This is a genomic window from Pseudomonas sp. PDM20 (genome assembly GCF_014852575.3).
Classification (GTDB): domain Bacteria; phylum Pseudomonadota; class Gammaproteobacteria; order Pseudomonadales; family Pseudomonadaceae; genus Pseudomonas.
In genome coordinates this window covers 56,324-279,065 of the sequence record NZ_CM181224.1, presented here as the reverse complement: position 1 = coordinate 279,065, position 222,742 = coordinate 56,324, and the positions used below count along the sequence as shown (strand labels likewise).

Below are 222,742 nucleotides of genomic sequence, written 5' to 3'. Positions count from 1 at the left end.
GGTGCTGGTGGCCGCCGAACTGCTCGCCGCCGACAGCGGCCTGGGGCAGATGATCGAGCTGAGCCGGCAGATGCTGCGCATCGACATCGTGATGGTCGGCGTGGTCGTCACCGGGGCTATCGGCTTCGCCCTCGACTTCGCCTTTCGCCTGCTGGAGAAGCGCCTGCTGCGCTGGAGACCGACGCCATGATCCGACTTCTCAAGAGTCTTCGCGGGTTGGTATTGCCGGCGCTACTGATCGCCGCCTGGCACTGGCAGTCGCAACAGGGCGCCAGCGCCGCTTATGCCTTCGTGCCGCTGGAGCGCATCGGCGCCGGATTCGTCGAACTGATCAAGACCGGCGAGCTATGGCTGAGCGTTTCCGCCAGCCTGCAACGCACCTGCCTCGGCCTGCTGCTGGGCGTGCTCGGCGGCTTCGCGCTGGGCGCCGGCATGGCGCTGTCGCGGCCGCTCGAGCGGCTGTTCGCCCCCCTCTACCACACCATCCGCCAGGTGCCGATCCTCGGCCTGATCCCGCTGATCGCCCTGTGGTTCGGCAGCGGCGAGCCGTCCAAGGTGCTGATCGTCAGCCTCGCCGCCTTCTACCCGATGACGCTGAACGCCTTCGAAGGCTTCCGCGGCGTGGAGAAGCGTTACCGCGAAGTCGGCCGCCTGTATGCCTTCGGCCCCTGGCAGCAGTTCCGCGAAGTGCTGCTGCCCGGCGCGCTGCCCAGCCTGAGTAACGGCGTCCTGCACGCGCTGGCCTTCGCCTGGGTCAGCTCGGTGGGTTGCGAGCTGTTCCTCTCCACCGGCATGGGCCTGGGCAACCTGATGATGAACGCCGAGACCGGCTCGCGCATGGAGATCGTGGTGATCGGCGTGCTCAGCATCGGCCTGCTCGGCTACGCCATGAACCAGCTGTTCGCCCGCGCCGCGCGCCACCTGCTGCGCTGGCGCAACCTGCGCTAGCTCTTTCCAGATTCGGCCTATTCGTTATGAGTGCCCAGACCATGAACGCGATCCTCGATCCCGCCCTCCTTCCTGCCCAGCAGGCGCAACCCGGCGCGCTGGCCATCCAGGGCCTGAGCAAGGCCTATTCCATCGACGGCCGCAGCCTGCCGGTGCTGGAGAACATCGACCTGGCGGTGCGCCCCGGCGAGTTCGTCAGCATCGTCGGCGCCAGCGGCTGCGGCAAATCCTCGCTGCTGCGCCTGATTGTCGGCCTGGAGAACGACTACAGCGGGCGCATCCTCCTCGACGGCCAGGCCGTGACCGGCACCGGCCTGGAGCGCGGCATCGTGTTCCAGGACCACCGCCTGTTCCCGTGGAAGACGGTGGAAGAGAACGTCGCCCTGGCGCTGAAGCAGCAGAAACTCAGCCGCGCCGAGAAGCGCGAACGGGTGGCCGAGCACCTGGAGCTGGTAGGCCTGACCGGCTTTGAGCAGGCCTATCCGCACCAGCTCTCCGGCGGCATGGCGCAGCGCGCCGCCATCGCCCGCGCGCTGATCACCCGGCCCAAGGTGCTGCTGCTGGACGAGCCCTTCGGCGCCCTCGACGCTCTCACCCGCGTGCGCCTGCAGCATGAGTTGCAGCGCATCTGGGTGCAGCAGCGCAGCACCATGATCATGGTCACCCACGACGTGGAAGAGGCGCTGTACCTGGGCGACCGGGTGATCGTCATGGACGCGCGGCCGGGGCGGATTCGCCATGAGGTGCGGGTGGATCTGCCGCATCCGCGTGAGCGTGGGCATGCGTTGCTGGCGAAGTTGAAGGAAGAGCTTCTGGCGGAGCTGATGCAAGGGTGATCCGCCCTACGGAATCACCGGGCGCCAAGGTAGGATGGCGAGGAGCGCAGCGATACCCATCATTCCTGCGCCCCAACAGCATGGGTATCGCAAGCTCCACCCATCCTACGTCCGTGTTTCACCGGCAACTTCCGCGCTCGCAGTCGTATAACGCCTGGGGCGTTCCCCGCCCTACGGAATCACCGAGCGCCAAGGGGGCGTCAACGTAGGATGGCGTGGAGCGCAGCGATACCCATCATTCCTGCGTCCCAACAGCATGGGTATCGCAAGCTCCACCCATCCTACGTCCGTGTTTCACCGGCAACTTCCGCGCTCGCAGTCGTATAACGCCTGGGGCGTTCCCCGCCCTACGGAATCACCGGGCGCCAAGGGAGCGTCAACGTAGGATGGCGTGGAGCGCAGCGATACCCATCATTCCTGCGCCGCAACAGCATGGGTATCGCAGGCTCCACCCATCCTACGTCCGTGTTTCGCCGGCAACTTCAGCGCTGGCAGCGGAAAGCGCTGCGGGAAAATCCGGGTGATACCCCGCACCGATATCCTCCAGCACGCCCGCCTTGCGCAGCTTGCCGAGCACCCGCGCATTGGCCTCGCACAGGCGCACCTCGATGCCGCGTCGCTGCAACTGCTCGATCACTTCCTGCAGGGTCTGCAGGCCGGTGATGTCCATGAACGGCACATGGCGCAGGCGGATGATCAGCACCTTCGGGTCGGTGTGGGTCTTGGCCAGGGCGCGCTCGAAGGTTTCCGCCGCACCGAAGAACAGCGGCCCCTCGATGCTGTACACCAGCACGCCGGGCGGCAGCTCGCCGAGGCCGCGGCCGCGCAGTTCCACTTCCAGTTCGGGGCCGTCGTCGGCGTGTACTTCCACCGAGGACGCCATGCGCCGCAGGAAGTGCAGCATGGCGAGGATCACGCCGATGTTCACCGCGATCACCAGGTCGCTGAACACGGTGAGCAGGAAGGTCACCAGCAGGATGGCCACATCCGCGCGCGGCGCGCGCTTGAGCATGAACAGGAAGTGCCGCGCCTCGCTCATGTTCCAGGCCACCACGAAGAGGATCGCCGCCAGCGCGCAGAGCGGGATGTTCGAGGCCAGCGGCGCGAGGAACAGCAGGATCAGCACCAGGGTCGCCGCGTGGGTGACGCCGGCCAGCGGGCTGTTGCCGCCGTTGCGGATGTTGGTCGCAGTACGCGCGATGGCCCCGGTGGCGGCAATGCCGCCGAACAGCGGGGTGACCAGGTTGGCGATGCCCTGGCCGATCAGCTCCTGGTTGGAGTCGTGGCGGGTGCCGGCCATGCCGTCGGCGACCACCGCCGAGAGCAGCGACTCGATGGCGCCGAGCATGGCGATGGCGAAGGCCGGGCCGATCAGTTCGAGCACCCGCGGCAGGGTCACTTCCGGCAGGCTGAAGCTCGGCAGGCCCTGGGGAATACCACCGAAGGCGCTGCCGATGGTGGCGACGCCCTCGAAGTGGAACAGCGACTGGATGGCCGTCACCACCACCATCGCCACCAGCGGGCCGGGCACCCGGCGCAGCGCGGCGATGCGTGGGGTGAACAGCACCAGCGCCAGGCTCAGCAGCGCCAGCACAGTTGTCGCCAGGTGCAGTTGCGGCAATGCCTGGATCAGGTGCCAGAGCTTCTGGTGGAAGTGCTCGCCGGTCACCGCTGGCAGGCCGAAGAAGTCTTTCCACTGGCCGACCCAGATGATCACCCCGATGCCGGCGGTGAAGCCGACGATCACCGGCGCGGGGATGAAGCGGATGATGCTGCCCAGGCGGCTGACGCCCAGCAGCACGAGGATCGCGCCGGCCATCAGCGTGGCGATCTGCAGGCCATCCACGCCGTACTTGGCGGTGACGCCGGCGAGGATGACGATGAAGGCACCGGTGGGGCCGGCGATCTGCACGCGGCTGCCGCCCAGCAGCGAGACCAGCACGCCGGCGAAGATCGCCGTGTAGATGCCCTGCTCCGGCTTCACCCCGCTGGCGATGGCGAAGGCCATGGCCAGCGGCAGCGCGACCACCCCGACTATGACCCCGGCCACCAGGTTGCGTGTCCAGTGCTCACGGCCGAAGAGTCCGGCCTTCCAGGCTTCTCGCAGGGCGATCATCGCAGTCTCCGACGGGATATCGATGGTGGATGCTAACAGGCCGCACCCCAAAACGGCCCGGCGCAGGTCATGGCTGTGGCGCGCTGTCGCAGGCGAAGCAAGGTGAACAGAATATTGCACAACCCTGGTGGCACGCAGGGTCCAGCGGGGTTCGCAGGCGCCATTTCATGGGCATTCATGACGTAAATCAACCGGGTCGATTTGCCAGTGAAGCGAAAAATGGGCACAATATGTTCATTATGTTGAACATCAAGGCTCTACCTCTCCCCACTTCCCGCCTGGTTTCGCGCGAGCGTCACTGGACCGGCGACCTCTAGCTCCTCCCTTCGGCAACCACCTTCTGGTGGCGCCAAGCGCGGTGAACACTCACAGGTGATTCCCGCCCGAGTCGGCACCACCGAACCCGAACCGAACCCGCCGCAAGGATGCTCTTAGCGAGACTGCGCGCGGCTGCCCGTGGGAGGGCTTTACCATGCGTTCCTGGATCTATCTGCTAGCCGCCATCGGCTTCGAAGTCGTTGGCACCACCTCGATGAAATTCACCCACACGCTGTTCCCGGTTGCCGGGCTGCTGCTGATGTACGTGATGATCGGCCTGTCGTACTACTTCCTGTCGCTGGCCATCAAGCGCGTGCCGGTCGGCGTGGCCTACGCCCTGTGGGAAGGCATCGGCATCGTGCTGATCACCCTGGTCAGCGCCTTCTTCCTCGGCGAGCATCTGAGCCTGGACAAGGCCCTGGGCCTGGCCGTGATGATCGCCGGCATCCTGCTGGTGAAATCCGGTACCCGTACCGGCCGTCATGAAGAGCGCCGTGAACTGAATGGGGAGGCCGTGACATGCTGAACCATGACCTGATTCCGATGGCCTGGCTGGGCCTGGCCATCGTCCTGGAAGTGATCGCCAACCTGCTGCTCAAGTACTCCGACGGCTTCCGCAAGCGCCTGATCGGCGCGGCCTCGATCCTCTGCGTGCTGGGCGCGTTCACCGCGCTGGCCCAGGCGGTACGCGGCATCGAGCTGTCGGTGGCCTACGCCATCTGGGGCGGCTTCGGCATCCTCGCCACCGTCGCCATGGGCTGGGCGCTGTTCGGTCAGCGTCTGGTCTGGCGCGGCTGGGTCGGCCTGGCGATGCTCGTGCTGGGCATGGGCCTGCTGAAGCTGGCCTGATCACTGAGAGAAACGAAAAAGGCGGAGCTGGGCTCCGCCTTTTTCATGCCTGGGAATTGGCTGCCGTGCGGTTCGCGAGCAAGCTCCGCGCTAACCCGTAGGGCGCATAACCTGGAACAGGTTATGCGCCGCAACCCGAACGGCGGATAACGCTGGCGCGTTTTGCGCCCTACGAAAGGCGGCGGGCGCTTCAGGCCAGCAGGCTGACCACCGCGAAGCGACTCAGGTTGGCCTGGGCCACCACCGTCTGCGCCGCCGCGCTGTAGTGCGTGGCGCTGCGCCCCATGCGGTCGAGCATGGAAGCGGCGAAGGTGTGCGCCCACTCGCGTTCGTCCTCGCTGGCGTGGCGGTCGAGGAAGTCGCGGATGTCGTCCTGGCGATGACGCAGCTGGTCGCGCAGGCCGCCAATGCGATCCAGCGCCGACACCACCGAATCGAGCAACTGGCGCTGCTCACGGAAGGCATCGGTCTTGATCTCGGTGGGGAACGCCAGCAGCCCCTCTTCCTGGCTTTTCAGCCGGGTGTTCTTGCCCTTGGCGAACAGCTTGCCCTCGCCCTGCACCGCCAACTGGCCCTTGAGCTGTTGCCAGTCGGCCTCGGGGGCGGAGAACTTCAGCGCGCCATCGCTATCGAGTTCGGCGCGAATGCCGGCCTGGCCGAGCGTGGCGTTGAAGCGGCGCAGCACCTGCTCGGTGCTCATGCCATCGTCCAGCACCACCGCCGCCGGTTCCGCGAGCTGGCGCCCAGCGCTGAACAGCAGGGTTTCCTTGCCCGAGCGCTGGATGTCCTGCACCGACTCCAGGCCTTCGAGGCTGAAGCGGCTGCGCACCGGCTCGTTGAGGCGCAGGCGGAAATTGGCGTCGAGGCTGCCGTCCGAACGCTGGGCGCGCTGCTCCAGCAATTCGTTGACCTGCCGCGTGGCCTGGCGCACGCCTTCGCGGTCCTGGGACTGCGGCGCGCTGAGTTCGCGGCTGAGGTTGAGCTTGAGACCGCCGAGGCGATCCTGCAGGTCGCCCAGGTAGCTGTCGGCCGACTGCATGGAGGACAACTGCTGGTTGAGCTGCAGGTTGAAGCTGCCGCTCTTCTGCGCGCCCCGCGCCATCTGCGCGGCGTTTTCACTGTTCTCTTCGTTCTTGCGCAGGGTGTTCTGCCGCTCGCCGGTGGAGGGCAGGATGACGTCGCGGCGGGCGCTGGGATCGAAGACGGCGGCGGCCGGCAGTTGCTTGATGACCTTCATGGTGACCTCTGCACCGGATGTGCTTCCGCCCGGCACTGGGGCCGGGCGGAGGCGGGATAAAAAGTAGGGGAACCGGGCGCTGCGCCGCCGATTGGCGTCCAGACCTCCTTGCGGCGCGGCCCGGCTCCCCTACGAAGAAACTTACAGGCGGCTGAACAGCGACAGGTCGTTGAGCTTCAGGTAGGTCTTCTGCGTGGCCTGCAGCGCCAGCTGGTAGGTGTTCAGGTCGATGCTCGCGCCGGCGTAGTCCAGCTGCGACAGCTCGCCGTTGATCTTCTGGTTCACCAGCGACACCTCCTCGTTGCTCGAGTTGAGCATGGTCAGGGTGTTCTGCCGCCCGCCCAGCTCGGTGATGGCGCCGAGCACACCGTCGTGGGCGCTGTCGAGGCCGTCGATGGTCGCGGCGATCTGCGCCTGCACCGTCGGGTCGGTGGTATCCAGGGCCGGGTCCTTGAGCATCTTCACCGTGGCGTGGAGCTGGTTGAGGAAGTCCATGCTGCTGCCGAACATACCCAGCGCGGTGACGTTCTCTTCCACCTGTACGCCGTTGGCCACGGCGGCCTGGCGCGACTTGTCGTTGCCGGTGGAGACGTAGGTGTCGGTCAGCGGTTCGTAGGTCACCGCCGCGGTGTCGCTCAGGGTGCCGGAAAACAGGTAGCGGCCCTCTTCGTCACGCACGTTGACGAAGCTGACGATGGTCTTCTCGATGCTCTCCAGCTCGCCCGCCATGGCGTTCAGGTCCTTGGGCGTGTTCGAGCCGTTGGCCGCCCAGAGCAGCAGGTCGCGCACGTTGAGCATGGAGTCCGAGGTGGCCTGCAGGTTGGCCTCCTGGGTGGAGAGGTTGCCCGAGACGTTGCTGATGTTGGTGCGGTACTGCGCCAGGCTCGCTTCCTCACGCTGGATGCGCAGCATGCGCACGCTGGCGATGGGGTCGTCGGAGGGCTGGAGGATGCGCTGGCCGGTGGACATCTGCTGCATCAGCTTGCCCAGGGAAGCCGAGTTGCTGTTCATCGAACCGCTCATCAGCGCGGTGATCTGTGCGTTGGTAATGCGCATGGTGCTGTCCTTCGCAATGGCCCTTAGAAAGCCGCGAGCATCGAGTCGAACAGCTCCTTGGCGGTGCTGATGACTTTCATGTTGGCCTGGTAGGCCTGCTGGTAGGTGATCAGGTTGACCGCCTCTTCATCCAGGCTCACTGCACTGACGCTGTCGCGCTGGGCCTGGGCCTGGGTGGCCACGGTGGTGGCGGTCTTCTGGTCGGCCTGGTTCTGCCGGCTGGCGCTGGCGACCTTGCCGAGCAGGCCGGCGAAGGCGTCGTTGAGGGTGACCTGGCTGCCGCCGACGGTGATGCTCTGGCCCTTGAGTTCCAGCAGGTCCAGCAGGTTCCTGTTGTTGCCGCTCTCGCCGGCGGTGTCCGACAGCGCCAGCTCCTCGGGCTTGAGGCCGTTCACGCTGAGCATCGCCGTGGTGCTGCCGGCGTTGTAGCTGAGCAGCGCCTGGCCGGGGTTGCCATTGAGGTCGAAGCCATTGGCCAGGGTGTCGTTGACCAGTTGGGCGAACTGCCCGGCCATTTCGTGCAGGGCAGTCTGGTTCGGTCGCAGGGTGTCGTACTCGGTGTCGTACAGCGCGCCCAGCGAACCGCCCATGCCGTCCTGGGTCAGCGGGAAGCTGGTACCGGCGAAGGTCAGGGCGATTTCCTGCTCGCCCGAGGAAGTGCGGCTGATCGCCAGTTGGCCGGCGGAGTTGCCGGCGACCAGCGGCTGGCCGTTGGCGAGGGAAACCGTGAGCGAGCCGTCGGCCACTTCGTTGACGCGGATCGAGGCGTACCTGGAGAGGTCCTGCACCAGGCTCTCGCGGTGGTCGCGCAGCGCGGTGGTGTCGCCGCCGGAAGAGCCGACTTCGACGATCTGCTTGTTCAGCGCGGCGAGGTTGGCAGTCAGCCCGTTGATCTCGCCGACCATGGAGCCGCGCTGCTCCTGCAGGGCGCGCAGCTGGCTGTCGATGTTGCCGGACAGGCCATTGAAGCGCTGGGCGAGGTTCCTGGTCTCGTTGACGATCTGCTGGCGCAGGGCGACCGAGCCGGGCGTGGCGGTGGCCTCGCTGAGCGCGGCGAAGAAGTTGTCCAGGCCGACGCTGATGCTCGAGCCTTCGCCGCCCATCAGGCCTTCCAGCGCGGACAGGTACTGCTGGCCGCTGTCGTAGTAGCTCTGCTCGGTGGTGGCGCGCCACAGCTGCTGGTTCTGGAAGTCGTTGGCCATCCGGCGGATGCTGGTCACCGTCACGCCGCCGCCGACGTTCAGGCCACCCTCGCCGGCCAGCGACGCGAGCACCGGGCTCAGCCGGCTGAAACCGGGGGTGTTGGCGTTGGCGACGTTCTGGCTGGAGGTGGCCAGGGCGATCTGCGCCGCGCGCAGGCCGCTGTAGCCGATCTGGCTCAACATACTCAAGAGGCATTCTCCTTCGACTCGAGGCGGATCGGCTGGGCAAACGCCGCCGAGGCCGGTCGGGAAACAAATTCGGGCTGTTGTCCCTGATAGGCGACGTAATCACTGTGGCGCTTAAATCCTTCCTGCGGCGCGTGCTTCAAGCCGCTCTCCGGCGACAGGCCGCTGCCGGGGATGCGCGCCGGCGCCTGGGCCTCGCGCACGCGACGGAGCACGCCGAGGGTGTAGTCGCGGGTCTCCTCAAAGGGGATGCTGCGCACCCAGTCGGCCATGCCGATCTGTCCGCTGCGCGGATCGCCGTTGTTCTTCAGCCACTCATCGACCTTGCCGGGGCCGGCGTTGTACGCGGCCAGGGCGAGCACGTGCTGGCCGTCGTACCGGTCGAGCATCTTGCCCAGGTAGGCGCTGCCCAGGGCCTTGTTGTAGGCCGGGTCGCTGGTCAGGCGCTGCTCGTCGTAAGGCAAGCCCAGCTCGCCGGCAACTTCGCGGGCGGTGTCGGGCATCAGCTGCATCAGGCCGCGCGCGCCCTTGGGCGAGACGGCGGCGGCGTTGCCGCCGGACTCCTGGCCGATCACGCCGTCCACCAGGGTGCGGAAGCCCGCCGTGCCCTGCTGCCAGGCGTGGGCGAGACGGTCCACGCCACGCTGCCAGGTGTCCACCAGCGGGTTGCGGCTGGACACCGACGGCCGGCGCAGCGCTTCGCCGCTGTCGGCGAGCGCCACCGGTTCGGTGGTGTCGGCAGGCTCGGCAGAGAGCTGGCGCACCAGCAGGTCGGCGATGCCGGTCTGCTTGCGCGAGGCCAGGTGCTCGGCCAGCGCTTCGTCGTAGAAGTCGCGCATCGTATCGAGGTCGCGGCTGCGCAGCGGGCTGCCGGCGGAGAGCACGTCGCCGGCCTTGCGCATCTGCTTGAGGATCTGCTGCAGGAACATCGCCTCGAACTGTTCGGAGGCCGCCTGCAACTGCTCGCGGCGGACCTGCTCGGGCGACTCGCCGGGCTGGCCGCTGGGGACGATGGGACGGTTGAGCGAGGTGATGCTCATGGGGCTGATGCTCTTTCGACGAGGTCGCGACGGCGCCGCATTTTGCGCAGGGCTAGGCGCGAATCGTGTGGTTTGGTCATTCCAAATGAACGATGAGTAACGACGCTCTGCGCAAAATGCGGCCCGTCCCTCCGGGTTGCGCGGCAAATCACGCCATGCGTCGTTGCGGGGCTAGCCAAGGGAGCGACCATTGCCGTCGCCCCGCGTCTAGCCTGGCGTGATTTGACGCGGCAACGCGACTCTCGGCGAAAGAGCATCAACCCCATTTAGATGACCACCAGCTCGGCATTCAGCGCACCGGCCTGCTCCAGCGCCTGGAGAATGCTCATCACGTCATCCGGCGTCGCACCCAGGCTGTTCACCGTGTTGATGATGCTTTCCAGGCTGGTGCCCTCGGGCCACTTGAACATCGGTTTCTTGTCCTGGCTGACCGAGACGTCCGACTGCGGGGTGACCGCCGTGGTGCCGTTGGAGAACGGACCCGGCTGGCTGACCTGGGGGTTCTCGCTGATGGTCACGGTGAGCGAGCCGTGGGCGACCGCGGCGGCTTTGACGCGCACGCCCTGACCGACCACCACGGTGCCGGTGCGGCTGTTGAACACCACCTTGGGCCGGGTGCGGCCTTCCTGCACTTCCATGCCTTCGAGCATGGCCATGAAGCTGGTGCGCTGGGCCAGGCTGACCGGGGCGCGGACGGACACCTTGGTGCCGTCCAGCGCGGTGGCGGTGCCGGAGCCGAAGCGCTCGTTGACTGCATTCATCACCTGGGTGGCGGTCTGGAAACTCGGCTTGCGCACATTGAGCATCACGTCCGGGCGCTGGGCGAAATCGCTGGGAATCATCCGTTCGATGGTCGCGCCGTTGGGAATCAGGCCGCTGTTGGCGCTGTTGATCGACACGCTGGAGCCGCTCTGGCCCTGCGCATGCAGGCCGCCGACCACCAGGTTGCCCTGGGCCAGCGCGTAGACTTCGCCGTCCACGCCCTGCAGCGGCGTCATCAGCAGCAGGCCGCCGCGCAGGCTCTTGGCGTCGCCCAGCGAGGACACGGTGACGTCGATGGTCTGCCCGGCGCTGTAGGACGGCGGCACGCTGGCGGTGACGCTCACCGCGGCGACGTTCTTCAGCTTCGGGTCGACGTTCGGCGGCAGGTTCACGCCGAACTGCTTGAGCATGTTGGCCACCGACTGGTTGGTGAATTTCACCTGGTTCTTGTCGCCAGTGCCGTCCAGGCCGACGACGAGGCCGTAGCCGATCAGCTGGTTCTCGCGCACACCTTCGATGTCCACCAGGTCGAGCAGCGGGATGGCCAGCGCCTCGGCCTGCCAGGACAGGCACAGCAGCGCCAGCAGGCGGGCAAGGGTTCTACACATAAGCGTTCTACGCATGGAGTGCTCGCCTGCTTACATCGGGAACAGCGGATGGGTGAAGAAGCGCGTCAGCCAGCCGGCCGAGTTGCTGTCGTTGAGCACGCCGCGCCCGGCGTAGGAAATCTTGGCGTTGGCGACGTTCTGCGAGGACACCTGGTTGGAACGGTTGATGTCGTCGATGCGCACCAGCCCCGTGAGGCGGATGAACTCGTCGCCCTGGTTCAGGCGCAGGGATTTTTCACCCTTCACCAGCAGCACGCCGCCGGGCAGCACCTTGTGCACGGTCACCGCAATGGAGCCGGAGAGGGTGTTCTGCTGCGAGCTTTTCGCCGAGCCGGTGAAATCGCGGTTGGCCGTGGCAGATGTTTCCAGGCCGCCGTACTCCTTGGTCAGGATGGTCGGCACTGGCACATCCAGGCTGGACTGCTTGCCGAAGCTGGTGCCCGCGCTCTTGCTCGACTGGGTGGACTCGCTGAGCACCACGGTGACGATGTCGCCGACGCCGATCGCGCGCTTGTCGCGCAGCAGCGAACCGCCGTAGCCGGAACGGAACAGCCCGCCGCTGGTGGTCGGCGGTTGGCTGTAGTCCAGCTCCGGGGGCTGGTAGGTCGAGGAATCCTCGTCCGGCAGCATCTCGTCGAAGCTCTGGCATCCGGCGAGCAGCGCCAGGGCGAGCAGCAGGGCAAGGCGCGTCATGGTCAGACCGTCTGGTTGAGGAACTGCTGCATGCCCGACGCGGCGTCGAGCACCTTGGCGTTGGCCTCGTAGGCGCGCTGGATGGCGATCATGTTCACCATCGCTTCCACCACCTGCACGTTGGAGCCTTCCAGCACGCCCTGCTTGAGGTTGCCCAGGCCTTCCTCCCCCGGCGTGCCTTCCTGCGGCTCGCCGCTGGCGGCGGTTTCCTTGTAGAGGTTGCCGCCGAGGGCTTCCAGGCCCGCCGGGTTGGTGAAGCTGACCAGGGTGATCTGGCCCAGCTCGGTGGGCAGGGTCTCGCCCGGCAGCACGGCGGTGACGATGCCGTCGCTGCCGACGGTGAAGCGGCTGGCGCCAGCCGGTACTTCGATGTTCGGTGTCAGCGGCAGGCCCTGGGCGTTGACCACGATGCCTTCATTGTTCAGCTGCAGCTGGCCGTTCTCGGTGTAGTAGGTGTCGCCGTTGGGCGCCTCGACCTGGAAGAAGCCGCTGCCGACGATGGCCAGGTCCATGGGCTGGCCGGTGGTCTGCATGCTGCCTTCGGTAAACACCTTCTGCGTGCCGACGACGCGCACGCCGCTGCCCAGCTGGATGCCCGAGGGCACGGTGTTGACCTGGTCAGCCTGGGCGCCGGGTTGCAGCTGCACCTGGTAGAACAGGTCCTCGAAGACCGCGCGGTCGCTCTTGAAGCCGACGGTGTTCACGTTGGCCAGGTTGTTGGCCACGGTGGACATCGCGGTGTCCTGGGCTGCCAGGCCGGTCTTGCTGACCCAAAGTGCCGAACTCATGTTGTGCTCCTGTCTGCGCGCCGCGGGTTAGCCGCCACGGATCATGCGGTCGCCGGCCTCGGCAAGATCCGAGGCGGCCTTCATCATCTTCACCTGGGCCTCAAACCGCCGGTTCAGGCTCATGGTCCCCACCAGCTGGTCGATGGCCGAGACGTTGCTTTGCTCCAGGTGTCCGGAGACCAGCCGCACGTCCTCGCTGGCGGCGACGTTCTGGCCGTCCTTGCTCACCAGCAGGCCCTGGGCGTTCTTCACCAGGGAGGCAGCCGGGGCGTCCACCAGCTTGAGGCGGTCGACGTCGGTCATCATGAAGTCGCCGCGCGGCATCACCGAGATGGTGCCGTCGCTGCCGATGGCGATGGCGTCGTACTCGGGCAGGGTGATCGGCCCGCCTTCGCCGAGCACGGCGCGGCCGTTGATCATCAGCTGGCGGTCAGCGTCGATCTCGAGGTTACCCTGGCGCGTGTACGCCTCGCCGTTGCCGCTCTGCACGGCGAACAGGCCCTGGCCCTGGATGGCGACATCGAGGTCGCGCCCGGTAGCCATCAGGGTGCCGGCGCTCATGTCCACACCGCTGCTCTCGATGCGCGCGAGGTGGCGGCTGTCATAGCCGGCGCCACTCACATCGACGGCGGTGGCGTGCTCCAGGTCGGCGCGAAAACCGGGGGTGTTGACGTTGGCGAGGTTGTTCGCGCGCACATCCAGCGCCGCCATGCTGCGGCTGGCGGCGGTCATTGCGGTGTAGCCGAGGCGATCCATGACGAGTCCTTAGATGGCCGAGAACAGGACCTGGGTGAGTTCCTTGTCGGTGGTCATCACCTTGGTGTTCGCCTGGTAGTTGCGCTGGCCTTCCATGAGGCCCACCAGTTGCTGGGTGATGTCGACGTTGGAACCTTCCAGGTTGCCCGCCGACAGCGAGCCGAACTGGCCGATGCCGGGCACGCCGATCAGCGGGGCGCCGGAGGCGGAGGTCTCGGTCCAGGCGGTGCCGCTCTGGTTCTGCAGGCCGCCGCTGTTGATGAAGTTGGCCAGGGCGACCTGGCCCTGCAGCATGCGCTGGCCGTTGCTGTAGTTGACGTAGACCTTGCCGTCGTTCTCCACCGCGATGCCGGTCTGCTCGCCGGCGGCGTAGCCGGTGGTGCGGTTGGTGGTGACGACGAAGTCCGAGCCGTACTGGCTGGTGCCGGTGTAGTCCAGCGAGATGTTCATCGGGTCGACGCCGGGCAGGGTGAAGCCCACCGGCACCGAAGCGATCGGCGAGGACAGCGAGCCGTCCGGGGCGAAGGTCAGCGACTGGGTGGCGCCGACAGCGTTGCCATCCACCGCGTAATGCGCATCCCAGGTGTTGGTGCCGGTCAGCACGAAGTACTGGGTCAGGGTGTGCTCCTTGCCCTGGGAGTCGTAGACCTTGCTGGTGTAGGTGGAGTTGTAGGTCTCCACCTTCTGCGGGTCGAACGGCGAGACGGTCGGTACTGTCTCGTTGGAGTCGAGGTTGGCGACGAACTCCAGCTTGTCGGTGGCCTTGGCCGGCAGGTTGGCGGTCTTCACCTGCAGGTCGGAGACGGTGCCCACCAGCAGGTTGCCGGCGGCGTCGGTCGGGTAGCCCTGCAGGCGCTGGCCGGTGGCGTTGATCAGGTAGTTGGCGTTGTCCTGGCTGAACACGCCGGCGCGGGTGTACTGGGTGTCGCCGTTGCCGCTCTTGACCACGAAGAAGCCGCCGCCGGAGATGGCGAGGTCGAGCGCGCGGTTGGTCGACACCAGCGAACCGCCCTGGCTGATGCTCTGGGTGGTGCCGGCGACTTCCACGCCCATGCCCTTGCCGTCGGCGTAGACGCTGCCGAACTCGGTGCGCGAGGACTTGAAGCCCACGGTGCCGGAGTTGGCGATGTTGTTGCTGATGGTGTCCAGTTGCTGGGTGACGGCGTTCAGGCCGGTCAGGGCGATGTTGAAGCTCATGGCGTTATCTCATCCTAAGAGGGGGGAAGCAGGCGCTCAGGCGGCCTGGCCCTGACTGAATTCGACGATCTTGTAGAAGGGCACCGAACCTGCGCCCTCGACTTCCAGCACCGGGCCATCGGCGCTGACGCGGACGTTGTGCACCAGGCCGGACACCTCGATGCCCGGCGTCTCGCCGCTCTCGGTCTTCACCGCCAGGCTGTACTTGCCGGGCTTCAGGCCAAGCGCCTGCGGGTCCACGCTGAAGGGCACGGCACCGGCTTCCTGCGGGCCGAGGGTGATGTCGGTGCGCACGCCGTTGGCATCGGTGAGCTGCAGCACGGTGGTGGCCGAGGCGTGCTCCAGGGTGATCTGTCCGCTGACCTCGTCGCCGTCCAGCTGCAGGCTGTCGGCGCTGACCTTCACTTCCTGGCCGACGAGACCTGCGGCAGTGAGGGTCTGCAGGTTGTCCATCAGCACCAGGTTGTTCTGCTGCAGGGTGGTCATGTTCTGCATGCTCTTGACCTGCGCCATGGCCGAGTACTGGTTGATGAACTCGGTGCTGTCCACCGGCTTGGTCGGGTCCTGGTATTGCACCTGGGCGACCAGCAGGGTGATGAAGCTGTTCTCCATGTCGGTCAGTTCGCCGAGGTTGACCGCCTGTTTGGGCGTGTCGGTCGAGGTGCCGCTGGTGGTGGTGCCGGTGTCGTTGTTGACCGTGCTCATCAGGCGTCTCCCAGTTTCAGCAGGCTGGACTGCATGCTCTTCACACGGTTGAGCACTTCCACGCCGGTCTCGAAGCTGCGGGTGGCGGACATCATGTCGGTCATCTCTTCGATCTCGTTGACGTCGGGGTAGTAGACGTAGCCGGTGGCATCGGCCAGCGGGCTGCCCGGCTCGTAGCGGCGCTGCGGCGAGCGGCCGGAAGTCACCACGTCGAGCACCTGCACGTGGGCGCCGCCCATGCCGGCGCCACGGGTGAGCTGGTCGTTCTCGTAGACGGCGGCGAACATCGGCTTGCGCGCCTGGTACACGGCGTCTGGGCTGTTGGCGGCGGAGTCGGCGTTGGCCAGGTTGCTCGCCACGGTGTTCAGGCGCACGGTCTGCGCGTTCATCGACGAGCCGGCGATGCGGTAGATGGAATCGAATGCCATGGCGTCAGCGTCCTTCGATGGCCTGCTTGAGGCCGCGGAATTTCATGGTCAGGAAGGTCAGGCTGGTCTGGAAATCCATCGCGTTGCGCGAGAACTCCGCCTGCTCGGTGGACAGCTCCACGCTGTTGCCGTCCTGGGAAGGCTGGTTGGGGATGCGGTACTTCAGGTCAGGGCGCGCGGCGCTGGTGCTCGCCAGCAGCACGCTGGAGCTGTCCTGGCGCTGCATCTCGGCGGCGAAGTCGATGTCCCGCGCCTTGAAGCCGGGGGTGTCTTCGTTGGCCAGGTTGGAGGCCAGGATTTCGCTGCGCTGCATGTGCAGCGAGAGGGCTCTCTCGTGGATACCCAGGGTCTCGTCAAACCGTATACTCATTCGCGCAACCCGCTCTCGTCGTTCGGCCATCTTTCGGTGTGCGCAGCGACAGAGCACAAAGCATGCCCACCCCGGAATATCGCTTCATGTCGTTGATTTACAAGGCTTTACGCGCGACGCGAAACAGCGCGTGCAACGCGGCTTTTCCGCTTTCGACGCACCGCGCGGCGGGATGCGGAAAGGCTCTTTCCGCCTGCTTCCTCCTGCTGCTTCCCGCCCTGGCACAAGCCCAGGATGCGCGCGCGCAACTCGACGCCGCCGCGCAGCAGCAGGTCGCTGCCGAGCTGAAGGAAGCCGCGCGCAAGGCCGGCTGGAAAGGCATGACTTTCACCGTGAACAACAACCTGCCCAACAGCCTGGGCAAGCTCGCCGCCTGCTCCGCCGACCCGCAGCTGCGTGCGCTCGAAGCGCCTGCCGCGGTCAGTGCGCGACGGCGTTTCGAAGCCTCCTGCAAAGGGCAGTCCGGCTGGCCGGTGACCTTCATCAGCCAGCCCACGGTGTACCTGCCGACCGTGGTCGCCAGCGGCGAGATCGCGCGCGGCCAGACGCTGGACGCGGCGCAACTCAAGCTCGCGCCGGTGGAACTCGGCAAGAGCTCGCGGGGCTACTTCACCGATATCGCCGAGGTGGCCGGCAAGACGGCCCGCCGCCGCATTCGCGCCGACCAGCCGCTGACGCCGGCACTGCTCGATGGAGCAATGCTGGTGCGGCGCGGCCAGCAGGTGAAGATCGTCGCCAGCCAGGACGGCATCCAGGCCAGCGCCGTCGGCGAGGCGCTGGCCAACGGCAAGCAGGACGAAGTGATCCGCGTGAAGAACCTGCGCAGCCAGAAGATCATCGAGGCGAAGGTGACGGCGTCAGGCGAGGTGAGCAGCATCTTCTGATGCTGCACCCGCTCACTGCCTACCCCCCCTGCAGGACGGTCGCGGTCACGGCCCGTTCCTACAGTGATGCGCTGCGGTCACCGCGGCCCAGCGAGCCCGGCAGCGCGACGATGGCTTCGGGCGCAGCAGCCGGCGCGGCAAACGTGGTCACCTCCACCAGCCGCCGCGCGTGGATGCTCGGCGCCGGCAGCACCGGCGCATCCAGCGGCGCCTCGCGGAAGCAGCGCAGGTGGTTGGCGACCATGTCGTAGCCGGACAGGTGGCTGAAGGCGATCCCGCCGGAGAAGCGCGGGTTGACGTCCATCAGCAGCGCCTCGCCGTCCTGCACCAGGAACTCCATGTTGATGCAGCCGTTCACATCCAGCACACGGGCGACCTGTCCGGCCATCTCGAGCAGTTGCGGATCGGCCAGCATGCGCACGGTCAGGCCCGCGCCAGTCGGCGTGCGCACCAGCTCCTGGCGCGCCATGGCCGCCCAGTCGCCGGTGCTCCGCTGGCGCACCACGTCCACCACGCAGACCTCACCCGGCAGCAGTGGCTGCACGATGTAGTCGCGGTCCGAGAAACGCTTGTGCACGTAGTGCAGGAAATCCGCGTCGCGCACCTGCATCAGCCCTTCGCAGTTACGCCCGTCGCGCGGCTTGGCGATCAGCGGCAGGTCCAGCCCCGGTACGGGCAGGTCTTCCAGGCGCCAGGTGGGAATGGTGCGGATCAGCGCATCGTTGCGGAAGGCCTGGTGCACCAGCCACTTGTCGCGGGCGACGCGAATGGTCTCCAGCGGCTGCATGCACAGCGTGATGCCGCGTTCGGCGAACGCCTCGTGGTGCAGCGCAAAGGCATCGACCTCGGGGTCGATCAGCGGCACCACATGGGTCACCTGCTCGGCTTCGCAGATCCTGAGGATGCGCTCCACATACTCGGTAACATTTCTCGCCGCCGGAACCCGATGGAAGGTATCCAGCAAGGCGGAGGTAGTGCACCAGTCGCGGGGTTGGGTATTGGTCCCCACCACCCGCGCGCCCCAGTGCTCGCGCAGCGATGAGATCACCGATTCGGCGGAGTAGGAGCCGATGGCGGTGACCAGGCAGGTAAACCGGAAACCACCCGCCGGGCCGTTCAAGACGCAGCCCCGCCGGTGATTTGCGGAAAGAGAGTGTTCATTGCTTCATGGCCCCGTGAAGATTCGACTGCTTACGCCCAAACACTCCGTTGCCGTACGACATTCCCGAAGGAATAGAGCAAGCGTAGCCGCGAACCGGCGCTCCGGAGTGGTTACCCCGGAGCGCCTGGGGGATTTCCGACGGGGGTCAGGTCCACCAGTAGCGGACGAAATGGAAGAACACCGGCGCGGCGAAACACACCGAGTCCAGGCGGTCGAGCATGCCGCCGTGGCCTTCGATCATGTGGCCCCAGTCCTTCACCCCACGGTCGCGCTTGATCGCCGACATCACCAGCCCGCCGAAGAAACCGAGGATGTTGATCATCAGGGCGATCAGCAGCGCCTGCCAGAAGCTGAAGGGCGTGATCCACCACAGTGCGCCGCCGATCAGTGTGGCCAGCGTGACGCCGCCGATGAAGCCTTCCAGGGTCTTGGACGGCGACAGGTTCGGCGCGATCTTGCGCTTGCCCATGAGCTTGCCGCAGACGTACTGCAACACGTCGGACAGCTGCACGACGATGACCAGGAAGGCGATCAGCAGCAGGTTGCGCCCTTCGTAGCCGGCGATCTCCAGGGTCAGCAGCGCCGGCACGTAGGAGATGCAGAACACCGCCAGCATCAGCGCCCACTGCACCTTCGAGGCGCGCTCGAGGAAGTGCTTGGAGTCACCGCCCAGCGAGGCGAGGATCGGCAGCAGCAGGAACACATAGACCGGGATGAAGATGGAGAACAGCCCGTACCAGCCGATGCCGATCAGCAGGTACTGCATCGGCAGCACGAAGTAGAACGCCGCCACCAGCGCCGGATAGTCGCTGCGCCGGGTCGGCATCAGGGTGAGGAATTCGCGCAGGGCGTAGAACGACACCCCGTAGAACAGCAGGATCACCGCCCAGTGGCCAAGGGCGAAGGCGCAGCCGATCACCGCGACCATCACCCACCAGGCGTTGATCCGCGCGTTGAGGTTGTCGATCACCGCGTGCGGTCCGGGCGGCGCTTTCCAGCGCAGCACCGCGCCGACCAGCGAGGCGAGGACGAGGATGGCGCCGATACCACCGAAGAGCAGCCAGGTCTGGTTCATCTCAGCGACCCTCCGGCGCGGCGAGCTTGAGCAACGCTTCGCGGGCGCGTTCGAGGAAGGCGTCCTTGGCCTCGCCCTCCTCCACCGCCAGCGGTGCGCCGAAGCTCAGGGTGCACAGCAGCGGCAAGGGCAGCGCGCGGCCCTTGGGCATCACGCGGTTGAGGTTGTCCAGCCACACCGGCACCAGCTCCACCTGCGGATGGGCCCTGGACAGGTGATAGATGCCGCTCTTGAAGGGCAGCAGGTGCACATCCTCGTCGAGGTTGCGGGTGCCTTCGGGGAAGAGGATCAGCGAGTCGCCGTCGGCCAGGGCGCGCTCCACCGGCTCCAGCGGGTTGCCGCCCTCGGCACCGCGCGTGCGGTCGATCAGCACGCCGTGGAACACGCGGTTGATGATGAAGCCACGCAGGCCGCCCTTGCCCCAGTAGTCCATGCCTGCCACCGGCCGCGTGCGCGAGCGCAGCTCCGGCGGCAGCGAGGCCCAGAGCAGGACGAAATCGCCATGGCTGCTGTGGTTGGCGTAGTAGATGCGCTGTGCCGGGATCGGCGTGGTGCCGATCCACAGGCTGCGCAGGCCGGTCACCGCACGGGCGCCGGCGATGATGGCGTAGGCGCAGAGTCGTTCCAGCATTGCGGGTACGTTCCTCAGGATTGGAAAGTCAGGGTGATCAGGCACAGCAGCGCAATGAGCCACTGGGCGGCGCAGAGCTGCACCTGCCGGCGCAACAGGGCGAGCGCGCCACGGCTGCGCTCGCTCCAGGGACGGCCGGTCTTGTCCGCCGACACACCGGCGTAGGTCGCCAGGGCGTCGTCCAGCTGCCGGGTTTTCTCCGCCAGCGCCTCTCCGGCGTTGGCCATGGCTTCGAACAGGTCGGCGTCCAGTGCCACGCGCATGGCATAGAACTTCTGCACCAGCCCGAGCAGCACCAGCAACGCCATGCTCAGGCTGAACGCCAGGGTGGCGCTGGCCATCAGCACGCCGTAGAAACCCAGGGCCAGCGCCAGCACGGTAAGCGCCGAGGACAGGCCATTGAGACTGCTGCCACGGCGCAGCAGGCTGGCCACCAGGATCAGGGCCGGATCAACCGACATGACTCACCTCCTGTGACAGGTTCGGCTGGCCGGCGATCTGCGCCAGCACCGCCAGTTGTTCGGCCTTGAGCACCACCTGCGGACGCGCGTGGCGAACCTGCGCCAGCGCATCCTCGAGCGTGGCCGCACGGCCGGAAATCAGCAGCCAGGCCGCCACCAGCGTGGCGCTGCGCGAGTAGCCCAGCGCGCAACAGACCAGCACCGGGCCTTCGGCGTGCATTCGCTGGATCAGCTCCGCGCCTTGCCGGCACTGCGCGACGCTGGGCGCTACCAGGTCGAGCAGCGGCAGGCACTCGTAGCGTCGGCTCAGCGCAGTGCAGGGCAGCTCGGCGCACAGGTCGAGGATCGCCAGGCTCGGCAGATGCCGGGGCTGGTACCAGTCCGGCAAGCGCCCGAGCCAGAGCCCCGGCAGCACTTCATCCGGCTGCGGATGGCGGCGCGTCCACCAGCGCGCGTTGAGCCACGCGCCCAGCCAGTAGGGCGCCAGCAGCCAGGAGACCGCCACCGAATGGCGACCGTCCAGGCGCTTCTGGAAGCCCACCGTGCCGATCGCCAGGTAGCACAACGCGACCAGCGTCAGGGATACCGCCGGCCAGCACAGCCAGAGCCACAGGCCGCCGCCGGCCAGCGCCAGCCCCAGACAGAGCAACGCGCCGACGCCGTAGAGGGCCGCCAGCCGGCGCCGCTGCGGGTCGCCGCTGAGGCTCCACGCCTGCAGCGGCGAGCGAACCTCTCGTGGCCACAGCCAGACGCAGAAGAAGCCCAGCAGCGCACCGGTCGGCACATCGATGAAATGGTGTTGCCAGGTGGTCAGCACCGACAGCCCGATCAGCGCGAACCAGCCGTGCAGCAACCAGCGCCATGCGCCGCTGGCGTAACGACCGTAGGCGACCCAGAGGATCACCAGCAGGGCGATATGCAGTGAAGGCGCCTGGTTGAAGGGCTTGTCGAAACCCATCAACAGGTCGAACAGCGCACCGAAGACGCCCTCCAGCATCGGTCGCTCGAAGCTGAAGCGCAGCGGGAACAGCAGGAAACAGGTCACCGCGACAACCTGCGCGGTGAGCAGGCGCAGGGCATGGCAGTCCAGCCCGCGGCGGGTACGCGGCAGCAGGAAGGACAGCCCGTACAGCAGGTCGATCGACCAGTACGGGATGATCGTCCAGGGCCACAGCGGCGTGCCGCGCTCCCAGTCGAACACCAGCACGCCGACCGATTCGCGCTGCCCCGCCACCCAGTTGGCGAAGCCATAGCTGAGGAAGAAGAACGGCCCAAGGAACAGCAGCCAGATCACCGCCCTCCGCAGGACACCGGGGTCGCGCGCCGGCATCGACGCCATCAGCTGCGCTCCCGGCGGGCCAGGGAGACGGTGAAGATGCCGTCCTCGTCGATGCGCTGGGCCAGCTTGCGGAAGCCGGCGGTGGCCACCAGCTGGTCCATCTCCCCTTGCGTACGGCGGCGCATCACCCAGGCCTGCCCGGCGCGGTGGCTGGTGAGGGCACGGGCTATCAGCTCCAGCTGCGGGTGCCAGGGCTGGCCGGTGTAGATCAGGTAGCCGCCCTCTTCCACCGCCTCGCCCAGCCCGGCCAGCGAACCGCTGACCATGGCATTGTCAGCGAACAGCTCGTAGAGACCGGAGACCACCGCCAGCGTCGGCTTCGGCTCGACGGCGGCAAGGTCGGCGCCATCGAAGGCGTCGCCCTGCACGAAGCGGGCGCGCTCCTTCAGGCCCAGGCGCTCGATCAGCGCCGAGCCCTCGCGCACGTTCAGCTCGCTGTAGTCGCGCAGCAGCACACTTTCGGGCAGCGCCTCGAGGCCCTGCAGTGCTTCGAGGATGTAGCGCCCGTGGCCGGCGGCGATGTCGAGGATGCGTACCTCGCGGCCCTGCTCGCGCAGGCTGGCCATGGCCAGGCGCAGCAGCTCCTCGATGTTCACCTTGCGCTGGCGGATGCCGCGCCAGCCGGCGGACTCCAGGTAGGTGCGATCGATCATCCGGCCCACCGGCCCCGCCCCGGCGGGCCGGTTGCGGTAGACGTAGTCCAGGGTGCTGCCGGAGTCGAAGCCGGTCTGGAAGCCGAGGTTGATTCCGTCGGACAGCAGTCGGCCGAGGCGCATGTTGGCGCGGGTCGCACGCCAGTAGAGATCGCGGATCGACCAGGCGGGCAGCGGCGTCGCCAGTGCTTCCGCTTCGGCGCAGGTGTAGCCGAAGCGGTCGGCGCCGCGCAGGTCGGCGCGCTCGGGCTGGCGGGCGAAGCACTCGAGGATGAAGCGCCGCGCGCGGGTGGTCGCCTGCTCGCGGTTCAGCTCGCCAAGGGTGTCGTGGAAGAAGCCGGGCAGGATGTGCAGTTCCTTGCGCGCCGTGCCGAGGTTGTCGAAGAAGCGCTGCTGCGGCTTGCGGTGCACCACGAAGTCGGAACCGGAGATCAGCACTTGCGTCGGCACCTGGATCGCCTGCGCATCGGCCACCACACGGTCGGCCGCTTCGTACAGGCCCAGCAGTACGTTTACCGAGATGGCCTTGGCGATCAGCGGGTCGCTGTCATAGGAGGCGATGCGCTCGGGGTCGTGGGTGAGGAATTTCGCCTTCACATAGCTGTTGACGAAGAAGTTGCCGCGCCACCAGCGCGCCAGCTTCAGGCCCGGCCGGGCGAAAGGTACGTAGAGCTTGACCTTGAACGCCGGCGAGGCGAGCACCAGGCTGCGGATCGGCGGCGCGTAGTCGTGCACCCAGGTGGAGGCGACCACCGCGCCGACACTCTGCGCCACCACCGCCATGTCGCTGATAGCGATGCCGTAGGTCGAGGCGATGTGCTCGACGAAGGTCTGCACGTCACGCACGCTGGTGCCGAAGCTCGGGCTGTCGCCGCGCGCGCCGGGCGACTGGCCGTGGCCGCGGGCATCCCAGGCGAAGACGTCGAAGCCGGGCAGGTCGAGTTCGTCGGCCAGGTGGCCGATGCGCCCGGAATGCTCATGGCCGCGATGGAACAGCAACACCGCGCGGCGCGGCGCGTCGCTGCCGGCAGCGGCCGGCCAGTGGCGGTAGAACAGCTCGACGCCGTCATGGGTAACGAAGTGGTGATTCGAAGACTCGCGCATAACTTCCTCTGTTCGATGGCTTGCGGGACTGTCCGGTCCCCGTCCTGACAGGCTGGCCTCGGCTCAGGCCTGCGATTCCTTCTGCTCGGCCAGCCCCTGGCGCACCCGGTTGACGATAGTCAGCACCAGCAGCAGTGCCAGCAGCACCAGCAGCGGGTTCAGCCAGACCAGCGGCAACTGCCCGGCGGCCACGGCCGCGCCGAAAACGCCGAAGCACAGTGCGCGGTCGCTCTTGCCCATGGGCCCGTCGTAGCGCCGCGAAGCACCCACCATCACCCCGAGCACGCCGGCGTACTCGCTGATCACCGCGAGCAGGACCACCAGCACCACCAGCGCCGGGCTCACGCCCGGCAGCAGGGCGAATGGCAGGTACAGCGCGCTGTCGGCAATCACGTCGGTGAGTTCGTTGAGGTAGGCGCCCAGCTTCGACTGCTGGCCGAACTCGCGGGCGAGCATGCCGTCCATGGCGTTGAGCGCCATGCGCAGGAACATCCACAGGGGGATCAGCAGAAATATCCAGGCGTGGCCGGCCAGCAGCGCGACCGTGAGCGCCACCAGCAGCGAAATGCCGCAGGCAGCCAGCGTCACCTGGTTGGCGGTGACGCCGCGCTCGTACAGGCGGGTGACCAGGGGGCGGAGCAGGTTCTGGAAACGGGACTTGAGCTGGTAGACGGAGATCATGAGGTTCCTTTCTCACAGTTCGCAACGAGGGATTCGGTCGAACGATCCACAGCCTTGTGGACCCGAGGAGCTTAGCTGCACCCCGGCACCTGGGCTGTCAGATATGTCTCAACAACATAGATGACCGATCCTGAGCCAAAGGACACATGCTGTAGGCCATCGATACCCGCGCGGCGCTGGCCGGTATCGTCGGAATCCCCGCGCCAAATTTTTTTCATCCGCCCTTAATCCTCCCCTGCGAGCTGTCGCCTTACCTCTTCAGCAGGCACAACGCCGGCTTCATTCAGCTCATACAGGAAGTCCACCATGGCCTTGTCGATTCAAACCAACTACTCCTCCCTGATCACCCAGACCAGCCTGAGCAAGACCAACGGCCAGCTGGCTACTTCGCAGCAGCGCCTGGGCACCGGCCTGCGCATCAACTCCGCCGCCGACGACGCCGCCGGCCTGCAGATCGCCACCCGCCTGAATGCCCAGACCCGCGGCATGAACATGGCCATGCGCAACACCAGCGATGCCGTCTCCATGCTGCAGACCGGCGAAGGCGCCTTCAGCGAAGCCACCGACATCCTGCAGCGCATGAAGGACCTGGCCACCCAGTCCGCCAACGGCACCAACTCCGACAAGGACCTGGACGCCCTGAAGTCCGAGTTCGACGAGCTGGGCAAAGAGCTGACCAACATTGTCACCAACACCAAGTACGCTGGCGACAGCCTGTTCGGTACCGGTGGCAAGCTGGCGGCCGACATCAAGTTCCAGATCGGCTCCGACTCCGCTGAAGTGATGACCGTTGCCGCTGCCGACACCGACATCGCCGCCACCGTCACCGCGCTGGGCACCACCGTCCAGGCTCTGGACCCGAAAGCCGGCGCCGCTGCCGCCATCGACGGTCTGAACGACGCCCTGGACCAGGTCGGCAAGACCCGCGCTGCCTTCGGTGCCGCGATCAACCGTCTGGGCCACACCTCCAACAACCTGGCCAACATGAAGGACAACACCGACATGGCCAAGGGCCGCATCATGGACGCCGATTTCGCCAGCGAAACCGCCAACATGACCAAGAGCTCCATGCTGATGCAGTCCGGCATCTCCATGCTCAAGCAAGCTGGCCAGATGCCCAGCATGATCATGGGCCTGCTGGGCTAAGCCCCGGCCAGCGCGAGGCGCCCCCCGCCTCGCGCGCCCTGATCCGCCATCGCCCCGCCCCGGCGGGGCGTTGTGCTGTCTGCGGGTACGCTGACAGACGGCGTTGCGACCACCGGTCGCGGCGCAGCCCCTCTGCGCCAGTGGTTTCGAGGCTTGTGTGAAAATTGCAAGCACGAGTGTGCAAAATTCAGAACTTGCACCCACATTTTTCTGACGTCAAAATAATGCCTCTGCCTCCATGGACAAATGGAGTTTCCCCGCGACCGTCAAGGGAGCGGCTCGCAAGGGCAAGATGAACACACTCACTTCCACGCCAGCGGACAGTCGGCCGATCGCCTGCCTGACCCTCCGTACCGGGCGTTCCGATTGCGTCGCGCAGTTCTATCCCGCGCTCTATCAACTCGACCTCGACCGTGACGGCCAGGTAGAGCGCATCGACCTGGGCTTTTCCGGCAGCCGCGTGCTCGAACGCCTGCTGCAGAGCCCGGGCGACGTGGTGGCGCGCGATGAGCTGCTGACCCATGCGTGGTCCGACCGGGTGGTCGGCCAGGGCAGCCTGAACCAGCAGATCTACACCCTGCGCCAGGTGCTGGCGGACGAGAAGCAGCGGCAGATCATCCAGACGCTGCCGCGTCGTGGCTACATGTTCAACCCGCAGTACCTGATCGGCCAGGCCAGCGAGCCGGACGCGGAAATCACCGACGCCACCCCGGAAGTCATTCCGCTGGAAGAGCTCGTTCCCGTCCCCGGGCTGCGACCGCCGAATCTGCGGCGCCTGAAACTCGCCGCCGCCAGCCTCTGCATCCTCGGCCTGCTGGTCCTCTCCGGCGCCTTCTACTACACCCAGGTTCGCAGCCCGGTCCTCACCGCCGAACAGAACCTCGGCTCCCTGCAGATCACCTACGTCGAAGACAACGAACAGGACCTGCAGCGGCTGATCAGCAACACCCGCCCCCTGGCCCATCAACTGGCCGACCTGGCCAGCCGCCCCATCGGCCTCATGCTGCACATGACCTCGGGCTTCTACGAACTGGTCTGCGTGCAACCCGGAGGCAATTCCAACTGGCTGCTGATCCATGAAAGCCAGGTCGCCCGGATTCCCCAGGAGCAGCTGCGCAAGTGCCTGAACTGAACCTACGCCGCCAGGTCGGCGCGGCCCGCCGCTGCCTGGTGATCTCGCTGTTCGGCGTGATCTGCCTGACCCTGGCGCTGGGCATGCTGTGGAAGCACGCCCACAACACCTCGGCCATCGACGGCCGCTACGCCTCCTCCGGGCAGGTGGTGCTGGGCAACGGCAAGGTGCTGGAGATCGCCCAGACCACCATGTTCCACGAGGGGCGCTTCTACTCGATGATCCAGCAGGACGCCAACATCCTCGAAGTCTCGGGCCTGGTCGGCAACGACCTGGGCGGGCGCTTCCAGTTGCAGGTGGAGGAGAACAGCATCAGCAACCTGCAGGCCGACAGTGGCCTGGACAGCGAGCTGATCTTCAACCTGCTCTACGGCCGCCAGCGCGGCGCCCGCATCACCCTCGAACCCCTGGGCGGCTGCCTTTATGGCGTTGAAACCCGCCAGGTGTTCTGTCCGCGCCAACTGCGCAATCGCTGAGTCTTCTCAGAGCTTCAATGTCGGCTCCGCCGCCCTGGAGGGAGCCGTTGCTTCGAGCGCCGCTGAAGCCGGCGCCTTCACCTCCGTCTCCTGCTGCGGCTGCGGCTGCGGCTGCGGCTGCGGCTGCGGCTGCGGCTGCGGCTCGATGAGCTTCGCGCCTGACTCCGAGTAGTGCACCTGGGCATAGCTCTCGCCGAAGATCTCGCGGTACAGGCTCTCCGCGCGCTGGGTCAGCAGGAGGATTTCGATACGCCGGTTGGCGCCGTTCTTCGGGTCCTCCGGGCGCAGCGGCATGACGTCGGCCTGGGCCGCCACCTGCAACACATGCGCGGCCGGCAGGCCGCTGTCGACCATCACGTTGCGCGCGCGCAGGGCGCGGTCGCCGGAGAGGTTCCAGTTGTTGTAGCCATCCGGCCGACGGTACTGCACGGCATCGGTGTGGCCACTGAGGATCAGCTTGTTCTGCACCTTGGCCAGCACGCCGGACAGCGCGCCGAGCAGGGTCTGGAAGTGCGGGTCGAGGGTGGCCTGGCCGCGGGCGAACATGAAGCGCTGCTGGTCGTCCTTGATCAGGATGCGCAGCCCCTGCGGCACCACCGTCACTTCGATGTTGGCCAGCGCGTCGACCTTGCCGGACACCTCGCGGATCAGTTCGGCCAGCTCGCGCAGGTCCTCGTTGCTGTCGTACTGACGACCTTCGCCGTCCTGCTGCACGCTGGAATCCTTCGCCTGCTCGCTGGCCTTGCCCTGTTTGCCGGCGTCGAGCGCAAGCTGCGGCGCGGGCTTCTCCGGCGTCTTGATCGGCTGCGGCATGCCGTCCAGCTCGACGGGAGTGCGGCTGGCGCCGTCGAACACGCCGGCACCGCCATCGACCACCGGGTTGGCATCCTGGTCGCCCACCGCCACCGGTTGCGGTTCGGTCTGCGGGTGGACGATCCACAGCACCATGAACAGCGCCATCATCGCCAGGGTGAAGTCGGCGAAGGCTACTTTCCAGGCACCGCCGTGTTCATCATCGTGGCCCTTCTTGCTGCGGCGCTTGATGATGACTTCGCTGTGCTTGTCGGCACGTTTCTTCATGCTGCGTCCCGCTCTTCCTCATAGCGGGTGACCCAGGTCTCCAGCTGCTTGAAGGCCGGCTTCACGTCCTGCTCGATCAGCTTGCGACCAGCGTCCACCGCCAGCAGCGTGGGCTTGCCGGCAACGTGGGCGACCAGCGTGGTCCGCACGCATTCCAGCGCCGACAGCTCGGTCTTCACGCGCTGCGACATGGCGTTGGACAGCGGGTCCATCAGGCAGTAGCAGACGAAGATGCCGAAGAAGGTACCCACCAGCGCGGCGGCCACGTGGGCGCCGATCTCGGCCACCGAGCCACCGATGTTGCCCATGGTGATGATGATGCCGAGGATCGCCGCGAGGATGCCGAAACCGGGCATCGCCTCGCCGACCTTGTGCAGCGACTTGGACGGCTGCAGCAGGGCGTGCTCCATGGCGTCCAGTTCCTGTTCGAGGAAGCCTTCGAGCTCGTGGGCGCTGATCTTGCCCATGGCCATCAGGCGGAAGTTGTCGGCGATGAACGCCATCAGGTTCTTTTCCTGGAGGATCAGCGGGTAGCGGGCGAACAGGTCGCTCTGGTCCGGCTCCTCGATGTGTGCGTCGAGCACCTTCAGGCCACCGACGTCGACCATCTCCAGCAGCTCGTAGAGAAGCATCAGCAGTTGACGCTGGAACTCTTCGCCACGGCGTTTGAAGACGAATACGCCCTTGATCTGCGAGCACATCTCCAGCAGCACTTCGCGCGGGTTGGCGACGACCAGCGTGCCCAGGCCCGCGCCGAGGATGATGAGCATCTCCGCCGGCTGCCAGAGTGCGCGCATGTCGCCATGGGCCATGGCGTAGCCGCCGAGCACGGCGGCGATGATGATCAGGGCGCCGATGATTTTCTGCATGGTTATGGGTTCTTCAGAGAGGGTCGGGGTCGTTGAGGAAACGGCTGCACTTGCCGATCGCCTGCTTCATCAGCTGGCAGATGCGCGCATCGGTCAGCTCCAGCACCAGGGCGATTTCCTTGAGGTTCAGCTCGTGCTGGTAATACAGGTTGAGGATCAACCGCTCGCGCTCGTTGAGGCGCTCCAGCGCCTGGGCCAGCAGGCGCTCCTTGAGCACACGTTCTTCCAGTGCGTCACCGCTGCCCTGCACGCCGTCGTGGCCGTTCTGCAGCAGCGCATCGAAACTCTCGATGGCCTCGGAGGACTCGGCGCGCAGGTAATCCTGGTAGCCCGCCTCGTCGAGGCCGGTGGCGGCGAGCACTTCCTCGTCGCTGGGCACGCGGCCGAGCTGGCGTGCCAGCGCGCGGATGACGTCGCGCACCTTGTGCGCCTGCTGCCGCACCTGACGCGGGCGCCAGTCCTGGCGGCGCAGTTCGTCGAGGATGGCGCCGCGAATGCGCAGCGCGGCAAAGCGGCCGAACTGCTCATCCGGCTCGCCGTAGCGGCGCAGCCCTTCGAGCAGGCCCATCAGGCCGATCTGTTCCATGTCCTCGCGATCCAGCACCTGGTTGGCCTGCAGCGACAGCTGGCTGACGATGCGCCGCACCAGCGGCAGGTACTGCATCATCCAGCGCTGCTCGGCCGCCGGCGACAGGCGCGCGTGGCCGCCTTCGGCGCTGGCGTAGCCAGCGGCGCCACTGGCATAGCTGAGGGCAGGATCGCGAAGGGCGTGCATGACGGCTTACTGGACGATCATCTTGCTGAGCATCACATGCTCGAAGGGCACCACCACCTTGCGCGTGGCGAAGTCGTCGATCACCGCCTTTTCCAGGCGCGTCTGCACGTCGCCGATGGGCATCGCACGCAGCACTTCGAACTTCTCCGGGGTCAGGTTGGCGACCACCGAGCTGCGCACCATCGGCGCGACGCTCTCGAGCTTCTTGCGCTCCTGCTCGGCCTTGGCCTGCAGCACCAGGTCGATCACGAAGTAGTGCTCGCGATCCTCACCACGGGAGCTGACGATGATCTTCTCCACCGGCACGAAGAGGTACTCGGCACTCTCCTGCTCTTCCTCCTCCTTGGCGTCGTCCTTGCCACCCTCCTTGCCGGAAGCGGCGGCGGCCGGGGCGAGGCTGGCGGACTTGATCATCTTGTAGTTGACGAACACGCCACCCAGCACGACGGCGATATTCACGATGAGCATCAGTAGAACGAGACGCGGCGTGGTCATGGGGTTTCTCGAAAAATCCTGTGGGAGTACGGGCCGCTGGCGGCCTACACGGTAATCAGTACGTCGCTGTCGCCACGCGGCGAAGAGCGTTCGCCCGCCTGCGCATCGCGCGGGTTGGCGGCCACCGCAAGCTGTTCCTCGGCGAAGCGCTGGCGGTTCTGCTGGCCCTGCTGGCCGGACTGCGAATCGGATGAGACCTGCACGTTGACCTGCAGGAAGTTCTGCCCGACCAGCTCCTGGCGCAGGCGCTCGCTGGTGTTCTGCAGCAGGCGCACCACGTCGCCGTTGGACGCGGATATCTGCACGTTGAGCTGGCCGGCCTCGTGGCGTACGAGGATCTCCAGGGCACCCAGCTCCGGCGGATCGAGGCGGATCGTGGCGTTCTGCACGCGCTGGCCGAGTTGCAGCTCGACGTTGTCGCGCAGCGCACTGACCATCTGCTCACCCCAGTGGGCGTCGTTGCTGCCCTTGAGGTGCAGCGGCCTGTCGAATAACGGCGAGGCCGGTGTCGAGGCGGCGGGCTGGGCATTGCCGTCGGTGGCCGGCAGGCGCGGATCGAGCGCAGCGCCCGGCAGCGCTGGCATGCTGGAATCCGATGCCTGTGTGGCAACGGCCAGATGCTGTTGCAGCAGCGTCTGCGCCTGGCTCTGGGTTGCCTCGCGGGGTGTCGGCGCCGTGACCTTGCCGGGTTCATCGGAGAGTTCGGCAGGCGGCAGCAACACATCCTCCTGCTTCACCGCGGCGGGCGCCGGTTGCGCAGATGAATCGGCGGCCTGGGTGGCGAAGCCGGCGACGCGCGCGCTGGTCTGCTCGGACGGATTGTCCCGCGCCTGCACCACCAGACCCGCCTGGCTGAGCATGCCGGCGAGCCAGCTCTCGGCACCGGAGGGCGAAGCCTCTTCGGCCTGCTGGTCCGGCGTAGCGCTGTCGCGCATCTCCGCAGGCAGGGCTTCAGGCGTGGCCGGCACCGCAGCGCTGGACTGCTGCAGCGATTCCTCGACCTGCGCGGTATCGAACTGCGCGAGGAAGGACTGCACGCTGATGGTCCGTTCACCGGCATTCGACTGCGCCGGTTGTTGCGCGCCGAAGCCGGCAACGCTGACGGCGCCGGCATCACCACGACGCGAATCCTGCGGGCGCGCTTCGGCCACCGGCGCGCTATCACGGTCGGCACTGGGCAGGGATTGGGTCGGTAGCTGGATCACGGTCTATCGACCCTCCTGGTACGTATCCACCTGCATGTATGCCGAGCGTCCCTCGGCATATTCCAGGTGCGAGAGCAGGAGGCGGCGCAGGCGCTCGCACTCCTCGGCGCAGGCCTGCGACGCCTGCTCATGCAGGCGCTTCAGGTGCTTCTTGGCGAGCAGCACATCGGCGGCCAGCCCGGCCTGCGACGACATCGCCACCAGTTGCGCGCGGATCGCCAGGTCGACCTGCCCCATGGCTTTCCAGTCCTTGCGCTGCAGCGCCCCACCCAGCCGTTCGTACAGCTGCAGCAGGCGCTGGCGATCATCCACGTCCGGCACTCACGCCCTCCCAGCCCTCACGCAGGATGCCCAGCAGGCGCACCACTTCGTCGATGCCGGCGACATCCAGCGACACGCTGACGTCGGAGATCCGGTAGATGCAGTAGTCGTAGAGACGCGCCAGGCCCTGCACGGTCTCGCCGCCGTTCTCGTAGTCGAGCGCACCGTTGAGGCCGTTGAGGATGTTCAGGCACTTCTCCAGGGAGCGGCCCTTCTGCTGGTAGCGCTTGTGCTCGATGTGCCCGCGGGCGCGGGCCAGCTCGTCGAGCAGGCCGTCGAACAGCACCAGCACCAGTTCATAGGGCGAGGACGACGCGGCCCTGGATTCCAGGTCGATCATCCGGTAACTGTCGTAGCTTTCGTTCATGCCGTAGGCGGTCATCCGAACATCCCGCTGGTCTGGTCCATCGACTGCATGGTCTGCATCATCGAGGTGTATTGCTTGAGGTAGCGCGCGTAGTAGGTGTCGTACTGCTTCTGCAGGTTGTCGTAGTCATCGTTGACTCGCTTCAGGCTGCTGTTGAGCGACTCCTTGCGGTTCTTCAGCACGCCGTTGACGCTGCTGGTGTAGAGCGACAGCGCCTTGTCGGTGCTGTCGAGCAGGTTGCCCTTGCCCATGAACAGCTTGTCGAGCCCTTCCGGGTCGGCGGCGATGGCCTTCTCGAAGCGCGTCGAATCCAGGGTCAGCTTGCCGTTGCGGTCGGCACTGATGCCGAAGCTGATCAGGTTGGCGCCATTGAAGGTGGTGCGCAGCATCTGGTTGAGGCTGTTCTCGATGGCCCGCACGCTGGAGTCGCCGGCCAGGGCGCCACGGGAGTTGCCGCTCTGATCGCCCGAGGCGGTCAGGCTGTCGATCTGGCTGGCCAGGGCGTTGAACGCGTCGATGAAGGTCTGCACCTTCTTCTTGGTCTCGCTCTGGTCCTGGGAAATGGTCATGGAAATCGGCTGCTCGCCGGATTTCTGCGCCTGGGTGAAGGTGACGCTGACGCCATCGATGATGTTGTCGAAGGTGTTGCTGGCATTGGTCAGCAGCATGCCGCTCTCGCCACCCAGGCGGACGCGGGCGTCCTGTGCCTTGGACAGCTCCTGCGGGTTGCCGATGGCAGTCTCGAAGGCGCTGTTGGCGCTGTCGGTGCCGCTCAGCGACAGGCTGATGGCATTGTCCGCACCGGACTTCTCGGCACCCAGCACCAGCGAGACCTGGCCATTGCTGCGCACCAGGGTGGCCTTCACGCCGGTGTTGTCGGTGGCCTTGTTGATCGCCGCGGCCAGCTCGTCCATGGAATTGGCGCCGTCGCCGTCGGTGTCGACCTTGCTCAGGTCGATGTCGAAGGACTTGCCGTTCTGGGTCAGGGTCAGGGTGCCCTGGGTGTCGATGTCACTGGTCTGCAGGCCGGAGAAGGACAGCTGGTGGCTGGTGGCGAGCTGTTCGACGAAGAAGTCGTAGCGACCGGCGACGGCACTCTTGCCGACGGTGGCGGTGAGGTAGCCGTCCTTGCTCATGGTCGCGCTGTTGACCAGCATGCTGGTGTTGCTGCCGGTGGTGCCCTGCAGGCCTTTCACCGCAGTGGAGAAAGTCTTGAGCGCGGTTTCCAGCGAGGTCACGGCGGTCAGCTGGGCCTGATAGGAGGCCTTGTTGCGGTCGGCCTTGTTCAGCCCGCTCTGCACATCGTACGTGGCCAGTTGCTGGGCCATCTGCTTGACGTAATCGGAATCTATGGTCGCCATGTGAATCCACCTCTTTGGGTCGGAAGAGCAATTACGGTGCCAATGCCGGAAGGCCCGCCGTACGGGGCTTTTCGGGATTACCGGGGAGAAGCTTCACTTCCGCCCGGCGTACTTTGGCGCGCAGCGGGAAGCGGCATTTCCGCCTGCCGGGCGCGCCCCCTGATGCAGGGAAAGGGCGACCGTGGGGAGGGATTCGTTAAGGGATTTCGACGGGGAGTCTGGCAGCCGCGCTTTTTGTAGGAGCGCGTCATGCGCGCGATCGCGGGCATGGCCCGCTCCTACAGGGGAGTCCAGTGCTGAGCCTGATCGCAGCTCGCCCTGCGGCGGCTCAGTACAGCTGCCGCGAATACACCGGCTGTTCGCGCGGGTCGCCCATGAGCTGGCTGAGGATGTCGTGGTGCATCGCCAGCAGCTTGCCGTTGCGCTCGTTGAGGCGCTTGCACTGGGCGGTGAGCTGGCCCAGCTGCAGCCACTCCTGCTGCAGTTCCTCGCGACGCGGCGGCTGGTAGTTGGACAGCAGCGTGCGCATGCCGTCGGCGTCCATCGGCAGGTGGAAGGCACGCAGCACGCGGCTGCGGCGCTGGGCACGGCCGGCGACGGCTTCGAGCAGCGCCTGGATGTCCGGGTTCAGCGCTTCGATCTGCGCGCTGTCCCGCGCCAACAGATGGCGATACAGCTCCTGCAGGCGATCGCGCAGCGCCAGGCAATCGCGGCCATCCTGCTGGACGTCCTGCTCGATCACCTGCAACAGCCGCGCGCGCTGGGTCATGCGTCGCTGCCGCGGTGGTAGGAGAGGATGCTGGTGGCAAGCACGCTGGTGTCGTTCTGCAGCTCGCCATTCATCAGCGCGCGGCGGATTTCGGCGACGCGGCTCTGGTCCACGTCGGGCATGGCGCGCAGGGTTTCCTGCATTTCGTCCAGGCGCAGCGAATCGCTGACCGGCGCACTGGCGCTGGTCTCCGCCACCGGGGCGGCGCGCTCGTTGCGCGCGCTCTTGGCGGACTCGCTGGTGGCCAGCGCGACGCTGGTCAGTTGCCGGGTGATTTCCATGGTCGGTATCCGAATGTTTTTGGGCCTTTCCCTCAGAGGGCGACCGCCTCGAAGCAAAACTTAAATGCCGATTTTCGCGGAACAAACGGCGGATAACCGCTAGCGGTTATTCGCCCTACGGGTCACCCCGTCGTAGGGCGCATAACTCGGAACGAGTTATCCGCCATTGCCTTCACGCCCGCGCCCGCCACCAGGACTGCGCGGCGAGGCCATCCTGGATTTTCTGCTCCTGCTGCGCAAGCTGCAGCTGCCACTGGCCGACCTTGGCCTCGATCACCTGCGTGAGCACCTTCTCGCTGCGCATGGCCGCCATCAGCTCGCCCTGGATGCGCGCCAGGGTCTGTTCGGCAACTTCCAGCTCGCGGCGCTGCAACTGCAGCATCTTGTGCAGGGTGGCCTTGTACTGCTGCTGGTTGTGCCGCTGCAGCGGCGTGCTGGTGGCCACGCTGAAGCCGCACAGGCGGTCCAGCCCGGTAATGTTGTTGCGGTAGCGCTGGCAGAGATTCTGCTGGTAATTCACCCGTCCCAGCAGCTCGCGGACCTTGCCGCCGCGCACGTCGGCCAGGCGCCCGAGCATGTCGATCTGCGTCTTCATCAGCGGCCCCCGACGATGCTTTGCAGGGTGGCGACGCTGTTGCCCAGCTCCGCGCCGTCGGCGGTCTCCTGGCGCAGGTAGCGTTCCAGCATCGGCGCCAGCTGCACGGCGCGGTCGGTCTTCACATCCATGCCCGGCGTGTAGCCGCCCAGCGGGATCAGTTCCTTGATGCGCTCATAGGTGCCGCTGAATTCCTTGAACTGCCGCGCCGCCGAGAGGTGCAGCGGGTCCGCCACCTGGCTCATGCAGCGGCTGACCGAGGCGCCGATGTCGATGGCCGGGTAGTGCCCGACGTCCGCCAGCCGGCGCGACAGCACGATGTGCCCATCGAGGATGGCGCGGGCGCAGTCGACGATCGGGTCCTGGTGATCGTCGCCCTCGGCCAGAACCGTGTAGATGGCGCTCAGGCTGCCGCTCTCGCCCTCGCCGTTGCCGGCGCTTTCCACCAGCTCCGGGAGCATGCCGAACACCGACGGCGGGTAGCCCTTGGTGGCCGGCGGTTCGCCCAGGGCCAGGGCGATCTCGCGCTGGGCCATGGCGTAGCGGGTCAGGGAGTCGACCAGCAGCAGAACGTCCTTGCCCTGGTCGCGGAAGTAGGCGGCGATGCTGTGGCACAGTTCGGTGGCCTTCAGGCGCATCAGCGGCGACTCGTTGGCCGGCGCCACCACCACCACGGCCTTCTGCAAGCCTTCCGGTCCGAGGGAATGCAGGATGAACTCCTGCACCTCGCGGCCGCGTTCGCCGATCAGCCCGACCACCACCACGTCGGCCTTGGTCTGCCGGGTGATCATCCCCAGCAGCACGCTCTTGCCCACGCCGCTGCCGGCGAACAGGCCGACGCGCTGGCCCTTGCCCAGGGTCAGCAGGCCATTGATGGCGCGCACGCCGACATCCAGCGGCTCGGACACCGGGCGCCGGCGCAGCGGGTTCACCTGCGGCAGCTCGGTGGGCAGTGGGTGGCGGCCGGCGAGCTTGCCGAGGCCGTCCAGGGGTTCGCCGAGGCCGTTGACCACGCGCCCCAGCCAGGAATGATCGATGTGCAGCACGGCTTCGTCCGGCGCCGGGAAGACCCGCGAGCCGGAGGTCAGGCCGACGGGCTTCTTGAACGGCATGAGGTAGGTGATGTCACGGTTGAAGCCGACCACCTGCGCCTCCAGGCGCTCGCCGTCGGCGACTTCCACGTAGCAGCGCTGGCCGGTCATGCGCCGGCAGCCGAGGCTTTCCAGCAACAGGCCGGAGACACGCACCAGGCGACCGCTGACCCGCGCCAGCTGGACCGAGTCCAGCGAGCGCAGCGCTTCTTCGAGCTTGAAGCCGTCACCCAGGGCCATCTTCAGTCCTCGTCCTGCAGGTGCGCGCTCAGCGCTTCCATGCAGCTGTCCAGGCGCTGCTGGCAGCCGATGTCGGCTTCCGCCTGGGCGGTGACCACGCGGCATTCGCCCAGCGCCAGGCGTTCGTCCGGCACCAGGCGCCACTTGGCGGCGCGTTCGGGGTTCAGCTCGCGGATGCGCGCGCATTCCTCCGGGTTGAGCAGGATCTGCACCTCGCCCTGCTCGCCCGGCATGGCCGCAAGGGCCTCCTCGGCCAGGGTCAGCAACTGGGTGGGGTTGAGCGTCAGCTCGACCCGAATGACCTGTTTCGCGACCTTCTGCACCAGCTCCAGCAGCTCCTTCTGGCGGCTGCGCTGGAAGGCCTGGTGGTACTCGCCGAAGGCCTCGACGGCGGCCTGCAGCGGCGCGCTGGCCTCGTCGAACACCTGGCGGCCGGTGGCGCGGCCTTCCTCGCGGCCCTTGCGCAGGCCGTCCTGGCGACCGGCTTCGAAGCCCTCGCGCAGGCCGGCTTCACGGCCTTCGCCGACGCCGTCCTGGTAGCCGCGTTCCAGGCCTTCCTGGAAGCCCTCGGAGATGGCGCGCTGGCGCGCTGCCGGGTCGCTGTCCCAGCCATGGTTGTCGGCGCTGGCCGTGGCGCAGCGCGGCGGGAAGCGGTAGGGGCGCCAGGCGCGGCTGTCGGCCTTGATGACTTTGATCGCCATGCGCGGTTACTCCACCGTCTGCTCGCGGAACAGCTGTACCTGCAGGTCACCCTCGGCGGCCAGCTCGCGCACCACGCCCATGATGTCCTTGCGCACCTGCTCCACGCGGCTCAGCGGCACCGGGCCCTGGCGGCGGTTGATGGACTCCATCTGCTGCGCCTGGCGCTTGGGCATGGCGCCCTGGATGGCGCGCACCAGCTCGGGCTCGGCGCCCTTGAGGGCGACCACCCATTCGTCCAGCGGGATGACTTCCAGCAGGGTCTGCAGCACTTCCTGGTTCTGCCGGGAGAGGATGAAGAAGTCGTACATCTCGTCTTCGATCTTGCCGACCAGGTCGTCGTTGTGGGCGCGCAGCAGCTCGAACATCTGGTTACGGTCGCCCTTGAAGCGGTTCATGATGTCCGCCGCCTGCTTAACCCCGCGCACCTGCGAGCCCTGGGTGGAGAGCACGCGCAGGCTGCGGTCGATCAGTTGTTCCAGCTCGGCAATGACATCGCTGTTCACCTCGCTGAGGTTGGCGATGCGGAACAGCAGCTCGTCCTGGCGCTCCGGCGGCATGGCTTCGAGCACGTCGGTAGCCATGCCCGGCGGCAGGAAGGCGAGGAACACCGCCTGCATCTGCGCGTGTTCCTTGGCGATCAGCGCGGCGAACTGCTTGGGATCGATCCACTCCATGCGCGCCATCTTGGCGCGGATTTCCTCGCCATAGATGCTGTCCAGCAGGTTGCGCGTGATGTCGCTGCCCAGCGCCTTGCCGAGCATGCCGGCAAGGTAGGAGCGCGAGGCGCCCTTGATGCTGGATTGCAGCTTGTAGTCGTCGAAGAACCGGCCGATCACGTCGGAGACGGTGTTCTGCTTGACGTTCGACAGCCGCGCCATCGCCTGGCTGATGCTGACGATCTCCTCGCGGCTGAAGTTGCGCAGGATGCCGGAGGAAGCTTCGTCACCCATGCTCAGCATGAGGATCGCCGCCTGTTCCAGGGAGCTCACGGCGCGCATCTGCGGGCCGCGCTTTTTCGTTTCTTCAGGCAGGCTCGTGTCGGTCATTGCGGCCAATCCAGTGCTTGATCACTTCCGAGACCCGTTCCGGGTCGTTCTTCGCCAGCATCTGCAGATGCTCGATCTGGTGCTCCAGGCCCGAGCCCGGCGCCGGCAGGCGGATTTCCGAGAGCGGGTTCAGCTCGCCGAGCACATTGAGCCCGCCGACGCTTTCACTGCCCAGCGACAGGCGCCGCTCGGCATCCAGCGCCAACGGATACTCGGCGCCGCCTTCAGGCAGCTCGGCGGTGGCGGTCGGCTGCACGCGCTGGGTCAGGCTGCGCACGGCCGGGCGCACGCCGAACAGCAGGAACAGCAGCGCAATCAGGCCGAGCACGGTGTAGCGCACCAGGGACTGCAGGGCGCTGCTCTCCCACCAGCTGGCGGTGGACTCTTCCACTGCCGTGGCGGCGAAGGGGAACACGCTGACGGTGATCAGGTCGCCGCGCTGGGCATTGAAGCCCACGGCACTCTTCACCATGGCTTCGAGGTCGGCGCGAGCCTTGTCGGTCCAGCCGCCCTCGGGCGCGGTGGAAGCGTTGATCACCACCGCGACGCTCTGCTGGCGCAGGGCGAAGGCCGGGTACTTGATGTGGGTGACGCTCTGGTCGAAGTCGTTCTGCCGGGTGGCTTCCTCGCGGGTCGAGGTCGCGGCCTTGTTGTCGGTATTGGCGACCTTGCCGTTACCTGGAGCAGCCTGGTTATTGCCCTGGGCGTTGTTCTGCCCTTGTTGCGGTGGCGGTTCCGGCGGACGGTTGCTCAGCGAGCCGGGCACGCCGAGGGCGAGCTGGTCCAGCGTGCTCTCGTTGCGCAGCACTTCGCTGCGCAGGCGCGGCGCTTCGCCGTAGGCCTGCAGGGTTTCTTCCTTCTGGCTGAAGTCGATGTCGGCGGACACGCTGATGCGGTAGTTGCCCAGGCCGAGCACCGGCGCCAGCACTTCCTCGACATTGCCCACGGCCTTGCGCTGATACTCATCCACCGCCTGCCAGTTCTGCGAGGGGCCGCCGACGCCACTGATGCCGCGCGACAGCAGCACGCCGTTCTGGTCGACCACGCTGACGTCTTCGGGCTTCAGCTGCGGCACGCTGCCGGCCACCAGGTTGACGATGGCGCCGACCTGCTCGGAGCTCAGCCGCTGGCCGGGCGCCAGTTGCAGCAGCACCGAGGCCTTGGCCGGGTCGCGCCGGCCGACCACGAAGGAATTGCTGTCTTCGCGGGCGACGTGCACGCGCGCCTGCTCGATGCCTTTCAGGCCCATGATGGTCCGGGCCAGCTCGCCTTCCAGGCTGCGCTTCAGGCGCACGTCCTGAAGGAAGTGGCTGGTGCCCAGCGGCTCGTCCTTGTCGAACAGCTCGTAGCCGGCCGGCATGGACACCTTCACACCCTTGGCTGCGAGCAGCATGCGGGCGCGCGCCAGGTCTTCCTCGCGCACCAGCACCTGGCCGCTCTGCGGGTGCAGGCGGTAGTCGAAGGCTTCGGCGTCCAGCACCTGCATCACGTCAGCGGCCGGGTAGGCTTCGCCGGCGCCATACAGCGGACGGTAGGCACCCTGGTCGCGCCACAGGTAGAAGACCACGGCAGCGGCCAGCAGGGCGGCGCCCAGGGCGATGCCAAGCAGCCCCAGGCGCGGGTCGAGCTTGAGTTTGTCGAGCGGCAGGCGCCCTTTGAGATTCTGCAGCACTGTCAGTCCTTACAGCGGCATGCGGATGATGTCGTCGAAGGCGCCGGTGAGCTTGTTGCGCACCTGCAGCAGCGCGGAGAACGACACGCTGGCCTTCTGGCTCTGGATCATGGCGCCGACCAGGTCTTCGCTCTGGCCGCTGTCCACCGCGGCCATGGCGGCGCTGGACTTGTGCTGTTCGGCGTCCACCGAGCGCAGCGCCTGCTCGAAGCTGGCGCCGATGCCCGGAGCCTGCGCGCTGCCGGAGAGCTGCGCGGCGGGCCGCACGGCCGGGCCGCTGGCGAGGTCGGCGTAACGGTTCATCCGGTCCAGCATGTCCTGCTGCACCTGCATGATCGAACTCATGGAAGTTTCCCCCGGAAACGAATCAGAACTGCACCTGCACGCCCTGCTCACGCATCGCGTTGAGCCGGTAGCGCAGCGCGCGGGTGGTCATGCCCAGGCTTTCGGCGGCCTTGGTCTTGTGCCCGCCGAAGCGGCGGATGGTGTCGATGACATGCTGGTACTCGGCGAGCTTGCCACTGGCGCGCAGCGCGGCGCGGCCACCTTCGGCCGCCAGCGGGATCACCGCCGCGACGGTGGCCAGCGGCAGTTGCGGTGCGGCCAGGCCGAGGTCGCGGGGCTGGATGAACAGGCCGTTGCGCAGCACCAGGGCGCGTTGCAGGGTGTTCTCCAGCTCGCGCACGTTGCCCGGCCAGTCGTGTTGCAGCAGCGCGCGGCCGGCGGCTTCGGTGAGCAGGTCGTGCTCGGCATCCTGCGGGGCGTACTGGCGGATGAAGCGGCGCGCCAGCGGCAGCACGTCTTCCTTGCGCTCACGCAGGGGCGAGATGTGCAGCGGCAGCACGTCGAGGCGGAACATCAGGTCGGCGCGGAAGCGCCCCTCGCTGACTTCGGCCTGCAGGTCACGGTTGGTGGCGGCGATGATGCGCACGTCCAGTTCGATCTCGCGGCGGCCGCCCAGGCGCTCCACGCGCTGTTCCTGCAGCACACGCAGCAGCTTGGCCTGCAAGGCCAGCGGCAATTCGCCGATTTCGTCCAGCAGCAGGGTGCCGCCGTTGGCCAGTTCGAACTTGCCCGGCTGGGCAGTCACCGCGCCGGTGAAGGCGCCGCGTTCGTGGCCGAAGAGGATGGATTCGAGCATCGCCTCGGGAATCGCCGCGCAGTTCACCGCGATAAATGGCGCGTCCGGGCTGGCGATACCGTGGATGTAGCGGGCCAGCAGTTCCTTGCCGGTACCGGTTTCGCCGGTGACCAGGATCGGTGCGCGGGTCTGTGCGACCCGTTGCGCCATGGCCAGCAGGCGGCGGCCGGCCTGGGAACGCGAGACGAACAGCTCCTGGGCGGCGCTGGAGGCCTCCTGGCGGCGCAGCAGTGCGGCCAGCTGGCCGGCGCCGAAGGGCGAGAGCAGGTAGTCGACACAACCGAGGTCGAGCAGGGTGGCGGCCTTGTCCTGCTCTTCATAGCCGACGATGGGCACCACGTCGCGCTCGCGGCCATCGCTGAGCAGCGCGCCGACCTGCGCATAGAGGTCCGGGGCGGGGAAGGCGCCGGCGAGGATGAACAGCAGGGCAGCGTCACTGCGTGCACGGGCCAATTCGGCGAAGCCGGAGAAGCGCTCAACGCGGCAGCCTTCGGCCAGCAGCGTCTGCAAAAGGAGGGCGTGAGCGGCGTCCGAGGACGGCCCGATGATCGCAACTTTTTTCTGCGCCGGCCGCTCTTCGAGCAGCGTTTCACATAATTGGTCGATCGACTGGCTTAAACTGTTCACCGCAACTTTCCATTCGCTAGTGCGTTCGACAACCCTCCTTCGCTCAACGCCAGCATCGACCGAAAACTGTTATCGGCGACTGCGGAACTTCTTTGCGGATCGGCTATCTCACGGGTGGCATTGCAACAACTTCGTCACAACTGAAGTCGCTGCAACCTGTAACTAACTCACCCACACTAACAAGTGCCAGCACTACGCCATAGCTTCCCGCCGATTAATTTAAATCAATAGACAAAAAGTTCCGTCAAAAACAGCATTTGATATCTATTGATTTAATCGCACGACCTCAGATCGCTATCATTGCGCCACGTCAGCAGCCTGTGACGCAGCAGTCACGGGCTTCCTGAAAGACAGAGCATGCCGCGAGCAACGATCAGCCGATCCCGGCGGTCATGACACCTCCCGTGTCCTTGGGCAGATGGCAGATCGAACCTGGAAGTACGACGCTGAGCATGACTGGTAAATCAAAAGTCCACCATGGCGTGCCCGCCGATAGTCTGATTCGACTGAAACCGCAGAAACTCGGCCGGCATTATCACAAGATTCCGCAGTACATCAAAGAGATCTCCGGGAAGTATCCGAGGATCATCAGCGACTACTTCCTGCGGCATTATCGAATCAATCTCGAACTGGATAACCTGAGCATTCACGAGGAACTTCCCCGTGAGCTGGAGTGTTTATTCGATTCGCCCCTGGGCAAGTTCGGTTTCGCCATGGACCGCGCCCTGCTCACCGAAGTCATCGAGTGCTATTACGGCGGCACCGTGGTCGCCAATCGCGACACGCCGCCGATCAGCAGCTCCGAGCAGCGCATGCTCGACCGCCTCGGCCTGGACGTGGTGGACCTGTTCGGCCGCGCCCTGCTGATGGGCGAATCGGTCGGCCGTCTGCAGCAGATCGACCCCACCTATGAAGAAGTGCAGTGGGAGTACGTCGCCGAGTTCAGCTACGTCAGCCACCTGACGGGCGAGCGCTCCTCGCTCTACCTCTACCTGGACAACCCGCTGGCGGACGAACTGACCCGCCGCCTCGCCGGCCCGCCGCCGCCGCGCCTCACCGGCAACCCGGTGGAGCACATCAAGCACCTGCCGCTGCGCCTGGACTGCGTGGTCGCCGCCGCGCGCCTGCCGCTGTCGCAGGTGCTGGCCCTGGAGCCGGGCGATGTGCTGACGATCCGCCCGCTGGAGCGCGTCGAAGTGCGGGTCAACCAGCAGAAGCTGTTCCGCGGCGCCATCTTCGAAGACGACGGCACCCTCTTCCTCTCCTCCCTGGAAAGCGTGAAAAACCCATGACCGGTTCTCTCTCCGACTCCGAGTTCGAGTCGCTGATCAACGACGGCGACCTGGGCCTCACCCAGGACGTCACCGACATCCCCGCCGAGCCGGTGCGCGCGCCGCTGCCGCAGCAGGACCTGAGCTTCTTCGGCAAGATCCCGGTGAACGTCACCCTGGAAGTCGCCTCGGTGGAAATCTCGCTGAAGGAGCTGATGGACGTGGACGGGGGCAGCGTGATCATCCTCGACAAGCTCGCCGGCGAGCCGCTGGACGTGAAGGTCAACGGCGCGCTGTTCGCCAAGGCCGAGGTGGTCGTGATGAACGGCAACTACGGCCTGCGCGTGCTCGAACTGTGCGGCGCCAGCCTCGACGCCCTGACGGCGTGATGCTGTCCCGCTGCCTGGCCACGCTTGGCCTGCTCATCGCCGCGCTCTGCCCGCTCTACGCGCAGGCGGCCGGCGGCGAGGTCACGCTGTTCAACCTGCACGATACGGCGGACGGCCAGGCCTTCAGCGTCAAGCTGCAGATCCTCATCGTCATGACCCTGCTGGGCTTCCTTCCGGCGATGCTCATGCTGATGACCTGCTTCACCCGCTTCGTCATCGTGCTGGCAATCCTGCGCCAGGCCATCGGCCTGCAGCAGAGCCCGCCGAACAACGTGCTGGTGGGCATCGCCCTGGTGATGACCCTGCTGGTCATGCGCCCGGTCTGGCAGGACGTCTACAGCAATGCCTACCAGCCCTTCGAGGCCGACCAGATCAGCCTGGAAGACGGCCTGGGCCGCGCCAAGCAGACCCTCAGCCGCTTCATGCTCGCGCAGACCAACCGCACCTCGCTGGAAACCATGGTCAGCCTGGCCGGCGAGACGGTGCCGGAGAACCTCAACGACCTGGACTTCTCCCTGCTGCTGCCGTCGTTCGTGCTCAGCGAGCTGAAGACAGCGTTCCAGCTGGGCTTCATGATCTTCATCCCGTTCCTGGTGATCGACCTGGTGGTAGCCAGCGTGCTGATGGCGATGGGCATGATGATGCTCTCGCCGATGATGATCTCGCTGCCGTTCAAGCTGATGATCTTCGTGCTGGTGGACGGCTGGGCCCTGATGATGGGCACGCTGACCAGCAGCGTGCAGCCGTTTTAGCGGCCCTGACGGAAAACCAAAGATGCTCACTCCGGAAAGCGCCGTCGATATCGTCTCCAACGCCGTGCACATCACCGCGCTGATCGTCTGCGTGCTGATCGTGCCCAGCCTAATCGGCGGCCTGCTGGTGAGCATTTTCCAGGCGGCCACGCAGATCAACGAGCAGATGCTCAGCTTCCTCCCGCGGCTGCTGATCACCCTGGGGATGCTGGTGTTCGCCGGCCACTGGATATTGCGCACGCTCTCGGAGCTGTTCATCGAGTCGTTCCACCAGGCGGGCCGCCTGGTCGGCTGATGCCATGCAGCAAGGCGCATCCATCCTGCAGGCCTTCGACTACCTGCAAACGCTGCAGGCCTGGTGGTGGCCCTTCTGCCGGATCATGGCGGTGTTCGCCCTGGCGCCGATCTTCAGCCACAAGGCGATCCCCATGCGCCTGCGCATCCTCCTCGGCCTGGCCCTGACCGTCGCTCTGGGCGCCGCGCTGCCGCGCCCGCCAGCCATCGATCCGCTGTCCGCGCAGGGCCTGCTGGTGGCGCTGGAGCAGATCGTCTTCGGCCTGATGCTGGGCCTTTCGCTGATGCTGGTGTTCACCGTGTTCACCCTGGTGGGCGACATGATATCCACCCAGCTGGGCCTGAGCATGGCGGTGTACAACGACCCCATGAACGGCGTGTCGTCGTCCTCGATCTTCTACCAGCTGTACTTCATCCTGCTGGTGTTCCTGTTCCTCTCCATCGACGGCCACCTGCTGGTGGTGAGCATCCTCTACCAGAGCTTCATCTACTGGCCGGTAGGCAGCGGGCTGCATTACCTGGGACTGGAGTCGGTGGCCGGCAGCCTCGCCTGGGTGTTCTCCGCCGCCGTGCTGATCACCCTGCCGGTGGTGTTCTGCATGACCCTGGTGCAGTTCTGCTTCGGCCTGCTCAACCGCATCTCGCCGGCACTCAACCTGTTCTCCCTGGGCTTTCCCATGGCGATCATCGCGGGCCTGGCGTGCATCTGGCTGACCCTGCCGGACATCCCCGAGAACTACCTCAAGCTCACCCGCCAGTTGCTCGATGCCATCGGCGTGATCTTCCGCGAGGGGCGCCATGGCTGACCAGCACAGCGCCCAGGAGAAAACGGAAGAGGCCTCCCAGCAGAAGCTGAAAAAGAGCCGCGAGGACGGCCAGGTCAGCCGCTCCAAGGACCTCTCCACCACCCTCTCGCTACTGGCCACGCTGGTCGCGCTGAAGTTCTGCGTGGAGCACTTCTACGATGGCATCAGGCAGGGCTTTGCGCTGTCCTTCATCGATCTGCGGCACAGCGAGATCGGCCTGGACGACCTGCCGCTGGTGCTAGGCCACCATCTGGTGCTGTTCATCACCACGCTGCTGCCGCTGCTGGTCACGCCGCTGCTGGTGGTGCTGTTCTCGATGATCCCCGGCGGCTGGATCTTCTCCAGCAAGAACTTCATGCCCAAGCTGTCCAAGCTCAACCCGATCACCGGGCTTGGGCGCATCTTCTCGATGCAGAACTGGACGGAGCTGGCCAAGTCGCTGCTCAAGATCGTCGTGCTGATCCTCGTCGCCCTCTATCAGTTGCACGGCGCCCTGCCCGGCCTGCTGGCGCTGCAGCGCAGCAACGTGCACAGCGCCATTGCCGCCGCCTTCGGCACCTTCTACGACATCACCCTGTCGCTGCTGGTGGTGTTCATCCTGTTCTCGGTCATCGACATCCCGATCCAGTACTTCTTCTTCAAGAAGAAGCTGCGCATGACCAAGCAGGAGCGCAAGGAAGAGCACAAGAACCAGGAAGGCCGACCGGAAGTGAAGGCGCGCATCCGCCAGATGCAGCGCCAGCTGGTGCACCGGCAGATCAGCAAATCGATCAGGACCGCCGACGTGGTGATAGTGAACCCGGTGCATTTTGCCGTGGCGCTGCGCTACGACCCGAAGAAGGCCCAGGCGCCCTACGTGGTCGCCAAGGGCCTGGACGAGACCGCGCTGTACATCCGCAAGCTGGCCAAGGCCCATGACCTGGAAGTGCTCGAATTGCCGCCGCTGGCGCGCGCCATCTACGCCACCACCCAGGTGAACCAGCAGATTCCCGCGCAGCTGTACAAGGCCGTGGCCCACGTCCTCACCTACATCCTCCAGCTCAAGGCCTGGCGCTCCGGGCGCCGTGAACGGCCGGAGCTGATCAAGAACGTCCCCATTCCCGAAGAACTGCTGAACAGAGTCTGACCATGCGCCTACTGCAGTCACTATTGCCGACCTTCCAGAGCGGCCGCATCGGCATCCCGCTGATCATCCTGTCGATCCTCTCGATGATCATCCTGCCGCTGCCGCCGCTGGTGCTGGACGCCCTGTTCACCTTCAACATCGTGGTGGCGATCCTGGTGCTGCTGGTCAGCGTGTCGTCGAAAAGTCCGCTGGACTTCTCCCTGCTGCCCACGGTGATCCTGGTCACCACGCTGCTGCGCCTGACCCTGAACGTCGCTTCCACCCGCGTGGTGCTCCTCGACGGCCACACCGGCACGGGCGCGGCCGGCAAGGTGATCGAAGCCTTCGGCCACGTGGTGATCGGCGGCAACTTCATCGTCGGCCTGATCGTCTTCGTGATCCTGATGATCATCAACTTCATGGTCATCACCAAGGGCGGCGAGCGTATCTCCGAGGTGACCGCGCGCTTCACCCTGGACGCCCTGCCCGGCAAGCAGATGGCCATCGACGCCGACCTCAACGCCGGCCTGATCGACCAGAACGAAGCCAAGCGCCGCCGCTCGGAAGTGGCCAAGGAAGCCGACTTCTACGGCGCGATGGATGGCGCCTCGAAGTTCGTCCGCGGCGACGCCATCGCCGGCATCCTGATCCTGCTGATCAACCTGTTCGGCGGCCTGGCCATCGGCGTGTTCGTCTATGACCTGCCGGCCGGTGCGGCCTTCCAGCGCTACGCCCTGCTGACCATCGGCGACGGCCTGGTGGCGCAGATTCCGGCACTGCTGCTGTCCACCGCGGCGGCGATCATCGTCACGCGGGTCAACGAGTCGGCGGAAATCACCAGCCTGGTGCGCAAGCAGATGCTGGCCTCGCCGTCGCTGCTGTACACCGTCGCCGGCATCCTCGTGGTGCTCGGCCTGGTTCCGGGCATGCCGCACATCGCGTTCTTCGCCTTCGCCGCGCTGGTGGCCTTCATCGCCTGGCGCCTGTCGCTGGCCGGCCCGCCGATCGAGGCGACTACGCTGGAGCAGACCCAGGCGCTGACGCAAGCGATGGACCAGGAGCGCGCGCAGCAACTGGGCTGGGAAGACATCCCGCTGGTGGAGCGCCTGTCGATCTCGCTGGGCTACAAGCTGGTCAGCCTGGTCAACGAGGCCAGCGGCGCGCCGCTGCCGCAACGGATTCGCGGAGTGCGCCAGACGCTCTCGGAAAGCCTGGGCTTCCTCCTGCCGGAAGTGCAGATCCGCGACAGCCTGCGCCTGAAGGCCTCGCAGTACGCCATCCACATCAACGGCGAGCGCATCGACGGCGCGGAAATCCACGCTGACCGGCTGATGGCGATTCCCTCGCCGGAACTCTACGGCGAGATCGACGGCATCCTCGGCGTTGACCCCGCCTACCGCATGCAGGTGGTGTGGATTCTGCCGGCGGACAAGTCCCGCGCGCTGAACCTGGGCTACCAGGTGATCGACTGCGCCAGCGTGGTCGCCACGCACCTGAACAAGGTGGTGCGCGAGCACCTGCCGGACATCTTCAAGCACGACGACGTCGAGCACCTGATGCAGCGCCTGACCCTGCAGGCGCCCAAGCTGGCCGAATCGCTGAAGGCGCAGCTGACCTACTCGCAGCAGCACCGGGTATTCCGCCAGCTGCTGCAGGAGGAAGTGGCGCTCAAGGACATCGTCACCATCGCCAGCGCCCTGCTCGAAGGCAGCGAGACCACCAAGGACCCGGTGCTGCTGGCCTCCGATGTGCGCTACGCGCTGCGCCGCAGCATCGTCTCGTCGATTGCCGGCGACCGCCCGGAGCTGAGCGTGTTCGTGCTGGAGAACGCCCTGGAAAACACCCTGCTCGGCGCCCTGAGCATCGCCCAGCAGGCCGGCCCGGTGAGCCTGGACAACATCCCGGTGGAGCCCAGCCTGCTCAACCAGCTGCAGCACAGCATGCCGGTGGTGAAGGAAAAGCTGCGCAAGGAAGGCCACCCGCCGATCCTCACCGTGATGCCGCAGCTGCGACCGCTGCTGGCGCGTTACGCACGGGTGTTCAGCCCGGGGCTGCACGTGCTGTCGCAGAACGAGATTCCGGAGCGGGTGGGGGTGCAGATTATGGGGACGCTGGGCTAACTGTCCTTCAGGTAAAACTCCGGCACGGGGGCTTCCCTCACCCCGGCCCTCTCCCAGAGGGAGAGGGAGCCGTTCGGCACTCTTCAGTTGTTTCGGAGTCAGGCGGCGAGCGCATGACTATCAACCCGCTCAGGACAGTCCCCTCTCCCTCCGGAGCGGGGCGCGCAGCCAGGGTTAGGGTGAGGGCCAGCCCGAGCGCCGAGCTACCCCATCAGGACAACCGCGCCCTCCCCAACAGACTGCGGTTGAAACTCACCGACATCGACGTCACCAGCTCGGTGAACGCCGCGCTCGGCCGGTCCAGCTTGAAGCCCTGCTCGAAGCGCGCATTCTTCGCGTCCTTCTTCGACCACTGGCAGATCGCGGTGATGTCCACCGAGCGGGTGTGATCCTCGCGCACCGGAATCTCCAGGCGCATGTCGTAGCAACTGCCCGGCGCCAGCGGCTCCTCCGTCACCAGCCGCAGGCCACCCATCGAGACGTCCAGGACCACCCCCATGGGGTCGCCGCTTAGGCGATTGGTCACGTTGATCTGGCCGATGTGGCGGAAGGTCAAACGGCGGTGCTTGCGCATGGCGGCCTCTTGTAGGGAACGGGCTCTGGGACGGGCGCTTCAGGGAGCGAAACGCGCGCGCATCCTAGCAGCGCCAGCACCTCAAACGAACTCAAAAGCTATCAACTGGCCAGTATTCGCCACGAAATCGCCACACCTTCCATCGCCCGGCGCTGCAACCCTGCAGCGGACTCCCTGCGATCCGCGAGTCCGCTCCTACGCCACATCTGCTATCGGGCGATCCACAGCAGACACAGGGAGAGCGTGACCAACGACCCCAGCGTCGACACCAGAATGCTCCGCGACACCACCGCGGCCTCGCGCTGGTAGTACTCGGCAAGCATGAACGGCCCGGTGCCAGTGGGCAGCGCGCTGAGCAGCAGCGCCGAATCCGCCCACAGCGGTGGCAGGTCGAAGACCTTGTAGGCGAGGAAACCGGTGAGCAGCGGCTGGCCAACCAGCTTGATCGCCACCAGCGGCCAGGCGCCGACCTGCTCGCCCTCCTGCTTCTGCGCCAGGAACAGGCCCAGCGAGACCAGCGCGCAGGGCGTGGTGGCAGCCGCGAGCATGTCGAGGAAGTGCAGCAGCGGCGCTGGCAGGCCGAGACCGGTCACTGCCCAGAGGCCACCGATGATCGGCGACACCACCAGCGGGTTCTTGCCCAGCGCCTTGCTCACCACCCAGATGGCGCGGCCGATGTGTTTCTCTTCCTGCAGTCCGACCTCGATGCAGACCACGGCGATGGCGAACAGCACGCAGACCACCAGCAGCGAGGCGATCAACGCCGGCTCCAGGCCGTCCTGGCCGAACACCAGCAGGCACAGCGGAATGCCCATGTACCCGGTATTGGCGTAGGACGCGCTGAGGCCGTCGATGCTCGCCGCCGGCAGCGCACGGCCCTGCATCAGGCGCCAGACGAGGGTGGCGAAGAACACCAGCAGGCAGCCGCCGGTGAAGGCGGCGAGGAAGCCCGGCTGCCAGATTTCCGCCCAGGTCGCGGTGGCGGTGACCTTGAACAGCAGCGCCGGCAGGCACAGCCAGACCACCAGCTTGTTGATCTCCGAGGCTGCCTGCGGGCCGAGACGGTTGGTGCGCCGGCACAGCCAGCCGACCAGGATCAGCGCGAAGATCGGCAGGACGACGGCGAACACGGTGTGCATGGCAGGGAACCTGGAGAGCGGGAGCGGCAGGCGAGCATAGGGTTGCCAATCGATACCGTCCAATGCTTACTAAAGCGCCAATCCATACCCAAACCGTATCGATGATCGACTTCCGCCAGCTGCGCTATTTCCTCGCCCTCGCCGAGCACCTGCACTTCGGCCGAGCCGCGGAGGCGCTGCACATCACCCAGCCGCCGCTGAGCCGGCAGATCGCCGCGCTGGAAGAAGAACTGGGCACGCCGCTGTTCGCCCGGCATTCGCGCTCGGTGGAGCTGACCGCCGCCGGCCGCGACTTCCAGCAGCAGGCCCGGGCGCTGCTCGCCGGTCTCGATCTTGCCGTGCGTTCGGCACGCGCCACGGCACGCGGCGAGCGCGGCGAGCTGCGCATCGGCTTCACCATGCTGGCTGCCTGGACGCTGCTGCCGCGCCTGCTGAAAATCTTCGCCGACGGCCACCCGGAGGTGAAGCTGGTGCTCAACGAGATGCTCCCGCGCGACCTGGGCCCGGCGCTGGACAGCGGCGAGGTGGACGTCGCCCTGACCTTCCCCGAACGCGAACCGGGCCAGCGCCTCTATCGCACGCTGCAGCGCGAGCCGCTGTGCGCGGTGCTGCCGGCCGAACACGGCCTGGCGCAGGAAGCGGAACTGGACGTGACCAAGCTGGCTGGCGAACCCTTCATCACCTTCCCGCCGGCTACCGCACCGGCCCTGCACGAATCGGTGATGGACTGCTGCCGCCAGCACGGCTTCGCCCCGGCGGTGCGCATGGAGACGCACCTGCAGCAGACCATCGTCAACCTGGTGGCCGAGGGGCTGGGCGTGTCGCTGGTGCCGGACTCGATGCGGCGCATGCAACTGCCCGGCGTGGCCTTCCGCGCCATCGGCCGGTCGCCGCAGGTGGAGTACGGCGCGGCCTGGAGCCCGCACAACGACAACCCGTGCCTGGCGGCTTTCCTGCGCAGCGCGGGGGCCGTCGAGGCCTGAGGCCTCGGGTTCACATTGCAGGAGCGCGCCATGCCCGCTCCTACAGGTTTACGCCGGCGCCGATGAACACGTAGGGCGCATAACGCCTACGGCGTTATCCGCCAGCGCGGCGGATAACCCGTGCCGGGTTATGCGCCCTACGGAAGCCGCGCGATCAGACCCGGCCGGTCACCGGGATGCACGCGCCGGTAATGGCCGCCGCAGCATCCGAGGCGAGGAACAGCAGCGTCGCCGCCAGTTGCTCCGGCTTCACCCAGCGGTCGAATTCCGCAGTGGGCATGTCGGCGCGGTTCTGCGGGGTGTCGATGATGCTCGGCATCAGCGCGTTGACGGTGATCCGGGCGTCCTTCAGTTCCTCCGCCAGCGCTTCGGTCAGGCGCATGACGCCGGCCTTGGACGCCGCATAGGCCCCCATGCCCAGCGCCGCGCGGGTCGCAGCTGCGGCAGCGATATTGAGAATGCGCCCGTGTCCGCGCGCCTTCAGGTGCGCCAGCGCAGCCTGGCTGGAGACCACGGCGGTGCGCAGGTTGATGCGGTACATCAGGTCCCAGGTGTCGATGTCACCATCGCCCAGGGTTTCCCAGTGGAAGCCGCCGGCCACGTTGATCAGCGCGTCGAGGCCGCCGAAATGCTCGTTGACCTGTTCCAGCGCGGTGCGGGCGGCGTCCGGGTCGGTGAGGTCGATGCCGCCGATGGACAGCGCGCCGGCCTGTGGATAACGCGGGCCGACGGCGCGGTCGAGCAACGCGACCTGCCAGCCGGCGTCGGCGAACGCCTGGCCGACCACGCTACCCAGATGGCCGAAGCCGCCGGTGATGGCGACGATCCTGTTCATGCTGCTACCTCGTGTCGGTGGGAGAGGCGTTCTTATAGGGGTAGCAGGGGTTGCGCGAAAGGTCGCGGGCGCCAGATCAGGGGACGGATCGGGACGGCGAGCAGGCCCTCTCCCAAAGGGAGAGGGTCAGGGTCGGCCTTACTTCACCAACCGCGCATCCAGGCTGTTCTGCGCCAGCCGCTGCGCCTGCTCCTTCGTCATCCCCAGGTGCTCGTGCAGGGCCTGGAAGTTCTCGGTGACATAGCCGCCGAAATACGCCGGGTCGTCCGAGTTCACCGTCACCTTCACGCCGCGCTCGAGCATGTCGAGGATGTTGTGCTCGCGCATGTGGTCGAACACGCAGAGCTTGGTGTTGGACAGCGGGCAGACGGTCAGCGGGATCTGCTCGTCGATGATACGCTGCATCAGTCGCTCGTCCTCGATGGCGCGCACGCCGTGGTCGATACGCTCGATCTTGAGCAGGTCCAGGGCTTCCCAGATGTACTCTGGCGGGCCTTCTTCGCCGGCGTGGGCGACGGTGAGGAAGCCTTCGGCGCGGGCGCGGTCGAACACGCGCTGGAACTTGCTCGGCGGGTGGCCGACTTCGGAGCTGTCCAGGCCGACGGCGATGAAGGCGTCGCGGAACGGCATGGCCTGGTCGAGGGTCTTGAACGCCTCTTCCTCGGACAGGTGGCGCAGGAAGCTGAGGATCAGGCCATGGCTGATGCCCAACTGCTTCTCGCCATCCTTGAGCGCGCCCTGGATGCCACGCAGCACCACCTCGAAGGGCACGCCACGGTCGGTGTGGGTTTGCGGGTCGAAGAACGGCTCGACGTGGATGACGTTCTGCGCCTTGCACTTCTCCAGGTAAGCCCAGGTCAGGTCGTAGAAGTCCTGCTCGGTACGCAGCACGTCGGCGCCGGCGTAGTAGAGGTCGAGGAATTCCTGCAGGTTGTTGAACGCATAGGCCTTGCGCAGGCTCTCGACGTCGCCCCAGGGCAGGGCGACCTTGTTGCGCTCGGCCAGGGCGAAAAGCAGCTCGGGCTCCAGCGAACCCTCCAGGTGCAGGTGCAGTTCGGCCTTGGGCAGGGCATTGAGCCAGTCGTACATGGGTGAGGTCTCGTTATCGGTGGGTCAGGCGCCGGTGATTGGCACACAGGCGGACCCGGCAAGCAATTGGCAGCGGGGCGACGAGCCCCATCACGCAGTGGACAGAGATAATTCTGACGCAAAAGACAGATATCCGCGAAATCTTCCGACCGGGTCCCTTTCTAGAATCGCCTTCCACCTATCCACCCGGCCCGCCTCATGAACAAGACTCTCCTGGCCCTGCTGCTGCCGCTGGCCCTGATCGCCTGCGGGCAGCCCGGTGACCTGAAATACAACGAGGTGGTGACCTCCGCCTTCCTCTCCAACGTGCAGCGCATCGACCGGGACATGGAAGGCCTGATCAACGGCGATTTCGACCCCGGCCACAACCCAGGCCGCGGGGCGCCGGCAAAGAGCCCCGGCGAGCATATCGCCGAGCTCGAAAGGAACCTGAACCAGGTGCAGCAACTCCCGCACAGCGAGGACGCCGGCCCGTTCGCCAGCAGCCTGTCCCGTTACTACGAACTGCAGATCGGCTACTACCAGCAGCTCAAGCGTTACGCGGAGACCACCGACCAGGCGAACAAGGAGACCCTGGCGCAGAGCCTGGCGACCACCTACCGGAGCTTGCGGGCAATGCCCGAACAGATCTTCGCCGCGCAGAAGCAGTTCCTCGAGCGCACCAGCCGGCTTCACTGAGGGCCCGCGCGGCACGCCGTCGCGCGCTGGTGCGCTTACCGGGCATTGCCTAAGATGGCGCACTCGCCTCTTACGCCAATGGACATCCCCCTCGATGCTGCGCGCGCTCAAAGAAGAAAAATTCCTCCTCCTTGCCCTGCTGGTGGCGATTGCCGTGTACCCGCTGGAGCACAGCCTGCTGGGTGGCGGCAAGATGCTCGCGGGGATCGCCGCCAGCGCGCTGCTGGCGGTGATCATCGGCGTATCCCTGCGCGTGGCGCACCACGCCGAGATTCTTGCGGAGAAGGTCGGCGAGCCCTACGGCACCATGATCCTGACCCTGGCGGCGGTGCTGGTGGAGGTGGTGATCCTGGCGATCATGATGAACCACAACCATTCGCCGACCCTGGCCCGCGACACCATCTACGCCGCGGTGATGCTCGACATGAACGGCATCCTCGGCCTGGCCGCGCTGCTGGGCGGCCTCAAGCACGGCGAGCAGTCGTACAACGACGACTCCGGCAAGACCTACGTGACCATGATCCTCACCGCCGTGGGCATCTCGATGGTGGTGCCGGAGCTGATCCCGGCCGAGCAGTGGAAGCTCTACTCGTTCTTCACCATCGGCTGCATGGTCATGCTCTACGCGCTGTTCCTGCGCATGCAGACCGGCCAGCACAGCTACTTCTTCAGCTACAACTACGCCACCCACGGCGAGCATGGCGAAGGCCACGAGGCTCCCGGCACCAGCAAGCAATCCATGGCCCTGCTGGTGGTCGGCGTGGTGCTGATCGGCGCGCTGGCGGAGGTGATGTCCAAGGCCCTGGACGTCGGCCTGGAAGGCAGCGGCGTACCGCCCATCGTGCCAGCGCTGCTGGTGGCGGCGATCTCCGCCAGCCCGGAAATCCTCACCGCCCTGCGCGCGGCCATGGCCAACCGCATGCAGCCGGTGGTCAACATCGCCCTGGGCGCGTCGCTGTCCACCGTGATCCTCACCGTGCCGGTGATCGAGGCGCTGGCGCTGTTCAAGGGCCAGCCGATCCAGATGGCGATGACCCCGCTACAGACCGGCATGATGTTCATCACCCTGATGGTCGCCGGCTACAACCTGCACGACGGCAAGACCAACGCCATCGAGGGCATGACCCACTTCGTGCTGTTCGCCACCTTCCTGATGTTGTCGTTCATGGGACTCTGACCATGCTCAAGCTGTACCTCGCCGGCCCCGACGTGTTCCTCCCCGACGCCTTCGAGCAGGGCGAGCGGCTCAAGGCGCTGTGCGCCGAATTCGGCGTGCAGGGGCTGTACCCGCTCGATCATTCGGTGCCGGAGGGGATCATTGAGCCGGTGGCGCAGGCGCGCTGGATCTACCAGGCGAACCTCGACCTGATCCGCCAGGCGGACGCGGTGCTGGCCAATCTCAATCCCTTTCGCGGCGCCGAGCCGGACAGCGGCACGGCCTTCGAGCTGGGCTACGCCGCCGCGCTGGGCAAACCGCTGTTCGGCTACATCGACGAAGGCGGCACCTGTGCCGAGCGCCTGCCCTGCGAGTGGCAAGGCGACGAGCCGGGCTGCGACCGTGACGGCAACCAGATCGAAAACTTCGGCCTGCCGCTGAACCTGATGCTCGGCGTACCGGCGAAGATCGCCGTGGGCGGGGCGCGGGAGGCACTGGAGCTGCTGTGCAAGGAGCTGGTGCACGTGTAGGAGCGGGCCATGCGCGCGATTCGCGCCCGAAGGGGCGCTCCCACCTGCAGTTCAACGAAACAAAAAACGCGCCCTCGGGCGCGTTTTTTGTTTGGCTCGGCAGGCCGTCAGCGACGCCCTTCAAGCTTGAAGAAGAACACCTTGGTCGCCTGGCGCGCGACGATCCGGCCACCGCTGACACGGGGTTCGAAGCGCCACTTGTCCATGGCATCGCGCACGGCGTTGTCGAACATGCGCGGCGGCGTGGACTCCAGCACCTGGATGTCGGCGATGCGGCCATCGCTGGTGATGGTGAACAGCACCTTGACTCGCCCCTCGATGCCACGGTTCAGCGCCATGCGCGGGTAGACCGGCGGGTCCATGCGCAGCGGCTTGATGTCGCTGTCGTTCAGGCTGCCGGTGGGCAGGCCAGCGGGGCCTTGCGAACCGGTGGGCGCGGCCTGGGCGCCCTGGGTGAACTGGCCAACGGTCGGCGCGGCGGGCGGCGGCGGTGCGGCCGGAGTCGGCGGCGCGGCAGCTTCCTCGGCGGGCTCCGGGTCCGGCTCGGGCTTGGGTTTCGGCTTGGGCTTGGGCGAAACCTTGGGCACGGCCTTCTCGGGCGGCTTGGGTTTGGGCTTGGGCTTTTCCACCGGCTTGGGCGGCTCGATCGGCTTCGGCGGTTCGGGCTCGGGCGGCGGCGGGGTCGGCGCAGCAGCGGGCGGCTGCTGCACTTCAGGCTTGGGCGGCAGGGTGACGACACTCACCTGCATGGCCTTGGGCATCTCGCCCGCGCCCAGATTCAGCTCGGCCGGGGTGGGCATCACCCAGACCAGCGCGGCGACGATGGCCACGTGCATGGCGATCGCCAGGCCCGAGGACTTCCACCAGCCACTGGGGGGCGGCGGTTGCTCGCCCTCTTCCACGCCTTCGACCGGCGCGGCATAGGGAATCAGGACCTCTTCGGGAACCACTTCCTCGTCACGACGGGGACCCGCGCAGCTGACGAGTCGCAGGGTGGCCTCATTGACGCGCTGGGCGTTCACGCTGGGCAAATGGGCGCTGTCATCCGCCGTGGCGGAAGTGAACAGCTGTTCCTCAGCGTCCACGGCAGGAACGGGGTCCGCCGCTTTGCGCGGTTGAGATAACGACATGAGAAAGCCTGCGGGAAGAGTTCACGAAGCAGTATCTGCTGATAATTATTATCATTCACTCGTTACGCGAGGGCAACCTTATCTGTCAGATCGGCGCGATGGCACAGCGCAAAAGGTCGTCCTGCAAGCCCTGTGGATCAAGTTCCGCAGCCAGAATCAGCTCTATCCGGCTGTCCTTGCGCCAGGCGCTGGGCGTCCACGGCGCCGGACCAACGGTACGGTTGCAGGCCAGCCAGGCGTCCTCGCCGTGCAGCACCGCCTTGGCCCGCAACAGGCCGGGAAGCCCGGCCAGCCAGGCGTCCAGCTCGGCCGTGCGGAAGCGCCAGTCACGGTGGAAGCGCCATCCGACCGCCTGTCGGCCCTCTTCAACGCGCACCTGACGCAGCGGCGACTCTCGACGCAACAGCATCGCCGGTTCGATGGACGAAGCGCCCTGCGGCAAATCAGCGCCCGTCACTTCAATCGGGGTACTCGGCAGCTCGCCCAGCAGTAATCGGCCGTGGGTCGTCCAGCGCAACGCCGCCTCCGGCAAGCGCGCCACCAGGGCCGCACGCGCCGCGTCATCCAGCGCTTCGGACTTGTTCATCAGCAGCAGCGCCGTCTCGCCCAGCGCCAACTGCTGCGCCTCGGGCAAGGGCTGCCCGGCGGCCAGTGCGGCAGCATCGAGCACCATCACCAGCGGCTGCACCGCCAGCACGCCCTGCCAGGGCGCGGCGCGCAGTTGCGCCAGCAGTTGCGCGGGATGGCCGAGGCCGGAGGGCTCGATGAACAGCCGTTGCGGCCTGGCCTTGCGCAGCAGCCGGCCGAGGCCGACCTGGAACGGTGCGCCGTTCACGCAGCACAGACAGCCGCCGGCGACTTCGCCCAGGGCGATGCCGTCGTCGTCACGGGACAACAACGCGGCATCCAGGCCGACCTGGCCGAATTCGTTGACCAGCACGGCCCAGCGCTCTCCCGCCGGGCGTTGCCCCAGCAAGTCCTGCAGCAGGCTGGTCTTGCCCGCCCCGAGGGGGCCGGCGATGAGATGAGTCGGGATCTGCTTCAACATTCGCCCATGGTGCCGCCTGACGCTCGCCGGGAAAAGCGCTAGAGTCGCGGCTTTCTTTCGCCAACCCCGGATCGATCATGCGCCTGTTGCTGCCTCTCGCCCTCGCCTGCCTGCCCCTGCTCGCCCACGGCGAGGCCTGCGTGGTGCACACCCAGGGCAAGGACGTCGACGTGAAGGTCTGCCAGCAGAATCGCACCATTCCGGAAAAACTCTTCCGCGAGGGTTTCTGCCAGCCGCAGCTCAAGGACCAGAAGGTCGAGGTGACCTACGCCGAGAATTGCCCCAGCGGCGCCTTCGGTGTCTGCGAGAACGCCCAGACCCAGGGCGTGCCCTATCGCCAGGACATCCACTACTACGGCGTGGCCAGCGACGCGCGCGTCCTCCAGCCCTTCTGCGAACAACAGAGCAACGGCCACTGGCGCAAACCGCAGTAACGGTCATCGCCCTGTCACACGGCTCGGGCTTACTGACGTCGGGTACCTCACACCCTCCCGGCACCCCACGCCGGACATGATCTTGGTGAATTGGGCCGCTCTCCCCGGGCGGCCCATTTTTTTGCCCGCGCGAAACCTCAGCCGAGCCAGTCGAGCGTGAGCAGCAGGCGTCGCTCACCCGGCGCCGGCAGCGGCGAGCGGTGGACGATGCCGCCGCCGAGATTGCCGGCCCATTTCTCGCCCTTGAACAGCCCCACGTCGCCGGCGGCCATCTCGCGAATCTCCGCCCGGCTGACCGGTTCGGCCGCCGCATCGCCCAGCCGTGCGCGGGCCATGGCCCACTCCTCCAGCCATTGGCTGGCGGGGCCCGAGTAGGTCGTGACCAGGCGCAGCGGTACGTGATCGACGTGGAAGCGCGGACACATGGCCTTGTCCAGGCTGCGCAGGCGCAGGCCGATGCGCTGCGCACCGGTCAGGCAGGCGAAGGCTTCGGCCAGCCATTGCAGGTCGCTGCGAAACAGCGTGCAGCCGTCGAGCATGGCGTACTGGCGCAGCAGGTCGCCCAGTTCGACGCGCTCATCGACCACCTCGAGGCTCTGCGTCAGGTCCAGCGCCTGGGTCCCCAGCCAACCGGCGAAGCTGCTGATTTCCGGGTACAGCGTGCGTTGCCAGACGGCCAGGTTGACGTCTTCCTTGAGCACTTCGGCGAGCACCTGCGGATCGTCGCTGAGCACCTGGCGCGGCCAGACGGGGGTTTCGAGGGCGAGCATCAGGCGCCGGCCTCCCAGGGTTCGAAGGGATCGGGCAGGCGTTTCCAGGCGGTGGTGCCGGCGGCCATTTCTTCTTCGTCGAGCAGGCAGTCGTCCAGTTCGGCGAACAGCTGCGGGAAGTCCAGGTTCTGACCGATGAACACCAGTTCCTGGCGGCAATCGCCGCTGTCTTCGCGCCAGTGGCGCAGCACGCCCTGCAGCTCGGTGGTGTCCTGCGGCCAGTGCTCGCGCGGGACGAAGCGCCACCAGCGCCCGGCCAGGCCATGACGCATCAGGCCGCCGGCCTGGGACCAGCTACCGGCCTCGCGGTAGCGGCTGGCGAGCCAGAAGAAGCCCTTGGAGCGCAGCAGCCGGCCGTTGCTCCAGGGCCGGGCGAGGAAGTCGTGGAAGCGCTGCGGGTGGAAGGGCCGGCGCGCCCGGTAGACATCCGAGGAGATGCCATAGGCCTCGGTCTCCGGCAGGTGCTCGCCGCGCAGTTCCTTGAGCCAGCCCGGCGCCCGCTCGGCGCGCTGGAAGTCGAAGCGGCCGGTGTCGAGGATGCTCGCCAGCGGCACCTGGCCCATGACCATGGGCTGGATGTCGGCGTCCGGGTTGAGCCGGCGCAGGATCGCCAGCAACTCGTCACGCTCGGCGCTACCGATCAGGTCGATCTTGCTCACCAGGATCACGTCGGCGAACTCCACCTGCTCCACCAGCAGGTCGCTGAGTGAGCGCTCGTCGTCCTCGCCCAGGGTTTCACCACGCTCGGCGAGGCTGTCGGCGCCCTGGTAGTCGGCGAGGAAGTTCAGCCCGTCGACCACCGTGACCAGCGTGTCCAGCCGCGCCAGGTCAGACAGGCTGCGGCCCTGCTCGTCGCGGAAGGTGAAGGTCTCGGCCACCGGCAGCGGTTCGGAGATGCCGGTGGATTCGATCAGCAGGTAGTCGAAGCGACCTTCTCTGGCGAGGCGGCTGACCTCTTCCAGCAGGTCCTCGCGCAGGGTGCAGCAGATGCAGCCGTTGCTCATCTCCACGAGGCGCTCCTGGCCACGGTTGAGGCTGACATCGCGCTGCACCTCGCGGCCGTCGATGTTGATTTCGCTCATGTCGTTGACGATGACCGCGACCTTGAGGTCCTCGCGGTTCTTCAGCACATGGTTGAGCAGAGTGCTCTTGCCGGCGCCAAGGAAGCCGGACAGGACGGTGACGGGGAGTGGGGCGTTCACGGGGATCATCTCCAGGGATTTCAGGCTTCGCGGACGTGCAGTTCGCGCCGTTCCTGGCGCTCCTTGGCCTCGATGCACAGCGAGGCGGTGGGGCGCAGCAGCAGGCGGCGCAGACCGATCGGTTCGCCGGTTTCCTCGCACCAGCCGTAATCGCCCCGGGCCAGGCGCTCCAGCGCCTGGTCGATCTTGTCGAGCAGCTTCTTCTCGCGCTCCAGCAGGCGCAGTTGCCACTGGCGCGACTCCTCGCGGCTGGCGACATCGGCTTCGTCGCTGGCCCGCTCGGTGTCCTGCAGAGCCTGGAACTCCTCCTCGATGCGCCCTTGCAGTTCGTCGCGCTGGTCCAGCAGCAGTGCGCGGAAATAGCCCTGTTGCGCCTCGCTCATGTAGGCCTCGCCGGGCTGGGCGAGCAGTTCCTGTTCGGTCATGACCGTCTCCGGAAGGGAGTGATCTTTTATGTTATATTATAACAATGCACGCTCGACAATAGCCTGCCGACGTGCGATATCGACGCTTCGCTCCACCCATCTGCCGAGACCCTCGATGCTGCGCCGCGCCCTGCTGCTCTGCCTGTTCGCTCCCTTCGCCCACGCCAGCGGGTCCGCGCCACTGCCTTTCCCCGGCGAGGAACCGGCGCGCTGCGCCTGGTCGGCTTCGGTGCTGGCCTGCATGGACGATTCGGGGAATCTCTACAGCGTCGCCACCCAGGGCCACGACACCTACCTGCGCGGTTTCGAGGCGAGCAGCGGACGACGTTGGGCGCAGACCGGCACGCGCTACGGCAGGCTGACCTTCTTCAGCGGGGTGACCAGCGATGGCCAGGTGTGGGTCGGCACCAGCCGCGGGATCGGCTGGACCAACATCAGCCGCTTCAGCAGCTCCACGGGTGACAGTGCGCGCCTGACCTGCGGCCGGGTCAGCGGTTGCAAGCAGCACGAACGCTGACGAGCCCATTGCGGGATCGGCGGGAAGCAAATACGTTATATTATAACAATTGCCGACCGTGACCCGCCCATGACCGCCCTGCTCCCCGATATCGCCTGCCAATCCACCCGCCTGCCCATCCCGCTCGACTGGGTCGGCATGCAAGGCATCGCCGTGCCGCTGCGTATCGCTGGCGAGCGCGTTGCCGCCTATGCCGACGCCGGCGTCAGCCTCGACGAAGCCGACGCGCGCGGCATCCACATGTCGCGGCTGTACCTGGCGCTGGAGGCGCTGGCGGATGCGGAGCTTTCACCGGCGCTGCTGCGTGACCTGCTCAGGCAGTTCCTCAGGAGCCACGCGCAGCTTTCCCGGCGCGCCAGCCTGACGCTGCGTTTCGAACTGCTGCTGCGACGCCCGGCACTGGTCAGCCCGCTGAGCGGCTGGAAGCGCTACGCCTGCGAGATCCACGCGCAGCTGGAGGACGATGCGCTGCACCTGGAGTTGCACCTGAATCTGCCCTACTCCTCGACCTGCCCGTGCTCGGCGGCGCTGGCGCGCCAGCTGATCCAGGAGCACTTCGACGCCGACTTCGCCGACCGCCCGCTGAAGGCCAGCGAGGTCCGCGCCTGGCTCGGCAGCCCGCAGGGCATAGTCGCCACGCCGCACAGCCAGCGCAGCGAGGCACAGCTGAACCTGAGACTCGACCCGACCGCACCGGCATTCGCTTTCAGCGAGCTGATCGACCACGCCGAAGACGCCCTCGGCACCGCCGTGCAGACGGCAGTCAAGCGCGCCGACGAACAGGCGTTCGCCCTGGCCAATGGGCAGAACCTGATGTTCTGCGAGGATGCCGCACGCCGGCTGCACCGGGCGCTGTTGCAGCGCGAAGAGGTGTCAGGCTTCGAGGTGCGCGTGGTGCATGCGGAAAGCCTGCACGCCCACGATGCGGTGGCGGTGAGCCGCTGGGTGCGCGACTAGGCGCCGAGGTCGAGCGCCAGGCGAATCTGGTCGCGGCACTGGATGCCGTTCTCGTAGATCGGCTCGGGGTAATGCCGCACGAAGTGATCCGGCTCGATGCCGACGATGCGGAAGCCCAGGCGCTGGTACAGGCCGAGCTGGGCCAGGCTGGAGTTGCCGGTGGCGATGGTCAGACGCTGCAGGCCTGCCTCGCGCGCCTGCTCGATGGCCGCCAGCAGCAGGCGGCGGCCCAGGCCGCGCTCCTGCCATTCGTCTTCGACCGCGAGGCTGGTGATCTCGGCGACGCCGGACTCGCGGGGAGTCAGCGTCAGCACACCGCGCACGGAATCCGCCTCGTTCAGCGCCAGCAGGCGGGAATCGGGCAGGTAGCTCTCGATCTGTTCGCGGCTGGGGTCGGCCTTGAGCAACAGTGGCCAGGGCGCCTGCGCGGGCGAGAGTTCGACGAGGGACAGGTCCGGGAAGAAATTCACCATGATTCATCTACCAAAGAGTCAGTGGGGAAAGGCGGTTTAGCCTCCCCGGCCCCCCGATGCAAGCCTTTTGCTGCGCGCCGTAAAGACATCGGGCCCGGCAAGCCGGGCCCGATGGCACGCCACGAACAGGCTCAGGCGTAGAGGTCGCGGCGGCTCCAGGGCACTTCGTGGCCGCCGTCGGTATGCGGCTTGCTGGCGAGAATCTGGTGCAGGTTGATCCAGCCCTTCTTGAAGCCGTAGGCACAACCGGCCAGATACAGGCGCCAGATGCGCAGGGCCTGGTCGGGCACCAGTTTTGCCGCCTCGGCCAGCCTGGCCTCGAGGCTGTTGCTCCAGAAGTCCAGGGTGCGCGCGTAGTGCAGGCGCAGCCCTTCGACGTCGACCACTTCGAGCCCCGCCTCGCTCATGCGGGCGACGGCCAGCGACAGGTGCGGCAGCTCGCCGTGGGGGAACACGTAGCGGTCGATGAAGTCACCCGCGCCGCGCCCGACCGGGCGGCCGTCGGTGTTGCTGGAGGTGATGCCGTGGTTCATCACCAGCCCGCCCGGCCGCACCGCGTCGTACAGGTGCTGGAAGTAGAGGCCCAGGTTGGCGTGGCCGACGTGTTCGAACATGCCGACGCTGACCACCTTGTCGTAGCGGCCATCGCGCGGCAGGTCACGGTAGTCGCGCAATTCCAGGGTCACCTTGCCTTCCAGTCCTTCCGTCTTGACCCGCTCGCGGCCGAGCTTGAGCTGCTCCTCGCTGAGGGTGATGCCGTGCACCTGTGCGCCGAACTCCCGCGCCGCCAGGCGCGCCAGCCCGCCCCAGCCGCAGCCGACGTCGAGCAGCTTCTCGCCCGGTTTCAGGCGCAGCTTGCGGCACAGGTGACGCAGCTTGGCGAGCTGGGCGCTGGCCAGGTTTTCGTTGCCGGTCTCGAAGTAGGCGCAGGAGTACACCATCTCCGGGTCGAGCCAGAGCTGGTAGAACGCGTTGGACAGGTCGTAGTGGTAATGGATGGCTTCGGCGTCGGTGGCCTTGTCGTGGCTTTCGCGCACGTAGTCGGCATCGTCGTCGTCGTCACCCAGCGCGGCGCTCAGGGCGTCGGCCGTGGCGATCACTTCCTGCATCGGCCCCTCGATGTCCATTCGGTTCTCGACGTAGGCGCGACCGAGGATATCGAGGCTGGGATGGGTGATCTCGGTCAGCAGCGTGGGATCGCGGACAACCAGAGTTACCTGCGGGTCGGGGCCCAGGTCGAACGCCTGGGCCTCGCCGATGCGGATTCGCAGCGGCAACTGCAGGGACAGCAACTCAGAGGGCAGATTGGCTTTCATGCAAACCTCCTGGTCACAGGGCTGAAGAACTATAGACCAGCACTTCCATAGTCTTCGCCTATGGCCTGGCCCGCGGAAAACTATCGGGCGCCGACCGCAGCGGTGGACCTGCCGATTCCTTTGCTGTGGAGCGCCCCCCAGCGGGAGGCGTTCCAAAAGAATTCACAGGCCCCGTGCACGAAAGACCCTGCACGAAACAATAGTTCGCTACGCAAGCGTAGCAGCCGCTTCGCCACCTATCGTTGCCAAGCCTGAGATAGAGCCTTTCCTGCCCGGTAACGATGATGCCGATGTGACAGATCGTCACTCCATTGCACTACACTGTGGCCCCCTCCGCGCGCCTTCCGACCGGAGGGCCTCTGCCGTCCAAGGGGGCTGTCTTGACTACCTTCTCCGCGCCTCGCCCGGCGGTCCGCACCGTGCTGGTGGGGCTGATGCTGGCGATCTTCCTCGGTGCGCTCGACCAGACCATCGTCGCCGTTTCCCTCCCGGCGATCTCCGCAGGCTTCGGCGATTTCGACCTGCTGGCCTGGGTCATCTCCGGCTACATGGTGGCGATGACCATCTCCATGCCGATCTACGGCAAGCTCGGCGATCTCTACGGCCGCCGCGTGCTGATGCTCTTCGCCATCGGCCTGTTCACCGTCGCCTCGCTGCTCTGCGGCGCCGCCCAGAGCATGGAGCAGCTGGTGCTCGCCCGCGTCCTGCAGGGCATCGGCGCCGGCGGCATGATGTCGGTGAGCCAGGCGATCATTGGTGACATCGTCCCGCCGCGCGAACGCGGCCGCTACCAGGGCTACTTCAGCAGCATGTACGCAGTGGCGAGCATCGCCGGCCCGGTGCTGGGCGGGCTGCTCACCGAGTACCTGTCGTGGCGCTGGGTGTTCCTGATCAACCTGCCTGTGGGCCTGGTCGCCCTCGCGGTGTCGCGCCGGACCCTGCGCGGCCTGCCGGTGCCGGGGCGCAAGCCGGTGATCGACTACCTCGGCACGATGCTGATGATCGCAGGCCTGGGCAGCCTGCTGCTGGCGATCACCGAGGTCGGCCAGGGCGCGCGCTGGAACGACCCACAGATGCTCGCGCTGTTCGTCGCCGCCGTGGTGCTGATCGCCCTGTTCGTGCTGCAGGAGCGCCGCGCGCCGGAACCCCTGGTGCCGATGCACCTGTTCGGTATTCGCGCAGCCACCCTGAGCTGGCTGATCAGCTTCTTCGCCAGCTTCCAGGTCATCTCGCTGTCGGTGCTGGTGCCGCTGCGCTTCCAGTCGGTCACCGGCGCGGGCGCGGACAGCGCCGCACTGCACCTGCTGCCGCTGGCCATGGGCGTGCCGATCGGCGCGTACTGCTGCGGCCGTCTCACCGCGATCATCGGCCGCTACAAGCCGCAGATCGTCGGTGGCGCGCTGCTGATGCCGCTGGCAATTGCCGGCCTGGCGCTGACGCCGCCGAGCGCGTACTTCATCTCGGGCGTCTGCATGCTGCTCACCGGCATTGCCGCCGGCACGCAGTTCCCCACCAGCCTGGTAGCGGCGCAGAGCGCGGTGGAGACGAAACACCTGGGCGTGGCGACCAGCAACATCACGCTGTTCCGCTCACTGGGCGGAGCGGTGGGGATCGCGCTGATGTCCGCGCTGCTGCTGGCGATGCTGCAGCCGCTGGCGGGCTCGGCGGGTCATGGTCTGTCGACCAGCGCACTGCTGGCCAGCCTCAGCGGAGCCGGCCACGAGGCGCAGCGGCTCACGCTGGATGGGGTATTCGGGCACCTGTTCCTGATCAACGCGGGCTTCGGCGCCCTCGCCCTGCTGATCGCCCTGTCGCTGCCCGACCACGCCCTGCGCGGCCGGGGCAACGACTAGCGCCGCCGGCGCAGGTCAGTCCTCGTCGTTGAGGTAGCTGACCTTGCGCAGGTCCGGCAGCAGCAGGCAAACCACCAGCGCTACGCCGCACATGACCGAAACGTAGAGGTAGAACACCTCTTCCATGCCCATGGTCTTCAGGCCCAGCGCGGCGTATTCGGCCGAGCCGCCGAAGATCGCGTTGCCCACCGCGTAGGACAGGCCCACGCCCAGGGCGCGAATCTGCGGCGGGAACATCTCCGCCTTGATCAGGCCGCTGATCGAGGTGTACAGGCTGACGATGGCCATGGCCGCGATGATCAGCACGAAGGCCAGGTACGGGCTGCTCACCGCCTTCAGCGCGGAAAGGATCGGCCAGGTGAAGATCAGCCCGAGAGCGCCGAACCAGAGCATCGAGGTCTTGCGGCCGATGCGGTCGGACAGTGCGCCGAACAGCGGCTGCATGCACATGTAGCAGAACAGCGCGAAGGTCATCACGCCGCTGGCCACCTTCGGGTCCATGCCGGCGGTGTTCACCAGGTATTTCTGCATGTAGGTGGTGAAGGTGTAGAAGATCAGCGAGCCGCCGGCGGTGAAGCCGAGCACGGTGAAGAAGGCGCGCTTGTGGTGGGTGAACAGTTCGGAGAGGGTGCCCGACTCCTTGCGGTTGAGGTTCGACTCCTTGGCCGTCTCGTGCAGCGAACGACGCAGGTAGAAGGCGATCACCGCAGTGATCGCGCCGACCACGAAGGGAATCCGCCAGCCCCATTCCTTCAGCTCGTCGGTGGTCAGCAGTTGCTGCAGGACCACCACCACCAGCACGGCCAGCAGCTGGCCGCCGATCAGGGTCACGTACTGGAAGGAAGCGAAGAAGCCGCGCTGGCCCTTGAGCGCCACTTCGCTCATGTAGGTCGCGCTGGTGCCGTACTCGCCTCCCACGGAAAGGCCCTGGAACAGCCGCGCCAGCAGCAGCAGCGCCGGCGCCGCGACGCCGATGGTGGCGTAGGTCGGCATCACCGCAATCGCCAGCGAGCCGCCGCACATCATCAGCACCGAGATCATCATCGCGGTCTTGCGGCCCTTCTTGTCGGCGATGCGGCCGAACAGCCAGCCGCCGATCGGACGCATCAGGAAGCCCGCGGCGAATACCCCGGCGGTGTTGAGCAGCTGCACCGTCGGATCGTCCGAGGGGAAGAAGGCGTGGGCGAAGTACAGCGCGGTGAAGGCGTAGACGTAGAAGTCGAACCACTCCACCAGGTTGCCCGACGAAGCGCCGACGATGGCGAGGATGCGCGAGCGACGCTCGTGGGCGGAGTATTGCGGTACGGCAGGTGTGTTCATGGGGATTCTCTTGTCAGTTGGAACAGCGTCCCGTCTTGATGGACGGAAATCCTTCTGCCGTCCGTGCCCGAGCGTCGCTCCAGGAGCGGAGTTTTCCCGGACACAATCAGAAACAGTATAGACGCCTCCGATAGCCGGCTAACGAAATCCGCGGTCCCGACCGGCCCTTTTGGTTCGAATATCGGACACTTGCGAACGCGCGTTTGTCGTTTCCGATTGACCGGCCACTAGCCAGCTTCTATCGTTGGCGCGCTCCCCGCCCTGCGGGAGACTTGTCAGGTACCCCTCGCAGGGCCGGAGCCCGACCTTGTCCACAAGACAAGGTCGATTTCCATTCCCCTCGTGTAGCGGCCTCTGCCGCCTGGCCTCGGTGCCCCGTCCACACCCCCGGACGTGCAGGCACCGGGGGAATGTTGATCCGTCCCCTCGCCTTTCCCCCTGAATTTCCACGCCCTGAAACGAAAAAAGGCCCCCGAAGGGACCTTTCTCGTCGCACGTCTGAACGCTTATCGGCTTATTCCACCGTCACGGCTTATTCCACGGTGACCGATTTGGCCAGGTTGCGCGGCTGGTCGACGTCGGTGCCCTTGAGCACGGCGACGTAGTAGGACAGCAGCTGCAGCGGCACGGTGTAGAGAATCGGCGCCAGGCAGTCGTGGATCGCCGGCATGCCCACCACGTGGGTGCCTTCGCCATCGCTGATGCCGCTGCCGCCTTCGGCGAAGACCACCAGCTCGCCGCCACGGGCGCGGACTTCCTGCAGGTTGGACTTGAGCTTCTCCAGCAGCTCGTTGTTCGGCGCTACGGTGACCACCGGCATGTCGGCGTCGACCAGCGCCAGCGGGCCGTGCTTGAGCTCGCCGGCCGGGTAGGCCTCGGCGTGGATGTAGGAGATTTCCTTGAGCTTCAGCGCGCCTTCCATCGCTACCGGGTACTGGGCGCCACGGCCGAGGAACAGGGTGTGGTGCTTCTCGGCGAACAGCTCGCTGATCTTCTCCACCACCTTGTCCATGGACAGGGCTTCTTCCAGGTGGGTCGGCAGGCGGCGCAGCTCGTTCACCAGCTCGGCTTCGACGCCGTCGCCCAGGCGCTTCTGCACCTGGCCGATGCCCAGGGTCAGCAGCAGCAGGGCGACCAGCTGGGTGGTGAAGGCCTTGGTGGAGGCCACGCCGATTTCCGGGCCGGCGTTGGTCAGCAGGGTCATGTCCGACTCGCGCACCAGCGAACTGGTGGCGACGTTGCAGATCGCCAGGCTGGACAGGAAGCCCAGCTCCTTGGCGTAGCGCAGCGCGGCCAGGGTGTCGGCGGTCTCGCCGGACTGGGAGATGGTGACGAACAGGGAGTCCGGATGCACCGCGACCTTGCGGTAGCGGAACTCGCTGGCGACTTCGACCTGGCAGGGAATGCCGGTCAGGCTCTCCAGCCAGTATCGGGCGACCATGCCGGCGTGGTAGCTGGTGCCGCAGGCGACGATCTGCACGGTGCGCACCTTGGCCAGCAGTTCGCGGGCCTGCGGGCCGAAGTTGTCCACCAGCACCTGCTGGGCACCCAGGCGGCCTTCCAGGGTGCGCTGTACCACGGCGGGCTGCTCGTGAATCTCCTTGAGCATGAAGTGGCGATAGCCGCCCTTGTCGGCCGCCTCGGCGCCTTCGTGGTAGCGCACTTCCTCGCGCTGCACCGGGTTGCCCTTCACGTCCCACAGCTGCAGGCCGTCGCGACGGATTTCGGCGATGTCGCCTTCTTCCAGGTAGATGAAGCGGTCAGTGACCTGGCGCAGCGCCAGTTGGTCGGAAGCGAGGAAGTTCTCGCCATGCCCCAGGCCCACCACCAGCGGGCTGCCGCTGCGTGCGGCGAGGATGCGGTCGGGTTGCTTGCTGCTGATCACCGCCAGGCCATAGGCACCGTGCAGTTCCTTGACCACCGCCTTGAGCGCGACGCTCAGGTCGCCCAGCTCACCCAGGCGCAGGTGCAGCAGGTGGGCGATGACCTCGGTGTCGGTCTGTGAGGTGAACTCGTAGCCGCGCGCCTTGAGCATTTCACGCAGGGGCTCGAAGTTCTCGATGATGCCGTTGTGCACCACCGCCACCTCGCCATGGGAAAAGTGCGGGTGGGCGTTGGCCTCGGTGGGCGCGCCGTGGGTGGCCCAGCGGGTGTGGGCGATGCCCAGGCGACCGAGCAGCGGCTGCTCGGTAATGGCCTGTTCGAGACTGGAAACCTTGCCGGCGCGGCGGCGGCGATCCAGCGCACCGCTATTGTCGATCACCGCCACACCGGCGCTGTCGTAGCCACGGTATTCCAGGCGCTTGAGGCCTTCGACGAGGATCGGGGTGATATTGCGCTCGGCGATGGCGCCTACGATTCCACACATGGCTTGGGTCTCCTGTCAGTCTTCGCAGCGCGCGCGGATCACTTTCACGCCGCGCGCCTGGATCAGTTCGAACGCTTCATCGCTCAGGCGTTCGTCGGTAATCAGGGTCTGGACGCTGCTCCACGGCAGCTCCAGGTTGGGAATGCGCCGGCCCAGCTTGTCGGCCTCGGCCATGACGATCACCTCGCGGGCGACCTCGGCCATGACCCGGCTCAGGCCCAGCAGTTCGTTGAAGGTCGTCGTGCCCCGCTCCAGGTCGAGCCCGGTGGCGCCGATGAACAGCTGATCGAAATCGTAGGAGCGCAGCACCTGTTCGGCCACCTGGCCCTGGAACGACTCCGAGTGCGGGTCCCAGGTGCCGCCGGTCATCAGTAGCACCGGTTCGCGCTCCAGCTCGCGCAGGGCATTGGCCACGCTCAGGGAATTGGTCATCACCACCAGGCCGGGCTTGCGGCCCAGCTCCGGGATCAGCGCGGCGGTGGTGCTGCCGCTGTCGATGATGATCCGCGCGTGCTCGCGGATGCAGGCAGCCGCGGCGCGGCCGATGGCCTGCTTGTAGCGCGACAGCGGCTGGCTCGGCTCGGCGATCAGCTCATGGGGCATCGGCACCGCGCCACCGTAGCGACGCAGCAGCAGGCCGTTGCCTTCCAGGGCAGCCAGGTCCTTGCGGATGGTCACCTCGGAGGTGGCGAAGCGGCGCGCGAGATCGTCCACGCTGACTTCGCCCTGTTCGGCGAGCAGCGCCAGGATGTCGTGGCGGCGTTGAGGTGTGTTGCGTTTCGACATGAACGATCAAGTTTCGATTCGAAAGATAAGTGTGCGAATCAAAACCTATGTTCTTTCGTTCGTCAAGAATTTCCGGTGTGATTGAAATCTCTTTCTGTAGGAGCGCGACATGCGCGCGATCGCGGGCATGGCCCGCTCCTACAGGGAAAGAATCGCGCTCAGTCGACTTCCAGGCGATTGCGCCCACCGCGCTTGGCACGGTACAGCGCCTGGTCGGCGCGCTCGAACACGGCTTCGGCGCGCTCGCCTTCGCGGAACGCCGTCAGGCCCGCCGAGCAGGTGATGCTCAGGCGTTCGCCCTTGAAGTGGAACGGGCAGGCTTCGATGGCGCCGCGCAGCACGTCGAGCAGTTGCTGTCCGCCGTCCAGCGGCGTGGCGGGCAGCAGCACGACGAACTCCTCGCCGCCGTAGCGGGCGATGAAATCGGTCTTGCGCACGCGCTTGGCCAGTTCGTTGGCGATGATCTTCAGCACCTTGTCACCGGCAAGGTGGCCGAAGTCGTCGTTGATGCGCTTGAAGTGGTCGACGTCGAGCACCGCCAGCAGCAGGTCACCGCCGTAGCGCTCCCAGCGCGAGACCTCCAGCTCCAGCCGCTCGCTCAGCGCGGCGCGGTTGGGCAGGCCGGTCAGGGCATCGGTCATGGCCTTCTGGCGCTGGTCCTCGATATTCGCCTGGAAGGTGCGGGCCTCCTCTTCCATGCTGGTGACGCGGGTCACCAGCGACTGGATGCGCTCGCCCACCTCGCGCTCACGGACTTCGCGCTCCTCGCGGAAGCGGTCCATGGTGCCGACCAGGCCCTGCAGGCGCGACTCGACATTGCGCTTGAGGCCCTCAAGGTCGGTGGCTTCGAGCACGCTTTCCTTCAGGCCGCTGACCTGTTCACGCAGGGTATCGTCAAGGTCGCGGGCGCTGGAGCTGGAGCCGCTGTGATTCTCCTGGACCGCCTGCAGGCCGTCGAGGAAGGTGCCCAGGCGTTCGTTGAGCTGGTGCAGGTAGCCTTCGAACTCGCGCTGGCCGCTGTCGTTGAGAGACAGCACCAGGACGCCCAGGTCGTCCAGCACCGGCACCAGTTCGTACCAGTTGAGGCTGCCATGGATGCGCGAGCGCAGCTCCTCGGCCTGGATCTGCTGGGCGGCCGGCAGGTGCATCTCGTCCAGCAGGCGCAGCAGGCTCGCCTCGATGTGTGGCGCCACAGCGCTGTAACCGGGCTCCGGGCACGGCGGCAGGGCGTAGGGATCGTTGGCCTGTCGCGCGTCTTCCGGCGTGCCGAACAGGCCGGGCGGCACCGGCAGGCTGTCGAGCAGCTTGGAATCGTCGCGGGCGACAGACTCTGCCACGCGCGCCGGGACCAGCACTTCCGCCATGGCGAAAGCTTCGCCCGGCGCGGCCGGGGACAGTGCGGCGACGGGCTCTGGCGCAGAGGCCGTGGCAAGGGCGCCGGCCCGCTCCATGACGGGCTCGGCAACCGCCTCAGCGACCACCGACGCGGCAGGTGCAGGTGCAGGTGCAGCAGGTTGCCCGACGGCGGGCACAGGTTCATCCACCACTACTTCGTCGAAGGGCGCTGCCTCTGCCGTTGCGGCGGGCGCAGTGGGCAGCGATTCCGGCAAGTCTGCGTCGTCGTTGTCCCGGCTGCCGAACAGCCGTTGCAGGAAGCCGGGGCGCTGCTCGCCGCCACCATTGCCGAAATGATCCAGCACCTGGCGCTGCAGGCGGCTCAGTTCGGCCAGCAGGGCCGGCAATTCACGGGAGGAGCTGCCACGGCTGGGAATGTCCTTGGCCAGGCGCTTGAGTGGCTTGCGTACGTCACCCGGCATGTCCAGGGACAGCAGTTGTTGCGACAGCTGGCCCAGCGCGGCGATGTTCTGCTCGACGCGCTGCTGGCGGCGCTGCTCGGAGTCGAGCACGGCCTTTTCCAGCTGCGGGATCAGGCGCGACAGGCCGGCGTCCATCTCGTCGCGGCGCAATACCTCGCGCAGCTCCTTCATGCACGCGTCCACCGCCTTGTCGCTGCCTTCAGCGGCCAGGCTGCTGCGCACCAGTCCGCGACGCAGAAGGTCGAGACGGGCATCCCAGCGGCGCTCGAGCTTTTCCTGCTGCTCGAGGTTGTCCAGGTACTTCTGTTTCCAGCGCTGGTCGTCGTCGCGACTCATTCAGGGGCCTCGCCGCGCAAGGCGAGCGACGAGGACGAACGCAGGGCATCCGGCAGGCGGATTTCCACGGCCACGGGCAGGTGGTCGGAAATCGGGTGCGGGAGGACACTGACGCGTTCCAGCGCCAGCTCGGAACTGAGCAGGATGTGGTCCAGGCAGCGCTGTGGGCGCCAGCTGGGGAATGTGGCCTCGACCTGCGGGGCGATGAGCTGGAGGTCGCGCAGCGGCGAGCTTTCCAGCAGGTCGGTGGCATGGGTGTTCATGTCGCCCATCAGCACATGGTGGCGGTAATCCTGCAGCAGCTCACGGATGTAGGCGAGCTGGCGGGTGCGGGTCCGCGCGCCGAGGGCCAGGTGCATCATCACCACGGCCAGCGCGTCACGGCCTTCGCCGAAGCGCATGAGGATCGCGCCGCGTCCGGGCGGGCCGGGCAACGGGTGGTCTTCCAGGGCGGTGGGCTGCAGGCGGCTGAGCAGGCCGTTGCTGTGCTGGGCGATGCGCCCGAGATTGCGGTTGAGCTGCTGGTACCAGTAGGGGAAGGCACCGAGCTGGGCCAGGTGTTCGACCTGGTTGATGTTGCCGGAGCGGATGCTGCCGCCGTCGGCTTCCTGCAGGGCGACCACGTCGTAGTCGTGGAGCAGTTCGCCGATGCGCTGCAGGTTGCTGGCGCGCCCGGCGGCCGGCAGCAGGTGCTGCCAGCCGCGGGTCAGGTAGTGGCGGTACCTTTCGGTACTGATCCCTACCTGGATGTTGAAGCTGAGCAGGCGGAGCCGACCGTCGTCGGGCAGGCCGGCGGGTGTCCCATGGGCGGCATTCACCCGCGGGACGCAGGCCCCCGCGACACGATCACGAGTCCGCCGGCGCAGCATCGTCGTCGGACCTTACTGAGCGGCCTTGGCGTCGGCGCGTTCCTTGGCGATCAACTGGTCAGCCAGCTGCAGCGCCTCGTCCGGGCCACCGGCCGAGCCGATGTCGAAGCGGTACTTGCCATTGACCACCAGGGTCGGCACGCCGCTGATCTGGTAGGCCATCGCCAGTTTCTTGGCCTTCTCGATCTGGCCCTTGATGGCGAAGGAGTTGTAGGTGCTCAGGAACTTGTCCTTGTCCACGCCCTGTTCGGCGACGAAGTCAGCCATTTCTTCCGGGGTGGTCAGGGCTTTCGGGTTGTTGTGCAGCTTCTCGAAGATCGAGTGGTGCACCTTCTTCTCCACGCCCATGGATTCCAGGGTCAGGAACAGCTGGCCGTGGATGTTCCACAGGCCGCCGAACATGGCCGGAATGCGCACGAAGTGAACGTCGGCCGGCAGCTTCTCGACCCACGGGTTGATGGTCGGTTCGAACGCGTAGCAATGCGGGCAGCCGTACCAGAACAGCTCCACCACCTCGATCTTGCCGGGCTGGGAGACCGGGACGGCCTGGTTCAGCTCGGTGTAGTTCTTGCCCGCTTCGAAGTCGGCGGCGTTCGCGTTGACGGCGAACAGGCCGGCGAGGGCAAGAGCGGCGGTGAAAATCAGGTTACGCATGGTTCACTCCTTGGCTGAGCGGAACCGCCACGCTGCACGCGGCGGGATGAAGCGGTTTGACCGGAGGGGCCAGACACGGTTCCAGCATTGTAGTGGGGGCGGATGCAAAAAAGGGCGGCCTGAGCCACCCTTTTTTTCGAAGCAGATTTTCGATCTGGCGTTTCCGCCACAAGGGCTGCTTAGTGCAGGCCTTCGATGTAGCTGGAGATCGCGGCGATGTCCTTGTTGGACAGCTTGGCGGCGATGCTGCGCATGATCATGGCGTCGCCGTCGTTGGTGCGCTCGCCTTCGCGGAAGGCGGTCAGCTGCTTGGCGGTGTAGGCCGCGTGCTGGCCACCCAGGTGCGGGAAGCCGGCTTCGGCGTTGCCCTGACCAGCCGGGTTGTGGCAACCGGTGCAGGCCGGCATGCCTTCGGCGAGCTTGCCGCCGCGGAACAGGGCCTCACCCTGGGCGACCAGCTTGGGATCGGCGGCGCCGACGCTGGGGTTCTGGCTGGAGAAGTAGGCGGCGATGTCTGCCAGGTCCTCATCGCTGAGGTTGGTCAGCAGGCCGGTCATTTCCAGCACGGTCCGCTTGCCGTCCTTGATGTCGTGCATCTGCTTGAGCAGGTAACGCTCACCCTGCCCGGCCAGTTTCGGGAAGTTGGGCGCCATGCTGTTGCCATCGGCGCCGTGGCAGGCACCACAGACAGCAGCTTTCGCCTGACCGGCCTTGGCATCGCCAGCGGCGTTCGCCACACCGACAAGACCCAGGGTCAACAGCAGACTCACGATCAATTTGTTCATCAGCTAATCCAATAACGGCTAAGGGTGAAAGAGTAAGGCCTGGGAGTTACTTCGACATCCACTGGATAATTGTCTGGTAATCCTCGGCGCTGCAGTCGGTGCACAGGCCGCGAGGCGGCATCGCGTTGAAACCGTTGGTCACATGTTGCACCAGCGTGTCCATGCCCTTGTCCAGGCGTGGCTTCCAAGCGGCGGCGTCGCCCTTTTTCGGCGCCATTGGCAACTGACCATTGTGGCAGGCGCCACAGGCTCTGTTGAAAACGGCTTCCGGATCCTGGGCCGCCAGGGCGCTGGATGCCAGCGCGGCAACGATGGCTGCGAACAGCAGTTTCTTCATGATTATCCTCATCGCAGGGAACATCCGCGTTCTTGATTGCGCGGACTCCAACGTTCCCGTGTGGCTCGACCCTGGGGGATAAAGCGCACACAAAATCCGCGGCATTATATACTTCAGATGCCCAAACGGAAACGAAACCGCCCCCCGCGACACCGCGTCGCACCCGCCGCGAAGTTACCCATGTCCTCGAATAACGCTACGAAAAACCCGATTCTCGGCCTCTGCCAACAGGCCACTTTCCTCATTTCCGCCGCCAAGGTGAACCAGTGCCCGGAAGACTCCGGCCTGGAAGTCGCCTTCGCCGGCCGCTCCAACGCGGGCAAGTCCAGCGCGCTGAACGCGCTGACCCACGCGAACCTGGCGCGGACCTCCAAGACCCCCGGCCGCACCCAGTTGCTGAACTTCTTCCGCCTGGATGACGAACGCCGCCTGGTCGACCTGCCCGGCTACGGCTACGCCAAGGTGCCGATCCCGCTGAAGCTGCACTGGCAGCAGCACCTGGAAGCTTATCTCTCCAGCCGCAATGCGCTAGCCGGCGTGGTGCTGATGATGGATATCCGCCACCCGCTGACCGATTTCGACCGCCTGATGCTCGACTGGGCGCAGGCCAGCCAGCTGCCGATCCACGTGCTGCTGACCAAGGCCGACAAGCTGGCCTACGGCGCGGCGAAGAACGCGCTGCTCAAGACCCGCAAGGAAATCCTCGACGGCTGGGGCGATGTCGCCACCCTGCAGCTGTTCTCGGCACCCAAGCGCCAGGGCGTGGAGGAGGCACAGCTGGTCCTGGCCGGTTGGCTGGGGCTGCTGGACGAGGAAGAAGAGGAGGCCGGCGAGGAGGCCTGAGGCCAAATCGCAGGCAAAAAAAACCCCGAGCTTCGTATGGGGAGGGGGAAGTTCGGGGTTTAAGTCCGGACCGCTAGGGCGGGGTCCAGTAATCTGCCAACACTAAACACTGCAAAGGAGCATCGAAGGGCTTCACCAGCCATTCACGAGTTCTGACTCGGCTCCGCGCGGGAAAGTTCAGCGGGTCACAAAAGATTTTTTCAGGCCGCCTCCGAAGGGCCTGAACAATCGTGCCAGAAGGCCCGGCTGGCGGGCCTTGTGACCGTTCGTCCAGTCGTCAGTGCGCCTCGTCCCAGTTCGCCCCGACACCGGCTTCGACGACCAGCGGTACGTCCAGTTCCGCCGCGCCGCTCATCAGTGGCCGAATGCCATCGCGGACCTGATCCACCAGGTCCTCGCGCACTTCCAGGACCAGTTCGTCGTGTACCTGGAGGATGACGCGGGCATCGATGCCGCTTTCCTGCAGCCAGTTATCCACAGCCACCATGGCGCGCTTCATGATGTCCGCAGCCGTTCCCTGCATCGGTGCGTTGATCGCGGTGCGTTCGGCGGCCTTGCGCATGGCGCCGTTCTTCGAGGCGATTTCCGGCAGGTACAGGCGACGACCAAACAGGGTTTCGACAAAGCCCTGCTCGGCGGCCTGGGCGCGGGTGCGTTCCATGTAGGCCAGCACGCCCGGGTAGCGGGCGAAATAGCGGTCGATGTAGGCCTGGGCCTCCTTGCGCTCGACGCCGATCTGCTTGGCCAGGCCGAAGGCGCTCATGCCGTAGATCAGGCCGAAGTTGATCGCCTTGGCGCTGCGGCGCTGGTCGGAGGTGACCTCTTCCAGCGGCACGCCGAAGACTTCGGCGGCAGTGGCGCGGTGCACGTCGCGGTCATGGCGGAAGGCGTCCAGCAGGCCTTCGTCCTTGGCCAGGTGGGCCATGATGCGCAGTTCGATCTGCGAGTAGTCCGCCGCCAGCAACTGGTAGCCCTTGGGCGCGACGAAGGCCTGGCGGATGCGCCGGCCTTCGGCGGTACGGATCGGGATGTTCTGCAGGTTCGGGTCGCTGGAGGACAGCCGGCCGGTCGCCGCCACCGCCTGGTGGTAGCTGGTGTGGATGCGCCCGGTGCGCGGGTTGATCTGCTCCGGCAGCTTGTCGGTGTAGGTGCTCTTGAGCTTGCTCAGGGAGCGGTACTGCATGATCACCTTGGGCAGCTCGTAATCCTGCTCGGCCAGCTCGGCGAGGACGGCCTCGGCAGTGGACGGCTGGCCGGTGGCGGTCTTGGACAGCACCGGCAGGCCGAGCTTTTCATAAAGGATGGCGCCCAGCTGCTTGGGCGAGCCGAGGTTGAACTCTTCACCCGCCAGCTCAAAGGCCTGGCGCTGCAGCTCGACCATCTTCTCGCCCAGTTCGACGCTCTGCTTGCCCAGCAGGTTGGCATCGACCAGCGCGCCGTTGCGCTCGATGCGCGCCAGTACAGGCACCAGCGGCATCTCGATCTCGGTGAGCACCTTGGCCAGGGACGGGATGGCTTCCAGCTTCTGCCACAGGGTCTGGTGCAGGCGCAGGGTCACGTCGGCGTCTTCGGCGGCGTAGGGGCCGGCCTGCTCCAGGGCGATCTGGTCGAAGGTCAGCTGCTTGGCGCCCTTGCCGGCGATGTCCTCGAAGCGGATGGTGCTATGGCCGAGGTACTTGAGCGCCAGGCTGTCCATGTCGTGGCGGGTCGCGGTGGAGTCCAGCACGTAGGATTCGAGCATGGTGTCGTAGGCGATGCCCTGCACGGCGATGGGCGTCGAGGCGTTGGCCAGGACGTTCATGTCGTACTTGGCGTGCTGGCCGACCTTGCGCTTCTTCGGGTCCTCCAGCAGCGGCTTGAGGGCCTTGAGTACCAAGTCGCGGTCCAGCTGCGCCGGCACACCCATGTAGCTGTGGGCCAGCGGCACATAGGCGGCTTCGCCTTCTTTGACTGCGAAGGAAACGCCCACCACCTGCGCCTGCTGCGGGTCGAGGCTGGTGGTCTCGGTGTCGAAGGCGATCAGCTCGGCGGCCTCCAGCTTCTTCAGCCAGGCGTCGAACTGGGGTTGCTCCAGAACGATCTCGTAGAGCTTCTCGGCCGCGGCAGCCGGGGCCTCTTCCAGCGCCAGCTGCGGGCTGCCGGCCTTGGCCGCCTGGCGTTGCAGATCATCCAGCCCGGTCTTGAATTCCAGGGTGCGATACAGCTCGGTCAGGGCCTCGCGGTCCGGTTCGCCGGGGTGCAGGGCTTCGATCTCGACGTTCAGTTCGACATCGCACTTGATGGTGGCGAGCTGGTAGGACAGGTAAGCCATGTCCTTGTGCTCTTCGAGCTTGGCCGGCAGGCCCTTGGCGCCGCGGATCGGCAGTTCGGGTACCTTGTTCAGGCTGGCGTAGAGCACATCGAGGCCGCCACCGACGCCGGTGAGCAGGCCGAGGGCGGTCTTCTCGCCGACACCGGGCACGCCGGGAATGTTGTCGACCTTGTCGCCCATCAGTGCCAGGTAATCGATGATCAGCTCAGGACCGACACCGAATTTCTCCTTAACGCCATCCACATCGAGCACGCTACCGGTCATCGTGTTGACCAGCGTAATGTGCCCGTCGACCAGCTGCGCCATGTCCTTGTCGCCGGTGGAGATCACCACCGCCCGACCGCCAGCCGCGCTCTGCCGGGCCAGGGTGCCGATCACGTCGTCCGCTTCCACCCCTTCCACGCAGAGCAGGGGCAGGCCGAGGGCGCGCACGGTGGCGTGCAGCGGCTCCACCTGCACGCGCAGGTCGTCCGGCATCGAGGGGCGATTGGCCTTGTACTCGGCGAACATCTCATCGCGGAAGGTCCCGCCCTTGGCATCGAAGACCACCGCGAAGGGGCTGTCCGGGTACTGCTTGCGCAGGCTCTTGAGCATGTTCAGCACGCCCTTCACCGCTCCCGTGGGCATGCCGCTGGAGGTCATCAGCGGCGGCAGGGCATGGAAAGCGCGATACAGGTAGGACGAGCCGTCCACGAGGACGAGGGGTGCTTGGCTCATGAGGGGAATCAACCTTTTCAGAAGGGCTCGGGCTAAAATGTCCGTAGCCAATTCGACAAAGGGACAAGGTTATCATGCGTACGTTGAACCGCCTGTTGCTCGCCGCTCTGCTGGGTCTTGGCGCGACCACCGTGTTGGCGGCGGACGATGCCCCGACGCCGGAACCGGATGTGACCATCCGCCAGGAGGGCGACAAGACCATCCAGGAATACCGCGTGAACGGATTCCTCTACGCCATCAAGGTCGTGCCCAAGCACGGCAAGCCGTACTTCCTGGTGCGCCAGGACGGCAGCGACGGCAACTTCATCCGCTCGGACCAGCCCGACAAGCTGATTCCGCAGTGGCAGATCTTCAGTTGGTAAACCCTCCCCTCCACGACGCTCCAGAGGATTGAGCATGTCGGTATTCACGCCTCTGGAACGTCCGGTCCTGGAAGACTTCCTCGCCCCCTACGGCCTCGGCCGGCTGCGGGACTTCCGCGGCATCGCGGAAGGCTCGGAGAACAGCAACTTCTTCGTCAGCCTGGAACGGGGCGAGTTCGTCCTGACCCTGGTGGAGCGCGGTCCGGTGCAGGAGATGCCGTTCTTCATCGAACTGCTCGACGTGCTGCACGAGGCTGACCTGCCAGTGCCCTACGCGCTGCGCACGAAGGACGGCGAGGCGCTGCGCCAGCTCGAGGGCAAGCCGGCGCTGCTGCAGCCGCGCCTGGCCGGCCGTCACGAACGCTCGCCGAACAACCATCACTGCCAGGAAGTCGGCGACCTGCTGGCACGCCTGCACCTGGCGACCCGCGAGCGGATCATCGAGCGCCCCAGCGACCGTGGCTTGAGCTGGATGCTGCACGAAGGCGAGACGATGCAGTCGCACCTGTCCGGCCACGCCGCGACCCTGCTGGGCGATGCCCTGGAGGAGATCGCCCGCCTGCTCGCCGAACAGCCGGCGCTGCCGCGCGCCAACCTGCACGCCGACCTGTTCCGCGACAACGTGCTGTTCGACGGCCCGCACCTGGCGGGGGTGATCGACTTCTACAACGCCAGCTCCGGCTGGATGCTCTACGACCTGGCGATCACCGTGAACGACTGGTGCTCGACGGACGACGGCGCCCTCGACGGCCCGCGCGCCCGCGCCCTGCTGGCGGCCTATGCGGCCAAGCGGCCGTTCACCGCGCTCGAAGCCGAGCTGTGGCCGGAGATGCTGCGGGTGGCTTGCGTGCGCTTCTGGCTGTCGCGACTGATCGCCGCCGAGGCATTCGCCGGGCAGGACGTGCTGATCCACGACCCGAGTGAATTCGAGCGACGCCTGGCGCAGCGGCAGACGGTGGGGATTCGTTTGCCGTTTGCGTTGTGATTGGCGCAACGCAGAAGCTCGCTCCTACAGAAAACCCGGCCGGTGTGAGGCGGGTGGAGTGAAGATCGAACGAGGAGCCGGCATCCCTGCCGCAACTCCTCTGCTCAAGGTCTACCCCGGCCTGGCCATCCTTGGCCAGTCGTTCGCCGGGCGACGCATGCGTCGCAAAGACTCCGGCTCACCCGGCTCACCCGCACTTGGAATGCCCACAGTTCAGGCAGGTCGCGCAGCCATCCATCTGCACCACCGCCATGGTGTTGCACTTGCCACACAGCTGCGCGCCGGCAGGGAAGCCTTCGCCGGGTTCGGCCTTGTTGGTGCCCTGGGCGGCTTCGTAGGCGGCGCGCTTCTCGGCGAGGTACAGGCGCTGCTCTTCGTCCAGCTGCGGGCCTTCCATCAGGCCGATGGCGACCAGGTGGCGCTCCACCACGGCGCCGATCTCGGCGACGATCGACGGCATATAGATGCCGCCACGCTTCAGGTAGCCGCCGCGCGGGTCGAACACCGCCTTCATTTCTTCCACCAGGAAGGTGCAGTCACCGCCCTTGCGGAATACCGCGGACATGATCCGGGTGAGCGCGACGATCCACTGGAAGTGGTCCATGTTCTTCGAGTTGATGAAGATCTCGAAGGGCCGGCGCTGCTCGTACGGGGTGTCCGGGTTGAGCACCACGTCGTTGATGGTCACGTACAGCGCATGCTCGAACAGCGGCGACTTGATCTTGTAGGTCGCACCGACCAGCAGCTCCGGTCGCTGCAGGGTTTCATCCATCTTCACCACGGCGGCCGCCGCGGCGGCTTCCACGCGAGCCTTTTCCTCGGCCACGTCCACCACCTGGAAGCCTTTGATCTTCTGGTTGATCTTGACGCTCATAGCATTCTCCAGGGGTATCAGTACTTGCCGTAATAGCCTTCTTTCAGGGCATCGAAGAGGTTGGCGGCGGTGTGTATCTCGCCGTCGTATTCCACTTCCTCGTTGCCCTTGAGTTCCACCACGCTGCCATCTTCCAGCTCGAAGCGGTACAGCGTCTTCTCCAGGTCCGACTCCTTCACCAGCACACCCTGGAAGGCCGCCGGGTTGAAGCGGAAGGTGGTGCAGCCCTTCAGGCCCTGGCGCCAGGCATAGAGGTAGATGTCCTTGAAGTCCTCGAACGGATAGTCGGTGGGGACGTTGGCGGTCTTGGAGATCGACGAGTCGATCCACTTCTGCGCGGCGGCCTGGATGTCCACGTGCTGCTGCGGGGTGATGTCGTCGGCGGTGATGAAATAGTCCGGCAGACGGTGCTTCTCTTCCTCGGCGCCCGGCACCGCGTGGTTATCCACCTGGTCACGGTAGGCCAGCAGCTCGTAGCTGAAGACCGAGATCTTCTCCTTGGTCTTGCGCCCGGCGCGGATCAGGTTGCGCGAATAGTGGTGGGCGAAGCTCGGCTCGATGCCGTTGGAAGCGTTGTTGGCCAGGCTCAGGCTGATGGTGCCGGTCGGCGCAATGGAGCTGTGGTGGGTGAAGCGCGCACCGTGCTCGGCCAGCTCCTCGATCAGCTGCGGCGCATGCTCGGCAACGCGCTGCATGTAGCGCGAGTACTTGGCGTGCAGCACGCGGCCCGCCACCTTGTCGCCAACCTTGAGGCCATCGGCTTTCATCTCCGGGCGCTTGCGCAGCATCTCGGCGGTGACGTCGTATTCCTTCACCAGGGCCGGCGCCGGACCTTTCTCGCGGGACAGCTCCAGAGCCACTTCCCAGCCGACCAGGGCCATCTCGCGCGCCACTTCCTCGGTGAACACGCAGGCTTCCGGGCTGCCGTAGCGCAGCTTGAGCAGGGTCAGCGCCGAGCCCAGGCCGAGGAAGCCCATGCCGTGGCGACGCTTGCCGAGAATTTCCGCGCGCTGCTGCTCCAGCGGCAGGCCGTTGATCTCCACCACGTTGTCGAGCATGCGGGTGAACACCCGGACCACTTCGCGGTAGCGCTCCCAGTCGAAACGCGCGTTGTCGCCGAAGGCATCGACCACGAAGGTGGTCAGGTTCACCGAGCCCAGCAGGCACGAGCCGTAGGGCGGCAGCGGCTGCTCGCCGCAGGGGTTGGTGGCACGGATCGCCTCGCACCACCAGTTGTTGTTCATCTCGTTGACCCGGTCGATGAGGATGAAGCCGGGCTCGGCGTAGTCGTAGGTGGACACCATGATCATGTCCCACAGGTGCCGCGCCTTGACCCGGCCATAGACCTTGCAGGCCACGCGGCCGTCATCGCCCACCAGGTAGTCGTCGTGCAGCGGCCAGTCGCGCCAGACCACTTCCTCGGCGTTCTTCAGGTCGACTTCGTCACGCTCCTTCTGGTGGATCGGGAACACCAGCGGCCAGTCCTCGTCGTCCTCCACGGCGTTCATGAAGCCGTCGGTGATCAGCAGGCTGAGGTTGAACTGGCGCAGGCGGCCGTCTTCGCGCTTGGCGCGGATGAACTCGCGCACGTCCGGATGGCTGACGTCGAAGGTGCCCATCTGCGCGCCGCGCCGCCCCCCGGCGGAGCTGACGGTGAAGCACATCTTGTCGTAGATATCCATGAACGACAGCGGCCCGCTGGTGTGCGCGCCGGCGCCGGAGACGTAGGCGCCACGCGGGCGCAGGGTGCTGAACTCGTAGCCGATGCCGCAGCCGGCCTTGAGCGTCAGCCCGGCCTCGTGGACCTTCTCCAGGATGTCGTCCATGGAGTCGCGGATGATCCCGGAGACGGTGCAGTTGATGGTCGAGGTGGCTGGCTTGTGCCCTTGGGCGCCGGCGTTGGAAATGATCCGTCCGGCCGGGATGGCGCCGTTGCGCAGGGCCCAGAGGAAGCGCTCGTACCAGTGCTCGCGCAGCGCCTTGTTGGCCTCGACGTCGGCCAGGGCGCGGGCAACGCGCTGCCAGGTCTCGTCGACGCTGCCGTCGATGGGGTCACCGCTCTTGTGCTTCAGGCGGTACTTGCTGTCCCAGATATCCTGCGAGGCAGGCTGCAGGGCGAGAACTCCTGGGTTGGCGCCGCGTTGGCGCGCATCGGTCTTGGCCATCCGGGAAATAACCTCCTGTCGGTTGGGTGGCAGGCGCAAATGGAGCGCGAGTAGACCCCATATGTAGGCATAGATTCCTGATCACCATCAACATCTTGTGTCAGGCAACCCCAACTAGACACCATAGACAATTGAACGGCGAACGCCGTCAAAGCTGCGAAAAGCCGACGATTGGCGGGGAATCAGGGCAGGAAAGTGCAGGAAATTTCAGGCAGGGGCAGTGCGACGATCGGGCGCGGATATGGCGTTGCGCCTCGGCCGATTCCGGGGATGAATTGCAGGAGCGCGCCATGCGCGCGATCGCGGGCATGGCCCGCCTTTACAGGTGGAAGCCCGGAGCCGCGGATTACTCAGCAACGTAGGGCGCATAAAGCGGAACGCTTTATCCGCCATCCGAGGCCCAACGGCGGATAACGCCCGAGGCGTTATCCGCCCTACGAGCGAGGAAGCTTGGGCAGAGGGCCGACTCAGAGCTTCTCCAGACACCCCGCGAACTCGTCCGCCAGGTTGCCCAGCAGGTTTTCGTAGCCCTGGGCATCCACCTTGACGCCCACGCCCAGGTCATCCAGCTCGGCCAGGCGCACCGGCAGGCCCTGGCTCAGGGTGTCGGCCAGGCGCGGGCGGATCGGCGGTTCGCTGAAGATGCAGGACGGGCCGGCCTTCTGCAGCTGCGCACGCATCATGGCCACGTGGCGGGCGCCCGGCTGCACGTCGGCGGATACCGCGAAGACGCCGGCATGGCGCAGACCATAGGCCTCTTCGAAGTAGTCGAAGGCCTCGTGGAAGACGAAGAACGGCTTGCCCTTGAGCGGATCGATGCGCTGTTTCAGGCGCGCGTCGAGGGTTTCCATGCGCTCGTCGAAGGCCTTCAGATTGGCCTGGTAGCGGCTGGCATTGGCCGGGTCGGCGATGGCCAGGTCCTCGGCCATGCGCGCGGCGATCACCTGGGCGTTGGCCGGTAGCAGCCAGAGGTGCGCGTCGATCATGCCGGGGCGGTGATCATGATCGTGGCCCAGATCATCGTGAGCATCGTCATGGTCCGGGTGGTTGGACCCGCTGAAGTCGGCGAACTTGCGCAGGTGCATGCCGGCCTGGTCCTGCACGGCCACGTTCGGGCCCTTGCGGCTTTCCAGCACCTTGGGCAGGAAGTTCTCCAGGTCCGGGCCAACCCAGTAGAACAGCTGTGCGTCGCGCACGCGGCGGATGTCCGACGGGCGCAGCGAGTAGCTGTGCGGCGAGGCGCCCGGCGGCAGCAGCACGTCCGGCGTGCCCTCGCCGTCCTGGATGGCGGCGGCGATCAGTTGCAGCGGCTTGATGCTGGCCAGCACGCTGACCTCGGCACGTACGGGGAGGCTGAGCAGCAGCGCGCAGGCGGCGGTCAGCAGGGCGACGGGACGGAAGGACACGGCGGTACTCACACAGGGGAGACATGAAAGAGTAATATAATAACGTCTCTGAACCCGAGCGTCGCCGCGCATGTACAAGATTGCCCCCAAGACTCCCCTCGCCTGCCGTCCGCACGACCACGCCAACTGCGTGGCCAGCGCCCTGGCCGACGCCGATGCGCTGTGCGCGCGTCAGGGCGTACGCCTGACCGAGCTGCGCCGGCGCGTGCTGGAGCTGGTCTGGGCGAGCCACAAGCCGCTGGGCGCCTACGACATCCTCGCCGTGCTGAGCGAGGAAGACGGCCGCAAGGCAGCGCCGCCGACGGTCTACCGCGCCCTCGACTTCCTCCTGGAAAACGGCCTGGTGCACCGCATCGCTTCGCTCAACGCCTTCATCGGCTGCGCCCACCCCGAACATGCCCATGAAGGCCAGTTCCTGATCTGCCGCGCCTGCCACACCGCCATCGAGCTGGAACAGCCGGCCATCAGCGAGGCCATCGTCGCCGGCGCCAAGGGCGTCGGCTTCGCCGTGGAAAGCCAGACCGTCGAGATCGTCGGCCTCTGCGGCGCCTGCGCCCCCGGTCAGCGGGAGGCGTGATGAGCGACGCCCTGATCCGCCTGCAAGGCGTCGGCGTCAGTTACGCCGGCCAGGCGGTGCTGCAGAACGTCGACCTGACCATCGCCCCCGGCGAGATCGTCACCCTGATCGGCCCCAACGGCGCCGGCAAGACGACCCTGGTGCGCAGCGTGCTCGGCCTGCTCAAGCCCGATACCGGCAGCGTCTGGCGCCAGCCGAAGCTGTCCATCGGCTACATGCCGCAGAAGCTCCATGTCGATCCGACCCTGCCGCTGACCGTGTTCCGTTTCCTGCGCCTGGTCCCCGGCGTGCAGCGCTCCCACGCGCTCGACGCGCTGAAGGAAGTCGGTGCCGCCCACGTCATCGACAAACCGCTGCAGAGCGTCTCCGGCGGCGAGCTGCAGCGCGTGCTGCTGGCCCGCGCCCTGCTGCGCAAGCCGGAACTGCTGGTGCTCGACGAGCCCGTGCAGGGCGTCGACGTCGCAGGGCAAGCCGAGCTGTACCGCCTGATCGGCCGCCTGCGCGACCGCCTCGGCTGCGGCGTACTGATGGTCTCCCACGACCTGCACCTGGTGATGAGCGCCACCGACAAGGTGGTCTGCCTGAATCGCCATGTCTGCTGCTCCGGGCACCCGGAACAGGTCAGCGGCGACCCGGCCTTCGTCGAGCTGTTCGGCCAGGACGCCCGCAGCCTGGCGGTCTATCACCACCACCACGACCATTCCCACGACCTGCACGGCGAGGTGGTGAAACCCGCCTTCCCGGCCGGCACCCGCTTCACTCCGGTCCACCAGCACGGCCCCGACTGCAACCATGGCTGATTTCCTGCTCAACGCCCTCCTCGCCGGGCTGGCTCTGGCGGTGGTCGCAGGGCCCCTGGGTTCGTTCGTCGTCTGGCGACGCATGGCCTATTTCGGCGACACCCTGTCCCACGCCGCCCTGCTCGGCGTGGCCTTGGGTTTCCTGCTGGACGTCAGCCCGACGCTGGCGGTGACCGTCGGCTGCGTGCTGCTTGCCGTCCTGCTGGTCACCCTGCAGCAGCGCCAGCCGCTGGCCGCCGACACCCTGCTCGGCATCCTCGCCCACAGCACGCTGTCACTGGGCCTGGTGACCCTGAGCTTCATGAAGGAAGTGCGCGTCGACCTGATGGCCTACCTGTTCGGCGACCTGCTTGCCGTCAGCCAGACCGACCTCCTGTGGATAGTCGCCGGCAGCGCCCTGGTGCTGGGGCTGATCTGCTGGCTGTGGCGGCCGCTGCTGGCGATCACCGTGCACGAGGAACTGGCGCGGGTCGAAGGCCTGCCGGTCACCGCCATCCGCCTGGCGCTGATGCTGCTGATCGCCATCGTCATCGCCGTGGCCATGAAGATCGTCGGCGTGCTGCTGATCACCTCCCTGCTGATCATCCCCGCCGCCGCCGCCCAGCGGCATGCGCGCAGCCCTGAGCAAATGGCCTTCGGTGCCAGTCTGATCGGCCTGGTGGCGGTATGTGCCGGGCTCTCGCTGTCCTGGTTCAAGGACACCCCTGCCGGCCCCTCCATCGTGGTCAGCGCGGCAGCCCTGTTCCTGCTGAGTTTTGTCCTGCCGCGCCGGACGGTGTAGAATTTGGCGATTTTTTGATCAAAAGAGACCCTGACGCATGAAGTCGTTCGTCATCCGCCTGTTCGCGCTGATGGCCATGGCACTGGCCCTCGCGGCCTGCCAGAGCACCGCGAGCAATCCGCCCAGCAGCAGTGGCTTCGAGACCGAACTGGCCGCCGGCCGTCTGGAATCCGCGCAGCTCGCGCTGGGTTCCGAACAGGAAGACGCCACTCAGCTCGCCGAGCGCCGCAAGCGCCTGGCCGACGCGTACCTTGAGCGCAGCCGCGAAGCGCTGGCCAAGGGCGATGTCAATGGCGCCACCACCGCTCTGACCCGCGCCCGCTCGCTGATGCCCCGCGCCCCTGGCGTCGCCGCCGACGTGAGCGGCCTGCAGAAGCCCGCCATTCCGGTCGCCCCGGCCGTCCAGCCGAACTGCACACCCTGAGCCCCACGGGCGCCCGTTCGCGGCGCCCGTTATTTCCTTTTGTTCCGTGCTTAGCTGAACAAAGATTAATCAGCCATAAAAAAGCAGGTTAAAATGCGCGGTTTTGGCTGACCGCCTACGCTCGTTTCCTACGCCTGTTCATCCGACGGCCCCGGCAGCGAGCGGCGCCTCCCCGTACCCACAAGGTTCGCTAAGTGATCGAATTCCACGACGTCCACAAGACCTATCGCGTCGCCGGACGCGATATCCCGGCCCTGCAGCCGACCCGCCTGTCCATCGAGGGCGGTCAGGTCTTTGGCCTGATCGGCCATTCCGGCGCCGGTAAAAGTACCCTGCTGCGCCTGATCAACCGCCTGGAAGAGCCCAGCGGCGGACGCATCGTCATCGACGGCGAAGACATCACCGCCCTGGACGCGGACGGCCTGCGCCGCTTCCGCCAGCGCGTCGGGATGATCTTCCAGCACTTCAACCTGCTGGCCTCCAAGACCGTCGCCGACAACATCGCCATGCCGATGAAGCTCGCCGGCACCTTCAGCGCCGCCGAGATCACCGCGCGGGTAGACGAACTGCTCGATCGCGTCGGCCTCAAGGACCACGCGCGCAAGTATCCGGCGCAGCTCTCCGGCGGCCAGAAGCAGCGCGTCGGCATTGCCCGCGCGCTGGCCTGCCGGCCGACCATCCTGCTCTGCGACGAGGCCACCAGCGCCCTCGACCCGCAGACCACCGGCCAGGTCCTGCAGTTGCTGGCGGAAATCAACCGCGAGCTGAAGCTGACCATCGTCCTGATCACCCACGAGATGGACGTGATCCGCCGCGTCTGCGACCAGGTCGCGGTGATGGATGCCGGGCGCATCGTCGAACAGGGCGAGGTCGCCGACGTGTTCCTCCATCCGCAGCACGAGACCACCCGCCGCTTCGTCTTCGAAGCCGAGCGCGTCGACGAGGACGAGCAGCACGATGACTTCGCCCACGTGCCGGGGCGCATCCTGCGCCTGACCTTCCGCGGCGAGGCGACCTACGCGCCGCTGCTGGGCACCGTCGCGCGCCAGACCGGCGTCGACTACAGCATCCTTGCCGGGCGTATCGACCGCATCAAGGACCAGCCCTACGGCCAGCTCACCCTGTCCCTGGTGGGCGGTGACATCGAGGCCGCCCTGGCGCAGCTCAACGCGGCCGAAGTCCATGTGGAGGTGCTGCGCGCATGAGCGATTTCTTCGTAAATATTGATTGGTCGGAAATCCTCCAGGCCAGCCTCGACACCTTCTGGATGCTCGGCGGCTCGCTGCTGTTCACCGTCATCCTCGGCCTGCCCCTGGGCGTGCTGCTGTTCCTCACCGGGCCCAAGCAGATGTTCGCCAACCGCGGCATCTACGGCGTGCTGGCGTTCATCGTCAACGTGCTGCGCTCGCTGCCGTTCATCATCCTGCTGATCGTGCTGATCCCGCTCACGGTGATCCTGGTCGGCACCTCGCTGGGCGTCGCCGGGGCCATCCCGCCGCTGGTGGTAGGTGCAACGCCGTTCTTCGCGCGTCTGGTGGAAACCGCCCTGCGCGAAGTGGACAAGGGCATCATCGAAGCCACCCAGGCCATGGGCGCCAGCACCCGCCAGATCATCTGGAACGCCCTGCTGCCCGAGGCCCGCCCGGGCATCATCGCCGCCATCACCGTCACCGCCATCACCCTGGTGTCCTACACCGCGATGGCCGGCGTGGTCGGCGCTGGCGGCCTCGGCGACCTGGCGATCCGCTACGGCTACCAACGCTTCCAGGACGACGTGATGCTGCTCACCGTGGTGATGCTGGTGGTCCTCGTCCAGATCCTGCAGACCGTCGGCGACAAGCTGGTGGTCCACTACTCGCGCAAATAACCACAAGGCCCGCCGGATGCGGGCCGACCAAGGAGCCAACCATGAAGAAACTGTTCGCCGCGTTCGCTGCCGCCGCAGTCATCGCCGCCCCGCTGGCCCAGGCCGCCGACAGCCTGACCGTCGCCGCCACCCCGGTGCCGCACGCCGAGATCCTCAACTTCGTCAAACCCATCCTGGCCAAGGAAGGGGTTGAGCTGAAGGTGAAGGAATTCACCGACTACGTGCAGCCCAACACCCAGGTCGCCGAGAAGCGCCTGGACGCCAACTTCTTCCAGCACCAGCCGTACCTGGATGAGTTCAACAAGACCAAGGGCACCAGCCTGATCGCCGTCACCGGCGTGCACATCGAGCCGCTGGGCGCCTACTCCACCAAGTTCAAGAAGCTCGAAGAGCTGCCCTCCGGCGCCACCGTGGTGATCCCCAACGACGCCACCAACGGCGGCCGCGCGCTGCTGCTGCTGGACAAGGCCGGCGTGATCAAGCTGAAGGACAACAAGTCCATCACCGCCACCCCGAAAGACATCGTCGAGAACCCCAAGAACATCAAGGTGCGTGAGCTGGAAGCGGCCACCCTGCCGCGCGTGCTGACCCAGGTCGACCTCGCCCTGATCAACACCAACTACGCCCTGGAAGCCAAGCTGAACCCCACCAAGGACGCGCTGGCCATCGAAGGCGCCGACTCGCCCTACGTGAACATCCTGGTTGCCCGCCCGGACAACAAGGACAGCGCCGCCATGCAGAAGCTGGCCGCCGCCCTGCACAGCCCCGAGGTGAAGCAGTTCATCCTCGAGAAGTACAAGGGTGCCGTGGTGCCGGCGTTCTGATCGCCGCGTAACTGACGCTCTGAAAAAAGCCCGGTCGAATGACCGGGCTTTTTCGTTTCAGCGCCTCGCAAAGCCGCGCGCCAGGGCCATTGATCAAATAATCACCAGCCTTTGCTGCATATTTTCCATGCCGCAAAGGCATCGGTTTTTCATGGGATCGCGCAAAGCCACGGATGGCGTGGCCTGCAGCGACCCGCCCAAAACGTATAGCACTGAAAGTTATTTAAATAAGAGAAACAATCACTTCAAGAGCTAAGACGCTCCGCCAATCATGCAGGTCCGTTCCAGGCGCGACTTAGAGCCGCGCAGACCAGCAAGGAGATCGTTCATGGCTCAACCCCAGCATGCCCTCGCGCCGGATGCGTTCCTGCGCCACGTGCCCGGCGGCGACCTGGTCGATCTCGGCCGCCCGCTGCGCCATGCGCTGGAACTGGGCCGCCACGTGCCGGCGAAAGCCCGCGCGCTGAGCCGCCGCGAAGCCGTGCTGCTCGGTCTGTTTGCCCTGACACTGCACGGTGCGGTGGTCTACTGGCTGAGCCAGCAGCCCACCCCGCAACTGCCGGAGGTGCCGCCGCAGGTGCCGCCGATGACCATCGAATTCACCGCGCCAACGCCGCCGGTGGTCGAGCCGCCGCCGCCCGAGCCGATTCCCGAGCCGGTCGTGCAGGAGCCGCCGCCCCCGGTGGTGGATGAGAACGCGGTGAAACCGCCGCCGCCCAAGCCGATCCCCAAACCCAAGCCGAAGCCGGTGGCCAAGCCCAAGCCCGTGCCCAAGCCGGTCGAGCAACCCACGCCGCCCAAGGCCGAAACCCCGCCGCCGCAACCGGCTCCGCCCGCCCCGGCAGCACCGGCGCCAGCCCCGCTGACGCCGCCCTCGGCCAGCGCCGGCTACCTGAAGAACCCGGCGCCGGAATACCCGCCCCTGGCCCAGCGCCGTGGCTGGGAAGGCACCGTGCTGCTGCGCGTACACGTCCTCGCCAGCGGTAGCCCGAGCGAGATCCAGGTGCAGAAGAGCAGCGGCCGCGACGCCCTGGACGATGCCGCGGTGCGCGCGGTGAAACGCTGGAGCTTCGTCCCCGCCAAGCGCGGCGACGTGGCCCAGGACGGCTGGGTCAGCGTACCCATCGATTTCAAATTGCATTGATTCAACTTGCCCAGATCAGCCGCACGAGAAACGCGGAAGGAGAACACCCATGAGTCTGCCCCTGAACCCCCTGGAATCCGTCGAAGGCGCAGTCATCTGGCTGCTGGTCGGCTTCTCCGTCGTCACCTGGGCGCTGGCCCTGGTGAAAGGCGTCCAGTTCACCCGCCAGAAGTCCCAGGACAAGCGCTTCCAGAAGCAGTTCTGGAGCGCCACCAGCCTCGAGTCGGCCGGTGACCAGGCCGCCGGCAAGCCCGGCGCCGGCGCCCGTGTCGCCCAGGCCGGTTTCGCCGCCATCCAGGTGCAGGACAACGGCCAGCCAGACCTGGCCCAGTCGATCAACCACCAGGACCGCCTCGAACGCGCCCTGCGCCAGCAGATCCAGCGTGAGCGCCGCTCCCTGGAATCGGGCCTGGCGGTACTTGCCTCGATCGGTTCCACCTCGCCCTTCATCGGCCTGTTCGGCACCGTGTGGGGCATCATGGAAGCACTCAAGGGCATCAGCGCGGCGGGCTCCGCCAGCCTGGAAACCGTCGCCGGCCCCATCGGCAGCGCGCTGATCGCCACCGGTGTGGGTATCGCCGTCGCCGTGCCGGCGGTGCTGGTCTACAACTACTTCCTCCGTCGCCTGAAGCTCACCGCGGCCGACCTCGACGACTTCGCCCACGACTTCTACAGCCTCGCGCAGAAGAGCGCCTTCCGTGTCGTCACCCTGCCCACCGCCGCGCGCAAACCGGCTGCCGGCGCCAGCGTGAAGGAGGCGAGCTGACATGGCCTTCTCGACCCAGGACAGCGACGAAGTTCTCTCCGAGATCAACGTGACCCCGCTGGTGGACGTGATGCTGGTGCTGCTGGTGGTGTTCATCGTCACCGCGCCGCTGCTGACCAACGCCATCCCGATCAACCTGCCCAAGACCGAGGCGGTCGCCCCGCCGGAGCAGAAGGACCCGCTGGTGGTGAGCATCGACGGCGCCGGCAAGTGGTTCATCAACAAGGACGAGATCCAGCCGGAGTTGCTGCAGAGCAACCTGGCCGCGGCCAAGGCCAAGGACGCCGAAGTCCGGGTGCAGCTGCAGGCCGACGAGACGGTGAACTACGGCCAGGTAGCCAAGGCCATGGCCTCCATCGAGAAGGCGGGGATTACCAAACTGGCGGTGATCACCGCGCGCTGAGGCACCTGTAAGACACCTGAAACAGAGCGGGTGTAGAAAGGGACCTCCACAACGTACCGAGCTTCAAGGCCGCTCTCCCAATACTCAGGCAGGGGTGAGCGGCCTTTTTTTATCCGCGCGCTTCGCGCCGATGACGGTTGCTCACGTAGGGCGCATAACCCGGAACGGGTTATCCGCCACCTGCGCCACGGCGGATAACGCTGGCGCGTTATGCGCCCTACCAGAGCGCCAGTGGCTGCTGCGCCTGCCAAACCACCCGCCGTTCGTCGTCATCCCCGCCCCGGCAATAAACCTATGCCTTTCAGGCCCTTCCGTGGCCGCCGCTGTTCCACTAAGTTGATGACAGTCTGGAGACCTGAGGGGTACCGCATGACATCGTCTCCCGCTTCGGAAGGCCCGTTCTATCCGCCGACACTGGGGGTGCCGGAACGCTTCACACCCGCACAGCTGCGCGCCTCGCTCGACATCACCATGAGCGAACACGGCGCCGGCCCGGTGTGGCTGTTCGCCTACGGCTCGCTGATCTGGCGCCCGGAGTTCCCGGTGGCCGAGGCACGCCGCGCGCGGGTGCATGGCTACCATCGCGGGCTCTACCTGTGGTCCCTCACCCACCGCGGCACCCCGGAAGCGCCGGGCCTGGTGCTCGGCCTGGACCGTGGCGGCTCCTGCGCCGGCTTCGCCTTCCGCCTGCCCGACGACAACCTCGACGCCAACCTCTACGCGCTGTGGGAACGGGAGATGCCCTACGCCTCCTACCGCCCGGAATGGCTGAACTGCCGCCTCGACGACGGCAGCCGCGTGCGCGCCCTGGGCTTCGTCCTCGAGCGCCACCTGCCCAGCTATGCCGGCTCCCTGCCCGACAACATCGTCCAGCACGTGCTCGACAGCGCCCAGGGCCACTTCGGCACCACCCGCGACTACGTCGAGCAGACTGCCAAGGCCCTGCGCGAATACGCCATGCCCGACCTCAACCTGGAAGGCATCCTGGCGCGCTGCTGTCCGCTGCGCCGGGCGCAGGACTGAGGTCTTATTGCTATTCGTTAGATAGAAATACTGCATAAGCAAAGAATTTCTTATTCCTTAACGAATATTAAAACCCTCCCTAGAATGCCTTCTCACGACGATTCGAGAGGGCCGCTCCATGCGCAATGAACGCATTCGCTACCTGATCGTGCCGGGGTGGCACGGTTCCGACGACGCCCACTGGCAGAGCCACTGGCAGCGCGCCCTGCCGAACGCCGCGCGGGTGCAGCAGCAGGACTGGATCACCCCGCGGCACAACGACTGGGTCGCCGAACTGGACCGCGAAATCCGCCGCGAACCGGGCCGCGTGGTGCTCATTGCCCACAGCCTGGGCTGCGTCACCGTCGCCTCCTGGGCGGCCCGCGCCGACCGCCGCACCCTTGCCCAGGTCGAGGGCGCCTTGCTGGTTGCCCCAGCTGACGTGGAGCGGGAAACCTGCCACGAGGCCCTGCGCAATTTCGCCCCCATCGCCGCGCAGAACCTGCCCTTCCCCGCCGTGCTGGTGGGTTCGGACAACGATGCCGCCTGCAGCCCGCAACGCGCGCTGATCCTTGGCCGCGCCTGGGGCGCCGAGACGGTGATCCTGCCCTCCGCCGGGCACATCAACGTGAAATCCGGCCACGGCGCCTGGGAATCGGGCTACCGTCATCTGTATCGCCTGCAGTACCTGATCGACCAGCAATCGCGCCAGCGCGCCTGATCCGACGAAAGACGGCGCGCGGTGTGACGACCGCGCCTATCCCATCGCGGCGCGGATTCGGCTAGGGTGAGGCATAGCCCCACGCCGGAGACCGCCATGCCACCGTTGCACGACCTGTCCGCCGTCGAACTGCTGGCCCTGTACCGCTCGCACCAGCTATCCCCCGTCGAGTACCTGGAGCATCTGATCGCTCACATCGACCGCTGGGAGCCGCAACTCTGCGCGCTCTTCGCCTTCGATCCGCAGCGGGCGATGGAGCAGGCGCGGCGCTCCGAGGCGCGCTGGATCCGCTGCGCGCCCTGCGGCGAACTGGATGGCGTGCCGGTGACCATCAAGGAGCTGATCGCCACCCGTGGCGACCCGATTCCCCAGGGCAGCGCCGCCACCCTGTTGCAACCTTCAACCGGCGACGCACCGCCTGCCGCGCGGATGTTCGAGGCTGGCGCGATCCTGCTGGGCAAGACCACGGTACCGGACTTCGGCATGCTCTCCTCCGGGCTTTCCAGCTTCCACGAGCTGGCGCGCAATCCCTGGGACCTGCGCATGAACCCGGGCGGCTCCAGCGCCGGCGCCGCCTCGGCGGCCGCCGCCGGCTACGGGCCGCTGCACATCGGCACCGACATCGGCGGCTCGGTCCGCCTGCCGGCGGGCTGGTGCGGCCTGGTCGGCTTCAAGCCGAGCTTCGGACGCATTCCCATCGACCCCTACTACACCGGGCGCTGCGCCGGGCCGATGACCCGCACGCTGGACGATGCGGCGCTGATGATGAAGCATCTCGCCCGCCCAGACTGGCGCGACGCCACGGCGCTGCCGCCGGCGGACCTGGACTGGCACATCGAGGAACTGGACGTGCAGGGCCTGCGCATCGGCCTGCAGCTCGATCCAGGTTGCGGCCTGCAACCGGATACGGAAGTCCGAGCCGCCGTCGAGGCGGTCGCGCGGCGCTTCGCCAATGCGGGAGCGGAGATCGTCGAAGTGCAGCCGATCCTCGACCGCGAGCTGCTCGATGGGCTCGACAAGTTCTGGCGCGCACGCCTGTGGGCCGAGCTGGAGAACCTGCCCCGCGAGCGCCAGGCCAAGGTGCTGCCGTACATCTACCAGTGGGCCGAGGGCGGCGCCTCGGTCAGCGGCGCCGACGCGGTGCGCGGCTACAACCGCACTTTCGACATGCGTCGACGGGCCGCCGAGCAATTCCACGAGATAGACTTCCTGCTCTCGCCGACCAACCAGGTCGCCGCCTTCCCGGCCGAGTGGGCCTCGCCCACCAACGACCCGGCGCTGCCCTTCGAGCACATCGGCTTCACCGTGCCCTGGAACATGTCCGAGCAACCGGCACTCTCAATCAACTGTGGCTTCACCAGCGCGGGCATGCCCATTGGCCTGCAGATCGTCGGCCCGCGCTTCGCCGACATCGAGGTACTGCGTCTGGGCAAGACCTACGAACACTGGCGCGGCCCCGTCAGCCGCTGGCCGCAGCCGCCGGGAGTCAACTAGGCTCAGGCACACCGCCGACCACAAGGAACCGATCGCGCGCCCATGCAGTACACCACCTACATCGCCCACTTCCTGGTCGTCATCCAGCTGCTGGGGATCATCGCCGCGGTCCACGCCGTGCTCAGCGTGCGCACCGCGCAGGGCGCCATCGCCTGGGCGACCTCACTGGTGTTCATGCCGCTGCTGACGCTGGTGCCCTACCTCGTCTTCGGCCGCAGCCGCTTCGACGCCTACATCGGTGCGCGCCGGCAGGCCAACGAGGAAATGCACGTCGCCGCCGCCGAACTGGACTGGCGTCCCTGGGTGGAAGAGGCCCTTGCCGCCCGCCAGTACCACGCCTACAAGGCGCTCAAGGCCATGGTCGGGCTGGCGCGCATGCCGACGCTGGCGAACAACAAGGTGCGCCTGCTGGTGAACGGCAAGGCATCCTTCGATGCGATGTTCGAGGCCATTTCCAGCGCGCAGAAAGTCATCCTCGTGCAGTTCTTCATCATCCGTGACGACGCCCTCGGCCAGCGCCTCGCGCAGCTGCTGCTGGAGCGTGCAGCCAACGGCGTGGATGTGTTCCTGCTGTATGACGGCATCGGCAGCCACGCGCTATCGCGTCGCTACATCGAGCGCCTGCGCCAGGGCGGCGTGCAGGTGCATGCCTTCAGCACCGGCAGCGGGATGATCAACCGCTTCCAGGTGAACTTCCGCAACCATCGCAAGATCGTGGTGGTCGACGGCGTGCGCGGTTTCGTCGGCGGGCACAACGTCGGCGTCGAATACCTGGGCGAGAAGCCGCCGCTGGCACCCTGGCGCGACACCCACATCGAACTGCACGGTCCGGCGGTGGCCTGCCTGCAGGAGTGCTTCGCCGAGGACTGGTTCTGGGCCACTCATGCGCTGCCGACGCTGATCCTGCCCGACGGTTACGACGACGCCGGGATGCTCTGCCAGGTGGTGCCCAGCGGCCCGGCGGACACCCAGGAAACCTGCTCGCTGTTCTTCGTCGAATCGATCAATGCGGCGGTGGAGCGGGTGTGGATCACCACGCCGTACTTCGTCCCGGACGAAGCCGTCGCCGCGGCCCTGCGCCTGGCGGTACTGCGCGGCGTGGACGTGCGCATCCTGTTGCCCTCGCGACCGGACCACAAGACGGTCTACGCCGCCTCCAGCCTGTACGCGCTGGACGCCGTGCGCGCCGGCGTGCGGGTGTTCCGCTACCAGCCGGGGTTCCTGCACCAGAAGGTGGTGCTGATCGACCACGACAGCGCCGCGGTGGGCAGTGCCAACCTGGACAACCGCTCCTTCCGCCTGAACTTCGAGATCATGGTGATCACCGTCGACGAAGGCTTCGCCCGCGACGTGGAGACCATGCTGGAAGAGGACTTCGCGCAGTCGGTTGAGATGACCCTGGACGACCGCAAGCGCGTGCACCGGCTGCAGCAGCTGGGAATGCGCGTGGCGCGGCTGGTGTCGCCGATTCTCTGACCCACAGTACCGGACTTGACCTGTAGGAGCGCGCCATGCGCGCGATCGCGGGCATGGCCCGCTCCTACAGGGAAAACTGTCGCCGGGGTTGTGACCGTCCCAAAAGAAAACGCCCGGTTCACTCGCGTGAACCGGGCGTTTCTTTCTCTAGCGCGAGGTCATCAGGCTGGCGCGGAGGAGCGGATCAGGTGGTCGAAGGCGGAGAGCGACGCCTTGGCGCCTTCGCCGACCGCGATCACGATCTGCTTGTAAGGTACGGTGGTCACGTCACCGGCGGCGAAGATGCCCGGCAGCGAGGTTTCACCGCGAGCGTCGACGATGATCTCGCCACGCGGGGTCAGCTCGATGGTGCCCTTGAGCCATTCGCTGTTGGGCAGCAGGCCGATCTGCACGAAGATGCCTTCCAGGTCGACGGACTTGAACTCTTCCGAGTTGCGGTCCTTGTAGACCAGGCCGGTGACCTTCTGGCCATCGCCTTTCACTTCGCTGGTCAGCGCGCTGGTGATCACGTCAACGTTCGGCAGGCTGAACAGCTTGCGTTGCAGCACGGCATCGGCGCGCAGCTTGCTGTCGAACTCCAGCAGGGTCACGTGGGACACGATGCCGGCCAGGTCGATGGCCGCTTCGACGCCGGAGTTGCCGCCGCCGATCACCGCCACGCGCTTGCCCTTGAACAGCGGGCCGTCGCAGTGCGGGCAGAAGCACACGCCCTTGGCCTTGTATTCCTTCTCGCCCGGCACGCCCATTTCGCGCCAGCGGGCGCCGGTGGCCAGGATCAGTGACTTGGCCTTCAGGCTGCCGCCGCCCTCGAACTGCACTTCGTGCAGGCCGCCGGCAGTCTTCGCCGGAATCAGCGCGCTGGCGCGCTGCAGGTTCATGATGTCGACGTCGTAGTGCTTGACGTGTTCTTCCAGCTGACGAGCCAGTTTCGGGCCTTCGGTCTCGGTCACCGAGATGAAGTTCTCGATCGCCATGGTGTCCAGCACCTGGCCGCCGAAACGCTCGGCCGCGACGCCGGTACGGATGCCTTTACGAGCGGCATAGATGGCCGCCGCAGCGCCAGCCGGGCCACCGCCGACGACCAGTACGTCGAACGCTTCCTTGGCCGACAGCTTCTCGGCTTCGCGGGCAGCGGCGCCGGTGTCGATCTTGGCGAGGATTTCTTCCACGCCCATGCGGCCCTGGCCGAACACTTCACCGTTGAGGTAGATGCTCGGGACAGCCATCACCTGGCGGCGCTCGACTTCTTCCTGGAACAGCGCGCCGTCGATGGCGACGTGGCGGATGTTCGGGTTGAGCACGGCCATCAGGTTCAGCGCCTGGACCACGTCCGGGCAGTTCTGGCAGGACAGCGAGAAGTAGGTTTCGAACACGAACGAACCCTGGATGCCCTTGATCTGCTCGATCACTTCGGCTTCGAGCTTGGATGGGTGGCCGCCGACCTGCAGCAGCGCCAGCACCAGGGAGGTGAATTCGTGACCCATGGGGATGCCGGCGAAAGCCAGGCCGATGTTCGCCCCGGGGCGGTTCAGCGAGAAGGACGGCTTGCGAGCGTCGCTGCCATCTTCACGCAGGGTGATCTTGTCGGTCAGGCCGACGATTTCGTGCAGCAGCTCGCTCATTTCGCGGGATTTGTCGCTGTCATCGAGGGACGCGACGATCTCGAACGGCTGCTGGACCTTTTCCAGGTAGGCCTTCAACTGGGTTTTAAGCGTGGCGTCCAACATGATTCAAATCCTCGGAATCTGAGCAAAAGGGTTCCCCGGCGGGCTTTTCAGCCCACCCTACGCACGCTTTTGGCTTGGGTAGGGAGGATGCCGGTAGGCATCCTCGGGGTGTTGCCAAACGGCTCGGGAAGCTTTCGTGGGCGGACGCCCGGTGGTTGCGTGGCGGGAGCCGCCGCGCAACCGCTTCCCGATCGTTCTTAGATCTTGCCGACCAGGTCCAGGGACGGAGCCAGGGTCTTCTCGCCTTCTTTCCACTTGGCCGGGCAGACTTCACCCGGGTGAGCGGCGGTGTACTGGGCAGCTTTCAGCTTGCGCAGGGTTTCGCCGACGTCACGAGCGATCTCGTTGGAGTGGATTTCGACGGTCTTGATGATGCCTTCCGGGTTGATTACGAAGGTGCCGCGCAGCGCCAGGCCTTCTTCCGGGATGTGTACGCCGAAGGCGTTGGTCAGCTGGTGGGTCGGGTCGCCGATCAGCGGGAACTGGGCTTTGCCAACGGCCGGGGAAGTCTCGTGCCACACCTTGTGGGAGAAGTGGGTATCGGTGGTCACGATGTAGACCTCGGTACCTGCTTCACGGAAGGCGGCGTAGTTGTTGGCAGCGTCTTCGATCTCGGTCGGGCAGTTGAAGGTGAAAGCTGCCGGCATGAAGATCAGAACGGACCACTTGCCCTTCAGGGACTGCTCGGTGACTTCGATGAACTTGCCATTGTGGAAAGCGTTGACCTTGAACGGTTGAACGGCGGTGTTGATCAGATTCATTAGGCAATTCCTCGTAGAGAGTTGTCGTTTAATCGAGTGGTCGATCGGTTGAAATTCGACAGGGGCAAGATTATCGCCTGATGACAATGAATGCCCATTGATTTAGGGCATCACGAAAATTGAGTCTCTCTATGGAGAGAACTATAAAAGGAAGAAGTTTCCTATCAGGCGATTCGTAGCGTCCTACGCCCGGATTCGTGACGCAAAGCGTCTGGCCCGGCCGTTATCAGCGTTTACCCCATGCAATGGTCAACCCACCTTCGCCCGAAAGCGCCGCGAGGACAACGCCAGTCACGACGTACGGCGCTTCGAAGCTTTTCGAGCGAAGCGGTTTTCCTGCCCCACTGGTCAAGCCTGCCCGCGAGCCTATGCTTGTGCGTGAGAGCCCTTCGCCACGAGGCTCTCGACGTCTACGGACAGCCTTCGCGAAGCGGCGCTGCCGCACGCATGACGACGAGGACTCCCGATGATCCAGTTCCTGCTCGGCGACGAAACGGTCCAGGCCGACGGCTTCGCGCCCGAGACCAGCCTGCTCGACTACCTGCGCATCCACCGCGCGCGCACCGGCACCAAGGAGGGCTGCGCCTCGGGTGACTGCGGCGCCTGCACCGTGGTGCTCGCCGAGCCTGAAGGCGAAGCGCTGCGCTACCGTGCGGTGAACGCCTGCATCACGCTGCTGGGTTCGGTTCACGGCCGTCAGGTACTGACCGTGGAGCACCTCGGCGAGCCTGGCGCGCTGCACCCGGTACAGCAGGCGATGGTGGACTGCCACGGCTCGCAGTGCGGCTTCTGCACGCCGGGCATCGTCATGTCGCTGTTCGCCTGGCGCCACTCGCCGCCGCCGCACGACCGCGAAACGGCACTGACCGCACTCTCCGGCAACCTGTGCCGCTGCACCGGCTACCGGCCGATCCTCGACGCCGCTGCGCAGATCGCCGGGCAGCCCTGCCACGACCGCTTCGCCCAGAACACCGCCCTCACCGTCGCCCGTCTTGAGGAGATATCCACAGCCGGCGCACTGCATGACGGCGAGGCGCGGGCCTGGTTGCCCGCTTCGCTGGATGAGCTGGATACCCTGCTGCAGCGTCACCCACAGGCACGACTGATCGCCGGCGGCACCGACCTGGCGCTGGAAGCCACGCAGAACCTGAAGACCTTCCCGGCGCTGATCCACCTCGACCGGGTGAGCGAACTGCAGCGCCTGGAAGTCCATCCTGGGCACCTGCTGATCGGCGCGGCGCGGAGCTACGCCGACTGCCTCGAAGCGCTGCGGGAATTCCCCGGCGTCGCTCCCCTGCTGGAGCGCCTGGGCTCGCTGCAGATTCGCCAGCGCGGCACGCTGGGCGGCAATATCGCCAACGCCTCGCCCATCGGCGACATGCCGCCGGTGCTGCTGGCGCTGGATGCCCGGCTGCGCCTGCGCAAGGCGGGGACCGTGCGTGAGGTCGCCATCGATGGCTTCTTCACCGGCTACCGGCAGACACTCCTGCAACCCGGCGAGTACATCGAAGCGCTGCTGATTCCGCGCCTGCGCGGCAACCAGCGGTTCCGCGTCGACAAGATTTCCAAGCGCCGTGACGACGATATTTCCGCCGTCTGCCTGGCCCTGCGCCTGGACTTCGACGATGCCGGCATCGTAACTGACGCGCGCCTTGCCTGCGGCGGCATGGCGGCTACCCCCTTGCGCGGCGCAAGGACCGAAGCGGCCCTGCGCGGCAGGCCCTTCGACGCCGCCGCCGTGGCCACCGCACAAGCGGCGATCCCGCAGGATTTCCAGCCCATCGACGACCTGCGCGCCAGCGCCGCCTATCGGCTGAAGGTGGCACAGAACCTGTTGCAGCGCGCACTACTGGAATGGACCCAAAGCCCTGCGGAGGTGCGCCATGCGTAGCCTGCCACCGCTGGCCAGCAACGGCATCGCAGTCGCCATCCACAGCGCGGGCAAGCCCCGCGAGCACGACAGCGCCACGCTGCACGTGAGCGGCGCCGCGCGCTATGTGGACGACCTGAAGGAGCCGCGCGACCTGCTGCACGCCGCCGTCGGCCTGAGTGAAATCGCCTGCGGCGCGGCGCTCTCCCTCGACCTCGACGCGGTGCGCAGCGCGCCCGGCGTGGTGGCCGTGCTGACCCTGGACGACGTACCCGGCCACACCGACATCGGCCCGGTGTTCCCCGGCGACCCGCTGCTGGCGGGCGAGCGGGTGAAATACCACGGCCAGGCGCTGTTCGCCGTTGCCGCGCAAAGCCTGCTCCAGGCACGCCGCGCGGTGCGTCTGGCGAAAGTCGAATACGCGAAGGAAGACCCGCTGATCGACCCGCTGCAGGCCAAGGCCGAGGAACGCTTCGTGCGCCCGCCGCACCACATGCGCCGGGGCGACGCGCAGGCAGCACTGGAGCGCGCTCCTCAGGTGCTGGAAGCCCGCCAGTTCATCGGCGGCCAGGAGCATTTCTACCTCGAAGGCCAGGCCTCGCTCGCGCTGCCCGGCGACGACGGCGGCATGCTGGTGCACACCTCCAGCCAGCACCCGAGCGAAGTGCAGAAACTGGTGGCCGAAGTGCTGGCCATCCCGCTGGCCAAGGTCACCGTGGAAGTACGGCGCATGGGCGGTGGCTTCGGCGGTAAGGAAACCCAGGCCGCGCCCTTCGCCTGCCTCGCCGCGCTGCTGGCGAACAAGACCGGCCGCGCGGTCAAGCTGCGCCTGCCGCGCGCCGAGGACATGCGCCTGACCGGCAAGCGCCATCCCTTCCACAACCGCTACCGCATCGGCTTCGACGACGGCGGCCGGCTGCTCGCCGCGCAACTCGACCTGGTGGGCGACTGCGGGCATTCGCCGGACCTCTCCGACGCCATCGTCGACCGCGCGATGTTCCACGCCGACAACGCCTACTTCATCCCCGACGTCGCCATCTCCGGCTACCGCAGTTTCACCAACATCGTCTCGCACACAGCCTTCCGCGGCTTCGGCGGGCCGCAGGGGATGATGATCATCGAGCGCGCCATGGACGACATCGCCCGCGCGGTGGGCAAGGACCCGCTGGAGGTGCGCAAGCTCAACCTTTACGGCGGCATGGGCAGGGAGCTGACGCCCTACCACCAGAAGGTCGAGCACAACCTGCTGGGCGAACTGATCGCGCGGCTGGAACAGAGCAGCGACTACGCCGCGCGGCGCTCGGCGATCCACGAGTTCAATGCACGGAGCCCGGTACTGAAAAAGGGCCTGGCGCTGACGCCAGTGAAGTTCGGTATTTCCTTCACCGCGCAGCACCTCAACCAGGCGGGCGCGCTGGTCCACCTCTACACCGACGGCAGCATCCAGCTGAACCATGGCGGCACCGAGATGGGCCAGGGCCTGAACACCAAGGTCGCACAGATCGTCGCCGAGGAATTCCAGGTGCCGCTGGAGCGTGTGGTGATCACCGCCACGCGCACCGACAAGGTGCCCAACACCTCGCCCACCGCCGCCTCCAGCGGCACCGACCTGAACGGCATGGCCGCCCGCGATGCCGCCCGCACGCTGAAGAAGCGCCTGATCGACTTCCTCGCCGAACGCGATGGGGTGAAGCCGCAGGAGATACGTTTCGAGCACGGCGGAGTGACCGTCGGGGCGCAGCACCTGGGCTTCACCGAGGTCATCCAGGCGGCCTACTTCGCGCGCGTCCAGCTCTCCGCCACCGGTTTCTACCGCACGCCAAAGATCTTCTACGACCGCGAGAAGGGCCAGGGCCACCCGTTCTTCTACTTCGCCTATGGCGCGGCGGTGTCCGAGGTGGAAGTGGACACGCTGACCGGCGAGTACCGTGTGCCTCGGGTGGACATCCTCCACGACGTCGGCCGCAGCGTGAACCCGGCCATCGACATCGGCCAGATCGAGGGTGGCTTCGTCCAGGGCATGGGCTGGCTGACCACTGAGGAGCTGCGTTGGGACGACACCGGCAAGCTGCTCACCGTGGGGCCGGCGACCTACAAGATCCCGGCCGTGAGCGACGCTCCGGAAGACTTCCGCGTGGCACTGTTCGAGCGTCCCAACGAGGAAGACAGCGTGTACCTGTCCAAGGCCGTGGGTGAGCCACCGTTCATGCTGGCGATCTCGGTGTGGTCGGCCCTGCGCGACGCCATCGCCAGCCTCGCGGATTACCGCCTGAGCCCCGATCTGGATACGCCGGCGACGCCGGAGCGGGTACTCTGGGCCTGTGAGGCGATGCGCCAGGAGAACCCAGCATGACCCGCCACTGGATGGAAGCCATCGCCCGCCTGCGCGACAGCGCCGAACCCTACGTGCTGATCACCGTGATCGGCGTGCAGGGCTCCACGCCCCGCGAGTCCGGCAGCAAGATGCTGGTCACTGCCGGGGAAGCCTTCGACACCATCGGTGGCGGCCATCTGGAGTTCGCCGCCATCGAGCACGCGCGCCAGCTGCTGCTGGCCGGCAAGGACAGCCAGGCGCTGGAGCACTTCCCCCTCGGCGCGCGCCTTGGCCAATGCTGCGGCGGGCGCGCCAGCCTGCTGTTCGAATGCTTTGCCGCGCGCGGACCGCAGGTGGTGCTGTTCGGCGCCGGCCACGTGGGCCGTGCGCTGGCGCCGCTGCTGGCGGGGCTGCCGCTGCGCCTGGAGTGGGTGGACAGCCGGGCGGCGGAGTTTCCCCAGACCGTTCCCGAGGGCGTGCGCATGCGCCTGCTGGAGGAGCCGGAAGATGCCGTGCATGAAGCGCCGCCGGGCAGCTACTTCCTGGTCATGACCCACAACCATCCGCTGGACTACGCCATCGCCGAGGCGGTGCTCAAGCGCGGCGACGCGGGCTTCCTCGGCATGATCGGCTCACGCACCAAGGCCCGGCGCTTCCAGATGAGGCTGGAACAGCATGGTTATCCACAGGAGGTGATCGCGCAGATGCATTGCCCCATCGGTCTCTCCGAAGTCCCCGGCAAGCGCCCGCTGGAAGTGGCCATCTCGGTGGCCGCCCAGGTCATCGCCCGCTATCACCAGGACGCCCCCGCCCGGCAGATGCGCGAAGGCGTGGAGTGGGCCGCGCTCTGCAGCGAAGGTTCGTGCAGCGATTTGCCGGAAAACGCAAAAACCTGACCAACGGGACAACAGTTTTTCCCGCCTCCGCCGATACATTCAACGACCCCGTCTCTTCGCCCGCCACTGGCGGGCGTTTCGTTGTGCGTTCGGAGGAAAACAAGAACATGCGCCTGCGAAGTATCCAGACCCAGCTCATCCTCAGCATGGGCGCCGCCCTGCTCATCAGCCTGCTCATCGTCCTCGGCCTGTATGCCGTGCTGGTCAACCGCCTGAGCGAGCGCTACCTGCTCGAACAGGCATTGCCGGCGAGCATCCAGGCGATTGCCAACGACTTCGAGAAACGCCTCACCGGCCCCATCACCGCAGCGGCCGGCATCGCCGACAACACCCTGGTGCAGGACTGGCTGGCCGCCGGCGAAAGCCCGGAGAAACTGGCCGACTTCACCCGCTACCTGGGTGGCATCCGCGCCTCCCAGAAGGCCTTCTCTGCGCTGATCACCTCCAACGCCAGCGGCGCCTATTACAGCGACAAGGGCAAGGAGCGCACGCTCAGCCGCAGCGAGCCGAAGGACAGCTGGTACTTCCAGTTCATCGACAGCGGCAAGCCGCGCATGTGGAACATCGACACCGATGGCAGCACCGGCGAACTGGCGCTGTTCATCGATCAGCGCGTGGAGCGCGACGGCAAGCTGCTGGGCATCGCCGGGCTGGGCCTGGAGATGCGCGAGCTGTCGACGCTGATCCGCGATTTCCGCTTCGGCCGGTCAGGACGCGTGTACCTGGTGAAGAACGACGGCCAGGTGCAGATCCATCCCGATGCCTCGCTGCCCAAGGGGCGTAATCTCAGCGACCTGATCGGTGCCAGCGCCGCAAGCGCGCTGCTCGGCCAGCAGGGCTTCCACAGCGCCCGCTTCGAGCGCGACGGCGAGGACTACCTGGCCGCCAGCCTGCCGCTGCATGACCTGGGCTGGACCCTGGTGAGCGAAGTGCCGGAAGCGGAAATCTACGCCGACGCCCGCGAGGCGCTGGCCTTCTCCGGCCTCGCCGGCGCCGTGGTCGCCCTGCTCTGCCTGGCGCTGGTGGTGCTGATGGCGCGCAGCCTGGCCCGGCCGATCCGCCAGGTCACCCGCGCGTTGCTGGAGATCGGCGGTGGCGGTGGTGATCTCACCCGCCGCCTGGACGACAGCCGTGCCGATGAACTGGGCGACCTGGCCCGTGGCTTCAATCGCTTCCTCGAGGGCCAGCGCGCGCTGATCAGCGCCGTGCTCGGCACCAGCCAGCAACTGCTGCGCACCGTCGGCGAAGTGGCACAGGTGGTGGACAACACCGCCGACCGCGCCGGTCGCCAGCAGGAAATGACCGACATGGTCGCCACGGCGGTGAACGAAATGGGCAGCACCGTGCAGGAAATCGCCCGTAACGCCGAGCAGGCCGCCAGCGCCTCGCAGCAGGCGCGCGAGGAAGCCGGCGAAGCACGGCGCGTGGTCGGCGGCTCGCTGCAGGTCGGCCAGCGCATGTCCGGGGAGATCGGCGAAGCGGCCGGTGCCGTGGGCGAACTGGCCGGCCAGGTGGCAAGCATCGACCAGGTGCTGGCGGTGATCCGTGGCGTGTCCGAGCAGACTAACCTGCTCGCCCTCAATGCCGCCATCGAGGCCGCGCGCGCCGGCGAACTGGGCCGTGGCTTCGCCGTGGTGGCCGATGAGGTACGCACACTGGCCAGCCGCACCCAGGGCTCGACCGACGAGATCCTCACGATCATCCAGCGCCTGAAGGGCGGCGCGGAGGCCGCGGTCCGCTCGATGCAGTCCAGCCAGCAGACCACCGGGCAGAGCCTGGCCGCCAGCGAACAGGCCGGCGCCTCGCTGGGCGCCATCGCCGACCAGGTGGAGCGCATCAGCGACATCAACCACCAGGTCGCCACGGCCACCGAAGAGCAGTCGGCGGTGACCGAGGAGATCAACCGCAACGTGCAGGGCATCGCCGACCTCGCCCACGCCACTACCCGTGAAGTGCAGCACGGCCGAGAACAGTGCCGCGAGCTGCGCAACCTGGCCGATGACCTGGCACGGCAGATGGCGCAGTTCCGCCTTTGAACGGCTCTGGCGCCGGCCTCGTGCCGGCGCCTTTTCCCCAGAGTTACCCACAGATTTTCCAAGCGAAGCGGCAGGCTTTTCGCTATGGCTGGCGGGTGATGACGACCGATCAGCGCACGAGGTGTCTCGCCGGCGAGACACCTTGCCCACAAGTTGCCCACAGATTGTCCAGAGATTTGCCCCCAACCTCCGGGACGCTATCCGCTCAACCTGCGAAAAGCCCAAGCCCAGGCCCCACGAGCCCTGCATCAATCCGATGAATAACTCACCGAACGGTCAGAAGCGGTGATTGACGACGTTCCGGGGGAATTTCACCCACATCTTTTCCACAGCTTGTTCATATTTTGCTCAACAGGCTCCGGGGCGATTGATCAGAAAATGAGCGAAGCGCTGAAGGCTGCGGACTACGCGGGCAGGAGCAGGCCTGCCACAGGTTATCCACAGGCGGTTCCACGGTGTTTGGGGAGAAGAATCAGGTGTCCAGCAACTGCGCCTGGACGCGCCCACGGCTGAGGTCGCCCAGCAGCTTCTGCAGCGGCTCGACCTGGGTAGTCGGCAGGTTCAGCGTGATGCGCACGCCTTCGGCGCCAAAGCCTTCGTCTTCGACGCTGGCGCCGAGCGCCAGCACTCGCGCCTTGAACAGCGCGTGCTCGGCGAAGCTGCAGTCGAATGCCAGGCGGCGGCTGGGCACCAGTTCGATGCGTTCGGCGTCCTGCAGGCACTTCGCCGCGCAGCCGCCATAGGCGCGAGCCAGGCCGCCGGTGCCGAGCTTGATGCCACCGAACCAGCGACTGACCACGACCACCACGCGGTCCATGTCCTGCCCCTCGATGGCGACCAGCATGGGCCGGCCAGCGGTGCCGCCGGGCTCGCCGTCGTCGCTGAAGCGGTACTGGTTGCCCAGCTTCCAGGCCCAGCAGTTGTGCCCGGCGCTGGGGTCGCGATGGGCGGCAAGGAAGGCCTGGGCCTCTGCCTCGCTGGCGATGGGAGCGGCGACACAGTGGAAGCGGCTCTTGCGGATGTCTTCCTGGTAAACCGCGGGGCCGGCGAGGGTGAAACTCATGCCGAGGCCGGCGGCGTCAGCCCGCAACCCTTGAGGATGATGCGGATGAGGTTGTCGCTGGCATCGCTGAAGTCCTGCCTGGACAAGCGCTTGCGGCCGGTGACGAAGCCGATCTGGGTGGCGAAGTCGGCGTAGTGCTGAGTGCTGCTCCAGATCAGGAAGATCAGGTTAACCGGGTCCACGGCGTCCATCCTGCCGGCGTCGATCCAGGCCTGGAACACCGCGGCACGGCCGGCAAACCAGGTGCGGTAGTCCTGGCTGAAGTGCTCGGAGAGGCATTCGCCGCCGCTGATGATCTCCATGGCGAATACCCGCGAGGCCTGTGGGTAACGGCGGGAGAATTCCATCTTGGCGCGGATGTAGGTGGCCAGCGCGACGGCCGGGTCATCGTCCACGGTGAGGTGGTTGAAGGTGCTGTCCCACAGTTCGAGGATGTTGCTCAGCACCGCCACGTACAGCCCCAGCTTGTTGCTGAAGTAGTAGTGCAGGTTGGCCTTGGGCAGGCCGACGCGCTGGGCGATGGTGTTCATGCTGGTGCCCTTGAAGCCGTGGCGGGCGAACTCCTCCTCGGCGGCGGCGAGGATGGCTTCCTCGTTCTTCTGGCGAATGCGGCCGGCGGGCTTTTCGCCGTTGGGCGCAGTGTGGGCGGGTACCTGGAGGGTCATGCGGGATGTCCGTGCATTGAGCGGGGGCGCTGCATGGATAACCCAGGCGGGTGGCGGGATTCAAGCACGAGCTGTGAAAAAGGGCAGGAACCGGAATCGCCAGGCGACCCGGCTCCCGCCCCCGTCACGGCAGCCCCCGTGGGTGGGCCGGGGGCATGGCGTCACTTGGTGGTGCCGGTGGTGCCGGAAGTGCTGTGGTGACCGCCACCGCCACCGTGGTTGCCGATGGCGGCGCCAATCGCAACGACCGCGGCGCCGATGCCAACGGCTTCACCGACGGTCAGCTGGCCGTACAGCGGCGTGGCCAGGCCCATGCCGGAGCAGGTCGGCGGCAGCGGAACGATTGCGCCGGCGCGGTCCTTGTCATCCTGCCCGGCTCCGTTCGCGGCTTGCGCCTGGTCCTTCTGGTCCTTCGTAGCGCCGCCCCACAGCGGCGCGCAGTCGTTGGTGGCGACCACGGCCTTCTGTTCCTCTTTCGGCTCCTCTTTCACGGGTGCCGGCTGGGAACGGGTGATGACATCCTGGTAGAAGCCACCTGCGTGGGATTTGTCGTGGACTTCGGTCGGCGGAATGCTGGGGTGCCCGAGGGGCGCCGCCAGTACGGGGGTGCCCAGGCTCGCGGCGATGGCCGCGATCAACAGTTTCTTCATGGCTCACATCTCCTAGGTGAAGCAAAAGAGATGCAAAGCTAGAGGTTGGCGAGCACTCAACCAATGGGCAGCGCGCCGGATGGAGCGTAGGCAAATTCCGAAAGAATCCAGGATTTTGCAGCTGGCGAATGAAAATGCCGCAAGACATTCGAAAAGACCGACCCCGCCAGGCGGCGGGGTCGGAGGGGAACATCAGAAGTGGTACTTGACCAGCGCGCTGACGGTGTTCTGGTCGGTGGTGAAGTACTGCGAATCCTTGATGCCGTACTTGTCGGACCAGTAGTCGTACTCGATACCCACGTACAGATGCTTGGCTTCGTAGCCCAGGGACTTGCCCAGGTCGTACTTCAGCTGCGGGTTGAAGTGCAGGTTGGCGTGGTAGTCCGACTGGTTGCGGTGGCTGGAGCTGGCGTCCTTGTTGTTCACGACCCAGTCCATGAAGCCGTCGAACAGGATGTCGGAGTTGCCCACCGGGAAGGTAATGGCCCAGGCCGGGGTAATCTGCCAGGCGCCGGACGGCACGCGGTTGCCGTCGGGCTTGCGGTAGTAGAAGTTCAGCTGGAAGTAATCGAAGCCCGGCAGCGCCAGGTCGAAGCCCGGACCGACCAGGTACGACTCGACATCGCCTTCGCCGAACTCGTAGGTGGTTGCCAGCAGCACGTCCTTGACCGGACCGAAGGACAGGTCGGTGCCGGTGATCTTGCCGAACGACAGGCGCGGGCTGAACTCACCGTAGTAGGTGTTCTTGCCGTTGGTGGCGCTTTCCTTGCCGTTGTAGTTGATCTGGTCGACGAAGAACCAGATGTCGCCCCAGGTCCAGGCGCTCGCGCTCTCGAAGGTGAAGGTCTGCTGGATCGGCGGGTCTACCTTGAAGTTCTTGCCCCACAGGTAGGTCAGGCTTTCGTTGTGCCAGATCAGCGGGCCGTCATTGGAAGCCGGCGCCGGGGTCAGGTCTTCACCGCCAGCCATGGCCTGCCCGGCCGCGAGCAGCCCGCCGGCGAGCAGCAGGGATGCGAGAGTGCGAGTCATGCGTTGCTCCTAATCAGTGCAGTCGTGTTGCGTTTTTAATTGTCGGTGGAACCTGTCCGGTCGGTCAGGCCTGGCGAGGAAAAGCAAGATTGGCGCCAATCCTGACCAGATGTTCCACTTTTATGACGAACCCCTTAAGGTCCGCTCCTTTGGCAGGGAAGACGCAGGTGCACGGGACGGGCCATTTCCTGACTCACAGGACAACTTCGCCTGTTTGGAGGGCATCGGCCCCAACAGGAAGCACTGCAATGGCGATCGCCGACCAGAAGATTGGATACATGAGAACCCTGTGTTGAAACGAATCAACACAAATTGTGTATACAACTATCTTGTAGGAAATCTACACAACAGCCGTCGGAACACACCACGCGTTTTTCCGGGCGCGGATAATGCCAGACAAGGGCCTTCTCCACACCTGTCAGAGTGACTCGGGCCGCCCGGCGGTCGAGCTGTGGGATGCTTCCTTCAGGGTTCGAACGCCGCCGTTCACGTCGGCAACGGCTCTGATCCGGCTTGAGGTGGACGGGGCGGCCTGCCAGACTTCGATTCTCCAGCGATATTTTCCCAAGTTATGCCGATGAAAGGACAAGCTCCCGAACTGCAACGCCTGATCCCGGTGCTCGACCGCCTGCCGCGGCCGGTCTATGCGCGCGCCGAGCGTTTGCGCGCGGGTTCCTGGACCAGCAGGCACCATCACGCCTGGGTGCAGTTGTCCTACGCCATCACCGGAGTGCTGGGTGTACACACGGCCGAAGGCAGCTTCTTCGCGCCGCCGCAGCGGGCGATCTGGATTCCGGCCTTCCTCGACCATGAAGTGGTGACCTCGACCCAGGCGGAAATGCGCAGCCTGTACATCCGCGACGACGCCTGTAGATGGGCGCCGGACCGCTGCCGGGTGCTGGAGGTGACGCCGCTGGCGCGCGAGCTGATCAAGAGCTTCTGCGAGCTGCCGGTGGATTATCCACAGGGCGACAGCGCCGAATCACGGCTGGTGGAAGTGCTGCTGGACCAGCTGCGCGACCTGCCGGAAGTCGCCTTCTCCCTGCCGATGCCACAGGAGGCCCGGCTGCTGCAGTTGTGCCAGACACTGATCGACCACCCCACCGACAGCCACACCCTGGGCGACTGGGCGCAGCGCATCGGCACCTCGGAGAAGACCCTGTCGCGGCTGTTCCAGCGCGAAACCGGGATGACCTTCCGCCTGTGGCGCCAGCGCCAGCGCCTGCTCGCCTCCCTCGGCTCGCTCGAGGCCGGCGATAGCGTGACGGCGGCGGCGCTGGATTGCGGGTATGACTCGACCTCGGCATATATCGCGTCGTTCAAGGGGTTGTTCGGCTTCACGCCGGGGGATCTGTTCCGCCAGCGGTAGACCGTGCCGGCGGATACCGACTCCGTCCGCGATTGGCTGAATTGCGCACCGAGCCCACGCCGCGGCACCGCTTGTGCGTCGGCGGATTTCCGCTCAGTGCCCGCCCTGATAGGCGCCGCTTCGCCTGCCCCCATACTTTAAAATCAGCTGAAACCCTTGTGCCGCGCGGTTTTCGCGCCTTGGCACGCTGCCTGCTATCGCCCTCGACACTGCGCCGCCCTCGCGGCGCGCCGGCGTGACGTTTCGAGTAGTCCGCACGCCTGACGACAACAACGACAAGAGGAATACCCATGGATAGCGCAAGCGCCGTCTCCGCTTCTGCCGCACCCCGCACGACTTCCCAGCGCATCAAGTCGATCTTCAGTGGTTCGGTCGGCAACCTGGTCGAGTGGTACGACTGGTACGTCTATGCCGCCTTCTCGCTGTACTTCGCCAAGGCGTTCTTCCCCCAGGGCGACATGACCGCCCAGCTGCTGAACACCGCCGCGATCTTCGCCGTGGGCTTCCTGATGCGCCCGATCGGCGGCTGGCTGATGGGTATCTACGCCGACCGCAAGGGCCGCAAGGCGGCGCTGCTGGCCTCGGTCCTGCTGATGTGCTTCGGCTCGCTGATCATCGCCCTGACCCCCAGCTATGAAACCATCGGCGTCGGCGCCCCCATCCTGCTGGTGCTCGCGCGCCTGCTGCAGGGCCTGTCGGTCGGCGGCGAATATGGCACCTCCGCTACCTACCTGAGCGAGATGGCCAACAAGGAGCAGCGCGGCTTCTTCTCCAGCTTCCAGTACGTGACCCTGATCTCCGGCCAGCTCATCGCCCTGGCAGTGCTGATCGTGCTGCAGCAGACCCTGACCACCGAGCAGCTGGAAAGCTGGGGCTGGCGTGTGCCGTTCTTCATCGGCGCGCTGTGCGCGGTCGTCGCCATGTTCCTGCGTCGCGGCATGGAAGAGACCGAGTCCTTCACCACCAAGAAGGAAGAGCCCAAGGAAAGCCTGATGCGCTCGCTGATGCGCCATCCCAAGGAAGTCCTGACCGTGGTCGGCCTGACCATGGGCGGCACCCTGGCCTTCTACACCTACACCACCTACATGCAGAAGTACCTGGTGAACACGGTGGGGATGAGCAAGAACGACTCCACCATGATCTCGGCGGCCACCCTGTTCCTGTTCATGCTGCTGCAGCCCATCGTCGGCGCCCTGTCGGACAAGATCGGTCGTCGCCCGATCCTGATCGCCTTCGGCGTACTGGGCACCATTTTCACCTACCCGATCCTCAGCACCCTGCACACCATCGACACCTGGTGGGGCGCGTTCTTCCTGATCATGGCCGCGCTGGTCATCGTCAGCGGCTACACCTCGATCAACGCCGTGGTGAAGGCCGAGCTGTTCCCCACCGAAATCCGCGCCCTGGGCGTGGGTCTGCCGTACGCGCTGACCGTATCCATCTTCGGCGGCACCGCCGAGTACGTGGCGCTGTGGTTCAAGAGCATCGGCATGGAGAGCGGCTTCTACTGGTACGTCACCGCGTGCATCGCCTGCTCGCTGCTGGTCTACGTGACCATGAAGGACACCCAGAAGCACTCGAAGATCACCACCGACTGATTGGGCTCTTTGCCCAGGCCCCGGCGCACACTCTCCGGGGCTTTTTATCCACAAGGCCCGGCGCATGCCGGACCTTGTCGTTTCTGCTTTTCGCTTTTAGTAGGAGCGAGCTTGCTCGCGAACGCTCCTGCTCCGGATTCCGGTCGGGTTCGCGAGCAAGAACTGGGCGTCCCCCTCGGTCCTGCAAGAGCAGAGTCCGCCTGTGGGTTATCCTTCAGCGTTCCCTTCACTTGCTGGAGCCTGCCATGACCACCCCGAAATCCGCCCTGATCATCGGCGCCTCGCGCGGCCTCGGCCTGGGCCTGGTGCGCGAACTCCTGGAGCGTGGCTGGGACGTCACCGCCACCGTGCGCGATGTCGTCCATCCTGGCGAACTGGCGAACCTGCCCGTGCGGGTGGAAGCCCTGCTGCTGGACGACATCCACTCCCAGGACCGCCTCGCCGAAGCCCTGGCCGGCTCGCGCTTCGACCTCGTCTACATCAACGCCGGCATCTACGGCCCGCCGCACCAGTCGAGCATCGACGCCAGCCTCGCCGACGTCGGCCAGTTGTTCATGGTCAACGCCATCGCCCCGCTGCGCCTGGCCGAGCGCCTGCTGCCGCGACTGAATGCCGACAACGGCGTACTGGCCTTCATGACGTCCGAGCTGGGCAGCGTCGCCGGCAACGAATCCGGCGGCATGGCGCTGTACCGCGCGAGCAAGGCGGCGCTCAACTCGCTGACCCGCAGCTTCGTCGCCGAACTGGGCGAAACCGGTATCACCGTGCTCAACCTGCATCCGGGCTGGGTGCGCACCGACATGGGCGGCGAGTCCGCGCCTCTGGACGTGCAGACCAGCGTGAAGGGCCTCGCCGATCAGGTCGAAGGCCACGCCGGACGAGGCGGGCAGTTCTACCTGGACTACCAGGGAACGACGATCGACTGGTGACGGCCAGCCCCGTGGGCGTTACCATGCGCCCACGTCTGACTCTCGGGTCAACGGACCTGGATCAGCAGACAGGGTGAACACTGAGCTGGCTTCCCATGACCCCATGGAGCCGGCTCGATACGAACGGCTCCGTCCGTTTGGAGAACTCACCCATGTCTTCCCCGCGTCTCTGGCTGCGCAACCCGCTGGCCATCTTCACCGCCAATGACCTCGACGCCCGTGGCGGCATCGTCGTCCAGGACGGTCGCATCGTCGAACTGGTCGCTGCCGGCCAGCAGCCCTCGGCTCCCTGCCAACAGACCTTCGACGCCAGCCAGCACGTGCTGACGCCCGGCCTGATCAACACCCACCACCACTTCTACCAGACCCTCACCCGCGCCTGGGCGCCGGTGGTGAACCAGCCGCTGTTCCCCTGGCTGAAGACCCTCTACCCGGTGTGGGCGCGCCTGACCCCCGAGCAGCTCGGCGTGGCCACCAAGGTGGCGCTGGCCGAACTGCTGCTGTCGGGCTGCACCACCGCCGCCGACCATCACTACCTGTTCCCCGACGGCCTCGAGCAGGCCATCGACGTGCAGGCTGGCGTGGTCCAGGAACTGGGCATGCGCGCCATGCTCACCCGTGGCTCGATGAGCCTGGGCGAAGCCGACGGCGGCCTGCCGCCGCAGCAGACCGTGCAGAGCGCCGAGGACATCCTCGAAGACAGCCAGCGCCTGATCCGCGAATACCACCAGCGCGGCGAAGGCGCGCAGGTGCAGATCGCCCTGGCGCCCTGCTCGCCGTTCTCGGTCACCCCGGAAATCATGCGCGCCAGCGCCGAGCTGGCCGAGCGCGAGGACGTGCGCCTGCACACCCACCTCGCCGAAACCCTCGACGAGGAAGACTTCTGCCTGCAGCGCTTCGGCCAACGCACCGTGGACTACCTGGACAGCGTCGGCTGGCTCGGCCCGCGCACCTGGCTGGCCCACGGCATCCACTTCAACGACGAGGAAATCCGCCGCCTCGGCGAAGCCGGCACCGGGGTCTGCCATTGCCCCAGCTCGAACATGCGCCTGGCCTCGGGCATCTGCCCGACCGTGGCGCTGGAAGCCGCTGGCGCGCCGGTGGGCATCGGCGTGGACGGCTCGGCCTCCAACGACGCCTCCAACATGATCCTCGAAGCCCGCCAGGCCCTGTACATCCAGCGCCTGCGCTACGGCGCCGAGCAGATCACCCCGGAACGCGCGCTGGGCTGGGCCACCCGCGGTTCGGCCAAGCTGATCGGCCGCAGCGACATCGGCGAGCTGGCCGTGGGCAAGCAGGCGGACCTGGCGCTGTTCAAGCTCGACGAACTGCGCTTCTCCGGCAGCCATGACCCCCTCTCCGCCCTGCTGCTGTGCGGCGCCGACAAGGCCGACCGGATCATGATCGGCGGCACCTGGCGGGTCATCGACGGTGAAGTCGAAGGCCTCGACCTCAAGCGCCTGATCGCCGACCACACCCAGGCGGCGCGCAAGCTGCTCGGTACGCTCTAACCAACCTGCGTAGGAGCGGACTTCGTCCGCGATCGGCATCCGGCGCGATGCGGACCTATCGCGGACGGAGTCCGCTCCTACGCCCCCTTCCTCCCCCGCACCAAAGCGTGGCTCCGGATGCCATTCCGGCGGGCACGTTTTGCCATCGAAAAATCGCTACAACCCGCGTCACACAAGGCCTGCGCCCTACCGCCCGTCGCCCGCCAGGCAGTCATGACGAACAGTCATTCCAGCAAAAACCCGTCTAAATCAAGGCTCACTGTTGGTTGGCAGGAAAATGCCGTCAATTTGACATCACCGAGCCGCCCTCTAGTTTTAAATCGCTGGGCCGAATTCCTGCTCAAGACGTTGTCAGCAGCCGTTTGGCCCGGTTACCGGCGCCCGGCAATGGAGTGCACTTCAATGCGCGATTCACAGTTGAACCCCCAGGCGGTTCAAGAAGTCGGCCAGGACTGGCCGCGGCGCCTCATCATCCAGACCCTGCCGTGGGCGGTCGTGGCCGTGCTCTGCGCGGTCGGCGTGCCGTTCTGGTGGATGCTGACGGTGGGCTGGCTCTCCAGCCTGGTGCTGTGCAGCCTGCCGGGCGGCGCCAGCAAGGCCGCCATCGAGGCCCAGGCCACCACCCTGCAGACCGATGAGCTGCCGCACTGGCGCCCGCTGCAGGACGCCGTGGAAGGCCACCTGGCCTCGCTCAACGGCCACACCCACCAGATCGATAACCTCCTGCACCAGGCCATCCGCCAGCTCACCGACAGCTTCCACGCCCTCGCCGAGCGCATCGACACCCAGCGCGGCCTGTCCCACTCGCTGATCGAGCGCTACGACGGGCGCGGCCACCTGGACGGCGACATCGACTTCCAGCGCTTCATCCACGCCACCCAGGAAACCCTCGGGCTGTTCGTCGAAGCCACCCTGGAGACCAGCCGCACCTCGCAGCAACTGGTAGAGCGCATGGACCGCGTGACCCACAAGATCGCCGAGATCCTGCAGTCCACCCAGGACATGGACGCCATCGCCAAGCAGACCAACCTGCTGGCCCTCAATGCCGCCATCGAGGCCGCCCGCGCCGGCGAGAGCGGCCGTGGATTCGCCGTGGTGGCCGACGAGGTGCGCGCGCTGTCGACGCGCTCCACGCACTTCTCCCAGGCCATCCGTGAGCACGTCGACGTGGTCTACCGCGAGATCAAGGACGCCGAAGGCGCGATCAGCCAGCTGGCTGACAAGGACATGACTTTCGCCCTGGATTCGCGGCAAAAGATCCAGCACATGCTCGACGACCTCGACGCGATGAACCAGCACACCGTGAAGGTGGTGCAGGAGCTGGACCGCATCTCCCTGGAAGTGGGCGACGGCGTCAACGCCGCGGTCACCGCCCTGCAGTTCCAGGACATGAGCAGCCAGCTGCTCGGCCAGATCGGCAAGCACAGCGCCCGCCTTGGCGCCCTCGCCGTCGGCCTGGGCGCGCTGGATGGCCGCCAGCCCAGCGAATGGAGCGAACGCCTGCGCGGCGAAACTGCCGAACTCGCCCGCCCCCTGAGCAACCCGGTCGCCCAGACCAGCCTTAGCGCTGGCGAGGTGGAACTGTTCTGAACTGAAGGCAAGGCAGGAGCCCCGACATGCTGCAGTCCGTCTTCGAATACTTGGCGAATCTCGCTCTGATCGGCTGAGCCCACCACACCATTTCCACGCGCCGGGATGGCGCGAGCACCTGTGCGCCTGGCGACAGGCAAACGCATTGCAACCCGAGGAGAAGCAACGCAATGGGAAAGCAGATTCTGATCGTCGATGACTCGGCCTCCATCCGGCAGATGCTGAGCTTCACGCTCAAGTCCGCCGGCTACGAGGTGGACGAGGCCGTGGACGGCAAGGACGGCCTGGGCAAGGCCCAGCGCAAGACCTACAACCTGGTCTTCACCGACCAGAACATGCCGAACATGGACGGCCTGACGCTGATCCGCAGCCTGCGCGAGATGGCCGGCTACCGCGGCACGCCGATCCTGATGCTGACCACCGAGTCCAGCGACGCCATGAAGCAGCAGGGCAAGAGCGCCGGCGCCACCGGCTGGCTGGTCAAGCCGTTCGACCCGCCGAAGCTGCTGGAAGTCACCCGCAAGGTCCTGCCCTAGGGGTATCACCGATGGCCACTGGAATGGAGCAGTTCCTCCAGGTGTTCTTCGAGGAAACCGACGAACACCTGGCGACCCTCGAACTCCTGCTGATCGGGCTCGACCTCGATCAGCCGGACGCCGAGACGCTCAATGGCATTTTCCGCGCAGCCCACTCGATCAAGGGCTCCAGCGGCATGTTCGGTTTCGACGACCTGACCGCCGTGACCCACGAGCTGGAAACCCTGCTCGACCGCATCCGCTGCGGGCAGACCGCCCTGCACGTGGACATGATCGGCGTGTTCCTCGAAGCCCGCGACGTGCTGCAGCGCCTGCTCGATGCGCACCGCAGCCAGGTGCCCGATCCGGACGTGCCAGTAACCTCCACCGTGGAGCGCCTGCGCGCCTGGCTCGCGGAGCCGGTCGCAGCAGCGGTCGACGACGACCTGTTCGAAAGCGCCCCGGCAGCGGCTGAAACCAGCGCCAGCGATGACGACGCCTTTGGCTTCTTCGACGACGCGCCCGGTACTCCCGACGCCAGCGAAACCAGCACCAGCGGCGACGACGACTTCGGCTTCTTCGACGACGCCCCCGGCGCGCCGGACGTCAAACCCGTCGAGCCCTACGGCATCTTCGACAAGGCACCCGGCGCCCCCACGGCCGCCGCACTGGTTACAGCGCCAAGCGAGCAACCCAAGCCCGCACCCGCCGCCGTCGCCAAGCCGACCGCCCGCGCCGACAGCGAATCCAGTTCCATCCGCGTCAGCGTCGAAAAGATCGACAGCCTGATCAACCTGGTGGGCGAGCTGGTGATCACCCAGGCCATGCTCAGCCAGCTCAGCGAGGATCTCGACCCCACCCACTTCGAGCGTCTGCAGCAGGCCCTGGCACAGCTGGAACACAACACCCGCGACCTGCAGGAATCGGTGATGTCGATCCGCATGCTGCCGATCAGCTTCATCTTCAGCCGCTTCCCGCGCCTGGTGCACGACACCTCGGCGCGGCTGGGCAAGCAGGTCGAACTGATCCTCCAGGGCGAGCACACCGAGCTGGACAAGAGCGTCATCGAAAAGCTCAGCGACCCGCTCACCCACATCGTCCGCAACAGCATCGACCACGGCATCGAGACGCCCGCCGAACGCCTGGCCGCCGGCAAGCCGGCCCAGGGCTCGGTGAAGCTCGCCGCCAGCCACCAGGGCGGCAGCGTGGTGGTGGAAATCTCCGATGACGGCCGTGGCCTGTCCCGCGAGCGCATCCTCGCCAAGGCCCGCGAAAAGGGCTTGGCCGTGCACGATGGGATGACCGACGCGGACGTCTGGCAACTGATCTTCATGCCCGGCTTCTCCACCGCCGAAGCGGTCACCGAGCTGTCCGGCCGGGGCGTGGGCATGGACGTGGTGCGGCGCAACATCCAGGCCATGGGCGGGCGGATCGACATCGATTCCGCACCCGGCATGGGCACGCGCATGAGCATCCGCCTGCCACTGACCCTGGCCATCCTCGACGGCCTGATCGTCGCCGTGGAGAAGGTCAACTACGTGGTGCCGCTGACCTACATCGTCGAGTCGCTGCAGGCCCGCGCCGACGACGTGCGTGGCCTGGCCGGCGAGGAATCGACGGTGATCCGCGTGCGCGGCGAATACCTGCCGCTGTTCTCCCTCAACCAGCTGCTGCGCATCGGCGCCGCGCCCGTGCCGCCGGAGCAGGGGATCGTGGTGATCCTCGAATCCGAGGGCAAGAGCTTCGCCCTGCAGGTGGACGAACTGGTCGGCCAGCAGCAGGTGGTGATCAAGAGCCTGGAACAGAACTTCCGCCGGATCGACGGGATCGCCGGCGCCACCATCATGGGCGACGGCAGCGTCGCCCTGATCCTCGATGTCGATGCCCTGCCGCGTCTGGCAGCACAAGGAGAATCCACCCATGAGCGCAGCTGAAGCCCACGCGGCGAGCAGCCCGGTGCAGGAGTACCTGACCTTCACCCTGGGCCGCGAGGAATACGCCATCGACATCCTGCGCGTGCAGGAGATCCGTGGTTACGACCAGGTCACGGCGATCGCCAACGCCCCCGCCTTCATCAAGGGCGTGATCAACCTGCGCGGGGCCATCGTTCCCATCGTCGACCTGCGCATCAAGTTCAACCTGGCCGACATCAGCTACGACCAGTTCACCGTGGTGATCATCCTCAACGTCGGCCGGCGCATCGTCGGCGCGGTGGTGGACTCGGTCTCCGACGTGATTGCCCTGGCCGGCGAGGAGATCAAGCCGCGCCCCGAATTCGCCGCCAGCTTCGACACCGAGTACCTGCTGGGCCTGGCCACCGCCGGTGAGCGGATGCTCATCCTGGTGGACATCGAAAAACTCATGACCAGCCGTGAAATGGCGCTGGTCGACGAAACCGCCGCCTGATCGCGACCGAGGATAATCAACATGGGTCTGTTCAACGCACACGCCGTGGCGCAGCAACGCGCCGACCGCATCACCGCCCTCCTCCACAGCCTGGTGGACGGCAACCTCGACGTCGCCATCGGCGAAGCCCCGGCCGCCGGCTATGAGCGCCTCTACGACGGGCTGCGCAGCATCCAGCGCACCCTGCGTGAGCAGCGCACCGAGCAGGCCCAGGTGGAAGCCCTGGAAGCCGGCCTGGTGGAAATGACCCGCCAGCACGAGCTGGGCTGGATCGACGAGGTGATCCCGGTGGACAAGTTCGCCGGCCGCCCGGCGCGCATCGCCAAGGGCATCAACGACCTGGTCGCCGCGCACATCGCGGTGAAGATGCGCGTCGTCGCCACCGTCACCGCCTACGGCAAGGGCGACTACTCGGTGGACATGGACCGCCTGCCGGGCAAGAAGGCCATCATCACCGAAGCCATCGACGGCGTGCGCGACAGCCTCAAGGCCAGCGCCGATGCCGCCGAGTACAACGCGCGGATCAAGAGCGCGCTGGATAACGTCTCGGCCAACGTGATGATCGCCAACAACGACCTCGAGATCATCTACATGAACCGCACGGTGACCGAGATGCTCGGCAACGCCGAAGCCGACATCCGCAAGCAGCTGCCGAACTTCAACGCCAGCCGCCTGATGGGCGCCAACATCGACATGTTCCACAAGAACCCGGCGCACCAGCGCGGCATGCTCGCGCACCTGACCGCGCGGCATAAGGCCGAGCTGAACCTGGGCGGCCGGCGTTTCGCCCTGGACGTGGTGCCGGTGTTCAACGACGCCGGCGAGCGCCTGGGTTCGGCCGTGCAGTGGACCGACCGCACCGAGGAATTCCGCGCCGAGCAGGAAGTCTCGCAACTGGTGGACGCCGCCGTCGCCGGTGACTTCACCAAGCGCATCGAGGCCTCGAACAAGGAAGGCTTCTTCCTGAAGATCGCCACCGGCCTGAACAACCTGGTGGACACCGCCGACAAGGGCCTGCGCGACGTCACCCGTGTGCTCGGCGCACTGGCCCAGGGCGACCTGACCCAGCGCATCGACGCCGACTACCAGGGCACCTTCGGCGAGCTCAAGGACTACGCCAACGAGACCGCACAGAGCCTGTCGCGCATGCTCGGGCAGATTCGCGAAGCGGCCGACACCATCCACACCGCCGCCAGCGAGATCGCCAGCGGCAACGCCGAGCTCTCCACCCGCACCGAGCAGCAGGCCTCCAGCCTGGAAGAAACCGCATCGAGCATGGAAGAGCTGACCAGCACCGTGAAGCTCAACGCCGAGAACGCCCGCCAGGCCAACTCGCTGGCGGTGAATGCGTCCGAAGTCGCCACCGAAGGCGGCAGCGTGGTGCAGAAGGTGGTGGGCACCATGTCGGCCATCAACGACTCGGCACGCAAGATCGCCGACATCATCGGGGTGATCGACGGCATCGCCTTCCAGACCAACATCCTCGCGCTCAACGCCGCGGTGGAAGCGGCGCGCGCCGGCGAGCAGGGCCGCGGCTTCGCGGTGGTGGCCGGTGAAGTGCGCACCCTGGCGCAGCGCTCCGCCGCCGCCGCCAAGGAGATCAAGACGCTGATCAACGACTCGGTGGACAAGGTCGAGAGCGGCAACACCCTGGTCGCCCAGGCCGGCCAGACCATGAGTGACATCGTGGTGGCGATCAAGCGCGTCACCGACATCATGGCCGAGATCGCCGCCGCCAGCGCCGAGCAGAGCAGCGGCATCGAGGAAGTGAACGGCGCCGTGTCGCAGATGGACGAGATGACCCAGCAGAACGCCGCGCTGGTGGAAGAAGCCGCCGCCTCGGCCGAGGCCCTGCAGGAGCAGGCCGGCATGCTCAACCAGCAGGTCGGGGTGTTCAAGCTCGAATCCATCGCCGCCACCGTGGTGCCGCTGGCCTCCGCCCGCCCGGCCCGCACCGAGCCGGCCGCGCACACCTCTCGCGCCGCCCGCGGCGTGGCCAAGGCGGTGCGCGCCAAGGGTAAAGAGGACGACTGGGAAGAGTTCTGATCGGGCGGGGCTGAAAGGGATGGCGACGGCCGGAGCAATGGGAGGGCCGGTTGCCGCGCGCGGACCAGGGATGGTCACGGATATGCGCCCCATTCCGCTCGCCTCAATCTGCCCGAGCCGAACCCCTGCACCGACCGGCCAACCTGACGCCTACGTAGGATGGCGTGGAGCGCAGCGATACCCATCAACGCATCCCACCGCAGCAGCATGGGTATCGCTGCGCTCCACCCATCCTACGCAGTGATCCTCCTGTAAAGACGTCGCGGACTCATCCCGCTATGACCGTCATTTCATGCGATCCGTCCACCCGCGAGACCAACCGATGTCGATCAACCTGCCCGCCCCCGAGCACGAATTCCACTACACCCGCCGGGACTTCCAGCAGGTGCGCGAGCGCCTCTACCGGCACGCCGGCATCAGCCTCTCGGAGAACAAGCAGCAGCTGGTCTACAGCCGCCTCTCGCGGCGCCTGCGCAGCCTGCGGCTGGGCAGCTTCGCCGAGTACTTCGCCTACCTGGAGAGCCACGAGGAAGAGTGGCAGCAGTTCGTCAACGCGCTGACCACCAACCTCACCGCCTTCTTCCGCGAGAAACACCACTTCGACCACCTCGGCCGCTTCGCCGCCGAGCAGTTGCAGGACCACCAGCCGCTGCGCTTCTGGTCCACCGCCTCTAGCACCGGCGAGGAACCCTACTCCATGGCCATGACCCTGGTGGACGCGCTGGGCAGCTTCGCCCCGCCCATCGAGCTGATCGCCTCGGACATCGACACCGGCGTGCTCGGCCACGCGCGCCAGGGCATCTACCCGCTGGAGCGCATCGAGGCGCTGAGCCCGCCGCAGAAGAAGCGCTTCTTCCTCCGCGGCACCGGCGGCAACGCCGGCAAGGCACGGGTGGTGCGCGAGCTGCGGCAGATGATCGACTACCGGCAGATCAACCTGCTCGATCGCGACTGGGGCATTGCCGGCGGCCTGGACGCAATCTTCTGCCGCAACGTGATGATCTATTTCGACAAGCCGACCCAGACCCGCCTGCTCGAACGCATGGTGCGTCTGCTGCGGCCCGGCGGGCTGTTCTTCGCCGGGCACTCGGAAAACTTCGTCCACGCCAGCCACCTGGTGCGCTCGGTAGGTCGCACGACCTACCAGGCGGTGGGGAGCCATTGATGGGCGCAGCCCTGGATCAACCCAACCGCTACTACGACCCGCGCTTCGGCATGGAGGCAGTGAAGCTGCTGCCCGGCGAGTGCTACGTCACCGCCGAACCGCTGATGCTGGTCACCGTGCTCGGCTCCTGCGTCTCGGTCTGCCTGCGCGACCGCAGCAGCGGGCTGGGCGGCATGAACCACTTCATGCTGCCCGGCGACACCGGCGTGCAGGGCCTGCTGTCCAATTCCGGGCGCTACGGCGTGCACGCCATGGACCTGCTGATCAACGGCCTGATGCGTCGCGGCGCCCAGCGCCGGCACTTCGAGGCCAAGGTGTTCGGCGGCGGCTCGGTGCTGAAGAACCTCAGCGCCGACGTCGGCCAGCGCAACGTCGAGTTCGTCCTGCAGTACCTGGAGGACGAGGGCATCCCGCTGGCCGCCCAGGACCTGCTCGACGTGCACCCGCGCAAGGTCTATTTCTTCCCCGGCACAGGCCGGGTGCTGGTGCGCAAGCTGCGCACCCTGGCCAACGACACGGTGCTGCAGCGCGAGCGGCAGTACTGCCAGCAACTGTCCCGCCGGGAGCGCGGCGGGAGCATCGACCTGTTCTGAACGGAGGGACGAGCGATGGCCGTCAAGGTCCTGATCGTCGACGACTCGGCGCTGATTCGCAGCCTGCTCAAGGACATCATCCACAACGACCCGGAGCTGCAGCTGGTGGGCGCGGCGCCCGACGCCTTCGTCGCCCGCGACCTGATCAAGCAGCACGCGCCGGACGTCATCACCCTCGACGTGGAAATGCCGCGCATGGACGGCCTGACCTTCCTCGACAAGCTGATGAAGGGCCGGCCGACACCGGTGCTGATGATCTCCTCGCTCACCGAGAAGGGCTCCGAAGCCACCCTGCGCGCGCTGGAGCTGGGCGCCATCGACTTCATCGCCAAGCCGCGCCTGGGCATCGCCGAAGGCATGCAGGCCTACGCCGAGGAAATCTGCGCCAAGCTCAAGGCCGCCGCGCGCGCGCGCCTGCCCCGTGCTCGTCCCGTCGCATCGTCCGACGCACCGGCAACGAGCAGCGCGCCACTGCTGAGCACCGAGAAGATCTTCGCCATCGGCGCCTCCACCGGCGGCACCGAGGCGATCAAGGAAGTCCTGCTGGGCCTGCCGCCGGACTGCCCCGGCACCGTAGTCACGCTGCACATGCCACCGGGCTTCACCAAGTCCTACGCTGACAGATTGGACCGTCAGACGCGCCTGTCAGTGCGTGAAGCCCGCGACGGCGACCGCATCCTCCCCGGCCATGTGCTGCTCGCCCCCGGCGACTTCCACATGGAAGTGCAGCGCAGCGGCGCCAACTACGTCGTGCGCCTGCACCGCGAGGCTGCGGTGAATGGCCACAGGCCGGCAGTGGACGTGATGTTCAACTCCCTCGCCCGCTGCGCCGGGCGCAACCTCATCGCCGCCCTGCTCACCGGCATGGGCAAGGATGGGGCCCGGGGCTTGCAGGCAATCCGCCAGGCCGGCGGCCACACCGTCGCCCAGGACGAAGCCACCTGCGTGGTCTACGGCATGCCCCGCGAGGCGGTGGAGCTGGGCGCGGCGAAGGAAATCCTGCCGCTGGAGCGCATAGCAGGCTCGCTCCTACAGCAGGCGCGCCAGAGCGGAAGTGGGAACCGCGTCTAGTTCTGCGGGAATCATCCCGCACCGCCGAGCGGCTTTTCACACAGGGTCTAGACTCAGGCCAATTGACCGGCGCCAATAATATGGCGCTTCGATATCAATTTGGTTTGATTGTGCCCGTATACAAAATGCACAATTGAGCTTTCGCCAAAAGACCGGCACACGGCGGGCGACACGGGGAAACAAGATAGCCATGGCGGCAAGATGGGGGTTGCGCGGCAAATCGGTGGTGGCATTGCTCATCGCCTGTCTCCTGGCACTGGTACCGGCAGTCATGCTGGGCTGGAAAGCCATGGAGGACATCCGCACGCATTTCGGCCTCGCCTTCGCGAGAAACTTCACGCTGCTCAATCAGCAGAAGATCATCGCGCCGGTGATCCGCGAGCTGGCGCTCTCGCGGCGCCTGGCCGAGTCCGTGGTGACGCAGGACTGGCTGCTGTCCGAGAACGACCCGGCGCGCCGGGCACTGTTCTTCCGCGAAGCCGAAGGCTTCCGCGCGGACCAGCACAACTACTCCTACTTCGTGGTGGTGGACTCCTCGCGCCACTACTACTTCAACGACTCCAGCTCGCCGCTCTCCAATTCCCCGCGCTACACCCTCAGCGACACCGATCCGCAGGACCGCTGGTACTTCGATACCCTGGCCCGCGATGAGACCTACAACATCAACGTCAACTACGACGCCAAGCTGAAGGTCACCAAGGTCTGGTTCAACATGGTGGTGCGCGCCGGCAACGAGAAAGTCGGCCTGGCCGGCGGCGGCCTCGACCTCACCGAGTTCCTCGACCAGTTCATCTCGCGCCGCGAGGCCGGGGTGACACCGATGATCGTCGACCCCGAGGGCGCCATCCAGGCGCACCCGGACACCCGCCTGATCGCCTTTTCCTCCGGCTCCAGCGGCCAGGCCAAGCACCACGTCTACGACCTGCTGGCCAACGACCAGCAACGCACCGCGCTGCGCCAGACCCTGCGCCAGGCCGAGACCAACCCCGGCGAAGTGGAAACCATGTGGGGCACCATCGACGGCAAGGAACAGCTGATCGCCACTGCCTACATCCCGCAGTTGCGCTGGCACGTGCTCAGCGCCATCGACCTGCACGCCGCGCAAGTGCTCGACAGCCGCTGGATCTGGCCGCTGGTGGGCACCCTCGCCGGGCTGCTGGCGATCCTGCTGATCGGCTTCGCCTACACCGTCGACCTGCTGGTGCTGCGCCCGCTGCGCGGCCTCAAGCAGTCGGCCAAGGCGATCGCCGCCGGGCAGTACGACAGCCCGCTGCCGCGCACCCGTCCGGACGAGATCGGCGAGCTGTCCAGCGCCTTCGCCAGCATGGCCGACCAGGTCCGCCGGCACACCGAGGAGCTGGAAGACAAGGTCCAGCAGCGCACCCAGGCCCTCGAAGCGGCCAACCGCGAGATGGCCGCCGCGCAGAAGAAGATCGGCGACTCCATCGACTACGCCAGCCTGATCCAGCGCGCCATCCTCCCCGATCGTCAGCTGCAGGCCTCCCTGGGCGAGCACCATTTCGTCCTGTGGAAACCCCGCGACGTGGTCGGCGGCGACTTCTACATCTACCGCGAAGGCCCCATCGACAGCCTGATCGGCGTGGTCGACTGCGCCGGCCACGGCGTGCCCGGCGCGCTGATGACCATGCTCGCCCTGGCCGCCATCGACCACGCCATCGACAGCGTGAAGAGCCACGACCCGGCGGCGATCCTGCGCGAGACCGACCACGTGATGCGCGGCATGCTCGGCCAGGAAGAATTCACCCACTCGCTGGCCACCAACATGGATGCCGGCTTGGTGCGCGTCGATCACCAGCGCAAGCTGCTGCACTTCTCCGGAGCGAAGATTTCCCTGTTCGCCAGCGACGGCAATGACGTGCGCGAATACAAGGGCGCGCGCCGCGCCATCGGCGACAAGCGCCAGGGCGACTATCAGGACGTGGAAATCCCGATGGAGACCGGCTGGACCTACTACCTGTGCACCGACGGCTTCCTCGACCAGGCCGGCGGCGAGCACGGCTTCGGCTTCGGCAACAGCCGCTTCGCCGACCTGCTGCGCAACCACGCGCGCCGACCGTTGGCCGAGCAGGCCGATGTGTTCGCCGCTACCCTCGCCCAGTACCAGGGTGAGCAGCCGCAGCGCGACGACATCACCATTCTCTCTTTCCGCTTCGACTAGGGGTTAATCCATGGAATCGCTAGATCTGTTGGCCATGCGCGAGAGCTTTACCCGGCAACGCATATTGCTCTGCTTCAACGGCCCCATCTCGCGCAGCCTGATCGAGGAAATCGGCCACGCGCTGCGCAACTACCTGCAGGCCGAACAGGCGCACCCCAGCGAAGCGATGGACGTGTTCGCCGTCTACATCGAGATGACCCAGAACATCCGCCACTACGCCACCCAGCGCGGCTACAACGAGCAGGAGGCCTCGGCCACCGTGGCGATTGCCCGCGATGACGAAGGCCACTACGTGGTCTCCGCCGGCAACCTGGTGGAACTGGCCGACGGCCAGGGCCTGGTGCGCAGCATCGAAGCCATCGCCGGGCTCGACAAGGTCCAGCTCAAGGCGGCCTACAAGGAGCAGCTGCGCCGCCCGCGCGACGCCGAAGCCTCCACCGGCGCAGGTCTCGGCCTGCTGGACATCGCCCGCAAGTCCAGCGCGCCGCTCAAGACCTCCCTCACCGAACAACCCGACGGCCGCGCCTTCTTCAGCCTGCGCGCCGTGATCTGAACCGCGAAATTCAGGAAGACCCGACATGAGCGATCTCAACGTCACCGGAACCCAATCCACCCCACAGATCCACGGCGACTGGCAGGCCGGCATCCTCGCGATGCAGGGCGACTCCTACCCGGAGAACTCCTTCGAGCTGTTCGGCCAGGTCATCGAGTGGGTCGAACGCTTCCTCACCCAGGAGCAGCGCCCGCTGGAACTCGACCTGCGCCTGCTGTACCTCAACACCAGCTCGATCAAGGCCATGATGGACATCTTCGACCTGCTCGAAGAAGCCCACGGCCAGGGCCGCAGTACTCGCGTGGCGTGGCACTACGACCGCCGCAACGAGCGCGTCGCCGAACTGGCCGAGGAATTCCGCGAGGACTGTACCTTCCCGTTCGTCATCCAAGCCTACGACGAGTAAGAGCCATGACTAGCGAGCGCGAGCTGGACCTGCTGATCGAAGAGCTGCTGGCCGACCCCCAGTACGAAGGGCACCCCCTGCGTGAGGCCCTGTACCAGAAGCACCAGCAATCCCTCGACCAGCTCGCGCGCCTGGAACGCATCGCGCGGATTTCCGACGGCTTCCAGTCCATGGCCCGGCAGCAGAACAGCACGCTATCCGAGCGCTATCACAAGCAGCTGCGCCAGCTGGAAAAGGTCGCGCGCATCTCCGACCGCTACCAGGACATGATGCGCGACCTGAACATCGCGCTGAAGGAAGCCTCGACCCACGACACCCTTACCGGCATCGCCAACCGCCGCCTGCTGATGGAGCGCCTGCGCGAAGAAAGCGAACGCGCCCAGCGCCACGGCGAGTCCTACGTGCTGGCCATGCTCGACGTCGACCGCTTCAAGCAGGTCAACGACACCTGGGGCCACGAAGTGGGCGACCGCGTGCTGGTGGAAATCGGCCGCGCCATGGAGTCAGCCCTGCGCCAGTACGACCTCTGCGGCCGCTGGGGCGGCGAGGAATTCCTGCTGATCCTCCCCGACACCCGCCTGGCCGACGCCGCCGCCATCATCGAGCGCGTGCGCAACGACATCCGCTGTCTGGCAGTGCGCGTGGGCACCAACGCCCTGTCCGTCACCGCCAGCTTCGGCGTCGCCGAGCACCATCCGGGCGAAAGCTACTCCCAGACCCTCAGCCGCGCCGACGCCGCATTGCTGGATGCCAAGCGCAGCGGGCGGGACAAGTGCGAGTTTGCCCAGGCCTGAACCCATCCCACGAACTGCGTCAGCGCAATGAAGTGGCCGATTGCCGGGCGTTAGACTGGGCAGCGAACCCGCAACGGAATCGACCCATGCGCCCCTGGCTGATTGCCCTGCTCCTCACCCTCACTGCCGGCACCGCCCAGGCCGGCACCCTGCGCTGCGGCACCAGCCTGATCAACGAAGGCGACCCGATGGACGAAGTGCTCGCCAAGTGCGGGCAGCCGGACAAGCGCGTCGTCACCCCGCCGACGAAGCCACGGCGCGGACCGGACGGCAAATTCATCCCCGGCAATCCGCAGCTGGAAACCTGGATGTACGGCCCGAACAACGGTGCCTATCGCTACCTTTTCTTCCGCGACACACAGCTGCAATTGATCAACACCACGCGCAAGGAACTGCTCTGAGCGCACCGCGCTCTTCATCCCAACACGCCCGCCGCTACCAAAGGTGCCTACCCATCGTGGCGGCATCTCCCTAGACTGATCGCCTTCGCCAATCCGGAGGGCACCATGCAAACCCCATTCGACTTCACCCTCGGCATCGACCCGCAAGCGCGCGACGTAGTGGTCAAAGGCCTGCTCGCCTACAACCTGGGCCAGATGGGCCGCAGCAACACCTACGACGACTTCGAACTCTACGCCCGCAGCGACGACGGCGAAGTGGTTGGCGGCATGTTCGGCCAATCCGGCATGGGCTGGCTCTACATCGACTATCTCTGGCTGCAGGACGACCAGCGCGGCAGCGGCCTGGGCAGCCAGCTCATCGCCCTCGCCGAAGACGAAGCCCGCCGCCGCGGCTGCGTTGGCCTGTTCCTCTACACCTACAGCTTCCAGGCTCCCGGCTTCTACGAGAAACAGGGCTTCGAGCGCATGGGCGTGCTGGAAGACTGCCCGCCGGGGCATCAGCGCATCTACCTGAAGAAGCATCTGGGCTGACCGGCCCCTGTAGGAGCGAGCTTGCTCGCGAACCTGCACAACGCCGGCCCTACCGGCGTGTCACCAATAGCCTGCACCCCGCATAACTCCTGCGCTCGGCAACCCTCACCCTAACCCTCTCCCAGAGGGAGAGGGGACCGTTCGGCGCGTAGCGAAACCACTGTGTCAGCCGGCACGAACAGCTCCCGTAGGGCGCATAACGCCACCGGCGTTATCCGCCGTTTTGGCGGATAACCCGTTCCGGGTTATGCGCCCTACGTCTGCGGCAAAGGAGTTCTCCGTTGTGGATTTCGCGAGCAAGCTCGCTCCTACAAAGAACCCAAGCGGCCCGGCTTTGGCTTTGGCTTTGGCTTTGGCTTTGGCTCTTGAAGACTTCCAGAGAAATGACCGCACACTCCGACTGCCCCGTTCAGGAGGCCTCGTTGAATTGGAGTTTCAGGGGTTGAGCGACATGGATGTCGCGAGAGCCGCGATGGGCCAGGGATGGCCCTTCGCGGCGTGCCCCTGAAACTCCGATTCAACGAGGGAATTTTTCGCCTAAGCGAAAAACCGGATGTCCGGGGCAAGACCTTTTGGTTCCTTTTGGGGCGTTTGCCAAAAGGGACTCGCCCGAGGGGGCGAAACAAGAAGTCCGCGCGCACGCCGATGCGGCGCAGGACACCCGCCCAACATGCCACCAATTCAAGCTCCCACAAGCGAACACCAGCGCTGGGCGGTTCGCGAGCAAGCTCGCTCCTACACATAAGCCGGAAACCGCTGCTTGTTGGGCACACCTGCCATTCCTATCCTCGCCCAGTCACATCAGTGACCTGGGTTTGGCGACCCGGCGACGTCAGGCGCGATAGCGCCCACAAGTGCTTACGAAAACAGCGAATGTTTTTGTAGGCCCCCGCGCACCCTGCAGAAATTTCTGCAACGCTTATGGCGGATCGCGCGGGGAGACCTCCGGGTCTGCCGGGACCTGACGTCCGGTTCGCCAACCCCGCGCGGTCCGCCTCCTATGTTTGGCGACATGGGTGCGGCTCCTTTAATCGTTAGGAGTTCCACTTATGCACAACACCTACACCCCAACCTTCTTCACCCGCAAAAAACGCTTCCTGCGCGGCCTCATGCTCGACAACCAGGCCTGGTTCGTCTCCCGCGACATCGCCCGCCTGCTCTCCGTCCAGTACCCCGACAGCTTCCACCACCGCTTCTTCCCCCACGAAGTCCAGACCCTCCCGCTGACCTACCGCACCGGCACCACGGAAGACACCGTCCTGCTCAGCGAAGCCGCCATCTACAAGGCCTTCGTCCGCTTCGGCCACCCCGAACTCGAAGCACTGGACCGCTGGCTCTGCCACGACGTCATTCCCACCCTGCGCGACCAGCACACCCCTGAATCCGAAGCACCCCGCCGTGTCCTCCTCACCTGGGACGCCCGCCGCCTGATGCTGCTGAACTGGCAAGGCGACCTGTGGATGCGCTGGGAAGAGGTCCCGCAACTCGCCTGGCGTGATTGACCGGAAATGAAAAGGGCCGCATCAGCGGCCCTATTTGTCGTAGTGGTATCGGCACTGCAGGATCGTGAGCACATCGCCCTCGAAGAAGTAGACCAGACGATGTTCGCGGGTAATACGGCGCGACCAGAACCCGGACAGATCGCCTTTCAGCGGCTCAGGCCGGCCCGTGCCCTTGTGCGGCGTGCGCCGACACTCCTCGATCAGTTCGTTGATGACGCGGAAAACATCCGCATCACCCTGCTCCCAGAACTGATAGTCCTCCCAGCCATGGCTGGTGAAGGCAACACTAATGGCGTCGCGGGCGGCCGACTTGTTACGGCTTTTCGACTTCACGTTCAACGGTCAGCTCCTTGACCTGAGCCTTGCCCGCGCGCACCTCGTCGAGAGACTCGCGCAGCCGCTTGGCGTTGGCAGTGGAACTCAGCAGGTAGAGGGTTTCCTGCATGCCGTTGTAGTCCTCCAGGGAAATCATCACCACAGGCTCGCCGCGCTGGCGGGTGATGACCGCCGGTTCGTGATCGCGGCACACATCGTCCATGGTCTGCTTGAGGTCGGCGCGGGCCTGGGTGAAGGTGAGCACTTGCATGAAAGTTCATCCTTGCCGTCGATGGCGAACAGTGGCGTGCGAGGCAACATTGTACCTAACTACGTACCACCTTTTCAGCGCCGCTGATCTGCAAGTTCTGCCGCTGGAAACAAAAAAGGCCGGTCATCAGACCGGCCTTTTTCTTACCGCTTATTCACCATCAGCCATTGCTGGGGAAGGCGAATTGCGCCGCTTCGTGCGACTTGCGCTGCGGCCAGCGCTGGGTGATGGCCTTGCGCTTGGTGTAGAAGCGCACGCCATCCGGGCCGTAGGCGTGCAGGTCGCCGAACAGCGAACGCTTCCAGCCGCCGAAGCTGTGGTAGGCCACCGGTACCGGCAGCGGTACGTTGACGCCGACCATGCCGACTTCGATCTCGTCGCAGAACAGGCGGGCCGCTTCACCGTCGCGGGTGAAGATGCAGGTGCCGTTGCCGTATTCGTGGTCGTTGATCAGCTGCATGGCTTCTTCCAGGCTGTTCACGCGCACGATGCACAGCACCGGGCCGAAGATTTCTTCCTGGTAGATGGTCATGTCCGGGGTCACCTTGTCGAACAAGGTGCCGCCGATGAAGAAGCCGTTCTCGTGACCGGCCACCTTGAAGTTGCGGCCGTCGACCAGCAGCTGGGCGCCTTGTTCGACACCGGTGTCGATGTAGCCGGTGACCTTGGCCTGGGCAGCGCCAGTGACCAGCGGGCCCATGTCCAGGCCGCAGTTGGTGCCGGCGCCGATCTTCAGGGCCTTGATCTGCGGAACGATCTTCTCGACCAGTGCGTCGCCGATCTGGTCACCCACGCAGACGGCCACGGAGATGGCCATGCAGCGCTCGCCGCAGGAGCCGTAGGCCGCACCCATCAGGGCGCTGACGGCGTTGTCCAGGTCGCAGTCGGGCATCAGAACGGCGTGGTTCTTGGCGCCGCCCAGGGCCTGTACGCGCTTGCCGCGCTTGGTGCCTTCGGAATAGATGTATTCGGCGATCGGGGTCGAGCCGACGAAGCTCAGGGCCTTCACTTCCGGAGCTTCGATCAGCGCGTCCACGGCGGTCTTGTCGCCGTGCACCACGTTCAGCACGCCCTTGGGCAGGCCGGCTTCTTCGAAGAGTTCGGCGATCAGCAGGGTGGAGCTCGGGTCACGCTCGGACGGCTTGAGGATGAAGGTGTTGCCGCAGGCGATGGCCAGCGGGTACATCCACAGGGGCACCATGGCCGGGAAGTTGAACGGGGTGATGCCGGCGACCACGCCGATCGGCTGGAAGTCGCTCCAGGCGTCGATGTTCGGGCCGACGTTGCGGCTGTATTCGCCTTTGAGGATTTCCGGGGCGGCGCTGGCGTACTCGACGTTCTCGATGCCGCGCTTGAGTTCACCGGCGGCGTCTTCGATGGTCTTGCCGTGTTCTTCGCTGATCAGCTGGACGATGCGCTGCTCGTTGGCTTCGAGCAGTTGCTTGAAGCGGAACAGCACCTGGGCGCGCTTGGCCGGCGGGGTGTTGCGCCAGGCCGGGAAGGCGGCCTTGGCGGCGTCGATGGCCTCCTGCACGGTTTCGCGGCTGGCCAGCGGGACCTTGCGGATGGCTGCGCCGGTGGACGGGTTGAAGACGTCGGCGGTGCGGCCGGTGTCGGCGATCATCTCGCCGCCGATCAGGTGCTTGACGGTGGTCATGGGAAGTCTCTTCTCGCTGAAAGTGTGGGGGCGGAGCTCGCGAAGAGCCCCTCTCCCTAGCCCTCTCCCTGAAGGGAGAGGGGATTTGTACGGTGCACGGCTCGGGCGTGGAGGCCCGCCGGGAAGGTCACTCTACGGTGACATCCGCCGGCATGCCTTCTCGCGTGCCCGCGCACTCAGTGGCTGTGCGGGTGGTCGTCGCTCTTGAGCTCGATCTCGATGAACGCCACTTCGTGATCGCAAGGGTTGATCACGTTGTGCTCGGTACCGATCTGGCGGGTGTAGCTCGCACCCAGGACCAGCGGCGCGCGGCGCTCGCCCTCGGGGGTTTCCAGCAGCAGTTCGCCGTTGGTCACCGGGACCACGACGTATTCCATGCCGTGGCGGTGCCAGCCGGTCTCGGCACCGGGGGCGAAGCGCCACTCGGTGACCAGGACCTTGTCGTTGTCGATCTGTACCGTCGGGACGGCCTTCGGACGCTCGCTCACTTACGCTACCCCGTTGAGGGCGTCGCCCACGGCGCTGAACAGGCGGTCCAGGTCCTCGGGCTTGGCGTTGAAGGTCGGGCCGAACTGCAGGGTGTCGCCGCCGAAGCGCACGTAGAAGCCTTCTTTCCACAGCTTCATGCTGGCTTCGAACGGACGCACGATGGCGTCGCCGTCACGGGCGCCGATCTGGATCGCGCCGGCCAGGCCGCAGTTGCGGATGTCGATGACGTTCTTCGCGCCCTTCAGGCCGTGCAGGGCCTTCTCGAAGTAGGGAGCCAGTTCCAGCGACTGCTGGATCAGGTTCTCTTTTTCCAGCAGGTCCAGCGCGGCGATACCGGCGGCGCAGGCGACCGGGTGCGCGGAGTAGGTGTAGCCATGGCCGAACTCGACGGCGTATTCCGGCAGGTTCTGACCCATGAAGGTGTCGTAGATTTCGCTGCTGGCGATCACCGCGCCCATGGGGATGGCGCCGTTGGTGACCTGCTTGGCGACGTTCATGATGTCCGGCTTCACGCCGAAGTACTCGGCGCCGGTGGCCTTGCCCATGCGGCCGAAGGCGGTGATCACTTCGTCGAAGATCAGCAGGATGTTGTGCTGGTCGCAGATTTCGCGCAGGCGCTGCAGGTAGCCCTTCGGCGGAACCAGGACGCCGGCGGAGCCGGACATCGGCTCGACGATGACGGCGGCGATGTTCGACGCGTCATGCAGCTCGATCAGCTTCAGCAGTTCGTTGGCCAGCTCGACGCCGCCGGTCTCGGCCATGCCCTTGGTGAAGGCCATGCCCGGCTGCAGGGTGTGCGGCAGGTGGTCGACGTCCATCAGCTGGCCGAACATCTTGCGGTTGCCACCGATGCCGCCCAGGGCGGTGCCGGCGACGTTCACGCCGTGGTAGCCACGGGCGCGGCCGATCAGCTTGGTCTTCTGCGCCTGGCCTTTCAGGCGCCAGTAGGCGCGGGCCATCTTGATCGAGGTGTCGGCACACTCGGAGCCCGAGCCGGTGAAGAACACATGGTCGAGGCCGGCCGGGGTCAGCTGAGTGATTTTTTCAGCCAGCTTGAAGGACAGCGGGTGGCCGTACTGGAAAGCCGGGGAGTAGTCGAGGGTGGTCAGCTGCTTGGCGACCGCGTCGGCGATTTCCTTGCGCGAGTGACCGGCGCCGCAGGTCCACAGGCCCGACAGGCTGTCGTAGATCTTGCGGCCCTGGTCGTCCACCAGCCAGCTGCCTTCGGCGGCGACGATGATGCGCGGGTCCTTGTGGAAGTTGCGGTTGGCGCTGAAGGGCATCCAGTGGGCCTTCAGGTTCAGTTCGCTGGCCACCGACGGGGTGACGTTCACTTGCTGGTTCATGGAGCATGTCCTCGACGACAGTCTTGTTGGGCGCGCAGGCCGCGTCGGGCCTGGTGCGATGCTCGTAGATTGGGCCTGACTTAACGTGAGTTAAAGCTTATTCTTCTTACGTTCAGTTTCGGATTGGTAAAACTAAAATGGCGAAACAACGGGCGCCTTCCCTGGGCCAGGTCAGCGACTTCGAGATCCGCCTGCTGCGCATCTTCAAAACCATAGTCGAGTGCGGCAGCTTCTCGGCCGCGGAAAGCACGCTGGGCATCAGCCGCTCGGCCATCAGCCTGCACATGGGTGATCTGGAAAAGCGCCTGGGCATGCGTCTGTGCCAGCGCGGCCGGGCGGGCTTCGCGCTGACCGACGAGGGCCGCGAGGTGTACCGCGCGACCCAGTCGCTGCTGGCGGCGCTGGAGGGCTTCCGCGCCGAGGTCAACGAGCTACACCAGCACCTGCGCGGCGAGCTGAACATCGGCATCATCAACAACCTGGTGACCCTGCCGCAGATGCGCATCACCCACGCCCTGCGCGCGCTGAAGGCCAGCGGGCCGGGCGTGCGGATCAACATCGGCATGACCACGCCCAACGAGATCGAGCTGGGAGTTCTCGACGGACGGTTGCACGTCGGGGTGGTGCCGCTCATCAGCCCGCTGTCGGGGCTGGAGTATTCCGCTCTTTATGAGGAGCGCTCGCTGCTGTTCTGCAGCCAGGAGCACCCGCTGTTCGAGCGCGACGACGCAAGCATCACGGTGGAAGAAATCCACGCTTGCGACGCGGTGGAGCCCAGCTACCGCATTCCCGCCGAAGCCCAGGAGCGCCACCAGGAACTGCGCGGCAGCGCCAACGCCTCGGACCGCGAGGGCATGGCCTTCCTTATTCTCACCGGCAGCTACATCGGCTACCTGCCCGACCACTACGCCGCCGATTGGGTCGCCCAGGGCCGCCTGCGCCCGCTGCGGCCGGAGCGCTTCCACTACGACATCCCGCTGACCGTGGTGACCCGCAAGGGCCGCCGGCCGAACCTGGTGCTGGAGCGGTTCATCGAGGCGGTGGCAGAAAGCCGCTGATCCGCCAGACGCTCAGGATGAATGCCTCCGTAGGATGGCGTGGAGCGCAGCGATACCCATCAATCCGGCGCGCCGACAGCATGGGTATCGCTGCGCTCCACCCATCCTACCTGGCGACACGCCGGTGACACTGGCGCGGGATCAATCCCGCGCAAGCCACATTCTGCCTATCCAATTTGTCGCCCCAGCCACCAAAAATCCTATACCCCCTCCCCTGCAGCCCGCGGGCCGCGGGGTTTGCGTGGGTGCAGCTTTTCCCTAGCCTGCGACTACAAAAAACATAATTTCGCTATTCACAGCCTCTGAACAGAATGCGGCCAACAGCTCACCGCAGCCGCAACAAGAACAAACGTGATCAGAGTCTGAGGAAGCAAGCCATGACCGACCTGAATCCAGGCGCCTTCGGCAAGAAGTCGCTTGATAACCTGGAAATCGACACGCTGGTCGTTGGCGCCGGACAAGCCGGCGTGGCCATGAGCGAGCACCTGACCCAGCAGGGCGTGCCGCACATCGTGCTGGAAAAGAGCCGCATCGCCGAAGCCTGGCGCACCGGCCGCTGGGACTCGCTGGTCGCCAACGGCCCGGCCTGGCATGACCGCTTCCCGAACATGGAATTCCCGGTCGGCCCGGATGACTTCCCGGCCAAGGAGCAGGTCGCCGAGTACTTCGTCGCCTACGCCAAGCAGTTCAACGCGCCGATCCGCACCGGTGTGGAAGTGAAGAAGGTCACCCGCAACGAAGGCCGCCCCGGCTTCAGCGTGGAAACCTCCGAGGGCACCCTCCAGGCCCTGCGCATCGTCTCCGCCACCGGCCCGTTCCAGCGCCCGGTGATCCCGGCCATCGCGCCGAAGGACGAGAGCATCCAGCAGATCCACTCGGCCAAATACTTCAACCCGCAGCAGTTGCCCGAAGGCGCCGTGCTGGTGATCGGTGCCGGCTCCTCCGGTGTGCAGATCGCCGACGAGCTGAACCGCGCCGGCAAGAAGGTCTTCCTCTCCGTGGGCGCCCATGACCGTCCGCCGCGCTCCTACCGCAACCGCGACTTCGTCTGGTGGCTGGGTGTGCTCGGCCTGTGGGACGCCGAGGAAGTGCAGCCGGGCCGCGAGCACGTGACCATCGCCGTGAGCGGTGCCCGTGGCGGCGAGACCATCGACTTCCGCCGTCTGGCCAACGAGGGCATCACCCTGACCGGCCTGACCAAGTCCTTCGCTGACGGCAAGGTGACCTTCCAGGACGACCTGGTGGCCAACCTGAAAGCCGGCGACGACAACTACCTCGGCCTGCTGGACGCCGCCGACGCCTATATCGAGCAAAACGGCCTGGACCTGCCGCTCGAGCCGGAGGCCCGCAAGGTCTACCCGGACGCCGAGTGCATCCGCAACCCGATCCAGCAGCTGGACCTGGCCGAAGCCGGCATCACCTCGATCATCTGGGCCACCGGCTACGCCGTGGACTTCAACTGGCTGCAGGTGAACGCCTTCGACGACAAGGGCAAGCCCAAGCACCAGCGCGGCGTTTCCCGCGAGCCAGGCGTGTACTTCGTCGGCCTGCCGTGGCTGTCGCGCCGTGGCTCCTCGTTCATCTGGGGCGTATGGCACGACGCCAAGCACGTGGCCGGCCACATCGCCACCCAACGCCGTTATGTCGAATATCAGGATGCCTCGCAGCGCGAAGGCTCCGTTCCGAAAGCCGCATCCTGGGAGTAAGAGATGCCTACCCACACTCGCATCCGCATGTTCAACACCAAGGACACCTACCCGAACCAGACCCTGGACAACGACCTCTGCCAGGCCGTGCGCGCCGGCAACACCGTGTACGTACGCGGCCAGGTCGGTACCGACTTCGAGGGCAACCTGGTGGGCCTCGGCGACCCGCGTGCCCAGGCCGAACAGGCGATGAAGAACGTCAAGCAACTGCTGGAAGAAGCCGGCAGCGACCTGTCGCACATCGTCAAGACCACCACCTACCTGATCGACCCGCGCTACCGCGAGCCGGTGTACCAGGAAGTCGGCAAGTGGCTGAAGGGCGTGTTCCCGATCTCCACCGGCCTGGTGGTGTCGGCCCTCGGCCAGCCGCAGTGGTTGATGGAAATTGACGTCATCGCAGTCATTCCGGACTGAAAGCTACTGCGCTAGCCCATGCTGCGTTGGGGCCGGTCGAGAAAATGCTCATTTGCTACAGCAAACTCCGCTTTTCTCGACCAACCCCGCCTTGCCTGGCCGTCGCTCGTAACGCTTTCAAGCGTGCAGGCGATGCGGATTTTCCGCATCGCCCTTTGTCGTTTTAGCTACCAGAACAAGCAAGGAGCCACCATGACCTTCTCCATCGTCGGCCGCTGCGCCGAAACCGGACAACTGGGTATCGCCATCAGCTCCTCGAGCATCGCCGTGGGCGCCCGCTGCCCCTGGGTGCGCGCCGGCGTCGGTGCGGTGGCCACGCAGAACATCACCCTGCCGGCCCTCGGCCCGCAGATCCTCGACCAGCTCGAAGCCGGACTGGAGCCGGGTGCGGCGCTGGACAAGGCGCTCTCCAGCAACGGCTACAGCCAGTACCGCCAGGTGACGGTGATCGACCAGCACGGCAAGGTCGCGCTGTTCACCGGCAGCGAAGCGCTGGGCGTGTACAACGCCGTGGCCGGTGAAAACTGCGTGGCGGCGGGCAACCTGCTGTCGTCCCCCGCGGTGATCCAAGCCATGACCCAGGCCTTCGAAAGCGCCAACGGCTGCCTGGCCGAGCGCCTGCTGGCCGCGATGCAGGCGGCGATGGCCGCCGGTGGCGAGGCCGGCCCGGTGCATTCGGCCGCCCTGAAAGTCGTCGGCGACCTGGTCTGGCCGATCGTCGACCTGCGCGTAGACTGGGCGGACGAAGCGCCCATCGATGAGCTGGAAAAACTCTGGGTGGCCTACAAGCCTCAGCTGGAGGACTACCTGGTGCGCGCCCTCGACCCGACCAAGGCGCCGAGCTACGGCGTGCCGGGCGACGAGTAAGCGACCCTCCCGCAGGGGCGGCCATGCCCGCTCCTGCAAAAGTTTTGAAGCAGGACCCGACCATGCCTTCCAGCCGTGAAATCCTCGCCGACCTGATCGCCTTCGATACCGTCAGCCGCAATTCCAACCTGGCGCTGATCCACTACATCCGCGACTACCTCGCGGGCTTTGGCATCGCCTGCGAGCTGTTCCACGATGCCGAAGGCGGCAAGGCCAATCTCTACGCCACGCTGGGTCCGCAGGACCGCGGCGGCGTGTGCCTGTCGGGCCACACCGACGTGGTGCCCACCGATGGCCAGCCGTGGACGGTTCCGCCGTTCGAGCTCACCGAACGCGATGGCCGCCTCTACGGGCGCGGTACCGCGGACATGAAGGGCTACATCGCCTGCGTGCTGGCGGCGGTACCGGCGTTCCTCGCCCAGCCGCTGCGCCTGCCGGTGCACCTGGCCTTCTCCTACGACGAGGAAGTCGGCTGCCTCGGCGTGCGCTCGCTGCTCGCCGCGCTGGAGCATCGCGAACACAAGCCGATGCTGTGCATCATCGGCGAACCCACCGAACTCAAGCCGGTGCTCGGCCACAAGGGCAAGCTCGCCATGCGCTGCCAGGTACACGGTGCACCGTGCCACTCGGCCTACGCGCCGCAGGGCGTGAACGCCATCGAGTACGCGGCGAAACTGATCGGCCGCCTCGGCGAGATCGGCACCCGCCTGGCCGCACCCGAGCGCCATGACCCGCGCTTCGATCCACCCTACTCCACCGTGCAGACCGGCGTGATCAGCGGCGGCCGCGCACTGAACATCGTGCCCGCCGAATGCCAGTTCGATTTCGAAGTACGCGCGCTGCCCAGCGACGATCCGCAGCAGGTCGCCGATGACCTGCGCGCCTTTGCCGAAGCCGAGCTGCTGCCGAAGATGCGTGCGGTGAAGGCCGAGACGAACATCCGCTTCAGCGAAATTTCCGCCTACCCGGCGCTGGTCACCGACCAGCAGGCCCAGGCTGCTGAGCTGATAGCGCTGCTCAGCGGCTCGCGCGACTTCACCACCGTTGCTTATGGCACCGAAGGCGGGCTGTTCCACCAGGCAGGCATCCCCACCGTGGTCTGCGGCCCGGGCAGCATGGACCAGGGCCACAAGCCGGACGAGTTCGTCAGCCTGGAGCAGTTGGCGAAGTGCGATGAAATGATGGGGCGACTGGCGGAGTGGTTGCGCAGTTGATTCACCACGCGGTTTACCCGGCTTCGTAGGAGTGGACTCCGTCCGCGATGGGCATCCGGCTTGCCCGGAGCGGCCGGAAATCGATCGCGAAAGAATCGGCTGTAGGGCGCATAACCCGGAACGGGTTATCCGCCGAATCCCTCGCGGCGGATAACGCTGGCGCGTTATCCGCCCTACGATCCAGTCGGCCGGTCGCGGGCATGGCCCGCTCCTGCAGGTTCAGCGCTGCGCGGTCAGGCAAACGCCGCGCGCAGCTCGTCCATGTTCGCGAAGTAATGCGCCGGGCTCTCCGCCATCAGCTCTTCGCGGCTGCCGAAGCCATAGCCGACACCCGCGGCGGACAGGCCGTTGCGGTGCGCGCCGATCAGGTCGTGCTTGCGGTCGCCGATCATCAGCGTCTGCTTCAGGTCCAGTTGCTCGATGCCCAGCAGGTGCTCGATCAGCTCGACCTTGTTGGTGCGCGTGCCGTCCAGCTCGCTGCCGTAGATCACCTTGAAGTGCCGGGCGAAGTCGAAGTGGCGGGCGATTTCGGCGGCAAACACGGTTGGCTTGCTGGTGCAGATGAACAGCGTGCGACCCTGGCCGCCGAGCAGTTGCAGCAGCTCGGCGACGCCATCGAACACCTTGTTCTCGTACAGCCCGGTGTCCTTGAAGCGCACGCGGTAGTGATTCACCGCTTCCCAGGCGCGCGCCTCGTCGAAGTCGTAGGTGCTCATGAAGCACTGCAGCAGCGGCGGGCCGATGAAGTGTTCGAGCTGACGCAGGTCGGGCTCGTCGATGCCCAGCTGGGCGAGGGCGTACTGGATCGAACGGGTGATGCCGTCGCGCGGGTCGGTGAGGGTGCCGTCGAGGTCGAAAAGAATGTTCTGGTAATGCATGGGATCAGCGTCCGGCCGCGAAAGTCGGGCGGGAAGGATAACTTGCATCGTGACTTTCAGGGATAGCGAATCTCGGTAGTTGCCCCCGCCTCTCGGAGTAGAGCCTCCCAGCGAGCAAGCTCGGATGGCCAGCCCGAGATCAGCAGAAAGGGCCCAGCCTTGATCCGCTCGTGCGCCTGGGCCGGTGTCCCGCCAGAAGCCGAGCGCACCAATCTTGCAACTGCCCCCAAATTGGCGCCAGCAACGATGGCCCACAGTTCAGGGTCGCGCATGGGGCCAGGAATCGGCGGGGAAAATTGGCCGAAGAGCTGGCGCAGCGAGTCGAGCGCGTCCTTCTGGATCAGGGCGCAGTGGCTCCGTGCAGCGTCGACATGTGAGCGACAGAACCAGGCAGCTCCAGCCGGCATTCCCACAGAGCCTTCAAGCAAGGGCAGATAGTCGGCAAATCGAATCAACTCACCACCGTTCCCTGTATGAAAGTACTCACCACGGAAATCCTTGCCACAAACCGCGCAGTAGGGTGGTGTCATTCGATTGCCTCGGTCATCCAGGGGCCTTTGAAGGCGCTTCAGTATGCAAGGCGGGCCAGCGACATTTCCATCATTCGGCGCCATTGTCGGCGGGGGGCGCCGAGCCCTGCCCCTGCTTGAGCACGCGGAAGCCACCGCTGACGCTCACCGGCTCGGCCTCGCCGGCGCCGTAGGTCTGGGCTGTGGACTGTTCGTCCGGCTCTTCCTCCGGTTGCGCCAGCCGCCCAGTCAGGCTCTGCTGCACACGGGCGCCGAGGTGATCGACGCCGGACATCACCCCGCCGTCCGGGTCGCGCATCAGCGCCAGCCACTGTTCGTCGAAGGCGGCGTTGATCTCCTTGCGTAACTGGGTCTCCACCTCCGGTCGGTCGTGGTCGTTGCCGGCCATGCTGAACAGGGTGAAGGCCACCGATATGACCGAGCCGGCGACCTTGCCTGCCGCGCTCGCCACCACCCCGGCAATGCTGCGGTTGCGCAACTCGTGCACCAGCTTGGCGCTGGTGCGCTGGGCCACCGGTGAGACGCCACTGACCTTGGTGCCGGCCCCGGCCTTGCCCGCCGCCGTGCGGATGTCCTGCATCAGCGCGGCGAAGGCCGGCAGCTTGCCGATGTCCTTGGCGTACACCACGTCATACAGCGAAGCATCGCGGCTGGAGGGCGGGCCGAGGGAGATCGCCGGGATGCCCATCAGGTGCTCGTCGAAGGCCTTCTGCGGGATGCCGCGGCGCTGGGGAATGTCCTTCACCGCCACGGTCAGCATCTCGATGTAATGCCGGGTGGCCTTCTCCATCACCGCGTCGGGGTCGACCTGCTTCGCGACGGGTATCAGTACCTGCTTGCGGTACTGTTCCTGCAGATAGACGGCCAGTTTGTCGACGGTGGGATCGAGGTCGCCGTGGGAGCCCATCTTGTACCAGGCGACCTTCATGCTCAGCCATTCCTGGGTCCAGTAGCTGGAGAACCAGGGGATGAATTTCTCGTCGGTACGCTGGTAGACCAGGTCCATCCACTGCTGCATGGCCTCTTCGGCGTAGGCGCGGGCCTGGGAGGTGGCGGCCAGGGAAGCGGCGCCAATGTCGGCGTCCACCTGGTGCCAGGTGGCTTCGCTGATCGGGGCGGCGGGCTGAGCGGGGTGATGGGCGCAGCCAGCCAGCGCCAGCATCAGCAAGGCAATGACACCGCCGCGCCGCCAGGGCGAAACGGTGGCGCTGGGGGAGCACAGACTGTTCATGGCCGCTCGCCGGCTCGGCGGCGCCGTGATGGCTGGCCGCCCGCTGCTGAACCCGGCCGGGCACGCGCTGGCGTCCGGTCACCTCGGGTCAGTATAGGGCGCCAGACCCTGCATGGCCGGCCGTCTGGCGGGACGGCTGGTTGTAGGGCGGATAAAGCCTCGGGCGTTATCCGCCATCGGGGGATCGGCGGATAAAGCGTTCCGCTTTATTCGCCCTACGGAGACTCCGCCGTCAGCCGGCATAACCCTCGGCAATGTGCTGATCCTTCAACTTCACGTAGTTCCCGGCGGTATAGCTGAAGAACGCCCGCTCCTTGTCGGTCAGCGGCCGGGCCTTCTTCACCGGGCTGCCGACATAGAGGAAGCCGCTCTCCAGCGTCTTGCCCGGCGGCACCAGGCTGCCGGCGCCGAGGATCACCTCGTCCTCGATCACCGCACCGTCCATGACGATGGAGCCCATGCCAACCAGGATGCGGCTGCCGATGCTGCAGCCATGCAGCAGCACCTTGTGGCCGATGGTCACTTCGTCGCCGATGGTCAGCGGGAAGCCGTCCGGATTGAAGGGGCCGGCGTGGGTGATGTGCAGCACGCTGCCGTCCTGCACGCTGGTGCGCGCGCCGATGCGGATGCGGTGCATGTCGCCACGGATGGTGACCAGCGGCCACACCGAGCTGTCCGCGCCGATCTCCACGTCGCCGATGACCACCGCGCTGGCATCGACGAAGACGCGCTCGCCGAGGGATGGCGTTTTGCCCTGATAGGTTCGAATCGTCACGATAGCTTTCCTGTGGCTGCGGTTACGGTCGATTGTATTTAAGATGGCCGGGTGTTTCTTCAGCCAAGGTGCCACCGTGAGCGCGAATCCCCTTCTGCAGAGCTACGACCTGCCGCCCTTCTCCTCCATTCGCCCCGAGCACGTGAAGCCGGCCATCGAGCAGATCCTCGCCGACAACCGCGCCGCCATCGCGCGCATCCTCGCCCAGCAGAACGGCACGCCGACCTGGGCCGGCCTGGTGCTGAGCATGGACGAACTGCATGACCGCCTGGGCAAGGCCTGGAGCCCGGTCAGCCACCTCAACGCGGTATGCAACAGCGCCGAACTGCGCGAGGCCTACGAAGGCTGCCTGCCGCTGCTGTCCGCCTACTGGACCGAACTGGGCCAGAACCGCGAACTGTTCAAGGCCTACGAGTCGCTGGCTGCCGGTGCCGAGTCCAAAGACTTCGACGTCGCCCAGAAGACCATCCTCGAACACGCCCTGCGCGACTTCCGCCTGTCGGGTATCGACCTGCCGGCCGACCAGCAGCAGCGTTACGCGGAAATCCAGACGCGCCTGTCCGAGCTGGGCAGTCGCTTCTCCAACCAGCTGCTGGACGCCACCCAGGCCTGGACCAAGCACATCACCGACGAAGCCGCGCTGGCCGGCCTGACCGACTCGGCCAAGGCGCAGATGCAGCAGGCCGCCCAGGCCAAGGAGCTGGACGGCTGGCTGATCAGCCTGGAATTCCCCAGCTACTACGCGGTGATGACCTACGCCGAAGACCGCGCCCTGCGCGAAGAGGTCTACGCCGCGTACTGCACCCGCGCCTCCGACCAGGGCCCGAACGCCGGGCAGAACGACAACGGCCCGGTGATGCAGGAAATCCTCGACCTGCGCCAGGAGCTATCGCGTCTGCTGGGCTTCAGGAACTTCGCCGAGCTGTCCCTGGCCACGAAAATGGCCGAGACCCCCGAGCATGTCCTGCACTTCCTCCGTGACCTGGCCGTGCGCAGCAAGCCCTTCGCCGCCCAGGACCTTGCGCAGCTCAAGGCCTACGCCGCCGAGCAGGGCTGCCCGAACCTCGCCAGCTGGGATGCCAGCTACTTCGGCGAAAAGCTGCGCGAAGCGCGCTACAGCGTGTCCCAGGAAGCCCTGCGCGCCTACTTCCCGGTGGACAAGGTGCTCTCCGGCCTGTTCGCCATCGTGCAGAAGCTCTACGGCATCCAGATCCGCGAACTGAACGACTTCGAGCGCTGGCACCCGGACGTGCGCCTGTTCGAGATCGAGGAAAACGGCCAGCACGTCGGCCGCTTCTACTTCGACCTCTACGCCCGCGCCAACAAGCGTGGCGGCGCCTGGATGGACGGCGCCCGCGACCGTCGTCGCACCGCCGGTGGCGAGCTGCAATCGCCGGTGGCTTATCTCGTCTGCAACTTCACCCCGGCGGTCGGCGGCAAGCCGGCGCTGCTGACCCACGATGAAGTCACCACCCTGTTCCACGAATTCGGTCATGGCCTGCACCACCTGCTGACCCGCGTCGAGCACGCCGGTGCCTCGGGCATCAACGGCGTGGCCTGGGACGCGGTGGAGCTGCCAAGCCAGTTCATGGAGAACTGGTGCTGGGAGCCCGAAGGCCTGGCGTTGATCTCCGGTCATTACGAAACCGGCGCGCCGCTGCCCCAGGACCTGCTGGAGAAGATGCTCGCCGCGAAGAACTTCCAGTCCGGCCTGATGATGGTTCGCCAGCTGGAGTTCTCCCTGTTCGACTTCGAGCTGCACGCCACCCACGGCGACGGCCGCAGCGTGCTCGACGTGATCGAGGCAATCCGCGATGAAGTCGCGGTGATGCGCCCGCCGGCGTACAACCGCTTCGCCAACAGCTTCGCGCATATCTTTGCCGGCGGTTACGCAGCCGGTTACTACAGCTACAAGTGGGCCGAAGTGCTGTCCGCCGACGCGTTCTCCCGCTTCGAGGAAGAAGGCGTCCTCAACCCGGCGACCGGCGCAGCCTTCCGCGAGGCGATCCTGGCCAAGGGCGGCTCCCAGGAGCCGATGGCGCTGTTCGTGGCCTTCCGTGGCCGCGAGCCGTCCATCGACGCCCTGCTGCGCCACTCGGGCCTGTCCGAGGAGGCGGCGTGATGAGCGAGGTGAAGAAGCGCTTCATCGCCGGGGCCGTCTGCCCAGCCTGCAGCGAGCAGGACAAGATCGTCATGTGGGACGTCGACGGCGTGCCGCATCGCGAATGCGTGGCCTGCGGCTATGCCGACACGCTCAACGCCCAGGGCCAGTCGGTGCCTAAAGAGCTGTCCACCCGCGTCAACACCAGCGCGCTGGAAAAGCCCAAGGACCCGAAGGTGCAGGGGGTGCAGTTCTTCCCCAATCCGAAACTGAAGAAGTCGCAGGAATAGCGCCTGCGTGACGCTCAGCGAATGCCCCGGCTTGCCGGGGCATTTCTTTTTTCACCCATGAGCTATTGCCGACGGCATCTATAATGACCAGAATTCTGGTCATTATTTGGAGCCATTTCATGCAGAACCTGCTTGCCAATACCGCCGTCAGCGTATCGGAACTCAAGAAGAATCCCTCTGCCGTACTGGCCGAATCCGGCGGTGAGCCGGTGGCGGTGCTCAATCACAACAAGGTGATGGGCTACATGGTGCCGGCGGAGCTTTTCGAGTCGATTCTGGAGCGTCTGGAAGACCTGGAACTGGCAGAAATTGCCCGCTCGCGACTGGGAGACAAAGGCGTCCCGGTATCGCTCGATGACCTATGAACTCGAATTCCTCCCTGCCGCCTTGAAGGAATGGCACAAGCTGGGGCATACGGTGCGTGAGCAGTTCAAACGCAAACTCGTCGAACGCCTGGAAAATCCTCGCGTCCAGGCCGACGCCCTGCACGGGCTGGCGGACCACTACAAGATCAAGCTGCGCTCGGCAGGCTACCGTCTGGTCTACCGCATCGAAGAGGATCGCGTAGTGGTTTCCGTGGTTGCGGTCGGCAAGCGCGAACGCGGCGAGGTATACAGCGCAGCGCAGGAGCGGCGCTGAGATTTCGAGGATATTGGAGCGCGAAACCGCAAACCCCGGAACTGGCATCAAGAAAGGTCGCTACCAACTGGCATAGCATTACCCCCGCCCCGCTCGCCCGGCCAGCCCATGTCGCCATGGCCGGCTAGTCTGTAGGGCATCGCCGCAAGGAATCCGCCAGATGCCGCCACCGACCCGAAGGAAGCGCCCCTGTGCTTGACCGCTTTGGCATGCTCGAGGTGATGCGCGCCTCGCGCCTGACGCAGTTCCCGATCAGCCCGGTGCTGCGCGAGACCCACGGATTCAAGGGGCGACTGACCTTCTTCCTGCTGCTGGCCGCCGCGCTGGTATTCACCTTCGCCGCACTCGGGCACGACATCCACGCCAGCGGCACGCACCTGGAGCCAGGCTGGTCGGTGCTGGTGCTGGTGGTCGCCTTGCTGATCGCCCTGGGCTTCGAGTTCATCAACGGCTTCCACGACACCGCCAATGCGGTGGCCACGGTCATCTACACCAACGCCCTGCCGCCGCGCTTCGCGGTGGCCTGGTCAGGGCTGTGGAATTTCCTCGGCGTGCTCTTCTCCAGCGGTGCGGTGGCCTTCGCCATCGTCTCGCTGCTGCCGCTGGACCTGCTGCTCAAGGTGGACAGCAGCGCCGGGCTGGCGATGATCTTCGCCCTGCTGATCGCCTCGATCCTGTGGAACCTCGGCACCTGGTGGCTGGGCTTGCCGGTGTCCTCGTCGCACACGCTGATCGGCTCCATCGTCGGCATCGGCCTGGCCCACGGCGCCATGGCCGGGCACCTCGGCCTGTCCGGCAACGCCTGGTCGCAATTGCTGACGGTCGGCTATGCGCTGTTCCTCTCGCCGGTGGTGGGCTTCTTTGCCGCCTTCGTGCTGCTGCGGGTGGCCAGTTCGACCATCCGCAACCGCGCGCTGTTTCACGCGCCGGAAGGCCGCACGCCGCCTCCCCGATGGATTCGGGCGATCCTCATCCTGACCTGCACCGGCGTGTCCTTCGCCCACGGCTCCAACGACGGGCAGAAAGGCATCGGTCTGATCATGCTCATCCTGATCGCCACCGTGCCCCTGGCGTTCGCCGTGGATCGCGCACACTCGCCGGAACAGACCCGCCAATTGCTCGCCCTGACCCAAGCCAGCCAGGAACAGCTGCACCGCTCAGGCGGCAACCCGGCGGCGGACCCGCGCCAGGCGCTGTTGAGCTATCAGGAAGATGAGGTGGTCAGACCCGAACTGCTGCCCTCGTTGGGTAGCGTGATCGGCGATGTCAGTGCGCGCCTGGAGCGCTATGGACAGCTGGACAAAGTGCCGGCCGAGGAGGTGCAGGACCTGCGCAACGACCTCTACCTGAGCCTGGAGACCATCCGCCTGCTGGACCGCAGCGACCAGCACTTCGAACTGGAAACCTGGAGCAGCCTGCAGGCGCTGCGCCAGGGCGGGGAGCAGGCGATCCGCTTCATTCCGGTGTGGGTGAAGGTCGCGGTCGCCCTGGCGCTGGGCCTGGGCACGCTGGTGGGCTGGCGGCGCATCGTCACCACGGTCGGCGAGGGCATCGGCAAGACGCCGCTGACTTATGCACAGGGCGCTTCGGCGCAACTGGTGGCCATGCTCACCATTGGCGCGGCGGACGGCTTCGGCCTGCCGGTGTCGACGACCCAGGTGCTCTCCTCCGGCGTGGCCGGCACCATGGCGGCCAACGGCAGCGGGCTGCAGTGGCCGACCATCCGCAACATGCTGCTGGCCTGGGTGCTGACGCTGCCGGCGGCCATCGGGCTCGCGGCGGGGCTGTACTGGCTGTTCACCCGGCTGCTCTGAGGGGTAGTAGGGCGAATGACCTGGAACAGGTTATCCGCCGATATGCCGTCGGCGGATAATGCTGGCGCGTTATCCGCCCTACGCACCCTGCAGCTGGGGCTTGTAGGAACAACCCGACAGTTGGAAATCAGACCGCCGAGCAGTTAGTGCTGGCTGTGGAAAACTCAGTGGATTACTGTATTTATATACAGCACTCCTTCAGAGCTTTCCCACATGAGCACTTCCCTTCCACCCCGCGGCCGGGGTACCGCCAGCAATCCGCACAACCGCTTCGCGCCAACCACGTCGGTGCCTGTGGATAACGACTGGTACGACGAAGTGCCCAAGCCCCAGGTGACGGAAATTCGCAGCGAGCGGGCGAAGTCGGTGATCTCGCGCAACCAGTCGCCGGACCTGCCCTTCGACCGCTCGATCAACCCCTATCGCGGCTGCGAACACGGCTGCATCTACTGCTACGCGCGGCCGAGCCACGCCTACTGGGACCTGTCGCCGGGGCTGGATTTCGAGACCAAGCTGATCGCCAAGACCAACGCCGCCGAAGTGCTGGAAGAAGAGCTGAGCCGCAAGGGCTATGTCTGCGCGCCGATCAACCTGGGCGCCAATACCGACCCGTACCAGCCCATCGAGCGCCAGCAGCGCCTGACCCGGCAGATCCTCGAGGTGCTGCTGCGTTACCGCCATCCGGTGACCATCGTCACCAAGGGTTCGCTGATCCTGCGCGACCTCGACCTGCTGGCCGAACTGGCGCAGCACAGGCTGGTGGGCGTGATGATCAGCCTGACCACCCTGGACGACGAGCTCAAGCGCATCCTCGAGCCCCGCGCCGCCGCTCCGTCCGCGCGCCTGCGGGCGATCCGCGTGCTGCACGAACACGGCATTCCGGTGGGCGTGCTGTGTTCACCGATGATCCCGATGATCAACGACCGCGAGCTGGAGGCGCTGCTCGAAGCTGCCCACGCCGCCGGCGCCCAGAGCGCCAGCTACATGATGCTGCGCCTGCCGCGCGAAGTCGGCCCGCTGTTCGAGGAGTGGCTGGCGGCGCACTACCCACAGCGCGCCAATCATGTGATGAGCCTGATTCGCCAGCTGCGTGGCGGGGAAATCTACGACAGCCGCTTCGGCCATCGCTTCCGCGGTGAAGGCCCGTTCGCCGACCTGCTGGCCAAGCGCTTCGAGGTCGCCATGCGCCGCCTCGGCCTGAACCGGCGCGGCAGCTTCGGCCTGGACTGCACGGCGTTCGCTCCACCGCGCAGCCAGATGAGCCTGTTCTGAATCAGCGGTCGGGAGCCACCAGGTCCGCCATCATCTGGGCGAGTTGCAGCGGCGAGTTGAGCAGCTTCTCGATGACCACCAGGACGTTCTTCTCCTCCTTGCTGACCTTGCTGCCGAAGCCGAGGAAGCCGCCGCCGGAGGATTCCGCCACCGCCTTGCCCAGCGCCAGCAGGTCGGCCTTGAAGGCTGCCGCGTCAGTGTCGCTGGCCTGCTGGTCGAGCAGTCGGTTGACGTCGACCAGGTACTGCAGGCGGTTGAACTCGGGGTCGGCGAAGCGCTGCAGGAAGTCCATCAGCACCGCGCGACCGCTGGGCGTATCCGGGCTGAGCTCGGTCATCACGCGCTGCATCAGCACACTGGGGTACTTGCCGGATTCCTTGAACAGCTTGCCGAAAGCGGCGGCCTCCTTGGCATCGATCTCGCCGTCGGCGCTGGCGACCATGCAGAAGATCGCTATGGGCGCCTCGCGCAGATGTTTCCAGTCCTCGCCGGAGAAACCAGCGAAGCCGGTCATGCCGGTGATCTGGTCCTGCTGGTGCTCCTTCCAGATCGCCCGGCCCTCGGCGTTCTCGTCGCGACCCTGGTAGAAAGCGTCGATCAGCGGTTGCAGCTCGTCCTGGGCGATGCCGGTCACGCCCAGCAGCTTGGGCTTGAACACGGCGAAGCCTTCATGGCTGTGGGCATGGCGGTAAGGGACGGCCAGTTGCATCTCACGACGCGGCTCGGCGTAGGAAACGACGTTCAGAATCAGCGCATCGACCTTGCCGACCTCCTTGTGGGTCACGAAGCCGTCGACAATCCATACCGCTCCGATCGCCTGCTGGGTGTTCTCCTGGTACATCCGCTGGCCCGCCTGCATGGCCTCCTCGCCGGTGTCCGCCATCAGCACCACCATCTTGAGCCGGCCATCGGGCTCCAGGCAGTGGAACATCGGCATCAGCAACTCGCCGCCGCTCACCGTTTGCACCGCGCTCGCGGCCGCGTTGCCGGCCATCCTGTAGATGTCTTGCATGGTCACATCCTTGTTTTCCGGGGGAACTGGGAAGGGTCCGGCGCCGTGCGCCACGCTCGTCATCCTGACCAAGCGGTAGGCCCGGTGGTCCGGGTCTTACAGTAATCGCCACGAATAATGTCACATTGCCTGTAGCGAAAATATTGGCGTCGTCACAGTAGCACCGTGACATTTCATCGCCATGATAGCTTGTCGATATCATCTTGAAATGTCGGCGAAACATCATGCAAAAGCTCATTCCAGAGCGGTTTTTTAATTTTGGTTTAATCTTCTTCGCCTAGGGTTTGAGCACAAGGTGACTAACCGGTCACGACAGATTTTTTCCCACGGCTGTGCCTTTTCTCCCCAGGGAGAGCGTCGGCTGACGTGGGAAAATTCTTCGTCATTCTTCGAGGCTGATACATGAACGATAAAACGCACGGTGAGGATCACGCCCACGAAACGGCTGACGAGGCGCTTCGCCATATCGTCGAGGGCTTTCGCCAGTTCCGTCATGAGGTCTTTCCGCAGCAGGAAGAACTGTTCAAGAAGCTGGCCCACGCGCAGAACCCGCGCGCCATGTTCATCACCTGTGCCGACTCGCGCATCGTCCCCGAGCTGATCACCCAGAGCTCGCCGGGCGACCTGTTCGTCACCCGCAACGTCGGCAACGTGGTGCCGCCGTACGGCCAGATGAACGGCGGCGTGTCCACCGCCATCGAGTTCGCGGTGATGGCCCTGGGCGTGCAGCACATCATCGTCTGCGGTCACTCCGACTGCGGCGCGATGAAAGCGGTGCTGAATCCGCAGAGCCTGGAAAGCATGCCGACGGTGAAGGTGTGGCTGCGCCATGCCGAAGTCGCTCGTACCGTGGTCGCTCAGACCTGCGGCTGCGCCACTCAGGAGCACCTGGGCGTGCTCACCGAGGAGAACGTGGTAGCCCAGCTGGACCACCTGAAGACCCACCCGTCCGTGGCCGCCCGCCTGGCTTCCGGCCAGCTGTTCATCCATGGCTGGGTGTATGACATCGAGACCAGCGCCATCAAGGCCTACGACGCTCAGGAAGGCCGTTTCCGCCCCCTCGACGGCGAAGGCCCGACGCCGAGTGCGACCCCGCGCCCGCGCTACTCCCCCCAGTAAGCGGCTGATACCGGTACGCTCCCGGGGCGCGGCGGCCCAGCAGAACAAACGCCGCGCCCCTCTTCTGACTTGATCCCTGCCTGAGGCGCGCGCTGCCACTGCGTTCGCCATCTCTCTTGATTGCGCGTGTCGATGCGGTCGAAACCGGCGTCGTGGGCTTTCGCGCGCCCGAAAAATGCTTGTAAGGAGAACAGCGCCATGTCGGCCTCCCACTCTGTTCCATCCGGATTTTCCCAGCTACGCCAGGTGCTGCCGCGCGACCTGCTCGCGTCGGTGGTGGTGTTCCTCGTCGCCCTGCCGCTGTGCATGGGCATCGCCATCGCTTCGGGCATGCCGCCAGCCAAGGGCCTGGTAACCGGCATCCTCGGTGGCCTGGTGGTCGGCTTTCTAGCCGGTTCGCCCTTGCAGGTCAGCGGCCCGGCGGCGGGCCTTGCGGTGCTGGTCTTTGAGCTGGTCCGCACCCACGGCATGGCCATGCTCGGGCCGATCCTGCTGCTGGCCGGCGCGCTGCAATTGCTCGCGGGCAGGCTGCGCCTGGGCTGCTGGTTCCGCGTGACCTCGCCGGCCGTGGTCTACGGCATGCTCGCGGGCATCGGCATTCTTATCGTGCTGTCGCAGGTCCACGTCATGCTCGACCTCAAGCCGCAGGCGTCCGGGCTGGATAACCTGCTGGCCTTCCCGGCGGCGCTGCTGTCCGGGACCAGCGGCTTCGATGCGGCGCTGCTCGGGCTCGGCACCATGGCCTGCATGGCGCTGTGGGACCGCTTCAAGCCCGGCCGGCTGCGCATGCTGCCCGGTGCGCTGATCGGCGTGAGCCTGGCGACGCTGGTGAGCATCGCGCTGCCACTGGATGTGCTGCGGGTGAGCGTGCCGGAGAACCTCGGCGACGCCATCGACTGGGTCCGTCCGAGTGACCTCGCGGCGCTGCTCGACCCGACGCTGTTGCTGGCCGCCGTGGTGGTGGCCTTCATCGCCAGCGCCGAAACTTTGCTCTCGGCCGCCGCCGTGGACCGCATGCACAGCGGTCCTCGCTCGGACATGGACCGCGAGCTGAGCGCCCAGGGTGTGGGCAACATGCTCTGCGGGCTGGTCGGCGCGCTGCCGATGACCGGGGTGATTGTGCGCAGCTCGGCCAACGTGCAGGCCGGCGCGCGCAGCCGCGCCTCGGCGATCTTCCATGGGCTGTGGCTGCTGGGCTTCGTCGTGCTGCTGGGCGGGCTGCTGCGGCAAATCCCCATCGCCAGCCTGGCCGGCGTGCTGGTCTACACCGGGATCAAGCTGGTGGACCTGAAGGCGCTGCGTTCGCTGGGCCGCTATGGACGCATGCCGGTGCTGGTGCATGCCGCGACCGCGCTGGCAATCGTTGCCACCGACCTGCTCACCGGTGTGCTGCTGGGCTTTGCGCTGACGGTGCTGAAGCTGGTGTTCAAGGCCGCGCGGCTGAAGATCAACCTGCGCTACGACGACGAGGGCAGCGGTGCCGAACTGCGTCTGGTCGGCGCGGCGACCTTCCTCAAGGTGCCGGCGCTATCCCAGGCCCTGCAGTCGGTGAAGTCCGGTACGCACCTGCGCGTTCCGCTGCAGCACCTGAGCTACATCGACCACGCGTGCATGGAATTGCTGGAGGACTGGGGCCGCAGCGCCGCGGCCAACGGCTGCCGGCTGTCCATTGAAGGCAACGGCCTTCGTCGCCGCGTGGAGGGCCGGGTGCGTGCACTGCAGAGTGCGGGCTGAGCCTCAGTCGCGGCCCAGCTCCAGCTCGACGCCGAACTGCCGCGACAGGCACGGCCACTGTTGCCAGGCCATGACCACCTGCGGGTCATTGAGACTGGCGCGGTAGCTGACGGCGGATTCGGCACTGAAGGTGCTGTCGTCGAGCATGCCGTTGACCGCGTGGTGCACCGCTTCATCCAGCTGGTTGGCGAAGGGTTCGCCGATCAGTTGGTGCGCCACCAGGTTCGCCACGGTGGTGTCCAGCGGGATCAGCGGCTGGTTGAAGTGGGCGATGTAGCGGTCGTTCACCTCTTCCACCAGACGGTGGGCGAGGTAGGCCTCGTCCAGCAGCGCATCGAGGCCGTCGTGGCCGTCGAGCAGCGCAGGTGGGGTGAGGAAGAACTGTTCGGCGAGCTTGAGCACCGGCTTGATGCGGTCCTCGATGCCGGCAGCGCGGGCCACCGAGTTGGCGGCGTCGAGGAAGTCCGGCACCTGTTCGATGTAGGCGTGGACGAAGCGCGTCAGCGTACCGCTGGGGTCCTCTCCCGTCAGGGCGATGCTCTTGTGCAGGCTTTGCAGTTGGCTCTGGATCAGGCGGGCGAGATGGCCATGGCGGGATTCGAGCAGGTGGGCATTCCGGATCAGCTCACGCAGTGCAGCGGTGTTCATGACAGCTCCAAGACAACGGGTTTGGAAAGTGAAGAAAGACCTTAGCCGCACCCCGGGCGTAGCTAAGACGCGATTGTCATATTCATGAACTGTTTATGCCGGCGCGGCATATCAGACGGCCAGCATGGTACTCCAAAGCCGCGCCGTCCGTGGCTTTGAGATCGCACTTCGGTCTTTCAAACACAGTTTTTACTCTGCGTTGTTATGTCGCAACCCGTGGCTATACTCCGCTTCGACACACCGAAAACCTGATGGACCCGGCCTGCCCTGCGTGCTGCCGAGGTACGACGTCAAAGTAAGTTGTCTTGGCGGTCACTCCCTTGGCCGTTGGCTTGTTCAGGCTCGATCCCTCTGGAATGGGGATCGCAGCCAGGGCGCTATGCCGGCGGGATAAAAACAACGATAAGGGGAACCCGAATGCTGCGACATCCACGAGTCTGGATGGGCTTCCTTTTGCTCTTGGCTTTCAGTCAGGCAAACGCCGCCTGGACGGTCAACATGACCCCCGGTGCGACAGAAGTCAGCCGTAACGTTTTCGATCTTCACATGACGATCTTCTGGATCTGCGTGGTCATTGGCATCGTCGTCTTCGGCGCGATGTTCTGGTCGATGATCGTCCACCGCCGGTCCACCGGGCAGCAGCCCGCACATTTCCACGAGAGCACCACGGTGGAAATCCTCTGGACCGTCATTCCCTTCCTGATCCTGGTGGTGATGGCCGTTCCGGCCACCAAGACGCTGATCCACATGTACGACACCTCGGAGCCCGAGCTGGACGTGCAGGTCACCGGCTACCAGTGGAAGTGGCAGTACAAGTACCTGGGCCAGGACGTGGAGTTCTTCTCCAACCTCGCCACGCCCCAGGACCAGATCCACAACAAGGCCGACAAGGACGAGCACTACCTCCTCGAGGTGGATAACCCGTTGGTGCTGCCGGCCGGGGTCAAGGTGCGCTTCCTGGTCACCTCCAGCGACGTGATCCACTCCTGGTGGGTACCGGCCTTCGCGGTCAAGCGCGACGCCATTCCCGGCTTCGTCAACGAGGCCTGGACCAAGGTCGACCAGCCCGGCATCTACCGCGGCCAGTGCGCCGAGCTGTGCGGCAAGGACCACGGCTTCATGCCCATCGTGGTGGACGTGAAGTCCAAGCCTGACTTCGACAAGTGGCTGGCCGAGCGCAAGGAAGAGGCGGTCAAGCTCAAGGAGCTGACCAGCAAGGAGTGGACGAAGGAAGAGCTGGTTGCCCGCGGCGACAAGGTCTACCACACCATCTGCGCCGCCTGTCACCAGCCTGAAGGCCAGGGCATGCCGCCGATGTTCCCGGCGCTCAAGGGTTCGAAGATCGTCACCGGACCCAAGGAGCACCACCTGGAGACCGTGTTCAACGGCGTCCCGGGCACGGCCATGGCGGCCTTTGGCAAGCAGCTCTCGGAAGTCGACATCGCCGCGGTGATCACTTTCGAGCGCAACGCCTGGGGCAACAACGACGGCGACATGGTGACCCCGCAGGACGTGGTCGCCTACAAGCAGAAACAACAATAAGGAGGCCGCGATGAGTACAGTGATCGATCACCCCGACCATTCTCACGCCGGCGACCACCACCACGGCCCCGCCAAGGGCCTGATGCGCTGGGTACTGACCACCAACCACAAGGACATCGGCACGCTGTACCTGTGGTTCAGCTTCTGCGCCTTCCTGCTCGGCGGCTCCTTCGCCATGGTGATCCGCGCGGAACTGTTCCAGCCGGGCCTGCAGATCGTCGAGCCGGCGTTCTTCAACCAGATGACCACCATGCACGGCCTGGTGATGGTCTTCGGTGCAGTGATGCCGGCCTTCGTCGGCCTGGCCAACTGGATGGTGCCGCTGATGATCGGCGCGCCGGACATGGCCCTGCCGCGCATGAACAACTTCAGCTTCTGGCTGCTGCCGGCGGCGTTCGGCCTGCTGGTGAGCACCCTGTTCATGCCCGGCGGCGGCCCGAACTTCGGCTGGACCTTCTACGCGCCGTTGTCGACGACCTTCGCGCCGCACAGCGTGACCTTCTTCATCTTCGCCATCCACCTGATGGGCATGAGTTCGATCATGGGCGCGATCAACGTGATCGCCACCATCCTCAACCTGCGCGCACCGGGCATGACGCTGATGAAGATGCCGCTGTTCGTCTGGACCTGGCTGATCACCGCCTTCCTGCTGATCGCGGTGATGCCGGTGCTGGCAGGTTGCGTGACGATGATGCTGATGGACATCCACTTCGGCACCAGCTTCTTCAGCGCGGCCGGCGGCGGCGACCCGGTGCTGTTCCAGCACGTGTTCTGGTTCTTCGGCCACCCCGAGGTGTACATCATGATCCTGCCGGCGTTCGGCGCCGTCAGCTCGATCATCCCGGCCTTCAGCCGCAAGCCGCTGTTCGGCTACACCTCGATGGTCTACGCCACCGCCTCGATCGCCTTCCTGTCGTTCGTCGTGTGGGCGCACCACATGTTCGTGGTGGGCATCCCGCTGGTGGGCGAGCTGTTCTTCATGTACGCGACCATGCTGATCGCCGTGCCCACCGGGGTGAAGGTGTTCAACTGGGCGTCGACCATGTGGCAAGGCTCGCTGACCTTCGAGACGCCGATGCTGTTCGCCGTGGCTTTCGTCATCCTGTTCACCATCGGCGGCTTCTCCGGGCTGATGCTGGCCATCGCCCCGGCGGACTTCCAGTACCAGGACACCTACTTCGTGGTGGCGCACTTCCACTACGTGCTGGTGCCCGGCGCGATCTTCGGCATCTTCGCCTCGGCCTACTACTGGCTGCCGAAGTGGACCGGCCACATGTACGACGAGACCCTGGGCAAGCTGCACTTCTGGATGAGCTTCATCGGCATGAACCTGGCGTTCTTCCCGATGCACTTCGTCGGGCTTGCCGGCATGCCGCGGCGGATTCCTGACTACAACCTGCAGTTCGCCGACTTCAACATGGTTTCGTCCATCGGCGCCTTCATGTTCGGCACCACGCAGCTGCTGTTCCTGTTCATCGTCATCAAGTGCATCAAGGGCGGCAAGCCGGCACCGGCGAAGCCGTGGGATGGCGCGGAAGGCCTGGAGTGGACCATTCCCTCGCCGGCGCCGTACCACACCTTCAGCACGCCTCCGGAAGTGAAGTGAACCCACAGCGGCGGGAACGGCATCGGCCGTTCCCGCGGTGGAGGACCAAGCCATGAGCGACGGCAACATCGAAACGCGCAAGCTGGTGACCCGGCTGGTCATAGCCGTGGTCGCCATGTTCGCCTTCGGCTTCGCCCTGGTGCCGCTGTACGACGTGATGTGCAAGGCACTGGGCATCAACGGCAAGACCTCCGGCAGCGCCTACCAGGGCGATGGCCAGGTGGTCGATCAGTCGCGCGAGGTGAAGATCCAGTTCGTCGCCAACAACAACATCGACATGGTCTGGGAATTCCATCCCGAGGCCGAGCAGCTGGTGGTGCATCCCGGCGCGGTGAACCAGATGCTGTTCGTCGCCTACAACCCCACCGACAAGCCGATGACCGCCCAGGCGATCCCGAGCATCGCGCCGTCGGTGGCAGCCACCTACTTCCACAAGACCGAATGCTTCTGCTTCACCCAGCAGGTCCTGCAGCCGGGCGAGCGTATCGAAATGCCGGTGCGCTTCATCGTCGACCGCGACCTGCCCAAGGATGTGCGTCACCTGACGCTTGCTTACACGCTGTTCGACATCACTGCCCGCAAGCCACCCGTGGCCAGTAACGAGCGCTGAAGGGCAAAGGAGAACAAGAGAGATGGCAACCCACGATCCCTATTACGTCCCCGCGCAGAGCAAGTGGCCGATCATCGCCACCATCGGCATGCTGGTGACGATGTTTGGCGTCGGCACCTGGATGAACGACATGAGCGCCGGCAAGGAACACTCCCACGGCCCTTGGATCTTCTTCGCCGGCGGACTGATCCTGGCGTACATGCTGTTCGGCTGGTTCGGCAACGTCATTCAGGAAAGCCGCGGCGGGCTCTACAGCCCGCAGATGGACCGCTCGTTCCGTTGGGGCATGAGCTGGTTCATCTTCTCGGAGGTGATGTTCTTCGCCGCCTTCTTCGGCGCGCTGTTCTACGTGCGCCACTTCGTCAACCCATGGCTGGGCGGCGAAGGTCACCATGGCATCTCGCACATGCTCTGGCCGCAGTTCGAAACCGGCTGGCCGCAGCTCAACAACCCGGACAACAAGCTGTTCCCGCCGCCCAAGGAAGTGATCGATCCGTGGAAGCTGCCGCTGATCAACACCCTGCTGCTGGTCACCTCCAGCTTCACCGTGACCTTCGCCCACCACGCTCTGAAGAAGAACCATCGCGGCCCGCTGAAGATGTGGCTGGCGGCGACCGTGGCGCTGGGGGCCTGCTTCATCGTGCTGCAGGCCTACGAGTACCACGAGGCCTATAGCGAGCTGGGCCTGACCCTGGGCTCGGGTATCTACGGCGCAACCTTCTTCATGCTCACCGGCTTCCACGGCGCCCACGTGACCATTGGCGCAATCATGCTGAGCATCATGCTGATCCGCATCATCCGCGGGCACTTCGACGCCGACAAACACTTCGGCTTCGAGGCGGCCAGCTGGTACTGGCACTTCGTCGACGTGGTGTGGATCGGGCTGTTCATCTTCGTTTACGTGCTGTGAAGCGCGGTGGCGCGGGCCTTGGCCCGCGCCTTTTTGAGATCAGAAGTGCCAGGGGGCAGAGCTGCCGAGTTGGCCGCTGAAGAAACCCCAGGCGATGAGAGCGACGGTCAGGGCAGTCAGGGTGACACGCACGGTCAGCGCGTTGACCACCCGCGAACCATGGCCCTCGTCCTTGACCAGAAAGAACAGGCCACTGAACAGACTGACGACGGTCGCCAGCAACAACAGAACGATCGCAGCTTTGAGCACTACCGGCCTCCTGTCCGCAGGGGACTGGGGTTGAGGGGGATGTCTTGCAGTATAGCCAGCACGCATCTGAGCACCGGCCCGATCCGGCACAGGAAGGCCGCGCCACACGCGCCTTCCGGCCCGGTATCGCGCCGACCCTGGTGGTCCTCGCACTGCTGCCGGTGCTGATCGGCCTGGGCTTCTGGCAACTGTCGCGCGCCGCCGAAAAACGCACCCTCCTCGCCGCTGCCGAAGTGCAGCGCCAGCAGGACCCGATCAGCATCGCCGAGCTCGAGCGCCAACCGCCGCGCAGCTACGTTCGGGTACGCCTGCAAGGCCAGCTCGACGCCGAACACACCGCCCTGCTCGACAACCGCACCCGCAACGGCCAGGCGGGCGTCGAGGTGCTGCAGCCCTTCTTCGACCGCGTCGGCCACCAGTGGCTGCTGGTCAATCGCGGCTGGGTGCCCTGGCCCGACCGCCGCGTGCCGCCGAAGATCGATACGCCCAGCCACGACCTGCTGCTGGACGCTTGGACCTACACCCCATTGGCCGCCGGCCCGAGCGCTCCGCTCGCCGGCTGGCCACGCCTGATCACCCAGGTGGACGTACCGTTCCTGTGGGACCAGCTCGGCCGCGAAGGCAGCCCGCTGGAAATCCGCCTGGAGCCCGGCGACGCCGCCTTCGACACCGACTGGCCGATCGTTGCCATGCCGCCGGAGCGCCACGTCGGCTACGCCGTGCAGTGGTTCGCCCTGGCCATCGCGCTTTCCGCCCTTTACCTCTACCTCGGCATCCGTCGCGCACGGGAGACCTTCGACCATGACCGCCATGACTCTGCCTGACTCCACTGCCCGCCGCCGCGGGCGTGTGCAACTGCTGCTGATCCTCGGCATGGTGCTGGGGCCGATGCTGCTCGCCACCGCCATGTACAAGCTGCAGTTCTGGGTGCCGGACGGCCGCAGCTACCACGGCGACCTGATCGCCACCGGGCAGACCCCGGCCGATCTCGGCGTGCAGGACGACAAGGCCAGCGACCAGTGGCAACTGCTGGTGACCGCACCGGAAACCTGTACCAGCGACTGCCAGCAACTGGTCTACCTGGCGCGCCAGATCAACATCGGCCTGGGCCGCGAAGCCAGTCGCGCCGAACACGCGCTGGCCTTCGCCAAGCCGCTGCCGGCCGAGTTCACCGGCCTGCTCGACAAGGACTACCCGCGACTGCAGCGCCTGGGCCTGACACCCAACCAGCACACCGGCGCCCAGCCGCAACTGTGGATCGTCGACCCCCATGGCAACCTGGTGCTGCGCTACGACGCCAAGGCCAACGGCAAGTCGATCCTCAAGGACCTGCAGCTGCTGCTGAAACTTTCGAACATCGGTTAAGCCGGTCGAGACATCGCCAGCCCCACGACAACAACAAGATCGGGAGCGACGCATGATCCAGGCAAGACGCAAACCCGCCTTCTACCTCGCCGTGCTGGCCACGGCGCTGGCTTTCGTGGTCATCCTGCTGGGTGCCTATACCCGCCTGACCCACGCCGGTCTTGGCTGCCCGGACTGGCCCGGCTGCTACGGCTTCGTCCACGTGCCGCTGAACGAGGCGCAACTGGCCCACGCCGAAATGCACTTCCCCGACTCGCCGGTGGAGGCGCAGAAGGGCTGGAACGAGATGATCCACCGCTACTTCGCCGGCAGCCTCGGCCTGCTGATTCTCGGGTTGGCGGTGCATGCACTGGTGCGCCGCGGCCGCGACGGCCAACCGATGCGCCTGCCGCTGGTGCTGCTCGCAGTGGTGATCGCCCAGGCGGCGTTCGGCATGTGGACGGTCACCCTCAAGCTCTGGCCACAGGTGGTCACCGCGCACCTGCTGGGCGGATTCACCACACTGTCGCTGCTGTTCCTGCTCAGCCTGCGCCTGTCCGGCGCCTTCGCCCCGCTGCAGTTGCCTTCGAAGCTGCGCGCGCTGGCGGCCCTGGCCCTGCTGATGGTGATCGGGCAGATCGCCCTCGGCGGCTGGGTCAGCAGCAACTACGCAGCAGTGGCCTGCATCGACCTGCCGATGTGCCACGGCGAGTGGTGGCCGAACATGGACTTCGCCAACGGCTTCCACCTCACCCAGCACATCGGCCCGAACTACCTCGGCGGCCAGCTCGACAGCGACGCCCGCACGGCCATCCACATGACCCACCGCATGGGCGCGCTGTGCGTGACCGCGGTGATCCTGCTGCTGGCCTGGAACCTCCAGCGCCACGGCCTGATAGGCATTACTGCGCTGATGCTGCTGGGGCTGTCACTGCAGATCGGCCTCGGCATCAGCAACGTGCTGCTGCACCTGCCGCTGCCGGTAGCGGTGGCGCACAACGGCGGCGGCGCGTTCCTGCTGCTGATGCTGGTACTGGTGAATTACCGGGTGCGCGCACCCGCAGCGAAACACGTCGAGCTGCCTGCCAGCAGCCCGATCACCCTGGATGCCCTGGAGCGCCCGGTGGCCTATCCGTCTCAGGGATGACATTGCACGGTTGAGCACGATGGCCGGCGACGCGCCGGTCCCCATCAAGAAGTCAGGAGAAATGCCCATGGCCAGCGTCATCAGCACTTCCAGCCAAGCCAGCTGGCGCGACCTGCTCGAACTGACCAAGCCCAAGGTGGTCCTGCTCATGCTGATCACCTCGCTGATCGGCATGCTGCTCGCCACCAAGGCCGGGGTGCCCTGGCAGGTGCTGGTCTTCGGCAACCTCGGCATCGGCCTGTGCGCCGGCGGCGCGGCAGCAGTGAACCACGTGGTGGACCGGCGCATCGACTCGATCATGGCGCGCACCCACAAGCGCCCGCTGGCCGAAGGACGCGTCTCGCCGCCCATCGCGCTGGGCTTTGCCATGCTGCTGTCGGTGGCCGGGATGGCCGTGCTGCTGGTATTCACCAATGAGCTGACGGCCTGGCTGACGCTGGCTTCGCTGCTCGGCTACGCGGCCCTCTACACCGGCTTCCTCAAACGCGCCACGCCGCAGAACATCGTCATCGGCGGCCTCGCCGGGGCCGCCCCGCCGCTGCTGGGCTGGGTCGCGGTGACCGGGCAGATTTCTGCCGAACCGCTGCTGCTGGTGCTGATCATCTTCGCCTGGACCCCACCGCACTTCTGGGCGCTGTGCCTGCACCGCAAGGACGAATACGCCAAGGCCGACATCCCGATGCTGCCGGTAACCCATGGCGAGCACTACACCAAGCTGCACATCCTGCTCTACACCCTGGTGCTGTTCGCCGTGACGCTGATGCCCTTCGCCATCCACATGGCCGGGCTGGTCTACCTGCTCGCCGCGCTGGGCCTGGGCGCGCGCTTCCTCGACTGGGCCTGGGCGCTCTACTGCGGCAGCCGACCCCATGCGGCGATCAAGACCTTCAAGTACTCTATCGCCTACCTGTTCCTGCTGTTCATCGCGCTGCTGGTGGACCACTACCTGCCGCTGCACCTGAACTACTGAGGCTGGTTCGCGGGCTCGCTCCTAAGGAGCGGCCCCGCGAACCCGGCGCTCGCCCAGACGTCCCGACCCACGAGAACCCCATGTCCCGAGTCAACAAGACCGTCTTCATCCTCGTCGCCATCGTCGCCCTGATCCTCGGCCTCACCGTCCAGAAGGTGCTCAACCAGCGCCACCAGCTCGATCCGACCGTGCTGCTCGACGCCGGCATCGTGATCCTGCCGCAAACCCGCAGCGTCCCCGACCTCGCCTTCACCGACCAGGACGGCCAGCCGTTCCAGACCGCCAGCCTGAAGGACAAGTGGTCCCTGCTGTTCTTCGGCTACACCTTCTGCCCGGACGTCTGCCCCACCACCCTGGCGCAACTGCGCGAACTGCAGAGCAAGCTGCCGCCGGAAGTGGCGAAGAACCTGCAGGTGGTGTTCGTCAGCGTCGACCCGCACCGCGATACCGCGCCGCGCATCAAGGAATACCTCGGCTTCTTCAATGCTGGCTTCAAGGGCATCACCGGCTCGGAAGAGAACGTGCAGAAGCTGGCCAACGCCATGAGCATCCCCTACATCCCGGCCGACACCAGCAAGCCCAACTACACCGTCGACCACAGCGGCAACCTGGTCATCATCGGCCCGGACAACACCCAGCACGGCTTCATCCGCGCCCCGCTGCACAACGACAAGCTGGTCGCCCAGCTTCCCGGCGTAGTCGGCGCCAGCCACTGACCCGCGACACCGTGTCTCACCCCCAGCGGCCACCCTATAAGAGTGGCCGTTGTTTTTTCCGTGTCATTCCCGCTTTCCGCGGACAAATCCGAACTTTCTGCTAAACCTCTTCTCAAGGCTCTGGCGCGGTGTAACACGCGGCCTTGAAGCTTCCCGATGGAATTCCTGACCCCGTAGTCAATGTAAAAAATCTGCTACAGGAAATCAGGCATCAGGAATGACTCATACTCCATATTAGAAACATTAATTAACACCTATGCCTGAGCCTGTTGCAGGATTACCGGGCCTTTCGGTGGGCATGGGGAGCCTCTGATGGGGGGTCATTCACGGCGAGGATGGCATTTCCGTCCGGTCACAATAGGCAATTAGGCTAAACGCCAGGGCCCACGCGGGCTCGGTGGTGACCGGAAAACTACGGGTCCAAACGTGACTTGTAGTTATCGCTTCGTACCACTCCAGAACTTCTTGATGCCCTCCAGGTTCGATTGCACAATGCCGCGGCCACCGGGTCACAGCCCGGTCACAGAACAAGAATTAGACCGTTGCCAGTTAGATAACCCGGGTCGCCAACGTAGTAGCCCGGACAATCCCAGGATCACGCAGGAGATTTGCAAGTGCAGATCGGTGTACCCCTCGAGACCCAAGCCGGTGAGACGCGGGTCGCAGCAACGCCGGAGACGGTCAAGAAACTGATCGGGCAGGGCCATCAGGTCGTCATTCAGAGCGGTGCGGGCGTCAGCGCCAGCCAGCCGGATGCCGCCTACGAAGCCGTTGGCGCGAAGATCGGCACTGCCGCCGATGCCTACGGTTCGGAGCTTGTGCTGAAGGTTGTCGCGCCCAGCGAAAGCGAGCTGGCGCAGATGAAGCCGGGTACCGTGCTGATCGGCATGCTCAACCCGTTCAACAACGAGAACATCGCCCGCATGGCCGAACGCGGCGTCACCGCCTTCGCCCTCGAGGCCGCGCCGCGTACTTCCCGCGCGCAGAGCCTGGACGTGCTCTCCTCCCAGGCCAACATCGCCGGCTACAAGGCCGTGTTGCTCGCTGCCCACCACTACCCGCGCTTCATGCCCATGCTGATGACCGCTGCCGGCACCGTTAAGGCCGCCCGCGTGCTGATCCTCGGCGCCGGTGTTGCCGGCCTGCAGGCCATCGCCACGGCCAAGCGCCTGGGTGCGGTGATCGAAGCGTCGGACGTACGCCCGGCGGTGAAGGAGCAGATCGAGTCCCTGGGCGCCAAGTTCGTCGACGTGCCCTACGAGACCGACGAGGAGCGCGAGTGCGCCGAAGGCGTTGGCGGCTACGCCCGCCCGATGCCGGCCTCGTGGATGGAGCGCCAGGCCAAGGCCGTGCACGAGCGCGCCAAGCAGTCCGACATCGTCATCACCACCGCACTGATTCCGGGCCGCAAGGCACCGACCCTGCTGCATGAAGCGACTGTCGCCGAAATGAAGCCGGGCTCGGTGGTCATCGACCTCGCGGCATCCCAGGGCGGCAACTGCCCGCTGACCGAGGCCGACCAGGTCGTGGTCAAGCACGGCGTGACCATCGTCGGCCTGAGCAACCTGGCCGCGCTGGTGCCGGCAGACGCCTCCGCACTCTATGCACGCAACCTGCTCGACTTCCTCAAGCTCACCCTGACCGCCGACGGCTTCACGGTGAACATGGAAGACGACATCGTCGCCGCGTGCCTGATGTGCCGTGATGGCCAGATCGTGCGCAAGAACGGCTGAAGCCCTTCTTATATAAGAACGCGCCGGACCCCGCGTCCGGCCCTGAAGACCGGTGAGAAACTATGGAAGACATGCTGATCTCCCACGGCATCTACAACCTGATCATCTTCGTGCTGGCGATCTACGTCGGCTACCACGTGGTCTGGAACGTCACCCCTGCCCTGCACACCCCGCTGATGGCAGTGACCAACGCCATCTCGGCCATCGTGATCGTCGGCGCCATGCTGGCCGCCGCCCTGACCGTCACCCCGCTGGGCAAGGCCATGGGCACCCTGGCCGTGGCCCTGGCTGCAGTGAATGTGTTCGGTGGCTTCCTGGTCACCCGCCGCATGCTGGAAATGTTCAAGAAGAAAGCGCCGAAGGCGGAGAAGCACTGACATGAGCATGAACCTCGTCACCCTCCTCTACCTCATCGCCTCGGTCTGCTTCATTCAGGCCCTGAAAGGCCTGTCGCACCCGACCACGTCGCGTCGCGGCAACCTGTTCGGCATGATCGGCATGGCCATCGCCGCGCTGACCACCGTAGCCCTGGTGTTCAAGATCAGCAGCGAGATCGCCACTACCGGCATCGTCTACGTGATCATCGGCCTGCTGGTCGGCGGCACCGCCGGCTCGATCATGGCCAAGCGCGTCGAGATGACCAAGATGCCGGAACTGGTCGCCTTCATGCACAGCATGATCGGCCTGGCCGCTGTGTTCATCGCCATCGCCGCCGTAGTCGAGCCGCAGTCGCTGGGCATCGTGCAGAACCTGGGCGACACCATTCCGACCGGTAACCGCCTGGAGCTGTTCCTCGGCGCGGCCATTGGCGCCATCACCTTCTCCGGTTCGGTGATCGCCTTCGGCAAGCTGTCGGGCAAGTACAAGTTCCGCCTGTTCCAGGGCGCCCCGGTGCAGTTCACCGGCCAGCACATGCTCAACCTGGTGCTGGGCCTGACCACCCTGGGCCTGGGCCTGCTGTTCATGTTCACCGGTAACCTCACCGCCTTCGTCGTGATGCTGGCCCTGGCCTTCATCCTCGGCGTGCTGATCATCATCCCGATCGGCGGCGCCGACATGCCGGTCGTCGTGTCGATGCTGAACTCCTACTCCGGCTGGGCCGCGGCAGGTATCGGCTTCTCGCTGAACAACTCGATGCTGATCATCGCCGGTTCCCTGGTGGGCTCTTCGGGCGCGATCCTCTCCTACATCATGTGCAAGGCGATGAACCGCTCGTTCTTCAACGTCATCCTCGGTGGCTTCGGCGCCGAAGCGGACGCTGGCGGCCCGGCAGGTGCGAAAGAAGCCCGCCCGGTGAAATCCGGTTCGGCCGACGACGCCTCCTTCCTGCTGACCAACGCCGACAGCGTGATCATCGTCCCCGGCTACGGCCTGGCGGTGGCCCGTGCCCAGCACGCGCTGATGGAACTGGCCGAGAAGCTGACCCATCGCGGCGTCAACGTGAAGTTCGCCATCCACCCGGTTGCCGGCCGTATGCCGGGCCACATGAACGTCCTGCTGGCCGAGGCCGAAGTGCCTTACGAGCAGGTGTTCGAGATGGAAGACATCAACTCCGAGTTCGGCCAGACCGACGTGGTGCTGGTACTGGGCGCCAACGACGTGGTGAACCCGGCCGCGAAGAACGATCCGAAGTCGCCGATCGCCGGCATGCCGATCCTCGAGGCCTACAAGGCCAAGACCGTGATCGTCAACAAGCGCTCGATGGCCAGCGGCTATGCCGGCCTGGACAACGAACTGTTCTACCTGGACAAGACCATGATGGTCTTCGGCGACGCCAAGAAAGTCATCGAAGACATGGTCAAGGCCGTCGAGTAAGACGACCGTCGATCCACAAGACACCGGCCTCGCGCCGGTGTCTTGCTTTCCGGCAAAGGGAAATGTCCTGAACTTTGGTAGTAAGAAGGCAACCGGCCGGGCGATTTTTCGACCTTGGTATAAGAGCCAAAAATCGCCGAGTCCCTAGACTGGCGGCCTCGCACTTCCTACTGCCCGAGGTTTTCCCATGTTCCGTGATCGCGTGCGTATGTCCTCCCTGTTGGACAAGGTGATGACTGCCGACCAGGCCGCGGCCCTTATCAAGGACGGCATGACCGTCGGCATGAGCGGTTTCACCCGCGCCGGCGAAGCCAAAGCCGTACCCAAGGCCCTCGCCGAGCGCGCCAAGCAGGAGCCGCTGCGCATCAGCCTGATGACCGGCGCCAGCCTGGGCAACGACCTCGACAAGCAGCTCACCGAAGCTGGCGTGCTGGCCCGTCGCATGCCCTTCCAGGTCGACAGCACCCTGCGCAAGGCGATCAACGCCGGCGACGTGATGTTCATCGACCAGCACCTCTCCGAAACCGTCGAGCAGCTGCGCAATCACCAGCTCAAGCTGCCGGACATCGCCGTCATCGAAGCCGTCGCCATCACCGAGGACGGCCACATCGTGCCGACCACCTCAGTGGGCAACTCGGCCAGCTTCGCGATCTTCGCCAAGCAAGTGATCGTCGAGATCAACGTCGCGCACAACACCAACCTGGAAGGCCTGCACGACATCTATATCCCAACCTACCGCCCGACCCGCACACCGATCCCGCTGACCAAGGTCGACGACCGCATCGGCAGCACCGCCATCCCGATCCCGGCGGAAAAGATCGTCGCCATCGTCGTCAACGACCAGGCAGACTCGCCGTCCACCGTGCTGCCGCCGGACGATGAAACCCAGGGTATCGCCAACCACCTGATCGACTTCTTCAAGCGTGAAGTGGACGCCGGCCGCATGAGCAACAGCCTCGGCCCGCTGCAGGCCGGCATCGGCAGCATCGCCAACGCGGTGATGTGCGGCCTGATCGAGTCGCCCTTCGAGAACCTGACCATGTACTCCGAAGTACTGCAGGACTCGACCTTCGACCTGATCGACGCCGGCAAGCTGCGCTTCGCCTCGGGCAGCTCCATCACCCTGTCGACCCGCCGCAACGCCGACGTGTTCGGCAACCTGGAGCGCTACAAGGACAAGCTGGTACTGCGCCCGCAGGAAATCTCCAACCACCCCGAAGTGGTCCGTCGCTTAGGCATCATCGGCATCAACACTGCGCTGGAATTCGACATCTACGGCAACGTGAACTCCACCCACGTGGGCGGCACCAAGATGATGAACGGCATCGGCGGCTCGGGCGACTTCGCCCGCAACGCGCACCTGGCCATCTTCGTCACCAAGTCCATCGCCAAGGGCGGCAACATCTCCAGCGTGGTGCCGATGGTCAGCCACGTCGACCACACCGAGCACGACGTGGACATCCTCGTCACCGAAGTCGGCCTGGCCGACCTGCGTGGCCTGGCACCGCGCGAGCGCGCGCGGGTGATCATCGACAACTGTGTGCACCCGTCCTACCGCGACGCCCTGAACAGTTACTTCGATGCCGCCTGCGAGCGCGGCGGCCATACCCCGCACATCCTGCGCGAGGCCCTGGAGTGGCATATCAATCTGGAAGAGCGCGGCCACATGCTGGCGGCGAGCTGATTCCAGACGCTTTGCGGGTCATTCAGCAATGAATGACCCGCAAGGGTTTACAGCCGGAAAAAAACCACGTAAAAACACTCCTGAACAGATTTTTATCCCGCTCCAACTGTTCAGCTTCCCCCGCCGCCACCCTGGCCGGCAGCCTCGAAAAACCTCAGACGCCTACCAATTGCGCACCAGAATGGAGCGCAACGGTACAGTTCGCCCCGAAAAAGACCATTACAGTTCAAAATTACAATCACCTGACCAGCCGCAATACAGTGCAACTGTACCTGTCATCCCTGACCAAAAAGTCAGATCATATGCTCAATCCATTCAGCAACTGACTACTCGCCACAAGCGAGAAGGATGACCACCATGGAACGTACCCTCGGTTCCGCAGCTCTGAGCACTACCCGTAGCACCTCCAGCGCCCACCGTGGCCTCGTCGGCACCGTTCGCCTGTGGCAGCGCCGCATGGAAAGCCGCCGTCAGCTGGCTCGCCTGGACTCCCGCCTGCTGGCCGACGCCGGTATCAGCGAAGCCCAGCGTTACGCCGAACTGAACAAGCCGTTCTGGCGCTGATTCAACAGTACAACTGAGCCATACTCTCCAGGCTCGCCATAACTGTACTGGTAAGTTCGTTGCCCCGGTCGCTCAGCCAGAGCGACCTTCGGGCAACAGCCCTTCCTTCTCCGCCCTTTCGTCCAGCAGATTGCGATACAGATCTGCCCAGACACTCCCCATCGCCTCCGCCGTGAACAGCTCCTGATAGCGCGCTTCCGCGTGCCGTCCCATTTCTGCTGCCGCTTCCGGATTGTCCCAACACCATCTCATCGCCTGACGGAACGCCAGGGGATCGCTCGGTGGCACCACCAGGCCGGTCAGCCCGTTGGCATTGATGAAGCTGGTTCCAGTACCAATCTCGCTGGAAATCATCGGCTTGCCGTACATGGCGCCTTCCAGCAGGGAGATGCCGAAGGCTTCCGAGCGCAGGTGCGAGGGGAAGACAATCGCCCGCGACAGCTGCAGCAGGGCGACCTTGTCCTCTTCGCTGACACGCCCGACGAAACGCACGTGGGACTCGACGCCCAGCGCCGCCGCCTGCGCCTTCAACTGCTGTTCCAGTGGCCCGGCGCCGACGATCACCACTGGATACCCGGTGCCCTGCACGGCTTCCAGCAGGATGTGCAGGCCCTTGTAGTAGCGCATCACACCGACGAACAGGAAGAACTGTTCCCCTACCTCGCGGCGCCAGCGTGCCGTGCACTCCTCGGAAGGAAGCGGGTACGCGTGCTTGTCCAGCCCGTAGGGAATGACTTCTGCCTTGTGCTGGTAGCGGCGCAGGGTCTCGCTGGAGCCGAGGTAGTTGGGCGAGGCCGCGACGATGCGGTCCACGCTGCCGAGGAAACGGTGCATCAGCGGCTGATACAGCTTGAACAGGTACCGCTGTCGAACGATGTCCGAGTGGTAGGTCACCACCGTCGGCTTGTCGATGCCCGCCAGCAGGTGCACCACATCCATGAACGGCCAGGGGAAGTGAAAGTTGATGATGTCCGCTTCTGCCGCCAGCCGACGGAACTGCGGCACGACGCTGTAGGAGAAGCCGGTGGACGCCAGTTGCAGATCGAGGCGCGCCCGGTAGACGCGATGCCCGTCGACCATCAGCTCCGCAGGTTCGGGGTTCGGACTCAGGGTGAGAACCTGGTGTTCGATTCCGTGATGCCGCCCGGTACGGCAGAGCTGGTTGATCACCTGCTCGATGCCCCCCACGGAGTCCGGCAGATAGGTCTTGAAGAAGTGGAGTACGCGCATTCAGCCTCCTACAGCCTTTCGGTAGGCTTCGCTGGTTATCCTGGCGCAACGCTGCCAGCTGAACTCCCGGGCCCTCTCGAGTCCCAGCGCCCGGCAGCGTTGCCCGAGAGAAGAGTCGTCCACCAGCTCCTGCAGGGCGGAACACATCTCCTGCGGATCATGGGCATCGACATAGATGCCCGCCTCCCCCGCCACTTCCGGCAGCGAGGAGGTTCGAGTCAGTAGTACCGGCACGCCACTGGCCATCGCCTCCAGCACGGGCAGGCCGAAGCCTTCGTACAGCGAGGGGAAGAGCAGGGCCTTCGCCCCGGCCAGCAACTGCGCCAGCACTTCGTCACTCTGGTAGCCCAGCACCTTTGCCCAGCCACCTTTCACGGCGATATCCAGCGTCTCATCGAGCCCTTCGCTGCGCCAGCCTGGCATTCCGACTATCACCAAAGGCAGGCGCGCGCGCAGCGACGTCGGCAGCAAGGCATGAGCCCGAAGCGCCAGCTGAAGGTTCTTGCGTGGCTCCAGCGTACCGACGCAGATCAGGTACTGCCCGGCGGACAATCCAAACGACGCCAGCGTGTGTGCCAGCTCCTCTTCCGAGCGAGGGCGAAAGCGCGGCGCATATCCCAGCGGCGCCACCAGCACACGCTCTTCAGGTAATGCGAAATGACGACGGACCTCTCCGGCGACATGCTCGGAGTCTGTCAGTACGAACTGTGCGCGCTCGACGCCGCGGCCGGCATGGCGTTCGATTTCGGCCAGGCGATCGGCGGGCTGGGTGTGCGGGTAGTGCACATGCGTCAGGTCGTGAAGGGTCATGACCATCGGCCCATCGAACTCCAGCGGCCACAGGCTGGGCTCGTGGTAAAGGTCGATCGAGCGTTGACGCAGCCCGCGATCGAAGTTGCCCTGCTCCAGCCAGCGGCGAATGCGGTAGGCACCGGGCACCCGCTTGGCCAGCGCGGCACGGCGGGAATAACCAGGCATCGGGGCAGGCGGCAGCTCAATCGCCCACTGACGACCCAGGAACAGCTGCAGGCTGACTTCCGCCTGCGCCTGCAAAGCCTGGGTCAGGGACGACACATACTGGCCGATACCGGTTCTCGGTGCCTGAAGGATGCGGGCGTTCAGCGCAACGTGCACGCTAACCCACTTCCACTTCAGGTCGCGGCTGCGCCAGCTTGCGCAGGCTCAGGGCGCCCAGCACACGGCTGACCAGCTGCCGGCTGGCATCGCGCCAGGTCAGCCAGCTCCAGTCCGCGGTAGCACGGGTTGCCGGGAAGCGATCGCTGCCTTCGAACTCCTGCACCAGCTCGGCCAGGGTCTCCGGGCGCTGCAGATCGAAGTAGGCCACGAAGTCGCCGCCCACTTCGCGGAACACCGGAATGTCGCTGGCCATCACCGGCAGGTGACGTTGCATGGCTTCCACCAGCGGAAGGCCGAAACCTTCGACGTAGGAGGGGAAGACCAGGGAGCGGGCGTTGGCGTAGGCGTACTCGAGGCCGCGGTCATTGAGCTTGTTGAACATGAACAGACGCTTGTTCAGCTCTTCGTGGCCACGGATGCGCGCCATCAGGCTTTCGCACTTCCAGCCGTAGCGACCGATGATGCATAGCCGCGCGGAAGAGCCGGCCGCCCACAGCCGCTCGAAGGCATCGAGCAGGTACGCGTGGTTCTTGCGCGGCTCGATGGTGCTGACCATCAGGTAGACCGGCGCGCCGTCCTCGAACATCTGCACCAGCTTGCCGTCCAGCTGCGCGGCGTCGTCCACCAGGTCCAGTTCCGAGCCGAGGTAGAAATGCTCGAACCACAGGCCCTGGGCAACCTCTTCGCCGCGACGGCGCACGATCTCGGCGCGCACCTGGTCGCGGATGGTGGTGGAGATGCAGATGAAGCCGTCCGCCATTTCGACGATCCAGTCGAACCAGCGGTCGAACACCTTCACCAGTCCGGCGTCGCAGAACTGCGGATGGGTACAGGGGATCAGGTCGTAGATCACCGAAATCATCCCGACGCCCTCGGCCTTGAGCTTTTCGGCTACCGGGAAGAAGTCGGCGTGCCAGGACGAATCGAGCAGCAACAGCTGGTCGCCGGGCTGGATCTCCATGGGTTCCAGGCGCTCCGGTACCACGTGGCCGCGCGAGGCAAGCATGGCGAAGCGCAGAGGCAGGGTAATCGCCAGGCTGGCAATCTTGCACGCCACGTAGAGGGCACGGCGCGCGTTGTGGTAGCGGCTCATCGGCCAGCGGCGCTCCAGGCTCGCATGCCTTACCCAATAGTCATTGCGCATCTGCTCCAGGGCGATCTTCATGCGGCTGTGCCAGGGCAGCTCCTCGGTCGACAGCGGCGCCAGGTGCAGTACCCGATGCATGCGGCCGTTGATGAAGGCCACCGGAATGCATTCCACCCCGTCCTCGGCATCTTCCAGATGACGAATCACGTTGCGCACCACACGCTGGATGCCGGAGTTCACGTGGGGGTGTTCGAAGACGTAGGTGCATTCGACGAGCAGGCGCATCAGGAGTGCTCTCCACTGCGGTGGACCAGGGAATCACTGGGGAAGTGCTCGATGCTGGCGCGGGCATCCAGCCAGGAATAGCCGATGAAGTTCTCGCGCGTGCTGTTGACCACATGGAAGATCATCGCGCAGTCCCGCCACTCGTAGTTGCCGTCCAGGTGCGAGTCGAGCCGTGAAAGGCTCAGCGACACCGAATAGTTGCCGGCCCCCAGTCGCATGGGGAAGGCGTAGCGGTAGACCAGCCGGTCTCCTGCCTTCAACCCCTTCTGCACTTGCTTGAGGCGGTGCGAGTTGATGCCATACATCGCCTGTCCGAGCCGGTCCTTGAGCATGAAGCCAAGCACCAGTCGATCGACGTCCTGACAGACCCGCACACCGACTTCCAGCACGACGTCATGGCCAACCTCAACCAGATCGATGTCCTTGCCAGCGGCGTCCAGCAGCCGTACCGATTCGATCTCGGCCTCGCCGGTGCCGGAGATGGTCCGGGCCTTGCCGTTGGCCAGCATCTCCTGGCGCACGAGGTGGTTGAGCCCCTCGCCCATCCGCGCGTGGTAGTAGTCCATGACCATTTCCGGATCGCCCTGCATCGCCACCTGGCCGAACTCCAGCAGCACCGCGCGATCGCAGATCGACTGGATGGAGAAGCGGTCATGGGAAACTATCAGCAGCGTGGTGCCGGCGCGACGGAAGCTGCGGATACGCTCGAAGCTCTTGTGCTGGAAATACGAATCGCCGACCGACAGGGCCTCGTCGATGATCAGCACATCCGGGCGCCGCGCAGTGGCCACGCTGAACGCCAGGCGCATCTGCATGCCGCTGGAGTAGGTACGCACCGGCTGGTCGATGGCGTCGCCGATTTCGGCGAAGGCCTCGATCTGCGGGAACAGCGTGTCGATCTCGTCGCGCTGCAGGCCGAGCAGTTGTGCAGCCATGTAGACGTTCTGCCGGCCAGTGAACTCAGGATGGAAGCCCATGCCCAGCTCGAGCAGGGCAGATACCGTCCCCCCCACCTCGCAGGTGCCACTGGTGGGCTGCGTGGTGCCGGTGATGATCTTGAGCAGGGTACTCTTGCCGGCGCCATTGGAGCCGACGATACCGACCGCCTCGCCCGGCTCGATCTCCAGGGAGATGTTCTGCAGCACCCAGTGCTTGTGATGCCGCGGCTTGCCGCCGGGAGAGACCCACTCGACCAGACGCGACCAGCGCTTGGGGTACTGACGATAGGCCTTGCCCAGTTGCTGAATACGAATATGGCCCATCAGAGTTCGTCCACCATTTCACCGGCGCGTGCGCGGTACAACGCCATGGCGAGCACGCACAGAAGCACGCCGGACACCGTCACTGGCAGCAACTGCGAGAGCTGCGGCCACTGGCTGTGGAGAAACAGATTCTGGTAGGCCTGCATCAGGCCGGTCAGCGGATTGAGCTGCACCAGCCGGCCGATGGATTCGGGGAGGATAGTCAGCGGGTAGACGATGGGCGTGAGCCAGAACCAGAACTGCAGGAGAATCCCGAACAGCTGCCCCACATCGCGGAAGAACACGTTGAGCACGCCGACCAGCATGCCCAGGCCGACGGCGAACATCAATTGCAGCGCCAGCAGCAGTGGGAACGACAGCAGTGCGACGCCGGGCAGGCGCCCGGTGATGAGCAGGAAGCCGAGGAACAAGGCGAAGATGATGGCGAAATTGAGCGTCGCGCTGCAGACGCTCACCACCGGCAGGCAAAGGCGCGGGAAGCTCAGCTTCTTCAGCAGGTTGGCGTTCTCGAGGAACATGTTCAGGCAGCGGCTGACCACTTCGGAGAACAACCCCCAGGTCAGCAGCCCCGCGCAGAGAAACACGCTATAGGCCATCTTGTCGTCCACGCCCGGCAGGCGCGCACGCATTACCTCGGAGAAGATCACGGTATACACCAGGATCATCGCCAGAGGGTTGAGGATGGTCCAGGCCGCCCCGAGCAACGAGCCGCGATAACGCGACTCGAACTCCCGCCGCACACTGCCCACGATGAAACCGCGGTACTGCCAGGTGCCTTTCAGACTGCTCAGCGACATCAGACGATCCTGCCGTAGATATCCTCGAAGCGGACGATATCGTCCTCACCCAGGTATTCGCCGCTCTGCACCTCGATCATCACCAGGTCGATCACGCCTGGGTTCTCCAGGCGATGGCGGTGGCCCGCTGGGATGTAGGTGGACTCGTTGCTGTTGACCAACCGCACGGACTCGCCGTTGGTAACCTTGGCCATGCCCTGCACGACGACCCAGTGTTCGCTGCGGTGGTGGTGCATCTGCAGCGACAGCGCCGCGCCGGCCTTGACCACGATGCGCTTGATCTTGAAGCGCGGGCCTTCCTCGAGGACGGTGTAGGTACCCCAGGGACGGCTGACGGTACGATGCAGGCGGTAGGCCTCGTTCTCGGTGTCCTTGAGCTGCTTGACCACCTTGCGTACGTCCTGCGCGCGGTCGGCGTTGGCGACCAGAATCGCGTCCGCCGTCTCGACCACGATCAGCCCTTCCACCCCGACGGTGGCGATCAGGCGATCTTCGCTCTGCACGTAGTTGTTCTTGCTGTCGACGAAGATGGCATTGCCCGCCGCCCGGTTGTTGTCGGCATCGGCCTCCACCAGCGAGCTCATGGCGGTCCAGGAACCGATGTCGCTCCAGTCGAACGCGGCCGGAATCACGGAAACGCGGTCGGAGCGCTCCATCAGCGCGTAGTCGATGGAAATGTCCTCCAGCGCGCAGAAGTGCTCCGAAGGCAGCTCCTGCTGCACCATGTTGCCGAATTCGGCCGGCTGGCTGGCCATCTGGCAACCGATGGCCAGTTCAAGCATCTGCGGCGCGTACTTCTCCAGCTCGCTGATGAAGGTTCCGACGGTGAAGCAGAACATGCCGGAGTTCCACAGGAAGGTGCCGGCCTGCAGGAAGCCCTTGGCAGTATCCAGGTCGGGCTTCTCGACGAAGCGCTTCACGCGGCTGCCACCCTTGGTATCCAGCGCATCGCCCATTTCGATGTAGCCGAAGCCGGTTTCCGGCGCGTTGGGCACCACACCGAAAGTCACCAGTTGCCCCGCCTCGGCCAGCTCCACGGCGTGCTCGACGCAGCGGCCGAAGGTCTCGACATCACGGATCAGGTGATCCGCCGGCATGACCACCATGGTCACGTCATCGCCATGCAGGGCGCGCAGCGCCAGGGCGGCAACTGCGATGGCCGGCGCGGTGTTACGGCCGGCCGGTTCAAGGATGAAGTGGCCGCGCTGGCGCAGCTTGGCCGACTGGAAATGATCCTTGCTCTGGAAGTAGTAGTCACGGTTGGTCACCGTGACGATGTGTCCGTCCGCCCCCAGCAGGCTGGCGGCGCGCCGGTAAGTCTTGCTCAGCAGCGATTGCCCGTCGGGCATTGCCATGAACGGCTTGGGCTGCCCCTCACGGGAGACCGGCCACAGCCGGGTGCCGGCTCCACCGGAAAGGATGACAGGGACGAGCATGAATCACTCCTTGCCAACGCGACGCAGGTCGGCGTCGACCATCATGTGGATAAGGTTCTCCAGGCTGGTCTTGGGACTCCAGCCCAACACTCGCTCGGCCTTTCCAGGGTTACCCAGCAGCACGTCCACTTCCGCCGGGCGGAAAAAGGCCGGGTCGATCACCACATGATCCTGGTACTTCAGACCTACATATTCGAAGGCGATGCGGCACATCTCGCGGACGGTGGTCGTCACGCCGGTGGCGACAACGTAATCATCCGGCTGCTCCTGCTGCAGCATCAGCCACATGGCTTCGACGTAATCGCCGGCAAAACCCCAGTCACGCTTGGCGTCGATGTTGCCCAGGCGCAGCTCGCTCTGCTTGCCCTGCTTGATGCGGGCCACCGCATCGGTGACCTTGCGCGTCACGAATTCGATGCCGCGCAGCGGTGATTCATGGTTGAAGAGGATGCCGCTGGAGGCGTGGAGCTTGAAGCTCTCGCGGTAGTTCACGGTGATCCAGTGGCCATAGAGCTTGGCCACGCCGTAGGGGCTGCGCGGGTAGAACGGCGTGTTCTCGTCCTGCCGCTCGGCCTGGATCAGGCCGAACATCTCACTGGTGGATGCCTGGTAGAAGCGCGTTTCCGGACTGAACTGGCGGATGGCTTCCAGCAGGTGGGTCACTCCCAGGCCATCGACGATGCCGGTGGTAACCGGCTGGTCCCAGGAGCTGCCGACAAAGCTCTGTGCGCCGAGGTTGTAGAGTTCGTCCGGCTTGGCCTTGATCACGGCACGCTGCACCGAGGAAGCGTCCGCCAGATCGCCATCGAGGTAGATCACCTCGGACTCGATCCCCAGTTCACGCAAGCGCCAGCGTGTATCACTGCTGCGGCGAGCTACCAGACCGTGGACCTTGTAGCCCTTTTCCAGCAGCAGTTTCGCAAGGTAGGCGCCATCCTGTCCGGTCAGGCCGGTGATCAGAGCACTTTTTGTCATTCTTCTAGCATCCGTGATGGCTCGCAGATGAAAGCGCTGCGAGCTCGTTTTAGTTATGTCGGAGTCTCGATCGGCTTCCACCCGAGCGATGCCTCCGCGTGCAGCACATTACCTGGGACCCCGTTCCCCCTGGCAGGCCTGGCGGGGTCCTGAAGCGGCGACAGGTATCGCCAGCAGTGGTCGCAAACCCAGCGCGACCGGTGTCACTCCTGCAAGGCGCGGACATCCCAGTCAGCCAGCACATCCAGCAGGATCTGCTCCATCCCGTGAGCCGGCTTCCAGCCGGTTTCACTCTGCAGCTTGGCATTGCTGCCTCGAACACGCCTTTGCTCGGCCTTGCGCAGCTTCTGCGGATCCTGGCGAATCTGCAGCTCCACGCCGGCCAGCGCGGCCATCTGGGCGATCAGGTCGCGCACGCGATACTCCTGGCCCGAACAAACGTTGTACACCTCCCCCGAACGCCCCTTTTCGAGCAATGCGAAGTAGGCCGACAGAACATCACGCACATCGAGGAAGTCGCGGGTGACATCGATGTCCCCTACCTCGATACACGCATCCTGCAATCCATGACGAATACGCGCGAGTTGTCTTGCGACCGCCGGTATCACGAAATCAGCCTTCTGGCCCATTCCCACGTGGTTGAACGGGCGAGCCACCATCATGCGCCAAGGTTCGGCGAAGCTCCACTGCTGACAGAGCAACTCCGCCGAGAGCTTGCTCACGCCGTAGGGGTTCCTCGGCCTGGGCAGCTGCAACTCGGTAACGGGCAGCTGATCCTCACTCACCTGCCCGTAGACATCCCCGGAGCTCACGTAGAGAAAGGCCCCGGAAAAACCGCAACGCTTGAGTGACTGCAGCAGGTTCAGCGTGCCGATGACGTTCACCTGCAAGGTTCCGGCAGGATCACGGAAAGCCTGCGGCACGAACGTCTGGCCCGCCAGGTGAATCACCGCGTCCGGCACATCGTCGCGCAGATACTCATCGAAAGCCCCGGGCTCGGCCAGATCCAGGCGCGGCAGCTCCATCAACTGCCATTGCGGCTCCAGCGACGCTCGAAGCTGGGTGCCCACGAAACCGGAAAGCCCTGTTACCAGCAATCGTTTGTTCAAAGGCCAGTCTCTCTGATTGTTCTCAAGGAAAGGAACCCGAAATGGCTGACCGGTTGGTCACAGCAACGCGAGAACACTCTCGCCTTCTGTGACCCGAAAACGGTCGCAAGGTTTTCAACAATTGAACCGGCAGCACTCACTCGGGCGCCCGCGCGCCCGGCGTATCCATCCGGGTCCCCTCGAGCGGCTGCGTGTCCGGATGCGGGGCATCCACCACCGGGACACCCGCGGAAAACCGCTCCAGCCGCTCCCGCGCAATCCGCGCGCCCTTGCGCCGCAGCGGCTCTTCGACAAATCGATAATTCAGCTCACTGGCGATCAGCGCAATCGCCAACGCCGTCACCACCAGTTCCAGGGTAAATGACTTGTCGAGCTCGATGCCTTGCGCCGCAGCATAGCGATACCAGATCTCACGGCTCAGGTGATAAGCGCAGATATGAATGACGTACAAGCCGTAGGAGCGCGACCCCAGCCAGAGCAGCGGCCGCGACAGTACCGCCGGACAGTACAGGTACCCCTGCTGGTAGCTGGCGACCCACACCAGCAGCAGCGCAACGATAGCGATCAGCCCCACGGCGATGGGCATCGCGATGAGCTGGCCGGGAATGGCCCCCAGCAGGTAGAGCAAGACGAGTGCGAAGGCCAGGCGCAGCCAGGCGCTCTTGCCCAGGAAGGTGGGCTCGAATTGTCGAAGCAACGGCGTGCGTCCCGCCAGGCAGAGCAGCACGCCCCACATCATCGCGTCGAGCCGGAATGAGTTGAGCATGGCGCTGGTCGGCGTCCCGAACATATTGCGATCAAGGCCGAACTGCAGGGCGATGAGCACCAGCAGCAACCCGACACGCCAGCGGAAAGCCGTCACACAGAGCAGGAAGAATGGCAGGAGGAAGTAGAACTGTTCTTCCAGCGCCAGACTCCAGTAGACCGCGTTGGGACCCAGCATCCCGCCGTACTGGTTCGCCAGGTTACCGCTGAAGGTCGCTACCGCAGCAAAACTGCGCAGGTTCTCGAACCAGGAGCCGAAGGCGCCGCTGCGATTGAACAGCACTGACAGCGCCAGGGGAATCAGGATCCACAACCAGGCGGTCGGCAACAGCCGGTAAATGCGCCGCAACCAGAAGCTCTGGGCCGCAATGGCAAAACTGCCCTGCTGCCGATGCTGGTCGAAATAGTCCAGATAGCTCTTGCAGACGATGTAACCGGAAATGCAGAAGAACAGATCCACACCCGACCAGGGCATGTACAGGCTGAAAAAGCGGCCGAACAGCGCGTCGTAGTAGGGCAACAGCATAGGCACGTGGCACAGCAACGTCATGCCGATAGCAACGGCCCGCAGGTACTCGATCTCCGGGTTTTTACCCTTGCTCATGCGCATTCCTCGACTTTCCTCATTTCCTGCATGGCAAGACGCTTTCCGGCCTGCGCGGAGCATTGCCTCATGATCACCGTCCAAACCCCTGCTCCACCGCCAGGCCAGACGAAGCCTCAGGCAGATCGCCTGATATCCGCCGCGCCATCAGCGCCCCGCGACGACGCAGTGGCGTCTCCAGCAGACGGAAATTCAGCTCACTCAACACGACGATCAAAGCCGTCGAGCACAGCACGAAAGGGTAGAAGAAGCGATCATCCACCGGCAGCTGTGGGTACAGGCGGGCGGCGAATTCGCGTGTAGCGAAAAACGCCGGCACGTGGATCAGGTAGATGGCATAAGAGCGCGTGCCAATCCAGATGATTACCTGACGCCAGGGGCCCACCGGAACGAACAGCTCTGCGTCATAGGACGCCATCCAGACCAGCACGATGGAACAGATCGCCACCAGGCTGAACTTGTAGATGCCCACATCGAGGGTATCCGACCAGAACGCCCCCATGAGCAGGCTGATAGCAACCAGCACCACGCTGCCACCCCGGGCAGGCAGTAGCGAGCGCAGTCGCTCGTAGGAGGCCCTACGGCTCCACATCGCCAGCAACACGCCCAGCATCAGCGCGTCGCTGCGGAACATCACCATCACCAGGCCACGGGAAGCGAACAGCTGGTACACCACCAGCACAAGCAACACATGGACCAGCCAGCGGCGAGCCAACAGGGCAATCAGCGGCAGCAGGATATAGAACTGCTCTTCCAGCGACAGGCTCCAGTACACGAAGCTGGCACCGTACTCGCTGCGCATGAAGGTCTCGGCAAAGCGCCAGTTGGCGAACTGCAGGACGCCGGCATAAGTTGCGTCGAGGTTGGCGCCCCAACTGCCGAAAACACCTGTGCGATTGAAGTACACGACCGCCAGTAACACCACGGCCAGCCAGAACCAGGCAGAAGGCAACAAGCGCCAGGCTCGGCGGACCCAGAAGGCGAGTATGCAACGCCAGGCCGAGCCGGCTTCCGCGGCGGCCCTCAGCCGCGGCAACAGATCGCGAGCAATGACGAACCCGGAAATGGCGAGGAACAGGTCCACGCCAAAGCCGCCGGAGAAATGCGCGGTCAAGGCATCGAAGCGCGGAGAGGCCCAGGAAATCAGGTTGCCGTGGGCATGGTGCAGCACCACGAAGAGCACCGCGAAGGCGCGCAGAATCTCGATGTCGGCAATCCGACCCTTGCTCATTGGCTGCACCGGCTGTTCATTACCACTGACACTCCCGCCTACGCCGGCTTGCGCGCAATGATCGCCTGGCTCTTGGGCATCGCATTGTCCAGGGCCTTCTTGATCCGTGGCCCCTCTTCCGTGGCCAGCATCATGTTCCAGGTGCGCGTCCAACTATCGAGCAGCGGGTGCCACGGCGGCGAGAGGTCCTGCTTGCAGGCCCAGAAGAAGAACCACCACACCGACCAGTAGAAGCCGTAATGGGCCTGACGCTCGATGACCAGACCCGAGTCGCGGATCAGTTGCTCGAAGGCTTCGCGCTCGAACACTCGAATATGGTTGGGATGTTCGAAATAGGCGGGAGGAGCCAATTCCTTCTGCACGCTTTCGCCCAGGGGATCGGGCACGGTGATCAAGTAGAGCGCGCCGGGTTTGCCGACGCGGACCAGTTCGCTCATGAACTGTGCCGGGTCCTCGACATGCTCCAGCACTTCCATCGCCACGACCTTGTCCACCCGAGCATCGGGCAGCGGAATCGGATTCGCGTCGGTGACCAGGGGCAGCATGGCGCGGGCATTGGAGCCCTGCAGAGCACGCTCGACGCCGGCCACCTTGTCGGCATCGATGTCGGCGAAGATCACCTCCGCACCACGCTGGGCACAGAACTGCACGAAGGGACCGTCGCCACAGCCGATATCCAGTACCGAGTCCTGTGCGCTGATCGGAAAACCTTCGAACAGCTCATCGGTTTCCTGCTGGAACCAGCCACTGAGGTAGGTGTCGGTCAACGTCGACAGGTCCTCCGCCGGCGCGGCAGGCAGCGGCGCGGTCTCCTGCGGTTCGGTAACGGGCACCGGCTTGCGCCCCAGGCTCTTGATGAACTCCAGCATGTCAGCTCCCGCTATGACTTCGTATGTGCCGCGGCGCCTTCAGGCGGCGCCTGCAGCCAGAAACGCCTCGAGGCGACCGCGACCGGTCTCCAGCGAGCAGTGCGCGCGCATTCTTTCCATCGCCGCAGTCGACATGCACGCATAGCGCTCCGGCTGCTGCGAATAGCACTGGAAGGCAGCGCGATAGGCCTCGACCAGCGATGCCCAGTCGATCTGGTGGCGCAGCGTGCGATACGCCAGCCGCGGATCGTGCGGCCAGGCAGTGGCATCCAGCCAGGTAGCCACCTCGAAGGCGACGCTTTCGTCGATGTAATCGACCATCGCCGAATGACGTGGTGCGACCGCCGGCTTGCCACAACTGAGGAACTCCATCAGCGGCAGGCACTGGCCCTCTCCGTGAGAGGCATTGACGATATAAGCGGTATGACGGATCAGCTCGTCGAATTCAGAACGATCCAGATAGCCGTGCAGCAGGACGACACGGCACTGGAAGGCCGGCATGCGCGCCATGCACATCAGCATGTCGTTCATCGCCGACTCGTACTCGTGGTGGCCCAGCTTGAACAGCAGCGTGGCTTCGGGAGTGTCGCGGAAGGCGCTGCAGAACGCGGTAAGCATGTCGACCCAGTTCTTGCGGCCATCGTAAGGGTTGAACACGGCCGTGAAGACCACGCCCGACAGGGTCAGCCGGTGCTCGCCCAATGGCAGCGATGGCATCGCGTCTTCATCCACCTCCACATCCGGCAGGCCACCGGGCTCCACCGGGTTGGGCGGCTCCATCCGCGCGGGCGCAGGCTCTGCGGCGACCGGCAAGACCGGCACCGGCGCCCGCCAGGCCAGGCGATACCACTCCACCAGGTAGCGCAGGGTAATGCGCGCCAGCGACTGGCGCCCAGCAGCGCATGGCTCCGCTGGTTCGGCCTTTGCCGCCGCCGGCAGCTCCCGGGCGCGCGCACTGGCTACAGCACGGGTGACTGCGTCGGCATTGGGGAGGTAGGGGGCGAGCGACAGATCGTGGGTGTCCATGACCACGCCCGAGCGTACCGTGAGGGTCACCGGTTCGCTGGGCAAGCCCACAGTTTGCTCGCGCAAGCGCGCAAACTTGTCCCACACCGGCGCCGGGATGGAAACCACCGGAAACGCCGCGCCCAGTTCCGCGCGAGTCGCCTCGACAGTGAGCCCGGAGTGGGTGATGGCACGCCCGCAGCGCTGCAATACCGCCGCCCAGTTCTGCCGATCATCCTCAAGCCACTGCTGGTTGGGGATGGAATCGAACTCCCAGGCGAACACCGGAATGGTCGGGCACTGCAGGTCCAGCGGCGTCTTGTGTGGCGGCGTGAAGCTGAGGAAAACACACTGCTCGCCGTCATCGAGGGCCTGCTGGTAGAGGACATCGACCTCCCCGACCTCCTCCACCACGGTGACTTCTCCCAGGCCGCGCAGCAGCGGGAGAAACTCCTTGAGCACAAAGTAATAGCTGTAGTCCGGCAGCCCCAGGCTCGACTCGATGCGTGCGCTGTTGACCTCGGAGTGGACCAGAAACCTCATTCCGACATCCCCCCCGCGACACGGGCAGGGGCCCGCACCGACCGATCAGTATCCAGGACATCGCCAATGAAGGCCTCCAGCGCACCCGCCACCGCTTTCAGGGAACTGAATGCCTCCATGCGCGTGCAGGCCGCGCGGGACATCTGCGCATACACCTGCGGCTCACGGAGCGCCACTGCATGGCTGCGGCGGAACGCCTCCATCAGCGACTGCCAGTTCAGCCGGTGCCGGTGCGTGACCAGCATGCCGGTGGGGTCGTGGGGCCAGCAGGTCGGCTCCAGGGCGCCCTCGACAACGAACGCCATGCGTTCGTCCAGGTAATCGGCCATCGCCGTATGCCGTGGTGCCAGTGCTGGTTTCCCTGCACTGAGGAACTCCATCAGTGGCAGGCACAGGCCTTCGCACGACGAGGCATTCACGTAGTAATCAGTGGCCGCGACCATGGCCTGGTACTGGTCGTCCTCGAGGAAACCGTGCAGCACAACCACTCGGCAGGAGAAAGGCGCCAGGCGGGATAGCAGCGTCATCAGCACGATCCGGTAGTGCTCAAGGTCGTGGTGGGTCATCTTCACCAGCAACACCGCATCGGGCGTATCGCGGAACGCCCAGCAGAAGGCAGTGATCAGGTCGATCCAGTTCTTCCGACCGTCAGCGGGATTGAGGACAGTGGTGTAGACCACTCCGTCCAGCACCACATCCCGAATGATGGGCTCAGCCACGACTGGAGCGCTGGCCGCGGGCACCTCCGGCGCGCCGAAGACTTCCCGGCGCCAGCCTTCGAACAGTAGCCGGCCGATCTCCAGCCGCTGCTGCCAGCGCGAAGCCGGCTTCACAGCTTCCACGACCTCCGGCAGAGGCACAGGAGACTCAGCACGACGAACCAGGCCATCAGCGCTGAGCCCCAGCAATGGGCTGTCGATGACGACGCCCGAGAATGGGATGCTTCGCTCGCCCTGGGCAGGACGGACGGGTGCGACCTTGCCTGCGCCAAAGCGCTCCCAGATCGGAGCGGGCGCGGCCAGTACAGGCAGGTGACGATGCTGCTCGGCGACCTGGGCGGCTGCCTCCCGACTCGTCGCGATGGCGCCCTGTACGCGCTCGAAGACATAGCGCCAGTCATTGCGAGGGTCACCCTCCCAGGCGACGTCAGGCAGGCTGTCGAACTCCCAGGCGAACAGCGGAATGGTCGGGCAACGCAGGCCCAGGGGGGTCTGTTGCGGCGGGCTGACACTGATGAACACAACCGGCCGGCCAGCCGCATGGTGTTCCTCATAGAGAGCCTCGACCTCGGCGATGCTGCGCACTTCGACCACAGTGCCGATTGCCTGGAAGGCCGGCAGGAACTCCTTCAACAGGAAGTAGTAGCTGTACTCAGGCTTGCCGAGCGAACTGTGGATGGTGTCCTGGCTGATCTTCGAGCCAATGAGAATAAGCAGATCCATCATGCGGACGCAGGCCCCGTTCCCGCGCTGTTTTTGTTATGACACGACCGGCTGGACCGGTGCGTTTTTCAAGGAAGGCATGCATAGCACCAGTTCTTCGAGGCGCTGGCAAGCATCCGGATACATTGAGTACAGCTGAGGCGATTGAGCGACGGTACAGTTGCGAAAAGCACGGAACTATCCCGAAACAGTCGCCTTATCGATGACTGAGCAGTCATCCACCGAAACCCGGTTCATCGCAGCGAAGAGCGCTTCTTTCCCCGCAGCCAGAGTGACCATCAGGGAGGAGTTCTCCACCCTCGAATTGCCTTTGCCCATTCGTCGCAAAGGGGCCGCGGCGCCATGCTGTTCCGCGCGCCAGCCACGCAGGAGGCGGCAGAACTCGCCGCTAGCCCACCATCCTGCATTCCGATAGCCTATTCGGCCGTGCTTTCAGATCGGCCAAGCCCATGCGTTATCCGCAACTTCTGCTGTCGCTGCTGAGCTGTTCCCCGCCTGCCCCGCCAATCGTCCCAACGCCTCTGTTGACGGGAAGGGACTGCGATGCCGGAAATCGGGCAGTCCTTGCCGGCGAACAGCTGGGGCCCTTGGCATGAGCCGGTTTGAGAAGCTGCCCGCACTGGCGCCCGCCGGAACCCCAGCATGGCTGTGGAAAGACGCACCACGTGGCACTGCCTATCTGGCAGCGTTGTTGCTTGCCATGGCAATGGTGCTGCATCTCTATCCACTGTCCTTTCTGGCCGGGCATGGACTCTATTTCGAAGGTGGCGATGCCGCCTCACATGTAGCAGGATGGCTGTTCTTCGAAAAGGATGACTGGCACTTTCCGCTGCTCAAGTCGGTCCGCCTGAATGCGCCAGAAGGCACCAGCATCGCCTTCACCGACAGCATTCCACTACTGGCGTTGCTGCTGAAGCCGTTGCGCTCGCTGCTCCCCGACGGCTTCCACTATTTCGGCCTCTGGCACGCCTTCAGCTACCTGCTTCAGGCTGCCGCCGCAGTGTTCCTCATCCGATCACTGAATATCCGCCATCTGCCTGGTGCGCTGCTCGCCGTCGCCTTCGCGATAACCTGGCCAGCGCTGACACACCGCCTGGGCCACACGGCCCTGATGACCCAGGCCCTGCTGCTGTTGGCGTTAGGGACTTACTTCCGCGGTTACCACGCTGCCTGGACCATTCGCAGCGCCGGTCTCAGCCTTGTCGCCCTGAGCTGCGGTGCGCTACTGGTCCATCCCTACCTGCTGGCAATGGTCTACCCCGTTTTCATTGCCTGCCTGGTGAGCCTGTATCGGCAGTCTCGATTGACGTTCAGGCAGGGACTGAACTGGATTATCGCCTCCCTCATCGCACTGCTGGTCATCCTGTATGCAGGCGGATACTTCATCGGCAAAGGAGCAGCAGCCGGAGGCTATGGCGTCTACTCACTGAACCTGCTTTCGCCATTCTGCGGCGGCCTGCTCTGCTCGCCCATCGACGCCACCGGCGGGCAGGACGAAGGATTCAACTACCTTGGGGCGGGCGTGCTGCTCCTTGTTCCGATCGCCCTGGTGCTGCATGGCAGAGAACTGCCGCGCACTGCGCGCAAGCATGCTCCGCTGTTGCTGGTCCTACTCGGGTTCGGGCTGTACGCCGCCAGCAATCGCATCTTTCTGGGCCAGCACCTCTTGCTGGACGTGCATTTCCCCAGGTGGCTGGAAAGCGCTTTTGGCATATTCCGCGTCAGCGGCCGGTTCTTCTGGATGGTTGGCTATGGCGTGCTTTTCGCCGTTCTGTCGGTCCTGCTCCGTCGCAGGAGCAACCTGCTCCTGGCGATAACCACAGCGGCGCTCGTGCTGCAGTGGTATGACACCCGGCCACTGCGTGAGCGCGTGCAATTCGTTAGCCAGCTGCCTGCGACCCTGGACCTCCAACCATGGCGTAACGCGCTGGCAGGCCTGCAGGGCATCGAGATCTATCCTGCTTATGGCTGCGGAGACACACCTACGGAGGATTACGTTCGCTACCAGTACATCGCCGCCAACCTCGGCTTGACGATCAACAGCGCCTATACGGCGCGAGTAGCGACGAGCTGCGAACAAAAGAGTGCCTTTTCACAGCATCCCGCCCAGCCCGGCCAGCTGTATGTAAAGGCCGGCTTCCTGCGAAACTCTCTTGATCTGCCAACGCTGTTCCAGCAGGCAATCCGTGCCGGCGAGTGTTCGGTCGACACTGTCCACCTGATCTGCGCCAGGGACCGCGCCAAGGCTGCCTGGAGCGCCCTGGGAGCGCCGTTGACCCATGAGCAGAAAGACTTTTCCGCCCAATGGAGCGCTGCACAATTACCCTCGCTGATTGGAAAACTGCAGGGCACCCGACTGGTTCCCAAGGAGCCGGGCATGGCGGGGTATCTCAGCTACGGCCCCTACATCGGGCTGCCCGCAGGAGTCTATCAACACCGCATCGACTATCTCAGCCAGGCCGATAGTGCGACGACCGTGGGCACCTGGGACCTGGTTGCTCAGGAGCCTTCTGGCAAGCAGGTCACTCTCGCCTCCGGCCCGCTGAAGGGTACGCAAGGTGCCAGTCGCTCGCTCACTGGCAAGGTTGCCTTGAGCGGCCCACTGCAGCGAGTCGAGTTGCGCCTGCTGAGCAACGGTGGCGACCTTCAGCTTGAGAGCATTTCGATCAGCACAGATCAAACGGCCGCGAAGGGTTCTGCTCGATAGACACAACCGCAGGCGTAGCATTGACAGCCAACTGCCGCGCAAGAACAAGAAGAGGTAGGGATGACCAGTGAGCTGCAAATGAGCCCCCCCATCGACCGGGAACAGAGGGCCCCCGAAAACGCCCCCCTGGCGCTATCGCTGGTGGTGCCCGTCTACAACGAAGTCGAGACCGTCGCCCTGTTCGTGGAGCGCGTGCAAAGCGTGTTCAGCGATCCCTCGGCCATTGTGGTGGAGTACGTCTTCGTCAACGACGGCAGCACCGATGCGACACTGGAGACTCTGCTCCTGCTGCAGCGCCATACTCCATGCATCAAGGTGGTCGACCTGAGTCGAAACTTTGGCAAGGAAGCCGCGCTCAGTGCCGGCCTGCGCTGCGCAACCGGGCAGGTCGTGGTGCCCATCGATGTCGACCTTCAGGATCCTCCGGAACTGGTGCTGGAGATGATCGACAAATGGCGCGAAGGCTATGAAGTCGTTCTGGCTCGACGTGTCGACCGAACCTCCGACTCCTGGGCCAAGCGTGCCTCGGCCAACTGGTTCTACCGGATCCACAACAAGATCGCTGACCCGGCCATTCCGGAAAATGTCGGCGATTTCCGACTCATGGACCGTCAGGTGGTGGATGCTCTCAACGAGCTGCCCGAATCACGCAGGTTCATGAAAGGTCTCTTCGCCTGGGTGGGGTTCCGCACCGCCTGTATCAACTACAGCCGGCCCGAGCGCATCGCCGGGACAAGCAAGTTCAATGGCTGGCGCCTGTGGAACTTCGCCCTCGAAGGCATCACCAGCTTCAGCACAGACCCGCTGAAAATCTGGACCTATCTCGGCATCGCGGTATCGCTGGGATCGTTCCTCTTCGCCACTTTGATCGTGCTGAAGGTGGTGTTTTTCGGCGTCGATGTTCCAGGCTACGCATCGATCATGGTCGCCGTGACGTTCCTGGGCGGCCTCCAGCTCATCGGCATTGGCGTCCTGGGCGAGTACCTGGGGCGGACTTATCTGGAATCCAAGCGCAGACCGGTCTATCTGGTGCGCCGCATCTACGTGAACAAGGACTGAGCATGGACCTCAAGGAAACCGACATCCTGGGCGAGCATATCGGCGAACACTGGTATTACCGCTCCAAGTGCGCCGCGATGCAGAAATTCCTCGGCGACATCCGGCCAACTTCAATCCTTGACGTCGGCGCTGGTTCCGGATTCTTCTCCAAGGCCCTGCTCGACCAGAGTGATGCCCGCGACGCCTGGTGTGTCGATATCAGCTACGCGCAGGACTCAGACGACCAGGCTAATGGCAAGCCGATTCATTTCCGCCGCTCGGTAGAACAGCTGGACACCGACCTCCTGCTGCTGATGGACGTACTGGAGCACGTCGACGACGACGTGGGCCTGCTGGCGGACTATGTCGCCAAGGTCCCCAGGGGGGCCAATGTCCTGATTTCGGTTCCCGCCTTCCAGTTTCTCTGGAGCGATCACGATGTATTTCTGGAGCACAAGCGGCGTTACAGGCTCCATGAAATCGAGTCCGTCGCACGGCAGGCGGGCCTGGAGGTTCTGCGCGGTTCCTATTACTTCGGCGCGGTGTTCCCGATCGCAGCAAGCCTTCGACTGCTCGAGCGCAGCCACGGCAAGACCCAGCGCCAACCACGATCGCAACTCAAGCGTCACAGCCCGCTGGTCAACGGCACACTGAAAGCACTGTCGATCCTGGAACTGCCCGCCCTTGGGTTCAATCGATTTGCCGGTCTGACCGCTTTCTGCCTGGCACGAAAGCCGTGAGCATCAAGGAGTCGGAGGAAGTGTCGGTCACGAGGCACCGCCTCCTGCGCGAACTGTTCATCGCTGCTCGCTTCGGCGTTGTCGGGGTGTGCGCCACCGCACTGCATATCGGCGTGGTCTGGAGCCTGATCAGCTGCACGGCAATGCCGACTCTGCTGGCCAACCTGGTTGCGTTCCTCTGCGCGTTCGGTCTTTCCTTCTCCGGCAACTACATCTGGACGTTTTCCAATCCCGGCTCACCCGGCAAGGCGATGCGCCGCTTCTTCCTGATCTCGCTGACCGCCTTCCTGATCAACAGCACACTGCTTGCCACGATACTGGCCAGCGGATGGCTATCACCGCGCCTGGCTGCGGTGGCTTCCGCCTCAGTCGTGCCGGGCATTACCTTCCTGGCCAGCCGATTCTGGGGATTCAGGCAGCGGCGCAGTGAATGATCACCTCACAACAAGAAAAGTGGAGCTTACCTAGCCATGCTGGCGCCCAAAAACGTCCGCGCATCACTATGGATTCCGGTCCTGCTGGGAGTCGCAATGTTCGTCGCACTGGGCGGGTTGACGGTGCTGCAGCCCTCCAGCATCGGCTGGCTCATGCGCGGGCTGTTCGACCCACCCACCAACCTGCTGGGTTGGGAATTCTTCCGCGAAACGCCATTCCTGCAGTTCCCGCTGGGGGCCAACCCGCGTTACGGCATGGAGATGGGCAGCTCCATCGTGTTTTCCGATTCCCTGCCGCTCTTCGCCTTACCGTTCAAACTGCTCGGGCCCATTCTGCCGGAAACCTTTCAGTACTTCGGTCTGTGGGTACTGGTCTGCATGGTCATGCAGGGTGTCTTTTCATACCTGGTCCTGTCGCGCTTTACCCAGGACAGACGTTTGCTCACCCTTGGCACGGTGCTGCTCCTGCTGCTACCCCCGTACCTGATCCGCTTTGCCTTCCATCTGGCACTCGGCGGGCAGTGGCTGCTGCTTGGAGGTCTCTACCTCTACTTTGACCAACGCTACCGCGCTCGTTTCTGGCTGGTGATGCTCGCACTGGCAACCCTGATTCATGCGTATCTGCTGGTGATGCTGGCGGCCATCTGGGGGGCCGATCTCCTGCAGCGGCTGGCCAAGCGCGAGATGAGTCCGGGCCGATGCGTGGCGCACGGAGTAGCCGGCAGCGCTCTGATTCTCTTGCTCATGTGGCTGATCGGCTACTTCATACTGGGGTCCGCCCCGACTGTGCCGGGCCCCTACGGGCGGATGAACCTGTTCTCCCTGGTGGACTCGCGTGGAGACTGGTCCCGACTGCTACCGGCACTCAAGCGGCCGGAAGGCATGGACGGCTTTCTTGATCATGACGGCTTCGCCTACATGGGCGTCGGCGTCCTCGCTCTGCTGACAATATCTGCCGCATTGGCGATTGCCCCTCGTCGAGAAGAACGCAGCAGGCATACGTTCCTCATCTGGCCGCTTGTGTTGATGAGCGTATTGATGCTGTCGATTTCGCTGACCAATACACTGAGTGTGGGGCCCCATGTCTTCACCTGGGTCGATCTTCCGGACTGGGCCGGCCGGCTCTATCAGGTGTTCCGCTCTCCCGGCCGGATGTTCTGGCCCGTTTTCTATCTGCTTGCCGTTACCGCCATTGCAGTGATCTGCGTCCGCACCCGCACGAGCGTAGCAATCGTCCTGCTGGCGGCCGCCACGTGCGTGCAGTTCTACGACCTTTCCAGCGGGCTGCACGGTATGCGCAAGCTGTTCCGCCAGGAGCCCGGCTGGACCAGCCCGATGCAATCGCCCATGTGGGAAAGCCTGGGCAAGCACTATCAGCGCGTCCTGTACGTTTTCCCTACCCATGTCCCTGAAAACTTCATCCCTCTATCGGACTTTGCCCTGCACCACGGCATGTCGATCAACTCCGCCAACTTTGCCCGTGTCGACGCCCAGGCCCAGGCCCGCGCAAGGGAGCACCTGGCCGGACAAGTGGCCAGCGGTTCCTACGATGCGGATGCGCTCTACATATTCAACGAGCCTGCGTTGTGGGACCAGGCTACTCGCACCCTGAGCAAGGGGGCGATCGCCGGTGAGCTCGATGGCATAAGACTGGTTATTCCAGAACTGGACGCCTGTCCTGCCTGCCGCACAGCGGACTTCAAAGCGCAACGCTGGGGCAGCTGGCCGGCGTCAAGCCTGCCGACGCTGATCGGCAAGCTGCGCGATGACCGCCTGATTGCACCAGCCGGCGCGACGGGATACCTCAGCTACGGCCCCTATACGCTGATTCCTGCGGGCCGCTATCGATACCGGATCACCTATGCCGCCCAAGGCGGAGCGTCGAAGCGCGCGGGTACTTGGGACATTGTCAGCAATGCTACAGCCACTGTCGCGGTCCTTGCCCGAGGCGACCTGACCGGTACTGACGGCGAGGTGCGTACGGTGGAAGGCGTACTTGAGTGTGCCCAGGACAGCCCCGGCAGCGAAATCCGCACCATCAGCAACGGCAGTAGCGAACTGTCGTTGATTCGCATCGAACTGGCGCCTGACAGCACGGCAGATGAAGTCACAGCAGTACAGTCCGAGGCCAAACAACCCTGACAGTGCAATCGGCGCCGCAACTGTTGCGCCAAGCAAACTGCCAGCTGCGGCTAACCGGCCGGCGGGTGGCGAGGCATCCTGAACAGCCGTGAACCGGATCGACAGGATGCCCCGCCATGGAACGCCAGCCCGCGGCCCCGCCGCATTTCGCTGTCTCTGGCCTTGGTCGCTGCGCGACATTGATCGCACGCCACCTGCGCCAATGGCACCAGAACGCCCGCACCCGCCGCCAGCTCGCCGAGCTAACCAGCCTGCAGCTGGCCGACCTGGGCATCAGCCCCAGCGAGCGCGTGAGAGAAATCTCGAAACCATTCTGGCGCTGAATGCTGGTGACACCGGTCAGTCTTGGCTAGTCTGAGCACAGTTAGAGTGGCCGCCCCGGCCACCTTTGCTTGGTCTTATTCCGGAGCCACTCCAATGAAGAACAGCCTTCGCCTGATCGCTGCCGCCGCCCTGATCGGTTGCGCCACCGGTGCCTACGCCACCAGTTTCGTCTACACCACCGACCTGTCGGTGCGCGCCACCGGCGCCACCTCCGACGGCACCTCGGACCTGAGCAACTCCTTCAAGGACGACAAGATCGTCCTCGAAGCCCGTGACGACGCAGCCACCTTCGTCGCCAGCCAGGGCCAGATCCGCGGCGCACACCTGGAAGCCGCCCTCGCCCACATCCGCAGCAAGCTGCCGACCCTGGCCGCCAATGACCAGCAGCTGGCCCAGGCCATCCTGACCATCTGATCGGCTGAACCCTCCGCGCCGGGCGCTCCGCCCGGCGCTCTGCGCTGGCTCTCGCCCGCGCATTCCGTTAGCCTTGGCGGCCGTGCTTTCTCGATTGTCCAAGCCCATGCGTACCTTGCTGTTCCTGCTGCCGCTGCTGACCTGTTCGCTGCCCGCCTGGGCATTCGACCAGACCACCCAGTTTCCGGTCGCGACCAGCTACGCCACCAGCCAGGTCACCAGCGCGCCCTTCGACAACAAACTGCTGCGCGGCGCCCGCGACGACGCGGCGCAGTTCGTTGCCACCGATGGAGCCCTGCGCGGTGCCCGCCTGGAGGCTGCGCTGCACTGGCTGCGTCAGCGGCATCCGGAGCTGGCGGCGAACGATCGGGAACTGGCCGAAGCAATTCTTGCCAAATAAGTCGTGAGCAGCTCCCGCTGCCCTTTCGGAGACATCCATGCGCCTCAGCTCGCTTTCCAAGAGCCCCCTGATCCTCGGCCTCCTGCTTGCCGCCTGCGCCTCCACCGCCCAGGCCCAATCGGTGGTCCGCGTGTTCAACATCACCACCAACGCCTTCGCCCGCAGCATCGACTTCACCTCGGACACCACCACCTCCGTGCGTGACATGAAAGTCGTCCGCGAAGCCCGTGACGATGCCGCCAGCTACGTTGGCAGCGACGGCGCGATCCGTGGTGCGCAACTGGAAGCCGCGTTCAAGGTACTGCGCGAGCAGGTGCCGCAGGCTCGCGAAGCCTCCGACCAGGACCTGGCCGAAGCCATCCTCGCTCTGTGAGACTCCGGGCTGGCCGCTGGCTGGCGGCCCTGGCACTGATAGTCGCCGCCAGCAGCCACGCCTCGCTCCGCCTGGAGCTGGAAGCCGACGGCCTGAACGCCGCCCAGCGCCAGGCCAGCCAGCAACTGCTGGACGAAGCCCTGCACACCCTGCCGGACAGCTTCGTGCAGCGCCTGGACCGCAGCGTCGAAGTGCAATGGCGCAACGACCTGCCCAGCAATGGCATGGGCCGCACCCTGCGCCCTGGCGCCATCGCCCTCAATACCCGCTATCTCGGCCCGCTCACCGACGGCAGCGCCGCCACCGAGCAGACCGGCCGCACTCACGGCACCCTGCGCCGCGAACTGCTGGCGACTCTGCTCCATGAGCTGACCCACCTCTACGACCGCGCGCGCCTCTGGGATACCGACGAAGGCCGGGTGATCCGTCGCTGCACGATGCGCGACAAGAGCCTGGGTCGCGTCGGCGCACCGGACGATTGCCGTGGCCAGACCGGCCGCCGCTTCAGCCTCTCGGACGACCCGCGCCTGCTCGACCTCGCCGGCTGGCCGCAATACGCCGGCAAACATGGCGAGCGCGAACAGCACAACCGTTTCCTGCTGCGCAGCCCGGACCGCTACGAGCTGACCAACCCGCGCGAGTATGTCGCGGTGAACATGGAGTACTTCCTCCTCGACCGCAGCTTCGCCTGCCGCCGACCGGCGCTGTACCGCTACTACGCGGAACGCTTCGGCGAGCGCCCGCACGACGAATGCTCGACGCAGTACGCCTACCTCAACGCCGGCCGCGACTTCGGCCGCCAGCCGTTGGGGTATCTCGACCCGGAGCGTGTCTACGAGGTCGACTACCTGATCGCCGAGGCCAACAACGAGATCGCCAGCCGCTGGGGCCACACCATGCTGCGCCTGGTGGTCTGCGCACCAGGGCGCCCGCGCGGCCCGGCCTGCCGCCTGGACCTCGACCAGCACCTGGTGCTGTCCTACCGCGCCTTCGTCGGCGATCTGCAGCTCTCCAGCTGGGACGGCCTGACCGGCGCCTACCCCTCGCGCCTGTTCGTGCTGCCGCTGTCCCAGGTGATCGAGGAATACACCAAGGTCGAGCTGCGCAGCCTCGCCTCGATTCCGCTCAAGCTCAGCCGCGACGAGGTCGCCAGCCTGGTGGAGCGCTCGGCGCAGAGCCACTGGAGCTACGACGGCAACTACTACTTCCTGTCCAACAACTGCGCGGTGGAGACGCTCAAGCTGCTACGCAGCGGCATCCAGCGCCAGAGCCTGCAGACCATGGACAGCATCACGCCCTATGGCGTGCTCGGCCTGCTGGAGAACAAGGGCATCGCCGACGCCAGCGTGCTGGACAACCCCAAGGAAGCGCTGCGCCTGGGCTATCGCTTCGACTCCTTCCGCGACCGCTACCAGGCCATGTTCGATGTGCTGAAGCAGCGCATGAACGTCCCGCAGGACAAGGTCGAGGACTGGCTCGCCCTGCCCGCCGTCGAGCGCCGCCCGTGGTTCGACAAGGCCGACCTGCGCTCGAGCGCCGCCCTGCTGCTGCTCGAACAGGCCTCGCTGCGCCGCCAGCTGCTGTTGGCCCAGGACGAACTCAAGCGCCTGTACCTGAGCAACCCGGACGCCATGCAGAGCAAGCCGGACCTCGCCGCAGCCGGCAAGACACTGCAGCAGATCCTCGACGACAGCGGCTTCCTCAGCCGCCCGGCCGAGCTTCTCGACGGCGGCTACGGCCTGCCCCAGGCGCCGGAGACAGCGACCCTGGAGAAACAGACGCAGCAGCGCCAGCAGCGCCTGCGCCAGCTCAGCGACAACCTCGACCGTGAAGTCCGCGCCCTGCTGACACCGGAACGCCGCGACGAACTGGCCGCGCTGGAAGCCAATACCAAGCAGATCGGCGCGCACCTGCGCGAGCTGCACAAGGCGTCGGGCGGACTGGAGCTGCCCTGAGACTCCGTGACTGCCCTTGTAGGATGGTGTGGAGCGCAGCGATACCCATCAATCCGCCGCGCCGACCGCATGGGTATCGCTGCGCTCCACCCATCCTACGAAGCGTCACCCTGACGTCGGTGCGGCAGCGTTAAAGCTTCTCTTCCCACTCCTCTTCCAACTGCTCGTCCAGGTGTATCCAGGGCAGCCGGCTCTTCACCCAGATATGCCGGTCCGGCAGCACCGTCGCCACCTCGTCCAGCGTCGCCGTCGTGAGGTCGAGGGTCTCCGGTGCCTGGTCGGTGAACAGCGCCAGCTGCGCGCCGCAGCGACTGCAGAAGTAGCGGATGCAGGACGCCGAGGAGCGATACTCGGCCGGCGTCCCGAGGGTCCAGCGGAAGCTGTCCAGAGGCACCGTGGCCCAGGTGGTGACGATACCGCCGGTGGTGCGCCGGCAGATCGAGCAATGGCAATGGGCGACGTCCGTCAGCGCGGCATCGCACTCGTAGCGCAGCTGGCCGCAATGGCAGCCGCCGGCATGTACAGCCTTCATCAGTGAGTCTCCCATTCAGTCGTACTCGGCGTCTTCGTGATCGCCCAGCAGCCGGCGTTGTCGCGGTGTGCAGGCGGCGAGCACCTCGGGGTTGAAGGTCCAGTCCAGGTAGGGTGAGAACTTCTGCGCGACCATCCGGCGCCCATAGTGCACCTGCAGCAGGTAGCGTGTGCGCTCGCTCAGGTTGCGGCTTCCGGCGTGCCACAAGTCGCTGCGAAACAGCAGGCAATCGCCCGCGCGGCAGAGCACCGGCTCGGCCGTCCTGCCCGCCCATTCGCGCTCGTCCGGTGCCGGCGCGCGGCCGGCGCGATGGCTGCCGGGGATCACCCAGGTGGGGCACAGCGCATCATCGATATCATCGAGATAGACCTGCGCCGTGCAGATGAACATTGGCAGTTCCAGGTCCGCTCCCGGCAGCGCGACAGGCAGGTAGTCCTGGTGCATTTCCGCGCCGATGAAGCCGGGATGGCAGCGCCAGGCGGTCTGGCCGATCACATGGCAGTCCGCGCCCAGCGCGGCTTCCGCCAGCTCGATCAACCCCGGTGGGTCGAGAAAGGGCAGCCAGCTCGGCGAGCGGTTGAACACGCACTTGTAATGATCCACCAGCCCTTCGTAGTCCCAGTGCAGCGGGCGCAGGTCGTCGATCAGCGTACGCACTTCGGCCACCTGTTCGGCATCCAGCAGGCCGTGCAGCAGGACGAAACCGTCCTCGCGCAATGCCTGCACGTCGCTCACGCCGGCGCCCCGCTACCCAGTTCGGCCTGGGCGCGCTCCAGGGCGTCGAGGAAGGCCCCCAGCACCTCGCCCGGCTCGGCCCCCTGGCGTGTCACGCAATGGAACTCCGAGACATAGGCCAGCTGCGCCGGGCGGATCGCCCGCAGGCGATCCTGTGCGACCCATTGCGCCGCGTAGTGCGTGGGCAGGTAGCCGATGAAGGTGCCACTGAACACCAGGTTGGCGATGGCCTCCATGCTGTAGGCGTTGGTGGCGCGGCTGAAGACCAGCCCGTGGGGCCGGCGGCTTTCGGTCATGTAGCCGCGGCCGACGTATTCGGCCGCGCAGATCTGCTCCAGGGAAGGCTCGTCCTGCGCACGCTCGAAGAACGGGTGCCCCTGGGCGCAATAGAGGTTCTGCTCTTCGCGGAACAGCAGCTGGTAGCGCAGCCCCGACAAGCGATGATGGAAGGCGCCGATGGCCAGTTGCAGGCGTTCCTCCAGCACGGCGTTTTCCAGCTCATCCGGGCGCTGGGTGTGCAGGTTCAGGCGCACCCTCGGGTTACCCTCGCGGAACAGCCGGAGCGCCAGCGGCAACGGCCAGCAGTGCTGGCCGAGCACACCATCGACGCAGCCCAGGTGCAGCACTTCGCGGTCGCGGCCGCCGAGGCCGGTCACCTGTTCGCGGAAGCGTTCGATATCGACGAACAACCCGAGCGCCGCCTCGTACAGCTGCTGCCCTTCCTCGGTAAGCTGGAAGCCGCTGCTGCCGCGCCGGCACAGCGAATAGCCCAGGCGCAGTTCGAGATCGCGCACCAGCACGCTCAGCCGCGACAGGCTGGTGTTCAGGCGTACCTGGGCGGCGGTGAAGCCGCCCGCCTCGACGATGGTGCAGAAGGTGCGCAGCAGGCGCAGGTCGATATCGGAAAGATTGCCCAGCATGGGAGTTCTCGTGGCGGCGGGCGCAGGCCTTTCGTTATAGCGCCGAGCGCGCCGCCCCGTGAACCCCCAGGGTGGTCAACGGCGTGCGGCGACCGAATCAGCGAGCACGCAGAGCAGCTCGAACATCATGGTGGCGCCCACCAGCGCGGTCGCCCCGCCCTGGTCGAACGGCGGCGAAACCTCCACCACATCGGCGCCGATCAGGTTCAACCCCTGCAGACCGCGGATCATGTGCTGCGCCTCCAGCGTGGTCATGCCACCGATCTCCGGCGTGCCGGTACCGGGCGCGTAGGCCGGGTCGAGCACGTCGACGTCGAAGGTCACGTAGGTCGGCCCCTGCCCCACCACCCGGCGCACTTCGGCCAGCGTGGCGGCAACGCCCAGGTCGGCGAACTCTTCCATGTGGATCACGCGAATGCCTTGCTCAAGGGCGAACGCTTCGTCGTCGGCGTCGTAGATCGAACCGCGAATGCCGATCTGTACCGTGCGTTTCGGGTCCAGCAAGCCTTCCTCAATGGCACGGCGGAACGGGGTGCCGTGGGTGTAGGGGTTGTCGCCGAAGTAGCGGTCATTGGTGTCGGAGTGGGCGTCGAAGTGCACCATGCCGATGGGTCGCTCGGCGGCCAGCGCGCGGAAGATCGGCAGGGTCACCAGGTGGTCGCCGCCGACCGACAGCGGGATGGTGCCGGCGGCGTGGATGCGCCGGTAGAAGCCCTCGATCTGCTTGAGCGAATCGAGCAGGTCGATGGGGTTCACCGGAGCGTCGCCGATGTCGCCGATGCGCAGCAGGTCATAGGGTGCGATATGGCTGACGTGGTGCACCTTGCGCATCAGGCTCGACTGGTTGCGCACCTCGCGCGGCCCGTGACGGGCGCCGGCGCGGTTGGTGGTGCCGCCGTCCCAGGGCACGCCGAGCAGGGCGATATCCACCTGCGCCGGGTCCTCGAAGATCGGCAGGCGCATGAAGCTGGGGATGCCGGCGAAGCGTGGGATCTGCGCGGCATCCAGGGGTTGCGGGAAGTCATGGGGCATGGGGCGTCTCCTGTCGGATTGAGGTTCAGTCGGCCTGCTCCTGCAGGCTGGCGGCGGGTGCGCCGGCAAGGCTGACCACCACGAAAGTGACCAGGCTGGCGAGCAGGCCGTAGGCGATGGGGGTATTGGCGAGCACGCCGTCGATGGCCATGAAGGCGACCACCACCAGGCAGCCGACCACGATGCTGGCCATGGCTCCGCGTGCGGAAGCACGACGCCACAGCAGGGCGCCGAGGATGGGCACGAGCAGGCCGCCGACCAGCAGGTTGTAGGCGATGCTCAGGGCCCCGATGACGTCGTTCACCAGGCACGCCAGGGCAAGCATCACCACGCCCATCATCAAGGTGAACAGGCGGCTCTCACGCAGGCCGTTGGGCGCGCCAGGGCGCAGGAAGCGCGCATAGATGTCCTCCTGGAACACCGTGGCGGCCGCCAGCAGGCAGCCCGAGGCGGTGGACATGATGGCCGACAGCGCCGCCGCGACCACAAGCCCGCGCAGGCCTGGCTGGAGCACCTGGCGGGTGACTTCGGCGTAGGCGTTTTCCGGCACTGCCAGGTTGGGCAGCAGAACGTGGGCGGCGGCGCCGATCAGTGCACAGGCCAGGCCGTAGAGCATGCAGTAGACGCCCGCGCCGAGGCCGGCGTAGCGCACCACTTTCTCGCTGCGCGCGGTGAACACGCGCTGCCAGATGTCCTGGCCGATGAGCGCGCCGAAGAAGTACAGCAGGAAGTAGGTCAGGATGGTGTCCAGGCCGATGTGGCCGAGGTCGAAAAAGCCCGCCGGCAGCACTTCCTGCATGCGCGACAGGCCGCCCGCCTCGTGGATCGACAGCGGCAGCAGCACGGCGAAGATGCCGAGGGTCTTGATCACGAACTGGATGATGTCGGTGAGGGTCAGCGACCACATGCCGCCAATCACCGAATAGACGATGACGATGCCGCCGCCGCAGAGGATCGCCGGAATGCGCGGGATTTCGAAGACCACCTCGGTCACCGAGCCGATGGCAATGGTCGCGGTGACCGCCACCATCAGGTCGTAGGCAACCATCACGATGCCGCCGATCAGCCGCGACGACGCCTGGTAGCGCTGCTCGAGGATCTGCGTGACGGTGTAGACCTTCAGCCTGGCGATCTGCCGCGAGAACACCAGGCTGAGGACGATGATCCCCAGGCCCAGCATGAACACCAGCCACAGGCCGGACAGCCCGTAGAGGTAACCCAGCTTCACGGTGCCGATGGTGGACGCGCCACCGAGCACCACCGCAGCCATGGTGCCCAGGTAGAGCCCCGGGCCGAGGCGACGCCCGGCGACGAGGAAGTCGTTCTGGTTGCGCGCCTTGCGCATTCCGTACCAGCCCAGGGCAAGCATGCTCAGGGCGTAGACCAGCATGATCAGGTAATCGAGCAGCATGGCGGGGGGCTCCTGTTGTTGTTGTGTGGGAATCAGGCCTTCGCCCCGCCAGCCTGATGCCCCTCGTCCCGCCGACAAATCCCCGAAGCCGGAAGCCAACTTTCGCCGCCACGAAAGTACTGCTCCAGCCCGCATCCACAGGCCTTCAGGCGCCCTTCCGGGCGCCCGAAGCGAAAAACTTCTCCTTCCTCAAGTGCTTGATTCGTATACGTATGTTATCGTTGTAAACACTGTATACAGCGTAAACGGAGCTGTTCAAAAAGTGACCACCGTTGTCTCGTTCCGCGCCGATGATGCCCTCGTGGCGGCGCTGGACCAGCTGGCCCGCGCCACCCACCGGGATCGGCCCTACCACCTGCGCCAGGCGCTGGCGCAGTACCTGGAGCGCCAGAGCTGGCATGTGGCGGCCATTGATGAGGGAGTGGCGGACGCCGATGCCGGCCATCTGCTGGAGCACGCGGCCATCGAAGCCAAGTGGGGCTTGGCATGAGCCTGCAGTGGACGCACAAGGCCGCCGCCGACCTGGATGCCATCTACGACCACTACGTCGTGCTGATCGGCCCGGAGAAGGCGCTGCGGGCCATCCAGGACATCGTCGAGCAGGTCAGCCCGCTGGCGAACCTGGAACAAAGCAGCAGCGGTGTGCCCAGCGAGGTGCCCGGCGTGCGCGAATTGCTGGTCGAGCGCTGGCCGTACCAGGCCGCTTTCCGGGTAAAGGGGCGTTCTGTGCAGATTTTGCGCATCGACCGTGTGGATAACTCGGGGTAAAAGTGGCCACACAGTTACAAGATGTTTCAAAGTATTGACTTTGGAGTTTGGTTAAAAAGCATTCAAACGAACGAATGCCAATACCTCTGCCTGTTTAGCGACCCTGCTTGAGCCCGTGTATTTTCAGTGACCGACAACAGCGATCACGGTCACGAATCCTCAGCGACGCCTGGCTTTTTCCAGGCAACAAAAAACCCGGCCTTGGCCGGGTTTTTTCGTTTTTGCGCTTTTTCCGCCAGCGCTGTCAGGCGGCTTGCCAGTTCACCGGCAGCTGGCCTTCTTTCCAGGCGAAACGGTCGAGGTGGCTGACCACCACGTTCTGCAGGCGCTCGAGGCCTTCCGCATTGGCAGACTCGGCGTCCATCAGCAGCGCCTGCGGGGTCGCGTGCAGACGGCAGGTGCCGAAATCGAAGGGCAGCACGCCACGGTCATCGGTCAGTTCGACCGGCAGCTTGTGGGCGAAGTGGTTGCACAGGCGCTTGAGGTAGCGCGCGGCATCGGGGGTAGGGACGGTGGCACGGCTCGAAGGCATCTTTTCTCTTCTCCATTTTGGGAGATGACATCCTAGGCGCCGGCAATCCAGGGAAAAACCCGCTATTTTGCCTTTCACTCTTTAGCGGAGCTTCACAATGGACAATCTTCGCGGTATGGCGGTGTTCGCCACCGTGGTCGCGCGCGGCTCCATGGCCGCCGCGGCCGAAGCGCTGGGCATGACGCCTTCGGCGGTCAGCCAGCAGATCCGCAAGCTCGAAGCCCACGCCCAGGTCACGTTGCTGCACCGCACAACGCGCAAGCTGACGCTGACCGAGGCCGGCGAAGCCTTCTACCGCAGTTGCGCGCAGATGCTCGCCATCGCCGAGGAGGCCGAGCAGCGCCTGGGCGAATGGCGCGAGGCACCGGTGGGCGAACTGCGCCTGGCCGCGCCAGTGGGCTTCTCCGGCAAACTGATCACCGAGGCGCTGCGTCCGCTGCTGGAGAATCATCGCCAGCTGCGCCTGCAGCTGTTCTTCCACGACGAACAGATCGACCTGATCGAGCAGCGCATCGACCTCGCCATCCGCGTCGGCACGCTGTCCGACTCCAGCTTGGTGGCAAGGCACCTGGCGGAGTGGAACAACGTCATCTGCGCCGCTCCCGCGTACCTGCGGCGCATGCCGGCCATCGACCATCCGCAGCAGCTGCAGGGCGTGGACTGGCTCTCGCTGAACACCGTGGCGCACCAGGCCTACCTGAACTTCAGCGGGCCGGGCGGGGAGAGCTGCAAGCTGCGGCTGGAGGCGCGCGTGGCGGCCAACAGCATGATCGCCCTGCGCCAGTTCACCCTCGACGGCCTCGGGGTTTCCGCCCAGCCGGAGCCGGAGGTCCGCGAGGCGCTGGAGGAGGGCAGGCTGGTGCGGCTGCTGCCGGAGTGGACGCTGCCGCCGTTCGGCATCTATGCCGTCACTCCGCGCCGCGATGCCCAGCCGGCCAAGGTGAAGGTCGCCATCGAAGCGCTGCGCCGGCACCTCGGCGGCTCGACCACGCTGCGCTTCCACGCGCCGGTCTGAGGCGCGCTACCATGCCGCTCTGAATACGCCGCCTCGATGATCGGAGTGAACACCACATGGCCCTGAACTGGACCTGCAAGCACCACCGCGACCTGACCAAGGAAGAGCTCTACGCCATCCTGCAGCTGCGCACCGAAGTCTTCGTGGTGGAACAGAAGTGCCCCTACCAGGAAGTCGATGGCCTGGACCTGCTTGGCGACACCTGCCACCTGATGGTGGAAGAGGAGGGCAAGCTGATCGGCTACCTGCGCCTGCTCGACCCGCAACGCCACGACGGCGACGTGGTGATCGGTCGCGTGGTGATCGCCCCGCAGGGCCGCGGCACTGGCCTGGGCCACCAGCTCATGGAGCAGGCGCTGCAGGCCATCGCCCAGCGCTGGCCGGGGCTGCCGGTATACCTCTCGGCCCAGGCGCACCTGCAGGGCTACTACGGTCGCTATGGCTTCACGCCGGTGACCGAGGTCTACCTGGAGGACGATATCCCGCACATCGGCATGCGCCGCGACGCCTGACTCAGGCCGGGTAATGCCGGCCGAGGAAGTCCCCCAGCAGCGCGTTCACCCGCTCCGGCTGCTGGCTCTGGATCCAGTGGCCGCAGTTCTCCAGCACATGCTGTTCGAGGTTGGGCACGTGCTCGGGCATGCGCTGCACGGTGTAGGCCTCAAAACGGCCGACCGGGTCACGGTCACCGATCAGGAACAGCGTCGGCTGCTCGACCTTGCGCCCGGCCAGCGGCTCGGTGCGTTGCCAGCTGCGCTCGAAGTTGCGGTACCAGTTCAGCGCGCCGTGGAAACCCCGGCCCTCGAAGGTCCGCACGTACCACTGGAAGTCCTCTTCGCTGCACCAGGCCGGGTGCGCCGGCGGCGGTGGCAGGCCGTCGAACAGGCGGCCGTCGGGGGACTGATCCGGCGCCAGGCGCACGTTGTCACCCAGGAAGTGGCGCAGGCTCAGCGCGATGTCCGCATCCAGCTCGGCCTCGGCGCGGCCGGGCTGCTGGAAGTAGAGGATGTAGAAGAACTTGCCAGCGAACACCTCGCGCATGATCTCCACGGGCGGGCGCTTCGCGCGGCCGGCGAAGGGCACCGAGAGCGTCGCCAGCACCTCCACGCGCTGCGGCTCCAGCAGCGCCAGGTGCCACGCCACCGGCGCGCCCCAGTCATGCCCGACCATTGCCACGCGCTCATGTCCCAGCGCATCCATGGCGCCCTGGATGTCCGCGCAGAGCGTCAGCACGTCGTAGGCGTCCACTTCTTGTGGCGCGCTGCTCTGGCCGTAGCCGCGCATTTCCGGGACGAACACGCGGTAGCCGGAAGCGGCGAGGGCGCGCATCTGGTGCTGCCAGGAATGCCAGCACTCGGGAAAGCCGTGCAGCATCCACACTGGCTTGCCGTCCGCCGGCCCACAGCTGTAGAGGCTGAGCTGGATGCCGTTGACCGCCAGCAACTGGTGTTCGAACTCGTTCATGGCGCGCTCTCCCGCAGATGATGAGCTTCACTATGCCAAGCCCGGCGTGCCAGCCGAAAGTCATTCACCAGGCGAATGCCGGCCGATCCCCGATGGCCGGTGCCATATGTCACCAGGAGCGTACAAGCGGACTCTGTCCGCGATAGGTCCGCATCGCGCAGGAATCCAATCGCGGACGGAGTCCGCTCCTACCGGATAGATCTGTGCTCGGATCGGCCCTCACCCTAACCCTCTCCCAGGGGGAGAGGGGACCGTTCGGTGCCGGATGAAACCACAGCGTCAGCCGGCACGATTTGCTCCCTCTCCCTGAGGGAGAGGGCTGGGGTGAGGGGGAAAGCACAAACACCGAACTACCAGGGAAAGACAGTGGCTCCTACGCCCACGCACACCGCAAGGTGCATGACCCGGAATGGGTTATCCGCCGGCTGAGTCGCGGTGCCGTGCTGTCCGCGAGCAATGAACAGGCGCCCCTCGATCCTACGAAAAGCCTTGCAATCAATCGACAAAAAACAGCATCGTATTCTGCACAGCGAAACATCATTCCGTTAAAACAACGCTAAAACGGAGCTCAGCATGTCAGAAGCGGTACAGCTCGAACGCCGGGGCGAGATAGCCCTGGTGACGGTCGACAACCCACCGGTGAACGCCCTCGGACATGCCGTCCGCGCCGGGCTGCTCGCCGCCTTCCAGCAGGCCGAGGCCGATCCGCAGGTACGCGCGGTGGTGCTGGTCTGCGCCGGGCGCACCTTCATGGCCGGCGCCGATATCCGTGAGTTCGGCAAGCCGCCGCAGGAGCCGTCCCTGCCCGAGGTGGTCGATATCCTTGAAGGCGCCAGCAAGCCCAGCGTTGCCGTGATCCACGGCACCGCCCTGGGCGGCGGCCTGGAAGTAGCCCTGGCCTGCCACTACCGCATCGCCCGCCGCGACGCCCAGGTCGGCCTGCCGGAAGTGAAGCTCGGCCTGCTGCCCGGCGCCGGAGGCACCCAGCGCCTGCCGCGTCTCGCGGGTGTGGAAAAAGCCCTCGAGATGGTCGTCTCCGGCGCGCCGATCCGCGCGCCGCAGGCCCTCGAATTCAACATCGTCGACGAGCTGTTCGACGGCGAACTGATCGACGCCGGACTCGCCTTCGCCCAGCGCCTGCTGGCGGACGGCAAAGGGCCGCGCCGCACCGGCGAGCGCTACGAGCGCGTGCAGGAAAGCGGCCTCGCCGAGCTGATCGCCCACAAGCGCGGCGAAGTGCAGAAGCGCCTGCCCGGCCAGTTCTCACCGCAGCGCTGCATCGACGCGGTGGAAGCGGCGACGCAATTGCCGCTGCGCGAAGGCCTGGGGCGCGAGCGCGAGCTGTTCATGCAATGCATGGAATCCCCGCAGCGCGCCGCGCTGATCCACGCCTTCTTCGCCGAGCGCGAAGCCGCCAAGGTCGACGGGCTGGCCGCCGACGTGCAGCCACGGGACATCCGGCGCGCCGCGGTCATCGGTGGCGGCACCATGGGCGTCGGCATCGTGCTGTGCTTTGCCAACGCCGGCATCCCGGTGCAACTGCTGGAAGTGAATGACGAAGCCCTGCAACGCGGCCTCGACCGCGCCCGCAGCCTGTACGCCGCCAGCGTGGCGCGCGGCAGCCTGGGCGCTGAAGAGATGGAGCGGCGCCTGGACCTGATCAGCGGCGTGCTCGACTACGCCGCGCTGGGCGATGCCGACGTGGTGGTCGAAGCCGTCTTCGAAAGCCTGGAGGTGAAGCGCCAGGTCTTCGAACAACTGGACGCCCACTGCAAGCCCGGCGCGATCCTCGCCAGCAACACCTCGTCGCTGGACCTCGACGAGATCGCCGCCTTCACGAAGCGTCCGCAGGACGTGGTCGGCCTGCACTTCTTCAGCCCGGCCAACGTCATGCGCCTGCTCGAAGTGGTGCGCGGCAAGGCCACCTCGGACACCGTGCTGTCCACCGCCATGCAGCTGGGCAAGCGCCTGAAGAAGGTTTCGGTGGTGGTCGGCGTGTGCGACGGTTTCGTCGGCAACCGCATGATCTTCCAGTACGGCCGCCAGGCCGAATTCCTCCTGGAGGAGGGCGCCACACCTGCGCAGGTGGACCGCGCACTGCGCAGCTTCGGCATGGCCATGGGGCCGCTGGCGGTACGCGACCTGTCCGGGCTCGACATCAGCCACGCGATCCGCTCGCGCCAGCGACCGAACCTCAGGCCCGGCCAGACACTGCCCACAGTGCTCGACCACCTGATCGCCGCTGGCATGCTTGGGCAGAAGACCGGCACCGGCTTCTACCAGTACGGCGAGGGCGGTCGCGCCGCTCAGGACAACCCGGCGCTGCCGGCCATGCTGGAACAGGCCGCCGCCGACCGTGGCATCACCCGCGCGCCGGTCGCTGATGAAGAAATACTCGAGCGCTGCCTCTACGCGCTGATCAACGAGGCCGCCAACATCCTCGACGAAGGCATCGCCCAGCGCGCCAGCGACGTCGATGTGATCTTCCTCAACGGCTACGGCTTCCCCGCCTGGCGCGGCGGCCCGCTGTTCTACGCCGACAGCGTCGGCCTTGCGCAAGTGCTCGAACGAATCCGCGAGTTCCACCAGCGCCTCGGCGCCTGGTGGCAGCCCGCACCGCTGCTCGAACGCCTGGTGGCCGAAGGCCGCCGCTTCGCCGATCTTTGAGGACCCACCATGGACATCCACTTCACCCCTGACGAACTGGCGTTCCGCGATGAAGTCCGCCGCTTCCTCGACAGCCAGCTGCCCAAGGACATCGCCAGCAAGGTGCGCCTGGGCAAACACCTGAACAAGGGCGACCACCAGCGCTGGCAGCGCGTGCTCGCCGAGCAGGGCTGGTACGCCACGCACTGGCCGGAAGCCTTCGGCGGCACCGGCTGGAACGCCGTGCAGAAGCACATCTTCGAAGAGGAATGCGCCGCCTTCGGCGCGCCGCGCACCATCCCCTTCGGCGTCAACATGGTCGCCCCGGTGATCATCAGGTTCGGCACGCCCGAGCAGCAGGCGCACTACCTGCCGCGCATCCTCGACGGCACCGACTGGTGGTGCCAGGGCTACTCCGAGCCGGGCGCCGGCTCCGACCTCGCTTCGCTGAAGACGCGCGCCGTGCGTGACGGCGACCATTACGTGGTGAACGGCCAGAAGACCTGGACCACCCTCGGCCAGCACGCCGACTGGATCTTCTGCCTGGTGCGCACCGACCCCGAGGCGCAGCAACAGCGCGGCATCAGCTTCCTGCTGATCGACATGCAGACCCCCGGCATCACCGTGCGCCCGATCATCACCCTGGACGGCGAGCACGAGGTCAACGAGGTGTTCTTCGACAACGTGCGCGTGCCGGTGGAGAACCTGGTGGGCCGCGAGAATGAAGGCTGGACCTGCGCCAAGTACCTGCTGACCTACGAGCGCACCGGGCTGGCCGGCATCGGCGCGTCGAAGGCGGTGCTCGCGCACCTGAAGCAGGTCGCCAGCCGCGAGCTGTGCGACGGCAAGCCGATGCTCGAAGACCCGCTGTTCCGCGCCCAGGTGGCGGAGGTGGAGATGCAGCTGATGGCCATCGAGATGAGCACCCTGCGCATCCTCGCCGCCGCCCGCGAAGGCGGCGTGCCGGGCGCGGAAAGCTCGATCCTGAAAGTGAAGGGCACCGAGATCCGCCAGGCGATCAGCCACCTGCTGCGCAAGGTGCTCGGCCCCTACGCGCTGCCCTTCATCGAGGACGAATTCGAACTGGGCAGCCAGGCGCTGCATGCGGATTACTCGGCCGCGCCGGCCAGCCAGTATTTCAACCTGCGCAAGCTGTCGATCTTCGGCGGCTCCAACGAAATCCAGAAGAACATCGTCTCCAAGATGATTCTCGAGCTGTGAGGCCAGGACCATGGACTTCAAACTGAGCGAAGAGCAGCAGATGCTGCAGGACACCGCGGCCCGCCTGGTCCGCGACGCTTACCCGTTCGACAAGCGCGAAGGCTTCAGCAAAAGCGCGCTGGGTTACAGCGCCGAATTCTGGCGCCAGCTCGGCGAGCTGGGGCTGATCTCGGTGTCGCTGCCGGAAAGCCATGGCGGCTTTGGCGGCGGCGTGGAAAGCATGCTGGTGCTCACCGAGCTGGGCCGTGGTCTGTGCCTGGAGCCTTACCTGCAATCGGTAGTGCACGGCGGTGGGCTGATCGCCCAGCTGGGCAGCGCCGCGCAGCAGGACCACTGGCTGCCGCGCGTCGCCAGCGGCGAAGCGCAGCTGGCGGTCGCGCTGGAAGAACCCCAGAGCCACTACCAGCTGCACGACGTGCAGACCCGTGCGGAGCAAACCGGTAACGGCTGGAAGCTGAGCGGACGCAAGGCGGTGGTGACCGGCGGGCAGAGCGCCACAGCGATCCTGGTCTCGGCGCGGGTGTCCGGTAATGCGCGGGACGAGGCGGGCATCGGCCTGTTCCTGATCGATCCGCAGCAGGCGGGCGTAAGCCGCCGCGACTACCCGACAGTGGACGGCCAGCGCGCCTGCGAGCTGTTCCTCGACGGCGCCATCGGCGAGGCCATTGGCACGCCGGGCGAGGCGCTACCGGCGCTGCGTTATCAACAGGGCCGCGCCATCGCCGCGCAGTGCGCCGAAGCCCTCGGCAGTCTGCAGGAAGCCTGCGCGCTGACCCTGGACTACCTGAAGACGCGCAAGCAGTTCGGCACCCCCATCGGCAAGTTCCAGGTGCTGCAGCACCGCATGGTGGACATGCGCAGCGAGCTGGAACAGGCCACCAGCATGGCGATCCTCGCCGCCTGCGTCGCCGACCAGCCCGACAGCGCCGAGCGCAGCCGCACCCTGGCGGCGGCCAAGTTCATCGTGACCCGCGCGGCGCGCTTCGTGGCCGAGCAGGCGATCCAGCTGCACGGCGGCATCGGCATGACCTGGGAATACGTGCTGGCGCACCACGCCAAGCGCCTGGTGATGCTCAGCCACCAGCTGGGGGACGACGATCATCACCTGAAGGCTTATGCGAGGCTCATGGAAGTCGCGTGAGAGAAACCTCGAAGTGAACCGCCATTGCTCTTGAAGTCTTCCAGAGCGACATCCGAGCACTCCGGACCGCCCCTTTCAGGAGGCCTCGTTGAATTGGAGTTTCAGGGGTTGAGCGACATGGATGTCGCGAGAGCCACGATGGGCCAGGGATGGCCCTTCGTGGCGTGCCCCTGAAACTTCGATTCAACGAGGGTATTTTTCGCCTAGGCGAAAAACCGGATGGAGGGGCAAGACCTTTGCCTACTTTGGGTCTTTCCAAAGTGGGTCGCCCGAGGGGGCGAAACAAAATGCTCGCGCGCACGCCGAAGCGACGCGGGAAACAAGGCGTGAAGCTGACACATCGCGGACGGAGTCCGCTCCTACTTGAGCGCATGACGCCGTCGTTCAGATAGAGCACCGAGTCAGCCGCGATGGATATCGCGGAGAAGCTCCGCTCCTACAAAAGCTTGCGGACGATCAGGCCCCGAGGCTCTCGATATCCCGCGCCAGAATCTCCAGCTCATGCGCCAAAGACCCGCGCAGCGTTTCCTCGCTGAGCTGGAACGACGGCGCCCCGCAGGTCAGCGCCATCAGCCCGCCGTCGGCCAGGCGCAGCGGTACGCCGGCGGCGCGCACATTACGATCCCAGTCGCCCAGGGACAGGCAGAAACCATGCTGGCGGAACTCCTCGAAGGACGCTTCCAGCGAGGCACGCATGACCGACCAATCGCCTTCGTGGCGCTCCTGCAGGGCCGACAGCAGGTGCTCACGCTCCTGCTCCGGGGTCGCGGCGAGGTACGCGCGGCCGGCAGCGGTGGTCGCCAGTGGCAGGCGCACGCCGGCGTCCATGCGCAGGGAAGTGGCTTCCGGAGGACGGCAGTTTTCCACGTAGATCATCGACAGCCAGTCGCGGCAGGTCAGGCCGACCGTGGTGTTGGTGCGACGGGCGAAGGCGTCCATGTACGGCTTGGCCAGCTGGCGTACGCGCAGGTTGGAGACATAGGCGTAACCCAGCGCCAGCACGCCGGAATCCAGCTGGTATTTCTCGTGCTGCTGCGAGTAGCAGAGGTAGCCGAGTTGGGTGAGGGTGTAGGTCATACGCGACACCGTCGCCTTGGGCAGGCCGGTGATCCGCGAGATTTCCTGGTTGCCGAGCACCACCGAGCCATGGGTGAAGGCGCGCAGCACGTCCAGTCCGCGGGCGAGGGCCTCGACGTACTTGCGGTCCTTGGGGTTGCTGCTGTCTTCGACTTCGTCGCTCATGGGGCCTCGGCGGGGGATTGCAGTTGCGGCGCCACGCGCGGCGCGGGCGAACGATAGCAGATCGCCCAGGCGCCACGCAGCGGTCCGCGTGTGCTCGTTGCGCCGGGCTAGCCTATCGCATACCATCGATTTCGACACGATGTTTCGCTGTGCAGAACAACAATTCGAATCCAGAGCCACTACAGGCTCGAAAAAGAAACGGAGAAGTCGATGTCTGCTCAACCCTCCGGTCACGTGGCCCGCGAGCTCGCCCGTCACGCCTACCAGAATCTCCACGACCTGCTGCGCGATGCCTGCCGCCAATTCCCCCAGCGCCTGGCGTTTTCCTGCGGCGACAGCCACCTGAGCTTCGCCGAGCTGGAGCGCCAGGCCGACGCCTTCGCCCGCTACCTGCGCCACCACGCCGGCTTGCAAGCCGGCGACCGCCTGGCGCTGATGCTGCCCAACTCCCTGCAGTACCCCATTGCCACCTTCGGCGCGCTGAAGGCCGGCGTGGTGCTGGTGAACACCAACCCGCAATACACCGCCAGCGAGCTGCGCCATCAACTGGCCGACTCCGGCGCCAGCGCCGTGCTGCTGCTCGACCGCCTGCTGCCGCTGCTGCGCGGCGTGCAGGCACACTGCGACATCCGCCAGGTGCTGCTGACCTCCATCGACGACATCGAGCGCCCACAGTTCGACAGCGACGAGGCCGACTGCACGCGCTTCCAGCAGGCCCTGCGCCTGGGTGCCGAGGCACCGCCGGTGGAGGCCGAGCCGGGCCTGGATCGCCTCGCGCTGCTGCAGTACACCGGCGGCACCACGGGCGTCTCCAAGGGCGCGATGCTCAGCCACCGCTGCCTGATCGCCAACGTCATCCAGACCCTGGAACTGTTCCTGCGCCCCGGTCTGCTGGAGCCGGCCACCGATGTGCGCATCGCGCCGCTGCCGCTCTATCACATCATGGCCTTCGCCACGAACTGCCTGTCCTCGGTGGGCATGGGCCTGCACACGGTGTTCATCCGCGACGGCCGCAACCTCGACGAGATCATCGGCGCGATGCGCCGCTATCCCTTCACCCTGATGAGCGGGATCAACACCCTGTTCGTCGGCCTGATGAACCACGCGGATTTCCCCAGCATCGACTTCAGCCACCTGAAGTGGGTGACCTCCGGCGGCGCGCCGCTGAACCGCGAAGTCGGCCGGCGCTGGGAAGCGCTGACCGGTGCGCCGGTGCGCGAAGGTTTCGGGCTCACCGAGGCCTCGCCGGTGGTCTCCACCGGCACGCTGCTGAGCCCGTACCGCGAGGGCTACGTCGGCCAGGCGCTGGTGGATACCGAGCTGCGCACCGTGGACGAGGAGGGCAACGACACCGGCCCCGACCAGCCCGGCGAACTCTGGCTGCGCGGCCCACAGGTCATGCAGGGCTACTGGCAACGCCCGGAGGAGAGCGCCCAGGTGCTCACCTCCGACGGCTGGCTGAAGACCGGCGACATCGCCGAGCTGGACGCCGACGGCATGCTGAAGATCGTCGACCGCAAGAAGGACATGATCCTGGTCTCGGGCTTCAATGTGTTCCCCAACGAGGTGGAAGACGCGGTGATGCGCCACCCCGGCGTGCGCGAGTGCGTAGCCATCGGCGTGCCGGACGAACGCAAGGGCGAATCGGTGAAGCTGTTCGTCAGCCTCAAGGACGAGACGCTGGCGCCGGCGCAGATCATCGCCCACTGCCGCGAGCACCTCACCGGCTACAAGGTGCCGAGCTTCGTCGAGGTGCTCGACGAGCTGCCCAAGACCAGTGTCGGCAAGCTGCTGCGCCGACAACTGCGTGACCTGGAACTGGCCAAAAGGACCACCGCGTGAGCACAGCGTCTATGGTTGAAGCAGGTGCGCACGACGAGACCCGCAGCATGACCGAGTCCTTCCACCGTATTGGCGTGATCGGCGCCGGGGCCATGGGCCGCGGCATCGCCCAGCTGTTCGCCAGCGCAGGCAGGACGGTACGCCTGTACGACAGCAACCCGCAGACCGTGGAGCAGGCCCTGGCCTTCAACCGCGAGCTGCTGGAGCGCGCGGTGGCCAAGGGCAAGCTCGCCGCGGACGGCCTCGACGCGACGATGCAGCGTTTGCTGCCGACCCACAGCCTGGACGAGCTGGCCGACTGCGACCTGCTGATCGAGGCCATCATCGAGGACCTCGGCGCCAAGCAGGCACTGCTCGCCGAGCTGGAAAAACGCGTGGCGCCGGATGCCGTGCTGGCGAGCAACACCTCGTCGCTCTCGGTCACCCGCATCGCCGCACGCTGCCAGCACCCGGAGCGGGTCGCCGGCTTCCACTTCTTCAACCCGGTGACGCTGATGCGCATCGTCGAGGTGGTGCGCGGCCAACGCACCAGCGAGTCGGTGGTGCGCCGCCTGAGCCGGCTGGCGGAGCAGGCCGGGCACTACCCGGCGGTGTCGCCGGACAGCCCCGGGTTCATCGTCAATCACGCCGGCCGCGCCTTCAGCACCGAAGCCCTGCGCATCCTCGGCGAAGGCATCGCCAGCCCGGCACAGATCGACCGCATCCTGCGCGACGGCGTGGGCTTTCGCATGGGGCCCTTCGAGCTGCTCGACCTGACCGGCCTGGACGTGTCCCACGCGGTGATGGAGTCGCTCTACCAGCAGTTCTACCAGGACCCGCGCTACACGCCGTCGCCGCTGGCCGCGCAGCGCGTCGTCGGCGGCTTGCTGGGGCGCAAGAGCGGCGAGGGCTTCTACCGCTACCGCGACGGCCAGGCCGTGCGCGAGCCCGAGGAACAGCACGAAACCGTGTTGCTCAATCGCCCGTACTGGCTCGACAGCCAGGACCCGGAGCTGCGCCACCGCGTGGCGGCGATCCTTACCTTGGGCGGCGTGGTGCTGGAGACCGGCGAAGCACCGTCGTCCCGCGCCATCTGCCTGGTCACCCCGCTGGGTGTGGATGCCAGCACGCGCATCGACGCCCTCGGCCTGCCGCCAGAGCGCAGCCTGGCGCTGGAGACCTTCACCGAACTGGACCGCCGCCGCGTGCTGATGCGCCAGCCGGCGCTCGACCCCAAGCTCGAAGCCCAGGCGCGCCAGGCGCTGGGCAGCGACGGCGTGCCGGTGGAAGTGATCAATGATTCGCCCGGCTTCATCAGCCAGCGGGTGGTCGCCGGTATCGTCAACCTCGGCGGCGAGATCGCCCAGCGCGGTATCGCCACCCCGGTGACGCTGGACCGCGCGGTGCAACTGGCGCTGGGTTATCCCCTGGGGCCACTGGCCTTCGGCGAGCACTACGGCGCGGCGCGCATCCTCACCATTCTTCAGGGCCTGCAGGTCTGCTACGGCGAGGCGCGCTACCGGCCCAGCCCGTGGCTGCGCCGCCGCGTGCAGCTGGATTTGCCGCTGCACAGCCCGGACAGGGCGGAGTGACACTCGTCAACCTGCAGGAGCGCGCCGTGCGCGCGATCGCGGGCATGGCCCGCCAACCCGCTGGTTCTGCACTCTGGCCGGCCCTCACCCTAACCCTCTCCCAAGGGGAGAGGGGACCGTTCGGTGCAGGATGAAAACGTGGCTTCAGTCGGCACAATCTGCCCCCTCTCCCTGAGGGAGAGGGCTGGGGTGAGGGGCAACGCAGGCACAATCCTGCCGGAAAGAAGACAGTCGCTTCTGCAGGAAAACGCTGCGCACTGAACGGCCATCGCGCTGAACCATCCCGGCAGAGCAGTCACCGGAAGCTGACGAACTCCCCGGCCTTCAACTTCTCCAGCGCCGCCTTGCGCTCTGCCGGCGGCAACGCCCCGAGCTTTTCCACCCGTGCATAGAACGCCGGCCAGTTGCCGCCGACCTGGGCGAACAGCGCGGCGAAGGCCGGCACCCACTGGTCGTAGAGGCCGAAGGGCAACAGCTTGGCGTTGTTCAGCGGAGCGTTGACCCAGGCGTCGAAGGGCGCCTTGCCGCCCCAGTCCTCATCGCGCATCCGCGCGTAGTCGCGGCGCAGGCGCTCGAACTCGGCCTGCTTGCCGGCGCGTTTCTCGGCGTCGCTGCGTGGGCTGGCGTAAAGCGCCTGCAGGCGCTCGCGGGTATCGAGCACCAGCTCGGTAAAGCGCTTGCGTTGCTCGGCCAGCAACGGCGCTTCATCCGGCAGATGGCGCGCCTCACGCCAGCGGCGACCGCCCTCGGCCTCGACGAAGGAGGCGTAGGACTCGTTGAACGCCGTATCGCCGGGCAGGTAGAACTTCTGGTGCGCCAGCTCGTGGAAGATCGTCTCGGCCAGACGCTGGTCGCCCCAGCGCAACATGCTGCTGAGGATCGGGTCGTCGAACCAGCCGAGGGTCGAATAGGCCTCCACGCCACCGACATAGACGTCCAGCCCCTGTTCCTTGAGGCGTTTGGCGTCGGCCTGCGCCCCCTGGTCGCCGTAGTAGCCGCGGTAGGCCACGCAGCCGGCGATGGGGAAGCAGTGGGTCAGCGGCTGCAGCGACAGCTCCGGCGTGGCAAACACGTTCCACACCACGTTGGGCCGGTGGATATCGGCATACAGGCGGTAGCTCTGGTTGTCCGGCAGGCCCAGTTCGGCGCTGGCGAAGGCGCGGGCTTCCTGGGACAGCTCGAGACGCTGGCGCAAGGCGGGGTCGCGGGTCGGGTCGGCGACCACTTCGGCCACAGGCTCGCGGGCGGCGAGCAGGCGCAACTGGCCGTCCGCCAGCTGGCCGTAATACCCCACGGTGGAACAACCGCTCAGCGCCCAGATGGCCAGGCAGGGAACCCAGCGGCACAGGCGGCTGTCGAGTGTCGGGATAAGAAGGCGGAAGGGCATGCGCGGAACATAGCACAGGGCCTGGTCCGCTCGCTGCCGCCCCCTCGACCCAGGAGCCACCCCCGATGCGCGCCCTCCTCATACCTGCCGGCCTGCTCGCCCTGAGCGGCTGTTCGATGCTGATGCCCCAGCCGGACCCGAACCGCGCCTGGGTCGACCTGGACACCAATAGCCAGAGCGACCTGGCGGCCATGGAAGTGGACAACAAGGAATGGGCCAGCACCCGTTACTTCGAGGTCGACCCGGGCTCCCACGAGTTGCGTGTGCGCTTCCAGTTCCAGGTCGAACCGGTGGACATCGGCCCGGTGGACGAGGCGCTCTGGCGCGACTGCGAAATGACAGTGCAGTACAAGGAATTCAGCGCTGGCCAGCGCTATCGCCTGGAGACCGGCAGCATCGGCTTCCGCCCCTGGGCCAAGCTCTACGACGCCCAGGGCGGCGAAATCGCCCGCGGCCGCGAACGGGGCTGCGCCAAGGCCTGAGCGGGGTATGCTGTGGGGTGAATCCATCCCACGGTGAGCCTCCATGCGCCCGCGTCATCTCCCCGGTCTCCTACCCCTGGGCATCGCCCTGCTCGCCGGCTGCGCCAGCCCGCTGCCGGCCCACGACCCGCAGATGGCCTGGATCGACCTCTACACCACGCCGGGCAAGACGCTGATGGCCGAGCGCCTGGATGGCCAGTCGGTGAACGACGGCCGCTTCTACCAGGTGACGCCGGGACGCCACGAGCTGGTGGTGCGCTTCCAGTACGAAGTCTCCAGCGGCGGCGGCATGGGCCAGATGACCGACCCTTCGGAGCTGACCTGCCGGGTCAAGGTGACCTACGACGACTTCGCCGCCGGCCAGCGCTATCGACTGGAGCTGCGCCCGCAATTGCGCAGCGCACTGGCGCTGCTGACGGACGCCAATGGCAAGCTGGTGGCGAAGACGGATTTCCAGGGCGCGGTGCGCTGTGGGCCGTTCTGACCAGATAGCTGATCGGCGGATAACCCGTACCGGGTTATGCGCCCTACGTGCCAGGCCACACCCTGTAGGAGCAGCTGTCTTCGTTCCGGCAAGTTTGTGCCGACGTTCCCCCCTCACCCCAGCCCTGGCTGCGCACCCCGCTCCTGAGGGAGAGGGAGCAAATTGTGCCGGCTGACGCTGTAGTTTCATCCTCCACCGAACAGTCCCCTCTCCCCCTGGGAGAGGGTTAGGGTGAGGGCTGACCCGAGCGCTGGAGAATCTTCTACGCAGTCGGTCGCGGCGCCCGCCGGGCGGGCGGGGCGCTCCAACCGATTATCCGCGTAGGGCGCATAACGCCTGAGGCGTTATCCGCCGAACTGGCGGATAACCCGTGCCGGGTTATGCGCCCTACGCTCCTGCTGGACTCTGGGAGCACGCAAGGCGCGCCCCTGTGATCTCCCGCCGCACTCAGCCGTCGTTCTTCTGGTAAATGATCCGCCGCTGTCCATTGTCGCAGGTGCCGACCACCATGTTCGGGTCCTTCACCTCGGCCTTGTCCACGATCTCCAGGGTGTAGGAGGTCACCCCGGCGGCCTGGATCTTGGTCTCGATCTCGGCCTTGAGCTCCTCGCAGGGCTTCACCGCCGCCCAGCTCGCGCCGCTCGCCAGCAGTACCGCCACGCCCGTCGCCACGGCCCACTTCATCGTCGTCATCACAGTCCCTCGTCATAGCCCCACGGCGGGGCACCCTATCCTAACGGTGGACCGCAACCGCCGGACAGAGTGCCCCACAGGCTCATTCGAGGCTGGCGTCGAGGGTGATGCGTGCGTTGAGCACCCGCGAGACCGGGCAGCCGGCCTTGGCCTTGTCGGCGATGGCCTGGAAGGTCTGCGCGTCGGTGCCCGGCACCTTCGCCTTCAGCGTCAGGTGCACAGCGGTGATGGTGAAGCCGTCGGCGAGCTTTTCCAGGCTGACCTCGGCCTTCGTATCGATACTCTCGGCCGTCAGGCCGGCCTCGCCGAGCATCATCGACAGCGCCATGGAAAAGCAGCCGGCGTGAGCTGCACCGATCAGTTCTTCCGGGTTGGTCCCCGGCGCGTCCTCGAAGCGGGTATTGAAGCCATAAGGCTGGGACTTGAGGGCACCGCTCTCGGTGGAGATCGTGCCCTTGCCGTCCTTCAGACCACCCTGCCAGTGGGCCGATGCCGATTTCTTCATGTCGCGTCCTCCGCGTGGGTTGCAGTCAGGACTTTCGAGGCCCGTCCGCGCCAGCGGGTTCAGCTTTTTGCAGACCATGAAAAAGGCCGGGCCCCTCGCGGAGCCCGGCCTCGTTTCACATCCAGGCGTTTACTTGGAGTAGACGATTTCCTTGGTGCCGCCTTCGCAGGTGCCGACGACTTGCTTGCCGCCCGCGCTGCCCTTGTCGACGACCTCCAGGCTGTACGAAGCAACGCCCTTGGCCTTGAGCTTCGCATCGATTTCCGACTTCAGCTCTTCGCACGGCTTGCCGGCGGCAAAGACGTTGCCAGCCAGGGCGAAGACCCCCACAGCGATCAGGAACTTCTTCATCGGTAACGCTCCCTCGTCGTTCACAGAAAAGGCCCGAACGGGCCGGAAAACCGGGCTACCCCGGTACGCACGACCACGCGCCTCGCCAACATGGCAGCAGCACGTGACAGAAGAGCCGCGTGACAAACGGCCCTCGACAAACAGGATCGAGCCGCGGGCGATCTAGCTGTTGGCGATGCGGAAACCGACCTTGATGGTCACCTGGTAGTGCCCCACCGCGCCGTTCTCGATGTGTCCGCGGGTGTCCACCACCTCGAACCACTCCAGGAAGTCGATGCTCTTGGCCGCTTCGGCCAGCGCGTTGTTGATCGCATCCTCGATGCTGGTGCGCGAGGAGCCGACCAGCTCGATCTTCTTGTAGGTGTGGTGATTGGACATTGCCTCTCTCCTGGGTCTGGCGGCGCACAGGCAGAATGCCAGCGCGCCCAATGGACAGTAGTAGAGGGGTGGACCGACGGCAAACGGGGCGGTTCAGACTTTACGCCCGGCCGTTCAGCTCCGTCTGCAGCCAGCGCGCCAGGCGTTCGGCGCGCGGGTCTGCACGGCGCTCGGGGACCCACAGTGCCAGCCGCGCCGTGGTTTCAACGAAGCCCCAGGGTGCGGCGAGGCGGCCGGCGGCGAGGTCGTCGGCCACCAGTTGCTGCGGCGCGATGGCCACGCCAAGGCCAGCCACGGCGGCTTCGAGCAGGTAGTAGAGGTGCTCGAAACCCTGGCCGAGCTTCAGCCGCGTCGGCTCCAGGCCATGGCGCGCGGCCCACTCCGGCCAGGCCTGCGGGCGCGAGACGGTGTGCAGCAGCGACTCACCCAGCAGCGCCCCGGCGGGTGCCGCGCGCAGTTGCTCGAAGCGCGGGGAGCGCGGGCTGAGCACCGGGCCGATGCTTTCCACCGCCAGCTCCAGCACGCGCATGTCCATCGGCCACGGCGGCGTGGCGAAGCACAGGGTGGCGTCGAGGCCGCCACGACGCGGGTCGAGGTCGCCGTCACTGGCGGAAAGTTGCAGCCGCAGGTCCGGCAGGTCACGGTTCAGACGGTCCAGGCGCGGGATGAACCAGCGCGCCAGCAGGCTGCCGGGGCAGCCGAGGACGAAGGGCGCATCGCCGCCGGCCTGGCGGCGCAGTTCGGCGCTGACGCTGCGCAGGCGCTCGAAGGAATCGCTGGCCACCTCGCTCAGGCGAACGCCGGCATCGGTGAGTTTTACGCCGCGACCTTCCTTGACGAAAAGGGTCACGCCCAGCTCGTCTTCGAGGAGACGAATCTGCCGGCTGATCGCCCCGTGGGTGACACTCAGCTCGTCAGCCGCTGCGCTCATGCCGCGCAGACGGGCGGCAGCCTCGAAGGCGCGCAGGGCGTTGAGCGGTGGAAGGTCTCGGCTCATGGCGCACTATCCGTGAGTTTTCCTGACAGGTTGCGGCGATCTTATCGCTTTTCCCCGTCATCACACAGCCGTATCCTGAGCAGCACTTGCAGGAGCATCAGCCAACTCGCTGCGCGGTCGACCCGCCAGGGCGGATAACGCTGGCGCCTTAAGCGCCCTACGAAAATTCACGCGGCAGTGCCCAGTGCCTTGCCGCCAAGAGACCCAAGGAGCCTTCCCATGTCCACACTGCGCACCGGTCCAGACGCCAAGGGCCTGTTCGGCCACTTTGGCGGCCAGTACGTCGCCGAGACCCTGATGCCGCTGATCCACGACCTGGCCCGCGAGTACGAGAAGGCCAAGGAAGATCCGGAGTTCCAGAAGGAGCTCGCCTACTTCCAGAGCGACTACGTCGGCCGTCCGAGCCCGTTGTACTTCGCCGAGCGCCTGACCGAGCACTGTGGCGGCGCGAAGATCTACCTCAAGCGCGAAGAGCTGAACCACACCGGCGCGCACAAGATCAACAACTGCATCGGCCAGATCCTGCTGGCCAAGCGCATGGGCAAGAAACGCATCATCGCCGAGACGGGCGCCGGCATGCACGGCGTGGCGACCGCCACCGTGGCCGCGCGCTTCGGCATGGAATGCGTGATCTTCATGGGCACCACCGACATCGATCGCCAGCAGGCCAACGTGTTCCGCATGAAACTGCTGGGCGCCGAGGTGATCCCGGTCACCGCCGGCACCGGCACCCTGAAGGACGCGATGAACGAAGCGCTGCGCGACTGGGTCACCAACGTGCACAACACCTTCTACCTGATCGGCACCGTGGCCGGCCCGCACCCGTACCCGGCGATGGTCCGCGATTTCCAGGCGGTAATCGGCAAGGAAACCCGTGAGCAGCTGGCCGCGAAGGAAGGCCGCCTGCCCGATTCGCTGGTCGCCTGCATCGGCGGCGGCTCCAACGCCATGGGCCTGTTCCACCCGTTCCTCGATGATGCCAGCGTGCAGATCATCGGCGTCGAAGCCGCCGGCCACGGCATCGAGACCGGCAAGCATGCGGCCAGCCTGAACGGTGGCGTGCCAGGCGTGCTGCACGGCAACCGCACCTTCCTGCTGCAGGACGAGGATGGCCAGATCATCGACGCGCACTCCATTTCCGCCGGCCTGGACTACCCCGGCATCGGCCCGGAACACGCCTGGTTGCATGACATCGGCCGCGTCGAGTACACCTCGATCACCGACCACGAGGCGCTGGAAGCCTTCCACCAGTGCTGCCGCCTGGAAGGCATCATCCCCGCACTGGAGTCCTCCCACGCGCTGGCCGAGGTCTTCAAGCGCGCGCCGAACCTGCCCAAGGACCACATCATGGTGGTGAACCTGTCCGGTCGTGGCGACAAGGACATGCAGACCGTCATGCACCACATGCAACAGGAGCCGCAAGCATGAGCCGCCTGCAGACCCGCTTCGCCGAACTCAAAGAGCAGAACCGCGCCGCCCTGGTGACCTTCATCACCGCTGGCGATCCGGGCTACTCGACCTCGCTGGACATCCTCAAGGGCCTGCCCGAAGCCGGCGCCGACGTGATCGAGCTGGGCATGCCGTTCACCGACCCGATGGCTGACGGCCCGGCGATCCAGCTGGCCAACATCCGCGCCCTGGGCAACGGCCAGAACCTGGTCAAGACGCTGAAGATGGTCCGCGAATTCCGCCAGGGCAACAGCACCACGCCGCTGGTGCTGATGGGCTACTTCAACCCGATCCACTACTACGGCGTGGACAAGTTCATCGCCGATGCGAAAGAGGCCGGCGTCGACGGCCTGATCGTGGTGGACCTGCCGCCGGAGCACAACGAAGACCTCTGCGACCCGGCCCAGGCCGCCGGCCTGGACTTCATCCGCCTGACCACGCCGACCACCGACGACCAGCGCCTGCCGACCGTGCTCAACGGCAGCTCGGGCTTCGTCTACTACGTCTCGGTGGCCGGCGTGACCGGCGCCGGCGCGGCGACCCTGGACCATGTCGAAGAAGCCGTGGCGCGCCTGCGTCGCCACACCGACCTGCCGGTCTCCATCGGCTTCGGCATCCGCACCCCGGAACACGCGGCGAGCATCGCCCGCCTGGCCGATGGCGTGGTGGTGGGCTCGGCGCTGATCGACAAGATCGCCGAAGCCACCAGCTCCGCCGACGCGGTGCAGAGCGTGCTCGGCCTGTGCCGTCAGTTGGCCGAAGGCGTGCGCAACGCCCGCTGAGGGTTGCCATCAGGCTTTACGTAGGATGGCGTGGAGCGCAGCGATACCCATCGATTCCGTGCGAACACAGCATGGGTATCGCTGCGCTCCACCCATCCTACGAACTGCGTCACCTGGAATATCCGCTCCTGCAGGGAGCACAAAAAAGCCCGGCGAATGCCGGGCTTTTTTTCGTTTCGGGCGAAGCTTATTCCACGCCTTCTTCCTGCGGCTCTTCTTCCGCGCCAGCAGCGCCGCCGCCCAGGCCCAGGCCTTGCGCGGAGCCCATGGCGAAGGCCATGAATTCGGGGACGCTCATGTCCTTGCCGTTGAACTTCACCTGGTCGTTGGCGTAGGCCAGCGAGCTGGACAGCGCGTTGCCGTCGAGCACCGCCCACTGCGAGTTCAGGGCCATGCCGCTGAACAGGTCGGTCATGGCATCGGACTGCTGCTTGAGCGCCACCGGATCGACGCTGCCGGCCGCCTCGCCACCCAGCGAACCCTGCAGGGCGACGATGTCGCCGATCACCGCCTTGTCCACTTTCAGGTCGGCCTTGAGCGCGGCCAGGATGCTGCGGGCCATCTCGTCAGGCGTGGCAGCCGCGGCGTCGGGCTTGCGCAGGTCGACCGACAGCGAAGCCTTGGCCACGCCATGGCTGGTCTGCAGCGACAGCTCGTCCAGCGACAGCACCGGCGAGCCTTCCAGCAGGGCCAGGCCGAGGCGCTTGAGCTCCTCTTCCTGCTGCGGGGTCAGCTCGGTGCTTTCCAGGCTGTCCAGCGCCATCTTGTTGTAGGACTCCTTGAAGGTCTTGAGCACGCCTTCGTCGAGGTTGCGCAGGCTCAGGTCGAGCTTCACGCCGCCGATTTCCTGACCCTGCACCACGACCTTGCCGATGCGGTAGGAAACGCTCTGGTCCAGGCCCTTGCCGCCCTGCTTGAGGACTTCCTCGACCACGGCTTCGCGCAGTTCGACTTCCGGCGCGCCCGGCGACTTGATGTTCAGGCTCTTGATGGTGGCGGAGCTGGGGCCCAGGGCGAAGCCATTGGCGTTTTCCTTCTTGTCGCCCTGCAGGCCCAGGTCACGCAGCTGCACGCGCGCCGGCTGGCCGGTGTTCTCGTCGGTGAAATCCAGGTCGACCTCGGCGAGGTTGCCCACGGCGCTCACGTCCTTCTTGTCGCCGGACACACTGAAGGCCAGCTTGATCGGCGACAGGCGCAGCTTGTCGCTGTCCTTAGCGAATTCCAGTGGCGCGGTTTCGACGTTGCCTTCCTGCTTCTGGTCGTAGTGGATGGTCAGGTCGCCAGACAGCGGCGCCTTGCCGCCGGCGGCGGTGAACAACGGGGCGGTGAGTTCGTTCTGCTCGAGGGCGAAGTGACTCTGCGCCATGACCGGCGCCAGCTTGCCGGCCGCCAGGCGCGAGGCCGGGAAGGGGCCGTGTTCCAGGTGGTCGGTGAAGACCAGGGTCTGCGGCTGCTCGCCTTCCTTGCCGGCGAAGGTCAGGTTGTAGCGCGCGGTGCTGGAGAACAGGCCGCGCTGGATGTCCACCAGGGTCAGGTAAGCGCCCAGGCCGGGGGCTTCCTGCTTGAACAGTTCGTTGGCTTCGGTGATGCCGCGGTTCACTTCCTGCTCGACGCGGCTGCCGGTGTACCAGGCGCCGGCAACGGCGGCGCCGACGATGGCAACGGGAATGGCGATGGCCAGGGCGGTCTTTTTCATGCTGAGTCCTTTCAGGTGCGGCCGTACGGGGGACATCCTGTCGACCGTTTATGGGAGTGGGCGGCGGGATGCTAGCAGGCGCACTGCCATCACTCCAGCTTGTCAGCTGGAACCTTTTCACAGCGCCAGCATTGACCGACGGGGCACGGCTGTCAGGATAGAACGCTCCGACTCACCGGAAAGAAC

At 65.9% G+C, this 222,742-nt stretch carries 220 protein-coding genes and 3 pseudogenes (1 of these 223 only partly in view); 117 read left to right on the top strand and 106 right to left on the bottom strand.

The window, feature by feature from the left end:
• The 3 genes in view from IB261_RS01365 to IB261_RS01355 are tightly spaced (at most 41 nt apart) and all read left to right on the top strand, a layout consistent with a single transcriptional unit that may run on beyond the window.
• Positions 1–190: the 3' end of an ABC transporter permease gene (locus IB261_RS01365; protein WP_192383392.1), read on the top strand. 569 nt of this gene lie to the left of the window's left edge; the window shows 190 of its 759 coding nt (coding positions 570–759); its start codon lies beyond the left edge, outside the window; its stop codon occupies positions 188–190.
• Positions 187–948, top strand: a complete 762-nt coding sequence (locus IB261_RS01360) for an ABC transporter permease (protein ID WP_192383393.1) — start codon at positions 187–189, stop codon at positions 946–948. The genes IB261_RS01365 and IB261_RS01360 overlap by 4 nt, the downstream gene beginning before the upstream one ends.
• Before the next feature lie 41 nt (positions 949–989).
• The gene (locus IB261_RS01355; protein WP_151188984.1) at positions 990–1,784 is read left to right on the top strand and encodes an ABC transporter ATP-binding protein; all 795 of its coding nucleotides are present in this window, start codon (positions 990–992) and stop codon (positions 1,782–1,784) included.
• A 457-nt stretch (positions 1,785–2,241) separates the two neighbouring features.
• Here the strand turns inward: IB261_RS01355 and IB261_RS01350 are convergent, their stop codons facing one another.
• Positions 2,242–3,900, bottom strand: a complete 1,659-nt coding sequence (locus tag IB261_RS01350) for a SulP family inorganic anion transporter (protein ID WP_192383394.1) — start codon at positions 3,898–3,900, stop codon at positions 2,242–2,244.
• Positions 3,901–4,372: 472 nt separating this feature from the next.
• Between IB261_RS01350 and IB261_RS01345 the strand changes: the two genes are divergently transcribed.
• Together IB261_RS01345 and mdtI are read left to right on the top strand one after the other, a co-directional pair.
• Positions 4,373–4,744, top strand: coding sequence for a multidrug/spermidine efflux SMR transporter subunit MdtJ (locus tag IB261_RS01345; protein ID WP_081518756.1), 372 nt, complete (start codon positions 4,373–4,375; stop codon positions 4,742–4,744).
• A complete protein-coding gene (gene mdtI, locus IB261_RS01340) occupies positions 4,738–5,067 on the top strand; it encodes a multidrug/spermidine efflux SMR transporter subunit MdtI (protein WP_024766311.1) in 330 nt (109 codons plus the stop codon). The genes IB261_RS01345 and mdtI overlap by 7 nt, the downstream gene beginning before the upstream one ends.
• A 190-nt stretch (positions 5,068–5,257) precedes the next feature.
• Here mdtI and IB261_RS01335 read toward each other — a convergent pair whose 3' ends face one another.
• The 12 genes from IB261_RS01335 to flgB form a co-directional block, all read right to left on the bottom strand.
• Complete coding sequence (locus IB261_RS01335; protein WP_192383395.1) at positions 5,258–6,304, bottom strand: hypothetical protein; 1,047 nt, start codon at positions 6,302–6,304, stop codon at positions 5,258–5,260.
• A 141-nt stretch (positions 6,305–6,445) separates the two neighbouring features.
• Entirely contained in the window at positions 6,446–7,360 is a 915-nt protein-coding gene (gene flgL, locus IB261_RS01330) for a flagellar hook-associated protein FlgL (protein WP_192225544.1), read from the bottom strand.
• 23 nt (positions 7,361–7,383) lie between these two features.
• Positions 7,384–8,751 carry a flagellar hook-associated protein FlgK gene (gene flgK / locus IB261_RS01325; protein ID WP_192383396.1) on the bottom strand — a complete coding sequence of 456 codons (1,368 nt, stop codon included), beginning with the start codon at positions 8,749–8,751 and terminating at the stop codon, positions 7,384–7,386.
• Positions 8,748–9,788 (bottom strand): lytic transglycosylase domain-containing protein, encoded by a 1,041-nt coding sequence (locus tag IB261_RS01320; RefSeq protein ID WP_192383397.1) that lies wholly within the window; start codon positions 9,786–9,788, stop codon positions 8,748–8,750. The genes flgK and IB261_RS01320 overlap by 4 nt, the downstream gene beginning before the upstream one ends.
• Before the next feature lie 266 nt (positions 9,789–10,054).
• Positions 10,055–11,158 carry a flagellar basal body P-ring protein FlgI gene (locus IB261_RS01315; protein ID WP_192383567.1) on the bottom strand — a complete coding sequence of 368 codons (1,104 nt, stop codon included), beginning with the start codon at positions 11,156–11,158 and terminating at the stop codon, positions 10,055–10,057.
• A 30-nt stretch (positions 11,159–11,188) separates the two neighbouring features.
• Entirely contained in the window at positions 11,189–11,851 is a 663-nt protein-coding gene (gene flgH / locus IB261_RS01310; protein ID WP_081518762.1) for a flagellar basal body L-ring protein FlgH, read from the bottom strand.
• A gap of 2 nt (positions 11,852–11,853) precedes the next feature.
• Positions 11,854–12,639 carry a flagellar basal-body rod protein FlgG gene (gene flgG / locus IB261_RS01305; RefSeq protein ID WP_081518763.1) on the bottom strand — a complete coding sequence of 262 codons (786 nt, stop codon included), beginning with the start codon at positions 12,637–12,639 and terminating at the stop codon, positions 11,854–11,856.
• A gap of 27 nt (positions 12,640–12,666) precedes the next feature.
• Positions 12,667–13,395: a flagellar basal-body rod protein FlgF gene (gene flgF, locus IB261_RS01300; protein ID WP_151188981.1), complete on the bottom strand. Its 729-nt coding sequence runs from the start codon at positions 13,393–13,395 to the stop codon at positions 12,667–12,669.
• Between the two features lie 9 nt (positions 13,396–13,404).
• The gene (flgE, locus tag IB261_RS01295) at positions 13,405–14,592 is read right to left on the bottom strand and encodes a flagellar hook protein FlgE (protein ID WP_192210435.1); all 1,188 of its coding nucleotides are present in this window, start codon (positions 14,590–14,592) and stop codon (positions 13,405–13,407) included.
• Between the two features lie 36 nt (positions 14,593–14,628).
• A complete protein-coding gene (locus tag IB261_RS01290; protein ID WP_081518766.1) occupies positions 14,629–15,297 on the bottom strand; it encodes a flagellar hook capping FlgD N-terminal domain-containing protein in 669 nt (222 codons plus the stop codon).
• Positions 15,297–15,725: a flagellar basal body rod protein FlgC gene (gene flgC, locus IB261_RS01285; protein ID WP_081518767.1), complete on the bottom strand. Its 429-nt coding sequence runs from the start codon at positions 15,723–15,725 to the stop codon at positions 15,297–15,299. The genes IB261_RS01290 and flgC overlap by 1 nt, the downstream gene beginning before the upstream one ends.
• A gap of 4 nt (positions 15,726–15,729) precedes the next feature.
• Entirely contained in the window at positions 15,730–16,095 is a 366-nt protein-coding gene (gene flgB / locus IB261_RS01280) for a flagellar basal body rod protein FlgB (protein WP_081518768.1), read from the bottom strand.
• A gap of 86 nt (positions 16,096–16,181) precedes the next feature.
• On the opposite strand from flgB, the gene flgA reads away from it, so the two are divergent.
• On the top strand, positions 16,182–16,979 hold the full coding sequence (gene flgA / locus IB261_RS01275) for a flagellar basal body P-ring formation chaperone FlgA (protein WP_192383398.1): 798 nt from the start codon (positions 16,182–16,184) through the stop codon (positions 16,977–16,979).
• Positions 16,980–17,037: 58 nt separating this feature from the next.
• On the opposite strand, the gene IB261_RS01270 is transcribed toward flgA, so the two are convergent.
• From IB261_RS01270 to IB261_RS01240, 7 genes are all read right to left on the bottom strand, one after another.
• On the bottom strand, positions 17,038–18,099 hold the full coding sequence (locus IB261_RS01270; RefSeq protein WP_192383399.1) for an ATP-grasp domain-containing protein: 1,062 nt from the start codon (positions 18,097–18,099) through the stop codon (positions 17,038–17,040).
• A gap of 187 nt (positions 18,100–18,286) precedes the next feature.
• Complete coding sequence (locus tag IB261_RS01265; RefSeq protein WP_151188978.1) at positions 18,287–19,216, bottom strand: phosphatidate cytidylyltransferase; 930 nt, start codon at positions 19,214–19,216, stop codon at positions 18,287–18,289.
• Between the two features lies 1 nt (position 19,217).
• On the bottom strand, positions 19,218–19,847 hold the full coding sequence (locus IB261_RS01260) for a lysophospholipid acyltransferase family protein (protein WP_192383400.1): 630 nt from the start codon (positions 19,845–19,847) through the stop codon (positions 19,218–19,220).
• 14 nt (positions 19,848–19,861) lie between these two features.
• Positions 19,862–20,308, bottom strand: a complete 447-nt coding sequence (locus tag IB261_RS01255; RefSeq protein ID WP_081518773.1) for a hypothetical protein — start codon at positions 20,306–20,308, stop codon at positions 19,862–19,864.
• A complete protein-coding gene (locus IB261_RS01250; protein ID WP_192383568.1) occupies positions 20,298–21,638 on the bottom strand; it encodes a phosphatase PAP2/dual specificity phosphatase family protein in 1,341 nt (446 codons plus the stop codon). Before IB261_RS01250 ends, IB261_RS01255 begins: the two co-directional genes overlap by 11 nt.
• Positions 21,639–21,646: 8 nt before the next feature.
• Positions 21,647–23,404, bottom strand: coding sequence for a bifunctional alpha/beta hydrolase/class I SAM-dependent methyltransferase (locus IB261_RS01245; RefSeq protein WP_192383401.1), 1,758 nt, complete (start codon positions 23,402–23,404; stop codon positions 21,647–21,649).
• Between the two features lie 63 nt (positions 23,405–23,467).
• Positions 23,468–24,085, bottom strand: coding sequence for a CDP-alcohol phosphatidyltransferase family protein (locus IB261_RS01240; protein WP_081518775.1), 618 nt, complete (start codon positions 24,083–24,085; stop codon positions 23,468–23,470).
• A 306-nt stretch (positions 24,086–24,391) separates the two neighbouring features.
• Between IB261_RS01240 and lafA the strand changes: the two genes are divergently transcribed.
• The 3 genes from lafA to IB261_RS01225 all read left to right on the top strand — a co-directional run bounded on the left by lafA (position 24,392) and on the right by IB261_RS01225 (position 26,839).
• Positions 24,392–25,231 (top strand): lateral flagellin LafA, encoded by an 840-nt coding sequence (gene lafA / locus IB261_RS01235; protein ID WP_081518776.1) that lies wholly within the window; start codon positions 24,392–24,394, stop codon positions 25,229–25,231.
• Positions 25,232–25,523: 292 nt separating this feature from the next.
• Entirely contained in the window at positions 25,524–26,363 is an 840-nt protein-coding gene (locus tag IB261_RS01230) for a winged helix-turn-helix domain-containing protein (protein WP_167523247.1), read from the top strand.
• Positions 26,351–26,839 (top strand): hypothetical protein, encoded by a 489-nt coding sequence (locus IB261_RS01225; protein ID WP_192383402.1) that lies wholly within the window; start codon positions 26,351–26,353, stop codon positions 26,837–26,839. The genes IB261_RS01230 and IB261_RS01225 overlap by 13 nt, the downstream gene beginning before the upstream one ends.
• Positions 26,840–26,845: 6 nt before the next feature.
• Here the strand turns inward: IB261_RS01225 and IB261_RS01220 are convergent, their stop codons facing one another.
• The 17 genes from IB261_RS01220 to IB261_RS01140 form a co-directional block, all read right to left on the bottom strand.
• Positions 26,846–27,919 carry an OmpA family protein gene (locus IB261_RS01220; protein ID WP_192383403.1) on the bottom strand — a complete coding sequence of 358 codons (1,074 nt, stop codon included), beginning with the start codon at positions 27,917–27,919 and terminating at the stop codon, positions 26,846–26,848.
• On the bottom strand, positions 27,916–28,788 hold the full coding sequence (motA, locus tag IB261_RS01215) for a flagellar motor stator protein MotA (RefSeq protein ID WP_081518779.1): 873 nt from the start codon (positions 28,786–28,788) through the stop codon (positions 27,916–27,918). The genes IB261_RS01220 and motA overlap by 4 nt, the downstream gene beginning before the upstream one ends.
• A gap of 13 nt (positions 28,789–28,801) precedes the next feature.
• Positions 28,802–29,563, bottom strand: a complete 762-nt coding sequence (locus IB261_RS01210; protein WP_081518780.1) for a FliA/WhiG family RNA polymerase sigma factor — start codon at positions 29,561–29,563, stop codon at positions 28,802–28,804.
• A 6-nt stretch (positions 29,564–29,569) separates the two neighbouring features.
• Positions 29,570–30,058 carry a flagellar basal body-associated FliL family protein gene (locus IB261_RS01205; protein ID WP_192383404.1) on the bottom strand — a complete coding sequence of 163 codons (489 nt, stop codon included), beginning with the start codon at positions 30,056–30,058 and terminating at the stop codon, positions 29,570–29,572.
• Between the two features lie 44 nt (positions 30,059–30,102).
• On the bottom strand, positions 30,103–31,263 hold the full coding sequence (locus IB261_RS01200; protein WP_192383405.1) for a flagellar hook-length control protein FliK: 1,161 nt from the start codon (positions 31,261–31,263) through the stop codon (positions 30,103–30,105).
• Between the two features lie 3 nt (positions 31,264–31,266).
• The gene (locus tag IB261_RS01195) at positions 31,267–31,584 is read right to left on the bottom strand and encodes a hypothetical protein (RefSeq protein ID WP_081518783.1); all 318 of its coding nucleotides are present in this window, start codon (positions 31,582–31,584) and stop codon (positions 31,267–31,269) included.
• A complete protein-coding gene (fliS, locus tag IB261_RS01190) occupies positions 31,568–31,966 on the bottom strand; it encodes a flagellar export chaperone FliS (RefSeq protein ID WP_081518784.1) in 399 nt (132 codons plus the stop codon). Before fliS ends, IB261_RS01195 begins: the two co-directional genes overlap by 17 nt.
• Complete coding sequence (fliD, locus tag IB261_RS01185) at positions 31,963–33,312, bottom strand: flagellar filament capping protein FliD (protein WP_192383406.1); 1,350 nt, start codon at positions 33,310–33,312, stop codon at positions 31,963–31,965. The genes fliS and fliD overlap by 4 nt, the downstream gene beginning before the upstream one ends.
• Before the next feature lie 328 nt (positions 33,313–33,640).
• Positions 33,641–34,081 (bottom strand): flagellar protein FlgN, encoded by a 441-nt coding sequence (gene flgN / locus IB261_RS01180; RefSeq protein WP_081518786.1) that lies wholly within the window; start codon positions 34,079–34,081, stop codon positions 33,641–33,643.
• Positions 34,078–34,362 (bottom strand): flagellar biosynthesis anti-sigma factor FlgM, encoded by a 285-nt coding sequence (gene flgM / locus IB261_RS01175; protein WP_081518787.1) that lies wholly within the window; start codon positions 34,360–34,362, stop codon positions 34,078–34,080. Before flgM ends, flgN begins: the two co-directional genes overlap by 4 nt.
• 172 nt (positions 34,363–34,534) lie before the next feature.
• Positions 34,535–34,957 carry a flagellar FliJ family protein gene (locus IB261_RS01170; protein WP_045213329.1) on the bottom strand — a complete coding sequence of 141 codons (423 nt, stop codon included), beginning with the start codon at positions 34,955–34,957 and terminating at the stop codon, positions 34,535–34,537.
• The gene (fliI, locus tag IB261_RS01165) at positions 34,957–36,288 is read right to left on the bottom strand and encodes a flagellar protein export ATPase FliI (RefSeq protein WP_192210438.1); all 1,332 of its coding nucleotides are present in this window, start codon (positions 36,286–36,288) and stop codon (positions 34,957–34,959) included. Before fliI ends, IB261_RS01170 begins: the two co-directional genes overlap by 1 nt.
• A 2-nt stretch (positions 36,289–36,290) precedes the next feature.
• Positions 36,291–36,989: a flagellar assembly protein FliH gene (gene fliH / locus IB261_RS01160; RefSeq protein ID WP_081518789.1), complete on the bottom strand. Its 699-nt coding sequence runs from the start codon at positions 36,987–36,989 to the stop codon at positions 36,291–36,293.
• A 6-nt stretch (positions 36,990–36,995) separates the two neighbouring features.
• Positions 36,996–38,036 carry a FliG C-terminal domain-containing protein gene (locus IB261_RS01155; protein WP_045213334.1) on the bottom strand — a complete coding sequence of 347 codons (1,041 nt, stop codon included), beginning with the start codon at positions 38,034–38,036 and terminating at the stop codon, positions 36,996–36,998.
• Positions 38,014–39,708, bottom strand: coding sequence for a flagellar basal-body MS-ring/collar protein FliF (gene fliF / locus IB261_RS01150; RefSeq protein WP_192383407.1), 1,695 nt, complete (start codon positions 39,706–39,708; stop codon positions 38,014–38,016). The genes IB261_RS01155 and fliF overlap by 23 nt, the downstream gene beginning before the upstream one ends.
• A gap of 9 nt (positions 39,709–39,717) precedes the next feature.
• Positions 39,718–40,053: a flagellar hook-basal body complex protein FliE gene (gene fliE / locus IB261_RS01145; RefSeq protein WP_081518791.1), complete on the bottom strand. Its 336-nt coding sequence runs from the start codon at positions 40,051–40,053 to the stop codon at positions 39,718–39,720.
• Between the two features lie 22 nt (positions 40,054–40,075).
• Positions 40,076–41,476 carry a sigma-54 dependent transcriptional regulator gene (locus tag IB261_RS01140; protein WP_151188968.1) on the bottom strand — a complete coding sequence of 467 codons (1,401 nt, stop codon included), beginning with the start codon at positions 41,474–41,476 and terminating at the stop codon, positions 40,076–40,078.
• Positions 41,477–41,928: 452 nt separating this feature from the next.
• On the opposite strand from IB261_RS01140, the gene IB261_RS01135 reads away from it, so the two are divergent.
• Genes IB261_RS01135 through IB261_RS01105 form a run of 7 tightly spaced genes read left to right on the top strand, consistent with a single transcriptional unit; the run spans position 41,929 to position 48,213 of the window.
• On the top strand, positions 41,929–42,768 hold the full coding sequence (locus IB261_RS01135; RefSeq protein WP_081518792.1) for a FliM/FliN family flagellar motor switch protein: 840 nt from the start codon (positions 41,929–41,931) through the stop codon (positions 42,766–42,768).
• Positions 42,765–43,136, top strand: coding sequence for a flagellar motor switch protein FliN (gene fliN / locus IB261_RS01130; RefSeq protein ID WP_081518793.1), 372 nt, complete (start codon positions 42,765–42,767; stop codon positions 43,134–43,136). Before IB261_RS01135 ends, fliN begins: the two co-directional genes overlap by 4 nt.
• Positions 43,136–43,888, top strand: coding sequence for a flagellar type III secretion system pore protein FliP (gene fliP / locus IB261_RS01125; RefSeq protein WP_151188966.1), 753 nt, complete (start codon positions 43,136–43,138; stop codon positions 43,886–43,888). Before fliN ends, fliP begins: the two co-directional genes overlap by 1 nt.
• 22 nt (positions 43,889–43,910) lie before the next feature.
• Complete coding sequence (locus tag IB261_RS01120; RefSeq protein WP_045213351.1) at positions 43,911–44,183, top strand: flagellar biosynthetic protein FliQ; 273 nt, start codon at positions 43,911–43,913, stop codon at positions 44,181–44,183.
• A gap of 4 nt (positions 44,184–44,187) precedes the next feature.
• Positions 44,188–44,988 (top strand): flagellar biosynthetic protein FliR, encoded by an 801-nt coding sequence (gene fliR / locus IB261_RS01115; RefSeq protein ID WP_192383408.1) that lies wholly within the window; start codon positions 44,188–44,190, stop codon positions 44,986–44,988.
• On the top strand, positions 44,981–46,114 hold the full coding sequence (gene flhB / locus IB261_RS01110; RefSeq protein ID WP_192210440.1) for a flagellar biosynthesis protein FlhB: 1,134 nt from the start codon (positions 44,981–44,983) through the stop codon (positions 46,112–46,114). The genes fliR and flhB overlap by 8 nt, the downstream gene beginning before the upstream one ends.
• Positions 46,115–46,116: 2 nt before the next feature.
• The gene (locus tag IB261_RS01105) at positions 46,117–48,213 is read left to right on the top strand and encodes a flagellar biosynthesis protein FlhA (protein ID WP_151188964.1); all 2,097 of its coding nucleotides are present in this window, start codon (positions 46,117–46,119) and stop codon (positions 48,211–48,213) included.
• A 211-nt stretch (positions 48,214–48,424) separates the two neighbouring features.
• Here IB261_RS01105 and IB261_RS01100 read toward each other — a convergent pair whose 3' ends face one another.
• Together IB261_RS01100 and IB261_RS01095 are read right to left on the bottom strand one after the other, a co-directional pair.
• Positions 48,425–48,787 (bottom strand): PilZ domain-containing protein, encoded by a 363-nt coding sequence (locus IB261_RS01100; RefSeq protein ID WP_017521274.1) that lies wholly within the window; start codon positions 48,785–48,787, stop codon positions 48,425–48,427.
• Between the two features lie 209 nt (positions 48,788–48,996).
• Positions 48,997–49,926, bottom strand: coding sequence for an AEC family transporter (locus IB261_RS01095; RefSeq protein WP_151188963.1), 930 nt, complete (start codon positions 49,924–49,926; stop codon positions 48,997–48,999).
• 101 nt (positions 49,927–50,027) lie between these two features.
• Between IB261_RS01095 and IB261_RS01090 the strand changes: the two genes are divergently transcribed.
• Positions 50,028–50,909: a LysR substrate-binding domain-containing protein gene (locus tag IB261_RS01090; protein WP_192383409.1), complete on the top strand. Its 882-nt coding sequence runs from the start codon at positions 50,028–50,030 to the stop codon at positions 50,907–50,909.
• Positions 50,910–51,063: 154 nt separating this feature from the next.
• On the opposite strand, the gene IB261_RS01085 is transcribed toward IB261_RS01090, so the two are convergent.
• Positions 51,064–51,744 carry an SDR family NAD(P)-dependent oxidoreductase gene (locus tag IB261_RS01085; protein ID WP_151188961.1) on the bottom strand — a complete coding sequence of 227 codons (681 nt, stop codon included), beginning with the start codon at positions 51,742–51,744 and terminating at the stop codon, positions 51,064–51,066.
• 138 nt (positions 51,745–51,882) lie between these two features.
• The gene (locus IB261_RS01080; RefSeq protein ID WP_081518807.1) at positions 51,883–52,833 is read right to left on the bottom strand and encodes an adenosine deaminase; all 951 of its coding nucleotides are present in this window, start codon (positions 52,831–52,833) and stop codon (positions 51,883–51,885) included.
• 198 nt (positions 52,834–53,031) lie between these two features.
• Between IB261_RS01080 and IB261_RS01075 the strand changes: the two genes are divergently transcribed.
• The 4 genes and pseudogenes from IB261_RS01075 to IB261_RS01060 all read left to right on the top strand — a co-directional run bounded on the left by IB261_RS01075 (position 53,032) and on the right by IB261_RS01060 (position 55,197).
• Entirely contained in the window at positions 53,032–53,511 is a 480-nt protein-coding gene (locus IB261_RS01075) for a hypothetical protein (protein WP_192225562.1), read from the top strand.
• Between the two features lie 94 nt (positions 53,512–53,605).
• Positions 53,606–54,193, top strand: a pseudogene (locus IB261_RS01070) (calcium:cation antiporter family protein); the annotation flags it as partial.
• Positions 54,194–54,253: 60 nt separating this feature from the next.
• Positions 54,254–54,688: pseudogene (locus tag IB261_RS01065) on the top strand (calcium:cation antiporter family protein); the annotation flags it as partial.
• Positions 54,689–54,690: 2 nt separating this feature from the next.
• The gene (locus IB261_RS01060; protein ID WP_192383411.1) at positions 54,691–55,197 is read left to right on the top strand and encodes a nucleoside 2-deoxyribosyltransferase; all 507 of its coding nucleotides are present in this window, start codon (positions 54,691–54,693) and stop codon (positions 55,195–55,197) included.
• 107 nt (positions 55,198–55,304) lie between these two features.
• Here the strand turns inward: IB261_RS01060 and IB261_RS01055 are convergent, their stop codons facing one another.
• Entirely contained in the window at positions 55,305–56,327 is a 1,023-nt protein-coding gene (locus IB261_RS01055) for an energy transducer TonB (protein ID WP_192383412.1), read from the bottom strand.
• An 85-nt stretch (positions 56,328–56,412) separates the two neighbouring features.
• Positions 56,413–57,375 (bottom strand): CobW family GTP-binding protein, encoded by a 963-nt coding sequence (locus tag IB261_RS01050; protein WP_192383413.1) that lies wholly within the window; start codon positions 57,373–57,375, stop codon positions 56,413–56,415.
• A 77-nt stretch (positions 57,376–57,452) separates the two neighbouring features.
• Here IB261_RS01050 and IB261_RS01045 point away from each other — a divergent pair, with 77 nt between their 5' ends.
• Entirely contained in the window at positions 57,453–57,809 is a 357-nt protein-coding gene (locus tag IB261_RS01045) for an NADH:ubiquinone oxidoreductase (RefSeq protein WP_192210449.1), read from the top strand.
• Between the two features lie 137 nt (positions 57,810–57,946).
• Here IB261_RS01045 and IB261_RS01040 read toward each other — a convergent pair whose 3' ends face one another.
• Genes IB261_RS01040 through dksA form a run of 3 tightly spaced genes read right to left on the bottom strand, consistent with a single transcriptional unit; the run spans position 57,947 to position 60,206 of the window.
• Entirely contained in the window at positions 57,947–58,579 is a 633-nt protein-coding gene (locus tag IB261_RS01040; protein WP_151188959.1) for a DUF1826 domain-containing protein, read from the bottom strand.
• Positions 58,579–59,781 carry a zinc metallochaperone GTPase ZigA gene (gene zigA / locus IB261_RS01035; protein WP_192383414.1) on the bottom strand — a complete coding sequence of 401 codons (1,203 nt, stop codon included), beginning with the start codon at positions 59,779–59,781 and terminating at the stop codon, positions 58,579–58,581. The genes IB261_RS01040 and zigA overlap by 1 nt, the downstream gene beginning before the upstream one ends.
• Before the next feature lie 20 nt (positions 59,782–59,801).
• The gene (dksA, locus tag IB261_RS01030) at positions 59,802–60,206 is read right to left on the bottom strand and encodes an RNA polymerase-binding protein DksA (RefSeq protein ID WP_081518815.1); all 405 of its coding nucleotides are present in this window, start codon (positions 60,204–60,206) and stop codon (positions 59,802–59,804) included.
• Between the two features lie 115 nt (positions 60,207–60,321).
• On the opposite strand from dksA, the gene IB261_RS01025 reads away from it, so the two are divergent.
• Entirely contained in the window at positions 60,322–60,723 is a 402-nt protein-coding gene (locus tag IB261_RS01025; protein ID WP_192383415.1) for a hypothetical protein, read from the top strand.
• Positions 60,724–60,792: 69 nt separating this feature from the next.
• On the top strand, positions 60,793–61,680 hold the full coding sequence (folE2, locus tag IB261_RS01020; RefSeq protein ID WP_192383416.1) for a GTP cyclohydrolase FolE2: 888 nt from the start codon (positions 60,793–60,795) through the stop codon (positions 61,678–61,680).
• Here folE2 and IB261_RS01015 read toward each other — a convergent pair.
• Both IB261_RS01015 and cfaB read right to left on the bottom strand, forming a co-directional pair.
• Positions 61,677–62,153 carry a GNAT family N-acetyltransferase gene (locus IB261_RS01015; RefSeq protein ID WP_151188954.1) on the bottom strand — a complete coding sequence of 159 codons (477 nt, stop codon included), beginning with the start codon at positions 62,151–62,153 and terminating at the stop codon, positions 61,677–61,679. The genes folE2 and IB261_RS01015 overlap by 4 nt on opposite strands.
• A 131-nt stretch (positions 62,154–62,284) precedes the next feature.
• Positions 62,285–63,469, bottom strand: coding sequence for a C17 cyclopropane fatty acid synthase CfaB (cfaB, locus tag IB261_RS01010; RefSeq protein ID WP_192383417.1), 1,185 nt, complete (start codon positions 63,467–63,469; stop codon positions 62,285–62,287).
• Positions 63,470–63,903: 434 nt separating this feature from the next.
• Here cfaB and IB261_RS01005 point away from each other — a divergent pair, with 434 nt between their 5' ends.
• Positions 63,904–65,322, top strand: a complete 1,419-nt coding sequence (locus tag IB261_RS01005; protein WP_192225740.1) for an MDR family MFS transporter — start codon at positions 63,904–63,906, stop codon at positions 65,320–65,322.
• Positions 65,323–65,337: 15 nt separating this feature from the next.
• Here IB261_RS01005 and IB261_RS01000 read toward each other — a convergent pair whose 3' ends face one another.
• The 8 genes from IB261_RS01000 to IB261_RS00965 form a co-directional block, all read right to left on the bottom strand.
• On the bottom strand, positions 65,338–66,642 hold the full coding sequence (locus IB261_RS01000) for an MFS family transporter (RefSeq protein WP_192210453.1): 1,305 nt from the start codon (positions 66,640–66,642) through the stop codon (positions 65,338–65,340).
• A gap of 532 nt (positions 66,643–67,174) precedes the next feature.
• Positions 67,175–69,010 (bottom strand): glutamine--fructose-6-phosphate transaminase (isomerizing), encoded by a 1,836-nt coding sequence (gene glmS, locus IB261_RS00995; protein ID WP_081518821.1) that lies wholly within the window; start codon positions 69,008–69,010, stop codon positions 67,175–67,177.
• A 15-nt stretch (positions 69,011–69,025) separates the two neighbouring features.
• Positions 69,026–69,796, bottom strand: a complete 771-nt coding sequence (locus IB261_RS00990) for a DeoR/GlpR family DNA-binding transcription regulator (protein ID WP_081518822.1) — start codon at positions 69,794–69,796, stop codon at positions 69,026–69,028.
• A 158-nt stretch (positions 69,797–69,954) separates the two neighbouring features.
• Positions 69,955–71,949, bottom strand: a complete 1,995-nt coding sequence (locus tag IB261_RS00985) for a GGDEF domain-containing protein (RefSeq protein WP_192383418.1) — start codon at positions 71,947–71,949, stop codon at positions 69,955–69,957.
• Entirely contained in the window at positions 71,946–72,818 is an 873-nt protein-coding gene (locus IB261_RS00980) for an endonuclease/exonuclease/phosphatase family protein (RefSeq protein ID WP_081518824.1), read from the bottom strand. The genes IB261_RS00985 and IB261_RS00980 overlap by 4 nt, the downstream gene beginning before the upstream one ends.
• Before the next feature lie 12 nt (positions 72,819–72,830).
• On the bottom strand, positions 72,831–73,472 hold the full coding sequence (locus IB261_RS00975) for a thiol:disulfide interchange protein DsbA/DsbL (RefSeq protein ID WP_192383419.1): 642 nt from the start codon (positions 73,470–73,472) through the stop codon (positions 72,831–72,833).
• 179 nt (positions 73,473–73,651) lie between these two features.
• A complete protein-coding gene (locus tag IB261_RS00970; RefSeq protein WP_081518826.1) occupies positions 73,652–74,257 on the bottom strand; it encodes a c-type cytochrome in 606 nt (201 codons plus the stop codon).
• Positions 74,258–74,303: 46 nt separating this feature from the next.
• Positions 74,304–74,594 carry a c-type cytochrome gene (locus IB261_RS00965; protein WP_017521244.1) on the bottom strand — a complete coding sequence of 97 codons (291 nt, stop codon included), beginning with the start codon at positions 74,592–74,594 and terminating at the stop codon, positions 74,304–74,306.
• A gap of 180 nt (positions 74,595–74,774) precedes the next feature.
• Between IB261_RS00965 and yihA the strand changes: the two genes are divergently transcribed.
• Positions 74,775–75,437, top strand: coding sequence for a ribosome biogenesis GTP-binding protein YihA/YsxC (gene yihA, locus IB261_RS00960; protein ID WP_045213409.1), 663 nt, complete (start codon positions 74,775–74,777; stop codon positions 75,435–75,437).
• A 277-nt stretch (positions 75,438–75,714) separates the two neighbouring features.
• Here yihA and polA read toward each other — a convergent pair whose 3' ends face one another.
• Positions 75,715–78,465: a DNA polymerase I gene (gene polA, locus IB261_RS00955; protein ID WP_192383420.1), complete on the bottom strand. Its 2,751-nt coding sequence runs from the start codon at positions 78,463–78,465 to the stop codon at positions 75,715–75,717.
• 74 nt (positions 78,466–78,539) lie between these two features.
• On the opposite strand from polA, the gene IB261_RS00950 reads away from it, so the two are divergent.
• Both IB261_RS00950 and IB261_RS00945 read left to right on the top strand, forming a co-directional pair.
• Entirely contained in the window at positions 78,540–78,827 is a 288-nt protein-coding gene (locus IB261_RS00950; RefSeq protein WP_045213413.1) for a DUF2782 domain-containing protein, read from the top strand.
• 34 nt (positions 78,828–78,861) lie between these two features.
• A complete protein-coding gene (locus tag IB261_RS00945; RefSeq protein ID WP_192383421.1) occupies positions 78,862–79,812 on the top strand; it encodes a homoserine kinase in 951 nt (316 codons plus the stop codon).
• 187 nt (positions 79,813–79,999) lie between these two features.
• Here the strand turns inward: IB261_RS00945 and IB261_RS00940 are convergent, their stop codons facing one another.
• The 3 genes from IB261_RS00940 to znuA all read right to left on the bottom strand — a co-directional run bounded on the left by IB261_RS00940 (position 80,000) and on the right by znuA (position 84,257).
• On the bottom strand, positions 80,000–80,686 hold the full coding sequence (locus IB261_RS00940) for a TSCPD domain-containing protein (RefSeq protein ID WP_017521239.1): 687 nt from the start codon (positions 80,684–80,686) through the stop codon (positions 80,000–80,002).
• A gap of 17 nt (positions 80,687–80,703) precedes the next feature.
• Positions 80,704–82,851 carry an adenosylcobalamin-dependent ribonucleoside-diphosphate reductase gene (locus IB261_RS00935; RefSeq protein WP_192383422.1) on the bottom strand — a complete coding sequence of 716 codons (2,148 nt, stop codon included), beginning with the start codon at positions 82,849–82,851 and terminating at the stop codon, positions 80,704–80,706.
• A gap of 467 nt (positions 82,852–83,318) precedes the next feature.
• Positions 83,319–84,257, bottom strand: a complete 939-nt coding sequence (gene znuA, locus IB261_RS00930) for a zinc ABC transporter substrate-binding protein ZnuA (protein ID WP_192383423.1) — start codon at positions 84,255–84,257, stop codon at positions 83,319–83,321.
• A gap of 70 nt (positions 84,258–84,327) precedes the next feature.
• Here znuA and zur point away from each other — a divergent pair, with 70 nt between their 5' ends.
• From zur to cls, 14 genes are all read left to right on the top strand, one after another.
• Complete coding sequence (gene zur / locus IB261_RS00925; RefSeq protein WP_015474971.1) at positions 84,328–84,834, top strand: zinc uptake transcriptional repressor Zur; 507 nt, start codon at positions 84,328–84,330, stop codon at positions 84,832–84,834.
• Positions 84,834–85,634, top strand: coding sequence for a zinc ABC transporter ATP-binding protein ZnuC (gene znuC, locus IB261_RS00920; RefSeq protein ID WP_081518832.1), 801 nt, complete (start codon positions 84,834–84,836; stop codon positions 85,632–85,634). The genes zur and znuC overlap by 1 nt, the downstream gene beginning before the upstream one ends.
• Positions 85,627–86,415, top strand: a complete 789-nt coding sequence (znuB, locus tag IB261_RS00915) for a zinc ABC transporter permease subunit ZnuB (protein WP_017521234.1) — start codon at positions 85,627–85,629, stop codon at positions 86,413–86,415. Before znuC ends, znuB begins: the two co-directional genes overlap by 8 nt.
• 37 nt (positions 86,416–86,452) lie before the next feature.
• Entirely contained in the window at positions 86,453–86,839 is a 387-nt protein-coding gene (locus tag IB261_RS00910; protein WP_192383424.1) for a hypothetical protein, read from the top strand.
• A gap of 194 nt (positions 86,840–87,033) precedes the next feature.
• Positions 87,034–88,044, top strand: coding sequence for a methionine ABC transporter ATP-binding protein (locus IB261_RS00905; protein WP_192225579.1), 1,011 nt, complete (start codon positions 87,034–87,036; stop codon positions 88,042–88,044).
• Positions 88,041–88,706: a methionine ABC transporter permease gene (locus tag IB261_RS00900; protein ID WP_024766991.1), complete on the top strand. Its 666-nt coding sequence runs from the start codon at positions 88,041–88,043 to the stop codon at positions 88,704–88,706. Before IB261_RS00905 ends, IB261_RS00900 begins: the two co-directional genes overlap by 4 nt.
• Positions 88,707–88,747: 41 nt before the next feature.
• Entirely contained in the window at positions 88,748–89,530 is a 783-nt protein-coding gene (locus tag IB261_RS00895; RefSeq protein WP_024766992.1) for a MetQ/NlpA family ABC transporter substrate-binding protein, read from the top strand.
• Between the two features lie 328 nt (positions 89,531–89,858).
• On the top strand, positions 89,859–90,674 hold the full coding sequence (locus tag IB261_RS00890; protein WP_151188946.1) for an energy transducer TonB: 816 nt from the start codon (positions 89,859–89,861) through the stop codon (positions 90,672–90,674).
• A gap of 49 nt (positions 90,675–90,723) precedes the next feature.
• Positions 90,724–91,440 (top strand): MotA/TolQ/ExbB proton channel family protein, encoded by a 717-nt coding sequence (locus IB261_RS00885; protein ID WP_081518836.1) that lies wholly within the window; start codon positions 90,724–90,726, stop codon positions 91,438–91,440.
• Between the two features lies 1 nt (position 91,441).
• Entirely contained in the window at positions 91,442–91,843 is a 402-nt protein-coding gene (locus IB261_RS00880; RefSeq protein ID WP_081518837.1) for an ExbD/TolR family protein, read from the top strand.
• A gap of 369 nt (positions 91,844–92,212) precedes the next feature.
• Entirely contained in the window at positions 92,213–92,866 is a 654-nt protein-coding gene (locus IB261_RS00875) for a gamma-glutamylcyclotransferase (RefSeq protein WP_081518838.1), read from the top strand.
• Positions 92,867–92,984: 118 nt separating this feature from the next.
• Positions 92,985–93,566 (top strand): alpha/beta hydrolase, encoded by a 582-nt coding sequence (locus IB261_RS00870; RefSeq protein WP_192383425.1) that lies wholly within the window; start codon positions 92,985–92,987, stop codon positions 93,564–93,566.
• A 96-nt stretch (positions 93,567–93,662) separates the two neighbouring features.
• Positions 93,663–95,060, top strand: coding sequence for an amidase (locus IB261_RS00865; RefSeq protein WP_151188943.1), 1,398 nt, complete (start codon positions 93,663–93,665; stop codon positions 95,058–95,060).
• A 42-nt stretch (positions 95,061–95,102) separates the two neighbouring features.
• The gene (cls, locus tag IB261_RS00860; protein WP_081518841.1) at positions 95,103–96,536 is read left to right on the top strand and encodes a cardiolipin synthase; all 1,434 of its coding nucleotides are present in this window, start codon (positions 95,103–95,105) and stop codon (positions 96,534–96,536) included.
• A 161-nt stretch (positions 96,537–96,697) separates the two neighbouring features.
• Here the strand turns inward: cls and ahpF are convergent, their stop codons facing one another.
• Together ahpF and ahpC are read right to left on the bottom strand one after the other, a co-directional pair.
• Positions 96,698–98,263, bottom strand: a complete 1,566-nt coding sequence (gene ahpF, locus IB261_RS00855) for an alkyl hydroperoxide reductase subunit F (protein WP_081518842.1) — start codon at positions 98,261–98,263, stop codon at positions 96,698–96,700.
• A gap of 197 nt (positions 98,264–98,460) precedes the next feature.
• Positions 98,461–99,024, bottom strand: a complete 564-nt coding sequence (gene ahpC, locus IB261_RS00850; RefSeq protein WP_081518843.1) for an alkyl hydroperoxide reductase subunit C — start codon at positions 99,022–99,024, stop codon at positions 98,461–98,463.
• A 466-nt stretch (positions 99,025–99,490) separates the two neighbouring features.
• Here ahpC and xdhA point away from each other — a divergent pair, with 466 nt between their 5' ends.
• The 5 genes and pseudogenes from xdhA (at position 99,491) to IB261_RS00825 (ending at position 106,140) form a co-directional block, all read left to right on the top strand.
• Entirely contained in the window at positions 99,491–100,915 is a 1,425-nt protein-coding gene (gene xdhA / locus IB261_RS00845) for a xanthine dehydrogenase small subunit (protein WP_192383426.1), read from the top strand.
• Complete coding sequence (xdhB, locus tag IB261_RS00840) at positions 100,908–103,247, top strand: xanthine dehydrogenase molybdopterin binding subunit (RefSeq protein ID WP_192383427.1); 2,340 nt, start codon at positions 100,908–100,910, stop codon at positions 103,245–103,247. The genes xdhA and xdhB overlap by 8 nt, the downstream gene beginning before the upstream one ends.
• A complete protein-coding gene (xdhC, locus tag IB261_RS00835; protein ID WP_192383428.1) occupies positions 103,244–104,104 on the top strand; it encodes a xanthine dehydrogenase accessory protein XdhC in 861 nt (286 codons plus the stop codon). The genes xdhB and xdhC overlap by 4 nt, the downstream gene beginning before the upstream one ends.
• A 107-nt stretch (positions 104,105–104,211) precedes the next feature.
• Positions 104,212–105,225: pseudogene (locus IB261_RS00830) on the top strand (cache domain-containing protein); the annotation flags it as partial.
• A 177-nt stretch (positions 105,226–105,402) separates the two neighbouring features.
• Positions 105,403–106,140 carry a methyl-accepting chemotaxis protein gene (locus tag IB261_RS00825; protein ID WP_412548196.1) on the top strand — a complete coding sequence of 246 codons (738 nt, stop codon included), beginning with the start codon at positions 105,403–105,405 and terminating at the stop codon, positions 106,138–106,140.
• A gap of 472 nt (positions 106,141–106,612) precedes the next feature.
• Here IB261_RS00825 and IB261_RS00820 read toward each other — a convergent pair whose 3' ends face one another.
• From IB261_RS00820 to IB261_RS00805, 4 genes are all read right to left on the bottom strand, one after another.
• Positions 106,613–107,203 carry an IMPACT family protein gene (locus IB261_RS00820; RefSeq protein ID WP_192383429.1) on the bottom strand — a complete coding sequence of 197 codons (591 nt, stop codon included), beginning with the start codon at positions 107,201–107,203 and terminating at the stop codon, positions 106,613–106,615.
• Positions 107,200–107,868, bottom strand: coding sequence for a TetR/AcrR family transcriptional regulator (locus IB261_RS00815; RefSeq protein WP_151188937.1), 669 nt, complete (start codon positions 107,866–107,868; stop codon positions 107,200–107,202). The genes IB261_RS00820 and IB261_RS00815 overlap by 4 nt, the downstream gene beginning before the upstream one ends.
• A 161-nt stretch (positions 107,869–108,029) precedes the next feature.
• A complete protein-coding gene (locus IB261_RS00810; RefSeq protein WP_139791592.1) occupies positions 108,030–108,518 on the bottom strand; it encodes a hypothetical protein in 489 nt (162 codons plus the stop codon).
• A gap of 192 nt (positions 108,519–108,710) precedes the next feature.
• On the bottom strand, positions 108,711–109,547 hold the full coding sequence (locus IB261_RS00805; protein WP_151188935.1) for an outer membrane protein OmpK: 837 nt from the start codon (positions 109,545–109,547) through the stop codon (positions 108,711–108,713).
• Between the two features lie 571 nt (positions 109,548–110,118).
• On the opposite strand from IB261_RS00805, the gene IB261_RS00800 reads away from it, so the two are divergent.
• The 19 genes from IB261_RS00800 (at position 110,119) to IB261_RS00710 (ending at position 130,706) form a co-directional block, all read left to right on the top strand.
• The gene (locus tag IB261_RS00800) at positions 110,119–110,916 is read left to right on the top strand and encodes an AraC family transcriptional regulator (protein ID WP_151188934.1); all 798 of its coding nucleotides are present in this window, start codon (positions 110,119–110,121) and stop codon (positions 110,914–110,916) included.
• 290 nt (positions 110,917–111,206) lie between these two features.
• Positions 111,207–112,514, top strand: a complete 1,308-nt coding sequence (locus IB261_RS00795) for an MFS transporter (protein WP_081518851.1) — start codon at positions 111,207–111,209, stop codon at positions 112,512–112,514.
• A gap of 245 nt (positions 112,515–112,759) precedes the next feature.
• Positions 112,760–113,443 carry an SDR family oxidoreductase gene (locus tag IB261_RS00790; protein WP_192383430.1) on the top strand — a complete coding sequence of 228 codons (684 nt, stop codon included), beginning with the start codon at positions 112,760–112,762 and terminating at the stop codon, positions 113,441–113,443.
• Positions 113,444–113,595: 152 nt separating this feature from the next.
• Positions 113,596–114,954: an 8-oxoguanine deaminase gene (locus IB261_RS00785; RefSeq protein ID WP_081518853.1), complete on the top strand. Its 1,359-nt coding sequence runs from the start codon at positions 113,596–113,598 to the stop codon at positions 114,952–114,954.
• A 117-nt stretch (positions 114,955–115,071) separates the two neighbouring features.
• Positions 115,072–116,544, top strand: coding sequence for a methyl-accepting chemotaxis protein (locus IB261_RS00780; RefSeq protein ID WP_427871339.1), 1,473 nt, complete (start codon positions 115,072–115,074; stop codon positions 116,542–116,544).
• 170 nt (positions 116,545–116,714) lie between these two features.
• Positions 116,715–117,080: a response regulator gene (locus IB261_RS00775; protein WP_081518855.1), complete on the top strand. Its 366-nt coding sequence runs from the start codon at positions 116,715–116,717 to the stop codon at positions 117,078–117,080.
• An 11-nt stretch (positions 117,081–117,091) separates the two neighbouring features.
• Complete coding sequence (locus IB261_RS00770; protein ID WP_192383432.1) at positions 117,092–118,993, top strand: chemotaxis protein CheA; 1,902 nt, start codon at positions 117,092–117,094, stop codon at positions 118,991–118,993.
• On the top strand, positions 118,980–119,465 hold the full coding sequence (locus tag IB261_RS00765; protein ID WP_138213334.1) for a chemotaxis protein CheW: 486 nt from the start codon (positions 118,980–118,982) through the stop codon (positions 119,463–119,465). Before IB261_RS00770 ends, IB261_RS00765 begins: the two co-directional genes overlap by 14 nt.
• Before the next feature lie 21 nt (positions 119,466–119,486).
• A complete protein-coding gene (locus IB261_RS00760) occupies positions 119,487–121,511 on the top strand; it encodes a methyl-accepting chemotaxis protein (RefSeq protein WP_151188930.1) in 2,025 nt (674 codons plus the stop codon).
• 322 nt (positions 121,512–121,833) lie between these two features.
• Positions 121,834–122,676, top strand: a complete 843-nt coding sequence (locus IB261_RS00755) for a CheR family methyltransferase (protein WP_151188929.1) — start codon at positions 121,834–121,836, stop codon at positions 122,674–122,676.
• Complete coding sequence (gene cheD, locus IB261_RS00750; RefSeq protein WP_081518860.1) at positions 122,676–123,269, top strand: chemoreceptor glutamine deamidase CheD; 594 nt, start codon at positions 122,676–122,678, stop codon at positions 123,267–123,269. The genes IB261_RS00755 and cheD overlap by 1 nt, the downstream gene beginning before the upstream one ends.
• A gap of 15 nt (positions 123,270–123,284) precedes the next feature.
• On the top strand, positions 123,285–124,340 hold the full coding sequence (locus tag IB261_RS00745; RefSeq protein WP_192383433.1) for a protein-glutamate methylesterase/protein-glutamine glutaminase: 1,056 nt from the start codon (positions 123,285–123,287) through the stop codon (positions 124,338–124,340).
• A gap of 190 nt (positions 124,341–124,530) precedes the next feature.
• A complete protein-coding gene (siaA, locus tag IB261_RS00740; RefSeq protein ID WP_151188928.1) occupies positions 124,531–126,519 on the top strand; it encodes a biofilm regulation protein phosphatase SiaA in 1,989 nt (662 codons plus the stop codon).
• Between the two features lie 10 nt (positions 126,520–126,529).
• Positions 126,530–127,072 (top strand): biofilm regulation protein kinase SiaB, encoded by a 543-nt coding sequence (gene siaB, locus IB261_RS00735; RefSeq protein ID WP_081518863.1) that lies wholly within the window; start codon positions 126,530–126,532, stop codon positions 127,070–127,072.
• Positions 127,073–127,097: 25 nt separating this feature from the next.
• Complete coding sequence (gene siaC / locus IB261_RS00730; RefSeq protein ID WP_081518864.1) at positions 127,098–127,478, top strand: biofilm regulation phosphoprotein SiaC; 381 nt, start codon at positions 127,098–127,100, stop codon at positions 127,476–127,478.
• A gap of 5 nt (positions 127,479–127,483) precedes the next feature.
• On the top strand, positions 127,484–128,272 hold the full coding sequence (gene siaD, locus IB261_RS00725; protein WP_081518865.1) for a biofilm regulation diguanylate cyclase SiaD: 789 nt from the start codon (positions 127,484–127,486) through the stop codon (positions 128,270–128,272).
• Positions 128,273–128,358: 86 nt separating this feature from the next.
• Positions 128,359–128,673 (top strand): DUF2845 domain-containing protein, encoded by a 315-nt coding sequence (locus IB261_RS00720; RefSeq protein WP_081518866.1) that lies wholly within the window; start codon positions 128,359–128,361, stop codon positions 128,671–128,673.
• A gap of 105 nt (positions 128,674–128,778) precedes the next feature.
• Positions 128,779–129,204, top strand: coding sequence for a GNAT family N-acetyltransferase (locus tag IB261_RS00715; protein WP_151188924.1), 426 nt, complete (start codon positions 128,779–128,781; stop codon positions 129,202–129,204).
• A 1,049-nt stretch (positions 129,205–130,253) separates the two neighbouring features.
• Positions 130,254–130,706 carry a BRO-N domain-containing protein gene (locus IB261_RS00710; protein WP_192383434.1) on the top strand — a complete coding sequence of 151 codons (453 nt, stop codon included), beginning with the start codon at positions 130,254–130,256 and terminating at the stop codon, positions 130,704–130,706.
• A gap of 30 nt (positions 130,707–130,736) precedes the next feature.
• On the opposite strand, the gene IB261_RS00705 is transcribed toward IB261_RS00710, so the two are convergent.
• The 5 genes from IB261_RS00705 to aptA all read right to left on the bottom strand — a co-directional run bounded on the left by IB261_RS00705 (position 130,737) and on the right by aptA (position 134,784).
• Entirely contained in the window at positions 130,737–131,045 is a 309-nt protein-coding gene (locus IB261_RS00705) for a Txe/YoeB family addiction module toxin (protein WP_192383435.1), read from the bottom strand.
• On the bottom strand, positions 131,020–131,292 hold the full coding sequence (locus IB261_RS00700; protein WP_138213346.1) for a type II toxin-antitoxin system Phd/YefM family antitoxin: 273 nt from the start codon (positions 131,290–131,292) through the stop codon (positions 131,020–131,022). The genes IB261_RS00705 and IB261_RS00700 overlap by 26 nt, the downstream gene beginning before the upstream one ends.
• A 160-nt stretch (positions 131,293–131,452) precedes the next feature.
• Positions 131,453–132,949 carry a CoA-acylating methylmalonate-semialdehyde dehydrogenase gene (locus IB261_RS00695; protein WP_192383436.1) on the bottom strand — a complete coding sequence of 499 codons (1,497 nt, stop codon included), beginning with the start codon at positions 132,947–132,949 and terminating at the stop codon, positions 131,453–131,455.
• Between the two features lie 176 nt (positions 132,950–133,125).
• Positions 133,126–133,437, bottom strand: a complete 312-nt coding sequence (locus tag IB261_RS00690) for a cupin domain-containing protein (RefSeq protein WP_054910633.1) — start codon at positions 133,435–133,437, stop codon at positions 133,126–133,128.
• Complete coding sequence (aptA, locus tag IB261_RS00685; RefSeq protein ID WP_138213347.1) at positions 133,438–134,784, bottom strand: omega-aminotransferase AptA; 1,347 nt, start codon at positions 134,782–134,784, stop codon at positions 133,438–133,440.
• Positions 134,785–134,921: 137 nt separating this feature from the next.
• Here aptA and IB261_RS00680 point away from each other — a divergent pair, with 137 nt between their 5' ends.
• From IB261_RS00680 to argE, 5 genes are all read left to right on the top strand, one after another.
• A complete protein-coding gene (locus IB261_RS00680) occupies positions 134,922–135,842 on the top strand; it encodes a LysR family transcriptional regulator (protein ID WP_081518872.1) in 921 nt (306 codons plus the stop codon).
• Between the two features lie 377 nt (positions 135,843–136,219).
• Complete coding sequence (locus IB261_RS00675) at positions 136,220–137,548, top strand: flavin-containing monooxygenase (RefSeq protein ID WP_081518873.1); 1,329 nt, start codon at positions 136,220–136,222, stop codon at positions 137,546–137,548.
• A gap of 3 nt (positions 137,549–137,551) precedes the next feature.
• Positions 137,552–137,962, top strand: coding sequence for a RidA family protein (locus IB261_RS00670; RefSeq protein ID WP_015474916.1), 411 nt, complete (start codon positions 137,552–137,554; stop codon positions 137,960–137,962).
• Positions 137,963–138,154: 192 nt separating this feature from the next.
• Positions 138,155–138,829, top strand: a complete 675-nt coding sequence (locus IB261_RS00665) for a DUF1028 domain-containing protein (RefSeq protein WP_138213349.1) — start codon at positions 138,155–138,157, stop codon at positions 138,827–138,829.
• A 62-nt stretch (positions 138,830–138,891) separates the two neighbouring features.
• Positions 138,892–140,043: an acetylornithine deacetylase gene (gene argE, locus IB261_RS00660; RefSeq protein ID WP_192383437.1), complete on the top strand. Its 1,152-nt coding sequence runs from the start codon at positions 138,892–138,894 to the stop codon at positions 140,041–140,043.
• A gap of 233 nt (positions 140,044–140,276) precedes the next feature.
• On the opposite strand, the gene IB261_RS00655 is transcribed toward argE, so the two are convergent.
• The 4 genes from IB261_RS00655 to IB261_RS00640 form a co-directional block, all read right to left on the bottom strand.
• Positions 140,277–140,921, bottom strand: a complete 645-nt coding sequence (locus IB261_RS00655; protein WP_192383438.1) for an HAD family hydrolase — start codon at positions 140,919–140,921, stop codon at positions 140,277–140,279.
• 56 nt (positions 140,922–140,977) lie between these two features.
• Complete coding sequence (locus IB261_RS00650; protein WP_192383439.1) at positions 140,978–141,451, bottom strand: hypothetical protein; 474 nt, start codon at positions 141,449–141,451, stop codon at positions 140,978–140,980.
• A 70-nt stretch (positions 141,452–141,521) separates the two neighbouring features.
• Positions 141,522–142,682, bottom strand: coding sequence for a hypothetical protein (locus IB261_RS00645; protein ID WP_192383440.1), 1,161 nt, complete (start codon positions 142,680–142,682; stop codon positions 141,522–141,524).
• A 232-nt stretch (positions 142,683–142,914) separates the two neighbouring features.
• Positions 142,915–143,457: a gamma carbonic anhydrase family protein gene (locus IB261_RS00640; RefSeq protein ID WP_192210476.1), complete on the bottom strand. Its 543-nt coding sequence runs from the start codon at positions 143,455–143,457 to the stop codon at positions 142,915–142,917.
• Positions 143,458–143,533: 76 nt separating this feature from the next.
• Between IB261_RS00640 and prlC the strand changes: the two genes are divergently transcribed.
• From prlC to IB261_RS00610, 6 genes are all read left to right on the top strand, one after another.
• Complete coding sequence (gene prlC, locus IB261_RS00635; RefSeq protein WP_192383441.1) at positions 143,534–145,579, top strand: oligopeptidase A; 2,046 nt, start codon at positions 143,534–143,536, stop codon at positions 145,577–145,579.
• Positions 145,579–145,848 (top strand): YheV family putative zinc ribbon protein, encoded by a 270-nt coding sequence (locus IB261_RS00630; protein WP_192383442.1) that lies wholly within the window; start codon positions 145,579–145,581, stop codon positions 145,846–145,848. Before prlC ends, IB261_RS00630 begins: the two co-directional genes overlap by 1 nt.
• Positions 145,849–145,967: 119 nt before the next feature.
• Entirely contained in the window at positions 145,968–146,213 is a 246-nt protein-coding gene (locus tag IB261_RS00625) for a type II toxin-antitoxin system Phd/YefM family antitoxin (protein WP_081518881.1), read from the top strand.
• Positions 146,203–146,487 (top strand): type II toxin-antitoxin system RelE family toxin, encoded by a 285-nt coding sequence (locus IB261_RS00620; protein ID WP_151188915.1) that lies wholly within the window; start codon positions 146,203–146,205, stop codon positions 146,485–146,487. The genes IB261_RS00625 and IB261_RS00620 overlap by 11 nt, the downstream gene beginning before the upstream one ends.
• A gap of 209 nt (positions 146,488–146,696) precedes the next feature.
• Positions 146,697–148,301 carry an inorganic phosphate transporter gene (locus IB261_RS00615; protein ID WP_192383569.1) on the top strand — a complete coding sequence of 535 codons (1,605 nt, stop codon included), beginning with the start codon at positions 146,697–146,699 and terminating at the stop codon, positions 148,299–148,301.
• Between the two features lie 213 nt (positions 148,302–148,514).
• Positions 148,515–149,573 (top strand): PA0069 family radical SAM protein, encoded by a 1,059-nt coding sequence (locus tag IB261_RS00610; RefSeq protein ID WP_192383443.1) that lies wholly within the window; start codon positions 148,515–148,517, stop codon positions 149,571–149,573.
• Between the two features lies 1 nt (position 149,574).
• Here the strand turns inward: IB261_RS00610 and IB261_RS00605 are convergent, their stop codons facing one another.
• Entirely contained in the window at positions 149,575–150,585 is a 1,011-nt protein-coding gene (locus IB261_RS00605; protein WP_192383444.1) for a hypothetical protein, read from the bottom strand.
• Positions 150,586–150,987: 402 nt separating this feature from the next.
• On the opposite strand from IB261_RS00605, the gene IB261_RS00600 reads away from it, so the two are divergent.
• Together IB261_RS00600 and IB261_RS00595 are read left to right on the top strand one after the other, a co-directional pair.
• Positions 150,988–151,704, top strand: a complete 717-nt coding sequence (locus IB261_RS00600) for a carbonic anhydrase (RefSeq protein WP_081518886.1) — start codon at positions 150,988–150,990, stop codon at positions 151,702–151,704.
• A gap of 198 nt (positions 151,705–151,902) precedes the next feature.
• Positions 151,903–153,438 (top strand): SulP family inorganic anion transporter, encoded by a 1,536-nt coding sequence (locus IB261_RS00595; RefSeq protein WP_192383445.1) that lies wholly within the window; start codon positions 151,903–151,905, stop codon positions 153,436–153,438.
• Between the two features lie 3 nt (positions 153,439–153,441).
• Here IB261_RS00595 and IB261_RS00590 read toward each other — a convergent pair whose 3' ends face one another.
• Complete coding sequence (locus tag IB261_RS00590) at positions 153,442–154,086, bottom strand: hypothetical protein (protein WP_081518888.1); 645 nt, start codon at positions 154,084–154,086, stop codon at positions 153,442–153,444.
• Positions 154,087–154,503: 417 nt separating this feature from the next.
• Here IB261_RS00590 and coxB point away from each other — a divergent pair, with 417 nt between their 5' ends.
• Genes coxB through IB261_RS00570 form a run of 4 tightly spaced genes read left to right on the top strand, consistent with a single transcriptional unit; the run spans position 154,504 to position 158,754 of the window.
• On the top strand, positions 154,504–155,628 hold the full coding sequence (gene coxB, locus IB261_RS00585) for a cytochrome c oxidase subunit II (RefSeq protein WP_081518889.1): 1,125 nt from the start codon (positions 154,504–154,506) through the stop codon (positions 155,626–155,628).
• Positions 155,629–155,638: 10 nt separating this feature from the next.
• Entirely contained in the window at positions 155,639–157,234 is a 1,596-nt protein-coding gene (gene ctaD / locus IB261_RS00580; protein WP_081518890.1) for a cytochrome c oxidase subunit I, read from the top strand.
• Between the two features lie 52 nt (positions 157,235–157,286).
• Complete coding sequence (locus tag IB261_RS00575; protein ID WP_081518891.1) at positions 157,287–157,844, top strand: cytochrome c oxidase assembly protein; 558 nt, start codon at positions 157,287–157,289, stop codon at positions 157,842–157,844.
• A gap of 22 nt (positions 157,845–157,866) precedes the next feature.
• On the top strand, positions 157,867–158,754 hold the full coding sequence (locus IB261_RS00570; protein ID WP_081518892.1) for a cytochrome c oxidase subunit 3: 888 nt from the start codon (positions 157,867–157,869) through the stop codon (positions 158,752–158,754).
• A gap of 39 nt (positions 158,755–158,793) precedes the next feature.
• Here the strand turns inward: IB261_RS00570 and IB261_RS00565 are convergent, their stop codons facing one another.
• The gene (locus IB261_RS00565) at positions 158,794–159,003 is read right to left on the bottom strand and encodes a twin transmembrane helix small protein (RefSeq protein WP_015474903.1); all 210 of its coding nucleotides are present in this window, start codon (positions 159,001–159,003) and stop codon (positions 158,794–158,796) included.
• Between the two features lie 44 nt (positions 159,004–159,047).
• On the opposite strand from IB261_RS00565, the gene IB261_RS00560 reads away from it, so the two are divergent.
• The 11 genes from IB261_RS00560 (at position 159,048) to IB261_RS00510 (ending at position 168,976) form a co-directional block, all read left to right on the top strand.
• On the top strand, positions 159,048–159,827 hold the full coding sequence (locus IB261_RS00560; RefSeq protein ID WP_192383446.1) for an SURF1 family protein: 780 nt from the start codon (positions 159,048–159,050) through the stop codon (positions 159,825–159,827).
• Positions 159,805–160,368: a PA_0111/PP_0108 family redox-active disulfide protein gene (locus IB261_RS00555; RefSeq protein ID WP_151188911.1), complete on the top strand. Its 564-nt coding sequence runs from the start codon at positions 159,805–159,807 to the stop codon at positions 160,366–160,368. The genes IB261_RS00560 and IB261_RS00555 overlap by 23 nt, the downstream gene beginning before the upstream one ends.
• 52 nt (positions 160,369–160,420) lie before the next feature.
• On the top strand, positions 160,421–161,494 hold the full coding sequence (locus tag IB261_RS00550; protein WP_192225604.1) for a COX15/CtaA family protein: 1,074 nt from the start codon (positions 160,421–160,423) through the stop codon (positions 161,492–161,494).
• Positions 161,495–161,561: 67 nt separating this feature from the next.
• Positions 161,562–162,464 carry a heme o synthase gene (cyoE, locus tag IB261_RS00545; protein ID WP_192383447.1) on the top strand — a complete coding sequence of 301 codons (903 nt, stop codon included), beginning with the start codon at positions 161,562–161,564 and terminating at the stop codon, positions 162,462–162,464.
• Positions 162,465–162,544: 80 nt separating this feature from the next.
• Positions 162,545–163,180, top strand: coding sequence for an SCO family protein (locus IB261_RS00540; RefSeq protein ID WP_081518897.1), 636 nt, complete (start codon positions 162,545–162,547; stop codon positions 163,178–163,180).
• Between the two features lie 614 nt (positions 163,181–163,794).
• Positions 163,795–164,913, top strand: coding sequence for a Re/Si-specific NAD(P)(+) transhydrogenase subunit alpha (locus IB261_RS00535; RefSeq protein ID WP_081518898.1), 1,119 nt, complete (start codon positions 163,795–163,797; stop codon positions 164,911–164,913).
• 62 nt (positions 164,914–164,975) lie between these two features.
• Positions 164,976–165,290, top strand: coding sequence for an NAD(P) transhydrogenase subunit alpha part 2 (locus IB261_RS00530; protein WP_015474896.1), 315 nt, complete (start codon positions 164,976–164,978; stop codon positions 165,288–165,290).
• 1 nt (position 165,291) lies between these two features.
• Complete coding sequence (locus IB261_RS00525; RefSeq protein ID WP_081518899.1) at positions 165,292–166,728, top strand: NAD(P)(+) transhydrogenase (Re/Si-specific) subunit beta; 1,437 nt, start codon at positions 165,292–165,294, stop codon at positions 166,726–166,728.
• A 187-nt stretch (positions 166,729–166,915) separates the two neighbouring features.
• On the top strand, positions 166,916–168,412 hold the full coding sequence (scpC, locus tag IB261_RS00520; RefSeq protein WP_192383448.1) for a succinyl-CoA:acetate CoA-transferase ScpC: 1,497 nt from the start codon (positions 166,916–166,918) through the stop codon (positions 168,410–168,412).
• A 32-nt stretch (positions 168,413–168,444) separates the two neighbouring features.
• On the top strand, positions 168,445–168,738 hold the full coding sequence (locus IB261_RS00515; protein WP_192383449.1) for a hypothetical protein: 294 nt from the start codon (positions 168,445–168,447) through the stop codon (positions 168,736–168,738).
• A gap of 31 nt (positions 168,739–168,769) precedes the next feature.
• Positions 168,770–168,976 carry a DUF1127 domain-containing protein gene (locus IB261_RS00510; protein ID WP_015474893.1) on the top strand — a complete coding sequence of 69 codons (207 nt, stop codon included), beginning with the start codon at positions 168,770–168,772 and terminating at the stop codon, positions 168,974–168,976.
• A 72-nt stretch (positions 168,977–169,048) separates the two neighbouring features.
• On the opposite strand, the gene IB261_RS00505 is transcribed toward IB261_RS00510, so the two are convergent.
• The 13 genes from IB261_RS00505 to IB261_RS00445 form a co-directional block, all read right to left on the bottom strand.
• Entirely contained in the window at positions 169,049–170,206 is a 1,158-nt protein-coding gene (locus IB261_RS00505) for a glycosyltransferase family 4 protein (protein WP_192383450.1), read from the bottom strand.
• Entirely contained in the window at positions 170,207–171,340 is a 1,134-nt protein-coding gene (locus tag IB261_RS00500; protein WP_192383451.1) for a glycosyltransferase family 4 protein, read from the bottom strand.
• Between the two features lies 1 nt (position 171,341).
• The gene (locus tag IB261_RS00495) at positions 171,342–172,718 is read right to left on the bottom strand and encodes a glycosyltransferase family 4 protein (RefSeq protein WP_192383570.1); all 1,377 of its coding nucleotides are present in this window, start codon (positions 172,716–172,718) and stop codon (positions 171,342–171,344) included.
• Positions 172,715–173,977, bottom strand: a complete 1,263-nt coding sequence (locus IB261_RS00490) for an ABC transporter ATP-binding protein (protein ID WP_192383452.1) — start codon at positions 173,975–173,977, stop codon at positions 172,715–172,717. Before IB261_RS00490 ends, IB261_RS00495 begins: the two co-directional genes overlap by 4 nt.
• The gene (locus tag IB261_RS00485) at positions 173,977–174,774 is read right to left on the bottom strand and encodes an ABC transporter permease (RefSeq protein ID WP_081518905.1); all 798 of its coding nucleotides are present in this window, start codon (positions 174,772–174,774) and stop codon (positions 173,977–173,979) included. The genes IB261_RS00490 and IB261_RS00485 overlap by 1 nt, the downstream gene beginning before the upstream one ends.
• Entirely contained in the window at positions 174,774–176,210 is a 1,437-nt protein-coding gene (locus IB261_RS00480; RefSeq protein ID WP_192383453.1) for a mannose-1-phosphate guanylyltransferase/mannose-6-phosphate isomerase, read from the bottom strand. The genes IB261_RS00485 and IB261_RS00480 overlap by 1 nt, the downstream gene beginning before the upstream one ends.
• Before the next feature lie 3 nt (positions 176,211–176,213).
• Positions 176,214–177,185 (bottom strand): GDP-mannose 4,6-dehydratase, encoded by a 972-nt coding sequence (gene gmd, locus IB261_RS00475; protein WP_081518907.1) that lies wholly within the window; start codon positions 177,183–177,185, stop codon positions 176,214–176,216.
• Between the two features lie 203 nt (positions 177,186–177,388).
• Positions 177,389–178,294 (bottom strand): GDP-mannose 4,6-dehydratase, encoded by a 906-nt coding sequence (locus tag IB261_RS00470; protein WP_081518908.1) that lies wholly within the window; start codon positions 178,292–178,294, stop codon positions 177,389–177,391.
• Positions 178,295–178,430: 136 nt separating this feature from the next.
• Positions 178,431–179,663 (bottom strand): acyltransferase family protein, encoded by a 1,233-nt coding sequence (locus tag IB261_RS00465; RefSeq protein ID WP_192210486.1) that lies wholly within the window; start codon positions 179,661–179,663, stop codon positions 178,431–178,433.
• Between the two features lie 73 nt (positions 179,664–179,736).
• Positions 179,737–180,894: an acyltransferase family protein gene (locus IB261_RS00460; RefSeq protein WP_192383454.1), complete on the bottom strand. Its 1,158-nt coding sequence runs from the start codon at positions 180,892–180,894 to the stop codon at positions 179,737–179,739.
• Positions 180,895–180,932: 38 nt separating this feature from the next.
• The gene (locus IB261_RS00455; protein WP_192383455.1) at positions 180,933–181,763 is read right to left on the bottom strand and encodes a class I SAM-dependent methyltransferase; all 831 of its coding nucleotides are present in this window, start codon (positions 181,761–181,763) and stop codon (positions 180,933–180,935) included.
• A gap of 39 nt (positions 181,764–181,802) precedes the next feature.
• The gene (locus IB261_RS00450) at positions 181,803–183,311 is read right to left on the bottom strand and encodes a glycosyltransferase (protein ID WP_192383456.1); all 1,509 of its coding nucleotides are present in this window, start codon (positions 183,309–183,311) and stop codon (positions 181,803–181,805) included.
• Positions 183,308–184,756, bottom strand: coding sequence for a glycosyltransferase (locus IB261_RS00445; RefSeq protein ID WP_192383457.1), 1,449 nt, complete (start codon positions 184,754–184,756; stop codon positions 183,308–183,310). Before IB261_RS00445 ends, IB261_RS00450 begins: the two co-directional genes overlap by 4 nt.
• Positions 184,757–185,345: 589 nt before the next feature.
• On the opposite strand from IB261_RS00445, the gene IB261_RS00440 reads away from it, so the two are divergent.
• From IB261_RS00440 to IB261_RS00395, 10 genes are all read left to right on the top strand, one after another.
• On the top strand, positions 185,346–187,460 hold the full coding sequence (locus IB261_RS00440) for a DUF6311 domain-containing protein (RefSeq protein WP_192383458.1): 2,115 nt from the start codon (positions 185,346–185,348) through the stop codon (positions 187,458–187,460).
• Between the two features lie 78 nt (positions 187,461–187,538).
• Positions 187,539–188,519 carry a glycosyltransferase family 2 protein gene (locus IB261_RS00435; RefSeq protein ID WP_192383571.1) on the top strand — a complete coding sequence of 327 codons (981 nt, stop codon included), beginning with the start codon at positions 187,539–187,541 and terminating at the stop codon, positions 188,517–188,519.
• A gap of 2 nt (positions 188,520–188,521) precedes the next feature.
• Positions 188,522–189,238: a methyltransferase domain-containing protein gene (locus tag IB261_RS00430; protein ID WP_192383459.1), complete on the top strand. Its 717-nt coding sequence runs from the start codon at positions 188,522–188,524 to the stop codon at positions 189,236–189,238.
• Positions 189,235–189,672 carry a GtrA family protein gene (locus IB261_RS00425; RefSeq protein WP_192383460.1) on the top strand — a complete coding sequence of 146 codons (438 nt, stop codon included), beginning with the start codon at positions 189,235–189,237 and terminating at the stop codon, positions 189,670–189,672. Before IB261_RS00430 ends, IB261_RS00425 begins: the two co-directional genes overlap by 4 nt.
• 96 nt (positions 189,673–189,768) lie before the next feature.
• Positions 189,769–191,814 carry a DUF6311 domain-containing protein gene (locus IB261_RS00420; RefSeq protein WP_192383461.1) on the top strand — a complete coding sequence of 682 codons (2,046 nt, stop codon included), beginning with the start codon at positions 189,769–189,771 and terminating at the stop codon, positions 191,812–191,814.
• 116 nt (positions 191,815–191,930) lie between these two features.
• Complete coding sequence (locus IB261_RS00415; protein WP_192383462.1) at positions 191,931–192,137, top strand: DUF1127 domain-containing protein; 207 nt, start codon at positions 191,931–191,933, stop codon at positions 192,135–192,137.
• A gap of 94 nt (positions 192,138–192,231) precedes the next feature.
• The gene (locus IB261_RS00410) at positions 192,232–192,552 is read left to right on the top strand and encodes a DUF2388 domain-containing protein (RefSeq protein WP_081518914.1); all 321 of its coding nucleotides are present in this window, start codon (positions 192,232–192,234) and stop codon (positions 192,550–192,552) included.
• Between the two features lie 106 nt (positions 192,553–192,658).
• Positions 192,659–192,952, top strand: coding sequence for a DUF2388 domain-containing protein (locus IB261_RS00405; protein ID WP_081518915.1), 294 nt, complete (start codon positions 192,659–192,661; stop codon positions 192,950–192,952).
• Between the two features lie 37 nt (positions 192,953–192,989).
• Complete coding sequence (locus IB261_RS00400; RefSeq protein ID WP_017517696.1) at positions 192,990–193,325, top strand: DUF2388 domain-containing protein; 336 nt, start codon at positions 192,990–192,992, stop codon at positions 193,323–193,325.
• Positions 193,322–195,280 (top strand): DUF7844 domain-containing protein, encoded by a 1,959-nt coding sequence (locus tag IB261_RS00395; RefSeq protein ID WP_192383463.1) that lies wholly within the window; start codon positions 193,322–193,324, stop codon positions 195,278–195,280. The genes IB261_RS00400 and IB261_RS00395 overlap by 4 nt, the downstream gene beginning before the upstream one ends.
• A 130-nt stretch (positions 195,281–195,410) precedes the next feature.
• Here IB261_RS00395 and IB261_RS00390 read toward each other — a convergent pair whose 3' ends face one another.
• The 5 genes from IB261_RS00390 to IB261_RS00370 form a co-directional block, all read right to left on the bottom strand.
• Positions 195,411–195,812 (bottom strand): GFA family protein, encoded by a 402-nt coding sequence (locus IB261_RS00390; RefSeq protein WP_081519183.1) that lies wholly within the window; start codon positions 195,810–195,812, stop codon positions 195,411–195,413.
• 15 nt (positions 195,813–195,827) lie between these two features.
• Entirely contained in the window at positions 195,828–196,547 is a 720-nt protein-coding gene (locus IB261_RS00385) for a phytanoyl-CoA dioxygenase family protein (protein ID WP_192383464.1), read from the bottom strand.
• A complete protein-coding gene (locus tag IB261_RS00380; RefSeq protein WP_192383465.1) occupies positions 196,544–197,467 on the bottom strand; it encodes a LysR family transcriptional regulator in 924 nt (307 codons plus the stop codon). The genes IB261_RS00385 and IB261_RS00380 overlap by 4 nt, the downstream gene beginning before the upstream one ends.
• Positions 197,468–197,542: 75 nt before the next feature.
• Positions 197,543–198,499, bottom strand: coding sequence for an agmatinase (speB, locus tag IB261_RS00375; protein ID WP_192383466.1), 957 nt, complete (start codon positions 198,497–198,499; stop codon positions 197,543–197,545).
• A gap of 25 nt (positions 198,500–198,524) precedes the next feature.
• Complete coding sequence (locus tag IB261_RS00370; RefSeq protein ID WP_192383467.1) at positions 198,525–199,910, bottom strand: sodium:solute symporter family protein; 1,386 nt, start codon at positions 199,908–199,910, stop codon at positions 198,525–198,527.
• A 262-nt stretch (positions 199,911–200,172) separates the two neighbouring features.
• Here IB261_RS00370 and IB261_RS00365 point away from each other — a divergent pair, with 262 nt between their 5' ends.
• A complete protein-coding gene (locus IB261_RS00365; protein WP_045213580.1) occupies positions 200,173–200,400 on the top strand; it encodes a CopG family ribbon-helix-helix protein in 228 nt (75 codons plus the stop codon).
• Positions 200,397–200,678 carry a type II toxin-antitoxin system RelE/ParE family toxin gene (locus IB261_RS00360; protein ID WP_081518921.1) on the top strand — a complete coding sequence of 94 codons (282 nt, stop codon included), beginning with the start codon at positions 200,397–200,399 and terminating at the stop codon, positions 200,676–200,678. The genes IB261_RS00365 and IB261_RS00360 overlap by 4 nt, the downstream gene beginning before the upstream one ends.
• Before the next feature lie 244 nt (positions 200,679–200,922).
• Here IB261_RS00360 and IB261_RS00355 read toward each other — a convergent pair whose 3' ends face one another.
• Complete coding sequence (locus IB261_RS00355; protein ID WP_192383468.1) at positions 200,923–201,210, bottom strand: DUF2218 domain-containing protein; 288 nt, start codon at positions 201,208–201,210, stop codon at positions 200,923–200,925.
• 97 nt (positions 201,211–201,307) lie between these two features.
• On the opposite strand from IB261_RS00355, the gene IB261_RS00350 reads away from it, so the two are divergent.
• Together IB261_RS00350 and IB261_RS00345 are read left to right on the top strand one after the other, a co-directional pair.
• Complete coding sequence (locus IB261_RS00350; protein WP_151188884.1) at positions 201,308–202,225, top strand: LysR family transcriptional regulator; 918 nt, start codon at positions 201,308–201,310, stop codon at positions 202,223–202,225.
• 56 nt (positions 202,226–202,281) lie between these two features.
• Entirely contained in the window at positions 202,282–202,737 is a 456-nt protein-coding gene (locus IB261_RS00345; RefSeq protein WP_192225620.1) for a GNAT family N-acetyltransferase, read from the top strand.
• A 1-nt stretch (position 202,738) separates the two neighbouring features.
• Here the strand turns inward: IB261_RS00345 and IB261_RS00340 are convergent, their stop codons facing one another.
• Positions 202,739–203,689 (bottom strand): alpha/beta fold hydrolase, encoded by a 951-nt coding sequence (locus IB261_RS00340; RefSeq protein WP_081518925.1) that lies wholly within the window; start codon positions 203,687–203,689, stop codon positions 202,739–202,741.
• A gap of 573 nt (positions 203,690–204,262) precedes the next feature.
• Here IB261_RS00340 and IB261_RS00335 point away from each other — a divergent pair.
• From IB261_RS00335 to IB261_RS00325, 3 genes are read left to right on the top strand one after another with little or no spacing between them, the layout of a single operon-like run.
• Entirely contained in the window at positions 204,263–206,356 is a 2,094-nt protein-coding gene (locus IB261_RS00335; RefSeq protein ID WP_192383469.1) for a 3-hydroxyacyl-CoA dehydrogenase NAD-binding domain-containing protein, read from the top strand.
• 9 nt (positions 206,357–206,365) lie between these two features.
• Positions 206,366–207,556, top strand: a complete 1,191-nt coding sequence (locus tag IB261_RS00330; protein WP_192225623.1) for an acyl-CoA dehydrogenase family protein — start codon at positions 206,366–206,368, stop codon at positions 207,554–207,556.
• 10 nt (positions 207,557–207,566) lie between these two features.
• Positions 207,567–208,697, top strand: coding sequence for an acyl-CoA dehydrogenase family protein (locus IB261_RS00325; RefSeq protein ID WP_192383470.1), 1,131 nt, complete (start codon positions 207,567–207,569; stop codon positions 208,695–208,697).
• 456 nt (positions 208,698–209,153) lie between these two features.
• Here IB261_RS00325 and IB261_RS00320 read toward each other — a convergent pair whose 3' ends face one another.
• Complete coding sequence (locus IB261_RS00320; protein WP_081518930.1) at positions 209,154–209,939, bottom strand: IclR family transcriptional regulator; 786 nt, start codon at positions 209,937–209,939, stop codon at positions 209,154–209,156.
• A 210-nt stretch (positions 209,940–210,149) separates the two neighbouring features.
• On the opposite strand from IB261_RS00320, the gene IB261_RS00315 reads away from it, so the two are divergent.
• Both IB261_RS00315 and IB261_RS00310 read left to right on the top strand, forming a co-directional pair.
• Entirely contained in the window at positions 210,150–211,781 is a 1,632-nt protein-coding gene (locus IB261_RS00315) for an AMP-binding protein (RefSeq protein ID WP_192383471.1), read from the top strand.
• 47 nt (positions 211,782–211,828) lie between these two features.
• Positions 211,829–213,352 carry a 3-hydroxyacyl-CoA dehydrogenase gene (locus IB261_RS00310; RefSeq protein ID WP_192383472.1) on the top strand — a complete coding sequence of 508 codons (1,524 nt, stop codon included), beginning with the start codon at positions 211,829–211,831 and terminating at the stop codon, positions 213,350–213,352.
• 295 nt (positions 213,353–213,647) lie between these two features.
• Here the strand turns inward: IB261_RS00310 and IB261_RS00305 are convergent, their stop codons facing one another.
• Positions 213,648–214,739 carry an aminopeptidase gene (locus IB261_RS00305; RefSeq protein WP_192383473.1) on the bottom strand — a complete coding sequence of 364 codons (1,092 nt, stop codon included), beginning with the start codon at positions 214,737–214,739 and terminating at the stop codon, positions 213,648–213,650.
• Positions 214,740–214,804: 65 nt separating this feature from the next.
• Between IB261_RS00305 and IB261_RS00300 the strand changes: the two genes are divergently transcribed.
• Positions 214,805–215,221, top strand: coding sequence for a PA0061/PA0062 family lipoprotein (locus tag IB261_RS00300; RefSeq protein WP_081518933.1), 417 nt, complete (start codon positions 214,805–214,807; stop codon positions 215,219–215,221).
• 43 nt (positions 215,222–215,264) lie between these two features.
• Positions 215,265–215,705 (top strand): PA0061/PA0062 family lipoprotein, encoded by a 441-nt coding sequence (locus IB261_RS00295; RefSeq protein ID WP_081518934.1) that lies wholly within the window; start codon positions 215,265–215,267, stop codon positions 215,703–215,705.
• A gap of 447 nt (positions 215,706–216,152) precedes the next feature.
• Here the strand turns inward: IB261_RS00295 and IB261_RS00290 are convergent, their stop codons facing one another.
• The 5 genes from IB261_RS00290 to IB261_RS00270 all read right to left on the bottom strand — a co-directional run bounded on the left by IB261_RS00290 (position 216,153) and on the right by IB261_RS00270 (position 218,629).
• Entirely contained in the window at positions 216,153–216,389 is a 237-nt protein-coding gene (locus IB261_RS00290) for a DUF1161 domain-containing protein (protein ID WP_045213615.1), read from the bottom strand.
• 91 nt (positions 216,390–216,480) lie between these two features.
• The gene (locus IB261_RS00285; protein WP_081518935.1) at positions 216,481–216,903 is read right to left on the bottom strand and encodes an OsmC family protein; all 423 of its coding nucleotides are present in this window, start codon (positions 216,901–216,903) and stop codon (positions 216,481–216,483) included.
• A 129-nt stretch (positions 216,904–217,032) separates the two neighbouring features.
• Positions 217,033–217,254 carry a DUF1161 domain-containing protein gene (locus IB261_RS00280; RefSeq protein WP_081518936.1) on the bottom strand — a complete coding sequence of 74 codons (222 nt, stop codon included), beginning with the start codon at positions 217,252–217,254 and terminating at the stop codon, positions 217,033–217,035.
• A 162-nt stretch (positions 217,255–217,416) separates the two neighbouring features.
• Positions 217,417–217,632 carry a dodecin gene (locus IB261_RS00275; protein WP_017518905.1) on the bottom strand — a complete coding sequence of 72 codons (216 nt, stop codon included), beginning with the start codon at positions 217,630–217,632 and terminating at the stop codon, positions 217,417–217,419.
• 100 nt (positions 217,633–217,732) lie between these two features.
• Complete coding sequence (locus IB261_RS00270; protein ID WP_192383474.1) at positions 217,733–218,629, bottom strand: LysR family transcriptional regulator; 897 nt, start codon at positions 218,627–218,629, stop codon at positions 217,733–217,735.
• A 219-nt stretch (positions 218,630–218,848) separates the two neighbouring features.
• Between IB261_RS00270 and trpB the strand changes: the two genes are divergently transcribed.
• Positions 218,849–220,057, top strand: coding sequence for a tryptophan synthase subunit beta (gene trpB / locus IB261_RS00265; protein WP_081518938.1), 1,209 nt, complete (start codon positions 218,849–218,851; stop codon positions 220,055–220,057).
• Positions 220,054–220,860, top strand: coding sequence for a tryptophan synthase subunit alpha (gene trpA / locus IB261_RS00260; protein ID WP_151188872.1), 807 nt, complete (start codon positions 220,054–220,056; stop codon positions 220,858–220,860). Before trpB ends, trpA begins: the two co-directional genes overlap by 4 nt.
• Positions 220,861–221,047: 187 nt before the next feature.
• Here the strand turns inward: trpA and IB261_RS00255 are convergent, their stop codons facing one another.
• Complete coding sequence (locus IB261_RS00255; RefSeq protein ID WP_151188871.1) at positions 221,048–222,556, bottom strand: YdgA family protein; 1,509 nt, start codon at positions 222,554–222,556, stop codon at positions 221,048–221,050.
• Positions 222,557–222,742 lie beyond the last annotated feature (186 nt).

What these genes read in the sequence shown, in the direction of transcription:
- trpA (WP_151188872.1), top strand. Translation starts at nt 220,054, where the DNA reads ATGAGCCGCCTGCAGACCCGCTTCGCCGAACTCAAAGAGCAGAACCGC.
- IB261_RS00900 (WP_024766991.1), top strand. Translation starts at nt 88,041, where the DNA reads ATGAGCGATTTCTTCGTAAATATTGATTGGTCGGAAATCCTCCAGGCC.
- IB261_RS00815 (WP_151188937.1), bottom strand. Translation starts at nt 107,868, where the DNA reads ATGACCCTCCAGGTACCCGCCCACACTGCGCCCAACGGCGAAAAGCCC.
- IB261_RS01250 (WP_192383568.1), bottom strand. Translation starts at nt 21,638, where the DNA reads ATGCCGGCGCGCGACCCCGGTGTCCTGCGGAGGGCGGTGATCTGGCTG.
- IB261_RS00280 (WP_081518936.1), bottom strand. Translation starts at nt 217,254, where the DNA reads ATGAAGAAGTTCCTGATCGCTGTGGGGGTCTTCGCCCTGGCTGGCAAC.
- mdtI (WP_024766311.1), top strand. Translation starts at nt 4,738, where the DNA reads ATGCTGAACCATGACCTGATTCCGATGGCCTGGCTGGGCCTGGCCATC.
- IB261_RS00800 (WP_151188934.1), top strand. Translation starts at nt 110,119, where the DNA reads ATGCCGATGAAAGGACAAGCTCCCGAACTGCAACGCCTGATCCCGGTG.
- IB261_RS00715 (WP_151188924.1), top strand. Translation starts at nt 128,779, where the DNA reads ATGCAAACCCCATTCGACTTCACCCTCGGCATCGACCCGCAAGCGCGC.
- IB261_RS00810 (WP_139791592.1), bottom strand. Translation starts at nt 108,518, where the DNA reads ATGAAGAAACTGTTGATCGCGGCCATCGCCGCGAGCCTGGGCACCCCC.
- IB261_RS00775 (WP_081518855.1), top strand. Translation starts at nt 116,715, where the DNA reads ATGGGAAAGCAGATTCTGATCGTCGATGACTCGGCCTCCATCCGGCAG.
- IB261_RS00675 (WP_081518873.1), top strand. Translation starts at nt 136,220, where the DNA reads ATGACCGACCTGAATCCAGGCGCCTTCGGCAAGAAGTCGCTTGATAAC.
- IB261_RS00490 (WP_192383452.1), bottom strand. Translation starts at nt 173,977, where the DNA reads ATGGGCCATATTCGTATTCAGCAACTGGGCAAGGCCTATCGTCAGTAC.
- IB261_RS01345 (WP_081518756.1), top strand. Translation starts at nt 4,373, where the DNA reads ATGCGTTCCTGGATCTATCTGCTAGCCGCCATCGGCTTCGAAGTCGTT.
- IB261_RS01090 (WP_192383409.1), top strand. Translation starts at nt 50,028, where the DNA reads ATGATCGACTTCCGCCAGCTGCGCTATTTCCTCGCCCTCGCCGAGCAC.
- IB261_RS00865 (WP_151188943.1), top strand. Translation starts at nt 93,663, where the DNA reads ATGCCACCGTTGCACGACCTGTCCGCCGTCGAACTGCTGGCCCTGTAC.
- IB261_RS00610 (WP_192383443.1), top strand. Translation starts at nt 148,515, where the DNA reads ATGAGCACTTCCCTTCCACCCCGCGGCCGGGGTACCGCCAGCAATCCG.
- IB261_RS00950 (WP_045213413.1), top strand. Translation starts at nt 78,540, where the DNA reads ATGCGTACGTTGAACCGCCTGTTGCTCGCCGCTCTGCTGGGTCTTGGC.
- cfaB (WP_192383417.1), bottom strand. Translation starts at nt 63,469, where the DNA reads ATGAAAGCCAATCTGCCCTCTGAGTTGCTGTCCCTGCAGTTGCCGCTG.
- IB261_RS01290 (WP_081518766.1), bottom strand. Translation starts at nt 15,297, where the DNA reads ATGAGCACGGTCAACAACGACACCGGCACCACCACCAGCGGCACCTCG.
- IB261_RS01210 (WP_081518780.1), bottom strand. Translation starts at nt 29,563, where the DNA reads ATGCACGCCCTTCGCGATCCTGCCCTCAGCTATGCCAGTGGCGCCGCT.
- IB261_RS00410 (WP_081518914.1), top strand. Translation starts at nt 192,232, where the DNA reads ATGAAGAACAGCCTTCGCCTGATCGCTGCCGCCGCCCTGATCGGTTGC.
- coxB (WP_081518889.1), top strand. Translation starts at nt 154,504, where the DNA reads ATGCTGCGACATCCACGAGTCTGGATGGGCTTCCTTTTGCTCTTGGCT.
- IB261_RS00880 (WP_081518837.1), top strand. Translation starts at nt 91,442, where the DNA reads ATGGCCTTCTCGACCCAGGACAGCGACGAAGTTCTCTCCGAGATCAAC.
- IB261_RS01040 (WP_151188959.1), bottom strand. Translation starts at nt 58,579, where the DNA reads ATGCTCGCCCTCGAAACCCCCGTCTGGCCGCGCCAGGTGCTCAGCGAC.
- IB261_RS00755 (WP_151188929.1), top strand. Translation starts at nt 121,834, where the DNA reads ATGTCGATCAACCTGCCCGCCCCCGAGCACGAATTCCACTACACCCGC.
- xdhC (WP_192383428.1), top strand. Translation starts at nt 103,244, where the DNA reads ATGACCCGCCACTGGATGGAAGCCATCGCCCGCCTGCGCGACAGCGCC.
- IB261_RS00895 (WP_024766992.1), top strand. Translation starts at nt 88,748, where the DNA reads ATGAAGAAACTGTTCGCCGCGTTCGCTGCCGCCGCAGTCATCGCCGCC.
- IB261_RS00700 (WP_138213346.1), bottom strand. Translation starts at nt 131,292, where the DNA reads ATGCAAGTGCTCACCTTCACCCAGGCCCGCGCCGACCTCAAGCAGACC.
- IB261_RS00710 (WP_192383434.1), top strand. Translation starts at nt 130,254, where the DNA reads ATGCACAACACCTACACCCCAACCTTCTTCACCCGCAAAAAACGCTTC.
- IB261_RS00335 (WP_192383469.1), top strand. Translation starts at nt 204,263, where the DNA reads ATGTCAGAAGCGGTACAGCTCGAACGCCGGGGCGAGATAGCCCTGGTG.
- IB261_RS01045 (WP_192210449.1), top strand. Translation starts at nt 57,453, where the DNA reads ATGCGCCTGTTGCTGCCTCTCGCCCTCGCCTGCCTGCCCCTGCTCGCC.
- znuB (WP_017521234.1), top strand. Translation starts at nt 85,627, where the DNA reads ATGGCTGATTTCCTGCTCAACGCCCTCCTCGCCGGGCTGGCTCTGGCG.
- IB261_RS00540 (WP_081518897.1), top strand. Translation starts at nt 162,545, where the DNA reads ATGTCCCGAGTCAACAAGACCGTCTTCATCCTCGTCGCCATCGTCGCC.
- xdhA (WP_192383426.1), top strand. Translation starts at nt 99,491, where the DNA reads ATGATCCAGTTCCTGCTCGGCGACGAAACGGTCCAGGCCGACGGCTTC.
- IB261_RS01015 (WP_151188954.1), bottom strand. Translation starts at nt 62,153, where the DNA reads ATGGTGAATTTCTTCCCGGACCTGTCCCTCGTCGAACTCTCGCCCGCG.
- siaA (WP_151188928.1), top strand. Translation starts at nt 124,531, where the DNA reads ATGGCGGCAAGATGGGGGTTGCGCGGCAAATCGGTGGTGGCATTGCTC.
- IB261_RS00870 (WP_192383425.1), top strand. Translation starts at nt 92,985, where the DNA reads ATGCGCAATGAACGCATTCGCTACCTGATCGTGCCGGGGTGGCACGGT.
- IB261_RS00890 (WP_151188946.1), top strand. Translation starts at nt 89,859, where the DNA reads ATGGCTCAACCCCAGCATGCCCTCGCGCCGGATGCGTTCCTGCGCCAC.
- IB261_RS00885 (WP_081518836.1), top strand. Translation starts at nt 90,724, where the DNA reads ATGAGTCTGCCCCTGAACCCCCTGGAATCCGTCGAAGGCGCAGTCATC.
- IB261_RS00285 (WP_081518935.1), bottom strand. Translation starts at nt 216,903, where the DNA reads ATGAAGAAATCGGCATCGGCCCACTGGCAGGGTGGTCTGAAGGACGGC.
- IB261_RS00530 (WP_015474896.1), top strand. Translation starts at nt 164,976, where the DNA reads ATGGAAGACATGCTGATCTCCCACGGCATCTACAACCTGATCATCTTC.
- IB261_RS01230 (WP_167523247.1), top strand. Translation starts at nt 25,524, where the DNA reads ATGAACACACTCACTTCCACGCCAGCGGACAGTCGGCCGATCGCCTGC.
- IB261_RS01205 (WP_192383404.1), bottom strand. Translation starts at nt 30,058, where the DNA reads ATGACCACGCCGCGTCTCGTTCTACTGATGCTCATCGTGAATATCGCC.
- IB261_RS00625 (WP_081518881.1), top strand. Translation starts at nt 145,968, where the DNA reads ATGCAGAACCTGCTTGCCAATACCGCCGTCAGCGTATCGGAACTCAAG.
- IB261_RS00570 (WP_081518892.1), top strand. Translation starts at nt 157,867, where the DNA reads ATGGCAACCCACGATCCCTATTACGTCCCCGCGCAGAGCAAGTGGCCG.
- IB261_RS00795 (WP_081518851.1), top strand. Translation starts at nt 111,207, where the DNA reads ATGGATAGCGCAAGCGCCGTCTCCGCTTCTGCCGCACCCCGCACGACT.
- IB261_RS00630 (WP_192383442.1), top strand. Translation starts at nt 145,579, where the DNA reads ATGAGCGAGGTGAAGAAGCGCTTCATCGCCGGGGCCGTCTGCCCAGCC.
- fliI (WP_192210438.1), bottom strand. Translation starts at nt 36,288, where the DNA reads ATGGCCCTGGGTGACGGCTTCAAGCTCGAAGAAGCGCTGCGCTCGCTG.
- IB261_RS01360 (WP_192383393.1), top strand. Translation starts at nt 187, where the DNA reads ATGATCCGACTTCTCAAGAGTCTTCGCGGGTTGGTATTGCCGGCGCTA.
- flgM (WP_081518787.1), bottom strand. Translation starts at nt 34,362, where the DNA reads ATGGAAATCACCCGGCAACTGACCAGCGTCGCGCTGGCCACCAGCGAG.
- xdhB (WP_192383427.1), top strand. Translation starts at nt 100,908, where the DNA reads ATGCGTAGCCTGCCACCGCTGGCCAGCAACGGCATCGCAGTCGCCATC.
- IB261_RS00290 (WP_045213615.1), bottom strand. Translation starts at nt 216,389, where the DNA reads ATGAAGTGGGCCGTGGCGACGGGCGTGGCGGTACTGCTGGCGAGCGGC.
- IB261_RS00770 (WP_192383432.1), top strand. Translation starts at nt 117,092, where the DNA reads ATGGCCACTGGAATGGAGCAGTTCCTCCAGGTGTTCTTCGAGGAAACC.
- IB261_RS01170 (WP_045213329.1), bottom strand. Translation starts at nt 34,957, where the DNA reads ATGAAGACGCAGATCGACATGCTCGGGCGCCTGGCCGACGTGCGCGGC.
- IB261_RS00970 (WP_081518826.1), bottom strand. Translation starts at nt 74,257, where the DNA reads ATGAACAAATTGATCGTGAGTCTGCTGTTGACCCTGGGTCTTGTCGGT.
- IB261_RS00340 (WP_081518925.1), bottom strand. Translation starts at nt 203,689, where the DNA reads ATGAACGAGTTCGAACACCAGTTGCTGGCGGTCAACGGCATCCAGCTC.
- flgN (WP_081518786.1), bottom strand. Translation starts at nt 34,081, where the DNA reads ATGACCCAGCGCGCGCGGCTGTTGCAGGTGATCGAGCAGGACGTCCAG.
- IB261_RS00380 (WP_192383465.1), bottom strand. Translation starts at nt 197,467, where the DNA reads ATGCTGGGCAATCTTTCCGATATCGACCTGCGCCTGCTGCGCACCTTC.
- aptA (WP_138213347.1), bottom strand. Translation starts at nt 134,784, where the DNA reads ATGAACCAGCAAGTGAACGTCACCCCGTCGGTGGCCAGCGAACTGAAC.
- IB261_RS00600 (WP_081518886.1), top strand. Translation starts at nt 150,988, where the DNA reads ATGAACGATAAAACGCACGGTGAGGATCACGCCCACGAAACGGCTGAC.
- IB261_RS01240 (WP_081518775.1), bottom strand. Translation starts at nt 24,085, where the DNA reads ATGATCTCCGTCTACCAGCTCAAGTCCCGTTTCCAGAACCTGCTCCGC.
- IB261_RS00745 (WP_192383433.1), top strand. Translation starts at nt 123,285, where the DNA reads ATGGCCGTCAAGGTCCTGATCGTCGACGACTCGGCGCTGATTCGCAGC.
- fliP (WP_151188966.1), top strand. Translation starts at nt 43,136, where the DNA reads ATGCTGTCCCGCTGCCTGGCCACGCTTGGCCTGCTCATCGCCGCGCTC.
- IB261_RS00645 (WP_192383440.1), bottom strand. Translation starts at nt 142,682, where the DNA reads ATGAACAGTCTGTGCTCCCCCAGCGCCACCGTTTCGCCCTGGCGGCGC.
- IB261_RS00315 (WP_192383471.1), top strand. Translation starts at nt 210,150, where the DNA reads ATGTCTGCTCAACCCTCCGGTCACGTGGCCCGCGAGCTCGCCCGTCAC.
- IB261_RS00940 (WP_017521239.1), bottom strand. Translation starts at nt 80,686, where the DNA reads ATGAGCGTCAAGATCAACCAGAAGATCAAAGGCTTCCAGGTGGTGGAC.
- IB261_RS01220 (WP_192383403.1), bottom strand. Translation starts at nt 27,919, where the DNA reads ATGAAGAAACGTGCCGACAAGCACAGCGAAGTCATCATCAAGCGCCGC.
- IB261_RS00720 (WP_081518866.1), top strand. Translation starts at nt 128,359, where the DNA reads ATGCGCCCCTGGCTGATTGCCCTGCTCCTCACCCTCACTGCCGGCACC.
- IB261_RS00460 (WP_192383454.1), bottom strand. Translation starts at nt 180,894, where the DNA reads ATGAGCAAGGGTCGGATTGCCGACATCGAGATTCTGCGCGCCTTCGCG.
- polA (WP_192383420.1), bottom strand. Translation starts at nt 78,465, where the DNA reads ATGAGCCAAGCACCCCTCGTCCTCGTGGACGGCTCGTCCTACCTGTAT.
- IB261_RS00295 (WP_081518934.1), top strand. Translation starts at nt 215,265, where the DNA reads ATGCGCCCGCGTCATCTCCCCGGTCTCCTACCCCTGGGCATCGCCCTG.
- IB261_RS00765 (WP_138213334.1), top strand. Translation starts at nt 118,980, where the DNA reads ATGAGCGCAGCTGAAGCCCACGCGGCGAGCAGCCCGGTGCAGGAGTAC.
- flgH (WP_081518762.1), bottom strand. Translation starts at nt 11,851, where the DNA reads ATGACGCGCCTTGCCCTGCTGCTCGCCCTGGCGCTGCTCGCCGGATGC.
- IB261_RS00360 (WP_081518921.1), top strand. Translation starts at nt 200,397, where the DNA reads ATGAGCCTGCAGTGGACGCACAAGGCCGCCGCCGACCTGGATGCCATC.
- IB261_RS00330 (WP_192225623.1), top strand. Translation starts at nt 206,366, where the DNA reads ATGGACATCCACTTCACCCCTGACGAACTGGCGTTCCGCGATGAAGTC.
- IB261_RS00445 (WP_192383457.1), bottom strand. Translation starts at nt 184,756, where the DNA reads ATGATGGATCTGCTTATTCTCATTGGCTCGAAGATCAGCCAGGACACC.
- IB261_RS00370 (WP_192383467.1), bottom strand. Translation starts at nt 199,910, where the DNA reads ATGCTGCTCGATTACCTGATCATGCTGGTCTACGCCCTGAGCATGCTT.
- IB261_RS00910 (WP_192383424.1), top strand. Translation starts at nt 86,453, where the DNA reads ATGAAGTCGTTCGTCATCCGCCTGTTCGCGCTGATGGCCATGGCACTG.
- IB261_RS00450 (WP_192383456.1), bottom strand. Translation starts at nt 183,311, where the DNA reads ATGAGGTTTCTGGTCCACTCCGAGGTCAACAGCGCACGCATCGAGTCG.
- IB261_RS01120 (WP_045213351.1), top strand. Translation starts at nt 43,911, where the DNA reads ATGCTCACTCCGGAAAGCGCCGTCGATATCGTCTCCAACGCCGTGCAC.
- IB261_RS00590 (WP_081518888.1), bottom strand. Translation starts at nt 154,086, where the DNA reads ATGAACACCGCTGCACTGCGTGAGCTGATCCGGAATGCCCACCTGCTC.
- IB261_RS00440 (WP_192383458.1), top strand. Translation starts at nt 185,346, where the DNA reads ATGAGCCGGTTTGAGAAGCTGCCCGCACTGGCGCCCGCCGGAACCCCA.
- lafA (WP_081518776.1), top strand. Translation starts at nt 24,392, where the DNA reads ATGGCCTTGTCGATTCAAACCAACTACTCCTCCCTGATCACCCAGACC.
- flgC (WP_081518767.1), bottom strand. Translation starts at nt 15,725, where the DNA reads ATGGCATTCGATTCCATCTACCGCATCGCCGGCTCGTCGATGAACGCG.
- IB261_RS00510 (WP_015474893.1), top strand. Translation starts at nt 168,770, where the DNA reads ATGGAACGTACCCTCGGTTCCGCAGCTCTGAGCACTACCCGTAGCACC.
- IB261_RS00655 (WP_192383438.1), bottom strand. Translation starts at nt 140,921, where the DNA reads ATGCATTACCAGAACATTCTTTTCGACCTCGACGGCACCCTCACCGAC.
- IB261_RS00435 (WP_192383571.1), top strand. Translation starts at nt 187,539, where the DNA reads ATGAGCCCCCCCATCGACCGGGAACAGAGGGCCCCCGAAAACGCCCCC.
- IB261_RS00480 (WP_192383453.1), bottom strand. Translation starts at nt 176,210, where the DNA reads ATGCTCGTCCCTGTCATCCTTTCCGGTGGAGCCGGCACCCGGCTGTGG.
- flgL (WP_192225544.1), bottom strand. Translation starts at nt 7,360, where the DNA reads ATGCGCATTACCAACGCACAGATCACCGCGCTGATGAGCGGTTCGATG.
- flgA (WP_192383398.1), top strand. Translation starts at nt 16,182, where the DNA reads ATGTCGTTGATTTACAAGGCTTTACGCGCGACGCGAAACAGCGCGTGC.
- IB261_RS00990 (WP_081518822.1), bottom strand. Translation starts at nt 69,796, where the DNA reads ATGTCGAAACGCAACACACCTCAACGCCGCCACGACATCCTGGCGCTG.
- IB261_RS01315 (WP_192383567.1), bottom strand. Translation starts at nt 11,158, where the DNA reads ATGTGTAGAACCCTTGCCCGCCTGCTGGCGCTGCTGTGCCTGTCCTGG.
- IB261_RS00300 (WP_081518933.1), top strand. Translation starts at nt 214,805, where the DNA reads ATGCGCGCCCTCCTCATACCTGCCGGCCTGCTCGCCCTGAGCGGCTGT.
- IB261_RS01085 (WP_151188961.1), bottom strand. Translation starts at nt 51,744, where the DNA reads ATGAACAGGATCGTCGCCATCACCGGCGGCTTCGGCCATCTGGGTAGC.
- siaB (WP_081518863.1), top strand. Translation starts at nt 126,530, where the DNA reads ATGGAATCGCTAGATCTGTTGGCCATGCGCGAGAGCTTTACCCGGCAA.
- IB261_RS01095 (WP_151188963.1), bottom strand. Translation starts at nt 49,926, where the DNA reads ATGCACACCGTGTTCGCCGTCGTCCTGCCGATCTTCGCGCTGATCCTG.
- IB261_RS01355 (WP_151188984.1), top strand. Translation starts at nt 990, where the DNA reads ATGAACGCGATCCTCGATCCCGCCCTCCTTCCTGCCCAGCAGGCGCAA.
- flgB (WP_081518768.1), bottom strand. Translation starts at nt 16,095, where the DNA reads ATGAGTATACGGTTTGACGAGACCCTGGGTATCCACGAGAGAGCCCTC.
- IB261_RS01105 (WP_151188964.1), top strand. Translation starts at nt 46,117, where the DNA reads ATGCGCCTACTGCAGTCACTATTGCCGACCTTCCAGAGCGGCCGCATC.
- IB261_RS00355 (WP_192383468.1), bottom strand. Translation starts at nt 201,210, where the DNA reads ATGCCTTCGAGCCGTGCCACCGTCCCTACCCCCGATGCCGCGCGCTAC.
- IB261_RS00270 (WP_192383474.1), bottom strand. Translation starts at nt 218,629, where the DNA reads ATGAGCCGAGACCTTCCACCGCTCAACGCCCTGCGCGCCTTCGAGGCT.
- ahpF (WP_081518842.1), bottom strand. Translation starts at nt 98,263, where the DNA reads ATGTTGGACGCCACGCTTAAAACCCAGTTGAAGGCCTACCTGGAAAAG.
- IB261_RS00945 (WP_192383421.1), top strand. Translation starts at nt 78,862, where the DNA reads ATGTCGGTATTCACGCCTCTGGAACGTCCGGTCCTGGAAGACTTCCTC.
- IB261_RS00550 (WP_192225604.1), top strand. Translation starts at nt 160,421, where the DNA reads ATGATCCAGGCAAGACGCAAACCCGCCTTCTACCTCGCCGTGCTGGCC.
- glmS (WP_081518821.1), bottom strand. Translation starts at nt 69,010, where the DNA reads ATGTGTGGAATCGTAGGCGCCATCGCCGAGCGCAATATCACCCCGATC.
- yihA (WP_045213409.1), top strand. Translation starts at nt 74,775, where the DNA reads ATGTCCTCGAATAACGCTACGAAAAACCCGATTCTCGGCCTCTGCCAA.
- IB261_RS00985 (WP_192383418.1), bottom strand. Translation starts at nt 71,949, where the DNA reads ATGAGTCGCGACGACGACCAGCGCTGGAAACAGAAGTACCTGGACAAC.
- IB261_RS00320 (WP_081518930.1), bottom strand. Translation starts at nt 209,939, where the DNA reads ATGAGCGACGAAGTCGAAGACAGCAGCAACCCCAAGGACCGCAAGTAC.
- ahpC (WP_081518843.1), bottom strand. Translation starts at nt 99,024, where the DNA reads ATGAATCTGATCAACACCGCCGTTCAACCGTTCAAGGTCAACGCTTTC.
- cyoE (WP_192383447.1), top strand. Translation starts at nt 161,562, where the DNA reads ATGGCCAGCGTCATCAGCACTTCCAGCCAAGCCAGCTGGCGCGACCTG.
- IB261_RS00325 (WP_192383470.1), top strand. Translation starts at nt 207,567, where the DNA reads ATGGACTTCAAACTGAGCGAAGAGCAGCAGATGCTGCAGGACACCGCG.
- flgF (WP_151188981.1), bottom strand. Translation starts at nt 13,395, where the DNA reads ATGGATCGCCTCGGCTACACCGCAATGACCGCCGCCAGCCGCAGCATG.
- IB261_RS00980 (WP_081518824.1), bottom strand. Translation starts at nt 72,818, where the DNA reads ATGCTGCGCCGGCGGACTCGTGATCGTGTCGCGGGGGCCTGCGTCCCG.
- IB261_RS00780 (WP_427871339.1), top strand. Translation starts at nt 115,072, where the DNA reads ATGCCATTCCGGCGGGCACGTTTTGCCATCGAAAAATCGCTACAACCC.
- gmd (WP_081518907.1), bottom strand. Translation starts at nt 177,185, where the DNA reads ATGACAAAAAGTGCTCTGATCACCGGCCTGACCGGACAGGATGGCGCC.
- IB261_RS00605 (WP_192383444.1), bottom strand. Translation starts at nt 150,585, where the DNA reads ATGCAAGACATCTACAGGATGGCCGGCAACGCGGCCGCGAGCGCGGTG.
- IB261_RS01055 (WP_192383412.1), bottom strand. Translation starts at nt 56,327, where the DNA reads ATGTCGTTATCTCAACCGCGCAAAGCGGCGGACCCCGTTCCTGCCGTG.
- IB261_RS01000 (WP_192210453.1), bottom strand. Translation starts at nt 66,642, where the DNA reads ATGAACACACCTGCCGTACCGCAATACTCCGCCCACGAGCGTCGCTCG.
- trpB (WP_081518938.1), top strand. Translation starts at nt 218,849, where the DNA reads ATGTCCACACTGCGCACCGGTCCAGACGCCAAGGGCCTGTTCGGCCAC.
- siaC (WP_081518864.1), top strand. Translation starts at nt 127,098, where the DNA reads ATGAGCGATCTCAACGTCACCGGAACCCAATCCACCCCACAGATCCAC.
- fliR (WP_192383408.1), top strand. Translation starts at nt 44,188, where the DNA reads ATGCAGCAAGGCGCATCCATCCTGCAGGCCTTCGACTACCTGCAAACG.
- fliD (WP_192383406.1), bottom strand. Translation starts at nt 33,312, where the DNA reads ATGGCGACCATAGATTCCGATTACGTCAAGCAGATGGCCCAGCAACTG.
- flgE (WP_192210435.1), bottom strand. Translation starts at nt 14,592, where the DNA reads ATGAGCTTCAACATCGCCCTGACCGGCCTGAACGCCGTCACCCAGCAA.
- cls (WP_081518841.1), top strand. Translation starts at nt 95,103, where the DNA reads ATGCAGTACACCACCTACATCGCCCACTTCCTGGTCGTCATCCAGCTG.
- IB261_RS00390 (WP_081519183.1), bottom strand. Translation starts at nt 195,812, where the DNA reads ATGAAGGCTGTACATGCCGGCGGCTGCCATTGCGGCCAGCTGCGCTAC.
- flgG (WP_081518763.1), bottom strand. Translation starts at nt 12,639, where the DNA reads ATGAGTTCGGCACTTTGGGTCAGCAAGACCGGCCTGGCAGCCCAGGAC.
- IB261_RS00820 (WP_192383429.1), bottom strand. Translation starts at nt 107,203, where the DNA reads ATGAGTTTCACCCTCGCCGGCCCCGCGGTTTACCAGGAAGACATCCGC.
- IB261_RS01320 (WP_192383397.1), bottom strand. Translation starts at nt 9,788, where the DNA reads ATGAGCATCACCTCGCTCAACCGTCCCATCGTCCCCAGCGGCCAGCCC.
- IB261_RS00400 (WP_017517696.1), top strand. Translation starts at nt 192,990, where the DNA reads ATGCGCCTCAGCTCGCTTTCCAAGAGCCCCCTGATCCTCGGCCTCCTG.
- IB261_RS00350 (WP_151188884.1), top strand. Translation starts at nt 201,308, where the DNA reads ATGGACAATCTTCGCGGTATGGCGGTGTTCGCCACCGTGGTCGCGCGC.
- IB261_RS00515 (WP_192383449.1), top strand. Translation starts at nt 168,445, where the DNA reads ATGACCCGCAAGGGTTTACAGCCGGAAAAAAACCACGTAAAAACACTC.
- IB261_RS01155 (WP_045213334.1), bottom strand. Translation starts at nt 38,036, where the DNA reads ATGACCGACACGAGCCTGCCTGAAGAAACGAAAAAGCGCGGCCCGCAG.
- IB261_RS00255 (WP_151188871.1), bottom strand. Translation starts at nt 222,556, where the DNA reads ATGAAAAAGACCGCCCTGGCCATCGCCATTCCCGTTGCCATCGTCGGC.
- IB261_RS00595 (WP_192383445.1), top strand. Translation starts at nt 151,903, where the DNA reads ATGTCGGCCTCCCACTCTGTTCCATCCGGATTTTCCCAGCTACGCCAG.
- motA (WP_081518779.1), bottom strand. Translation starts at nt 28,788, where the DNA reads ATGCAGAAAATCATCGGCGCCCTGATCATCATCGCCGCCGTGCTCGGC.
- IB261_RS00620 (WP_151188915.1), top strand. Translation starts at nt 146,203, where the DNA reads ATGACCTATGAACTCGAATTCCTCCCTGCCGCCTTGAAGGAATGGCAC.
- speB (WP_192383466.1), bottom strand. Translation starts at nt 198,499, where the DNA reads ATGCCCCATGACTTCCCGCAACCCCTGGATGCCGCGCAGATCCCACGC.
- IB261_RS00420 (WP_192383461.1), top strand. Translation starts at nt 189,769, where the DNA reads ATGTTCGTCGCACTGGGCGGGTTGACGGTGCTGCAGCCCTCCAGCATC.
- IB261_RS00825 (WP_412548196.1), top strand. Translation starts at nt 105,403, where the DNA reads ATGACCGACATGGTCGCCACGGCGGTGAACGAAATGGGCAGCACCGTG.
- scpC (WP_192383448.1), top strand. Translation starts at nt 166,916, where the DNA reads ATGTTCCGTGATCGCGTGCGTATGTCCTCCCTGTTGGACAAGGTGATG.
- argE (WP_192383437.1), top strand. Translation starts at nt 138,892, where the DNA reads ATGCCTTCCAGCCGTGAAATCCTCGCCGACCTGATCGCCTTCGATACC.
- IB261_RS00525 (WP_081518899.1), top strand. Translation starts at nt 165,292, where the DNA reads ATGAGCATGAACCTCGTCACCCTCCTCTACCTCATCGCCTCGGTCTGC.
- IB261_RS01100 (WP_017521274.1), bottom strand. Translation starts at nt 48,787, where the DNA reads ATGCGCAAGCACCGCCGTTTGACCTTCCGCCACATCGGCCAGATCAAC.
- IB261_RS01080 (WP_081518807.1), bottom strand. Translation starts at nt 52,833, where the DNA reads ATGTACGACTGGCTCAATGCCCTGCCCAAGGCCGAACTGCACCTGCAC.
- IB261_RS00665 (WP_138213349.1), top strand. Translation starts at nt 138,155, where the DNA reads ATGACCTTCTCCATCGTCGGCCGCTGCGCCGAAACCGGACAACTGGGT.
- zur (WP_015474971.1), top strand. Translation starts at nt 84,328, where the DNA reads ATGTACAAGATTGCCCCCAAGACTCCCCTCGCCTGCCGTCCGCACGAC.
- IB261_RS01025 (WP_192383415.1), top strand. Translation starts at nt 60,322, where the DNA reads ATGCTGCGCCGCGCCCTGCTGCTCTGCCTGTTCGCTCCCTTCGCCCAC.
- IB261_RS01005 (WP_192225740.1), top strand. Translation starts at nt 63,904, where the DNA reads ATGCTGGCGATCTTCCTCGGTGCGCTCGACCAGACCATCGTCGCCGTT.
- IB261_RS01135 (WP_081518792.1), top strand. Translation starts at nt 41,929, where the DNA reads ATGACTGGTAAATCAAAAGTCCACCATGGCGTGCCCGCCGATAGTCTG.
- IB261_RS01060 (WP_192383411.1), top strand. Translation starts at nt 54,691, where the DNA reads ATGCTCAAGCTGTACCTCGCCGGCCCCGACGTGTTCCTCCCCGACGCC.
- IB261_RS00465 (WP_192210486.1), bottom strand. Translation starts at nt 179,663, where the DNA reads ATGAGCAAGGGTAAAAACCCGGAGATCGAGTACCTGCGGGCCGTTGCT.
- IB261_RS00275 (WP_017518905.1), bottom strand. Translation starts at nt 217,632, where the DNA reads ATGTCCAATCACCACACCTACAAGAAGATCGAGCTGGTCGGCTCCTCG.
- IB261_RS00805 (WP_151188935.1), bottom strand. Translation starts at nt 109,547, where the DNA reads ATGACTCGCACTCTCGCATCCCTGCTGCTCGCCGGCGGGCTGCTCGCG.
- IB261_RS01260 (WP_192383400.1), bottom strand. Translation starts at nt 19,847, where the DNA reads ATGCTGGAACGACTCTGCGCCTACGCCATCATCGCCGGCGCCCGTGCG.
- IB261_RS00455 (WP_192383455.1), bottom strand. Translation starts at nt 181,763, where the DNA reads ATGCTGGAGTTCATCAAGAGCCTGGGGCGCAAGCCGGTGCCCGTTACC.
- IB261_RS00935 (WP_192383422.1), bottom strand. Translation starts at nt 82,851, where the DNA reads ATGGCCAAGACCGATGCGCGCCAACGCGGCGCCAACCCAGGAGTTCTC.
- fliN (WP_081518793.1), top strand. Translation starts at nt 42,765, where the DNA reads ATGACCGGTTCTCTCTCCGACTCCGAGTTCGAGTCGCTGATCAACGAC.
- IB261_RS00345 (WP_192225620.1), top strand. Translation starts at nt 202,282, where the DNA reads ATGGCCCTGAACTGGACCTGCAAGCACCACCGCGACCTGACCAAGGAA.
- IB261_RS01050 (WP_192383413.1), bottom strand. Translation starts at nt 57,375, where the DNA reads ATGTTGAAGCAGATCCCGACTCATCTCATCGCCGGCCCCCTCGGGGCG.
- IB261_RS00310 (WP_192383472.1), top strand. Translation starts at nt 211,829, where the DNA reads ATGACCGAGTCCTTCCACCGTATTGGCGTGATCGGCGCCGGGGCCATG.
- cheD (WP_081518860.1), top strand. Translation starts at nt 122,676, where the DNA reads ATGGGCGCAGCCCTGGATCAACCCAACCGCTACTACGACCCGCGCTTC.
- IB261_RS00415 (WP_192383462.1), top strand. Translation starts at nt 191,931, where the DNA reads ATGGAACGCCAGCCCGCGGCCCCGCCGCATTTCGCTGTCTCTGGCCTT.
- fliS (WP_081518784.1), bottom strand. Translation starts at nt 31,966, where the DNA reads ATGACCGCCTACGGCATGAACGAAAGCTACGACAGTTACCGGATGATC.
- znuC (WP_081518832.1), top strand. Translation starts at nt 84,834, where the DNA reads ATGAGCGACGCCCTGATCCGCCTGCAAGGCGTCGGCGTCAGTTACGCC.
- IB261_RS00430 (WP_192383459.1), top strand. Translation starts at nt 188,522, where the DNA reads ATGGACCTCAAGGAAACCGACATCCTGGGCGAGCATATCGGCGAACAC.
- flhB (WP_192210440.1), top strand. Translation starts at nt 44,981, where the DNA reads ATGGCTGACCAGCACAGCGCCCAGGAGAAAACGGAAGAGGCCTCCCAG.
- IB261_RS01245 (WP_192383401.1), bottom strand. Translation starts at nt 23,404, where the DNA reads ATGCGCGAGTCTTCGAATCACCACTTCGTTACCCATGACGGCGTCGAG.
- IB261_RS01265 (WP_151188978.1), bottom strand. Translation starts at nt 19,216, where the DNA reads ATGAACCAGACCTGGCTGCTCTTCGGTGGTATCGGCGCCATCCTCGTC.
- IB261_RS00505 (WP_192383450.1), bottom strand. Translation starts at nt 170,206, where the DNA reads ATGCGCGTACTCCACTTCTTCAAGACCTATCTGCCGGACTCCGTGGGG.
- IB261_RS00875 (WP_081518838.1), top strand. Translation starts at nt 92,213, where the DNA reads ATGACATCGTCTCCCGCTTCGGAAGGCCCGTTCTATCCGCCGACACTG.
- IB261_RS00695 (WP_192383436.1), bottom strand. Translation starts at nt 132,949, where the DNA reads ATGACCACCGTCAAGCACCTGATCGGCGGCGAGATGATCGCCGACACC.
- IB261_RS01350 (WP_192383394.1), bottom strand. Translation starts at nt 3,900, where the DNA reads ATGATCGCCCTGCGAGAAGCCTGGAAGGCCGGACTCTTCGGCCGTGAG.
- IB261_RS00975 (WP_192383419.1), bottom strand. Translation starts at nt 73,472, where the DNA reads ATGCGTAACCTGATTTTCACCGCCGCTCTTGCCCTCGCCGGCCTGTTC.
- folE2 (WP_192383416.1), top strand. Translation starts at nt 60,793, where the DNA reads ATGACCGCCCTGCTCCCCGATATCGCCTGCCAATCCACCCGCCTGCCC.
- fliH (WP_081518789.1), bottom strand. Translation starts at nt 36,989, where the DNA reads ATGGCGATCAAAGTCATCAAGGCCGACAGCCGCGCCTGGCGCCCCTAC.
- IB261_RS00405 (WP_081518915.1), top strand. Translation starts at nt 192,659, where the DNA reads ATGCGTACCTTGCTGTTCCTGCTGCCGCTGCTGACCTGTTCGCTGCCC.
- IB261_RS00650 (WP_192383439.1), bottom strand. Translation starts at nt 141,451, where the DNA reads ATGACACCACCCTACTGCGCGGTTTGTGGCAAGGATTTCCGTGGTGAG.
- IB261_RS01255 (WP_081518773.1), bottom strand. Translation starts at nt 20,308, where the DNA reads ATGTCGGTTGATCCGGCCCTGATCCTGGTGGCCAGCCTGCTGCGCCGT.
- IB261_RS00790 (WP_192383430.1), top strand. Translation starts at nt 112,760, where the DNA reads ATGACCACCCCGAAATCCGCCCTGATCATCGGCGCCTCGCGCGGCCTC.
- IB261_RS00680 (WP_081518872.1), top strand. Translation starts at nt 134,922, where the DNA reads ATGGCGAAACAACGGGCGCCTTCCCTGGGCCAGGTCAGCGACTTCGAG.
- IB261_RS00485 (WP_081518905.1), bottom strand. Translation starts at nt 174,774, where the DNA reads ATGTCGCTGAGCAGTCTGAAAGGCACCTGGCAGTACCGCGGTTTCATC.
- IB261_RS00785 (WP_081518853.1), top strand. Translation starts at nt 113,596, where the DNA reads ATGTCTTCCCCGCGTCTCTGGCTGCGCAACCCGCTGGCCATCTTCACC.
- IB261_RS00760 (WP_151188930.1), top strand. Translation starts at nt 119,487, where the DNA reads ATGGGTCTGTTCAACGCACACGCCGTGGCGCAGCAACGCGCCGACCGC.
- ctaD (WP_081518890.1), top strand. Translation starts at nt 155,639, where the DNA reads ATGAGTACAGTGATCGATCACCCCGACCATTCTCACGCCGGCGACCAC.
- IB261_RS01075 (WP_192225562.1), top strand. Translation starts at nt 53,032, where the DNA reads ATGAACAAGACTCTCCTGGCCCTGCTGCTGCCGCTGGCCCTGATCGCC.
- IB261_RS00615 (WP_192383569.1), top strand. Translation starts at nt 146,697, where the DNA reads ATGCTCGAGGTGATGCGCGCCTCGCGCCTGACGCAGTTCCCGATCAGC.
- fliE (WP_081518791.1), bottom strand. Translation starts at nt 40,053, where the DNA reads ATGAGTTCGATCATGCAGGTGCAGCAGGACATGCTGGACCGGATGAAC.
- IB261_RS01335 (WP_192383395.1), bottom strand. Translation starts at nt 6,304, where the DNA reads ATGAAGGTCATCAAGCAACTGCCGGCCGCCGCCGTCTTCGATCCCAGC.
- siaD (WP_081518865.1), top strand. Translation starts at nt 127,484, where the DNA reads ATGACTAGCGAGCGCGAGCTGGACCTGCTGATCGAAGAGCTGCTGGCC.
- IB261_RS00575 (WP_081518891.1), top strand. Translation starts at nt 157,287, where the DNA reads ATGAGCGACGGCAACATCGAAACGCGCAAGCTGGTGACCCGGCTGGTC.
- dksA (WP_081518815.1), bottom strand. Translation starts at nt 60,206, where the DNA reads ATGACCGAACAGGAACTGCTCGCCCAGCCCGGCGAGGCCTACATGAGC.
- IB261_RS00965 (WP_017521244.1), bottom strand. Translation starts at nt 74,594, where the DNA reads ATGAAGAAACTGCTGTTCGCAGCCATCGTTGCCGCGCTGGCATCCAGC.
- IB261_RS00555 (WP_151188911.1), top strand. Translation starts at nt 159,805, where the DNA reads ATGACCGCCATGACTCTGCCTGACTCCACTGCCCGCCGCCGCGGGCGT.
- IB261_RS00670 (WP_015474916.1), top strand. Translation starts at nt 137,552, where the DNA reads ATGCCTACCCACACTCGCATCCGCATGTTCAACACCAAGGACACCTAC.
- IB261_RS00305 (WP_192383473.1), bottom strand. Translation starts at nt 214,739, where the DNA reads ATGCCCTTCCGCCTTCTTATCCCGACACTCGACAGCCGCCTGTGCCGC.